A 230686-nucleotide genomic window follows, 5' to 3' on the forward strand; every position below is an offset into this window, starting at 1 on the left:
CTTGTCATCCAACTGGCGGGCCGACATGTTGATGGCGATGCGGATGTTCAAGCCGTCGCGTTTCCACGCCGCGGCCTGACGCGCCGCTTCGCGCATCACCCACACGCCCAACGGCGAGATCAGGCCGGATTCCTCGGCGTAAGGGATGAAGGTGCCCGGGCAGACCATGCCGCGCTCGGGCGAGCGCCAGCGCAGCAAGGCTTCAACGCTGTGCACTTCGCCGGTGCGGCCGACCAGCTTGGGCTGGTAGTACAGCATCAGATGATTTTCGGCCAAGGCCTTGCGCAGGTTGGTGTCCAGCCACACGTAGTCGGCGTTGCGCCGGTCCATGTCGGGTTGGAACACACGGTAGGTGTGGCGCCCCGCTTCCTTGGCCACGTACATGGCGATGTCGGCGCTGCGCACCACGCTGTCCAGGTCAGCGCCGTGGTCCGGGTACATCGCGATACCGATCGAGCAGCTGGTGTAGACCTCGATCAGGCCTTGCCGGAAGGGCTCGCGCAAGCGTTCGATGATGCGCTCGGCGGTGGATTCCAGTTCCCAGGCCTGCGCCTGTTCCTGCAACACGATGAACTCGTCGCCCCCCAGCCGGGCCAGCGTCTGGCCGGGTGACAGGCAGGTGGAAATCGCCACCGATACGGCCTTGAGCAGGCGGTCGCCAAAGCCATGGCCGTAGTGGTCGTTGATACGCTTGAAGTTATCCAGGTCCAGGAACAGCACGCCGCCACGCCCCTCCTGCCCCGCCGCCAACGCCGCCTTCAGGCGCGCGGTGATCGCGTGGCGGTTGGGCAGGTTGGTCAGCATGTCGGTGTTGGCCAGCACGCGCAGGCGTTCCTGCGCCGCGCGTTCTTCGGTGATGTCGGTGCCCGAGCAGATCAGGTAGACGCGTTTTTCACCGCTGCCGCTGGTGACGAATTTATTGCGGAACAGGAACAGGCGCGGACCCTTGACCGTGTTGATCAGGCGTTCCACTTCGTAGGACTGGCCGCGCTTGTAGAACTCGGCGATATTGCGACGCGAGGCAATGGCCTCTTCGCGCGTCATGAACATTTCGAACACGCTGCGTCCGACGATGTCCTGTTCGCGCTTGCCCGTGTATTCCTCGCTAAGCTTGTTAAAGCGCTGCACGCGGCCGTTCTGGTCCACGATGACGATCACCGAATTGGCCTCGGACACCACGGTTTCGGCAAACGACAAGCCTTCGACCAGGTCCTTGGCCACCGATTCAGTATCGGAATGGGCGGACGCGGTACCGGCCCATTCATTCGGATTGATCTTGCGGCCCACCAGGTGCAGGCGGAGCACGTCGCCATACAGGGCGATGTCGATGCGCACGCTGGAGGTAATGCCCGTCATCGTTCGAATAATGTCAGCCTGATCCGGCCTGAGCGCCATCGCGACATTCGTCGCCCCCTTGATGGCGGCCAATTCCATGGCGTCGCTATCGGCCGACAAGCGCCAATAAGGGCTATGCGTACCGAAGTGCGTGTACAGGATCGACTTTTCGTCTTGATTCTCTGTCATCGTGGTATCCCCCCACTGTCCTAGGCTGGACCGCAAAGAACATTACGGCCTAGTCCGAACAGGGTCAATACCCGGGTGCAGCGCACAAATCCTGTATTGCGAATTATTGCATCGGCTTTTCCGGCGGCCCGGCGCACGAAGGACTTCCCGCTTGGAATTAATGCGTGGTTTCGCCTTTCCACGAACGTGTTGTTGCGCGAGGCCGCGTGGCGTTGCACAAAAAATTTCGCCGAAGATTCGCGAGAATCTTCGGCGTGCGATCAAAAACAGTAAGGCGACACCAGGTCAATGTCCCGGTCTATGAAGCGGGATCAGTCCCCCTTCACACCTGCCTCGTCGATGACCTTGGTCCAGCGGGCCAGTTCGGCCGAGATCCGGGCCCCGGCATCGGCCGGCGTGGTCCAGGTGGCGATGGCGCCCTGGTTCAGCAACGAGGCCTGCACCTGCGGCTTGGCCAGGATCTTCTTCAGTTCGCCATTCAGACGGTCGATGACCGGCGCCGGCGTATTGGCGGGCGCGACGATGCCGAACATGGAACTGACTTCGAAGTCCTTCAAGCCGGCTTCAGCGGCGGTCGGCACGTCGGGCAGCGCGTCCACGCGCTTGGGCGAGGTCACCGCCAACGCGCGCAGCTTGCCCGCCTTGATGTTGGCCTGCGCGGCGGGCACGGTTTCGATCATGCTCAGCACCTGCCCGCCCATCAGGTCGGTCATGGCGGGGCCGCTGCCCTTGTACGGCACGTGCAGGATGTCGACGCCCGCCGTGCGCTTGAACATTTCGCCGGCCAGATGCTGCGGCGATCCGTTACCGGCCGAGGCCATGGTGATGTAGCCGGGCTTGGACTTGGCCAGCGCGATGAATTCGGACAGCGTCTTGGCCTGCACCGACGGGTTCACCACGAACACCAGCGGCACGGTGCCCACGATGGACACCGGCGCAAAGCTCTTTTCCACGTCATACGTGACGCGGCCGCGATACAGCGCGGCATTGATGGAGTGGCTGGTCAGCGCGCCCATCAGCAGCGTGTAGCCGTCGGGTTGCGCCTTGGCAACCTGGTCCGCGCCGATGTTGCCCGCCGCGCCCGCGCGGTTTTCCACGATGACCGACTGGCCCAGCGCGCCCGTCAGTTCCTGCGCCAGCACGCGGCCGATCACGTCGGTGGCGCCTCCGGGCGGGTACGGCACGATCAGGCGGATGGGCTTGTCGGGATAGGCATCGGCGGACAGAGCCGGGGCGGACACGCCGGCGCACAGAGCCAGCAGGGAAAACAGGACGGCACGGCGCGGCCGCAGACGCAGGTCTGACATATAGGTCTCTCCAGCCGGGATGAGTATAGGAATGGACGGACGCCCGGCTCGTCAACCGCGCCAGTGTAGGAGCCGAAACTTGATTGAAGAATCAGAATTTTTCTATCGACTGATCGGGAATAACGATCAATATTCGCCGGCGCGAAAACCGCTTGCAGCCGCTTTCAAAGGCTGGCTATGATCTTGGACCTGGATTATCAATAATATTATCGGGACTGAAAATGACGGACGAGACCAAGGGCGCCAAGCCCGTGATGGGCCCTTTTGACAGCGACAGCGCCACCGCGCAGGGCGTGGCGCGCGGGCTCACCAACTACGGCGACAAGGGGTTCTCGCTGTTCTTGCGCAAGGCCTTCATCAAGGGCGCCGGCCTGTCGGATGACGCGCTGGCTCGTCCCATCATCGGCATCGTCAACACGGGCAGCAGCTACAACCCGTGCCACGGCAACGCCCCGCAACTAATCGAAGCCGTCAAGCGCGGCGTCATGCTGGCGGGCGGCCTGCCGATGGACTTCCCGACCATCTCGGTGCACGAGAGCTTCTCGCAGCCCACCAGCATGTACCTGCGCAACCTGATGTCGATGGACACCGAGGAAATGATCCGCGCGCAGCCCATGGACGCCGTGGTGCTGATCGGCGGCTGCGACAAGACCGTGCCCGCGCAGCTGATGGGCGCGGCCTCGGCCGGCGTGCCCGCCATTCAATTGGTCACGGGGTCGATGCTGACCGGCTCGCACCGTGGCGAACGGGTCGGCGCCTGCACCGACTGCCGCCGCTACTGGGGCCGCTACCGCGCCGACGAGATCGACGCGCCGGAAATCGCCGACGTCAACAATCAGCTGGTGGCCAGTGTGGGCACCTGTTCCGTAATGGGCACGGCCAGCACCATGGCCTGCATCACCGAAGCGCTGGGCATGATGGTGGCGGGCGGCGCGTCGGCCCCCGCCGTGACCGCCGACCGCGTACGCGTGGCGGAACGCACCGGCGCCACCGCCGTGGCCATGGCTGCGTCGCGCCTGACGCCCGACCAGATCATCAACGGCAAGTCCATCGAAAACGCCTTGCGCGTGCTGCTGTCGATCGGCGGGTCCACCAACGGCATCGTGCACCTGACCGCCATCGCCGGCCGCCTGGGTATCGACATCGACCTGGCCGGGCTGGACCGCATCAGCCGCGAAACCCCCGTGCTGGTCGACCTGAAGCCGTCGGGCCAGCACTATATGGAAGACTTCCACGACGCCGGCGGCATGCTGGCGCTGCTGCGCGAGCTGCGTCCATTCCTGCACCTGGATGTGATGACGGTATCCGGCCGCACGCTGGGCCAGGAACTGGATGACGCGCCGGCGCCCTTCAAGCAGGACGTGATCCGCACGGCCGCCGCCCCCATCTACCCGGTGGGCGGCCTGGCCGTGCTGCGCGGCAACCTGGCCCCGGGCGGCGCCATCATCAAGCAGTCGGCCGCCAACCCCAAGCTGATGGAACACGAAGGCCGCGCCGTGGTGTTCGAAGACGCCGAGGACATGGCGCGCCGCATCGACGACGACGCGCTGGACGTGACCGCTGACGACATCCTGGTGCTCAAGCGCATTGGGCCCACCGGCGCGCCGGGCATGCCGGAAGCCGGCTACATGCCGATCCCCAAAAAGCTGGCGCGCGCCGGCGTCAAAGACATGGTGCGCATTTCGGACGGCCGCATGAGCGGCACGGCGGCCGGCACCATCGTGTTGCACGTCACGCCCGAATCCGCGATCGGCGGCCCGCTGGCTTACGTGCAAAATGGCGACCGCATCCGCCTGTCGGTGGCCAACCGCGAAATTGCGCTGCTGGTGGACGATGCCGAACTGGCGCGCCGCGCGGCGGAAAAGCCCATCACCCGGCCCACCGCCGACCGAGGCTACCGCAAGCTGTTCCTGCAAACCGTAACGCAGGCCGACCAGGGCGTGGATTTCGACTTCCTGCGCGCTGGTGTTACGCATGACACCGTGCCGAAGAAATAAGTGGGCCCGGCGTCAATTACCTGGCTTGAAACCCCTGGCGTAGCTCGCCGTAAAGCAAACCGACCCGGCAACCCTCCGACATGAACGCCATCACGCCCGACGCCCTGCAAGCAGAGGCCCCCGACGCCACGCAATCCGCGGTGGCAGCCCTGGAAGAAGACATCGTCTTCGGCCGGCTGCACCCGCGCGAACGCCTGACCGAAGACGAGCTGATGGCGCGCTTTTCCATGAAGCGCCATGCGGTGCGCCAGGTGCTTACCGAGCTGGAACTGTTGGGCGTGGTCGAAAAAAAGCGCAACGTCGGCGCCGTGGTGCGGACATTTTCCGCACGTGAAGTCATGGAGCTGTACGCGTTGCGCGAGGTGCTGGAAGTCCACGCCGCCAGCCAGATGCCGCTACCCGTTGCCGAAGCGCGGCTGGCGGCGTTGATCACGGTCCAACGCGAACACGACGCCGCCGTGGCCGACGGCGACGCACGCCGCGTGTTCCGCAGCAACCAACGCTTTCACCGCGAATTCTTCGGCCTGCTGGACAACGCGGTGCTGGGCCAGGCCATCGAGGAATACGCCCGCCGCACCCACCCGATCCGCTTCGGCACCCTGGTCGCCGCCGGCCCTCGCGAACGCGCCAGACAAGAACACTGGGCCATGATCCACGCACTGCGCGACGGCGATCGCAAGGCCTTGATGACAGTCTGCCGGGACCATTTGCTGCCCTCGCGCGATGCGTATCTGGCGTCGGAACAAACGCGGCTGCGGGCGTGATGCGCGCCGCAGGTAGGGCCGATGCGGCAAAAGCCCCGGGTTCGGCCAGGACGCACGGCCTGACTGTTACCCAATTTGGCGACTCGCATCGCAAGCCCTCTTTGGATATACGGATAAGAAGTCTATCCATGATGCCCAAGGGTAAGGTTCAGAAGCCAGTCCTCTGACTTCCCTATTCGCCCTATAGCCACTGTCTGAAAGGCAATGCGCTTTTCGTAATCGTCCTATAGCCCCGTCCCGGCGATGTGGCCGACTATGTCGGCATCTCGCGTCCCGGGGGGGCTATCGTGACTCATCTGTGCGACCTGCGCTTTACCTTTGGCGTCGTTGGCGGCTTGGATTTCGAGCTTGTCGAGTTCACGTTTGACGAAGCGCTTTCCGAACCGTTTCGCCTGGAGCTGGAACTGGCCAGCGCCGATGCGTCGATCGACTTTGCCCGAATCCTGGATCAACCCGCGCTGCTGACCATTTGGCGCGACGATGCCCCGTTGCGGTACATCCACGGCGTCGTGTCCCGTTTCGAACAAGGCACGACCGGCTTTCGCCGCACGCGCTACCGCGCCACCGTCGAACCGCAGCTGGCCCGCGCGGGCCTGTGTTCCGATTGGCGCATCTTCCAGCACCTGTCCGTGCCCGAAATTCTGCAAAGCGTCCTGAAAGAGCACGGCATCCTTGATTACGAGCAGACGATCACGCATGAGCACCTGACACGTGAATACTGCGTACAGGCCGGCGACACGGACCTGCACTTTGTTGAACGTCTGGCCCGAGAAGAAGGATTCTTCTACGCCTTTCACCACCACGCCAAGGGTCACCGGCTAATACACAGCGACCGCCTGCACATACACGGCCGTATCGACGGGGATCCCGTGCTTTATCAACCGGCACCCGGGGGTGACCAAACTGAACCCGCGCTGCGCCGGTTCTCTTATGCCGAACAAGTCCGTACCGCCCGGCAAACCCAGCGCGACTACACCTACACCCATCCGCGATACGCCCAGGAACACAGTCACGACGGCAGCGACCTGCAACATCAGCACGCCCATTACGAACGCTACGACTACCCCGGTCGCTACAAGCGCGACGAAGCGGGCAAACCCTACACAGAAAACCGGTTGCGCGGCCTGCGGCGTGACGCGCGCGTCGCAACTGTCGAGGGCGACGACCCTCGCCTGGAGCCAGGACTTTCGTTCGAACTGGTCGGCCATCCGCGCAACGACTTGAACCAAGGCTGGCGTCCGATACGCATGCGCCATCATGGCGTCCAGCACACCAGCCAACAAGAAGACGGCGCCGATGCGCAACGCGGCACGCAATACCGCTACACCGCGGAACTCGTGTCAAAGCACGCCGAATGGCGAGCCGAACCGTTGCCCAAGCCTCGGATCGACGGGCCGCAGGTCGCCACGGTGACGGGCCCCGCGGGCGAGGAGATCTATTGCGACAACTACGGACGGGTCAAGGTGCAATTCCCCTGGGACCGCCTGGGCAAGCATGACGAGCACAGCTCATGCTGGATCCGGGTATCGCAAAACTGGGCGGGCGCCACGTGGGGTCACATGGCAATACCCAGGATCGGACAGGAAGTCATCGTGAACTATCTGGACGGCGATGCGGACCAGCCGGTCATCACCGGCAGAACGCACATGGCGCTGCAGCTGCCGCCGTATGAGCTGCCCCGCCACAAGACACGCATGACGATCAAGAGCCAGACCCACAAGGGCCAGGGCTACAACGAACTGCGATTTGAAGATGAGCGGGACCAAGAAGAGATATACGTCCACGCGCAGAAGGACCAGAACATTCACGTCAACCACGACGAGAACACGTTTGTCGGCCATGACCGCAGCGAAAAAGTGGAAAACGACGAAACCATCGTGATCGGCCATGACCGCGAGGAAACGGTGGGCAACGATGAACGCGCCGACATTGGCCGGGATCGCCGGCACCGGATCGGCCAGGACGAGGTGCTGGAAGTCGTACGGGACCACAGCATCATCACTGGCAAGGACCGAACAGACGAAGTGGGGAACAATCGTCGCGACAAGACGTTTGCCCATCACTGGATCGAAACCGGCGGCCACCTCGAACACCAGATTCAAGGGCATCACCGCATCGAAGCCGGACAGGCGATTGAACGCGCCACCACCGTCTACCGCCTTCAAACCCGCGAGCGGATCGTATTGCAAAGCCCCGGTGGCTCGATCACGCTTGATGAAGGCGGCATCACGCTGGACGGTGTCGCCGTCAATATCAAGGGCCCGCTTAATCAGCGAGGCTCGGGCGCGGGCGTCGCGCTCAACATTGACAGCACGCCAAACGCCGACGAACCCATTTGCCTAAGCTGCTGGCTCAAAGCGGCGAAAGAGCGCACCGCGCTGATGAAGGTAAGCCCATGATTCCGTCCCAACTGCAACGGGCTCTGGCGGAAGACATACACGGCGCACCGCCCGGGCAAGCGCGTTATTCGATGGTGTTGATCGATATGGCCGCGTTATCCGACGCGCAACGCGACAAGGTCCAGCGCGACATGCCTGGCAAGCTCCATCCGCTGTTGCTGGACCCTGCGTTCGCGGTCTTACGGCCGCTGGGCGCGATGCTGGCTGGCCCGGGCGAAGGCGGTCTTTCTTCGCTGAACGGTTTGGTATCCGTAGCGAGCCCCTACGACACCGACATCGCCCAAGCCTGGATCACCAGCACCCTCAGTCCGGCCGACCTGGCCGTCCATTTAAGCCAGGCAAGCTTCGCGGTCGATCAAAACGGCGAACGTTACCTGCTGCGCTTCTACGACCCGTTGATCACCCCCGTTTTGCACAGGCAAGCCGACGCTGCCTGGGTAGACGGCGTGTTTGCGCCCATCATTTCATGGTGGTTTACCGGTGCCGATCTCAAGCATCCGCAATGGCACGGCATTCCGGGCGGTGCAAATGCCCAATGCCGTCCGCCCACGCCCCTGGTGTTGACGGAGGCGCTGTGGACGGCCCTGGCGGCGGATCCGCTTGAGCACCGCTTGCTTGACGCGCTCGAACGAGCCTCGGCTGACCTGTTCTCTTCCTCGTGCCGTGGGGTGCGTTTGGCGCATATTCGGACCCACCTTGCGTCGGCCCATCAGATCGGGCTGAGCCGCCATGACGATTTGATCGCCTTCGTATTCACGGCTTTGTCGCGGCCGGCCGCCAGCCTTCACGCCGACCGCGCATGGCAGCAGGCGCTGCAGCATGCCGTCGCTGGAGGAACACCCCTAGCCGTCGCCACCTCGATCCCTACTCCGCGCAACAGGACTTCCCGATGACGATGCCGACCCTTGCGTCCCTGGTGCCGGAAATTCTCCGCATCGCTGATCAGACGCGCTGCGACGCGGGCCCCAGCGCCGTGGTCGCGTGCAAGAGCGAAGTCGCCATCCTGCCCCTGCGCTATGCCGTTGTGACCGACGCCGGCCCGGGCCTGGATACCTTGGCGCCTGCGCTACCGCCCCACCTTGGCGCCGATTTTCCGCCGCTACAGGGCAAGCACGCGCGCTATGCCGTACGCACGATGCGCAGAGGCTATCTGTACCTGTTCACGAAGCGCTACATGAAGGACTGGTTCTGCGAAAGTGCCTATCGCACCTATGACACCGGTCTGTTCAAGCGTGTCTTTCCCTATGCGCCCCAGCACCACGCTCTTGAGCCGATCCATGAACCCACAGCCCGTGTGCACGATCTGCACGGCCCGGCCGAAAGCGGCCCCGGTGCCTGGACCGTGTGCCTGAAAGCCCCCGAAGACATTGAAGAACTTCGCGCCCTGTTCACGCCCGATCCCTTGACCAAGCGCATGCTGGACTTGATATCCAGCTTCAGCCCGCTACGCAATCAACTACAGAACTTCGATATCCGAAAGCTGCTGATGTCGTGCTCGCGTACGCCGGACGTGCTGGACCCCAGCACCATCGACGACACGCTGGCGGACGCCATTGCGCAAGATCAGCCTGACACCGCGTCCGTCCTGGCAGGCCAGCTTTATTCCGATCCCGAGAACCGCTACGCGCGCCAAATCGTCGCCCTGGATCTGAAGGAAAGCGCACGCCGTGCTCGCGGCTTTGGCATCGTGCTGCACGACGCCCTCGGGATCACGCAGCAGCTCAATAGCTGGCGCAACGACGCCTATGAAGCCGTGCAGCGGTACTTGGACAAGAAGGACGGCAAAGGCGTTGAGAACCAGCGCAAGGTCTTGGTGGCCCAGGCATTTATCGACGTCAAGCAGCAGTTCGAAACCCGCTCGGCGGCGCTGGAAGCCCAACATTTCATCGACATTGAGCGAGCCAGGGTTTACGACCCCGGCATGGCGGTGGGCCGCAACTGGGTCTTGAACGACGACGAGCGTGAACGCTGGGACAGCGAGGCAGACCAATACATCACCCAGTTCGAAGACGCGATGCGCGCCAAGGTCCAGGCGAAGCTGGACAGCGGTGAGTACCGGCGCAGGTTCGACAGCAAATATCTGTCTCCGGCAACACCGGGGCAGGCGGTGCGCGTGGCAGACATGGACGTGGAGTTAACGACGTTCGACGCCGTGTCGGCGGCCGCCGAAAACGTCGGTGCCAAGCGCGCCAAGGATCACGAACGCTGGCTCACCAGCGAACAACTGCTGAGCGCGCTGGACGTCTACGACGACCGGGATCTGACAAGCGGCTGGCGCTTTGCCGGCCAGACGGGCTTGTGCGTGCTGGGCGCGGACGGGTGCGCGAGCACAGCGGATCTGATCGAACAATGGTGGACGGGAAGCCCGACCGACCGCGCCAACCTGGCGATGCGCGGCTTTGCGCTGAACCAAACAGAGATTCAGGCGGAATTGCAACGCACGCTGAACGCGGCGCGCCTTCACGCGCAAACCCAGGCGCGTGATCTTATTCTGTCTAACGACAGAATGATCCAGCAGGTTCAGGCCGGGTTCGTCGCCGTTCAACATCTGGCTGATCTATTCGACAAGGCGAACGGATTGTTCGAAGCCTTGTCAGCCGCAGGCGAAACGAACCTGGCGGGTGGCGCCCTGGCCTGGTACTCCAGCCTGGGCCGCCAATCCCTGCGCTACGGCTCGACCGGCAAGGAATGGGCCTTCCATGGCATCACCCGAAGCTGGCTGGCGGCCAGCGTCAGCAAGCGGGCCACGAACTTGCGTATCGACGAACTGACCAAACTCGGGCGTAGCGCGGATCCCAAGCAATTGCGCGCACAGATTGGCCGGAACACCAGATTCGCATTTGCCACCGAACTTGTGGACGCCCATCGCAGTGACTTTTACAAGCTGCGCGCCAGCAGCTGGTTGCTGTTCTTTGAAGCGGCGTTGATTGCAATGCGGGTGCGGGATATGCCGGACGATGAACGCGGCGCGGGGGAGTTGATCGCCCATGGGTTGCTTGCAGGTGCTGCGGGGACGGAAATACTGGCGGCCGGGACGGAGTTGGTATTGCAGCATTACAGCGCCGCCAGCGTCACCGGAACGGGAGCGACGGTCTTTCTGGGGCAGCTGAAGCTGGTCGGTGGCGCGTTGGCGGCGGTGGGTGGGGTGGTGTTGATGGGGTATGACCTCAAGGATGGCCTGGGAGCATTGAAAGAAACCAAGCATGAGTTGGCATTTGCCCATTACCTTAGATTCCTGGCCGCTATTGCGATGGTGGGCAGCCAATCCAGCATTGCCTTTGCCGCCGCCGGTCCGATGCTGAAGATCCTGGCAGAGCGAGGAGGAAAATCATACGCGTTGACCTCGCTCCTTCTCGTGGCGGCAAGGGCTTCCTCATTTCTGGGAAGGCCCGCCACGCTCGCACTATTGCGTAGTCTGCTTCTGCGCAGCACGTTGATTGGGATTGCCGCCACCTTGGCTATAGCCGTTTTTGATGACGACGCGCTAGAAAAATGGTGCAAGCGCTCTACCTATCGCGGCGTCGAGTACCAAGGCAACAGCCCGCACAACGCACTGGAGAATGAGTTTAGCCGATTTGTACAGCGCCTTGCTGGAGATAATCTGATGTATCTGATGGAATGGATTTTGTGGCTTTCCGTCATCAAATCCGATGCCTGGCTGCAGGAACAGGCGGATGAGAATCCGAACGACCTTGCCAGCAGGCCTTTGGAACCGGTTTATGAGGATCTACTCTTCGCGGAATATGCACGATTGCGTGCCGCGCGATCTGACCACGCCGAATCCAGAAGCCCGGTATATGCCTGCGACAACACCATCCTCGAGATGCGTTGCGGCGCTATGGAAGAAAAGCGGGGATTCATGACTCTCATGTCCGCGTTTTTCTTTTGGCCCACTCTCGTCGCCATCGAGGGCATTCCCATACTTTTTACTGAGCCAAACGCTGGCCACTGGAGTATCAGCAAGGCGGCCGTTCTGCTTCTTCTTGTCGTAATGAGCGCAGCATCGCTCTACGTCTACTTCAAATACCTCTTCCGCTTCACCCGCCTGGAATCCCTTACGTCCCGCCACCTGCTCATCCGATTCAACCGCATCACCCGCCAGGTCTACCTGCACCGCCCACCCAGTTGCGGCGGTATCGCCGTACTACCCTGGGATGACATTCATCACGATGCAGTCCCCGGCGTGAACCTTGTCGTTGGCTGGTACCCGCCCTATTCCCCGCTGCCTTTTCCCAACATGGTTTTCGTCGGCAAGAAAAGCGTTAGCGAATTCGATATGAAAGCCGAATGGGAGTACATCCGCCGCTACATGGATGAAGGCGGTCTGGATGCGGTATCCCCGCCGCGCCTGAGTTCGCACCTGCCTTTGCCTTGGCCCGCCTTCGCGGCGCAGTTCGAGGCGCTGGGCCCGTACCTGCGTCACAGCGGCCCGTTGACCTGGCTTGGAATGCTATTGATATCTCCGGCCCTGCTGGTTATCGGCCTGGGGCATTGGGTGTCGCTCATGTTGTGCTGGCGTCCGCGTTGGCCAAAGATCATTCGGGAAGCCGGCTTGCCCGGCAAGCCAACCCCGCCGTTGACCACCATCGACGACTATCCGCCGGACGTTCGTGCGGCGTTGCTGGAAAACGCACATCGATGGGTCGTGCGACCGGGTTCGCCGCCACCACGACCCAAGCGATTTTCCTTCAAGGGAAGCTGGGAGAACCGCAAGCGCTGACTGCCAGTCGCTTGCCGCTAACGACCAGCAGCCGACGTTGACGCGGCCCCATGAGTGCCCATAAACGCCCCTATCAACGCCCCATCAATGCCCCATCAACGCCAGATCAACGACTGAGCAACGACTGAGCAACGCCCCATCACCTCCCCTGCAACGCCAGATATTCCTTCAACGTCCCCACCAACGCCGCCGCCGCTGGCGACAAACTGCGGTTGCGTGACGTGACCAGGCCAATCGATCTTTCCGCCACCGGCCCGATCAGCGGGCGTTGCACGATCCCTGTCTGCGACACCGCGCCGGCGGCGATCTCGGGCAGGGCCGCCACGCCCAAACCGCATGAAAACGCCTTGCGCGTGCTGCTGTCGATCGGCGGGTCCACCAACGGCATCGTGCACATGACCGCCATCGCCAGCCGCCTGGGTATCGACATCCACCTGGCCGGGCTGGACCGCATCAGCCGCGAAACCCCCTTGCTGGTCGACCTGAAGCCGTCGGGCCAGCACTATATGGAAGACTTCCACGCGAACGCCTGACCGAAGACGAGCTGATGGCGCGCTTTTCCATGAAGCGCCATGCGGTGCGCCAGGTGCTTACCGAGCTGGAACTGTTGGGCGGGGGCGCTGGGCCAGGCCATCGAGGAATACGCCCGCCGCACCCACCCGATCCGCTTCGGCACCCTGGTCGCCGCCGGCCCTCGCGAACGCCCCAGACAAGAACACTGGGCCATGATCCACGCACTGCGCGACGGCGATCGCAAGGCCCTGATGACAGTCTGCCGGGACCATTTGCTGCCCTCGCGCGATGCGTATCTGGCGTCGGAACAAACGCGGCTGCGGGCGTGATGCGCGCCGCAGGCAGGGCCGATGCGGCAAAAGCCCCGGGTTCGGCCCGCCGTGAACGCTGTTGCACGAACGGGTTGATCAGCGTCAGCCGATCGTCGATCGACATCGCGGTTTGCATGTCTTCGGTGTAAAGAATTTCGCTGCCCGCCGCCAGCGCGGCCGCCACGATGACATCGTTGGCGCGCGCAAATTGGCCGCCCCCACACGCGCGCCCGCGCTCATCAGCCTAGTTCTTCAAGATCCCGTCCAGCGAATGCAGCACGATGTCGGTGGTGCTGCCCAGGCTGAGCGCAAATGCGGCGTATAGGGCGGCCAGCAGTAGCGCGGCGCTGAGCCAGGGCGTCCACCAGGGCCATTGGCGGCCGACGCGATAGCGGCGGGATGCGATGTTGGTGCTGGCGTCTGTCAGGGCTTCCGGGGTTTCGCCGCGCAGTTCGCGCAAGGCGCGGTGCAGCTTGACGATGATGGTTTGCAGTGCCTCGTTCTGGTTGTGCTGCAAGCCATACTTGCCTTTGAAGCCCAGGCACAGGCATAGGTATTTGAATTCCAGCACGTCGCGATAGCGCGCGGGGTCCATCATCATGCGCGAAAGGACCGTGAAGAATTTCTCGCCGCCCCAGGTCTCGCTGTGGTTCACGCTTAGCAGCGAGCGTTCCGCCCATGATGAATGCGCGCCCCAGGGCGTGCCCATCACGGCTTCGTCGATAAAGGTGCACAGCGCATAGCGGTACGCCAGCTGCGTGGCGCCGTCGTAGCCATGCTGGCGGATTTCTTCGTCCAGCGCGGATATCTGGTCGCGTACGGTGGCGTAGAGGTCTTGGATGTCGTCGTATTCGCTTAGTTTGCGCAGGCGGATCACCAGGCCGAACAGCGGCAGCGCGCCGTCCACCAAGGGGTTGTAGCCGTGCCCGCGCAGCTGAAAGCCCAGGTCTTCGTCGCGGTCGATATGGCCGATGGTGTCGTAGCCGATGCGCGCTTTGTCATTGATTTCGGGCGTGGCGGATGTGCGCAGGAACTTGCCGCTGGGACGCTCGGTGGTGGCGGGGGTCGTCATGTCATTGGCTCCTGATGGCCCACAGTTGCAATTCCATCTCGGGGTAGTCGCCGGCGATGTGCAGGCCGAAACCCGCGGTATCCCGAAGCATCTGCCAGGAAGGATGGCTGCGGTCGAACTGGAAATACGTGAACCCCGCGTGGAACGGCAAATGGCGCGGCGCGACCGGCAACGGCTGCAAGGGGATGCCCGGCAGTTGCAAGCTGACCAGTTCGCCCAGCTTTTCCATCGACGCCACCTTGGTCTGCTGCATGAACTGCTGGCGCAACCGGTCCAGCGGCATGCGCGCGCGCACCGCCAGGATGAAGTCGGCGTCCGCATACAGCGCGCGGTCATGCACGGCGGCGGTCAGCACGCCATATTGCTGGCGCTCGATCGGCAGCGAGACGGCGCGCGGCTGCAACACCGTGCTTAGCGCGCGTCGCAGCGTGTCTTCCAGCATCCGGAACGATAGTCGGGGGTCGTCGTGCTGATAGGCCGGAAACTCTTGCGGCAAGCGCCCTTCGTCGGTAAAGGTGACCAGTTCGCCACACGCCTGGCTGAACGCGATGTACAGCTGTTCGGGGTGCACATGGCGCAAGCGGGACAGGTGCAAAAACCAGGGATGCAGCCGGTTCAACACCAGCAGCAGGTTGAAGTCGGTGACGTCCGCCACGCCTGCCTGCCCCGGCGAGCCGATGCGTTCGGCAATGTTCTTGGCGCGTTCGCGCATCAGGCCGGCGATCTCGCCCAGGTAACGCTTGAGCGGCGGAATGGCGTTCAGCGACATGCCGGTGGGGTAGAACGCATCGTCCAACAGCAGGCTGCCGTCCGGGCGCCGATCCAGCAATCGGCACAGCGCCACGCCCGTGAACGCGCTGCGGTCCTCGCGTTCAAGCGTCAGCTGAAGGTTGGGCGCGGCCAGGTCCATCGACACGTAATCGCCTTCCTGGCTGTGCGTATCGCGCACCTCTTCGCTGCGTGTCACGTAGCGTGCCTTGGCATAAGTGTCCGGCCATTGCACTTCCAGCACGCCGTCCGAACGCAGCGGCAGGGTCAGGTAGACGGTCTGGTTGACGGACGACGTATCGGTGATGGCCAGCGGCACGGGCGGCGGCTGGTCGTTGGGGATATCGAACACCGTGCCGTCCGGCATCACGCCTCGGGCCCGCACGATGGCGATTTTGCCGAAGCTCAGGTATTCCTGGTTCAGCTCCAGTTCGCTCAGCCCATAAAGGTGTTCGCTGACCCCGCCGATGCGTTGGTTCGCGTGGTGTTCCAGGGCGCGGGCCTGCTGCTGAAAGTGCTGGGGCTTGACGAACAGCCCTTCGTTCCAGATGACGGGGTTGCGTGTAGTCATGGTTGGGATCTCGGTTGCGACGCGCGAAAGCTCTCATCGACAATGCCGACGCGGTTGCCGTGCAACGTCATCAACAGCGCGTAGCGGCGGCCATTGGGTTCCAGTCGGAAAGCTTGCTTCCATACCGCGCCGTTCTGATCGTGGAAGTCGGCCACGATGGCGACGTAGCGGGTGTCTTTGTCGATGCGGGCAAAGTCGATGAATTTGAACTGGCCCGGCTGCAACACATAGTCGTCCTGGCTGATATAGGTGCTGCCCAGCGCCTTTTTCAAATCTTTGGCCAGTTGCTCCGGGTCCGCGTTCAGCAGCAGCGAATCGTCTTTCAGTTGCAGCACCCTGAAGGCGATGGGGGTCGCGGCGCCGCGCGGCGGCGGGGCGGGATCGGCCGGTGGCAGGCTGGCCCCTCGGCTGTACTGGCCCAGCCCAAGGCCCAGGCCTGTGCCGGTACCCGAACCCGCGCCCGTGTCACCGCCCGTGCCGGAACCCAGGTCGCCCGCGCCCCCCATCAGCGCCATCGCGCCGGGCGCTTCGGTAGCCGGCGCGCTGGCCAAGCCACCGCCCAGCGGCAAGGGCACGCCTGAAAAGCCCTGCTCCAGCACGTGCCGCCCGGAACCAAATTGCCGCCCCGGCAGGTAGTGCGCCGAAATGCCCGGCGGCACCGTCAGGTCGCGCGTGACGACGGCGCCCGTCGACGGACCGGACGCAGGCACGGACTTGGGCGGTGCATGGCTTGCCACACCCTCCACGCCCTGCGCGTCCGCCACGTCCGCCACCTCCGTCCCCTGCGCCACCTCGGCCGGATCACGCCACAACTTGGACGACCCGGTATCCACGCGCCGCAGAGGGTGCAAGGACGGGCGCCCCTCTTCCAGTTCCTCAAGCAGGCTGCGCAGGCTTTCGATCAGCTCCTGGCGGTCGCCGCTTTTCAGCTTGACCTCAAGCGGCCCTTCCTCACGGTTGGACGCGGGGTCCGGCCCGGTATCGGCGCTGTCGTCCGGCATGCTGGCGGGGTTGGGGTTGACGTCGGCGGCGGCGTACAGGCTCAGGCCGACCAGCGAGGGCTGTTCATCGGGTGGCCCGATCGGAATGGACGGGTCCATCAGAATCTGCCCCGTCTTGGACAGCACATCGCCCACCGTGCCGCAGGCAGTCACCAGCGTGGACAGCAAGACAACGACAACAAGCCGCTTCATTCGGCCTCCGCCCGCAACACCCGGTCGTACGCCTGCTCGAACACGTCCCAGAACAGTTTTTCAAAGCCGCGTTGGCGTGTGGATGCCAGCTCGTCGTAGTAGTGCGTGTACATGCCCCACGCCCAGCCATCGCCGCCGCCCGCGTCCGATGCCTGGTGGGGGCGGTAACGGTTGAAGCGTTGCAGCAGCAGCGCCGGCGCCAGGCTGCGCAACACCGCGTCCAACCCGGCCTGGATCGCCAGCGTGACCGCGCCGTGGTGCGCGTGCAACTGCGCCAGGCTTTCGTCGACCGCCGCCTTGGGCGACAGGTGCACCACGCTGCGATCGGTGGCGAACATGGCGCGCACCGTGTCGGGATAGCTCAGGCCCAGTCGCAAGGGGTTGTCTTCAATCGGTTGCAGGCTGCGGCCCAACAGCCGCCGTGGCTGCGCGGCGTCCGGTTGCTCAGCGTAGACCCGGGCGATGCCGCGAATGGCGGCATTAAGCGCCTGCCCGGCCTCGTGCAACAGCGCTTGTCCGGCCTGCGCGTCCAGCGGCCCCAGCGGCACCTCCAGCCCTTGCATCAACAGCTCGGCGGCCTCGGTCGGATCGCCCACCATGGCCTGCCGGTTGTTCAGGCGATACGGTTGGGGCGATGGTTTATGCAGGGACTTCGGCATGGAAACTTCTCCGGGAAATGGCAAGGGAGAGCCGGTCACGGGCGACCCCGTCACGGCTTCGAATCGCGTGGTGGCAAGGTCTGCCTGGGTCGGCGCGGCCGAGCCGCCGCGGCGCACATCCCACGGTTCCATCACCACGGGAGGCGACGCGGCGGCGCGCTCGGCGGCATCCAGCGCCCGCAAGGGGTCGCTGTCGGCACGCGCGTCAAACGGTGTGCTCAGCGCCAGAAAGTCCGCGTCCACAGGCGCTAGCGCGGCGTCTTGTTCAAACACGTAGGAACCGGCAGGCAAGTCGTCATGGCCGCTGGGCTCGCCTTCCAGGATCTCGCCTACCCCGTACTGCGCCAGGTGCCGCGCCGGGTCCAGCAATTCCTGGTGCGGACGATTCAGGTGCACGGTGATGTGGTACGGCCCTATGTGCAGGACGTCGCCGTCACGCAGCTTGGCGGCGACCATCTTGCCCAGCGGCGCGTCGGCATCATTCACGCGCGTCTGGCCGCTGCGGTCCACGACGCAAAAGGCGGCATCGCGATAGACGATTTCGCTGTGAATCGGGTCGACGCGTCCGCTCTTGTCGGGCAGCGTCCAATCGGCGCCACGTCCCCCTATCGTGCCGCCGGCGGCGTCAAAACTGTGACGCGGCTTGCTGCCGTGAATCAGGGATCCGGGGTTGGCGACAACAAGCGCCAACGCCGTGAGCGAGGTTGCGGTAGCGGTCATAGACGGGCCTTGATACGAACGGTGAATGGTCGGCGCGCCGCCGTGTGCTGGACAAAGCTGGTCCAGCCCAGGTGGGCGCCGGTGTCGCGTCCCAGGTTGAAGGGCGGCACCTGGTCATGCCGCAAGCCCAGCTCCAGGTCATAGGCGGCGGGGTCGCGCAACAGGAAGTCGATCAGCTTGCGCAGTCGTTCGAAGTTCTCGCCGCTGGGCAGGAATTCCCGGAACCGCGCCTGATCCAGATCGCCGATCACAATGGAGAACTTGCTGTAGCGCGTGCGCACCCGCCCGCCCACCACGAAGCTGTCGCCCAGCACTCCGTTGCGGCGTCCAAGCCGCAAGCGCTGGCTGTCCGCCACATGCATGTAGCGCTGCTCGAACTCGCGCACGCCCACGTGCTTCAGGTCAAAGCAATGCGCGACAATGCCCGACACCACCTGCGGTGAGCGGCTGCGGCTGGCGATAACGCCGGCAAAACTCAATAGCCGGCTCCAGGGGATGGGCGTGGCGCCACGCAGTTCGACGTCGCCCAGGCCCACCATGGCAAACACATAGCGAGAAAACCGATCCCGCGCTTCCCGCCGGAACCTGACGTAGTAGCGGTATTTGCGCCACGCCTGATGCAGCAGCGTCAACAGCCGATGGTTGAAAAAATCCAGAAACGCCGGGCGGATGCCCACGCCTTGGCCGTACTCGTAGGCCAGCCGGTCCAGGTAGTGGCCGGGCAACGGCGAGTCCGGCCCGTGCAGGCCGAAGAACGTGGCCTGCACGTGGTAGTCGGCGCGCGCGCCAGCAGGCATGCGTTCGGCCAACGCCACGTCCGATGCCGGAAACCCCAGCCCCGCGTAGCTGCTCAGGCGCACACGCTGGCGCTCGGGCTCGTGGCTATCCCGGGACTCCAGATCATCGTCATGCAGGCCGTGCAGTTGCTCCAGCAACCGGAAGAAGTCGTAGTTCTTCGCATCGGCCAGCAAATGGTCCGCTAGATCAGCGGTTGTCTTCCTGTTTGCATCGGCCATTCGTAGTGCTCGTTGTTACCGGTGTTGGCGGCTTCCAGCAGGTGGAAGGAATTGATGCTGGCGTACAAGGCAAAGAAATGGCTTAACACCGTGCCGAACAGATACAGATCGCCCTCGCAGAGAAACGCGGCGGGATCCAGCTTGAGCCGCGTCTTCAGGCCCCGTATCGGCAAGCCCTTCATGAGCAGGTCGGTGGGTTGCGTGACGGCGTCGCCGATTCCGTCCAGCCGCTTGCTGCCGGCGCGCGCATGCTGGATGTCATGCAAGGCCGCGAAGTCATAGGCACGCAAGACAGCCTTCAGCGGTTCGGTGGACAGCAGCGACAGATAATTCAGCGACAGGTTTGAAATCAGCGTCCACTGCAACGCGCCGTCCAATACCGGCCGGTACGGCGCGGTCGGGCGCACGATGTTGCTGTAGGTGGCGAACGTGGGCGTCGTCTGCGTCTGCACGCAGATATCGCCCACGCCCAATGCCAGCGGCAAGTCTCGATTGGTGCACGTCAGCGCCAGCGAGACGGTTTCGTCTTCGTCGATGTAGTCGGTTTCGTCGCCACGGATAAACGCAATGCGATGCGCGACGCCCTGCTCGCCGATGGCGTTTTCGATGCGGCTGCGGTAGTACAGCGCGTGGCGGCCGCGTGCGTGTTCGATTTCATGTTGCAGCGATTCAAACGGATGAAACGTGCGCAGGTAGCGGCCGCGCTTGCCTTCGGCGACTCTCTGCCAGCCAGTGACTTCGTCGATGCTGAATATTTCGCACGCGTCGGCGCGGTGGCCGCCGGGCAACAGTCGCTGGTCCACCGCGCGCCCATTCAGGTTGATCGGCTCGGCATCCTGCTCGAACAGATTCACCGCGGGCGCGCAATACAAGGCCAGATCACCGATGCGCAGCCGGATGTCGGCGGGCATGGGCCGCGTGAAATGGAATTCCAGCCGCACGCGTTGGGTCGTGGCCTCGGGCCACAACGAGCGCAGCGCATTCAGGCTGAAGAACAGGAAGCGACGCGGGAAAATGAAATATTCCTGAAGGATGCGATACCCATCGAAGACATTCCTGGGATACGGCAGCAGCGATTCTTCGGGCGCAAAACCGGGAAACGTAACCTGCCGGGGCGCGAGCATGCGCGTCTGCCCGCCGGCTTCCAGGCGGATTTCGCCCAGGTAGCAAGACAGCCACAGGTACAGCGTCATGGCGGTGGTGTCGTCGCCCGACAGATGAAAATCCAGTTTGTCGCAGTCGAAGGTATCGATGGCGTTTCCCGCCAGCGGCGCCAGATCGACGCGCATGATGGATTTCTCGCGCGTATGCGCATCGCTGACCTCGACGATTTCCAGCGGATAGATCACCACATCCGTGCTGGTACGAAACTGGCAACGGGTGCCATCGACCGGCCGCGACAGCACGCGCGTGCCCTTCGGAATCACCTGCCGCGTCGTGATCGCGCGTTCGACCGGGGTGAACCGCATGATGGTCGCGCTGGGCAAGGGCCGCAGGTAATTCGGCCAAAGCAGCTGCAGCAGCGAATGGGTAAGTTCCGGTAGGTCGTCTTCGATCTTCAGGCGCAGCTTGGCCGTCAGGAATGCAAAGCCCTCTAGCAGCCGTTCCACGTCAGGGTCGGCGGCCTCGTCCCCCAAAAACTGCGACAGCTGTGGGTTGTCACGCGCGAACTCGCGTCCAAGCCGCCGCAGGTAATCTATCTCTTCGCGAAATTTTCCTCGCAACGGCATGTCGTCCCGCCTCCGTGGCACCGCGCTCAAACAACCCGGGCGTACCGGTCCTGATGGTGAATCACCAGATCGATCTCCACTTGTTCTTCGTGGTTCATGACCGGCACCAGGCATTCCAGCCTGAAGTTCAAACTAAGGGGTTGGGCAGGGTCCGGCCGCGAATGCACATGCAGGACCTTGATGCGCGGTTCAAAAGCCAGAACCGACGCGCGGATGTCCTGGCTGACGTGCGCGAGCAAGTCGGCGCTGCCCATCGCGGCGTCGTTGAAATCATGCAGCCCCAGCTCGGGGCTGCTCATCGAGCAGCCCCGCCGGCTATTGAGGATGCGTTCCAGGTGACGTTTGATGGCGTGGATACGTTCGGCGGCCAGCTCCTGCCGGGAACGGGTGCGCCGGGGCTGGGCGTCCGGCACCAGCCGTTCGAACAAACTGCCCTGCCCCCGCGACCTGGGCATCCGCCTGCCCCTTTATTCCTTGTCCAGCCTGCCAACCAGCGACAGCTCGAAGTTGGCGCCCATGTACTTGAAGTGCGGACGCACCGCCAGCGACACCTGGTACCAACCGGGATTGCCATCGATGTCCTGCACCAGGACCTTGGCTGCGCGCAGCGGGCGACGGCTGCGCACATCGGCGGACGGGCTTTCCTGGTCGGCGATGTACTGCCGCAGCCAAGTGTTCAGTTCGCGCTCCAGATCCTGGCGTTCTTTCCAGCTGCCGATCTGCTCGCGCTGCAACACCTTGATGTAGTGCGCCAGGCGGTTGACGATGAACATGTACGGCAGTTGCGTGCCCAGCTTGAAGTTGGTCTGCGCGGCCTGGCCTTCCGGCGTCTTTTGGAACAGCTTGGGTTTTTGCACCGAGTTGGCCGAGAAGAACGCGGCGTTGTCGCTGTCCTTGCGCATCGTCAGCGCGATGAAGCCCTCTTCGGCAAGCTCAAATTCCTTGCGGTCCGAGATCAGCACTTCGGTGGGGATCTTGGCCTGCAACTGACCCAGCGATTCGTACAGGTGCACCGGCAGGTCGTCCACCGCGCCGCCCGACAAGGGGCCGATGATGTTGGGGCACCAGCGGTACTTGGCAAAGCTGTCGGTGATGCGGCTGGCCAGCAGGTACGACGTGTTGCCCCACAAGTAGTTCTCGTGAGCCCCGTCGATGGTTTCGCGGTAGTTGAAACTGTTGACGGGATTTTCCAGCGGGTCGTACGGTTGGCGCAGCAGGAAGCGCGGCATCGTCAGGCCCAGGTAGCGCGCGTCTTCGGATTCGCGCAGGCCACGCCACTTGGTAAAACGCGGGCCTTCGAAGATGTCTCGCACTTCCTTCAGGTTGGGCAGTTCCTGGAAGCTCTTGATGTTCAGGAACTCAGCCCCGGCCGCGGCCAGGAACGGCGCGTGCGACATGGCGCCCACGGAAGCCACATAGGCAAGCAGCTTGATGTCGGGCGACGACGGGCCGAACGTGTAGTTGCTGACGATGGTGGCCACCGGCTCGCCGCCGAACTGCCCGTAGCCAGCCGTGTAGACCTGCTTGTACAGGCCGCTGCGCGTGATGTCGCCGGCGCTTTCAAAGTCTTCCAGCATTTCGTCTTTGGTGACGTGCAGGACTTCGATCTTGATGTTCTCGCGAAAATCGGTACGGTCCACCAGCAGCTTCAGGCCGCGCCAGGCCGACTCCAGCTCTTGCAACGGCGCCTGGTGCAGGATGGCGTCCATTTGCAGACCCAGCTTGCGATCGATCTGCGCAATCATCTGGTCGACCAGCTGCTTGTTGACCTGTTGTTGCGGCTCTTGCGTTCGTAGAATTTCCGAGATGAACGCGGCAACCCCGCGCTCGGCCACGGCATAGCCTTCGTGACTGGGTTCGATGCGGGTCTGGGCCATGATCTGCTCCAGCAACCCGATCGACGGCTTATCTTCCAACTTGGCGGCGGCTTGGGCCTTCATGCTCATATCCTTTGATTGCGGTTTGGCATTGCGACAGCAAGGGCGGCTTACGCGGCCGGCTTGTCCAACACAAGGTTCAGTTCCTTGGCCAGCGCCGTGCGCGCCTTGTCATCGGCCAGCAGCGTCTGCAACTGTTTGCGAAACGCCGGCACGTTGCCCAGCGGGCCCTTAAGCGCCACCAGCGCTTCGCGCAGGTCCAGCAGCTTGTTCAGCTCGGGCACCTGCCGGGCGATGGCGTCAGGCGCGAAGTCCTTCATGCGCTTGAAGTTCAGCGACACGTTCAGCGTGTCGTCTTCCTGCCCCGCCTCGCCAAGACGCGAAGGCACTTGCATCGTCAGGGCCAGGCCGGCTTCGCCCATCACGTCGTCAAAGTTGTCCTTGTCGATGCGAACGGCCTGGCGCTCTTCCAACGCCGTCTCTTCACCGTGGCCTTTGAAGTCGCCAGTGATCAGCATCTTCAACGGCAATTCCACTTCGGCTTGCTGGTCGCCGGTGGCGGGCACGTACTTGATGTTGATCCGTTCCGGCGGGGCGACGGAGACCGATTTCTTCGACATGAAAGCTCCTGTTGTGAATAAGACAAACCACTCGGGGCTACCGCGATAAGTAGTGCTGGGATGCTAAGAGCGTGCGATACGAAGTCGCAATAGGACGAATAAGAAAACGCCGGAACATTCGCGAACGTGGGCTTTTCGACTTAGTAGTAACCGCGATATTTATGTCTTTCTGATTCCTCCTATGGAAATAAAAACCGCGCCATGGTGTCGTTGCGGATTACTTCTTTGTTCGAAAGTGTGTGAGTCATGATCAGAATTGATCTCTCTTCCCTCATCGATCGCTTGAACCCCATCTGCCGCCAGGCGGTCGAAGAAGCCGCCAGCCTGTGCATCAGCCAGCATTGCGCCGAAATCACCGTTGCGCATGTGCTGACCAAGCTGGTGGATCAGCCGCTGTCCGACATGCGCGTGCTGATCCAGCACGCCGGCCTTGACGCCGATTCCGTGCGGCAGGCGCTGGCCGGCGGCAATCCTTATCACGAGGCCACGCCGGGGCAATACCCCAGCTTTTCTCCGCTGCTGATCGAATGGCTGCAAGAGGCCTGGCTGCTGGCGTCGCTTGAACTTGCACAGGTCAAGCTGCGCGGCGGCAGTCTGGCGCTAGCCGCGCTGTTGAACCCCGGGCGCTACCTGCCATTGGCCGCCATCACCCTGTTCGAACACGTCAACCGCGAAGCGCTGCGCAAAACGTTCAACACGCTGTTCGCGCAGTCGGCGGAATCGCCCGGTCCCGGGGCGGACGCGCCCGCCTCGCCGATCGATGGCGACGACACGGCCCTTGCCAGATACGGGCACGACTTCACCGCGCAGGCCCGCGCGGGCACGGTGGATCCGGTGCTGTGCCGCGATGCCGAAATCGACTTGATGATCGACATCCTTTCCCGGCGTCGCAAGAACAACCCCATCGTGGTGGGCGACGCGGGCGTGGGCAAAAGCGCGGTGGTGGAAGGGCTGGCGCTGCGCATCGTGCAGCAGCGTGTGCCCGAACCATTGCGGCACGTTGCGCTGTGGGGCCTGGACCTGGGTGCGTTGCAGGCAGGCGCGTCGGTCAAGGGCGAATTCGAAAAGCGCTTGAAAAGCGTCATTGACCAAGTCAAGGCGTCGGCGGGCCGCATCGTCCTGTTCATTGACGAAGCCCATACGCTGATCGGCGCGGGTAATGTGGCCGGCGGCAGCGATGCCGCCAACCTGCTCAAGCCCGCCCTGGCGCGCGGCGAGCTACGCACCATCGCCGCCACCACATGGTCGGAATACAAAAAGTACTTTGAAAAAGACCCCGCGCTGACGCGTCGCTTTCAGCTGGTGAAACTGGAAGAGCCCACCCAGGAACAAGCGGTGCATATTCTTCGCGGCCTGCGGGCGACCTACGAACAGGCGCATCGCGTCTACATCGGCGATGACGCCTTGCGGGCCGCCGTCAGCCTGTCCGCGCGTTACCTGTCCGGCCGTCAACTTCCCGACAAGGCCATCGATGTGCTGGACACCGCCAGCGCACGCGTTGCGACCGCGCTGGCCGAGCCCCCTCGCCGCTTGACCGCGCTGGAACACGAGCAGATGCAGATCACGGCGGAACTGGCCCAGTTGCGGCGCGATGCGCGCGCGGGCCGCGCGCCCGACCCGCGTCGCATTGCCCAGCTTGAAACAGATGGCGTGGCCGTGGCCGAGCGCATGGTGGCGCTGCAACAGGCATGGGAGCGCCAACAGGCACTGGTGGATAAGATCCTGGGCCTGCGCGCCGCGCTGCCGTCGCAAGACGCGGTCGCGGATACCCTGGTCGCGGATGGCGCTGTCGCGGATGGCGACGGCTCGGGCGATGGCGACGTGCTGGCCGCCACCGTCGCTGAACTTCACCAGCTGCAACGCGGCGGCGCGCTGCTGCACGCCGATGTCGGTCATGAACAGATCGCACAGGTGATCGCCGACTGGACCGGCATCCCCGCCACCACCATCAGCCGTGGCCAGATGGAACGGCTGACGCAATTGCCCGACGTTCTGCGCGCGCGCATCAAGGGCCAGGACGCGGCCATCGACCGCATCCACAAGCACCTGTTGACCGCCATGGCCGACCTGCGCCGGCCCGGAACGCCCTTGGGCGCATTTCTATTGGCCGGCCCCAGCGGCGTGGGCAAGACCGAAACGGCGCTAGCGCTGGCCGACGCGCTCTTTGGCGGCAGGCAGTTCCTGACGACGATCAATATGTCGGAATTCCAGGAACGGCACACGGTGTCGCGGCTGCTGGGCGCGCCGCCCGGTTATGTCGGGTATGGCGAAGGCGGCGTGTTGACCGAAGCCATCCGGCGTCAGCCCTATTCCATTGTGCTGCTGGACGAAGTGGAAAAGGCCCACCCCGAAGTCATGAGCCTGTTCTACCAGGCCTTCGACAAAGGCGAGCTTGCCGACGGCGAAGGCCGCCAGATCGACTGCAAGAACGTGTTGTTCTTCCTGACTTCGAACCTGGGCTTCGACCAACAGGACGGGCAGCTTGCCGACCTGTCCGAAGACGCGCTGCGCGCCCGCTTGGCCGCCTTCTTCAAGCCCGCTCTGCTTGCGCGGATGCAGCTGGTTCCCTACCAGTACCTGGGCGAAGACGTGCTGGACCAGATCATCCATAGCCGCCTTGAGCGCCTGCGCGTGCAGTTTGCCGCCCGCTACGACGCCACCCTGGACATTACGGCAAGCGCCCGCGACGAGTTGCGCGGACGCTGCATCCGCCACGAAAACGGTGCGCGCCTGCTCGACGCCAGCATCGACGGCGAACTGCTGCCGCCGCTGTCATTAGCCGTGCTGCGGCGGCTGGCTACGGGCGAGTCCATTGGCGGCGCGCATCTGCATTGGGCCGAGGGCGCATTCACCGCCCAGTTGCATTGAGGCCCGACATGGACGCGCAAAGCGTGGCAAACGTTGCCCGCGACATGGCAAGCGCCAGCCGGCCCGACGCGCTGGCGCAAGTGTTCGTGGCCGCCTGCGCGGCAGCGCCCGCCATCTCGGCCGCCTGCCTGTACGCGCGCAACGCCACGGGCGACGCGCTGGTGCCGTTGGCGTCGGCCGGGTCTCCCGGCCCCGACCTGCACGACGTCAGCATGGACGCGCTGGACGACCCCCTGGTCTACGCAATGACCAGTGGCAAGCCCTGCCTGGTAGAGCAGATGTCCGCTCTGGTGGGCGTGGGGTCCGGCTTCGAACGGCTGCGTGAACGCCTGGGCACGCGGCATGGCTTGATGGTCCTGCCCTTGCTCGATGCACGCCGGCAGTCGTTGGCCGTGTTGGTTCTGGCGGGGCCGTCGCTGACCTTGTCCACGTGGCGCGACCACCCCGTCTGGCGCGCCTTGCAAGCGATGCACGAAGCGCTTTTCACACGGCTGCACGCCCAGGCGCATGCCGCCGACGATGCGCGCTACCAACAGGCGCTACGCCAGATCCCGGCGGCCGACGCAGGCAAACAGCGCGCCGCGCGCTTGCTGGCGGCCGAATTCATTGGCGTCAGCGCGGCGGCGAAAGCGGCACGGGAAGCGATGCTGCGTTTCGCGGATTCGGCGTTGGCCGTGCTGCTGACGGGCGAAACGGGCACAGGCAAAGACCACGCCGCCTGGTTGATACACCAGGCCTCGTCACGCAACGGCAAATTCGTGCCCGTGAACTGCGCGGCCATTCCGCAAGACCTGATCGAAGCCGAGTTGTTCGGCAACGTGCGCGGCGCGTACACCGGCGCCGTGCAGGCGCGTACCGGCCTGGTTGCCGAAGCCGACGGCGGCACGCTGTTCCTGGATGAAATCGGCGACATGCCCATGGCGTTGCAAGGCACGCTGTTGCGGCTGCTCAATGAAAAGAAGTTCCGGCCGCTGGGCGCCACGCGCGAGCATGGCTCGGACTTCCGCCTGATCTGCGCTACCCATCGACCATTGCCGCAACTGATCCGCGATGGCCGTTTTCGCGAAGACCTGTACTTTCGGATCCGGCAACTGACGCTGGCCCTGCCGCCACTGCGCGAGCGTCCGGAAGACATTCCCGCGCTGGCCCTGCACACCGTTCTGCAACACAACCGAGAACGGCAGACTCGCGTGGCGGGTATCGCGCCGGACGCCCTCGCGGTGCTGGCGGCGCACGCCCTGCCGGGCAACGTGCGCCAGCTTCGCAGCCTGATCCTGGTGGCGTCCGAAAGAACAGCGCCAGGCCAGGCCATCCGCGCCGACACGCTTGAACTGTCGCAGGGCGACGTGCCGCCGCTGGCGGGTCACAGCGCCGGCGCCGATCTGCTGCATGGCCTGCTGCATACGGACAACCTGCCGCAGGCGCTGGACGCCTTTCAAAGCCTGGTCATCCGTGCGCGCCTGCGGCAAGTCAATGGATCTCGCACCCGGGCGGCCCAAAGCCTGGGTATCCCCAAACGTACGCTGGCGCGCCGCTGTCAGGCGTGGAATCTGGATCGGGAGGACCACACTTCATGAAACTTGCCCCTAGCTTGGTTGTGCTGATGCTGGCCGCGCCCGTCGGGCAGGCGGCCAACGACCTAGACGCGTTCGCGCGCGACTGCACGCAGATCGTGTCCGGCGTTGAACGGCTGGCCTGCTTTGACGCGGCGGCGGGCACACCGCCCACGCTCTCCGCGCCGCTGAACGGCCATCGGCACACGGTTGCGCTGGACCCCGCCGCGGGCATCCCCTCGACCGCCGAGCCGGCCCCGGCCCCCGACGCGGCGACCGCGCTGCTGCCGCCTTCTGCCCGCGCGTACGACATCGTCAGGCAGAACGAATCGACACGCCCGGAGGACGACAGGTCGTTTTTGATAAGCGACTCGAACGAGCCGCCCGCCGGACAGCAGCGCGTGGTGATTTCCGCGCCCGCGTTGAACATGCGCCCGCCTATCTATCTGGCCATCACCTGCCTGTCCAACATTTCGCGGTTGCAGCTACTGGCCGACCGGCCGTTTGAACGGCACCAGATGTCGGTGCGGCTGTACATGGACGACCGTCCGCTGTCGCCCGCGCGGCCGTGGCGCGTGCTGGACGAAGGCAACGTGGCGGACGCCGGCCGGGGCCTGGTTGCCATCGAACAACTGCGGCCGTTCGTCGCGGGCGCGCGGCTGCGTGTGGAAAGCGACTATGCGCCCGTCAACGGCCTGACGTTCGACGCCACGGGCCTGCAAGCGCTGTTGTCGCGCCAGCGCGAGGCGTGTCACTGGTGACGCACTACGCCCCGCTTGACATGGATGCCCTGCTGGCGCCGCTGGACGCCCGCCAGCCCGCCGGCCACTTCGACGAAGAAGACGAAACCTTCCAGGCGATCGACCACGAGATGATCAAACTGGGCGGTCTGCAAGAAGCGCGGCTGGACTGGCTGTACGTGGACGAGGCCGCTCGCCAGTACCTGGCGTCACAGTGCAAGCATTTTCGCGTCGCGGGCCACTTGATTTCCGCGCGCATCAAGGCGGGCTCATGGCGGCGCTGGGCCGAAGCGGCCGATGTGCTGGCGGGCATGGTCGAGCACTACTGGGAGACCGGGCATCCCAAGCCCGGCCCGACGGGTTACCTGGGCAAGCGCCGACTGGTGTCCTTGTTGGCCGACCGCCTGCGCGACGCGCTGGAAACGCTGCCGGCCGCCAGTTTCAACCAGGCGGATCAGGCGCGCGCGCAGCAGGCGCTGGACCGGCTTCAGGCCAGTGCGCCCGAGGCCAAGCTGGACCAGGCATTGCTGACCCGGTTGGAAGCGCACTTTTCCCGCCGCGTCGAACAGGCCCGCTATCCAGACGCCGCGGCATCGGCCGCCCCCAGAAGAGGTGCCGGGCAACAAGGCAGCCAGGCCATCAGCGAGAGCTTTTTCGGCGGACCCGGTGGGTCTGCCAGTGGGTCTGCTGGCACCCCTGCCAGCTCCTTTTCCAGCGCCGCGCCAACCGCCTCGCTTAGCGCCGGCGACGAGCGCGAGAACCGCCGATCCCTGTTGAGCGTGGCCGAATTCATCAACCAGCAGGACGCCTACGACCCCACCGGTTACCAGCTGCGCCGCTTCGCCCTGTGGGCGCATCTGCACGCGGCGCCCAACACGCGCCACGGCATGCGCACCGAATTAATGGCGGTGCCGGCCGATATCGTGGACGGCTACGGCGAAGCCCTGGCCGGCAACGCCGTCAACCCGGCGCTGCTGCAACGGGTTGAAAAAAGCGTCGTCGCCTCGCCCTACTGGATACGTGGCAGCTTTCTGGCAGCCGGTATCGCCGCGCGCCTTGAAATGAAGGACGCCGCCGCCGCGATCCGGCTTGCCACGGAACGCTTCGTGCGCCGCATTCCCGCGTTAGTGGACCTGAGCTTCAGCGACGGCCGGGCCTTTGTCGACAGCGAAACACTGGCCTGGATCAGCGGCGCGGATGCCCACGACGGCAGCGTCGGCCCGCATCCGGAATTTGCCGCCCTGCGTGAAGAACTGATTGCGCAGCTGGACAGCGACGGTGTCGAAACCGTGCTGCATCGGCTGCAAGAACAACAGGGCAATTCGGAATCGCCACGCCAGCGCGCGTACGCCACCGTCATCGCAGCGGACCTGCTTGCCGCTCGCGGCCTGTCATGGCTGGCTCAGAACCTCTACACGAATGTGGCCGTCACGCTGCGCGCGATGCCCGCCCACGAATGGGAGCCCGAGCTGGCCGAACAATTGAACCCATACCTGCCCGTCCGCCCCGCCAGCGACGCGGACAGCAAGAGCCAAGGAGTCCTGCGATGAAGAATGTGTGGTCGATGATCAAGCGCTACGGCATGCCGGTCGCCAGCCAGTTCAAAAGCGCCATGCCGATCCTGGTGCTGATCGCCATCGTGTTCCTGCTGATCGGCCTTTGGTGGCTGGGCCCGTTCTGGACCTGGCGTGGCCAGCAACCCCTTGCCGATCTGACCCTGCGTATCCTGTGCACGCTGCTGATCCTGATGGCGCCGGCGCTGGGGTGGCTGTGGGCGCTGCGCCGACGCAATCGCCGGCTGGAGGCCGAGCGCGGCGCCTTGGCGCAGCGCGAAGACGACCCGGTGCTGCGCTTCGTGCAGGCGCAAGAGCGCGCGCTGGATCAAAGCCTGAACATGCTGCGTTCCAACCTGAAGGGCCGCAACGCGATCTACGAGCTGCCGTGGTACCTGGTGCTGGGTCAGGAAAATACCGGCAAGACCAGCTTCATCAACCGATCCAGCCAAAGCTTTTCACTAAGCAACGAGATCAAGGCCGGCGTGCGCCGCGCGTATGCGGACCCGGACCTGGCGTATGACATCGATTGGTGGATGGGTGATGAAGCGGTGCTGATCGACCCACCCGGCGAGCTTGTCAGCCAGACAGAGGCCGCGCCCGCGCCCGAAGTCGCGGACCGTGTATCGGATCGCGCCTTGTCCGGCGGCGCGGCAGCGGCAGCTGCTGCTGCTGCTGCTGCTCAGGCCGCCCCGCAAAGCGGCGCGCAAGTCGCCGACCAAGCCGACGGTCCGGTCACCCCGCAATCTCCCCCACAATCCCCCCCGCAGGCGGCGCCCTCTTCGCGCTCGCTGGGGCAGGTCTTGTTGCCGCCCGGTGCGCACGCACGACTGTGGGCCGGGCTGTTGGACTGGCTGGGTCGCAACCGCAGCCGGCGCCCGCTGAACGGCGTGGTGTTGATGGTTGACCTGGTGACGCTGCTGAATCAAAAGGCCAGCGACCGCAAGGCCTTGGCGATTCTGCTGCGCACGCGCCTGGCCGAACTGAGCCGCCACCTGGGCACGCGCCCGCCGCTGTATGTGGTCCTGAGCAAGTTCGACCTGCTCAACGGATTCGAACCGTTCTTTGCCCGTCTGCCGCGTGCCGTGCGCGAAGACATCTTCGGCTTCACCTTCACGCTGGACTCGGTGCATGACTACGACGCGTGGCTGGACGAGCTGGCCGGCCGCTATGACGGCTTCATCCAACGCTTGAACGAACAGATATTCGACGCGCTGGGCGAGGCCGCCACGATGCAGGCGCGCGAAGCGCTGTTTTCGCTGGTGCGGCAATTGGCCGGCATGCGGCCGGTGCTGCTGGGCTTTCTGGAAGACGTCCTGGGCAGTGACCGATACATCACGCCCGCCCTGCCGCGCGGCGTGTATTTTTCGTCCGTCTATCAGCAGGGGCTTCTGTGCGACGCCTTCATCAATGCCGCGTCGCAATCGTATGGCCTTGAAGAGGCGCCCGCGCATGCCAAGCCCAGCGGCCGCTCGGTGGTGTATTTCGCGCAGCAGGTGTTCCAGCGCATCATCTACCCCGAGGCCGGCCTGGCGGGCGACAACCTGAAGGTCATGGCCGACAAGCGCCGCACGCTGCTGGTGGGGTTTGGCGTGGCCGGGCTGGGCTGCCTGCTGATGGCCGGCGGCTGGTACCACTACCACGGCGTCAACCGCCAGATGGCAATGTCCGTGCTGGAAAAAAGCCGCGAATTCAGCGTCCACAAGATTGACGGCAGCAGCGACCCCACGGGCCGCAACCTGTTGCAGCCGCTGGACCAGATCCGCAGCGCCGTCGCGGTCGTGGGCGATTACCGCAGTGCCTGGCCGGTGGTGTCCGAGCTGGGCCTGTACCAAGGCCGCAAGATCGGGCCTAAGGTCGACGAGGCTTATTTGCAGTTGCTGTCGAAGCGCTTTCTGCCGGAGTTGGCCAGCGGCGTCATGCACGCCATCAATAGCGCGCCCTCGGGCAGCAACCAGCAACTGGCGGCGCTGCGCGTCTATCGCATGATCGAAGACCGCGACAACCGCCGCGCCCCCATTGTCGAAGACTGGATGACGCAGCAATGGCAGGCCGCCTACCCGGGCCAGGGCTCGGTGCAGAACGGCCTGATGCGGCATCTGGACTACGCCATGAAATATGCCGACGCCGAGCTTCCCCAACACCAGGCGCGCATCGCCGACGTCCAGCAGCGCCTGCGGCAGTTGCCCATGCCGCAACGCGTCTACATGACGATGCGCGAACAGGCGGGCAAGATCCTGCATTCGCCGCTGGACCTCCGCCATGAGGTCGGCCCGGCGTTCGACATCCTGTACAAGGATCCGGCCGCGCCGGGCAGCACGGCGGGCGCGACCACGCGCATCGATCCGCTGCTGACGGCGGCGGGTTACCACGGCTACTTTGCCGCGCACGGCAAGGACTTTACCGACCTGGCCATGATCGACCGCTGGACGCTGGGCGAGCGCCAACGCATCGACTATTCAGAGGCCGATAAACAGGTGCTGGCCGAACGCGTGCGCGCGCTGTACAGCAGCGACTACATCGACACCTGGCAACGCAACCTGAACCAGCTTGAAGTGGTGGACTTCAACGACCTGGGCCAGGCGGTAACGGTGCTGGGCAATGTCACCAGCCCGGCCGCGCCGCTGCGCCGCCTGCTCGAGACCGTGCGCGACAACACGGTATTGAGCCCACCCTCGCCCGGGGTCGCCACGCCGGGCCAGCCCACCGACAAGGTCGAGCCGGTGACGGCCAATGCCATCACCGGCGCCAACGTTCCGCAGGTGGCGGTCATTGCGCGGCCGTTTGCGCCCTTGTCGGAACTGCTGCTGTCCAAGGGCGACAAGCCTTCGTACCTGGACGAAAGCATGGGCGCCATCGGCCGCGTCCACGACACGCTGAAGGGCGTGCATGACAGCGCTGAACCGGGCAAGGCCGCGCTGGCCGTCGTGCTGGACCGCTTTGCGCTCAAGGGGGCCGACCCCATCGGCAACCTGCAACGCGTGGCGGTGGGCCTGCCCGAACCGCTGAACCGGCAAGTGAAAAAGCTGGCGGACGAATCCTCGCAGGTGCTGCTGATCGAGGCGCTGAAGGAACTGGAACGGCGGTGGGACACCGACGTCTACCGCTATTACCAGGAGCGGCTGGCCGGGCGCTACCCGTTCAACCCGAACAGCCGCGTGGACGCCTCGCTGGAAGACTTCACGGCGCTGTTCGGGCCGCAAGGCAGGCTGGCGCAGTTCAAGGAGCAATACTTGAAATTGTTCTTTGACGACAACCTTGAAGCCTTGTATTCAGAACGCCGTGGCGGGTACCTGGTGCGCATGGACGTGTTGGAGCAGCTTGAGGCAGCCGACCGAATCCGCGATGCCTTCTTCAACAGCCGAGGGGCGCTGGGCGTGCAGTTCAGCATCGAACCGCTGGGGCTGACGTCCAGCCGGCGCAGCAGCGTGCTAAGCGTCGAAGGTCAGTTGATTGCCTATAGCCACGGGCCTAGCAATAGCGTCGGCCTGATCTGGCCGAACAATCTGGGCGATTCCACGGAAAGCCGTATCACGCTGGTCAGCGCGGCGGGCACCAGCAGCGGGCTGGTGTATCGCGGGTCGTGGTCGATGTTTCGCCTGTTGAGCCAGGCGCGCCTGGACAGCGCAACGGCCAATAGCGTGGACCTGAGCTTTTCCGCCAACGACGGCGCGATGCGCTATCGCATCACGGCCGAGAAATCCAACAATCCGTTCACGCAAGCGAGTTTTGACGGGTTCGTCTTGCCGCAAACGCTGCTGGCCGAGGCATCCAAGCCGACGCCGACTCCGCCCGCGCCCCTCTTCACCCCGGCGGCCAACCCCAAGGCAAGCACGCCCAAGGGGCCGCCGCGTTCGCCGCCCAAGGCAAGCGCCGCGCTGCCCAAGCTGGCCATCAATGCGGCACCGCGCTGATGAATCCTGGGAACGCCGCAGCGGCATTTTGCAATGCACGCCCTGAGCAACCGGCGTCCGTGGTCGACGCGGCTGCTGTCGGCCGGCAAGCGAAACCGACCGGGTCCTGCAAACGGCTGAAGTCGGCTCGGTCCGGCGGGCAACTGGACCCGGCAGGATCCAGCAAGTGGCCGATGCCGGCCCGGTCCAGCGGGCAACAGAACACGGCAGAATCCAGCAATTGGCCGATGCCGGCCCGGTCCGGCGCGTCCGGTGTACGGCTTACTGCTGCTGGCGGCGTTGTTCCAGCTCTTTCAGGCACTGGGCAACGCCGGCCTGCATCTGCGCGTTGGACACCGCCGCGCGGTCAGACACTTCACGGCAGCGCACATACTGCGCACGGCTTTCCTCGGTGTCGCGCATGACTGGCGGGGGTGCGCTCGGGTCAGGCGTGACGGTCATGCGCAAGGTCGACGGCGGCGACTGGCTGCCGTCCTTGGAAGGCATGCTGGGAAATTGCATTTCCTGGGATGCGGGCGCGGGGCTTTGCATGGACTGCGCATGCGTCACGCTTGCGGCGCCCAGCGTGCAAAGCGCGGCGAACACGGCGGCAGGAACGGAGAATTTCTTCATGGGGACCTCTTCTTTAATGGGCAAGCGCCCTTGGCGACCGGATGGTGGATGCGCGGCCGCCCGGGGCGCGCCGGCTAATCGTAGCGCCCGGTGCGCGCTCTCGTCGTGCCAAACCGCTACAAGCGCCCCCGCAGTTGTTTCGCGCCGTTTCCGACCCGGCCATGCCATCGGGCATTGGGGCGGCCCCAGATGGCTGGGTCCGAAGCAAAGCTCGGGGCTAAATCCGGGGCTAAATCCGGGCCTGAACCCGGGGCCAAATCTGCGGCTAAATCCGACGCTGAATCTGGGCCTGAATCCGGTGCTACGCCTTGGGCGCAGACCCGGACCGCGACGTACGCAGCGGCGCCAGCAAGGACGACAAGCCGTTGTGATCCAGTTCATGCATCAGCGCCAGCAGGCGGCCCAGCTCGCCGGGCGGAAAGCCCTTGCGCGCAAACCACGCCAGGTAAGGGCCGGGCAGGTCGGCGATGAGTCGCCCTTTGTACTTGCCGAACGGCATGTCGCGGGTCACCAGCAAGTTGAGCAGTTCAGGGTCCATGGCGCATCAAGAGATTAAGCCGGCAGTCTACCCCAGCCGTTCTGCCTTGCCATGCACCCTTCCCGCAACGGATTGCGGCACTTTACATCCCGTTTCAGCACCCTCCCGTTACTGTCCGTATCGTCAATCCGGCAGGACATGTTCCGGCAAAAACACTAACCCACAGGAGCTCGCCATGATGAAAACCACCCTGACCTGCACCCTGAGCCTGGCCTTGCTTGCCGGCTGCGCGCCGTTCAAGTCGCATGACGCGCGCGACACGCCCGCCGATAACCACACCGCCCGCAATGCGCTGGACTGGCCAGGCAGCTACGAAGGCACGCTGCCCTGCGCGGATTGCCCCGGCATCAAGACGCGCTTGACGCTGCTCAAGGGCGACCGCTACGAGCGCCAGACCCAGTACCTGGACCGCGAGCCGCAACCCGAAATCGTGACCGGCACGTTCAGCTGGGAGTCGGACGGCAGCACCATCCGCCTGGACGCTTCCGGCGACAGCCAGCGCTACTTCGTCGCCGAGAACCAGGTGACGATGCTGTACCGCGACGGCACCCGCCCCACGGGTCCACTGGCCCCGCACTACGTGCTGCGCCGCGCGCAATAAGGCGCGGGTCGGGTTTCGTGCCGGCGCGAAAGCGCGCGGACACAGGGGCGACTTCCAGGAGGCAGGTGCGGCCGTGTGCAGGCGCCAATCCCGCAATGCACAGGCGCCGTCGATCCGGCTATTCTTGAGGGCAAGCCGCTGCGCCCTGACGGCGCGGCGCATACCGATCAAGGAAGCCATGAAGACCGACCACGAGCTGCTTTCCGCATTCGCCCCCACCGGCACGCTGCGCGCGTCCATCAACCTGGGCAATCCCATTCTGGCCAACACCGACCCGGCCACCGGCCAGCCGGTTGGCGTCTCGGTGGACCTGGCCAGGGAACTGGCGCGGCGCCTGGACGTCAAGCTGGAATTGGTGGTTTTCAAATCGGCCGGCGAATCGGTCAACGCGGTGGCGGCCGGGCAGGCGGACGTGGGGTTCTTCGCGATCGACCCCTTGCGTGGCGAACAAATCGCCTTTACCGCCCCCTACGTCGTGATCGAAGGCGCCTACCTGGTACGCGACGATTCGCCGATCACTGCCATGGAACAGGTCGACAGCCAGGGCGTGCGAGTGACGGTCGGCAAAGGCAGCGCCTACGACCTGTACCTGACGCGCGAACTGAAGCACGCCGAAATCTTCCGCGCGCCGACCTCGCCCGCCGTCGTCGATACCTTCATGAAAGAAAATCTGGAAGTGGCCGCGGGCGTCAAGCAGCAGCTGCAAGCCGACGCCGCGCGCCTGGGCGGCCTGCGGCTACTGGACGGCCATTTCATGCTGATACGCCAGGCAATGGGCGTGCCCAAGAGCCGGGGCGACAAGGCCAGCGCGTATCTGTCGGCCTATGTGGAAGCCATGAAGAAGGCCGGGTTTGTGGCCGACGCGCTGGCGCGTCACAAGATCCAGGGCGCGGCGGTGGCGCCGCTGGAAGCGACGGGGGCCTGAGCCGGATAGTTTTCGCGGGCGCGTCCCGCCGCTTCGTTATGCGAGCGACGCGGGCGGGGCATTGTCCAAGGTGACGTCCGGTGCGCTGTCCGGTGCATTAGCCGGTGTGATGTCCGACACGCGGGCTCCGAGGTGATGTCCGATGTGATGTCCGATGCGATGTCCGTTGTGATGTCTGATGTCCGCACCTACCCCGGCGTCCCGCCCTGCCCCTCCCCCAGGCTTGCACTCAGCATCTCGCGCAGCTTGAACTTCTGGACCTTGCCCGTGGGCGTGGTCGGCAGTTGGTCCAGCACTTCCAGGCGCTCGGGAATGTACTGCCTGGTCACGCCGAAGCCTTTCAAGAACTGCACCAGATCCTGCAAGCTCAACACCTGCCCGGGCTTGAGCGTTACCACCGCGCAGGCGCGTTCACCCAGGCGGGCGTCCGGATACGCCGCGATGGCCGCCATCTCCACGGCAGGGTGCCGATACAGCAGCGACTCGATTTCAACCACGGGGATGTTCTCGCCGCCTCGGATGATCACGTCCTTGCTGCGCCCCGTAATGCGCAAGTAGCCGTCGGCGTCGATGCGGGCCATGTCGCCCGTATCGAACCAGCCGTCGGCGTCGGTGGCGTTCAACTGCGGCCGCTTCAGGTAGCCGCCAAAATTGGAGCATGACCGTAGCCAAAGCTGGCCTTCGACGCCGGCGGGCAAGGTTGCGCCCGACGCGTCCCTGACTTTGATTTCAACGCCGGGCAGTGGCTTGCCGTCGGTGGTGCAGGCCCGCGTGTCGTCATCGTCCAGCAGGGTCAACGTGACCGCGCCGTTTTCCGTCATTCCCCAGGCCGAGATGATTTTCGCGCCCAGCGCGCGAGTGGCCTGTTCGACAAGCGGGCCGGGGATGGGCGCGCCCGCGCAAAGAAAGACGCGCAGCGTGGGCACCGTCAAGCCCGACTGCGCCACCTGACGTGCGATATCCGTCAGGAACGGCGTCGATGCCATGCTGAACGTGACGCCCAGTTCACGCATCAGCGCAACGGCTTTCTCGGCATTCCAGATATCCAGCGTGACGGCGCTCGCGCCCAGGTAGAACGGCATCATCAAGCCGTACATAAAGCCGGTCTGGTGCGCCATAGGCGAGCCCATCAGCACAACATCGTCCGAGCCCAGGCGCAGCCGCTCGGCGTAAGCGGCGATGTTGGACAAGCAGGTGTTGGCGGTGTGCATGACGCCCTTGGGCTCGCCCGTGGTGCCAGACGTGTACATCAGCTGTGTGACGTCATCCGGGCCGGGGCGGGATTGGGTCAGGATGCGTTCGGCATCCGGCTCGCGTTCCCATTCAGGCCCCGCCAGCAGCGCCTGGAAGCTGTCGGCGCCCTGGCCACCGACCACGATCACATGCTGTAGCGCTGGCAGATCCGCGCGCAAGCCGGCCACCATCTCCGGGTAGTCAAAGCCCCGAAACCGATGCGGCACGATCAGCACGCGCGCTTCGCTATGGCGCAGCATGAAAGAGAGTTCACGCTGCCGAAAAATATGCATCAGCGGATTCATCACCGCGCCGATGCGCGAGCAGGCCAGATACGTGACGACGAATTCCCAGCCATTGGGCAGTTGGCACGCCACCACGTCGCCGCGCCCGACGCCCAGGCGCGCCAGCCCCACGGCAGCGCGGTCGGCCAGCGCCGCCAGTTCGCGATAGGTGAACGTGCGCTGCGTGCCGACGTCGGACTGCACGGCCGTCAATGCAACTTTGTCGGGATGCGCCGCCACGCATTTGTCCAGCAGGTCGTTGATGGTCAGGTCCCGCCACCAGCCGCGCGCGATGCTCAACGCCCGGCGCGGTGCAATCAATACGGCGTCAAATTCCATGGATGCGTCTCCCAGAGAGGTTGCAAGGAATGCGGGGATATCAAGCGGGCACGGCGCGTCGACCCGCGCGCTCGCGAGCGATGATGATTTTCATGATTTGCGCGGTGCCGTCGCCAATCTGGAATCCCAGCACGTCGCGTAGCCGTTGCTCCATCAGCCCGTGGTCGTATCCGCCATGGCCGAACGTCAGCAGGCATTGATGCACCACGTCGTACGCCAGCTTCGGTGCCCACCATTTGCACATGGCGGCTTGCGCGCTGTGGGGCAGGTTGCGGTCCTTCAGCCACAAGGTCTGAAGGCACAGCAGCCGAGCCGCCTCAAGCTGGGTTTCGGCCTCGGCCAGCGGATGCGACACGCCCTGGAATGCGGTCAAAGGTTTGCCGAAGGCCTCGCGCTGGGCGGCATACGCCCACGTCTCATCCAGCGCTGCGCGCGCCACCGCCAGCACCTGTAGCCCGATCAGCGCGCGCGAATAATCAAAGCCCTGCATGACCTGGACAAAGCCGTGGCCTTCCTGCCCCAGCCGGTGGTCCGCCGGCACCCGCACGTTTTCGAAGAATAGCGAGCCACGTCCGATGGCGCGCTGCCCGTGGCAGTCAAAGCGGTTGCGCGTGATGCCGGGCAAGTCCATCGGCACCAGCAAGGCCGTCACGCCATGCGCGCCCGATTCCACGGTGCCACTGCGGCCGAACACGATGGCGGCGTCCGCTTGGTCCGCGGCGGAGATGGATGTTTTTTCACCGTTGACCACGTAGTGCCCGTCCACGCGCTCGACCCGCAGCCGCAGGTTGGCGGCATCCGAACCGCCGCGCGGCTCGGTCAAGGCAATGGACAGCAACGCATTGCCCTGCGTCAGCCGGGTCAGCCACGGCGCGGCGACCTCGCGCTGGCCATGCTGCGCCAGGATCTGCCCATTCAACGATGCCAGCAGATTGACGTAGGAAAAGCTCAAGTCGGCGCGCGCGATCTGCTCGTGGATGACGCCGGCCGCGATGCAGCCCAGGCCCTGTCCGCCGCGGTCCTCGGGCAACTCGGGCGCGATGAACCCCAACTGCCCCATTTCGCGCATCAGGCCGCGATCCAGGACGCGGGTCCTGTCGCGCTCCAGGTAGCCGGGCGCCACGCGGCCGTCCGCGAATCGCCCCGCGTGCTCGGCCAAGACGGACAGGTCTTCGTCGATGTACGGATTCATGTTGTCTCCTCCGGCGCGCCGGTCGTTGCGGCGCAGGCTCGGTTATTTCGCGTAGCGGCGGAAATCCGGTTTGCGCTTTTCCTGGAACGCGCGCACGCCCTCGCGGGATTCCTCGGTGTCGTAATAGAGTTTCAACGCGTACATGCCCATGCCGGCGATGCCCGCCTGATGCGCCGTGTCCATATTGAACGAGCGCTTGGCGATGGCGATGGCGGTGGGGCTTTTCTCCATGATCTCGGCGCACCACCTGGCCACTTCGTCGTCCAGTTGCTCGTGCGGCACGACGGCGTTGACCAGGCCCATGGCCAAGGCTTCCGAGGCCGGATAGCGTCGGCACAGGTACCAGATCTCGCGCGCCTTCTTTTCGCCCACGACGCGCGCCAGGTACGCGGTGCCGTACCCCGGGTCCACCGACCCGACCTTCGGGCCCACCTGGCCGAACACGGCGTTATCGGACGCGATCGTGAAGTCGCAAATGGTGCACAGCACGTTGCCGCCGCCGATGGCGTAGCCCTGGACGCGCGCGATCACCGGCTTGGGCACGTCGCGAATGGCGCTGTGCAGTTCTTCCATGGGCAGGCCGATGGTGCCGCGTCCGTCGTACTGGCCGGCGTGCGCGGATTGGTCGCCGCCGGTGCAGAACGCCTTGTCGCCCGCGCCCGCCAGCACGATGACGCCGATGTCGGGCGCGTAGCCGGCGCGGTTGATGGCGTGAATGAGTTCGTCGCAGGTGCGGCCACGAAACGCGTTCATCTTTTCGGGCCGATTGATCGTGATCCAGGCGGCGCCGTCGCGCACGGCGTAGAGAATATCTTCGTAGTCCATCTTGGCTCCTCAAGGGGCATGCGAAAGCGGTGTCGTCCGCCTTCAGCCGTTCATCGTCAAACCGCCCGACACGCTCAATACCTGCCCGGTGATGTAGGCGGCGTCATCGCTGGCAAAGAACAGGATCGCGCCGGGCAGGTCGTCCGGCTGGCCGATGCGGCCCAAGGGAATGGCGCGGGTAAAGGCCTCAAGCAGTTTCTCGGGGTTGCCGGCGCCTTCCTTGTAATCGGCGAACAGCGCGGTGTCCGTCGGGCCTGGGCACACCACATTGACCGTGATGCCATGACGCGCGTGCTCGCGTGCGATGGTTTTGGAAAACGCCACCAAGCCGCCCTTGCACGCCGCGTACACCGCTTCGCCCGAAGACCCGACGCGCGCCGCGTCCGACGCAATGTTGACAATGCGCCCCGCCTTGCGCGCCGCCATGCCGGGCAGCACGGCGTGGTGCAAATGCAAGGCGCCCACCAGGTTGATGGCGATCAGCCGTTCCCATTGCGCGGGTTCCGTCTTGGTGAATGGCTTGAACACGTCCCACCCGGCGTTGTTGACCAGGATGTCGATGGGCCCCAGCACGGTTTCCGTTTCCGCGATGGCCGCGTCCACCTCGTGGCGCTGAGTAATGTCACAAGCGATGGCCAACGCGCGCCCGCCCGCCGCTTCGATCTTTTCGGCTACCCGCCGCGCATGCTCTTCGTTCAAGTCCAGCACGGCCACGGCGGCGCCTTCCCTGGCGAAACGCGCGCAGGTCGCGCCCCCTATCCCCCCACCGCCGCCCGTTACCACAGCCGTCTTGCCTGCCAGTCTTTGCATGATTTCCTCTGCGCGGGTTGCAGGCTTGGTATCCTTGCCAACGAATCTGGCCAAGCCCATATACGTAAACATGTTGACGTATATTAGAGACTTGGCGACGCCGCATCAAGTTGCGAAACACGGTACGAAGCTTATGAAAAACCCTAATAAAAACACCGAAATTGCCAGAATGGAGTTAGCCAACCGGCTGTTCTTCCGGTTATACCAATGCGCCAACATGCTGCATAAAACAGGTAGCCGCGCGGTGGAACACCTGGGGCTGACCACGCAGCAATGGGCCGTATTGGGCGCGTTATCGCGGCCAGAGGCGGCCGACGGCATGAGCGTGGGCGATCTGGCGCGCTACCTGATGGTCAGCCGCCAGAGCCTGTCGGGTTTGCTTGGCCGGATGGAACGCGACGGCCATATCGGCAGTGCGCCGGATGGGCGCGACCGGCGCTCGCGCTTGATCACGATGACGCCATCCGGTCGCAAAGTGTGGGTGCACGACGCCCTTCCGCGCATCCATGATTACTACGAAGGCGCGCTGGCCGACTTCTCGGTCGGCGACCTGAGCCACACCCTGCACTATCTGTTGAAGCTGCTGGAGAACATGCAAGGCATGGACAAGGACGCGCCGCAAGACGACGCGCCCTGACCTTGCTCGCCTGACTAGTGGCTGATCATCCAGGGCCTGGCGCCCGCGAAGGACTTCGCCCCGTCGGTGCTGGTGCGCGTCTTGCCGGACCCGCGGCCGCCCGAGCAACACCCGCAGTTCATGCCATGGCCCGCGCGCGAGCTGCGCGGCTCGTTTGCGCTGCGCTCATTGACCGCGCGCGCGCGGTTCACGGCGGACGACAAGGCCGAAATGGCCGGCGCGCCGCCGATGATGCGCGCGGACAACGCGCCGCATTGCGGGCACGCGGCCGGGTCGCGCCATTGCGCCAGCGGCCGCAACGCGGCAAAGTCGCCGCATCCGCCGCAGGAATAGTCATACATGGGCATCGCGGTTCTCCTGGCGGTCGCGTGACAGCGGCATGTCTACCCCGCCCTGGATATGTTTGATCGGCCCGGATGCCGAGGGCTGGATATCGAAGTCAAAGATCTCGGTGGGCAGCCACAGCGTGGCGCAGGAATTGGGGATGTCGACCACGCCGCTGATGTGGCCTTGCACGGGCGCGCAGCCCAGAATCGAATAGGCCTGGGCACCGGAATAGCCGAATTTCTTCAGGTATTCGATGGCGTTCAGGCACGCCTGCCGGTACGCCACGTTCACGTCCAGGTAGTGCTGCTTGCCTTCTTCGTCCACCGAGATGCCTTCGAAGATCAGGTAGTCCTTGTAGGCCGGGGTGATGGGGCTGGGCTTGAAGATCGGGTTCTTGATGGCGTACTTTTCCATGCCGCCCTTGATGAGCGACACGCGCATGTGCACCCAGCCCGCCATTTCGATCGCGCCGCAGAACGTGATTTCGCCATCGCCCTGCGAGAAGTGCAGATCGCCGACCGACAAGCCGCCGCCGTCGACGTACACCGGGAAGAACACGCGGGCGCCCCGCGACAAGTCCTTGATATCGCAGTTGCCGCCGTGCTCGCGCGGCGGCACGGTACGTGCGCCCTCGGCTGCTGCGCGGTCGCGGTCAGCACCTTGCAATGCGCCCATGTGGGCCGTCTTGGGCGCGGGCGGGTTCGCCAGCGGCGGTACACGGTTGGGGTTGGTGTCGATCAGCGCCTGTTCGCGCCGGTTCCACGTTTGCAGCAGCTTCTTGTCGGGCAGGCAACCGATCAGGCCCGGGTGGATCAGGCCCGCGAAATTCACCCCGGGGATATGGCGGGACGACGTGAACATGCCGTGAAAATCCCAGATGGATTTTTGCGCATGGGGGAAATGTTCGGTCAGGAAACCGCCCCCGTTATTACGGCTGAAAAAGCCGTTGAACCCCCACAGGCTGTCCGGCTTGGCGCCGATATCCAGCAGGTCAACCACCAGCAAGTCACCGGGTTGCGCGCCTTCTACGCCCACCGGCCCCGACAGAAAGTGCACGGTGGACAGGTCCACATCGCGCACGTCGTCGGCGCTGTCGTCGTTCTTGATGGCGCCGCCGGTCCAGTCATAGGTTTCCAGCACGAAGTCGTCGCCCGGCTTGACCCAGACGGCCATGGGGATATCGGGGTGCCACCGATTATGGATGTGCTTGTTTTCGTAAGGGGACTGGTCCAGGTCGACCGTAATGAGGGGTGTCGTCATTCTCTTTCATCTCCAACGTACGTGTTGATAAAACAGAACAGCAGCCAAGAAGGCGCCCGATCCCGTTGCGGGTCGGGTCATTTTGAAAATGTGACCGGTGATTGATGTGCTGATTGATGCGCTGATTGATGGTAGACGCGTTCGGGCGATTCACCATACTGGTTTTCCATGCAGTGGCAGGCGTGCGGCGCACCATGTCACGGGGCATTTTTCGCACCAGTTATGATGCACACCACGTCATACCAAGGCTTTTCGCATGGCAGCAACCCCCCGCCGGCCCCTGGCCGTTTTTTTGATCCTGACGGCGTGCGCCGCCGGGTCCGCGCACGCGGACGACGCGTGTGTGTCGCGCATCGACGAGCAAGTGCGCACGGTCAAGCGCGCGCAGGATGTGCAGCGCACGCGCGAAGCCGCCAACAATCTGCAATTGAACCGCGAGCTGTGCCAGGGTCGGCTGGACCTGCTGGATGCCCGCTATGCGCTGGTCGATGATTTCGAGGCGTGCCGCCGCAACGGCACGACGTTCTCGGAGTCGGTCGTGCGCGACCTAACTCGCGCGTCGGACGAGTTGGCCGACGCAAAGGCGGCGTGGGTCCGCACCTGCGGCCGCCAGATGAAAGACTGACCGCGGACTAAAAACGCAGAACGGACGGAAAGCGGGGTCGCAGGGCCGACCGGTCGGTCAATAAGCCCATTGGCCCTTGCCCTCCGTTGTCCCGCCGCCTTGCTGATCGTTCAGATCGTCATTTCCATTTCCACGCTTTGCGGGTAGAAAATGGCGCGGCTGGGATCGAAGCCGTAACGCGATTCGAACTGCGTCGCGTCGGCCGCCAGTGCCAGCACGGACTCCAGGATGAAATCCGCCTTGGCGTCCGGCAACAGCACACTGAAGTTCAGGCGGATGAAGCCGGGCTTTTCAATCTCGCGGCCGTCCAGGATGGCTTGCCGCATCTGCCGCGACTGCGCCGGCCCGATATCAAGCAGCCGGTGCACATACGGCCCCGCGCAGGCGCACCCCCCACGCGCCTGGATGCCGAAACGGTCGCTTAACATGCGCGTCACCAATTGCTGGTGCACATAGCCGCCCTTGCCGTCGCGTACCCGAAACGAGAAGATCGGCAAGCGCTCGGCCGTCAGCGAGCCCAGCAATTCCAGGGGTTCCGCGCCTTGCCAGGCGGCAAGCGCGCGCTGCACGAAATGCGCGTTGCGCTCACGCATGAAGTCGGCGCCCAGCGCTTCCTTGACCAGCAGCACCAAGGCGGCGCGGATGTCGCCCACCACGTTGGGCGTACCCGCCTCTTCGCGCGATTCCAGGCTGGCGCTGTAATCATGACCCTCGGGCGACACGAATTTGACGGTGCCGCCGCCCGGCCAGGTGGGCGTGGTGTCGATCACCGCATCGCGGCGAACGATCAGCACACCGGATGCGCCCGGCCCGCCAATGAATTTATGCGGCGAGAACACAATGGCGTCGATGTGCGCATCGGGTGCCGGCGACATACGGACCGGCAGGTACGGCGCGCCGCCCGCGTAGTCCCACAACATCTTGGCGCCCGCCTGCTTGACGCGCCGCGTGATGCCGGCCACATCAGCCACGATGCCGGTCACGTTCGACGCGGCCGACAACGCGCAGATCAGCAGCGTGCCGGCGGGCGCGTTCAGCGCGGCGTCCAGCGCCGCCAAGTCGGGACCGCCCTCGGCGGCTTCGGCAACTTCCACAATCTGCGCGCCGCATTCGCGCCACGGCAAGATATTGGAATGGTGCTCGTACGGGCCGATGATGACGCGGACCGGCTTGCCTGCCGCTACCGCCGCGTGCACGCCAAACAAATGCACCAGGCGGTTGATGCCCGCCGTGGCGCCGGACCCGGCGAAAATCACGGCATGGGCGTCGGTGGCGCCGCAGCAACGCGCGACAGCGGCGCGGGCCTCGCGGCGCAAGCGGGTAATGAAACCGCCGCAATACGAGGCTTCGGTGTGCGAATTCGCGTAATACGGAAGCACCTGTTCCATGACAAAGCGCTCGACCTGCATCAGCGCGCGGCCCGAGGCCACGTAGTCGGCATAGACCAGCGGCTTGCGGCCAAACGGGCCGTCGACGAACGCGTCTTTGCCAATCAGGCCATCGGCGAGCTGGGCCGCGATGTCGGGGGATGCCAGGCTATCTTGAAACTGCTGCAAGGGACTTGCGGTGTTTGAGGCCCCGGCCGTGGCCGAGGCATTAAGCGTCGTCATGATAAGTCTTCCAATTGATGCGAAATATCATACGATGGAAGCCGACAACAAACATCACCGTTATTTTGCGTAAATCAATATAACTTGGGTCATATGAACGAACGGATGGAGAAAATAGACAAGCTTGATCTGAGCATCATTGCTTGCCTGCAAAAAGACGGTTCCCTGTCCCAGCGCGAGCTGGCCGACCGGGTCGGCCTTTCGCAGAACGCGTGCTGGCGCCGGCTACAGCGCTTGAACGCCTGCGGCATCATTCGCGGCACCCGCGCCGAGGTCAGCCTGGTGGCGCTGGGGCTGGACCTGACCGTGTTTGTGATGATCCGAACCAGCCACCACGCCAAGGCCTGGGCCGACGGCTTTCGCGAACACGTCGAGCGCCTGCCCGAAGTGACCGAGTTCTATCGCATCGGTGGCGATTGGGACTACCTGATCAAGGTGGTCTGCCGGGGCATGGCCGGCTACGACCGCTTCTACCAAAAGCTCATCACCGACTTCGAACTGTCGACTGTGACGGGCTTTTTCAGCATGGAAGCCATCATTGAAAACCGGCCGCCCGATCTGCGGCTGTTGGAGACCTGAAGGGGGCTACGTCGGTGGGCCAGGGCGGGAACTTTCGCGTACGATGCGGTTCGAACGCCAGTGCCGCCCGCACTCTCCCGGAGACCCCCCAGGCCATGATTCTTTAAGCACTCCCTTTGATTTCCCTTTGCCGAGCAGTCCGCTGCCCTATGGCCACTGCCGCGCAAAGCGTTTCATTATTTCGGAGAGCTATCCATGGCCCGGTCATCCAGCGCGCCGCCCCCGGCGCAGCCCTTGACGCATTCGGCGTCGCCCTTCCTTGGTTTGCAGCATGTCAGCTTCGCGCTGCCCGACGGCCGCGTGCTGCTAGACGACGTCACCCACGACTTCGCGCCCGTCCGCCATGGCGTCATCGGGCGCAACGGCGCGGGTAAATCATTGCTGCTGCGTGTCATGCTTGGCACCCTGCCGCCGCAGTCCGGCCGTGTTGTGCGCCACGGGAAACTGGCCTATGTGGCGCAGACGCCGGCTTGGCCCGATACCGCCACGCTGGCGGATGTTGCGGGCCTGGGTCCTGTGTTCCGCGCCTTGGCCAATATCGAAGCGGGCAGCACCGACCGGGCAGACTTTGACTTGGCGGAAGGCCATTGGCTGATCCATCAAGACTGGGCGCGCATGCTTGCCGACGCCGCCCTGCCTAACTGGCAACCCGCACATCCCGCCTGCGCGGCAAGTGGCGGCGAGTTGACCCGCGTGGCGTTGGCCGGCGCCTTCCTGCAAGGCGCCGACGCCCTGTTGCTGGACGAACCCACCAACCACCTGGACACGCGCGCCCGCGATTGGCTGACAGAAAAAATCCACGCATGGCGCGGCGCGCTGATCGTCGTCAGCCACGACCGCCGCTTGCTGGACGCCATGGACAGCATCGTCGAACTGGACAACGCCGCCCTTCGCGGCCACGCCGGCAACTACAGCGCCTGGCGCGCGCAACGCGACAGCCAGGACGCCGCCGCGCACACGGCCCTGGCGCATGCGCGCCATGAACGCGCCAAGGGCCTGCGTGCGCTGCGGCAACAGCACGACGCCCAGCAGCAGCGCACCGCGCGCAACAGCCGCAACGCCCGCGAAACCAATCAGGCCGCCGTGTTGCTGGGCGGCAAAAAGGCCAGCGCACAAGCGCACGCGGGACGTGATCGCCAGCGCCGTCAGGACGCCGCCGCCGCCTTGGACGTCGCCGTCAGACAGGCCGCCTCGCTGGCCCCCACGGCCGCGGACGTGGCGCTGGCATTGCCCGACACCACGGTGCCGGCCGGGCGGCGCGTTCTACACCTGGAGGCCGCCCTGCCCCCGTGGCCGCCCCGCGCCAAACCGCTTAGCTTGACCTTGGACGGCCCGTTCCGGCTGGCAATCCAAGGCCCCAACGGCTGCGGCAAAAGCACACTGCTGGCGATGTTGGCCGGTGTGCTTGCCCCGCGTGCTGGCCGCTGCGACGTGCGCGTGCCCACCGCGATGCTGGACCAGGCCGCAAACGCGTTGCCTGCAAGCGCATGGCCTGCAAACGCATTGCCCGCAAGCGCATTGTCGGCAAACGCATTGCCCGCAAACGCGTCGCTATTGCAAACCCTGGAGGCGCAGGGCGCGCCGCTGTCACCGGGCGAACTGCGCAGCCGGCTGGCCCTGCTGGGCCTGGGCGCAGCGCAGGTCCAGGCGCCCGCAGCCACGTTAAGCGGCGGTGAACGCATCAAGGCGGCGCTGGCCTGCGCGTTGTGGCGCAAGCAACCCGCGCAGTTGCTGTTGCTGGACGAACCCACGAACCACCTGGACATGGCCTCGGCGCAGGCGCTGGAAGACGCGTTGGCGCATTACCCCGGCGCCATGGTGGTGGTGTCGCACGATGCGGCGTTTCAGGACCGGATCGGCCCAACGCACTATTTAATGTGCGGCGACGACGGGACGTGGTCGCTACGGGAAAGCGCTCCTGCATAGATTTTTCAGACGCCGGAGGTGGCCTCTGCCATGTCGGTTAGTCGCGCCTGGCGAGGCGGCGCCTTGCGCTTTTTAGCAAAGACGAACACGTGCTGAAAGTCGTCGTCCACGCGATGAATGTCAGCCTGCACCCCGACAATCGGCGGCACGAACGATTCGAAATACTCGCGTACTACGGGCATCACTGGAAACGGTGCCCGATCCGGTCGGTCGTTATAGCCCAGCACCAGCAGGCCACCCGGCTTTAATACGAGTTCGCATTGCGTCAGCAGACGCCTGAACTCGGCTGCGTTATTAATACCGAAACCCAACAAGCCGTTTGCCACCACCACATCGAATGCGTTCGGGCCATAGTGATCCGCCATGTGGATGGCGCTCCCCGTCCAATGGCTACCCGGCCGCCCATAAACTGCCTTGCGCGCCTCGATATCCAGCGAATGAAACTGGCATAGCAATAAGCGCGGGTAATGCCAGTTGTGCTTGTCGATGCCCACGAACAGGGTTTTGATGTCGTGGTCCGCTACGGCCGCCATTTCATTCAGATAACCGAATACGGATTCCTCCAAAAAGTCGCGGTTCGGCGCGCGAAGGCGGAAATCGATATTCAACCGTTCGGCCGTTCTTGGGGACAACTTGAACAGCACCCGCTTAAGTAACGTCTTGAGATCCCGCATCCCACTTCCATTTTTATTGTGATTTTCAAGGGCTTTGGCCTCAAGGCGGCCCGTGTCCGACTTGAGGCCAAAGCGATTGAAAAATGATAGGGAGCGGCCGCGCAAGAACTATCAGAAGATTCCCAATCAGCACCAGGACGATTACTAAAATGAATCTGAGTAGCCCTCGCCTCTCGCACCGCTTGTAGGTGTGCGCCCGGCACTGGCCCTTATTACCCAGGGTTATCCCGAATGCCTGCATAACAACAAATCGTCAATAATTCGCCAACGTTTTGTCATCGATCCGTCCCTTTACACCTGCCATGTCTGCCTCCATCCGGGACGCCATCGTTTCTTCCGCCCATCTGGCCACGTCCGCCCCGCAGTTATCCGAGGTGGAATTTGGCCTGATCATCGCGTCGCACGCGTTCAACCGCTGGATGGTGCGCTGCATGGCCTGCGCCGGCCTGCCCGATCTGACCTCGCTGGACATCCTGGTGCTGAACCACGTGTATCACCGTGGACGCGGCAAGAAGCTGGCCGACATCTGCTTCACCCTGAACGTCGAAGACACGCACCTGGTGAACTATTCGCTTAAGAAACTTGAGCGGCTGGGCGTCGTGCAAAGCGCCAAGACGGGCAAGGAAGTGATCTACACCACCACCGACGCCGGCGCCGCCGCCATTGCGCGTTACGCCGAAGTGCGCGAGCAGTGCCTGGTCAAGTCGTTCATCGACTCGCCCGCCGCGGACGAAGCCAGCCACCAGCTGGCCAACACCCTGCGCGCCCTGTCGGGCCTGTACGACCAGGCTGCCCGCGCCGCCACCTCGCTGTGAGAATCCACGTTGTCTAGCACCACCGCTTCTTCATCCGCCCCGCTGCTGTCCGTGCGCGGCGTATCGGTTGACTTCAATACCGACAACGGCGTGTTTCGCGCCGTCGACGGCCTGGACTTCGACGTCCAGCCGGGCCGGACGCTGGCGATTGTTGGCGAGTCCGGTTCGGGCAAGTCCGTCACGTCCATGGCGATCATGCGGCTGACGGATTACTCGAACGGGCGCATCGCCAGCGGCCAGATCCTGTTTCGCGACGACAACGGCCGCGAAACCGATCTGACCCGTGCCACCGACGAGCAGATGCGCGCCATTCGCGGCAACGACATCGCGATGATCTTCCAGGAACCGATGACGTCGCTGAACCCCGTGTTCACCATCGGCGACCAGATCGTGGAAGCCATCATGCTGCACCAGCAGCTGTCGCGCTCGGCCGCACGCGCGTCCGCGCGCAAGCTGCTGGACAAGGTGCGCCTGCCGGACGCCGAGCAGCTGCTGGACCGCTATCCGCATCAACTGTCGGGCGGCATGCGCCAGCGCGTGATGATCGCCATGGCACTGTCGTGCCAGCCGCGCCTGCTGATCGCCGACGAACCCACCACCGCGCTGGACGTCACCATCCAGGCACAGATCCTGAACACCATCCGCGAACTGCAACGCGACCTGGGCACCGCCGTCATCTTCATCACGCATGACATGGGCGTGGTGGCCGAGATGGCCGACGACGTGGTCGTGATGCTGCGTGGCAAGAAAGTCGAACAAGGCACCGTCGAGCAGATTTTCAATGCGCCCAAGCACCCGTACACGCGCGCGCTGCTGGCCGCCGTGCCTCGCCTGGGCAGCCTGACCGGCCGCGACCTGCCGCTGCGCACGCCGCAAACCGTGCTGGAAGGCGACACGCTGCGCGAAGTGGGCGAAACCCGCGAACAAGACACCGCCACCTACGACGCCCCCGTGCTGCGCGTGGAAAAACTGACGACACGTTTTGACGTCGGCCACAATTTGTTCGGCCGCGTCACGCACCGCGTGCACGCCGTGGAAGAAGTCAGCTTTGACGTCTATCCCGGCGAAACGCTGGCGCTGGTGGGCGAGTCCGGCAGCGGCAAGTCGACCATCGGCAAGACCTTGCAGCAGCTGGTGGCCCCCACCTCGGGCGCCGTGCGCTACAACGGCCAGGACATTTTTTCGATGGACGCCGCCGGCCGCCAACGCCTGCGCCAGGAAATCCAGTACATCTTCCAGGACCCGTACGCGTCGCTGGACCCGCGCAAGACGGTGGCCTTCAGCATTGCCGAACCGATCCGCACGCACGGCTTGCTGCATGGCGAAGACGCCATCGCGCGCCGAGTGGGCGAGCTGCTGGAACAGGTGGGCTTGAAGCCCGAGCATGCCAAGCGCTATCCGCATGAATTCTCGGGCGGCCAGCGTCAGCGCGTGTGCATCGCGCGCGCCCTGGCCAGCAACCCCAAGCTGATCATTGCCGACGAATCCGTGTCGGCGCTGGACGTGTCCATCCAGGCGCAGATCCTGAACCTGCTGATGGATCTGCAAAAGGACCGCGGCCTGTCATACCTGTTCATCACGCACGACATGGCGGTGGTGGAAAAAGTCAGCCATCGTGTCGCGGTCCTGTACCTGGGCCAGATCGTGGAACTGGGCACGCGCCGGCAGATCTTTGAATCGCCGCAGCACTCGTACACGCGCAAGCTGCTGGCCGCCGTGCCGGTGGCCGAGCCCGGCCGCCACATCGACACGTCGCTGATCGAAGGTGAAATCCCCAGCCCGGTACGCCGCGTCGGCGACGAACCGGCCATTATTCCGCTGACTGAATTCGCGCCCGGCCACCAAGTGGCCCGCGCGGCCTAGCCTCAGCCCCCCTTTTTTCCTCGGTGTGATCCGAGTTCCCGTCCCTGGAGCGAACATGCAATTCCTACGCACCACCTTCACCGCCACCGCCCTGACCCTGGCGTTGGGCGGCGCGATGCCCGCCGTCTTCTCGACCGCGCATGCCGCCGGCACGCTCAGCGTAGCCATCAACCAGGACCCGGGCAGCTGGGATCCCATCGACACCTTTGTGACGTTCTGGGGCTCGGTGGGCGGCAACCTGTATGACGGCCTGACCATGCGCGGCGCCGACCTGAAGCTGCAACCCGGCCTGGCCACCAGCTGGGAATACCTGGACGACAACAAGCGCCTGCGCTTCAAGCTGCGCGAAGGCGTCAAGTTCCATAACGGCGAACCCTTCAACGCCGAAGCCGTGAAGTTCACGTTTGAACGCCTGCTGGGCGCGGAAGGCGCCAAGGGCCCGCAAAAGTCCAACTACGATTCCATCGGCGAAATCAAGGTGGTGGACGAGTACACCGTCGACTTCATCCTGAAGCAGCCGGACCCCGTGCTCTTGACCAAGCTGGCCGGCTACGGCGCCATGATCGTGCCGCCCAAGTACATCAAGGAAAAAGGCGAGGACTACTTCAACACGAACCCGGTCGGCACCGGCCCGTTCAAGTTTGAAAGCTATCAGCCCAAGGTCAACGTGACCTTGGCGCGCAACGACGACTACTGGGGCGGCAAGCCCAAGCTGGACAAGGTCGTGTACCGCTTCATCAGCGAACCCGGCACGCAAGTGGCCGAGCTGCAAGCCGGCCGCATCGACATTGCCACGCTGATCCCGCTGGGCCTGATCGAAACGGTGAAGAAGTCGGGCAACGCCGACGTTATCTCGACGGGCGGCCCGGTTGCCTTTGCCCTGCGCTACAAGACCAGCGGCGGCATCACGCAGAACCGTGACGTGCGCCGCGCGCTGATCATGGCGGTGGACCGCGAGGCCATCGTCAAGCAGCTGCTGCTGGGCCAGGCCAAGGTCATTGCCAGCTTCCAGGGCCCGCAATCGTTCGGCTACAACCCCGAGCAAAAGCCGCTGCCCTTCAACCCCGCCGAAGCCAAGAAGCTGCTGGCCGCCGCCGGCGTGAAGCCGGGCGCCACCGTGCAGATCGACGTGCGCGGCAGCGATTCGAACTTCCGCGAAGTGGCCCAGGCCGTGTCCGGCTACCTGCAAGGCGTGGGCGTGCGCGCCACCATCAAGCCGTATGAAACCGGCGTGCTGCTCAACGACATCATCCCGGGCGGCAAGACGGGCGAGATGTGGCAGAACCAATGGGGCGGCTGGACGTACGACTACGACAACACCGCGTACCTGATGTACCACACGGGCCAGAAATGGAACCCGTACGACAACGACGCCAAGCTGAACGCCATGTTGGAAGCGCAGCGCACCGTCTATGACGTGAAGAAGCGCGAAGCCATGTTGCAGGAAATCGCTGCGTACGTCGCCGATCAGGCGCTGGAAATGCCGCTGTACAGCCTGAACACGATCGTGGGCGTGAACAAGCGCGTGAAGAACCTGGAAGTGCCCGGCGATATCCGCTTCCGTTTCCTTCAGACCAGCGTGGAGTAACGGCCCCGAAGCGCCAGGCGCTTCGCCCCAGGGACAAGCCCGCGGCCGGCAAGGCCGGCCTCGGGGCCTTCCCTGGCAGGGTTCGAGCAGGACTCATAGCATTCACTCACTGATCCGCTCCGGTGAAAACCGGGGCGGCGCCTCATGACCGGATTTCTTATTAAGCGCGTGTTGCAGGCGGTCTTCGTGATCGTCGCCGTGACATTGCTGGTTTCCTATGCAGTACGCCTGACCGGCGACCCCGCGCTGATGCTCAGCCAGGGGTCGGGCAGCGTGACCGAACAAGACCTGGCCAACATCCGCCAGGCGCTGGGCCTGAACCGCCCCTTCCACGAACAATACCTGTCGTACATGCAAGGGCTGTTGCACGGCGATTTCGGCCGCAGCTTCATGGGCGGCACGTCCGTCGCCAAGTTGATCGGCGACGCCCTGCCCGCCACGCTGATGCTGGCGTTTACGTCATTGATCGTGTCGATTCTGATCTCGCTGCCGCTAGGCATTCAGGCGGCCATCAAGCGCGGCAAGGCCACCGACCAGGCCATCCGCATCCTGTCGCTGGTGGGCCTGTCGTTTCCAAACTTCTGGCTGGCGCTGATGCTGGTGCTGCTGCTGTCGATCACCTTTCCGCTGTTGCCGCCTTCGGGCTGGAGCGGACCGGCCAGCCTGGTGCTGCCGTCGCTGACGATGGCCATCATCCTTAGCGCCACCAACATCCGCCTGGTACGCACAACCATGCTGGAAACGCTGTCGGCGCAATACATCATGGTGGCGCGCAGCAAGGGCCTGAAGGAACGCGTGGTGCTGTACAAGCATGCGCTGCGCAATTGCGCGATTCCGCTCATCACGTATCTGGGCCTGCAATTTGGCGGCTTGATCGGCGGCATCGTCGTCATTGAAATGGTCTTTAACTGGCCGGGCCTGGGCACGCTGGCGTTCGACGCCATTTCGGGCCGCGACTACCCGGTGCTGCAAGGCACGGTCACCGTGCTGGCCACCGTCATCGTCCTGGTCAACCTGATCGTCGACATCGCCTACGGCATCGTCGACCCCCGTATCCGCACGCGTTGAGCCTTATGCAGACAACCTCCTCCACCGCCGCCGCGCCCAAGCCTTTCAAGCCGCGCAGCCGCTATCGTTCGCTGGAATTCGTGCTGGGCGCGTTGCTGACCGGCGTGATGATCCTGTTGGTGCTGACGTCGGGCTGGCTGTTTCCCGATGGCGGCGAATCCATGGACCTGGCCGCCCGCCTGATGGCCCCGTTCACGTCGGCCGCGCATCCCTTCGGCACCGACCCGCTGGGCCGCGACGTGCTGGCGCGTGTCATCGTCGGCGGCAAGATCTCGTTGATGGTGGGCTTTGCGTCCGTGATCGGCGGCGCGCTGCTGGGCATCGTCATGGGCCTGATCGCCGGCTACTACCGCGGCTTCTGGGACATGATCGTCATGCGCTTTGCCGACGTGCAGCTGGCGCTGCCTTTCATCCTGGTGGCCATCACGTTCATTGCCATCCTGGGCGGCGGCCTGTTCAACGTGATCTTCTTCATGATCGTGTCGCAGTGGGTGCAGTATGCGCGGCTGGTGCGCGCCCAGGTGCTGGCGCTGCGCGAACGCGAATTCGTGCTGGCCGCCCGCGCCTTCGGCGTGCGCGACCTGGCCATGATCCGCCACCACATCGTGCCCAACCTGCTGGGCCCGCTGGTGATCCTGATGACCTTGAACGTGGCCAACAACATCCTCCTGGAAAGCAGCCTGACCTTCCTGGGTCTGGGCGTGGATCCCATGATTCCCAGTTGGGGCGGCATGCTGGCCGATGGCCGCACGTATATGCAGACCGCATGGTGGGTCAGCGTTTTTCCCGGCGTGGCGATCATGCTGACCGTGTTAGGTCTGAACCTGCTGGGCGATTGGCTGCGCGACCGCCTGGACCCCACCGGAAAGGTGTAAAAGACCAAATGCCCCGCAAGGGGCATTTGTGAATTTGCAGGATGCCGCCTGAACCCCGAAGGAACACAAAGCATGTCTTTGCTTGATAAAACATTTGACCGCACGCTGGACGCCTGGACCCATGCCTACCTGGCGCCCGCCTGGCGTGGCGCGGTCGTGGAAGGCTGGCTGTTCGAAGGCGTGCAAGCCCGCCGCGCGGCGCAGGCCCGGCTGGCGCAGGCCGGCGTCACCGCGCGTTTTCGCAGCGCCTACAAGCCGCTGCTGCATTTCTTTTTGGAAGACGTCCAGCGCGAGGGCCTGGTGTCCGCGCTGGTGCGCTACCCGCTGCATGAACACGCGCAGGCCAAGCGCTTCACGCTCGAAGCGTATCCGCTGATTGCTTTGCTGGACGGCGTGCGCGTCGTCATGCAGGCCGGCGCCAACGACTTGCATTACGACGTCACCCTGACCTACGCCGACGGCCGCCAGGTTGACGCACGCGTGTTCGCCCCCAACGTCGTGGGCGCGGCCCAGGATGGCACGCCCGAGCTCTCGCCTACCGGCTGGCTGCGCGTGCAGGACGCTGACGGCGTCGTGCAAACCGATGGCGCGCAATCGACGGAATACCAGCAGGCGTTCCGCAGCATCGTGGACACGGTGCGCAACCACCCGTGGGGCGCGCATGAACCGTATTTCGACCGCCTGGAGATCCGCGTGGACCTGCCCGGCATGGACTTCGCGCTGCCGGTAGACGAAGAAATCGTCAGCACCTTCGAAGCCCTGCACGAGGACGTGTATTTCACGTTGCTGGAACATTTTCAGCATCATTCCGGCCGCCCGTCGGGTGACCGCGGCTTGCAACCCGGCCAGATCATTCCCGACATCCGCCGGCATGACGGCGCGGCGCGCGTGCAGATATCGCTTGAGCCGTTTACGCACGTCGCACCGGTCACGCCCGTGCCGCCCAACGCCCCGTTGGCGCAGTGCCGCGAGCCCCTGACGGCGGGCCAGATCGCCGGCTGTGTGGCGGCTTTTGGCGGCGACACCTTCCAGGCAGTGTCGCGTCAAGGCCGCCCGGTGCTGGGGACTTATGTCCGTGGCCCCGGCCCCGCCGTGTTCATTTCGGGCGCGCAGCATGCCAATGAAACCTCGGGCGTCGTCGGCGCATTGCGCGCCACCCAGGCGCTGGCCGAACGCGGCGACGCGCACTTCGCGCTGATCGCCTTGGAAAACCCCGATGGATACGCCCTGTTCAACCGCCTGCGCGAACACCACCCGCGCCACATGCTGCATGCCTCGCGCTACAGCGCGCTAGGCGACGACATCGCGTATCGCGAGCACGCCCCGTTTTTCGAACGCGACGGGCGCCATCAGGCGCATGCCATCAGCGGCGCGCAATTGCACATCAACTTGCACGGCTACCCCGCGCACGAATGGACCCGGCCGCTATCGGGCTACCTGCCCCGCAATTTTGAACTGTGGACGATTCCCAAGGGATTCTTCCTGGTGCTGCGCCATCATCCGGGCTGGCGCGACCGAGCGCGCCGCCTGATAGAAGGCGTCACCGCGCGGCTGGCGCGTAATGTGCCGGGGCTGGTGGAATTCAATGCGCGCCAATTGGAACTGTTTCACGCGCATGCGCTCGAAACGGGATTCGATGTCATGAACGGCATTCCCGTGCAGATCACCGAGACCGACCGCGAAGAACTTCCGCTGGCGCTGATTTCCGAGTTTCCGGATGAAACGGTCTACGGCGACCGCTTTATCTTCGCGCATACTGTGCAAATGGAAACCGTCCTGGCGGCGACTGACCTGTACCGCTCAGGGCTGTAAAGACCAATAAGAAATGAATATCCGAGAACGCAATCACGGCGACGACCTGGCCCTGGCGGACATCTGGCTCCGTTCGGTGCGCGCCACGCATTCCTTCCTGACCGAAAAAGAAATCCAGGGCATGTACCCGCAGATCCTCAACACCTACCTGCCGTCCGTGCGGGTGTGGGTCTGCGAAGACGAAGACGGCGACATCGCCGGCTTCATGGGGCTGACGGGCAACAAGGTCGACATGCTGTTCGTGGACGCCAGCAAGCGCGGCAAGGGCGCGGGCCGCCGTCTGCTGAACTTTGCCCGTTCGCTGCATGGCACCCTGCTGGTGGACGTCAATGAACAAAACCCGCAGGCGCATGGCTTCTACAAGCACTACGGGTTCGTCGACACCGGCCGCTCGGCGCACGATGACGCCGGCCGCCCCTTCCCCATCATTCACATGAAGCTGGCGGGCTGACCGCCTCATGGCGGCTACGCCAGGCTTTCAAGGCCTGGCGATAGTTTTCCATGGCTTCGTCATACCGGTCGTACACGCAGGGGATGCAGCCGCTGTTGCAGCATTCATCCGGCGCGGGCGGTTCCGGCGGGACGGGGATGGGATCGTCGTCGGGAGGGGTCGGTAGGCGGGTGCTCATGGCCGGATGTTAACGCGACGGCAACGCTGTATTTGCATCGGCCACGTCTTGCTGGTCGCGCCAGTGCCTGCGGTGAATCTCGTAGCGGACCTTGGTGTTGGAGTCGGGCTTGGCGTTGGTGTTGTTGGCGTTGTTGGCGTTGGCGTTGTCAGCTGCCGCCTCCACATCGCCAAGCAGGCGCATGCCGATCTTTTCCAACACCCGGCGCGATGCCGCGTTGGATCGGATCGCGACCGCGCACAACGTGTCCACCGGCAGCAGCCTGAAACCCAATCCGACCAGTGCCGTTGCGATCTCGACGGCGTAACCCCGGCCCCAGCAATCCGGCTCGAACGCGTAGGCAAGCTCGATGGCGCCGCCTTCATCGGTAAGCGTGAACTTCAGGCCGGCGCGCCCTGCCAACGCGCCATGCTCCCGCGTTTGCAGCACATACATGCCGTAGCCATGGTCCAGCCAATGGGCCACGTTTTGCGCCAAGTACAACCGGCTGGCGGCGGCGTCGCGCGTACCGCCCATGGTGGCCATCACGTCCGCATTGGCATGCATCTGCGTGATGAACGGCAGGTGCGACTGACGCATGCGCTCGGCGCGCAAGCGGGGTGTCAGGAAAACGTCAGGAAATGCGGCGTGCGGCATGACAGTCGAAAAGAAAACGGGGCGGCTACATCATAGCGGCGCAAGGCGACGCATGACAGTAGCCGCCCCGGTACGGCGGGCTTACTTCGCGGGCCGCGCGCGCAGGGCGTCGGGCTTGTCGGCCTTTAGCGCATCCAGAATGCGTTTGCCCACCCGGCCATCTTGCGGCAGGTTGCGGCGTTCCTGTTCGGCGCGCACCGCGTCGCGGGTCTTGGCGCCGGGTATGCCGTCCGCCTCGCCCACGTCGTAGCCCCGGCCGTACAGCTCTTCCTGCAACTGCTTGATCTCGGCGCGCGACAGGCCGGGGTCATCCGTCGGCCACGCCGCGATGATGCCCGGGCGGCCCTGCAAGCGGTTCAGCAGCAACGACACCGCCAGCCCATAACGGCGCGACTGGTTGTAATGCAGGATGGCGTCAAAGTTCACCGTCGCCAGAAACACCGGCCCCTTGGCGCCGGTGGGCGCGAACAGATAGGCTTGCTCGTCATTGCCCGACGGCAGCTTCAGCACCGACCCATCACCCTGCTTCAAGCCGGCCTGCGCCCACTGGGCAATCGTGCGGCGGTCTTGCGAGCCCACGTACTCCGCGTCCGGTTCAGGCGGGATGGCGGCGGCCAATTCGGCCGGCACGCGCACTTCCACCACGGCCGGCAGCCCATGCGTCCACTTGGCGCGGCGCTTGCGCAGATGGTTGGCGGTAGACGCCAGCGCGTCAGGCAGCGAATTGTAAAGATCGATGCGGCCATCGCCGTCGCCATCGGCGGCCAGTTCGTAGAAGGACGTCGGAATGAACTGCGTCATCCCGAAAGCGCCGCTCCAGGAACCCACGAAGCTGTCCGCCGGCACCGTGCCGTCACGCAGCAGGCGCACCGAGGCGTAGGCGTTTTTTTCCCACAGCGTTTTGTTTTCCGTGCAGGCGCGCGTCAACCAGGCGTTCAGCACGTCGGTCTTGCCGATCTGCCGGCCGTAGTTGGTTTCAATACCAAAAATCGCCACCAGGGTGGCGGGGTCCACCTGGTATTGCTGGCTGATGGTGGCCAGTTGCGGGCCCACTTTCTTCATCACCGCCAGGCCGTCATTGACGCGTTCGTCGTCCACGGTCTTGGCGATGTAGTCCCACCAGCTTTCGCGCCCTTCGGGCTGGCCCTTGGCGGACGCAACGGTAGTGGGCAGAAGCTTGGCGCTGGCTGTGTATTTATCCCAATCCGCCACGGTCAGGCCATTGGCGGTGGCACCCTTGCGCAACTTGGCGATACACGCCTTCGTGTCGAGCTCGGTCGGAATGATGACCGTCGGCGCGGCGGCGGCAGGCGCGGCGGCAGGCGCGGCAGTAGCGGGCGTCCCGCTAGCGGCGGGGGCCGCAGCGGGCGTCGCAGTGGCCGGCGTAGCAGCGGCGTCCGGAGCAGCGGCGGCCGGAGCAGCGGCGGGCGCCGACGCGGGGGCCGGCGCGGGCGTTGCGGTGCCGGCCTTTGTGGCTTCCTGCTCGGCAACAACGTCGTCAAAGCTGCGCTTGGGCGTCAGCGGCGGCTGGGCCGGCGCAGGTGCGCTCTGCACGCGCGTGCCGGTGGCGGACGCAGGCGATTGCGCCTGAGCAGCGCCCGCGACGGCGATGATGGCCGCCGCCAACACAAGGCGCGACAGGCCAGGGGAATCGATTCGAGGGCGTGAAGAACGCAGACGCATGGTATTCCTGAAAAATCCAAGTCAGCCCGGATCGTACCGCGACCGGCCGCCGAAATCGAACGCGGCGCAGTGATGTTTTTGCGTCGCCCCTTGCCGCCCCGCCTGACGTCAGGCCGCGTGGGACTGCGCTTTATCGACCGGCGGCGCGCGCAACACACGCAGGCAGACCGCCATCGCAATCAGGCTGAACACCGCAAAGCCCAGCGCCTGTCCCAGCAGCACGCCCTCGGCGCCACCATAGTGCGCGCCCAGCCACACAAACGGCATCGTGCCTACCGTGGACCGCAGCCAACCGATCATCGTCGAATACGTGGCGTACCCCAGGTTGTTGAACACGGCGATCGACACGAAGAACAGGCTGTTTACTGCCCAGGTGAAGCTGCCGTAGCGGCAAAAGAAAATCACCAGGTCACGCCCCGGCCCCGTCATGCGGAACAGGTCGGCCACCCACGGCGCGGCCAGGGCCAGCAAGGTCGCCGCACCCAGGCCATACACCACAGCCCAGCGCGACGTCAGGCTTACCGCCTGCCTGACACGGTCCCATTGGCCCGCGCCCAGGTTCTGTCCAAGAATGGGGCCTATCGCGCCGGGCAGCACGAAGTAAAGCGAATAAGCCAGTTGCAGCACGCGGTCGACCACCGTCGCCCCCGCCATGACGCTGGGGCCGAACGTGGCGTAGGTCGACACGGTGAAGATCACGGCCGCTGGCGTCGCCAGCGCGGTCAATGCGGCCGGCAGCGCGATCCTGCCTATGGCGGCCAGATCGCCAAGCAGCGCGGCCCGCCCAGGCCAAGCCACCAGGCGATGCTTGCCGAACACCAACCAGCCGCCCAACGCCACGGTGGCCATGCGCCCCAGCCCGCCCGCCCACGCAATGCCTTGCATGCCGCCGTCCAGCACGAAGATGACGATGGGATCCAGCACCGCCACCGTCGTCGTGCCCGCCAACAGCACCCACATGGACTGCCTGCCGCGCCCCGATGCCCGCAGCAGGTTGGACAACATCATGCCGATGCCCATCACTACTGCGAACGGCGTCGTGATCAGCACGTAGGACAACAGGTGTTCGCGCATGTCGGGCGCCAAATTGATCGCCGCCGTGAACGGGCCGATTGCCGCCAAAAAGAGGACACCGGCCACCAGCGCGGACCCTGCCATCAAGATGAGCGACGCACCGGCCAACGTGCGCGCGCGCGGCGCATTGCCCGCGCCCAGTGCGCGCGACACCAGCGCGGCGCCGCCCACGGTGACGCCGATGCACACGGACGTGATCGTGAACTGCGTCATCGACCCAAAGCCCACCGCGCCCATCACGGCTTCGTCCTGCAAGGTGCCCAGATACAGCAGCGACAGGAATTCCACAGCGAAGACGGCCAGCATGCTGGCCCAGCCGGTCAATACCATTTCAAGCACATGCGGCCCGAGCGGCCCCGCTATGAAACGGGCGCGCGAGACGTCAGCCTGGGGATACGCTGACTGGCCGGCGCCGCCGGCTGCGTGGTCGTCTACGCCCGCCTCAAGCCCCACGCTGGTGGATGCGGCTTCAGGTCGCTGCGCGCCGGGCGTATCCACTGCTATCTACCGAGGCGCCGCGTCGCCGCGCAGCTGCTGCAAGCGTTCGATGGCCGCCTCCAGGCCTTGCGCGGCGGCGGCTTCGTACCAGTGCAGTGCGGCCTTCATATCCGTCTGTTCCAGAATCATCGCCTGCACATATTGCGCGTCGGGATTGCCGCGCTGCGCATCGGCCAGCAAGGCGCGCTGCGCCAGGGCGTCCTGACGCGGCGACTCGCCATACACGTGCGCGTCATTGCCCACCGGGTCTTCGATCATGCCGCGCAGCGAAGGCGGGTTATGCGCAAACTGCTGCCGCCAGAACAACGCGGTCAGCAGGATGAAGGCGATGAAGACCAAGGCAACGATAAGCAGGTTTTTACGAGTCATGGGGGCATGAAATACGGGATGAAAATCAGGGCTGAACCGGCGCGAACCAATATTGCGACACACTGCTTTCGTTGGAATACCACGGCAGCAAGCCGATGCTGTCAGACTCGCGCTGCACCGTCACCAGCAGGCCGCCATCCTGAGGTCGAAACATTGCCACGTGGCGTCGCACACCCATGGCTTCATGCTGGCGCCAATCGTGCCGCACGCTGACCCATAGCCTGCCCTGGGTGCAGCCGGTGTAGCGCCGGATGCCGTCGGGCATGTTCAAACGCGCATCGCCCGGCATGGCCGTCATATCCTGCGCGCCGTCTTGCATCGGCAGCCGCGCGGCGGAGCGCGAGCCCTGCCCGTCCAGCGCCAGCACGCTCCAGCCCCGGCCCTCGGCCGCCATCGACACAGTCGCCTGATCCGTCAACCGCCATTCCGGCAGCAGCGATTCGCGCATGCCCGGCAAGCCCAGCGGATACAGGAAGAAGGTGCGCAAGTCCTTTAACGCCCCGTTTTCTTCGCCCGCGCGCAATTCGCCCTGGGCGCGATAGGTGCCGCCCAGCTCCGGACATTGCGCGGGGTCCGAAGGCAGCACCACCGGCTCGCCGCTTTTGAACGACGGCCACGTGACGGCCACTTCATCCACGCGCGACACGCCGCAAGCGGCCAAGGTCAACGTCAACAGGCCGGCCGCCCCCATGCGGACAAGCAAACGCGCGCGGCTCGCGCAGGGCGTAGCAAGCGGTTGGGCGGAAAATAGGGATGAATTCATGGTTGCGCGCGTCCAGCCGGGATCGGCGCTGAACTATATCTGAAACCCGCCCCGCCGTTGCCAAGCGGTGCGCGGCGGAGAATAATCGGCACATCTCCACCGGCCAGGCACCATGACACCGTTCCGAGGCAAACTTCGCATCCGGCACCTGGAAATCGTGCTGACCGTCTCCGAGCTGGGCAACCTGTCCAAAGCGGCGGCGCAGCTGCACAGCACGCAATCCGGCTTGTCGCGCGCCATCGCCGAGATCGAGGAGCTGGTGGGCGCGCGCCTGTTCGAGCGCACGGCCAAGGGCACCACCTGCACGCCGCTGGGCGAGGCGATGTGCCGCCACGCCCGCCTGCTGCTGACGGATTTTCGCAAGGCAGAGATCGACCTGGCCGCCGTGTCGCGCGGCGACGAAGGCAGTCTGACCGTCGGCTGCTTCTCGATGTTTGCCGGCTGGCCGGTGGCGCAGGCGGCGCGCTCGTTTCGACAAGCCTATCCGCGCATCACGCTGACCATCGAGATCGGCACGCACGAACGCCTGATCGAAGACCTGGACGCGGGCGCGCTGGACGTGCTGATCAGCCGATTTTCGTCCACCGTCAACCCGCAGATCTATCGTTCCACCACCTTGCTGGAAGACGCCGTCGTGCTCGGTTGCGCCACGCACCATCCGTTGGCCGGCGTGGCAGGCACGACGCTGGCTGACTATGTGGCTTACCCCTGGATCACCGCGTTGCCTGGCAGCCGTATCCGAGGCGAGCTGGAAATGTCCCTGCGCCAGGCCGGTTTGGCGATTCCGGATATGATCGGCGCCCTGTCCCTGGAGTTTGGCCGCGAAATGCTGCTGGACGGGCACTACCTGTGGATGCTGCCCGGCAGCGTGGCCACGGTGCGCCAGGCTCGCGGCGAACTGGTCGTGCTGCCCGCGCGCCCCGCGATCAAGAAGTCGCCGCTTGCGGCGATCTGGCGGCGCGACCGCCCCAGCACCCGACAGGCCCGCGCTTTCGCGGCGCATCTGGCGCAGGCCATCGAAGCGGACGACATCGCGCTGGCCGCGTGATCGTTCGTTATAACGCCGGCACTTTTCGCCGATCCTCTTTATCTGAACACGCCCCTTTTTTTCGGAGCACCCATGTACGACTGGCTCAACGCACTGCCCAAGGCGGAACTGCACCTGCACCTGGAAGGCTCGCTGGAACCCGAGCTGCTGTTCCAGCTGGCGCAACGCAACGGTGTTGCGCTGCCCTGGCCCGACATCGATGCGCTGCGCGGCGCCTACAACTACGGCAACCTTCAGGAATTTCTGGACCTGTATTACATGGGCGCGGACGTGCTGCGCACCGAGCAGGACTTCTACGACCTGACCTGGGCCTACCTGTTGAAGTGCCGCGAGCAGAACGTGGTGCACACCGAACCCTTCTTCGATCCGCAAACGCACACGGATCGCGGCATTCCCTTCCAGGTCGTGCTGGATGGCATCAGCCGCGCATTGGAAGACGGCCGCAAGCAGTTGGGCGTATCCAGCGGGCTGATCCTGAGCTTCCTGCGCCACCTGCCCGAAGAGCAAGCCATGCGCACGCTGGAACAGGCCCTGCCCTTTCGCGACGCATTCATCGCCGTCGGCCTGGACAGCAGCGAAAAAGGTTTCCCGCCGCGTTTGTTCCAGCGCGTCTTCGACCGCGCCCGCGCCGAAGGGCTGCCCGCCGTGGCGCATGCGGGCGAAGAAGGCCCGCCCGAGTACATCTGGGAAGCGCTGGACCTGTTGAAGGTGCTGCGCGTGGACCACGGCGTGCGCGCTGCCGAAGACCCGAACCTGATCGCGCGGCTGATCGACGAACAGATCCCCCTGACCGTCTGTCCGCTATCCAACACCCGGCTACGCGTCTTCGAACACATGCGCGACCACAACATCCTGTCGCTGCTGGACGCGGGCGTGAAGGTCACCGTGAATTCCGATGATCCGGCTTATTTCGGCGGGTATGTCACCGAGAATTTTCAGGCGCTGCATGAACATTTGGGCATGACGCAAGAGCAGGCGAAGGCGCTGGCGGATAACAGTCTGGATGCGCGCATCGCGAAGTGAGGCGTGGAGGAAGGCGGTGGGGCGGTGGCTGGAAGTAAGGCAGCGGAGGGATCAGCCTCTAGCTATTTCGCGGGCTTGATTCACTCTGGTATCGCGGATTACGGCGCGCTGCGAGATTCGATATCCATCGCCTCGGGCCATTCAACCAACGGCGCCCAACGCAGCGCCAGGTTGTATGCCGGCACGTCATTCGCATCGCGTGGTTCGATGTCGCACGGCGGCAAGGCGTCGGGGCCTAGTTGCATGTAGGTGCAGACGTAGGCCCAGAGATTGTCCAGGTCTTGGTTGTAGGTGCTGAGGTGGAAACGTTCGAGGACTTCGTTCGTGCCGGGCTTGACGATGGCGATTGAGACGCCCCACTTGATGATGAGACCACCACCGGCGGTAGGCCCCCATTGCTCCCACACTTCGGCTCGCACATCGTTCCAGTCGTGGCTGGCGGTGGTTGCATAACGGCCCCCGAAGGGATTCCACCATACCTGGTGGAACCCATAGACGTAGATCCTGCGACGGACTCGATTGAACCGAATCGGTAAATCGCGTGGTGTAGAAACGTCTATGTGGTATAGAAACGCGGCCAAGTAAAAATAGCCTGCGGAACAAAGCGCAATAACGAACAAAGCAATTAGTCGATCCGTCATATCCCCGGACGAAAACCAGTCGTAGCGGATGGCAATAGTCAGCTGCCAAATGAAGGCGTAGGCGCACAACGGAACGGTTACAACAAAGGTTCCTCGGACACTCGAAGAACGTCTGGACAGTTCCAAATAGATGCCATCCAGGTAGTTTGGCGGCTGCTCTGGACCACCCAACGCCTTGGGCGGGTCAGTCGGTCCCGGCAAATCGCGCTTCCACCCCGGACACGGCGGGTCGAGCATAGGACTGGGCATCAGGGCTGCTCCCTGCGGCATAGCCAGGCATGTCCGAGCTCATCATCCTTGTTTGGCCAGTAGCGAATATCGATGGTGGCACTCTTGAGAGCGTGCGCGCCTCCAAGCCAATAGCGGCAACGCAACACGGGGCTCTCCTCGACCGGCATCCAAATCTGTTCCGGGACTAGCTCGGGCGCAACGCTCAACTTGGGCGCTTCGACTTGACTGTTGTGATACACCGATGCGAGCACAGCCGACGCTACCGCTTGGCTACGTCGACCTTTCGCCACGCCAAATTGCTCAATGCTCAGAGTAAATTCGTAGCGTGACCTGATGGGATCGAAACCGGGGAGAACGACCCGATAGCTCAACACGGTGCCGTATTCAAATCCACCTGTTTCCTTAGCCTGCAAAACGTCCATTATGATCAGCCCATCCAAATCTACGGCACGCTTGTCAGGGTCAAATCCAAGGGATGCCTCCATTCCCAAAACGGCGGCATTTAGCGCAGCAACGGCAAAGTCCATCTGATGCCCCTCGGCCCACCTCAACTCCATTTCGGCTTTTCCGAAATATGACTGTCGCGCCCAAAGTTCCAGGGCATCTGACTCCAGTTTCTTTGCTGTGCCTGCGGCGATAAAGGCCGCGAGCCCAAGCGCAACACCGATCCCCCAAGGGCCCGAGTAGCGCGCCGCTGCCAATCGCGCCAGCCCAGGCAAAGCCACCTCCGAGGATTGACAAAACTGCGGCAACTACATTTGCCAGTCCTGCTGATGTATCGCCTTGCCTCGCAACACGCAACAAGGCGCGCATACTTCCAACCCCATCCGCCACTCCCCCCAACGCCGCTATCGCCCCACCCGCTTTCACCAACCCCTTCCCCAGCCCAATCGCCTTCGCGACCACGCCCAGCTCCGCATTCGCAATCCTCCGCATAAACGGCTGGACCGCCTCGCCTGTCACACTGACCGCCAACCCGCCCGCCTCGACACCCGCGCCTAGCATGCCGATGCCCGCTCCGTACAACGCAGCCATCGCATCTGCATGCTCCGCGCCCACCGCGTTTCGAGCGGATCCCAGGCTGGCTTGCACGCCGTCGTGAAAAGAGTAGAGGCTGACAGGCGATAGCGCGCCGTATGCCGAAACAGAGTCGCACTGGGGCCAAGATATTGCAGTCGCCCGCGCTAGCCGCACCATCACGGCGCGCTCCGCGATTCGATATCCATTGCCTCCGGCCATTCAACCATCGGTGCCCAACGCAGCGCCAAGTTGTATGGCGGCACGTCATTCGCATCGCGTGGTTCGATGTCGCACGGCGGCAAGGCGTCTGGGCCTAGTTGCATGTAGGTGCAGACATAGGCCCAGAGATTGTCCAGGTCCTTGTTGTACGTGCTGAGGTGGAAACGTTCGATAACTTCGTTCGTGCCGGGTTTGACGATGGCGATTGAGACGCCCCACGTGACCATCAGGGTGCCACTGGACGAGGCACCCCATTGCTCCCAGACTTCCGCGCGAACGTCATCCCAGTCGTAGCTGGCGGTGGTGACATACCAGTGGGAGAAGGGTTTCCACCAGACCATGTGGAAACCGTAGACGTAGATTTTTCGGCGGAGACGGTTGAACCGGATGGGGAGGTCGCGGGGTTGAGTGACTTCGGTTCGATACGCAAGCACGGTGCTCCAGATGCATAGCGCCACGACGAGCAGCGCGGCCAGAACCATAAGCAGATCGGATGAACTAAAAGTTGATAGCGCGTGCAAAATCGCCGTAAAAAGGGCGCGTGGCGCCTCAACGACGGTGCAATAACCCATTAAGACCACCCCGTACAGCAAAATTCCACGAATGGTGGACGAACGCCTGGGCAATTCCAAGTAAATGCCGTCAACGTGGTTCGGCGCATCCGCCCTTATGCTTGGTGTCACCACAGGTGGGTCACCAGGCCCCGGCAAATCGCGTTTCCATCCTGCACACTGCGGAACAAGTTTGGATCGCGCCATTAAGCCACCTCCGTCATTGTGATGCTGGCATAGCCGGCGACATCGTCCTTGTCACACCAATAGGCGATGCTGACCGTAGCACTCTTGATTCCGTGTAGGGGTTCGAGCCAGTATTTGCAAGCTAGCACTGGCGCTTCCTTAGTCGGCAATACATGGCCTTTAGGCGTCAACCATCGAAACTCATCGAGAGCCGGAGCACTTAGGGCGCTGTTGTGATGAACGGCCTCGAGCACGCCTTCCATCGCCGCCGGAGCGTGTCGTCCGACTTTGTCTATCCCGAAGCACTCTACAAGTAGCTTGAATTCATAGCGTGACACCTCCGGATCGAAGCCGGGCAGGACGATTCGATAGCCGAGCTCGGAGCGCGACTCCATGCCGCCCGACGCCTGGGTTTGCAATATGTCGGCCGCCAGAAGCGAATCGACGTCCATCGGCCGCACGACCGAACGAAAGCCGAGGATCGCCTCCATACCAATAAGTGCGGCATTCAGTTCCGAAATCGCGGCATCCATTTGATCTGCCGTCAGCCAGCGGAAGTTAGGCTCTGCCTGACCGAAATACGAACGACGAGCCCATAACTCCAGGGCATCTGACTCTCGCGCTTTTGCACTCTGCGACAAGATGAACGCTAAAAGCCCGACCGCTATGCCGATGCCTAGCGGTCCCATCAACACCGGCTTAGTCGCGGCCCCGATCAGACTAAAGAAAGCTCCACCAAACGAGGCTAGCCCAGCAAATGTGTATGTCGTCCTTGCTTTTCCATCCCTAACAGCAGCTGCTCGCCCTCCCGCCGCAAACGCACCCACCCCATCCGCCACTCCCCCCAACGCCGCTATCGCCCCACCCGCTTTCACCAACCCCTTCCCCAACCCAATCGCCTTCGCGACCACGCCCAGCTCCGCATCCGCAATCCTCCGCATAAACGGCTGGACCGCCTCGCCTGCCACACTGACCGCCAACCCGCCCGCCTCGACACCCGCGCCTAGCATGCCGATGCCCGCTCCGTACAACGCAGCCATCGCCTCGGCATGCTCCGCGCCCACCGCGTTTCGAGCGGACTCCAGGCTGGCTTGTACGCTGTCGTGCAGAAAGTAAAGGCTGACGAGCGATAGCGCGCCGTAGCCCGAGCCTACCGACAGACGCTTCAAGCTGACGAAGCCGTTCTTGGCGAATTCTCGGGCTTGTTCGGCGGTCAGTTCCAGACCGATCAGCAGGTCGGCCACGGGGGCTTCCAGGTGATGGACGCCTATCGACAGTCTTCGCATCAGGCCGCCCGCCATGGCGCGCGTACTGTGCGTGACGTCATCAATGGCCGCTTGCATGCTGTGCGCGGCGTCTCGCGCTGCGTCGGACACGTCCGCCGCGCCGGTCCTCATTGTTTTTATTCTCTGGGCGATATCCTCCGCGCTGCCTTCCATCCAGATCGTCACGTCGACCAGCAGCTTGTGCAACGCAGGGTCCGGGATGCTGATCAGGCCGGCGAAGATGAAAGCGCGTACTCGGCGGCCGGTGTTTTGGTTCAGGGATTCGCCGACGCGTTGCAGTTCGTCGGCGTAAATGGCGAGGAGTTCGCTGACCGTCAGTTGGATCACGACCTGCGTCATTTGCGCGCCACGGTACAGCCAGGCGCCGCCGACGTGCACGGCGTTGACGGCCGCGCGCGTGGCGTCGTTTAACTGGGCGTGAAGGCGGCTGCTGGCGCCGTGCACGGCTGCCAGCAGCTGGTCCGCGGCGTCCGCCGCCAAGCCTTCGCGCCAGGCGCCGATCTCTTTGCTGCTGACCAGGTTTTTGACGGCGTCGAAGTATTTCTTCGCGGCGTCGTTGGCCCCGCCCCCAGCCCCTGCACTGAACAGGGGCAGAAAGCTGGATTGCAGATCGCTGCGTTGGCCGTTCAACGCCAGATAGACGGCGCTGTGGGGGTCGGACAATAGCTGCTTCCAAGCCTGCGATGTGGGACCTGGATTGTCGGTGCGGGCGGGATCGGCAGCACCACCCGTATGTCCGGCAGTCGGCGGATTCGCCGTCGCAGCCGAACTGGCCGCGGCCGAGGAAACGCCGCTACCCGCAACGGCAAGCGGCACAGACACCGCATCGGTAATGCCGCCGTCCAGGCACGCGCTGACCATCAGCAGGCGCAGGCGGCGCGAGCGTTCATCGGTGTCGCTGTAATCCAGGTCTACCACCCGCTTCCAGGCTGCGCCGCGCACAACCTGTGCCCAGTCTTCGCCATAGGCATCGATGATTGCCTCCAGCCGTTTGGACTCCTTGTCATAACTCGCTTGAAAACTGGCGCGGCCCTTGCGGCCTAGCTCGGAGGGCGGGTCAGATTCCCAATAGCGTTCCTTCAGCCGATCCATCCGCTGCTCGGTCTTGTAGGCGATGCGTTCGCGGCGCTCCAAGGCCGGATCCCGGAAGATCGGCGCCATGCCGGATTCGCTGGGCATCGTGTCCAGCATGTAGGTGGGGCTGTCCGGTATCTCGGCATCGGCCTGTGCGGCGTAAAGCTGTTCAATGCCCAGCAAACATTGCGAGGTCAGATACGCATAGCGCCGCTGCGGCTCTTCCGCCCACATGCGCTTTTGCGTGTAGGCGGCCAAACGGAAGTTGTTCAATTCCTGCGCCAGGCCCACCGGGTCGGGCAGGATCAGCCCGGGCACGCCCTTGGCCAGATCGTGCTGAAGCTCCATCAGCCTCAGATAGTTGCGCATGCCCGTAGCCTGCAATACCCGCGAATGCCAGCCATGAACGCTGCCAAAATCACGGACGGCGTGGCTGTACTCTGCTATGTGTCGATCGATGCGGTGAGCGTGTTCCAGCGCCAGCGCCGCGCCTCCCGCCGTGGGCTCTTTGCGCAGCTTGGATAGGTCCAGGATGACAAAGCGCAGTGCGTGGTCCGAGTTGGCTGTCGCCTGTTGGGCACCAGCGACTGCATGTGCCGCGCGTGCCGTCCCGTGTGATGCGCCCGCTGCAGGCTGTGAGGACCCCGCCGCCTTCGCGGCACCCGCACCGGCTTTGTACGCGTCCAGCACAGCCACGGGCCACGGGTCTTGCGCGTACGCGACCCAGGCTGTCGTATACATATCGACGTCGATACCGATAAAAGATGCCGGCAGATCGTGCGCGCTTTGGACGCAGCGTTCGGACAAGAGCGCGGGTGGGCCCTTGGCCATCTCGTAAGGGTCGAATTGACGCAGGTGACCGGCGTCAGTGACTTCGTACGCCTGCCAGACCTCATGGTCCAACAGCACGTAGACGTAACCACTACGTAGAATGCGCAGCGACTGTTGCAAGTCGGGGTGCGTCGTTGCGCCGTGCCTGTGCAACGATGCTGCCTTGGGAATGACGGCCGGGCGCAGCAGCAGGATCGGGATGCCGGTGCGCCGGCAGGCGGGGCAGCTGCCCAATGGCAGGGGCGACGTCTCTTGGGCGGCAATAGCTAATTGGCTGCTGGTGGTCATGGCGGGGAACCTACTTGGTCAAGATGGGTGGCAATGCGGTGCCAGGCATGGTCGCCATACGCAGCCAGCACGGTGGACGCACCGCCGGGCGCTGCACGGGCAAGTGCGAGTCGCAGCGGTTCGTAATCGAGTAAGCGCGGGTGTATTGCGGCTTGATGCAGCGCCAGCACGATGATGTCCCGCGTATCCGACAGCCCCGCCTGCCGTGCTTGGCGTATCCAGCGAAAGGCTTGTGCGGCGGCCTGCGGGGGCAATAGCGAGGGGCCTTGCCAGCGACCCGGTGCGTACGACAATGGCAATTGCAGCGATCGGCGCCAGGCCGACAGCAGTTGCGCAATTAGCGGCGCGTCACGTTGAGTCTGTCGGGCAAGCGCGGGGAGCTGGATCGACGGCTGAAGCGCGGCGCCGGCCGCTGGCCCGGTCATCGTCGCGCTTGTTGTTCCAATCCCGACTCCAATGCCGGCGCCAATGCGCCCGACGCCAATCCCGACATCAGTCCCCGTACTGCGCTGGAATCCACTCACCATCGCAAGCGATCCCCAACTGCTAGGCAGCAACCACGTGCGTATGGGCCACATCAGCGGCCCCAGCGTTTCAGCGTGGATGGACGCGGCCAGCAGTTCCAGGCGCAACGGTTCAAACCATGGCGACATTCCGCGCGTGGCATCGGCCGCAAAGTCCATGCAGCGCGCGGCCACGTGATCCGCCAACGTCTGCCCGTCCAGGGGACTGAGCAGGCAGCCGCACACATAGCGACGGCGGCGGGCGGCGTCCGCCTGCGCAAGGCGTTGGGCCAGCTCCATGAGTTCGGGCGCAGGCACATCCGCACATCCCGCCAACCGGACCAGCACTGGGCATGCCTTTGGCGAGTGGGCCAGGTCGGGGCGCGCGACGGTCGTTAACGCATCGGCGCCCAACACCTGGGTCAACGACGCAAGGCCCAACCCATGCTCCGGCGCGCAGTCCGCCAGGGGATTCAACAACAGGTAGACGCTGTCATCCGCTGCGCGGCGCGCTGCGACCAGGGCGGCCATCGTGCCTGGCGTCGTGGTGTCTGTCGGCATCATGCGTGCCGCGGGCCGGACCGCCCCCTGCGTAGCCGCCTTCGTAGCCGCCTTCGTAGCCGCCTTCGTAGCCGCCGTCATATTGCCCGGCGTCACCGTGCGCCCCGTCATCGCGCGCGTTCCATGCAATCGTCCAGCAAGCCTTCAACCACATCGCCCGCCATCGACAGGGAATTGCCGCCGCCGCCCGCCTGCGCCACCGGGCCATTTAGGTTGATGGCAAGTGCTTCCAATGTGATGCCGGAGCCGTTGATCGTGATGGTGCCGCCCGGCCCCTTGATCACCACGCTTTGCGCGGCCTGCAATTCCAGCGTGACCGTCTTGCCCTCGATCCGCTCGCCCGCATGCACCTGGAAATGCCCCTGGACCTTATGTTCCACATGGCCGCCCGTTTCAATCCAGTGATTGGCCACCGTCTTGTCGCGCCGGTTGTTGCCCACGTCTTCCGTGCGGTCCCGGCCGGTGGCGATGGTGTGGTTGCGGTCGATGGTCAGGAAGTCGTCCTGGCCGATGGTGTGGCGGCGGTCCTGGCCGATGTGGACCTGTTCATCGCTGCCCACCGATTCGCTGCGGTCGTGGCCGATGGTGATGGTTTCGTCATGCTCGACCTGTTCGCTGCGGTCGTTGCCGACGAAGGTGGTCTCGTTGTGGTTGACGTGGAGGTTCTGGTCTTTTTGCGCGTGAACGTAGATCTCTTCCTGATCGCGTTCATCCTCAAAGCGCAGCTCGTTATAGCCCTCGCCCTTATGCGTCTGGCTTTTGATCGTCATGCGCGTTTTGTGGCGCGGCAGCTCGTAGGGCGGCGGGTTGATCGACCGGTGCGTTCTGCCCGTGACGATCGGCTGCGAGCTATCGCCATCCAGAAAGCTGACGATGACTTCCTGGCCGATGCGCGGGATGGCCATGTGGCCCCAGCCCGCGCCGGCCCAGTTCTGCGACACGCGGATCCAGCACGAACTGTGTTCGTTGTTCTGCCCCAGCCGGTCCCATGGAAACTGCACCTTGATGCGGCCGAATTCGTCGCAGTAGATTTCTTCATTGGGCGGGCCGACCACGCTGGCGATCTGCGGGCCGTCCACTAGCGGCTTGCGGCTGGGCTCGGGTTTCCAATCGACCTTGTCGGGCACGATGTCGGCGGTGTAGCCGTAGCGCGTGCCTTGTTCAGCGCCCGCGCCGTCTTCTTCCTGGCTGCTGTGCTGGATGCCGTGGTGGCGCATGCGCACCGGGCGCCAGCCGTGGTTCCAGTCATCACGCGGGTGGCCGGTCAGGTCGAACGCCACGCCGGGAATTAGCCGTGCGTCGTCGCCGTGCACCTGGGCCATGCGCGCATCGCGGCGCAAGCCCAGCAGGCGGCTTTGCGTGAAGGGTTTGCCGGCCTCGTCGCGCTTGTAGCGGCCGGGGTAGTCGTAGCGCTCGTAGCGGGGGTCTTGGTGTTGCAGGTCGGCGGCGACGTGCGTGTGCTCCTGGTCGTACTGCGGGTGTGTGTAGGTGTAGTCGCGTTGCGTCTGGCGGGCGGTGCGTAGTTGTTCGGTGTAGATGAAGCGATGCAATGCAGGTTCGCGTTGATCGCCGCCCGGCGTGGGGTTGTAGACGACCGGCCCGCCGGCGATCTCGCCATGGATGTAGATGCGGTCGCCGTGGATCAGGCGGTGGGAATTTTCGGTATGGGCGTAGCGGTGGAAGTAGCCCTCTTCGGCGGCCAGGCGCGCCACGAAATCCAGATCGGTTTCGCCGGCCTGCACGCAGTATTCACGCACCAGGTGGTGGTTGGTGGTGACCTGTTCGTAGTCGGTAATGCCGTGGCGCTTGAAGACATCGGCCAGGATGTCCGGCACAGACAGTTGCTGGTAGATGCGCCAATCCGAACACAGCGCCGCGCGCGCCAGCGACGGTTCGACCACGGCGCGGTAACGCGTGCGCCGAAAGCCGGTGTCGCCTTGCTCGAAGGCCGTGACGATGCCGTGCACGTGGCGCACGGGCGCATCGCCCCGCCATAGCGTGAACAACGCTGTTTGATCCAGCAGCGCGCCAAAGTCGATGGCGGGGTCGAAGCTGGATAGCTCAAGCTCTAACCGATAGGTCTCGGACAGCGCCTCGTCCAGCGTGAATTCAATAACGTCGAACGCCACGCCACGGGCGGCGGGCACGAAGGTAAAACGCAGGTCGGATGAGTGGGCCATGGGGATCCTGGAATAAGTCCCCACAGCTATGCAACATCCATGCCAACTTTCACGGCGTCCCGTTAAACCCAATGCTTTCAGCGACTTAGGATTTCGGGCGCAGTGCAAACGGCGAAGAAATGGACCTGGTTATCGCCAAACGCGCCGAAAGCCGTGAAAACACAGGTTTTCCTCGCTAAAACCGGCTTGTTCTGCAATAAATCAGGCCAGATCTGGCTCGAAGTTTTGCAAGTGCCTGATTCCTAAGGAGGTTCACTGGGCCAGAATTGGCCCGATCGGGTCAATTCTGGCCCGCGCGACGGTGGGCGGCCTTGGTCCGGCATGCCCTTTTACGCCGCCCTTTTACGCCGCCCTTTTACGCAGCCCATTTACGCGCCCATTTACGCCGCCCTTTTACGCCCCTTGCCTCCCGGCCAGCCATGCGGGTTTCGCATGGCCTCGATCAAAACCGGCATGTCCGCCGCGCCGCTTTCGTCCCTACCATAGGCCTGCTATCCCGACGCCGGCAGCCTGGCGCCATATGAACAGCAACCACGAAAAGACAGGGGCAACGATGAATCAAACCGTCCAGGCGACGCTGCCGGCAGGCACGCTGACCGGTGTGCAGGAACGCGGCGGCGTGTGCCGCTTTAGCGCCATTCCCTATGCGCGGCCGCCGGTGGGCAAGCTGCGTTTTGCGCCCCCTGAAGCCGCGACCTGGCAAGGGGATCTGGATGCCACACAGCCCGGCCCCGTGGCGCCGCAACTGCCGTCGCGCCTGCGCGATGCCATGGGTGACTTCAACGCGCCGCAATCCGAAGACTGTCTGCATCTGACGGTATGGACGCCGGCCGCGGACGGCGCGCGTCGGCCGGTCGTGGTGTGGCTGCATGGCGGCGCCTGGCAAAGCGGCGGCGGCGCGCTGGACTGGTATGACGGGTCCGCCCTGGCCGCGCGTGGCGACCTGGTGGTGGTGGCGGTCAACTACCGGCTGGCCGCGCTGGGCTGGCTGTACGTGCCGGGTCAGACCGCGAACGTGGGGCTGTTGGACCAAGAGGCCGCCATCGATTGGGTGTTTGACAACATCACGGGACTGGGCGGCGACCCCGAACGCGTCACAGTGATGGGACAGTCGGCCGGCGCGTCGTCGATCTGCGCAATGCTGGCGCGCAAGCCGCGCTTCTCGCGCGCTATCTTGCAAAGCGCCGCGCTGGGCCGGGGGTTTCGGTCGGCGGCACAGGCGCAGGCGTTGGGCCAGGCCTTTCTAGAGGCGGCCGGCGTCGCGTCGCTGGACGCCGCGCGCGCGCTTCCCGCTTCCGCTTTGCTGGCCGCGCAGCAATCGCCTGCGGTCGCGGAGGTGTTGCGGGCCGAAGGAAGCAGCCGCAGCCAGTTCTGCCCGGTGTTGGACGGGCACGTGCTGCCCGAGGACATCGCGCCCGCGCTACAGCGGGCCGCGTCCCGCGCCGACGTGCTGGTGGCGTACACGCGCAATGAAATGGCGGCCTTTCCCGGGTACGTGGCGAATGCAACAAGGGCCGAAGGGCTGGCAACGACGGATAACCACGCCCGCGCACACGTCGACCCCAGCCCCGTCGGCAATGTCAGCCCCTGCCACGTCGACCCCAGCCGGGTCGACCACGTCAAGCCGGGCCACGTTGACCACGTCGGCCCCGCCTTTGACGACCCCATCGGTGATCAAGTGTTCGGCGCACCGTCACGCGCGTGGGCGCGGGCGGCGGTCACGCAGGGCCGTCAAGCCTGGCTGGCGCGCTTCGACGTTGCTCCGACCGCGCGCTTCAAGGCGTGCCATTGCATTGAACTGCCCTTCGTGTTCGACACGGTATCCGCGTTCGGCGACGCGCCGATGCTGGCCGGATTGGACGCGGCCCACGCGCAGCGCCTGACCGCGCAGACGCAGCAGGCATGGCTCGCGTTCATACGCGGCGACGCACCCGATTGGCCAATGGCGCCGCACCTGCACGTCTTTGCCTGAAGGCTGATGCCGGGCGCCGGATGTCACATGCCGGATGCCACATGCCAGACGCCACGTGCCAGATGTCACTGCCGGATGACACATGCCAAATGCCACACGCCGGATGTCACATGCCAGACGTCACGTGCCAGATGTCACTGCCGGATGGCATATGCCAAATGCCACACGTCGAATGTCACATGCCAGACGCCACATGCCTGACCTTTGACGCCGAACATTCTGTACACACCTACAACACAAGGGGAATTCCATGATTAAGCACATTGCGCCGATGCGCACGTTGGCACTGATGCTAACGCTCGCGATGCTGACGCCGCTGGCCGCGCAGGCCGCCTATCCCGACAAGCCGGTCAAGATCATCGTGTCCAATCCGCCCGGCGGCCCGGTGGACGTGATGCTGCGCGTGCTGGCCAGCAAGCTGGGCGCGGTGTGGAACCAGCCCGTCGTCGTCGAGAACCGCCCTGGCGCGTCCGGCATCATCAGCACCGGCGCGCTGGTGAAGTCCGCGCCCGACGGCTATACGCTGGGCATGGTGGTGGCCTCGTCCGTGACCATCGTGCCCTTCGCTGTCGACAGCCTGCCTTTTGATACGCAAAAAGACTTGCAGCCGATTTCGCTGGTGGCGCGCACGCCATTCATCTTCATCGTGCCCAAGGACAGCCCGCTTAAGACCTGGGACGACTTCGTGCACGAAAGCAAGACGCGCAGCCTGAGCGTCGGCTCGTTCTCCATCGGCACCGCGTTTCATCTGGTCTGGGAACAAACCGCGCGGCGCGCCGGCATCCGCGCGTTGTACGTGCCGTCGTCCTCGTCAGGCAAAACGCAGAACGATCTGATAGGCGGTCAATTGGACGTGGGCCTGGACGCGCCATCAAGTTCCAAGGGCTTGATCGACAGCGGCCGTTTGCGCGCGTTGGCAATCACCAGTCCGGAACGCTTTGGGGGCCTGCCGGACACGCCCACGTTGAAGGAGTCCGGCTTGAAGGATTACGCCCCGCAACCCTGGATCGGCTTGATGGCCCCCGCCGGCGTGCCGCAAGACCGCGTGGCGCTGATTCAGAAATCGGTGGCGGACATTCTGAAAGAACCGGCGATGCGCGCGCAGATGGAAACGTTGGGCATGATTCCAATCGGCAGCACGCCGGAAGAACTGGCGGCCACGATCAAGGCGGACCGAGCCGACATGGAGCCGCTGATCAAGGAGCTGGGCATCAAGCTGCAATAGAAAATGCGGCGGTCGAAAATTTGGCTCGTCCAACCTTTCACCGCCGGAAATTCCACCTTTCGGAATCAAAACGGTCGGAATTTAAGCATCCGTAACAAACACGCCGGCCGCGTGGCGCTTGGGTAAGATCCTTGTCCAATAACAGGTTAACAACCACGAGGAGAACACCCATGCAGTCTCGCAACATGCGATTCCGGTTGGCGCCGCTGGCCCTGGCCGCCCATCTGCTGATGAGCGGCCCGGCAGCCGCGCAAAGCGCCCCCGGCACGCAAGGCCCGCTGGCCCCGGCCCCCAACGCCGAGCTGTCCGAACAGATCGACACCCGCGCCCGCGCCATCGAGGACAAGCTCATCGCGTGGCGCCGCGACATTCATCAACACCCCGAACTCGGCAACCAGGAAACGCGCACGTCCAAGCTGGTGGCGGACCACCTGCGCGCGCTGGGCATGGATGTGAAGACCGGCGTGGCGGGCACGGGGGTTGTCGCCGTGCTCAAGGGGGGCAAGCCCGGCCCCGTGGTGGCGTTGCGCGCCGACATGGACGCGTTGCCCGTCAAGGAACAAGTCGACGTACCCTTTGCGTCGAAAGCCAAGGGCACGTACCTGGGCAAGGAAGTGGACGTGATGCACGCCTGCGGGCACGACACCCACACGGCCATCCTGATGGCCACGGCCGAAGTGCTGGCCGGCATGAAAGACCAGCTGCCCGGCAGCGTGAAATTCATCTTCCAGCCCGCCGAGGAAAGCCCTGCCGACTTCGAACCGGACGGCAAGAAGATCTGGGGCGCCAAGATGATGGTGCAGGAAGGCGTGCTGGACAATCCCAAGGTGGACGCCATCTTCGGCCTGCACGTGTCCAGCGCGTATCCGGCCGGCTGGTTGTCGTGGCGCAGCGGCCCGGCCATGGCCGCCGCCGACCAGTTCTGGATCGACGTCACCGGCAAGCAGACGCATGGCGCGCGCCCGTGGTCGGGCATCGACCCCATCGTCGTCAGCTCGCAGATCATTCTGGGTTTGCAGACCATTCCCAGCCGCCAGATCAACAGCATGCTGGAGCCGGCCGTCATCACGGTGGGCGCCATCCATGGCGGCAATCGCATGAACATCGTGCCGGACAGCGTGGCCATGACGGGCACCATCCGCACCTACGACGAGGGCATGAAGAAGGACATCCACCAACGCATCGCGCGTACCGCCGACATGATTGCGCAAAGCGCGGGCGCCAAGGCCGATGTGCGCGTGGTGGAACTCTACAACGCTACCGTCAACAACCCGGCGTTGACCGAGAAGATGGGCTCGACCTTGCGGCGCGTGGCAGGCGAAGGCAACTATGGCTTGCAGCCCAAGTCCACCGCGTCCGAGGACTTTTCGTTCTATCAAGAGAAGGTGCCGGGCATGTTCTTCTACCTGGGGGTCACGCCCAAGGGCACCGACGTGGACAAGGCCGCGCCTAGCCATTCGCCGCGCTTTTACGTGGATGAATCCGGCCTGATCAACGGGGTGCGCGCGTTGTCGAACCTGACGGTGGATTACATGGCGCGCGCGCAACAACAATCCGGCAGCTGAGCCGGTAGCCTGCGGTCGCTACGCATTGACGCCCGCCCGGGCGCTGGATAAAGTGGCTGGCAACCTTGCGCCATCGGCATCGATGGCGTTCTTTTTTCTTGGCCCGGCTTGCGGTGCGCCGCAGCCCTACCTTCCGGATTCACCATGAACAGCTACCGCGTCGGCATCGCCGGCTTCGGCGCCATCGGCCAGGCCGTGGCGCAATCCCTGGATGCCGGGCTGCCCGGCCTGACCCTGTCCGCCGTCGCGGTGCGCGACCCCAAGGCCGCGCCCGACTTCGCCTGGACCCAGGCCGCCCCCAGGTTCACCACCCTGGACGCCCTGCACGAGCATTGCGACGTGGTCGTTGAATGTGCGCCGGCCGCCGTGTTTCGCAGCATTGCCGAACCCGTGCTGCGTGCCGGCAAGAAGCTGGTGGTGCTCAGTTCCGGCGCGCTGCTGGCCAACGAAGACCTGATCGACGTGGCGCGCCAGCATCACGGGCAGATCCTGGTGCCGTCCGGCGCCATTCTGGGGCTAGACGCCATTACGGCAGCCGCCGAAGGCGTCATCCATTCCGTCACGATGATCACCCGCAAGCCGCCGCGCGGCCTGCTGGGCGCGCCTTACCTTACCGACAACAACATCAGCCTGGACGACGTCACCGAACCGCGCTTGATCTTCCGCGGCTCGCCGCGCGATGCCGCCACGGGCTTTCCGGCCAACCTGAATGTGGCGGTCAGCGTGTCGCTGGCGGGCATCGGGCCGGATCGCACCACGCTGGAAATCTGGGCCGACCCGTCGCTGGAACGCAACGTGCATCGCGTGGAAGTCGTGTCCGACTCGGCAAATTTTTCGATGGAAATCCAGAACATCCCGTCCGCCAATCCCAAGACCGGCCGCATCACCGCGCAAAGCGTCGTTGCCGCGTTGCGCAAGCTGACGGGGCCTTTGCGCGTGGGCACGTAAGCGTCACGCCGCCTCGCGCAGCGGCGCGCCCTGCGGCGGGCCATACGGGTCCATCGGCCCGATCGGTCCCATCGTCCAGCCGCCCGCGCCGTCCAGTTGCAGCCGGTGCGTGTGAAACGGGTCCAGCGTGCTGCGATGGCCCACGCTGACCAGCATGCAATCGGGCAAGGCGCTGCGCAGCAGGCTGTATAGCGAATGTTCCAGGCCTTCGTCGGTCGCCGATGTGGCTTCGTCCAGGAACACGATGGCCGGTCGATTGAACAGCACGCGGGCAAAGGCCACGCGCTGCTGCTCGCCAATCGACAAGATGCGTGACCAATCCGCAACCTCGTCCAGCCGTTGGCTCAAGTGGCCCAGGTTGACCTGATGCAGCGCGTGGGCCAGGCGCGCATCGTCTTGCGGCAGCGCGTGTCCGGGATACGCCACGGCGCTACGCAGATCGCCCAGCGGCAGATACGGCCGCTGCGACAGGAACAACGCCGACGCGCCTTCTGGCCGCCGCACCTGGCCCTGTGCATACGGCCACAAGCCCGCCAGCGCGCGCAGCAATGTCGTCTTGCCGCTGCCCGACGGCCCCTTGATCAGCAGGGTCTGGCCAGGCCGCAGGTGCAAGGTCAGCTCGCGCAGCAAGGTGCTGCCGTCCGGCCGCCTGACCGTGACGCCATCAATGTCCAGGCCGTTGGGCAAGGGTTCGGTATGCACCGTCGGCAGCGCGCGCGCCGCTTCGTTGGCATCCAGGAAGCCGTTCAGCCGGTCCAGGGTGGCGCGGTACTGCGCAAAGGTGTCGTACGACGTGCGAAAGAACGACAGCGCGTCCTGCACCTGCCCAAAGGCCTGTGACGTTTGAATCACATCACCCAGCTTGATGGCGCCGCTGAAGAAACGTGGCGCCTGCAAGATAAACGGAAACACCACGGCCACCTGGCTGACCGACAAGTTGAACCCGTCGAACTTCAAGCCTCGGTACACGCGCGCCCACAGGTTGACGATGTAGGCGGAAAACCGCTGCAACAGGTTCCTGCTTTCTACGGCTTCGCCTTGATAGAACGCGACGTTCTCGGCGTTTTCGCGCAGCCGCACCAGCGCATAGCGGAAATTGGCCGTCAATCTTTCAGACAGAAAATTCAGGCGGATCAGCGGGCGGCCGATCTTGAAGGCAAACCAGGTTGCGACAATTACGTACAGGAACACGACGAAGACCATAGCGCGCGGAATCTCCACGCCCGCCACCGTCAGCGGCCCGGACAGGCCCCACAAAATTCCCGTGAACGCCACCAGCGACACCATCGCGCTTAACGCGCCGATGGCCAGCGTGCGCGAGCCCGTCACGAACATGGCGATGTCTTGCTCGATGCGCTGGTCGGGGTTGTCGATCGGCTCTTCAACAAAGTGGCCTCGGTAGTACGCGCCCGCGCCCAGCCAGTCGCGCGTCAGCCGGTCGTTCAGCCAGACGCGCCAATGAATGTCGAAGGCCTGGCCGGCGTAGCTGTCCGCCAGCGAGCGCACCACGTGCACACAAGCCAATACCGAAAAGATGCCCAGGAAGCGCCAGAAGGCGCTTTGGTCTAGCGCTTGCAACGCGCTGTAGAAGCCGTTGTACCAAAACGAAAACAGCACCGTCATGCGCACGGCAGCCATCGCCAGCAGCAACAACAACGCCAGCATCAGCAGCGGCCGCCAACTGCGTCGAGGGGTCAGATACGGCCATGCCAGGCGCCAAAACTTGCGCCCCCAATCCGTTGTGCGTGCCAGCACGACGGACACGGCCACCAACACGACGGCCGTGATGCCAAACGCTTGCGCCAGCCAGATGGCGCTTTCCATCAACTGCTGCTGCCAGTTCAAATTCATTGGCGCACCCCATTCGAAACCGTTTCTGGTTAGACGGGACGCGTGCGCCGGGTTCCGCGAAAACTGCCGCTTTAAGCGTCGCTTAAGCGTTCTGGCCAGGCAATTGAAGGCGGGTTGAAAGATTGGCGCAAATCAGCCTCTGCCCAGGTCCAGATTGGCGAAGACGTCGGCCAGCGTGGGCACGGATCGGGCGGGCCAGATGGCGCTCAGGTCGAAGCTGGGCAGCGCCTGTCCGTCGCGCACTTCGCAAAAGCGGACGCCGCCGAAGTTCATGGTGCGAATCCAGCTGGGCAAGAGCGCCACCCCGCAGCCGCCCGCCACGCACGACAACACGGTCAGCGTGCGGTTGGCCTCTTGCGCGACCTGCACCGCATGCCCGCCCTTGCGCATCGCGTCCATGATGCCGGCATAGAACGCCGGCAATTGCGCTTGCGGATACATCACCAGACCGGCTTGTGCAATTTGCGCCATCGTCACCGTGCCATCGTCCGCCACGTCGAACTCGTCTGGCACCGCCGCCACCAGCCGGTCGCGCAACAGCTGGCGTTCACGCATGCGCCCGCCCACTGCGACCGGCGTGTGCATCAGGCCGATATCGATTTCGCCGGTTTGCAGCGCATCGGCCTGTTCGGCGTTGCTCATCTCGCGCAGGATCACCCGCACGCCGGGCGCCTGCCGACGCATTTCGCGTAGCGCGCGCGGCAGGGTGTCGAACAGCGCGGAGGACACCAGCCCCACCGTCAACTGCCCCGCGCTGCCGCGCCCGATCTCGCGCGCGCGATGCGCCGCTGCGTCGATGCGGGCCACGCTGATACGCACGTCCTCCAGGATGGCCAGCGCGGCGGGCGTGGGCGCGGCGCCCTGTCGCGAGCGGTCGAAAAGGCGCACGCCCAGGTCTTTTTCCATGCGGCCAAGCGCCTGGCTCAACGCCGGCTGCGCGATGCCCAGCCATTCCGACGCGCGGCTGACGCTGCCATGGTCCACCACCGCCAGAAAATAGCGCAGGTGTCGGGTTTCCATATTGATCCGATATATAAAAAGCGGTTTTAACCAATAGAAAACTATACCCGCGCTGCCTAGAATCCGCCTCATAGAACAGCGCGCGGCCACGCCGGCGCACAAAACAGGAGACCGCGTTGCCCTCGTCCCCCCTCGGCGTTGCCGTCGATACCCATGCCCATGTTTTCCGGCAAGGGCTGGCGCTGGCGGACGCCCGGCGCCACACGCCCGATTACGACGCCACGCTGGAGCAATACCTGGCGCTGCTAGACGCCCATGGATTGAGCCACGGCGTACTGGTGCAGCCCAGCTTCCTGGGCACCGACAACAGCCATCTGGTGCACGCATTGCGCGCGGCCCCGCAGCGCCTGCGTGGTGTCGCCGTCGTGTCGCCCGAGGTCACCGACGCACAGTTGCAGGCACTGGCCGACGCCGGTGTCGTGGGCATGCGGCTGAACCTCATCGGCCTGCCCTCGCCCGACCTGCAAGCCGCCGACTGGCAGGCTTTGCTGGCCCGGGTCAACGCGCTGGCCTGGCATGTTGAAGTGCACATGCAAGCCGGCAGGCTGCGCGAGGTGTTGCCTGCGCTGCTGGCCGCGGGTTGCCGCGTGGTTGTCGATCACTTCGGTCGGCCGGACCCGGCGCTGGGCGTGTCGGACCCGGGCTTTGCCTACCTGCTGCAACAGGCCGAAAGCGGGCAGGTATGGGTGAAGCTGTCGGCGCCGTACCGGAATTGGCCGGTGGCGGATAGCACTGACCGCAGCGATGCCACCGCGCCCACCGCCCCTACCTTTCGCCCCGGCATCCCCGATTACGGCGTTGCCGGCCGTCAGGCTGCCCAGCTTTTGCTGCGTGCCTATACGGCCAAGCGCCTGATGTGGGGCAGCGACTGGCCGCACACCGAACACCGCCACCTGGCGTCCTACCCGGCTGCGACGCAGTGGCTGGGCGGGTGGATCGACGATCCCGCGCAGCGACGCATCGTGCTGGCGGACACGCCGATGCAGCTATTCAACATCCAAAGCCAGAGCCAAGGCTAGACCCAAGGCCAGGCCCAAGGCCAGAACCAAAACCAAAACCAGATCCAACTCCCAGGAGACAAATCATGACCCCCTTCATCAAACGTCTGGCGCGTAGCAGCGCCATGCTGGCCGCCGCCGGCCTGCTGGCGGGTGCAGCCGCCACCGCGTCGGCCGCCTACCCCGAGCGCGCCGTCACGCTGGTGGTGACCTACCCGCCCGGCGGCACGGTGGACGTGGTGGCGCGGCTGATCGGCCCCAAGCTGGCCGCCGAACTTGGCCAACCCGTGGTCATCGAAAACCGCGGTGGCGCGGGCGGCATGATCGGCGGCGCGGTTGTCGCCAAGGCGCAGCCCGACGGCTACACGCTGATGCTGGACGCGTCCAACCACGCGCAGAATCCCGCGCTCCATTCCAAGATGCAGTTCGATACGCTAACCGCTTTCGCGCCCGTGTCGCTGCTGCTGCGCGTGCCCAACGTGCTGGTCGTCACGCCGTCGTACGAAGTGAAGTCGGTGGCCGACCTGATCAGGCTGGGGCAGCCCGGACAGAAAGAGCAGGTGTACTTCGCATCGGCCGGCCCGGGGTCGGCCCAGCACTTGGCCGGCGAACTGTTCAATCTGCTGGCCAAGACGCATTTGCAGCACGTGGCCTACAAGGGCGGCGGCCCGGCCATGATCGACGTCATGTCGGGCCAGGTGCCCGTCATGTTCGCCAGCATGGGCTCGGCCTGGCAGCACGTGAAAAACGGCAAGCTGCGCGCGGTAGCGGTCGGCGGGCTGGAGCGGTCCAAGACGGCACCCGACTTGCCCACCATCGCGGAATCCGGCGTGCCGGGCTACGAGACGTATGAATGGAACGCGGTGTTCGCCCCCGCCGGCACGCCGCCGGCCATCGTCGACAAGGTGTCGCAAGCGTTGGCCAAGGTGCTGCGCGACCCGGCGATTGCCGAGCAGCTTGCCGGCATCGGCGCGGAGCCCATTGGTTCGACGCCGGCCGAACTGGACACGTTCCGCCGCGCCGAAATCGCCAAGTGGCAGCGCGTGGTCAGCGAAGCAAATCTGAAACTGGATTGATGGCGGGGCGGGCCATCTTGCCCGCCCCATCGCTACATCGCCGCATCGCTACACCGCCGCATTGCTACACCGCTGCATCGCTACACCGCTGCACCGTTACATCGCTATACCGCCACACCGCTGCACCGCCACACCGCTGCGCCGCTACACCGCCACGCAGCAACACAGCAACGCACCCCAGCCGCCCAGCCCCCCAGCGCCCCATCTCCAAGGGGCGCTTTTTTTGCGCCGGCGTCCCGGCGCTATGATTGCGGCTTGGCTAGAACCCACGCAAAGAGCAGCAACATGGACAAGATTCGACTCGACAAATGGCTATGGGCCGCGCGCTTTTACAAGACGCGCAGCCTGGCCGTGCAAGAGATCGGCAAGGGTCGCGTCTTCGTGAACGACCAGGCCGCCAAACCGTCGCGCGAGGTCGCGCCCGGCGATCGCATCACGATCCGCAAGGAAGATCCGGCGCTACAGGTAAAGGTGGTTGCGGTCAGCGGGGTGCGCGGCCCCGCGCCCGTGGCGCGCCTGCTGTATGAGGAAACGCCGGACAGCATCGCCGCCCGCGAACGCGCGGCGGAAATGCGGCGGCTGGCGCCCGAGCCCGCGCTGGGTATCGAAACCGGTCGGCCCACCAAGCGTGACCGCCGCCTGATCGACCTGATGCGGGGCAAGTAATGAAGCGCGCAACCACCGGCGGGCTGGTCTATTCCACCGAAAGCGGTCGCATGTGCCCGCAGTGCCGCCAGCCGCTGGCGCAATGCCAATGCCAGGCGGCAGCGCGCGGCGCACCGGCGGGCGACGGCGTTGCCCGCGTATCACGCGAGACCAAGGGCCGGGGCGGCAAAAGCGTGACCGTGGTGCGGGGCCTGGCCCTGGACCCGATGGCGCTTGCCGTGCTGGGCAAGCAATTGCGCACGGCCTGCGGGTCGGGCGGCACGGTCAAGGACGGGGTGATCGAAGTGCAGGGCGACCACTGCGCACGCATCATCGAAGTGCTGACTACCAGCGGCCATCGCGCCAAGCGCGCCGGCGGCTGAATCAACGAGACAACCATGAACGATTTGGCAGTAAGCGGCGTGACCAGCTGGCACGCCCATGTGTACTTCGACGCGGCCAGCCGCGATGCCGCGTTTGCGTTGCGAGAGCGCGTGGTGGCGCAATTCGACGGCAAGATGGAAATGGGGCGCTTCCATGAGCGCCCCGTCGGCCCGCATCCGCAATGGAGCTATCAGATTGCCTTCGGCCCCGAGCAGTTGGCCGAGATCGCCACGTGGCTGACGTTGAACCACGGCGCGCTGGACGTTTTCATGCATCCGAACACAGGCGATTCGCTGCGCGACCACCGTGATTGCGCGGTGTGGATCGGCCATAGCCACACGTTGAACCTGGCCGCGCTGGGCGGCTGAACGCTTACAGCGCGCGGCCCACGATCAAGGGGTCCAGCGCCAGGCCCGGTTCGGCGCTTTTGCCTTCGTACGGCAGGCGGCTCAGCACGTAGCGCATGGCGTTCAGCCGCGCGCGCTTCTTGCAGTCCGACTTGACCACGATCCACGGCGCGTCCGCGGTATCGGTATGCGCGAACATTGCCTCTTTGGCGCGCGTGTAGTCGTCCCATTTGTCCAGCGACGCCAGATCCACGGGGCTTAATTTCCATTGCTTCAGCGGGTGCACCTTGCGTTGCAGGAAACGGCGGCGCTGCTCTTGCTGGCTGACCGAGAACCAGAATTTCACCAAGTGAATGCCGCTGGACACCAGGTGGCGTTCGAAGTCAGGCACCTGACGCAGGAAATCCAGGTATTCCTGCTGCGTGCAAAAGCCCATCACGCGCTCGACGCCCGCGCGGTTGTACCAGGACCGATCGAACATCACGATCTCGCCAGCCGTGGGCAGATGCTGCACGTAGCGCTGGAAATACCATTGGCCTTTTTCCGTGTCGGACGGTTTTTCCAGGGCCACCACGCGCGCGCCGCGCGGGTTCAAGTGTTCCATCATGCGTTTGATGGTGCCGCCCTTGCCCGCTGCATCGCGCCCTTCAAACAGAATCACCACGCGCTGGCCTGTGGCTTTGACCCAGGCTTGGAGCTTCAGCAGTTCGACCTGCAACTGGTATTTCTGCTTTTCATAATTGCGGCGCAGCATGCGGTTGCGATACGGATAGATGCCGTCGCGCCAGTCCGTCGCCAGCTCTTCGTCGGGGTTGCGGCGCACCGCCGGGCTCTGCGCGTTTGCCTCCAGCAAGGCGCGATGCACGGCGCGTGCATCGTCGGGCGACAGCTCTTCAATGACGGACCGCAGCGCCTCGTGCGCTTGCGCTTGGGGCACCACGTTGTAGCGCCGCGCGATGTCAGCCAACACCGACACCGCTTCCTGGCGCGCGGCGTCTTCGCGCGCCACGACTTTCTTGCGCGCCAGCAGGGTTTGCTCGGAGGGCTGCTTGGTGGCGGGGCCGGAGGCCGTCTTGGGGGTCGCCTTGGAAGTCGCCAGTGGAGCCGCTTTGGAAGTCGCCTTGGAAGTCGCCTGCGAAGTCGCCTGGGAAGTCCCTTTAGAAGCCCTCTTCGTCGCCGGGCCTGCCGCAGCCTTGGCGGTTCCGGCGCTTCGCTGGGCGGCGGGCGACGGGGTGCCGCGCTTGCGCGGTGTGGCGGCAACGTCTTGCTTAGGGGCTGCTTGCGGTGTCTTGTCTGTCATCGATCCTGTCCTTGCTGCGCTGGTCGTCTGCCCCACGCCGGTCGCCCCGTCACGGGGCGCCCATTCGGGCAAGGCGCCACCCTACCCGCTTGTAGACGGCATGGAATTGACGAGAATCAAACGTTGTAACATTTATTACATGGTCGCGCCCCGCTACACTCTGGCAAATCCCGCCCGCACGGCCCGCCAGCCTTTCTCCGATTCCCATCCCGTATCCCATCCCGATTCCCATGTGGTCAAGCATCAAGCGCTTTCTGTCCGGCCCGGCCCCCGTGGAAGACCCGTTCCGGCAGTCGGTCAGCTTTGACGACACCGGCTTCACCCGGCACTGCGAACTGGCGCGCGCAATCGGCCTGCAAGAGCACTGGGCCTGGGCTGACGTTCACGAATTCGGCTTTTCTTTTCGCCCGGCGATATACCCCGATCCCTGGTCCGGCGACTACATGGAAAGCCTTTGGTATCTATGGGTGCGTTGTGACGACGGCGACATGATGCGGGTGATCCTGGACGAGCGCCTGCTTGACGCCAAGCACTTGCCGCCCGCCCTGCTCCGCAACCTGCCGGGGCTGGACATGGGCGTGCTGCATGAAGGGCTGGCCACCGCCGCGCGCGGCGACCGCTACTTTGAAGGCGAAGGCGAATGGGCGGCGTGGCGGCGCAATGCCGCCGCGTCATAGCGCCCGGCGGGCGGCTTCGGCACGGTACTTGCGGTAGCTGCGGTCTCCGTTACGACTGCCGGCGCGCGTTGACGCGTGCCGGCCCGCTTACTACATTCATGCCCTATGACCCCAATCTTGGTGCGCCATGACTCCGCAGGAAGACACCCTTACGCTTTCCAGGCGCTTGCGCGTGCGTCGTGACGGCCGGCGCTTACTGGCGGGGGCCGCGCTGATTCTGCTGGCGCTGGGCTTGACCGTGGGCTGGAACCGGATGGGCGAGCGCGCGGAGGAAAAAGTCGCCACCGCTGAAATCCGCAAGGTGGCCGACACCCTGAACCAGATGGTGACGGGCGGCGACGGCGTGCCGGACAACCTGCCGTCCATCGACCCCACTCCCAAGGCGAAAGGCTTTTACGGGGAATTGGAACGCGCGATCAAGACAGTGGCCGGCGAACGCGTTGCGCAGCACAAGGCCTATCTGAATGAACTGAAAGACATCGGCATGCCTCGGCTGCTGGACGCGCATCGGCTGGCGCTGGACACCGGGCTGGTGGAAAGCCGCATGATTCTCGAGCTTGCCGAGCGGCTGGTGCCGAAGTACCGCGATCAGAGCATGCAGGTGCTGAAAGACATGCCCGACCTGATCCGGTCCCTGGCCATCCGCGAACCCGAAAAGCAGAAAATGATGGCGACGCTGACGTCTACGCTGGCGCGGCGCAGCGACAGCCTGGGCAAAGTCTGGTTGTTGGAAACGCGCATCCTGCAAGAGTTTGGCCAGATGATCACGCTGCTGGACGACAACCGTCAGTATTGGTACGCGGATCACGACGAACTGATGTTCGAACGCGACGATGATCTGAAACGCTTTTACGCGCACATGGCGGCCATCAACACCATGGCGACCGAACAGGAAAAGCTGGGCAAGCAGCAGCTGGCTAATTTGTTCTCGGCGCTGCCGTAGCGTTGCCGTTGAGTTCCCGTGGTGTTGTGCCTCGGTGTTGCCGTGGTGTTGCCGTGGTGTTGCCGTGGTGTTGCCGTGGAGTTGCCGTGGTGTTGTGCCTCGGTGTTGCCGTGTTGTTGCCGTGTTGTTGCCGTGGAGTTGCCGTGGAGTTGCCGTGGAGTTCCCGTGGAGTTGCCGTGGAGTTCCCGTGGAGTTGCCGTAGCGTTGCCTCGGTGTTGCCGTGGTGTTGCTGCGGTGTTGCTGCGGTGTTGCCGTAGCGCTGCCCGGCGCCGCCGCCCCGCAGCCGCCCTTCAGTGGCGGGAACGTGGGCGTGGGCGCGGGCGCTCGTTGTTGAAAGCGCTGGTGTCCGCCGGAAAATCGGGCCCATGAAACATCGAAGCGGCGTCCAGCGCGGCGCTAAGCAGCGCCTGGAACCAGCCGCGATGGCCGGGCCGGCGTGGCGACGCGTTGCCGCCTTCCCGGCGCGCGTCGGTCTGGACAGTGCGGGTGGTCATGATTGAATCGCCTTCGCGGTCTTGCGCGGATACGTCCGTGCAAAGCAAAGCACGCGCGGACAGGACAGACGATTCTAGGCAGCCGACCGCCGCCCGCCAACGACGACTTGGTTGAATCCTTATTACGAGCTTGGGGCGATACTGCCCGCGCGCGTCAGAACGGCTTGACCAGCACCAATGTCACGATGACGCCGCAGGCAATGACGGTGAACGGCGCGTAGAAGTCCACCATCGGCGGGCGTTTCAGCGTGCCGTTGGCCATGCGACGCAGCGACGCGCTTTGGATGCCAAGCAAGGCCGACAGCGCCAAGGCAAACCCCGCCTTGACCCAGATCCAGTTCATGGCGAACCAGCCGAACGTCATCGCCAGATGCAGGCCGATCAGCCAGGACACGACCATCGCGGGCGTCGTCACCCACAACGTCCAACGACGCAGCGCGCCAAGCATCTTGCGTTCCTTGGGCGCTTCATCGCCCTCTTGCGGCGCCGACGACAGCAGGAACAGCGAGACAAACAGCGAGCCCCCAAGCCAGGCCACCACGGCGGCCACGTGGGCCATTTTCAGCAGTTGATAAGTCATGGCGGGCATTATCGCCGGATGCGGCGGCGGGCAGTAGTCGGCTGCGGCGACAGGTCGGTCGCGCGGGATGACATGCCGGATGACGTGCCGGATGACGTGCCGGATGACGTGCCGGATGACTGGCCGGATGACTGGCCGGATGACATGCCGGATGACATGCCGGCGAGCAGGCCGGCTGACGTGCCGGAGGACAGGCCAGATGACATGTCGGATGGCACGCCGGATGACATGCCGCAGGGCAGGCCAGATGACATGCCGGAGGGCACGACCGAGTGCACGCCGGGTCCGGCGTGCGCGGCAGGGGTCAGTTGCCGGTGGCGGACGCCGACGCTGCGGGGCTGGCAGCGGCGCCGCTGACGGTAGAGGAGGCCCCCGCCGTGGTACCGGTGATCGCGGCCGTGGCCGGCCCTCCGGCGCCGGTCGCAGCGCCGGTCGCAGCGCTGGTCGTAGCGCTGGTCGTAGCGCCGTTCGCAGCGCCGTTCGCAGCGCCGGTCGCAGCGCCGGTCGTAGCAGCGGACGGGCTGACCGCCGACGGAGTCGAAATCGAGGCGCCCGGCCCCGGCAACGCCGGAGACGTGGCGGGCGTGGTGGGCGGGGTGCCGGTTTGGGTATTGCCCGGCGTCGATGACGGCGCGGCGTGCGGCGCGTCCGCGGCGGGCTTTTGCGTGGTCGTGTCACCGGCCTTATCACTGCCCTTGTCGCTGCCGGCGCCCGGCCCCGGCGGCCCGTTCGCCGCAGCGGGATTCAGGGTATCGGCGGGCGCGTCCGGGGACACGACGGGATCGGCGGGCGGTGCCGGCGGCTTGGCTTGCGACGCGCGGGCGCGGGGGCTAGGGGGCACGTGCGGGGCGGCGGCGGCTTCCGCGTCGGGCAGGAAGCGCTGCAACAGCTGGAAAAAGCCTTCGTAGAATTTCGGACGCGACACCGTCTGGCTAGCCGTCTTGACCAGCGAGTCGTCGCTGGAGCCGAATGGCATCGACACCTGGCCCAGTACGCTGACGCCCACGCTGGCCGAGCTGGAAGTGCGCTTGATCGAATAGCGGTCTTGCACCGCGTTGGCAAACACCGTGGCGCGCTGGTTGGCGCTGCCGTCCGAGGCGCAGTCGATATTGAAATTGATCTGCGTGTGCAGCCCGTCTTCGCCCTGGAAGTTCTTGTGCCCGGACACGCGGGCCGCGTCGAAGCGGTCGATGTTGTAGCCCTGGCTCAGCAAGGCGCGGCGGCCCGCATCGCAAGCGGTGGTGCTGGCCGTGGGGAAGGTGCGCGAGAACACATCATTCTGTGCGAAGTCTTCCCGTTCGTAGGCCGGCTTGGGTGAACTGCATCCCGCAAGGATCGCCGTCAGGCAGACAAACAGGGCAACGGGCAGACGACGGGTAACGCAAGGCATGAGGGGGGTCCGGCTTTAGGCGTAAAGCGGGCATTATCGGCCAGGAAGGGGGCGGCTGGCGAATCTCGCCTGCCCGGCGTGATCCCTTGAAACAGTTTTAACGGGGCCGGGGCGACAGCACAGTTCCGACCCCGTTTTCCGCGCGCCCTTCCTCTTGCCCCAGGCTGCGCCGATAGCTGGCGCAACCCGCCGCCAGCAGCAACACGCACAGCACCGTGGCCACGCCGATCAGCAGCGATAAGGACTGCCCGACCGCCGCCGGATTCTTGAACAGACGATCGGTCAACAAAGCCACCGCCGTCGTCCCCAGCCCCAGGCCGATCAAATTGGAGATCAACAGGAACAGCGCCGACACCTGCGCGCGGATCTGGTTGGGCGGCAATATCTGCATGGCCGCCGTGGACGTCGGCATGGGAAAGGACGCAAAGAACATCGCGGGCAGCAACAGCGCCACCGACGCCGCCAAGCTGTCCACCTGCGTGAACGCCACGGCGGGCAGCGCCATGCCGACCGCCCCGATCACGCCCGCCCGCAACGGCGCATCGCGATAGCCGCGCTTGGCCAGCGCGTCCATCAGCCAGCCGCCGCAAAAAACGCCCGCCGTATTGGCCACCAGCACCACCACACCCAGCATGTACCCCACATCCACCGGCGACATGCCGAACTTGCGCATGTAGAAAGCGGGCGTCCAACCCAACAGGGCAAACAGCACCATGGCATAGAACGAAAAGCCCAGGTAGTGGCAAAAGAACGTGCGGCGATGGCGGCCCAGGAAGCGAAACGTGTCGCCCACCGTGGGCTTGTGCGCGTGGCCGTCTGCGCTACGGCGCAAGCCCAGGCGCTGCGGATCGCGCACCGTCAGCAGGATAAGCAGCGCCACCAGCAGGCCCGGCAGGCCCACGATGAAAAACGTGACCTGCCACGGCCGCATTGCGCCGACCCACGGCACCACCACGCTGTCCACGCTTTTAAGCAGGTTGATGACATAGCCGCCGATCAAAAACGCCATGCCGCCACCAATGAACGAGCCGATCGAATAGATGCCGACGGCGCGGCCCAGCTTGTCGCGCGGAAACATATCGCTAAGCATGGAATACGTGGCGGGTGACAAGGCGGCCTCGCCCACGCCCACCCCGATGCGCGCCAGGAACATGTGCGCAAAGCTGCGCGACAGGCCACAGGCGGCGGTGGCCAAGCTCCAGAACGCCACGCCGATGGCAATGATTTTCGGGCGCGAATAGCGGTCGGCCAACAAGGCGATGGGGATGCCCATGACGGCGTAGAACAGCGAGAACGCCAAGCCGTGCAGCAGGCTGAACTGCGTGTCGGACAGTTGCAGATCGTGCTTGATGGGTTCGATCATCAGCGCCAGGATCTGTCTGTCGACGAAGGAAAATATGTACGCTAGCATGCATATCACGACGACGTACCACTCGTAGGCGTAGCTTCGTTTCGTCAGTGGCGGCAGCGTCGCGTCAGTCATGTTTTTCCCTTGTTTTCCTTAGTCTTGTCCATCGTTTGTAGGTCTTTGCGCAGCGGGACTCTATACGCCGCGCGCAACGACTATTCCCACCGCGCAGGAAAGCATGTTCAACGACACCTATCCGCTGAACCGCCATTGCTTGCTGGACTCGGGCAACGCCGCCGAGGTCAAGGACCAGGTCAGCCAGCACCTCTGGTCGCACCGCATGTGCGTGGCTCAGGGCAAACCCTTGCAATCGCGGCTGTATGGCGTGTTCTTCGGCAACGCGGCGCTGTTTGACCTGCACTACGGCGCCGAAGTCGAAATCGACGCGGGCGACATCTCCAGCTACTACCTGATCCGCATCACGCTGCAAGGCTCGGGCCTGGTCACGCTGGGCAAGCGCAGTGCGTCCATGCAAGCGGGCAGCCTCACCATTTCGTCGCCGTCCGAACCCAGCGTGATCAGCATCGGCCGCGACTGCCGCAACCTGATCCTGCGTGTCGAGCGGCAAGCGCTGGAACATCAATTGCAACGCCTGCTGGACCGCCCCATCAAGCACGCGCTGGTGTTCGACCTGGAAGCGCCGCCCGATTCCCCCGGCCTTGCCGCCGTGCGCGAAACACTGGACTACCTATGCCGCCTTTATCAGCACCCCGCCATTGACGGCGTCACGCAGACGCTTGCGGCCGGCTTTTCCGACTACCTGCTGGCGCTGCTGCTGACCCAACTGCCGCACAACTATTCCGACGCGTTGCGCGCCGACCACCGCCAGCCCCTGCCCCAGCACGTGCGGGCCGCGCGCGACTACATCGAAAGCCATGTCGACGAAGCGATTTCATTGGCGGACCTGGCGGCGCACTGCGGCGTGTCGGTGCGAACGCTGCAAAACGGCTTCACCCAGTTTCTCAAGCAAAGCCCCAGCGACTACGTGCGCAACCACCGCCTGGCCCTGGTGCACGCCGCGCTGGAACAGGCGCGCGGCGGCGACAGCGTGACCGATATCCTGCTGCGCCACGGCGTCAGCAGCTTCGGCCATTTCGCCACGCATTACCGCAAGCGTTACGGCTGCCTGCCGTCGGACACGCTGCGTCGGCCTCGCCCCTGACGCGCCGTCGCACTCCCTGGCCGGCACTGGCGTTGTCCCCTGCGCGCGCGGCCGCGACACGCTGCCTGCGCTGCCCAAATCCCTTGCCGGATCGGAACGGCGCTTGCGCGTTTGGCGCAGCCCAGGCGCCACGCCGCCGCTAGGATCAAGCCTTCAAAGAAGGAGCTTGATCATGCGAATCAGCGTAATTGGCGGCGGCCACGGCTGCTACGCGGCCGCGGCCGAACTTGCCGAAAACGGACACGAGGTGTGCTGGTGGCGCCGCGACGACGCCGCGTTCGACGGTTTGCGACAGGCTGGCGCGCTGACTGTCACCGACTATCGCGGCACGCGCCAGGTTCCGTTGGGCCAGGGTCCCGGCCACCTGGCGCTGCAAGGCTCGCTGAAGGCCGCGCTGACTGACGCGCGGGTGGTCGTCATCCCCCTGCCCTCGACCACGCACGATGCGCTGGCGCCCATGCTGGCCCCGCTGTTGCAGGACGGGCAGGTGGTGTTCCTGCCGCCCGGCACCTTTGGCAGCTACCTGTTTGCGCGCGCGCAGCGGGACGCCGGCAATACCGCCCGCGTGGCCTTTGCCGAGACGGGCACCCTGCCCTACCTGGCGCGCAAGCACGGCAACACGGTCGTCATCAGCGGCTACGCCACGCGCTTGCCCACCGGCGTGTTCCCCAGCCGGCTGACCGACGACGCGCTGGCGTTGCTGGGTCAGGTCTACCCCAGCATCGAGCCCATCGAAGACGGATTGGCGGGCGCCTTGATGAACGCCGGCCCCATCATCCATCCGCCGCTCATCATGATGAACGCGGGCCCCCTGGAGCATTTCGATAAGTGGGACATCCACAACGAAGGCACCCAGCCATCAATCCGCCGCGTTACCGACGCGCTGGACGCCGAACGCATCGCCATCCGCGAGGCGCTGGGCTATGCCGCGCCGCACTTTCCGCTGGCCGACCACTACGCCACGGAGGGCGATGAATGGATGTACGGCCGTGGCGCGCACGGCAAGCTGACCGACAGTGGCGACTGGCGTGAAGCCATCGACCTGCACACGCACCGCTACATGCTTGAGGACACGCGGCTGGGCCTGTCCTTGCTGGTGTCCACGGGGCGCTGGGCGGGCGTGCCGACGCCGGTGGCGCAAGGCTTGCTAAGCATTGCCGGCGCCATCACCGGCCGCGATCTTTACGCCGAGGGCCGCACGCTGGAAAGTCTCGGCCTGGAGCGCCTGTCGCGCGCCGGCATGGCGGAATTGCTGGAACAAGGATGCTGACCATGGAAGACAGAATCTGCGTGATCGGCGCCGGGCGCATGGGGGAAGGCATCACGCTGTCGTACATCCACGCGGGACGCGCCGTGACACTGGTCGACATCAAGCCCAGGACTCAGGCGGAACAAGCCGATCACCACGCGCGCGTGCTGGCGAACCTGCGGCGCGAATTGGGCACGCTAAGCCGGCTTGGCCTGCTGGACGACCAGCAGGCCGAGACCGCCATGCAGCGCGTGCGCCTGTGCGGCCGCGACGACGCCGTGGCCGACCTGCAACGCGCGCGCATCGTCTTCGAAGCCGTGCCGGAACGCCTGGACGCCAAGCGCGACACCTTCGCCTGGCTGGGCCGCGTGTGCGCGCCGGACACCGTGATTGCGTCAACCACGTCCACGTTGCTGGTGACCGAGCTGGCCGAATTGATGCCAGGCCCCGAGCGTTTTTTGAACGCGCACTGGCTCAACCCCGCCAATCTGATACCGCTGGTCGAAGTCAGCGCCGGGCCTCGCACCGCCGACGCCGCCCTGCAAGCGTTGCTGGCCGTGCTGCGCCAAGCCGGCAAGACGCCCGTGCAATGCGCGCCCACGGCGGGCTACATCGTGCCACGCATCCAGGCCCTGGCCATGAACGAGGCCGCGCGCATGGTCGAGGAAGGCGTGGCCAGCGCCGAAGATATCGACACCGCCGTGCGCCTGGGATTCGGCTTGCGGTTTTCGGTGCTGGGCCTGTTGGAGTTCATCGACTGGGGCGGCGGCGACATCCTGTACTACGCATCGCGCTACCTTGAAGCCCAGATCGGCCCACGCTTTGCATCGCCCGACGTCATCGCCAAAAACATGGAGCAAGGCCGCAACGGCTTGCGCGATGGCAAGGGCTTCTACGACTACGCCGGCCTGGACGTGGACGCCTACAAGATGCAGCGCCTGGGACAGCTGTGCAAAAGGCTGGAGGTCATGGGGCTATTGCCGCGTTTTGATGGCGCCCACACGGCGGCGGGTACGGAAGCTTGACGGCTGACAGGGGCCGGCCACGGCCTTCGGCCGGCCACCGCCTTCTGCCTGTTTCAGTTCGCTTGCGCGCGGGCTTCGGGTTGCGTTTCCGGGGCCGATCCCGAATCCGTTCCCGTTCCCGTATCCGTTCTTGCTCCCGCCGCCGTTTCCCCTTCAAGAATGCGATACGCCAGCCGCACGCGGGCGTCGTTCGGAATGTTCCGATTCGCCAGGATCACCACGCCGATTTTCCTGGCCGGCACAAACGCCACGTAGGCGCCAAAGCCATTGGTGGAACCCGTCTTGTTGATCCACACATCGGCACGCGGGGGCTGCGGCGGGGTCAGGGCCTTGGCCGGGTGGCTCTGGCTGTTCAACGTGCCGGCGTTGGCCGCCAACAGCGCTTTGAGCGTCACCGGATACGCCAGTTGTTCCCAGGCCAGGTCCTGCGTCATTCCACCCACGTCGTAGTAGCCCACATGCGTATCGGCCAAGGCCTTGGACAGCACGGCGTCGTTGACGACGGCCTTGGCGATCTTCGCATCCCGGGCGGCCTTGGCGCTGAATTCCGCGGGCGCTGACGCCACGCCCATGTTCGCGTCCACGAAGCGGATCAGGTCGCTGGCGCTGGTCTTGACGCCGTAGGCTTCGTCGGCCAGCACGCCCGGGTTCACACGCACCGGCGCGTTCTGTTTGTTGTAGCCCTGCGCGTAGTCGCCCATCCTGGCGGCGGGCACGTGGATATAGGTGTTGGTCAGGCCCAGTTTGGGCAACAGCGTCTTCTCCATGGCCTGCGCATAGGGCTGGCCCAGGCTCTTGGCCGCCACCACGCCCAGCATGCCGATGCTGGGGTTGGCATACGTGCGGTAGGTGCCCGGTGCATAGCGCGGCGTCCACGCCGACAGGTAGGCCATCAGCTGGGCATCGTCGCCCACCGTGTCCGGCACTTGCAGCGGGAAGCCGCCGCCCGTGTGCGTGCCCAGGTGGATCAGGTTCAGCTTGCCGAATTCCGTGCCTTGCAAGGCAGGCACGAAGCGCGCCGGGCTGTCGGTCAGCGACAGCTTGCCCAGCGCCTGGGCGTAGGTCGCGAGCGTCGCGGTAAAGGTCTTGCTGATCGAGCCCAGTTCAAACAGCGTGTCGCGGCTGACGGGCGCATGCGTTTGCAGCGAGGCCACCCCATAGCTGCGAAATTCATGCCGCCCTTCGCGCGTGACGGCGATGGCCAGGCCCGCCACGTCGTACTCGCGCATTACCGCATGCACGGCGTCGTCGATGTCGGCGCCGGGGGCCACCGGCTCGGCCGCGGCCAACGAAACCAGGGCGCCGCCGGCCATCACGGCCAGGGTTTGCAAAACAGTGCGTCGCGCGGCGCGAAAACTCATTCCTATCGTCCTATTCGGTTCACGCCGGCCCAACGGCGCACGCGACATAGTACTAACCCTGAAGCAAATGCGACATGAACTTAGCTATTCTCTACCCCGTCGATTCAAAACCGCGCAGAAGAGACCGGCCCTGGCGGCCGGCGCCGACGGAGCAACCGCCCCGGAAACTCTCAGGCAACAGGACTGCGCGCGTATAGACAATCTGGAGAGAGGCGCCGTGCGCGCCCACCGAAGGGGAACCCGCCGCCCGCGCGGGTGAAACTCTCAGGTACCAAAGACAGATGGGGTGCCGCGTCCACATTGGTCGCGGCCACCCTGTCTGGAGCCACCATGCCCCGCATCGCCATCATTGGCGCCGGTATCACCGGCGTCACGTCCGCCTATGCCCTGTCGAACCTGGGATACGCGGTCACCGTCTACGACCGCCAACGCTATCCCGCCATGGAAACGTCCTATGCCAACGGCGGCCAGCTATCCGCCAGCAACGCCGAAGTCTGGAACAGCACGGCCACGATCATCAAAGGGCTACGCTGGATGCTGCGCAAAAACGCGCCGCTGTTGCTGAACCCCCGCTTCAGCTGGCACAAGTATTCGTGGCTGGCGCAGTTCATGGCGCAAATTCCCAACTACCGCGACAACACCATCGCCACCACGCGCATGGCCATCGAAGCGCGCCGGCATCTATTCGACATGGCCGAGGCGGAAGGCATCGACTTCGACCTGGAGCGCCGGGGCATCCTGCACATCTACCACGACGCCGACAGCTTCAAGGCCGCGCATCGCGCCAACGCGCTGCTGCAAGCCGGCGGCCTGGACCGCTACGCAGTCACCGCCGACGAAGCGCGCGCCATCGAACCCGCCATGCAAACCGGATGCCACGGCGGTTTCTACACGCCATCGGACGCCACCGGCGACATCCACAAGTTCACGCGCGGTCTGGCCCAGGCATGCGAACGCCGGGGCGTCACGTTCGTGCACGATGCCGACATCGACAACATCCAACGCCACGACCGCCCTTACGTGCTGGACATCCGCCGCGACGGCGGCACCCAGCGCGAACGGCACGAAGCGGACGCCATCGTCGTGTGCGCGGGCGCGGCCAGCAGAAAGTTCGCCCGCCTGCTGGGAGATTCCATCAACATCTATCCGGTCAAGGGCTATTCGATCAGCGTGCACCTGGACGACGCCGACAGCCAGGGCGCCGCGCCCCGCGTCAGCCTGCTGGACGAAGCCGCGAAGATCGTCACCAGCCGCCTGGGCGACCGCTTTCGCGTGGCGGGTACGGCGGAATTCAACGGCTTCAACATGGACATCCGTGCCGAACGCGTGCAGCCGCTGATCGACTGGACGCGTAAACACTTCCCCAACATCAACACCACGCGCGTCGTGCCGTGGTGCGGCCTGCGCCCCATGACCCCCAACATGATGCCGCGCGTGGGGCCGGGCAAACGCCCGGGCGTGTTCTACAACACGGGGCACGGACACCTGGGGTGGACCTTGTCAGCCGCGACGGCGCAGGTGCTGGCGCAAAGCGTCAGGGCGGCGTTGCCGGCGCCACCAACAGCGTATAGGGGTTGATCGCGCCGCCGTCGTAGATGCCGTAATGCAAATGCGGCGGCGTGCCTCGCGCGTTGCCGGTGTTGCCGACGTAGCCCAGCACGTCTCCGGGGGCCACCAGCTGCCCCCGTTCAATGTCGGCGTAGCCATCCAGGTGCGCGTAGTAATGGCGCTGGCGTCCGGGCCCGAGCACCCACACGACCTGGCCGCCCAGCTTGTTCGTGCCAACCTGCATGACCACGCCTTCCGTGGTGGACAGCACAGGCGTGCCGCGCGCGGCAAAGATGTCGATGCCTTCGTGTTGGCGGCCGCCGGACCGGGCCGCGCCCCAAGTGTCGGTCAAGCGTCTGGCGGACACGCCCTGTACCGGCACGGGCAAGGATGACGGGGCTTCTTGCCAGGCCAGCCGGGCCATATGCCACGGTGCGCGTGCGGCGTCGGGCAGGCGGGGCCACGCCCACGCAGCAAGCCAGACAAATAAGCCCAGGATGACGAGGCGCCAGAGGAAGCGCAATACAGGATTAACGGTCATGCAAGGTTCGACGGCGGGCTGGCCGAGGGGTTCCCGAGGGGTTCCCGACGGGGTTCCCGAGTGGCTTCAAAGGGGCTTCAAAGGGGCTTCAAAGGGCTTCAGAGGGGCCTGTTGCGCCGGCTATCAAGATCGCCCGCGGTTGCCCCGCCTATGCAAACACCAGGCATACCGGTGTTGGCGTCTGGGCCGCCACGTCCATGTCGCTTAGCTGCCCTGTTGCCGCATCGATGCGCAGGCGCAGGATGGAGTCGCCCTTTTGGTTCAGCGCGTACAGGCTGCCGCCGTCTGGCGCCAGGGTAAGTGCGCGGGGGAAGCGCAGGCCCTCGGTCCAGGTTTGTACGCGGCGTAATGCGCCATCCTTGGCGATGGCGAAGGCGGCGATGCTGTCGGCTTGCGGGTGGTCGTTGTCGACGCGGCGGGTAGAGGCGTACAAGAAGCGGCCGGACGGGTGGACAAGCAACGCCGCCGCGTTGCCCGCGCCGGTGAATCCGGGCGGTGTGGCGGGGACCAGGTGGCGCTGCGCCAGCACCCGGCCGGCGTGGGCGTCGTAGCCGAAGCACGCGATTGAGGCGTCAAGTTCGTTCAAGACGTATAACAGCGCGCCATCGGGGTGCAGCGCAAGATGGCGTGGCCCGCTGCCCGCAGACAGCGTCGTGCGCTCGGACAGCGACAGCTTGCCATCCTTGAACGTGAACAGATTGATGCGATCGCTGCCCAGATCGGTGGCCAGGACGCGCTGGCCGGTGGAGTCGAACAGCACCATGTGCGGATGCGCGGATTGCTGTTCGGGGCGCGGCCCCGAGCCGGTTTCCTTGACGATGCCCGACACTTCACCCAACGCGCCGTCGGCCTGGACGGGCAACACGTTATACGTGCCGCCCCCGTATTGCGCCGTGACCAGGTAGCGGCCGTCTGGCGATACGGCAAGGAACGCGGGCGCGGTGCTGGATAGCGACAGGGGCTGCCGGTTCAGGAAGTGCAGGCTGCCGTCAGCCGGGTCGATCGCATAGGATTCGGCGGTGCCTCGGGCCAGGCCTTCCCATTGATCGATCTCGTTGATGGCGTAGAGAAAGCGCTGCGTGGGGTGCACGGCCAGGTAGGACGGGTTGTCGCTTTCTATCACCTGGATCAGATGCCAGCCGCCCTGCGGACGCAGGGCATAGGCGTGTATGCCGCGCGATGGCGGCCCGCCGGCCGTGCCCCCGGGCGCATCGCGGGTATAGGTGCCCACATAGGCGTAGCGGGGGTCGGCGCGCGCGGTCGCGGCGCCCATGGCCGACAGCCAGGGGCCTGCCGCGCCGGCCGCGGACAAGCTTCCGGCGAACTGGATGAAGGATCGGCGGGGTGCGCTGGATAGGGAATTCATGGCGAAGTCCGGCAAGGCGGGCGGCGCGTCATGACGGGCGCACCGACATCGCGTGGTGAAAAACGTTGTTGGGATCGTAGCGGCGCTTGACCTCTTGCAGGAAAGGATAAAGCCCGCCGTCGCCGTAGTACAACCGTGGCCAGAAGGGGTACGCCAGCATGTCGCTGTCGGGGTAGTTGATGTAGCACCCTTCGTAGCGGTCGCCGGGAAACGGGGTGCCGGCGTGGTCGGGCCGGGCTGCCGGGTCGGCATATACGTCGCGATAGAAATCCGCCATCCAGCGTACGTGCAGGGCGTCGTGGTCGGCGTGCGTCCAGTACGTTTGGTATTGCAGCTTCATGATCGACGCCCGCTGGTGCACGGCGGTGTCGCGCAGGCGATCCGGCTGGTTGACGGCGCCCCCGTACGAATCCACCTGCAACAGCGATTGGCGCAGGTCGGCGCCGGGGACATCGCGCGTCAGGTGGGCATGGATACGCGCGGCTTCGTGCGCCGTGAAATTGCGCTTCATGTAGGCGGATTTGTATTTGCCGCGCTGATTCGGCCCCGAGCCGTTAAGCGTTTGCGTGGCCACCAGCCAGTCATGGCGAATGACCGTGTGCGGTTCGCTGCAAAGCAGGTCGCCGCCCGCGCGCGGACGTGGCAAGCCGGGCGTGGTGGCGCGCGCGGCCACCGGTGCGCAAGGCCGAAAGCGATCCAGGAAATCTTGCAGCACGGTCAGGTCCTGGCAGGTGCCGTCGGGGTTGCAGAACTGCACGATCATGACAATCTGCCCGGCGGAGCGATGCGTCAGTTTCAGCAGCGAGAACATGCCCCAGGTATCGGCGTCGCGGCCGCGCGTGTTCCAGTAGCTGCCGTAGATATCCAGCAACTGCGCAAAGCGCCCGGGCGTCATGCCCGCCCAGTCGAATGCGACGGTGGCGATGGCCACTTCGCGCGGGGCGCGGGGCAAGGCGGCAAAGCCATAGCTGGTGATCACGCCGAAATTGCCGCCACCACCGCCCCGGCATGCGCGGAACAGGTCGGCGTCTTGGGTGGCGCTGGCGGTGCGTGGCACGACATTGCCGTGGGCGTCCACGGTCAGGATGTCGACCGCGCTTAACCAGTCGCAAGCCAGCCCTTGCAGGCGCGACAGCAGCCCATACCCGCCGCCGCTGATATGGCCGCCCGCGCCAACCGAGTAGCACGACCCGCCGGGTAGCGACACGCCGTGACGCTTGTAGAGATCTTGATCGCCATTCCAGTTTTGCGAACCGGCCGCCACACGCAGCAGGCCATCCGAGGACGGCACGCGGTCGAGCAGGCTGAGGTCCAGGATGACGCCGCCGGGATTGTTGGAGACAAAGTCTTCGTAGCAATGGCCGCCGCTGCGTATCGTGGGGCGCTTGCCCTCGGCAACGATACGGCCCAGCGCTGCCGCCGCCTGGGCCGGGGTTTCGCATAGTTCGATGCGCGTGGCCGCATGGCTGGGCCGCGCGGGCCACCGTAGGTTGAAGCCCTTTTTTAAGGTCTTGTAGCGGGGATCGCCTGGCGTCACGCTGATGCTCATCTTGACTCGCCCTCCGGGCCTGGGGTCAGGCCGCGACGTGTCAAGGATAGGCCGGTGGCGCGCCAATAGCTGTAGTAGAAATCTTATTTTCGGGGGGAGTTCGGCCAGCACTTTTGCCAGTGCCATAGCGAATTCTTCGACGTCCTATTGATAGCGGTCCCGATACCCGACGGGCGACATCCCGCAGTGCTTGCTGAAGATGTCGCGAAACGCCTTCGTGTCGTTGTAGCCCACTTCATACATGACTTCGGCCACGCTTTTGCGCGACGTTTCCAGCCGCTTCTTGGCGGCCTCCACGCGCACGCGTTGCAGGTACTGCACGATGCTGTTGCCCGTCGCCTGACGAAAGCGCCGTTCCAGCGTGCGCCGCCCCATCGCGTGGCGCTCGGCCAGGGATTCAACGGTGATCTTTTCGGTGTAGCAACGTTCGATGTAGCTCTGCACCGCGCGCACGACCTCGTCGGCATGCGCCTTCTGGCCCATGAACACGGCGAACGGCAGCTGGCTCTGGCGGCTCCAGTCCAGCTGGAAGTATTTGGCGCACCAGATGGCGGTATCGCGATCGGTGTATTTTTCGATCAGGTGCAGCACCAGATGCGCGGCGGAAAACGCGCCGCCGCTGGTATAGACACCGTTCTCGGCCATCACCACGCGATCGCTGATCCAGTGGACGTTGGGAAACAGGCTGGCGTACAGATTTTGCGCCACCCAATGCACCACCGCCTGCTGCCCGTCCAACACGCCGCCCGCTGCCAGCAAGGCGGCTCCCATGCACAGGCTGGCCACTTCGCCACCGGCGCGATGGTGGCTTGCCAGCCAATCGATCAGCTCGCGGTTGGACAGCACCACATCGGGCACCGCGCCCAGCAGGGGCGGCGCGATGCAGATATCGATACGCGGCGCGTCGGCCAGCACCTGGTCCGCCAGCACCTTGATACGCCCGTCGTCCAGGCTGACCTCGCGCGTCAACGCCAGCGTGCAGACGTGGAATTGCGGTTCGCGGCCTTGCGCGACCAGGTAGGCGTTGGCCACCTGGAAGCCGTGGCGCGCCGTTTCCAGGGACGCAATATTGGTGCCCGTCGGCAGCAGGAAAGCGACGTTTTTCATGTCGGTAAGCATACGCCCGAGCGCTGTCGCAATCCACCCGCAAGAATGTCGCAATCCCCTATCTGAAAGCGCCCGCGATCCCGATAAAGTGGCGTCTACCGGCCGCTCGTGCCGGGTGGACGCGGCGTGACCAGCGGGCATGCCGCATTCCACACAACAACAGCAACCGAGGAGTGTGCGATGCAGGAATACATAGATGGTTTTTTGCTGCCGGTGCCCAAGGCGAACGTGCCGGCCTACCAGCAGATGGCGGACCAGGCCAAGGCGGTCTGGCTGGAGCACGGCGCGCTGGATTACCGAGAAGGCGTGGCCGATGACCTGGCCAGCGAAACCTTCCGGTCGTTCAGGGAAGCGGCCAGCGCCAAGGACGACGAAACCGTGGTGTTTGCCTGGATCGTGTACGCCAGCAAGGCCGAACGCGACCGGATCAACGCGCTGGTGATGGCCGACCCGCGCCTGGCCAACACGTGCTGCGAAGGCGTGTTCGATTTCAAACGCATGTGCTGGGGCGGATTCAGCACGCTGGTAGCAAAATAAAAACCGTGGGGCGTGTCGATATCGGCGCCGCCCGTTCGTCGTATAGGCAGGGACAGGGCCTACGGCCTGTCCCCCCAACCCAACACCGATTTTGGAGACGCATCATGGCTACGCCCGCAACCACGCCCATTCCCGCCGGCATGCACACGCTGACCGCGCACATCGTTTGCGAGGGCGCGTCCGACGCCATCGCCTTCTACAAAAAAGCCTTCGGCGCGGAAGAACTGGCGCGCATGCCCGGGCCGGAAGGCAAGGTCATGCACGCCGCCATCCGTATCGGCGATTCGGTGCTGATGCTGATGGACGATTTTCCTCAGTGGGGCAGCCTGGGCCCGAAGGCGCTGAAGGGCTCACCGGTGACGTTGCATCTGTACGTCAAGGACGTGGACGCCTCGTTCAAACAGGCGGTGGATGCCGGCGCCACCGTGGCGATGCCGGTGGCCGACATGTTCTGGGGCGACCGCTACGGCCAGGTGATCGATCCGTTCGGCCACCGCTGGTCGATCGCCACGCACCAGTTCGACTACACGCCCGAGGAAATCCAGCAGAACATGGCCAAGATGGGCGAGATGTCAGGCTGCGGCAACGCCGACTGACCCGCCTGACGGCCCCGCGCTTCCTGGCCACGTCAACATCCACTTACTGCGAATACGGACCCAGGAAGTCCAGCTTGCCGATCTTCACGCCGGCGTGGCGCAGGATGTCGTAAGCGGTCGTCACGTGGAAGTAGAAGTTGGGCAGCGCGAAGGTCAGCAGGTAGGTATCGCCGCGAAATTCCGGCTTGAAGTCGCCAAAGTTGACGACGATCTGCCGGTCTTCGGCGCCTTCCACCTGTTCGGCCGTCACGCTTTGCAGGTAGGCGATGGTGTTGGCGATGCGCTGCTGCAACTCTTCCAGGGTCTTTTCTTCGTCGGCAAACTTGGGCGCCTGCCCTTGCGACAGGCGCTGCGCCGCGAATTTGGCGGCGTCGCTGGCGCGTTGGATCTGACCGGACAGCGGGTACATGTCGGGCGCCAGGCGGGCGTTGACGAGTTCAGCGGGGTCGATGCCGGCGGCCTGGGCATGCGCGGCCGCTTTTTCAAGCAGCGTGGCCAGCACGGTCATGCCGCGGATGAAGACAGGCACGGAGGCCTGGTAAACAGAAAGAGTCATGGCAGAAGTTCCAGTTGGGTCCTGGCCGGCGGCTGCGTCAATGCAGCGCCAACCGGGGATGCGGCGATGTTACCGCCGCGACGAGCCATCGCCATGACGCGCCAGGTCGACATATCCATTCCCAATCGGCGAACAATCGGTAGCCGGGTCCACGTCCTGGGTCGGGTCCACGTTCTGGGTCGGGTCAACGTCCTGGGTCGGGTCCAAGTCCCGGGTCGGGTCCGGATCTGGGTCGGGAGCTGGCCTGGGTCCGAGTCCGCGTCCGCGCTCACTGCCTGCTCAGGCCCCGGCCCCCGGTTCGCCCGCACCCACGCGCCGCAGTCCCTGAAAAAACCGCCACACCAACGCCGACGCATCCGGGCCGTTGCGGGCGTGGTACTTCACCGACGGATCGCCGCCGCTCCAGGCGTGTTCCAGCCGCGTGATCTCGCACAGGCGCAGCACCGTCTTGCGTCCCCGCGTAAGGTCCACGCGGCGATAGGCCTTCTCGGACCCCAAACCCAGCACACGCTCGATGGGCATGTCCTCGGGGCGCGGGTGGTTCAAGGCGCGAAACTGCTCGAACAATTGCTTGGCGTTGCGCGGGGCCACCGCCGGGTCCAGCTGGCCGTGCAGGATCAGCGCGGGCATGCCCAGGTCGAACGCAGCGGGGTCCGCCACGTCACGCACCAGCGACGGCAACGGCTTGAGCGAGCCGCGCCGCATGGTGCTGATGCCGGCGGCGGCACTATGGGCGTCGCCCACCACCGGACCGGAATGCATGGCCACGGCAGCGATCAACGACGGGTGCCGCAGCGCCACCAGCGCCGCCATGCCGGCGCCCGCGGACAGGCCGGCCACATACACGCGTTCGGGATCCAGCCCATGCCGCGCCACTTCTGATTCGATCAACGCCGCAATCAGGTCTGCCTCGGCGCCGCCATGGGCGTCATCGGGTTGGAACCAGCGCCAGCAGCGCTGCACCTGGCGCGTCATGGATTGCTGCGGGTACAGCACCATGAAGCCGCCGGCGTCCGCCCATTGGTTCATGCGCGTGCCGCGTGCGAAAGCCAGCGCGGTCTGCCGGCAACCGTGCAGCATCACCACAACCGGCATACGACCCGGCGTGGCCCCGGCCGGGGTGTAACGCGCAAACGTCAGCTGCCGCCCCTTGCCGTCGGAAAATTGACGCGTGCCTTCCCAGCGCCCGTTGCCCAGCGATGGGGTCGCGGGCTGACGAGTCGCGGCGGCGGAAGACGCGGTCTTGGTAGCGGTCTTGGTAGCGGTCTTGCGTGGGGTGGTGGCGCGCTTTCTGGCGGGCTTGGGCGATGCCATGCGCAGCGCCGTGCGCTGTAGCTTGCTGATCTTCTTTGCGGCTTTGAAAAACAGATTGGAAAAACTGCGCGCCATTGGTAGGCCTCGGCCAGTAAACCTGCTTGAACCTTCCCGGCGTAGCCGGGGCCACCTGTCGCCATGGCGCACAGGCCACCAGCGCGACGGCGATGGTCAGATCGGTAAGGATATCCGTTGCGTCTTGCGCGACTGCGCGAGCGCGGGTGCGAGCCCAGAAAAAAGAACGTGGTCGCCTCTGCGGGCGGTAGAACTCAACCAAACGGTGTCGGTAAAACAGCCGCAGGAAATGTATCACAGGGTAACCAGCGTTCCCACCCTTTTGTCCCGAGCGTGGCAGCGCCGATTGCTGAAAATCAAAGCGGTGCGGGTTTGCGACCGACTGAACGCCGCCGTGGCGTTGAGCCCGGCACGCAAAGCGCTTAAGGTGATGACCTTGCAACCCCCATCACGTATCACGCATTCACCAGACGCACCATGTTTCCCAACGACAGACCCCAGACCCTGGGCGAAGAAATCGCCAACACCATCAGCCACGGGATCGGCGCGGTAGGCGCCCTGGCCGCCGCGCCCATTTTGATCGTGGCCGCCGTGCGCCAGGGCGACGCGGCCTTCATCGCGGCGGCCGCGGTGTTCGCGGCGTCGATGTGCCTGTTGTACCTGGCGTCCACCATCTATCACGCGCTGCCGCTGTGCCGCGCCAAGCAGATTTTCAACGTCCTGGACCATTCGGCCATCTACCTGCTGATCGCCGGTACGTACACGCCGTTTGCGCTGGGCGCGCTGCGCGGGCCGTGGGGCTGGACGCTGTTCGGCCTGGTCTGGGCCATGGCCTTGCTGGGCGTGGGCCTGAAAGCCAGCAAACGCTTGAACCGGCCGGCGCTGTCCACCGGGCTGTACCTGGCGATGGGCTGGCTGGTGGTCATTGCCATCAAGCCGCTGATCGAAAGCGTGCCCACGGGCGGGCTGGGCTGGTTGGTGGCGGGCGGTCTGGCGTATACCGGCGGCGTCGTGTTCTTCGTGTTCGACAACCGTTGGCGCTACGGCCACTTCATCTGGCATCTATTCGTGCTGGCGGGCACCGTGTGCCACTTCTTCGCCGTGCTCTGGTACGCGGCGTGACGGGCAGGCCACAGGCCGCTACCCGCCGCGCAAGTAGTCCGTGGGCGACTGGCCCAGCACGCGTCGGAACATCGTTGAGAACGCCGCAGGGCTTTGGTAGCCGAAGTCCAGTGCAATGGTGGTGACGGCCCCGCCCGCAGCCAGCCTTGCAAGCGCCAGCACCACGCAGGCGCGTTGGCGCCATTCGGAAAACGTCATGCCCGTTTGGCGGCGGAAATAGCGGCTGAAGGTGCGCGGGCTCATGTGCAGGCGCGCGGCCCATGCGTCGGGCGGCGTGCGCGCATCCGGCGCGGCGATAAAGGCGCGGCACAGCGGCGCCAGCTTCTTGTCGCGAGGCAGCGGAATGTGCAGCGGCAGCACCGGCGCACGGTCGATTTCATGCAGCAGCAAGGCCGCCAACGCGCCATCGCGCCCGTCTGACGCATACGCAGCGGGCATGTCCACCGCTTCCAGCAACAGCTGCCGCAGCAGCGGCGATACCTCGATTACCTCGCAGGCCTGGCGCCCTGCCCGCGCGGCATCTGGCTCGATATACGCGCTACGCGTGCTGACCTCCAGCATGCGCACCTGATGCGTCACCCCTGCCGGAATCCACACCGCGCGCTGGGGCGGCACCACCCAGTTGCCATCGCGTGTGGACACCTGCATCACGCCGGTCGCGCCGTACAGCAGTTGCGCGCGCCGGTGCGAATGCGCGGGCAGCACATGGCCGGTCGGATAGTCATTGCCGATGGCAACCACGGCGCGGTCCAGCTGATCGTAGCGGTCGATGTGCGTATTGCGCATGGCGGGAGCGTGGGGGTGGAAGTGCGGGGCTGAAGTTCGGGGCTGGAGCGCGGGGCTCACGTGCGGGGCTGGAGCGCGGGTCGGGAAATGTGCAGCCCGGCACCCGGCTTGGCCGAAACGCAAACATTATTGTCCAAAGCACGAAAGCCGGCCACCCCCGCCTTTCGTATCGTGACGACTTCCCAACCTGGACCCGTCCGATGCTCTACCTGATATTGGCTTTCTTTGGCTGCGCCAGCGGCGTCACCACCGTGCTGTTCGGGTTTGGCGGCGGCTTTGTCGTGGTGCCGGTCTTGTATGGCGTGTTGACCGCCGCGCATGGCGCGGACGACGCCGTCGGGGCGTCGGCCATGCACATTGCCGTGGCCACCTCGACCTGCGTCATGGTCGTCAACGCCATCGCCGCCACGCGCCGCCAGCAACGCGCGGGCAACCTGGTTCGCGCCTATATCTGGCCTCTGGCGGGGTACATCGCGGTGGGCGCATTGGTGGGCGCGTTGGCGGCCACGCACGCCAGCGGCACGCTGGTGCGCTGGGCCTTCGTGGCCTACCTGGCGGTGACGATTCTGGACTGCCTGCTGCGCCAGGGGTTCCTGGCGCAAGCCGACGGTGCCGACGCGGTGCCGTTGAGCCCAGGCGTGGTGGTGGGCGGCGGCGTGGTGATCGGCATCGTGGCCACGTTCCTGGGCGTGGGCGGCAGCGTGATGACGGTGCCCTTGCTGCGTCGGCGCGGCCTGCCGATGGCCAAGGCGGCGGCCATGGCCAACCCGTTGACGATACCCGTCGCCATTGTCGGCACCGTGGCCTACATGGCGGCGGCGCGCGATCTGCCCGCGCCGCTTGCGCCCTGGATCATCGGCTATGTCGACCTGCTGGCCTTCGCCGTGCTGGCGCTGGGCGCGCTACTGGGCATCCGTCTGGCGGCGCCGCTGATTCCGCGCCTGCCCGACCGCCTGCATGCGCGCGTCTACATCGCGTTGCTGGTGTTGGTGATGCTGGCCATGCTGCTGATGTGACGGCACCGCGCGCCGCGACGCCAGCACCGCCTTCGGCGGAAAACCGGCACACCTGCGGAAACATCGCGGCCAGCAGCGACTACGAAACCACGCAAAACGTTTCCGAACCGCCCCCCGGCCCCCCTCCTGACAGGCTGCCCGCCATCGTGTCCTGCCGACACAGGAAAACACATCGCGAAACTTGTCCCATGGCGGTTGTGGTCGTCATCATGGTCGGACATTAACCGGAACACGGAGGTTTCATGCAGCGTTCCAAATACGCATTCCTATCCGCCGCCATCTTGTCGACGGCGCTGTCCGGTGCAGCGGCCATGGCGCAAAACGCCAGCCAGCCGCCGGCGCAACCGCAGATGGCCCCCGCCATCACGCAACCCACCGACCAGCAATTGCAGCGCTTCGCATCGGCATCGCAAAAGGTCTCGGGCGTGGTTGACGAATACCGCCCGAAGGTCGACGCCGCCAAGACCGATGACGCCAAGCAGAAGGTCGTGCAAGAAGCCGACGCCAAGATGGTGCAGCTGGTGCGCGCCGACGGCCTGACGGTGGAAGAATTCAACGGGATCGGCCAAGCCGTGCAACAGAATCCGCAGCTCAAGCAGCGGGTGATGAGCATGAGCAAAGGCGCGCCCAAGTAGGACAACCAAAGCAGGGCAAGGCCGGACCGGGGATTGTCCGGCCTGCGCCACGCGTCCCTGGGGCGCGTGGCGCTTTTCATTGGTGCTCTTCATTGGCGCTTTCCTTTGGCACTCTTCATTGGCACTCTTCATTGGCGCTTTTCCTTGACGTTTCCCGCACGGGCGCAAAGCAGTATCCTGGCAGCCGGCTTGTTATCGACCCACTCGGCAAGGAGCACGGCATCTTGACCCCGGACATCACCCTGTATGACCTGGCTGGCGCGGACGAGTCGCTGCGCTTCAGCCCGCACTGCTGGAAAACGCACATGGCGCTGGCGCACAAAGGCCTGTCGGCCAAGACCGTGCCCTGGCGTTTCACGGAAAAGGAAGCCATCGATTTTTCCGGCCAGAAGCTGGTGCCCGTGCTGGTGCACGGCGAGCACGTGGTCAGCGATTCATGGCGCATTGCCTGCTATCTGGAAGACACGTTCCCCGAGCGGCGCTCGCTATTTAACGGCGCGGGCGGGCGCGCGGTCAGCCTGTTTGCGAACGCCTGGGCCGACACCACCTTGGTGCCCGTGCTGGCGCGCTTGCTGTTGCCGGCCATCCACGGGCTGATCCACGAGAAAGACAAGGACTATTTCCGCGCCTCGCGCGAAAAGCGCTTTGGCCGTCTGGAAGACCTGCCGGCGGGTTACGACGAGCAGATCGGTGCGCTGCGCGCTGCGCTGTTGCCCTTGCGTCACACCTTGGCCCGGCAAGCTTTTCTGTCGGGCGAGCAGCACGGGTATGCGGACTACGCGGTCTTTGGCATGTTCATGTGGGCGCGCTGCACCAGCACGCTGGAACTGCTGGAGGCCGACGACCCGGTGTATGCCTGGCGCGAGCGGTTGCTGGACGCCTTCGACGGCCTGGCGCGCCGTGCGCCGGCCGTTGCTGGCTGATCGAGCTGATCGGTCGGGGCGGTTGGGACCGTCCCGACCGTTTGATTACGTCTTCAGGCGATAACCCGTCTTGAAGATCCAGCGCACGCCGATCAGGCAGGCCAGCAGGAACACCAGCGTCATGCCCACGCTGACGCCGACGCTGACGTCCGACACGCCGTAGAACGCCCAGCGAAAGCCGCTGACCAGATAGACCACGGGGTTGAACAGCGTGGCGGTCTGCCAGAACGGCGGCAGCATCTTGATGGAATAGAAGGTGCCGCCCAGGAACGTCAACGGCGTGACGATCATCAGCGGAATGATTTGCAGCTTCTCGAACCCATCGGCCCAGACGCCGATGATGAAGCCGAACAGGCTGAACGTCACCGCCGTCAACACCAGAAAGCCCAGCATCCAGATGGGGTGCGCGATGTCGAACGACACGAACAGGCGCGCCGTGGCCAGCATGATCAGCCCCAGGATGATGGACTTGCTGGCGGCCGCCCCCACATACCCCATGACGATTTCCACGTAAGAGATGGGCGCCGAATGGATTTCGTAGATGGTGCCGGAAAAGCGCGGCATATAGATGCCAAAGGACGCGTTGGCGATGCTTTGCGTCAGCAGCGACAGCATGATCATGCCCGGCACGATGAAGGCGCCGTAGCTGACCCCGTCGATCTCGACCATGTGCGAACCGATGGCGGACCCGAACACCACGAAATACAGCGACGTGGAGATCACGGGCGACAGCACGCTTTGCATCAGCGTGCGCCAGGCACGGGCCATTTCAAACAGGTAGATAGCGCGAATGGCGTAGAAGTTCATGATTGACCGTGTACCAGGCTGACAAAGATATCCTCAAGCGAGCTTTCCGACGAATTCAGGTCGGTGAATTCAATCTGAAGCCGGCTCAGGTCCTGCAGCAATTGCGAAATCTGCCCGCCGCCCTGGTTGTCGTAGGTGTAGACCAGTTGATAGCCATCGGCGGACAGGTCCAGCTGATAGGCGTCCAGCGCCGTCGGGATGCCGGGCAGCGGCGCCGTCAACGTCAGCGTCAGTTGGCGCTTGCCCAGCTTGGCCATCAGCGCGTTCTTTTCTTCCACCAGGATTATCTCGCCCTTGCGGATCACGCCGATGCGGTCGGCCATTTCCTGGGCTTCTTCGATGTAGTGCGTGGTCAGGATGATGGTGACGCCGCTTTCACGCAGGCGCCGCACCATTTCCCACATGCCACGGCGCAGCTCGACGTCCACGCCCGCCGTGGGCTCGTCCAGGAACAGGATGGCCGGCTCGTGCGACAAGGCCTTGGCGATCATCACGCGGCGCTTCATGCCGCCGGACAAGGCCATGATGCGGCTGTCCTTCTTGTCCCACAGCGACAGGTCGCGCAACACCTTTTCGATATAGGCCGGGTTGGCCGGCTTGCCGAACAGGCCACGGCTGAAGGTAACCGTGTTCCAGACGCTTTCAAACGCGTCGGTGGAAATTTCCTGGGGCACCAGCCCGATCTTGGAACGCGCGGCGCGAAAGTCCGACACGATGTCATGGCCATCGGCCAGCACCCGTCCGTCGGACGGGTTGACGATGCCACAGATGATGCTGATCAGCGTCGTCTTGCCCGCGCCGTTCGGCCCGAGCAAGGCGAAGATCTCGCCGCGCTGGATTTCCAGGTTGACGCCCTTGAGCGCCTGGAATCCCGAGGCGTATCGCTTGGATAAACCTTGAACTGATATAACCGGCTGCACACGAGCCCCCAACGTGATCGATAGCCGGGAATTTTACTCGTTACCCTGGCGCCGCTTGGTCGACGTGGTGGAACGCTGTGTTTGGGCCCCGGCGGCGAGGCCGGGCCGGGGCCGCGCGGTGCGCGCACGGGCGACGCAGCCGCCCTCCGAAGACAAGCCCGTTACCGCCCCCAGCGCAACACCAGCGGCTCCAGCCGCCGCGCCGTTTCCAGCAGGCCCTGGCGCACGTCGTCGCGCATCGGCGGGAATGGATGCCGGGGCGCGTCGCACTCGATCACGCCGCCCGCCTTCATCAGCGCCTTGGCCGTCAGGATGCCGCCCTGGCGGTTTTCGTAGTTGATCAGCGGCAGCCAGCGTTCGTACAGCCGGTAGGCCTCGTCGCGCCGGCCGTCGCGGTGCGCCTCGATGATGGGGCGGATGCCGTCGGCAAAGCCGCCGCCCGTCATCGACCCGGTGGCGCCCGCGTCCAGGTCCGGCAGCAACGTGATGGCTTCTTCGCCATCCCAGGGGCCTTCCACCGCCGCGCCGCCCAGCGCAATCAGGTCGCGCAGCTTCGAGGCCGCGCCCGCCGTTTCTATCTTGAAGTACGACACCTGTTCGATTTCGCGCGCCATCCTGGCCAGCAGCGCGGCGGACAGCGGCGTGCCCGCCACCGGCGCGTCCTGGATCATGATGGGAATGTCCACCGCGTCCGACACCTGCTGGAAAAACCCTTCGATTTGCGCCTCGGGCACCCGGATCGTCGCGCCGTGATACGGCGGCATGATCATCAACATGGCCGCGCCCTGTTCTTGCGCGCGGCGGCTGCGCGCCGCGCAAACGCGCGTGCCGAAGTGCGTGGTCGTCACAATCACCGGCACGCGGCCGGCCACGTGTTCCAGGATGGTTCGCGTCAGCACTTCGCGTTCATCGTCCGACAACACGAACTGCTCCGAGAAATTGGCCAGGATGCACAGGCCGTCCACGCCGGAATCGATCATGAAATCCACCGCGCGCTTCTGGCTGGGCAGGTCCAGCTCGCCTGATTCCGTGAACGTGGTGGGCACTACCGGGAAGATGCCGCGATAGCGCGGCGCCTGGGATATGGCAGTCATGGCGGCCTACTCGATGATGTTGAAATCGTTGAGGTATTCGGTTTTCAAGGTCAGCCCCAGGCCCGGCTTGTTGTCGTCCAGGTCGATGAAGCCTTCCTTGGCGACGGGCTCGCCGTCGAAGAGGTAGTAGAACAGTTCGTTGCCCACTTCCACGTCGAACATCGGAAAGTACTCGCTCATGGGCGAGACCAGCGTGCTCATCGTCAGGTGATAGTTGTGCATCTGGCCGGCGTGCGGAATGACCGGCACGCTATACGCTTCGCACAGCGCGTTGATCTTGTGCGCCGCCGTGATACCGCCCACGCGGTTGGTGTCGTACTGCACCACCGACACCGCCTTCCGGTCCAGCAATTGCTTGAATCCGTACAGCGAAAATTCGTGTTCGCCGCCCGAGATCGGAATCGAGGTCAGCTGGTTCAATTCGGCGTAGCCGTCGATATCGTCGGCAATGACGGGCTCTTCCAGCCAGCGCGGCTCGAATTTTTCAAGCTTGGGCAGGATGCGCTTGGCGTATTCCAGCGTCCAGCCCATATAGCATTCCAGCATCAGGTCGGTGTCGTAGCCGATGACTTCACGAATGGCTTGGACCGACTTCAGGTTTTCAACCACGCCCTTTTGCAAGTGCGCCGGGCCGTAGCCAAAGCGCATCTTGAACGCGGTAAAGCCCTGGTCCAGATAGGTCTGCGCTTCGTCTTGCATGGCTTTCAGGTCGGTGCGGTACAGCTTGGAGTAATAGACGGGAATCTTCTCCTTGGTACGCCCGCCCAGCAGCTTGAACACGGGCTTGCCCACCGACTTGCCCAGGATGTCCCAGATGGCCAGGTCCACGCCCGAAATCGCCGCCATGGTTACGCCCTTGCGGCCCCACGCATGCGTGGCGCGGTACATGCGCTGCCACAGGAATTCATAGTCCCAGGGGTCCTGCCCCACCACCAGCGGCGCCAGGTACTGGTCGATGATGGCTTTGGCCACGCGCGGCGCCAGCGCCACGTTGCCCAGCCCGACGATGCCGTCGTCCGTTTCCACTTCCACCACCGTCCAGCCATGAAAGCGGAAGGTGCTCATGGTTTCCTCGCGCGAGGGCACCAGGTCCATCGCGTTGGAGCAGAAGTTGCCTTGCGGCGGCACGGTCTTGCCGGTCCATTCGAAAACGCGGGCGCGGACGGATTTGATTTTCATGGTGTGATCCTGTTCAAACAAGGGAAGCTCGGTGCGACGCACCCGTGGACGCACCCATACGGCACGCAATCAGAAACGCCTGCCAGGTAGCGTCCACGTTGGCGCGGCCCTGGCCGGCGATGTCATACGCCGTGCCGTGCGCCGGCGTGGTGATGGGGATGGGCAGGCCACCCTGCACGGTGACCCCGCGCGAAAAGCCCAGCAACTTGATCGCGATCTGCCCCTGGTCGTGGTACATCGTGACAATTGCCTGGAACTGGCCCGCCTGCGCCTTCAGGAAAATCGTGTCGGCGGGAAACGGTCCGGCGATGGGCAAGCCTTCCTGGTTCAGCTGCCGCACGGCGGGTTCGATGATGTCGACTTCTTCGCGCCCGCACGTGCCGCCGTCGCCGCCGTGGGGGTTGAACGCCGCGACCGCCACACGCGGCTGGGCGATGCCGTTGGCCTGCAACGACCGGTAGATCAGGCGCGTTGCGGCCTTGATGCGGTCCACGCTTAACGCGGCGGCGGCGTCCTTCAAGGGAATGTGCGACGACACGCGCGACGTCCACAAGTCGCCCAACGTATTGAATTCACAGAAGGTGCCCGTCACGCCCAGGTACTGCGCAAAGTGGTGCAGCTCATCGTCGTGCTTCAAGCCGCCCTGCTTCATGGCGAACTTGTTCAAGGGCGCAAAGCAGATGGCGTCGATATGCCCGTCGCGCGCCGCGTCCATGCAGGCGTTCAGTACGCGCAATACCGACGCGCCGCCCGCCGCACCGGCCTGCCCCACGGTCACCTGGTCGGGGCGCACGGTGTCCATGGCCAGCCACGCGGGCCGGCTTGTGTCGGCGCGGGCCCGCACTGCCGCCATGCTGGCCACCGCTTCGGTGGGCACATCCACGCCGGCCACGCGCTGGCCTTCGCGCCACAGCCAGGCATCGCCCACCAGCACGATATTGGCGCGTTCGCAGGCCTCGGCTTGCGCCAGCAAGCGCGCGATCAGTTCGGCGCCGATGCCGGCCGGGTCGCCCAGCGTCAAGGCCACCACGGGTTTTTGCGGCATATCCGGTTTTTGCTGCATAGCTATCTTTTGCTGCGCGTGCATACAAGCCTCACTCCACGGAAATGTGGTTCTTTTTGATGATGCCGGCGTAGCGCTGGTTTTCGGCGTTATGGAACTGCGCGAACTGCGCCTGGCTCATCGGGGTGATGTCCGCGCCAATGGCCAACAGCCGCGCCTGCGTTTCGGGCATGGCCAGAATGCGGTTCACGTCGTCGTGAATGCGTGTCTGGATGGCTGCCGGCGTGGCGGTGGGCATGTAGATGCCGTACCAGGCGCTCATTTCGACGCCGGGCACGCCGGCCTCGGCCATCGTCGGCACGTCGGGTAGCTGCGGGTTGCGCCGCGCGCTCAGCACCGCCAGCGCGCGCACCTTGCCGCTCTTGATGTGCGGGATGACCGACGACGCGGTTTCGAAAGCGATCTGCACCTGTCCGCCCATCAGGTCCACCATGGCCGGGCCGCTGCCGCGATACGGAATGTGCGTCATCTGCACGCCGGTGGCGTCCTTGAAGAGTTCGGCCGCGATGTGTTGCGTGCTGCCCGAGCCACTGCTGGCAAAGTTCAATTCACCCGGACGACGCTTCAGCAGCGCGATCAACGCCTGCACCGAGTCCGCCGGCACCTGGTTGTTGACCACCAGGATGTTCGGCACCGCGCCCACGAACACCACGGGCGTCAGGTCGCGGTCGTTGTCGTAGGCCAGCTTCAGCAGATGCGGGGCGATAGCGTGGGCGGTGGACACGCCCATCACCATCGTGTGGTTGTCGGCGGACTTGGAGGCCAGATCGGCGGCCAGCGTGTTGGATGCGCCCGGCTTGTTTTCCACGACCACGGTCTGGCCCAGCATCGGCCCCAGCCGGTCGGCCACGGCGCGCGCCATGGCGTCGGTGCCACCACCGGGTGCGGACCCCACCAGCAGGCGCAGCGGCTTGGTCGGCCAGTCGGCGCGCGGCGTCTGGGCGAACGCGGATGCCGTCAGGCACAGGGTGCCCGCGGCCAATGCGGCCGTCGCCGCCAATATGCGGATCTTCATGGTTGTCTCCTTGATGTTTCTTGGCCGCATGGGCTAGTTGTTGTGCAGTCATCTTAGAAACAACGCCTGTTTCCGTAAAATGAAACTTTTGCACCAACCGTTCACCACAGGCGATCAATCATGGAACGCAACTTGAATGTGCCCGCCCTGCTGTCGCGGCTGCGCATGCGGCAGATCGTGCTGCTGCTGGCTATCGACGAACGCGGCACGCTGCGCGCGGCGGCGGCGCAGCTGAACATGACGCAGTCGGCCGCCAGCAAAATGCTGCACGAACTGGAATTGGCGTTGGGGCAGCCCCTGTTTGAACGGGTGGGTCGCGGGCTGGCGCTGACGCCCGCCGGCGTATGCGTGATGGGCTACTTTCGCGGCATGCGCGGCACCATGTCGTCGCTGGCGCGCGAGCTGGATGCATTGCGGCTGGGCAGCGCGGGCAAACTCTTCATCGGCAGCATCATGGCGGCCTCGCCCGGCCACCTGACCGACGCCTTGCTGCGCCTGAAGCAGACCTATCCGCTGCTGGCCGTGGAAATTGCCACGGGCACCAGCGACCTGCTGATCGCGCAGCTGAACGAAGGCAAGCTGGATGTGGTGATCGGCCGCATGCTGACCCTGTCGGACCGCAACTACGTGTTCCGGCCCATCGGCGACGAGGCGCTGTCGGTGATCGCGGCGGTGGACCATCCGCTGGCCGGGCAAAAGCGCTTGGCGTTCGACGCCATGTTGGCGTATCCCTGGATCTTGCAGCCGCACGGCAGCCCGATGCGCGATGTGATCGAACAGGAATTCCGGTCGCACAACGTGGCGACGCCGCCGGGGCTGATCGAGTCCGCGTCCATTTTGACCACCACCAACCTGGCGATGAAGTCGCACATGCTGGGGGTGATTCCCGAGTCGGTGGCCAGCCGGTATGCGGCGCACGGCTTGCTGGCCATCCTGCCCTACCAGATACGCCAGTCGCTGACCGAGTTCGGCAGCATCGTCCCGCGCGACCGCCCGTTAAGCGCGGCCGGCCAGCATTTTGTGGACCTGCTGCACGATATTCAACGATGATGCGGGCGCGTTAGGCGAATTTTGCGTATCGGGGGAAGTACAATCGCCCATTGCGCCCCGCGCGCTTTTTATCCGAGGTTTTCCCCGTGAGTGCCCTGCCCGCCTGTCCGAAATGCCAATCCGAATACACCTACGAAGACGGCGGCAACTACGTCTGCCCGGAGTGCGCGCATGAATGGCCCACCGCGGCCGGCGATGACACCGCAGCCACCGAGGACGCCCGCGTCTACCGCGATTCGGCCGGTAACGTGCTGCAGGACGGCGACACCATCACCGTCATCAAGGACTTGAAGCTCAAGGGCTCGGGCGGCGTGGTCAAGATGGGCACGAAGGTCAAGGGCATCCGCCTGGTCGACAGCGACCACGACATCGATTGCAAGATCGACGGCTTTGGCCAGATGAGCCTGAAGTCGGAATTCGTGAAGAAGGTCTAGCGTCCGGTTGCGCCTGTCGCACTGCCCCGCGCACGGCGAGGGGCAGCGTTCTATCAAAGGTCTTCGTCTTCAACCGCCTTGGGCATCAGGTAGGCGGTCAGCAGGCTGGACAGCCCCGCCATCACCCACAGCACGAAGAACGACACCGTGTAAAAGCCCACGCGCCCGGTGGGCACGTGCCCGAAGACGGCCACATCCAGCGGGTCGATCAGCGCGAAGATCAACGCGCTGCCCATCGCCGCCGCCAAGAACGACGGCCACAAAATCCACATCAATGAACGCAGGCCCATCTGTGCTCTCCCTGGTTAAGGGTTGGCTTGCGCGGCGCGTGCGCCCTCGCTTGCCCGGGGTGCGACCTGTTCGATCACCAGGCCGCGCTTGACCACGCCGTCCTGGATCGGCTCGTGGGTGAAGTTGCTGTAGGCGAAGTAGATCGTGATGAAGCATCCGATCATGGCCGCGAAGGGGCCGGCCATCAGGATCCACGGCCAGGGCTCGCGGTACCAGGGCTTGGGCGTGGGCAGGGATGAGGCGGTTGTCATGGAAAGTCCTTGAATCGGGCGAAGCGGGCTTAATCGGGTACGTAGAAACTGGCGGCTTCGTCGGTCTGGATGGACCGGTTTTCGCCGTCGTGGCCGCGCGCGCGCAGCGTGATGGGATGGGCGCCCGGCTCCACGCCGGCAGGCGCGCGGATCACCATGGGCACCAGCTTGTTGGCGGCCGGCTCAACCTCAACCATGTCGGACCCTTGGCGCCCGGCCATCACTTGCAGGCCCGGCATGCCGTCCGCCGACAGGCGCAACCGCATGGCGGTGTCCGACGTGTTGATGATTTGCAGGCGGTAGACGTTTTCGATCTGCCCGCCGGCCACTTCGCGGCCCAAGGCGCCCCGGTCACGGATGACGTCGACCCGCAAGGGGTTGCGCATGGCCAGCGACGCCACAAAGGCCACGGCCAGTATCAGGATCAGCGTGCCGTAGATCAGCACGCGCGGGCGCAGAAGATGCGAGCGCGCGCTTTTGGCGCTCAGGCCATCCTGCATGGCGCGGTCGGACGTGTAGCGGATCAGGCCGGGTTCGTACTGCATCTTGTCCATGACCTGCTCGCAGGCGTCGATACAGGCGCCGCAGCCGATGCACATGTATTGCAGGCCGTCGCGGATGTCGATGCCGGTGGGGCACACTTGCACGCACAGGCTGCAATCGACACAGTCGCCCAGGCCGGCCGCCTTGTGATCCACTTTGCGCGAGCGCCCGCCGCGCGGGTCGCCCCGGCGCTTGTCATACGTAACCACAAAGGTGTCCGGGTCCACCATGACGCTTTGGAAGCGGGCATAGGGGCACATGTACTTGCACACGGATTCGCGCATGAAGCCGGCGTTGCCCCAGGTGGCAAAGCCATAGAACAACATCCAGAACCATTGCCACGGGCCGAGTTGCAGCGTGAACAGTTCATGGCCCAGTTCGCGGATCGGCGCGAAATAGCCGATGAAGGTCGACCCCGTCCACCAGGCCAGCGCAATCCACAGCACATGCTTGGTGATCTTTACGCGCGCCTTGTGCAGGCTCCAGGGTGCTTCGTCCAGACGGATGCGGGCGATGCGGTCGCCTTCGACCTTGCGCTCGATCCACATGAAAATTTCGGTGTAGACGGTTTGCGGACAGGCGTAGCCGCAGAACAGTCGGCCGGCGACGGCGGTGAACAGGAACAGCGCCAGCGCCGAGATGACCAGCAGCACGGCCAGGTACACCACGTCTTGCGGCCACAGCACCAGGCCGAACAGATAGAACTTGCGCGCGCCCAGGTCGAACAGCACGGCTTGGCGGCCGTTCCATTGCAGCCAGGGCAAGCCGTAGAAGATCAGCTGCGTGATGAAGACAAACGCGATGCGCCAGCGGGCAAAGTTGCCGCTGACGGATCGCGGATAGATCTTGCTGCGCACGCCGGCCAGCGTCTGCTCCAGGGTTTCGGCCCCGGAACGAGGCGGACGTGTGTGCGGGCGCCAGGGCGGCGGGTCGCCGCCAGGCTGCGTGCCGACGCTTGCGGTTGACCCTTCATCCATATGCTGCTCCGTACTGTAAGTCCATTGATGTGAAGGGCCGCCGGGACGTCCCTTCACCTATGCGCCGCCGGCCGCGTTACTTGACCGCCGTGGTGCCGCCGACCGCCGCGGTATCGACCGCCGCGGTGCCGACCGCCGCGGTATCGACCGCCGCGGTGCCGACCGCCGCCTGCCCGCCCGCTTCGGGCTTGTTCGACAAGCCCCATACCCACGCCGTCAACACCTTGATCTGCTCGGGATTCAGGATGTGTTCGTGCGCCGGCATGCGGTTGTCGCGACCGTCCAGGATGGTCTTGACGATGGAGGCTTCCGACGAGCCATACAGCCACACGTCGTCCGTCAGGTTGGGCGCGCCCACCAGCTGGTTGCCCTTGCCGTCCACACCGTGACAGGCGACGCAGAAGTTGCCGAATTCGCGCTTGCCGCGAAACACGCGCACCGGGTCCGCCGTCAGCCCCGACAAGGACCGCACATACTGCGCGATGTCGCCGGCCGTCTTGGCGTCGATCGCGGCCTTCCACGGCGGCATCACGCCATGGCGCCCTTCCTTGATGGTCTTCATGATGGTTTCGGGCGAACCGCCGTGCAGCCAGTCACCATCGGTCAGGTTGGGAAAGCTGGGGCCGCCCTTGGCGTCCGAGCCATGGCACTGCGCGCAGTTGTTCAGGAACAGGCGCTGGCCGATTTCACGGGCGCCCGTGTCCTGCGCGATCTGCGGCACGGTCATCGTTTCAAAACGCGCGTAGATGGGGCGCACGGCCTCGGCCATCTTGGCCTGCTGCCGCGCCACTTCCTCGGTGCTGCTGTAGCCCAGCTGGCCCTTGTACGAACCCAGGCCCGGCATGAAGAACAGATAGCCCAGCGCGAACAGGCACGCCAGCAGGTACATCCACGTCCACCACGTGGGAACAGGATTGTTCAGTTCGGTCAGGTCGCCGTCCCAGACGTGGCCGGTGTCTTCCACCTGCCCGGCGGCCGGCTTGGCGCCCAGCCAGCGGCGCTGCGTATACAGCAGCCACACGCACCAGACCACGCCGCCCACGGCAACGACCGAAATGAAAATGCCCCAGAAGCCATTGACGAAATCGCTCATGACCGATTCGCTCCATCTTGTTGTGCCTGTCCGAATTCATCGGGCAGTGCGAACGGCAACATGGCCGATTCGCGATTGGCGCTCTGGCGCCCGCGCGAGCAGGCCCACCAGACGATGCCGAAAAAGGTCGCCATGGAAATGGCGGTAATGAATGCGCTCAGGATGCCCAGCATGATCAGCCTCCCGAAGCCGCCGGCACGGCGGCTTGTGCAGCGGGTTGTGCAGCGGGTTGTGCAGCCGATTGCGCGGCGGCCTTCTTCGCCGCTTCGGCCGCCCGGGCCTCTTCGGCCTGCTTGGCGCGGCGCACGCCCACGCCCAGGCTTTGCAGGTAATCGACCAGCGCGTCTTCTTCCGTCTTACCCTCGATGGCCTTGGGCGCGCCGGCGATCTGCTCGTCCGTGTAAGGCACGCCCAGCTTGCGCAGGGCAAGCATGCGTTCGGACACGTTCTGACCGGTGATCACCGTCTTTTGCAACCACGGATACGCGGGCATGTTCGATTCGGGAACCACCTTGCGCGGGTCGCGCAAGTGGATGCGGTGCCAGTCGTCGGAATAGCGTTCGCCCACGCGCGCCAGGTCGGGCCCGGTGCGCTTGGAACCCCACAGGAACGGATGATCGAAGACCGATTCGGCGGCCGTCGAATACGAACCGTAGCGCTGCACCTCGGCGGCCAGCACGCGCACTTGTTGCGAGTGGCAGCCCACGCAGCCTTCACGGATGTACACGTCGCGGCCCATCAGCCGCAGCGGGCTGTAGGGCTCGACGCCCGCCACCGGCTGCGTCGTGCTGTGCTGAAAGAACAGCGGAATGATCTGCACCAGGCCCGCGAAGGACACCACCAGGATGCTGGCAATGATCATCCAGCCGATGTTCTTCTCAAGCGTCTGGTGAGAAAAGAAGCCAGTTTTTTTGTTGGCCATGATGTCCTCGTCAAACAGTGGCGGGCACGGCGGGCGCGGCGGGTGCGGCGACCGACGGGCGAGCGGCATGGGGATCGTCAAGCGGAATGGCGGGGTTGACCGGCTGCGCGCCGCGCACCGTCTTCCACACGTTCCAGGCCATCACGAACACGCCCGACAGGAACAAGGTGCCACCCAGCAAGCGGATCAGGTAGTACGGAACCCGGGTCTTCAGTTCTTCGACAAAGCTGTAGACCAGCGTGCCGTCGGAGGCCGTGTCGCGCCACATCAGGCCCTGCTGCACCCCGGCAATCCACATCGCGGCGATGTACAGCACCACGCCGATGGTGGCGATCCAGAAGTGCAGTTCGATGGCCTTCACGCTGTACATCTTTTCGCGGCCATACAGGCGCGGGATCAGGTAGTAGAGCGAGCCGAAGGAAATCATCGCGACCCAGCCCAGCGCGCCGGAGTGCACGTGGCCGATGGTCCAGTCCGTGTAGTGCGACAGCGCGTTGACGGTGCGGATCGACATCATCGACCCTTCGAACGTGGACATGCCGTAGAACGACAGCGCGGTGACCATGAACTTCAGGATCGGGTCGGTGCGCAGCTTGTACCAGGCGCCTTGCAGCGTCATGATGCCGTTGATCATCCCGCCCCAGGACGGCGCCAGCAGGATCAGCGAAAACGTCATGCCCAGCGATTGCGTCCAGTCAGGCAGCGACGTGTACAGCAAGTGGTGCGGACCCGCCCACATGTACGTGAAGGCCAGCGCCCAGAAGTGGACGATGGACAGGCGGTAGGAATAGATCGGGCGGCCGGCCTGCTTGGGCACGAAGTAATACATCATGCCCAGGAAGCTGGTGGTCAGGAAAAAGCCCACCGCGTTATGGCCGTACCACCACTGCACCATGGCGTCCTGCACGCCGGCGTACGCCGAGTACGACTTCCACATCGACACCGGCATTTCGATGTTGTTGAAGATGTGCAGGATGGCGATGGTCAGGATGTACGAGCCGAAGAACCAGTTGGCCACGTAGATGTGCTTGGACCGGCGCTTGATGATGGTGCCGAAGAACACGATGGCGTAGGCGACCCAGACCAAGGTGATCAGGATGTCGATGGGCCATTCCAGTTCGGCGTATTCCTTGCTGCTGGTAAAGCCCATGGGCAAGGTGATCGCGGCGGCGACGATGACGATCTGCCAGCCCCAGAACGTGAAGGCGGCCAGCTTGTCGCAGAACAAGCGCGCCTGACAGGTGCGTTGGACAACGTAGTACGACGTCGTGAACAGAGCGCTGCCGCCAAAGGCGAAGATCACCGCGTTGGTGTGCAGCGGGCGCAGGCGGCCATAGCTGAGCCATGCGGTGTCGAAATTCAACTGCGGCCAAATCAGCTGCGCGGCGATAAATACGCCCACAGCCATGCCGACTATGCCCCACACCACCGTCATGAGCGCGAACTGCCTCACGATCTTGTAGTTGAAGGTATCGGCCTTGCTTGCGATTGCGGGGCAATCGTTCATCACCCTTCCCCTAAAGTAACAAATAGCTCCAGGCTTGAATGATGGGACTAGGCACACAAGTCGACGTTGATATGGATCAAGCGCACAACGGCCAGACAGGGAACGCGGCAATGCCGCAACGGACTCACGCGCGCGCGGCCTCAATGGCAACGCGCGCGCGGGCGCCCAGGCGCCGGGGAACCGGGGTGTCGGGAATGGGTGGGCGGGGTTTGCGCTTAGCCGCGCGAGCCGCGACCGCTGTCGTCGTCGCGCAGGATCGCCGTGCCGGCGTTGTCGGTATCGTCGTACTGGCCGTTGAACACGGCCCACCACAGCGATACGCCGATGGCCAGCACGAACAGCAGCGACAAGGGCAGCAAGAGATAGAGGATGGTCATGGCGCGGCTTCCAGCGCGCCGACGGGTGCGCTGCCAACCGACCAGTCGCGGCGGCACAGGCGCCACGAGTTATAGGCCACGGCCAGTGAGGACAGCAGCATCGTGATGGCGGCCAGCCAGGGTTGCACCCAGCCCAACAACGCCAGCGGCGTCATCAGCAAATGCCAGATCAACGAGCCGTACAGGTTCTGGCGGGCTTTCTCGCGCGCGCGGCGCAGCAGCGCGCCCAGCGCGGCGTCCGACATGGTGGGGTGCGCGGCCAATGCCGAATGCGCAGACGCCATGGCGGTGGGCACCGCCATCGACATCGCACAGGGGCAGCTCATGACCAGCAGCGCCACCATCACGGGCAGGCTGTGGGCGGGGTCGATGGCCGCCCAGCCGATAGCGGCGGCCAGCGCCAGCACCACCTGCGCCAACACGAAGCGCGAGGCCAGCCGATCGGCGCGCGCGCCCAATTCCAGCCGTTGGGTTTCCACGCGCTGATGCCGCAGGCCGCCCGCCGCGTCGCCGAAGGATTGGCGGGCGCACAGTTCCAGGTAGCGCGCGGTCAGCAAGAACGCCACGAACATCGTGACGGAATCGAAATAGACGTCGCCTCGCCCGGTCCAGGTGGCGTGAACGCTGGGAACAAACGCCGCCACGATGCCCAACGCAACGGGCACGTCCATGCCCGCGCGGCCGTGGCGCAGGTTGTCACCGGCATGGCGCCAGATGGGCCAGGCCGAATACAGCACCACGGGAATGGTCAGGGCGAAGCTGGCCCAGTTCATCAGCACGATGGCCCAGTCCAGCGTTTCCAGCGCGTCGGCGGGCATGCTGTCATGGCGCAGGTAACCGGGCCACGCAAACATCATGACCTGCATCATGGCGAGCCACGCCAGCGACAGGCGCACCAAGGCGTGGCGGCGTTGCTGGCGGTCGGCGTCGGACAGGGACGCCGGGACGGCGAAAATCGATTTTGCTCGCATGCGCCGATGGTACCCAGCAGCGAAGGCCGGCACCTTGATCTGGATCAAGGCGGCTTTTCCGGCGTCCAAGCCAGCTATCGCAACGCGCCGCGCTTTTTCAGGTCGGCCACCCGCTCGGCGCAGATTCCCGCTTCGGCCAGCACCTCTTCGCTGTGTTCGCCAAACGCGGGCGCGGCGCGCGGCGTGTCCGCCTGGCTGCGGCCGAACTTGATCGCCTGCGCGAAGCCCCGGTAGCTGCCAACGACCGGATGCGCGAATGTGGAGATCATCTTCTCGGCCTGCACCTGGGGAAAGTCGAACATGTCTTCAACGCCGCGCGCGGCGGCGCAAGGCACCTCTTCGCCAAACCAGGCCTCCCATTCCAGCGCAGTGCGCGCGCGCAGCGCTTCATGCAGGCGCGGCACGATTTCGTCGCGATGCTCGGCGCGCTTGCGCACCGAGTCGTAACGCGGATTCGCCGCCAGGTCCGCCAGCCCGGTCTTCTCGCACAAGGCCTGCCAGAAGTGTGGCGTGTTGGCCGAGATATACAGATAGCCGCCGCCCGTGGGGTGCAGGCCCGTGATGCCGCCCGAACGCATGTCGCGCCCGATCTCGCGCGGTTCGCCCTCGGCCCAGACCAGCCGGGCCGATTGCAACGCCAGCGCGCTGCGCAGCAAGGACACGCCCACGAACTGCCCGCGACCGCTGCGTTCGCGTTCATACAGCGCCGACGCCACCCCGGCCGCCACCATGGACGAGGCGTAGTAATCCACCACCGAGCCGTACAGGATCTCAGGCGGGCCTTCCGCCTTGCCCTGCAACGCACACATGCCCGTCATGGTTTGCAGCACCTGGTCGTAGCCCGCCTTGTCCTTGAGCGGACCGGTTTCCCCATAGCCGGTGACGGCGCAGTAGATCAGCCGGGGGTTCACCTCGGCCAGCTGCTCGTAGGCGATGCCCAGGCGCGCGGGCACGCTGGGCCGAAAGTTGTGCACCAGCACGTCCGCCTGGCGCGCCAGGTCGTGCAGCACGGCCAACGCGTCGGGCTGTTTCAGGTCCAGCACCAGCCCGCGCTTGCCCCGGTTCACGCCCAGGAAGGCGCGGCTTTCGGTGTCCAGCGTGGACGGGTACTTGCGCAGGTTGTCGCCCGTGGGCGGTTCCACCTTGATGACGTCCGCGCCCTGGTCCGCCAGCAGCGTGCAGCCATACGGCCCGGCGATGTAGGCGCTTAAGTCCAGCACGCGTACGCCCGCCAGCGGGCCACCGGTACAAACTTGTTCAGTTGCCATCATTGCTGTTGCTCCGTGCCGTCCAGCCCCAAGGCCTGGGCCGAACGCAGTATCGCTTCGGCGCGGCGCAGGAACGGGCCGTCGATCATGCGGCCGTCCACCACGAACGCGGCGACGCCTTTGTCCGATGCCTCGCGCGCCGCCTGCACCACGCGGGTAGCGTGGGCGATTTCTTCATCCGTCGGGCGAAAGGCGGCGTTGACCAGCGGCACCTGGCGCGGGTGAATGCAGCTTTTGCCCAGGTAGCCCAGGCTGCGCGCCAGCTCGGCCTCGGCGCGAAAGCCCGCTTCGTCTTCGATATTGGCAAAGGCCGAGTCATAGGCAAACACCCCCGCCTCGGCCGCCGCCATGCGCAGCGCAAACATCGCCTGCTGCACGGCCACGTTCTGGCGGCGGCTGATGCCGGCGGGTTCGAAAAGATCCCCCAGGCCCAGCTGCAAGCCGGCCACCGACGGATGCGCGGCCGCCAAGGTGGCCGCCCGGCGCAGCGCGCGGGGCGATTCAATGTTCAACAGCAAACCGACCGGTTCATTCACCCCGTTGGCGGCACGCGCCTGTTCGATGGCGCTGGCCGCCGCCACCACGTCGGCCTCGCTTTCCGCCTTGGGCAGATTCACCAGATGCAGGCCCGGCCGCACCACCGCCTGCACGTCGGCATGAAAATGCCCACTGTCCAGCGCGTTGACCCGCACGATCAGCGTCTTGCCCGACGCCGCGGTCTGCGGGTCGGCCAGCATGCGGGCCAGGTGCTCGCGCGCTTCGGCCTTGCGCGACGGGGCCACGGCGTCCTCCAGGTCGAACGACAACGCGTCCGCGGGGCCGCTCAATGCCTTGGCGAATAACTCGGGACGGGAACCTGGAACGAACAGTTTGCTTCTCATGCTTGCGCTCTTGTGACGGAGGTTGAATCGGGGTCGTGCTTATTGAATGGATATGTTCCGGTCGCGCGCCACCTGCTTCCACTTGGCGGCGTCGGCCTGCACCAGATCGGCAAACTGCGGCACGGTCAGTTCGGCCGGCACCGCGCTTTCCTCGGCGAACATGGCGCGCATCTTGTCGTCGTTGACGATGGCGCGAATCTCGGCGTTCAGCTTGTCGACCAGCGGCGCGGGGGTGCCGGCCGGGGCCAGCACGCCCCACCACAGTTCCACCGAGTAGCCGGGCTGGCCTTCACCGATGGTGGGCAGGTCGGGATAGAACTGCGACCGCTTGGGTGACGTGACGGCCAGCACGCGCAGCTTGCCGCCCTTGAGCAGCGATGCCGTCGACGCAAAGCTGCCGATCACGAAATCGACGCGGCCACCGGCCAAATCGTTCAGCGCGTGCGACATGCCCTTGTAGGGCACGTGCGTGAACGCCGTCTTCTCGCCGCCCGCCAGGATTTCGCTGGCCATCTGGTTGACCGAGCCCAGCCCGGCGCTGCCGTAGGTCAGCTTGCCCGGTTCTTTGCGGCCAACAGCCAACAGGTCGGCCATGGATTGGTACGGCGAGTCCTTGCCCACCACCAAGGCCATCGGGCTGCGCGCCAGCATCGCCACGGGCGCGAAGCTGCGCACCACGTCGTACTTCAAATTGGTCTGTACCGCCGCGTTGGTGGTCAGCGTGGACGAAGACAGCATCAGCACCGTGCCGTCCTTGGGTGCGCGCGCGACGTATTCCGCGCCAATCGCCCCGCCCGCGCCGGGCCGGTTTTCAACAATGACGGTGTTCGACAGGCGCGCTCCCAGCTTTTCGGCCAGCACACGTGCGAACACGTCATTGCTGCCGCCGGGCGGAAACGGCACCACCATGGTGATGGTGGGCGGTATGGAGGCGGACTGCGCCATGGCGGTCGCGGGCGCGCCCGCGGCAACCGCCAGCGTCAGGCTCAGGGCCAACGCGGGTATGGCCGCGCGCAGCGTGTGCAAAGTCAGGTTCATCGTAGGTCTCCTCGGTGTCGGTCTGTTCCGGCAGGCGTGGCACGCCCGTCCCGCAGCCGCTTTTCGTTGTGGTCGTCTCGCATACTAGGACCGGCCACTGATGATATAAAGCGAGGATTCTTAAAACACTACGTGAGGATTCCTGATGAAGATCGAATCTTTCCGTACGCTCAATGCGGTGCTGCGCGGCGGCAGCTTCGCGGCGGGCGCCGCGGACATGAACCTGTCGCCCAGCGCCGTCAGCTTGCAGATGAAGCAGATGGAGCAATACTTCGGCCAGCCGCTGTTCGACCGGTCGGCGCTACAGGTCAGGCCGAACGCCTTTGCCGCCGAAGTGGACGCGGTGCTGCAGGACGCGCTGGCCCGGCTGGACGAACTGCGCCGGCGCAGCACGCCCGCCGTTGAAGGGCGCGTGCGGCTGGGCACCATCGAACCGTTGCAGGTCACGCTGCTGCCCCCGCTGCTGCGCAAACTGCGGGAACGCTATCCCCAGCTGGACGTGCGGCTGGTGCGCGGCCGCGCCACCGAATTGACCGAGAAACTGAAAAAAGGGGAAATCGACGCCGCGATCATCACGCAGCCGGAGACGGGCGGGTCCAGCCGCCTGGTGTGGACGCCGCTGTTTCGGGAAACGCTGGTCCTGATCGCCCCGCCCGATTCCTCAGAAACGCGCGTGGCCGAACTGTTCCAGCGCTACGAATGGATTCGCTTTGACAAGACCACTATCGGTGGCCGACTGGCCGCGCGCTATGTGGCGCAGCACGCGCCGCACGCGCGCTGCCGCATCGAAATGCAGTCGCTGGCGGCGCTGACGGCGCTGGTGTCGGCAGGGCTGGGGGTGTGCGTGCTGCCCGAGCCGGGGCGCAACCTGCTGGACGTGCATCCCGTGCGCGTGTTGCCGCTGGGCAAACACGCGCCGTACCGGCAGATTTCCTTTGTGTGCCGGCAAGCAGACGAAGAGAACCGGCTGGTGCAGGCGCTGCTGGAAGGTGCACGGCCTTAGCTGGGCTCTGCCTGCTTGGCCATATCGATAAACGCGCGCAACGCCGACGATACGCGACGTTGCCTTGGGTAATACAGCATGAAGCCGGCAATTGTGGGGCACCAGTCATCCAGCATGCGCACCAGCCGGCCCGATTGCAGCAGGTCGCGCACGTAGTATTCCGGCACGCAGCCGATGCCGATGCCGTCCACCGCCGCGCGCACTTCCGCGTGCACGTCGCTAAGCGCGATGCGGCCGGACACGTCCACCTCAACCGCCACCCCGTCCTTTTCAAATTCCCATTTGTAGTAGCGCCCGCTGGGAAAGCGGTAGCGCACGCACTCGTGGGCCAGCAGGTCGTCGGGATGGCGCGGCAATGGCCGGCCCGCCAGGTAGGCAGGTGACGCCACGGTCGCCGCGCGCAGGCTGGGGCCGATCGGCACGGCCACCATGTCTTCCGGCACGGCCTCCAGCAAGCGCACGCCGGCATCGAAACCCGAGCCGACGATATCGACAAAGCTGTCGTCCTCGGCGATTTCCAGGCGGATATCCGGGTACGCCGCCAGGAAGCGCGCGGCCATCGGCATCAGCAACATGTAGGACGCGGCGCGAGACGTGTTGATCCGCAGCGTGCCGGACGCCGAACCCCGAAAGTGGTTCATCTCTTCCAACGCGTCGCCCAGGTTGGCAAGGGCGGGAAGCAGGCGCTCGGCCAGGCGTTGGCCGGCGTCGGTCAGCGCCACGCTGCGCGTCGTGCGGTTGAACAGGTTCACGCCCAACCGTTCTTCCAGGCTGCGGATCGCGTAGCTGACGGCGGACGTGGACAGGCCCAGTTCTTCGCCCGCGCGGCGAAAGCTGCAATGCCGGGCGACGGCGGCGAACGCCGCCAGGTGCGACAGGTTATCTGCCTGCATGATTATGCAAATTCCTTCAATAAAGCATGCGGAAATTCTAGCTTGATAGCGGGAATGCCGAGGAATATTGTGAACGTCTGCTTAACAAATTTAATTCGAGTCCACCATGATCCAAGCCCGTGGCTATGCCGCCCACAGTACCGACACCCCGCTCGTTCCGTTCAGCTTCACGCGCCGCGAGCCGGGCGATGACGACGTGCTGATCGACATTCTTTACAGCGGCATTTGCCATTCCGACTTGCATCAGGCGCGCGGCGACTGGGGCAATTCGGTGTTCCCGATGGTGCCGGGCCACGAGATCGTGGGCCGCGTGGCGCAAGTGGGCAAGAACGTCACCAAGTTCAAGGCAGGCGATTTCGCGGGCGTGGGCTGCATGGTGGATTCCTGCCTGCATTGCAAGGCCTGCCGCTTGAACCTGGAGCAGTACTGCGAGGAAGGCGCCACCCTGACCTATAACGACAAGGAACGCGGCAGCGACCAACTGACGTTTGGCGGCTATTCCGACCGCATCGTCGTCAAGGAACACTTTGTTGTGAAGGTGTCTGACAAGCTGGATCTGAAAGCCGTTGCTCCGCTGCTGTGCGCCGGCATCACCACGTATTCGCCGCTGCGCCACTGGAAGGTCGGCCCCGGCCAGAAGGTGGGCGTGATCGGCTTGGGCGGGCTGGGCCACATGGGCGTGAAGTTTGCCCATGCCATGGGCGCACATGTCGTGATGATCACCACTTCCGCCGACAAGGGCCGCGACGCCAGGCGCCTGGGCGCCGACGAGGTGCTGGTGTCGCGCGACGCAGCGGCGATGGCCGCGCACGCGGGCACGTTCGATTTCCTGTTGAACACCGTGCCCGTCAGCCATGACGTGAACCCGTACCTGGCGCTGCTGACGCTGAACGGCACGATGGCGCTGGTGGGCGCGCTGACGCCGCTGGACCCGATTCCGGGCGCGAACCTCATCATGGGCCGCAAGTCGATCGCGGGCTCGGCCATCGGTGGCATGGAAGAAACGCAAGAGATGATGGACTTCTGCGCCGAACACGGCATCGTCAGCGATGTCGAGATCATGCCGATCCAGGCCGTGAACGAGGCCTATGAACGGCTGGTAAAAAACGACGTGAAGTACCGCTTTGTCATCGACATGGCGTCGCTGGCGCAAAAGGCGGCGGCCGCTTAAGAGCAACAAGGCGCGGGCGCTGCCCCCCGAGGGAAAAAAAAGGGTGCCCGAAGGCACCCTGAATCCACCCTACAACAGCACCTACAACTGCAAAGCAATCTATCCGTGCGTCACCCGGTCAGCGCTCACCGGGTGACGCACCATGCGTTCAAGCAATCACGCATTCAAGCGTTCAAGCCACCTTCTGTTCCTTGCCGTGTTCGAACTGGGCTTCTTCCGTGGAGCCCGTCAGCGCCGTGGTCGAGGACTGGCCGTTTTCAATCGTCTGCGTCACGGCGTCGAAGTAGCCGGTGCCCACTTCGCGCTGGTGCTTCACGGCGGTGAAGCCCATTTCGGCGGCGGCGAATTCCTTCTGCTGCAATTCCACGAAGGCGCTCATCTGGCGGCGGGCATAGCCGTGGGCCAATTCGAACATGCCGTAGTTCAGTGCATGGAAGCCGGCCAGCGTGATGAACTGGAACTTGTAGCCCATGGCGCCCAGCTCGCGCTGGAACTTGGCGATGGTGCCGTCGTCCAGGTTCTTCTTCCAGTTGAACGAGGGCGAGCAGTTGTACGCCAGCAGCTTGCCCGGGAATTGACGATGGATGGCGTCCGCGAACTTGCGGGCATATTCCAGGTTGGGCGTGGATGTTTCGCACCAGATCAGGTCGGCGTACGGCGCGTAGGCCAGGCCACGCGAAATGGCTTGATCGATGCCGGCCTTGGTGCGGAAGAAGCCTTCCACGGTGCGCTCGCCGGTGATGAACGGGCGGTCGTTTTCGTCCACGTCGCTGGTCACCAGGTCGGCGGCATCGGCGTCGGTGCGGGCCAGCAGCACGGTGGGCGTGCCCATCGTGTCGGCCGCCAGGCGCGCCGACACCAGCTTGGCCACGGCTTCGCGGGTGGGCACCAGCACCTTGCCGCCCATGTGGCCGCACTTTTTCACGGACGCCAACTGGTCTTCGAAGTGCACGCCCGAGGCGCCGGCGTCGATCATTGCCTTCATCAGTTCAAAGGCATTGAGCACGCCGCCAAAGCCCGCTTCGGCATCGGCCACGATGGGCGCGAAGTAATCGATATAGCCTTCGTCGCCCGGGTTCTTGCCTTCCATCCATTGGATCTGGTCGCAGCGCGCCAACGAATTGTTGATGCGGCGAACCACTTGCGGCACCGAGTTGGCGGGGTACAGCGACTGGTCGGGATACATCTCGCCGGCCAGGTTGGCGTCGCCGGCCACTTGCCAGCCCGACAGGTAGATGGCCTTCAAACCGGCCTTGACCTGTTGCATGGCCTGGTTGCCGGTCAGGGCGCCCAGCGAATTCACGAAGGGTTCGCTATGCAGCAGTTCCCACAGACGGGTGGCGCCACGTTCGGCCAGCGTGTGCTGCACGCTGATCGAGCCGCGCAGGCGGATAACATCCTCGGCGCTGTAGTCGCGCTTGATGCCCTGCCAGCGGGTGTTCTCGGCCCAGTCTTTCTGCAAATTGCGGATTTCGGTTTCGCGAGTGCTCATGGTGATGCTCCTGGTCAGTGATAAGAAGACTTCAAAGATTCGCGTCTTGCATTGCGTGAATCGTTGGACAAAGTCTATGCCTCTGCTGCAAAGCAAGGTGGGCTTGTGTCTTATAGAAGACGAAAAATATTTACCTATAAAATCAATAGGTTGAACGCGGCATTTCGCATCACGAAACGCTTTTGTCATCTATGAAATGCGCTTTGGTTGCGTAGCAGCAGGAACTTTCACATCACGGGACTTACATTTCACAATGCGGAAAAACAGCCTTTTTCGCAGCGCCTACAATGCCGCTATTCCCCAGCTATTCCTGATTTGCCATGACCCTGTCGCACGGCCCCCTGGGCCAGAGCGTGGCCTACGCCTCGCAATACGATCCTTCGCTGCTGTTCCCCATCGCGCGGTCGCACAACCGCGCGGCGCTGAACCTGACCGCCGGCAACCTGCCCTTTACGGGCGTTGATCTCTGGAACGCCTACGAGCTGTCCTGGCTGGACGCCAAGGGCAAGCCGCGCGTGGCAATGGCCACGTTCTCGGTGCCGGCCGACAGCCCCAACATCATCGAATCCAAGTCATTCAAGCTCTATCTGAATTCGTTCAACCAGACGCGGCTGGTCAATTCCGCCGCGCTGCGTGGGCGGCTGGAACGCGACCTGAGCGCCGCGGCCGGCGCGCCGGTGGGCCTGGACTTCTTCCTGCCCCAGCGCTTTTCCGAATTGCAGATGGGCGAGATGGACGGCATCTATATCGACAAGCTGGATATCGAGATCGACACCTACGAGCCGGCGCCGCAAGTGCTGCGCACGCGGCCGGGCGACGTGGTCCAGGAAACGCTGGCATCACGGCTGTTGAAGTCCAACTGCCCCGTGACGGGCCAGCCGGATTGGGCCAGCGTGCAGATCCGCTACCGGGGCGCGCCCATCGACCGGGAATCGCTGCTGCGCTATGTGGTGTCTTTCCGCCAGCACGCCGAATTTCACGAACACTGCGTCGAGCGCATCTTCAGCGACATCATGCAGGCCTGCGCCCCCGAACAGCTGACCGTGTACGCGCGCTACACGCGCCGTGGTGGGCTGGACATCAATCCCTGGCGCAGCAACTTCGAAGCCGCGCCGCCGGCCGACGTGCGCACCGTTCGCCAATAAAGCCCACGCGGCGCGCCGCCTGGCTCGCGCCGCGGCCCGCCCGTTCTCACGCTTAGTTACACACGCACTGCCCGCCGCCGTTTTCGTTTATGGTTCGCACGGCATCAGGGCGGGCCGACCGGCTCGCCGCCACATCCGAACCCTTAGACATTTCACTCCCCCAAGGAGGCGGCAATGCAAGTGCGAGATTGGTTTGTCGAGCGTCAACCCGAGTACGCGCAATGGAGGCAAGACCTGCATGCGCACCCCGAGTTGAGTTTCCAGGAACACCGCACCGCCGAGCTCGTCGCGGCCAAGCTGCGGCAATGGGGTCTGGACGTGCATGCCGGCATCGGCGGCACAGGCGTGGTGGCCGTGTTGCAGGGCGAACGGCCGGGCAAGCGCCGCATCGGCCTGCGCGCCGACATGGACGCGCTGCCCATGCAGGAAAAAACCACGCTGCCCTACCGTTCCACCCATGAAGGCACGTTCCATGGCTGCGGCCACGACGGCCACACCGCCACGCTGCTGGCCGTGGCGCAGCACCTGTCGCAAAACCGGGACTTTGCCGGCACCATCAACTTCATCTTCCAGCCCGCCGAGGAAACCCTGGCCGGCGGCGTCGCGATGATGGCCGATGGACTCTTCAAGCGCTTTCCGTGCGACGAAATCTATGGCCTGCACAACAACCCCATGGTCGGCAAGGGCCGCGTGGCCGTGCGCGAAGGCGCATTGCTGGCAGCCTGTGACGGTTTTGTCATCCGCGTGCATGGCGTGGGCTGCCACGGCGGCATGCCGCAACAGGGCAATGACCCGGTCGTCATCGCCTGCCAGTTGGTGGGCATGCTGCAAACCGTTGTCAGCCGCGCGCTGGACCCTCTGGAATCGGGCGTGGTCAGCGTCGGCATGATGAACGGCGGCACCGCGCCCAACGTCATCCCCGACCTGATCGAGCTGCGCGGCACGATCCGCACCATGAGCCTCGCCGCCCGCGAAACAGCCCTGCGCCGGGTGCGTGAAATGTGCGAGGGGCTTGGGGTTGCCAACGCCACCCGCATCGACGTCGAATTCGGCATGGGCTGCCCCCCGACCATCAACGCGCCCGGTCCGGCGGCCACCGTCACGGCGGCCGCCACGCGCGTCGTCGGCGCCGACCTGGTCGATGACCGCATCACCCCGTTGATGGCGGGAGAAGATTTCGCGTATCTGCTCCAGGAATGTCCGGGCGCCTACTTCTTCGTAGGCCAGGACGGCCACTTCTGCCATCACCCGGAATACGACTTCGACGACGACATCCTGCCCACGGGCGCGGCCGTCTTCGTTGAGATCGTGCGCGACCGCCTGGGCTGATCCGCCCTTTTCCCTGGCTGTTTCCCCTAGCTTTTCCATCCACGGACGCGCCGCTGCGGCGCGCCCGTGTTCCCTTACGCCTGTACGGCGCTTGCAGGAGTCCGTGATGACGCCTCCGTCTTCCCCCGCTTATCAAGTTTCCGCCGCCATGCGCCGCCGCGTGGTCATTGCGTCGGTGCTGGGCAACGCCTTCGAATGGTTCGATTTCGCCATCTACGGCATGTTTGCCGCCGTGATATCACGGCTGTACTTCCCCACGGGCGACAACGCGACGTCGCTGCTGCTGGGGCTGGCCACCTTTGGCGTGGCCTTTGCCGTGCGGCCCATCGGCGGGCTGGTGCTGGGCATGTACGCCGACCGCCACGGACGCCGGCGTGCGCTGTCGCTGATGATCCTGATGATGGCAGGCGGCACCGCCATGATCGGCGTGCTGCCCACCTACGCGTCCATCGGCATGGCCGCCAGCGTGCTGATGCTGGTGGCGCGCCTGATCCAGGGTTTTTCGGTGGGCGGCGAATATGCCAGCGCCAGCGCCATGCTGGTGGAGTTTGCGCCGCCCAACCGGCGCGGCCTGTACGGCAGCTTTCAGATGTGCTCGCAGGCGCTGGCGTTCTCGGCCGGCGCGGGCGTGGTCTATCTGCTGTCGTCCAACCTGTCGACCGCCGACCTGGAAAGCTGGGGTTGGCGCGTGCCGTTCCTGTTCGGCATCCTGATCGGGCCCATCGGCTATTACCTGCGCACGCAGGTGGACGAGACGCCCGAATTCCGCAAGTTTCAGGATCAGCGCGTCAAGCCCACGCAGACCACGCTGCGCACGCTGTTCTCGCGCTATCCGCGCGAACTGACCGGGTCGTTCTGCATTGTGGTCACGGGCACGGCGTCCAATTACGTCATGCTGCTTTACCTGCCCCTGTTTGCCGTCACGGAGCTGGGCCTGACGATGGGCGACGCGCAACTGAGCAGCGCCTTGGCCGCCGTGTTGCTGCTGGTGTTGTGCCCGCTGTCCGGCGCGCTGTCCGACCGCCTGTCGCGCCGCGCCCTGATGCTGCCGGCCACGTTCGCCTTTGGCGTGGTGACCTGGATCATGATGGCGCGCGTGCTGCAAGAGCCGTCGTTCGCCACCCTGCTGCAAGCGCAGTTGGCGGCGGCGGCGTGCATGGGCGTGATGTGGGGGCCGACGCCCGCGCTGATGACCGAGATCTTGCCGGTGAACCTGCGGTCCACGGGCGTATCCCTGTCGTACAACCTGGCCGTGATGCTGTTCGGCGGCCTGGCGCCTTTTATCAACACCGCGTTGATCCAACGTACGGGTGACCTGATGGTGCCGGTGTACTACGTGGCGTTTTGCGTCTTCATCGGGCTGATCGGCTTGCTGCTGCTGGGGCCGGGCAAGCCGCGCGGCGATACCGGGCTGCACGCGGCGCTGCAAGAAAGGCCGGCGTAATGACGGCCTCGGCTTGAAAGCGGTGGCGCCGGCTCAGGGCCGGGCGACCGCCGCCCCCGCCATGACGGGATCGGCGCGGCGCGCCTGCACCGCGATCCATTGCGCCAGCAGCGCCGCCGCCGTGAACGCCACGCCGGCGCCCACCCAGGGGCCCTGGCGGAAACCGGCATCCAGCAAAATGCCGAAGGCCAGCGGCCCCAGCGCCGACCCGACGTCCATGCCCGAATACACCAGCCCATAGACCGAACCGGTCGAGCCCTTGGGCGTTACACGGCGGATCAACATGTCGCGGGACGGCGCGGCCACGCCCGAGCAGAAGCCGGCCAGGCCCACCACCGGCGCGGCCAGGGCGGCGGGCACCCAGCCCAGCGCCAGCACCACCAGCGTCAAGCCCGCCAAGAGCAGCGCAACCATCACGGTGCGCTCGGTGCGCGGGTTGGCCGATACCAGGAAGCCGCCCGCCGCCATGCCCACGGCCGAGGCCACCATATAGCCGGACAGGGCCGAGCTGGCCACCACGTTGGACAAGCCATACAGCTGGTCCAGCAACGGAATCGTGTAGTTCTGCACCGATGACAAGGCAATCGACGTGCAGGCGAAGAACAGGAACGCGCCCCACAGCGCCGGCTTGGACAGCAACGTGGCCAAGGTGGCCAGCACGCCTTCTTGCGGTTTGGGCGCCTGCGCGGCCGCGGCCTTGGCCGGGGACGCCGCCGCGTTGGTATTGCCGGTGTCGTCGCCCATGGCGTCGGCGCTGAGCGGCAAGGGGCCGCCCAGCAAGTGGCCGCCCAGCACGGTCAACAGCAGCACCACCGCCACCAACCCGGCGGCGCTGTAGGCCGCCACGCGCCAGTCGGCCAGCAGGATGATCGTGGTCATGAAAACCGGGGTCAACGCCCAGCCCAGGTTGCCGGTCAGGCCATGCGCCGAAAACGCGTGGCCCAGCCGCGACGCCGTGATGCGGTGGTTGATGATGGAGTAATCGGCCGGGTGGAAAACGGAATTGCCGATACCGCCGACGATAGCCGCCGCCATCAACATCGGGTAGCCATTGGCCGACCCGATCAACACGCCCGAGAGCACGAAGCACGCCAGGCCGAACCACAGCACGGGCCGTGCGCCGATGCGGTCCACGACAAAGCCGGACGACGCCTGCCCCACGCCCGACACGACGTAGAACGTGGCCACCAGCGCGCCGACGCGCGCGAAGTCCAGGCCGAAGGCCGTGGCCAGCGACACGTTCAGCAGCGGCAACACCAGTTGGAAGAAGTGCGAGGCGGCGTGCGCAACGCCGATCAGCAAGATGGTTTTCCAGTCGCGCCGGCGAACGTCGGCTTCTGATGGAAGGATATGGGTGGCGGTGGTCATTGCAAAAAGCCGCGGCAGCGGCGCGTGGCGCAGGCGGCGAAGCCATGCGCGGGTTGTCTCCGGCAACGGCCGGGGAACCCGGACGTCGTGTACATGGCGAATGCGGCGGCTGGGCCGGGCCGGATCGTGCCGGCCATCGCTCTTTGAGTATGTCGGCGGCCGTCCTGTCGCGAGCCGGGCCGCCGATTTGAAATTCAGGATACTGCCCGGTGGACCGGGCGCATACAGCACATACGGCCGATATGGCCGATATGGCCGATACGGCGGACCCGCCGTAAACAACGCCTGCCAACGCCTACAGCGCCTTTTCGCGGATGGCGGGCCAGGCGCGTTGCAGGTAGTACAGCATCGACCAGACGGTCAGCACCGCCGCAACGATGATCAGTACATCGCCCAGCAGCTTGGTATTCATGCCGTAGATCGGCTGGTTGTACAGCAGGCACGGAATTGCCACCATCTGCGCAGCCGTCTTGAATTTGCCCAGCCGGTGCACCGCGACGCTGGCGCTGGCGCCAATCTTCGCCATCCATTCACGCAGGGCCGAAATGGTGATTTCGCGGCCGATGATGATCAGCGAGATAAACGCGTCGACACGGCTCAGGTCCAGCAGCACGATCAGCGCGGCGCACACCATCAGCTTGTCCGCGACGGGGTCCAGGAAGGCGCCGAAGGCCGAGGTCTGGTTCCAGCGCCGGGCCAGCCAGCCGTCAAACCAATCGGTCAGTGCCGCGATGATGAACGCCCACGCCGCAAAAGAGTCGCGGGTGGGAACCGACATCCAGCTCTCGGGCAGGTAGAACAGCCCGACCACCAGCGGAATCATGGCGATGCGCAGCCATGTCAGGATAATGGGTACGTTAATTGGCATAGTGTCCGTATGCTACATCAGCCGGATGACGCTGGCTGTATCGGCGCGGTGGGATGGCCGTGGGATGGCCGGGGGTTGGCCGTGAGTTGGGCGCCCCTACCCACGCAACGCCTCGTAGATGCGTTCCGCCAGGTCCTGCGAAATCCCGTCCACCGACGCCAGGTCCTCGATGCTGGCGGACGCCACCCCCGAAAACCCGCCAAACCGGGCCAGCAGTCGCTGCCGCCGCCGGGCGCCCACGCCCTCGATCTCTTCCAGCCGCGACACGTTGCGCGTCTTGGCGCGGCGCGCGCGCATGCCGGTAATAGCAAAGCGGTGCGCCTCGTCGCGCACCTGGGCGATCAGCATCAGCGCGGCGGACTCACCGCCCAGCGCCACGGGCGGCCGCTCGTCGGCAAACACCAGGGTTTCCAGGCCGACCTTGCGCCCTTCCCCCTTGGCCACACCCACCAGCGTCTGGATATCCAGCCCCAATTCCGCGAACACCTTGCGCGCCACTTCGACCTGGCCCTTGCCGCCGTCGATCAGCACCAGCCCGGGCATGGGGGCCTCGCCGTCGGCCACCTTGGCGAACCGGCGCGTCAGCACCTGGCGCATCGCCGCGTAATCGTCACCCGGGGTGATGCCGGCAATGTTGTAACGGCGGTATAGCGACGGCTGCATGTCGTGGTGTTCGAACACCACGCAGGACGCCTGGGTGGCCTCGCCCGCCGTATGGCTGATGTCGAAACATTCAATGCGCAGCGCATCCAGCGCGGCCTCGTCGGTGTCCAGGTCCAGCGCCTCGGCCAGCGCCAGTGTGCGACCGGCGCGAGCGCCAGATTCGGTCAGTGCGCGCGCCAGGGCCATCTCGGCATTCTTGCCCGCCTGTTCCAGCCAGGATCGCCGCGCGCCCTGGGGCCGCGTCAGCATGCGCGACGGGCGCCCACCGGCCTGCTCGATCAGCAGGTTGATCAGTTCCGGGTCGGGCAAGGCGTGCGAACAGACCAGCACGGGCGGCATGGCGTTGTCGGTGTAGTGCTGGGCGATGAAGGCCTCCAGCACCTGCGGCGCGGCCTCGCCTTCGGCGTGCGTCGGAAAGAACGGCTTGTCGCCCAGGTGGCGGCCGCCGCGCACCATCGCCAGGTTCACGCAGACCTTGCCGCCCGCCACGGCCACCGCAATGATGTCGGTGTCTTCGCCGCTGGTGTTTTCCATGGTCTGCTGATGCAGCACGCGCGCCAGCGATCCCATCTGGTCGCGCAAGGCGGCGGCTTCCTCAAAGCGCAGCTCGCCCGCTGCCTGCTGCATGCGCGTTTCGATTTCGCCCATGACGTCTTTGGCCTCGCCGTTCAGAAAGCGCACGGCGCGCTGCACGTCGCGCTGGTATTCCTCGGCGTCGATCGCGCCTACGCAAGGCGCCGAACAGCGCCCGATCTGATGCAGCAGACAGGGCCGCGAGCGGTTGGCGAAGACGGTGTCTTCACAGGTGCGCAGGCGGAACACCTTTTGCAGGATCTGGATGGTTTCGCGCACGGCCCAGGCGTTGGGGAACGGCCCGAAGTACTGGCCGCGCTTGTTCGTCGCGCCCCGGTAGTAGGCAATGCGCGGCCATTCGTGGCCGGTGATCAGCAGGTACGGGTAGGACTTGTCGTCGCGAAACAGGATGTTGTAACGCGGCTTCAGGCTCTTGATGAGGTTGTTTTCCAGGATCAGCGCTTCGGCTTCCGAGCGCGTCACCGTGACCTCCAGCCGCGCCACCTTCGCCACCATCTGGGCGATGCGCGGGCTGGCCAGGTTCTTCTGGAAATACGACGAGACGCGCTTTTTCAGGTCGCGCGCCTTGCCGACATACATGACTTCACCGGCCGCATCCAGGTGTCGGTAGACACCCGGCAGATGCGGCAGGTCAGCCAGGAACGATTTGAGATTGAAGTCGTCGGGCATTCTGATAACGGCTTTCGGCCTGCAAGGTATCCCAGTCGGGCGCATCAAAACGCGGCATCAGGCGGCGGATGCGTTCGACCGATTCGGGCGCATGCTCGAACGTCAGTCGCGACAGCAGGTCGTCGGCCAGGTCCGGGCGGTTGCACACCAACACCATGTCGCAACCAGCGTTGAGCGCGGCGTTGGCACGGGCCAGGATATCACCTGCGACCGAGGCGCCTTCCATCGTCAGGTCGTCCGAGAAGACCACGCCGTCATAGCCCAGGCGCTTGCGCAGGATGTCCTGCACCCACTTTTTGGAAAAGCCGGCCGGGTGCTTGTCGACCTTGGGGTAGATCACGTGCGCGGGCATGACGGACGGCAGCACGGCGTCGCCCAGCCACGCGTACGGGGCGGCGTCGTCATTGAGGATGTCGTCCAGCTTGCGCGGGTCCACGGGGATCTCGTGGTGCGAATCGGCTTGCACATAACCATGCCCTGGGAAATGCTTGCCGCAGGCGGACATGCCGGCCAGCGACAGGCCCTGGATCAGGGCGCGCGACAGCATCGTGACCACGCGCGGGTCCGAATGGAAGGCGCGGTTGCCGATCACCTTGCTGACGCCGTAGTCCAGGTCCAGTACGGGGGTGAAGCTCATGTCCACGCCGCAGGCGCGCAGTTCGGCGGCCAGCACATAGCCGGCTTCCGTGGCCAGGCGCATGGCCTGCAAGGGGTCGCGGTCCCATAGCGTGCCCAGGTCGCGCATGGCCGGCAAGACGGTGAAGCCGTCTTCGCGGAAGCGCTGCACGCGGCCCCCCTCGTGGTCCACCAGGATCAGCAGCGGTTCCTTGCGGGCCTTGTGGATCTGGCGCGTCAGACGGGTCAGCTGCTTGCGGCTTTCGAAGTTGCGGGCGAACAGAATCACGCCGCCCACCAGCGGGTGGCGCAGACGCGTCTTTTCTTCTTTGGTAAGCGAGGTGCCCGCCACGTCGACCATCACGGGGCCGGGAGGCAGGACCACCTTGGATTTTTTCTTGGCCATGAGGCTGTCCTTATATCTGTGGGGCAAGCGGCGGGCGCGGGGCCTCGGCGCAAGCCGGGGCCGGGCTCGCGCCTACGGCTTGCGTTCGACCACCACGTAGGCGGCGGCCATGTCGGATTCGTCGGTAATGGATACGTGCGCGGCGCCGAAGCGCTGGCCATACCAGTCCAGCAATTCAGGGGCGATGACCAGCACCGGGCGCCCGCCCGGCGCGTTCAAGGTCTGCACGCGTCGCCAAGTCATGGGCATGCGCATGCCCAGCCCGATCGCCTTGGAAAACGCTTCCTTGGCGGCAAAGCGGGTGGCCAGAAAGCGGATGCCGCGCACCGGGTCGCGGGCGCGGCGCGCGTGGAATTTCAGCAATTCCTCGGCGCCCAGGATTTTTTCGGCAAAGCGGTCGCCGTGCCGTTCCAGCGCGCGTTCGATGCGGTCGATGCGCAACAAGTCCATGCCGATGCCGGCAATGGCGCCTGCGGGCAACGGGGCTTTGGGGGATTCAGACATGGGCGTCAACCAAAAACAGCAAAAACAGCGGCAAAAACAGCGGCGGGGAAAAGCGTCGTGCGTATCCCTGCGGTCCGGCCTGCGATCACAGGCCGCGCAGGGCCTTGAGCCGGGCTTGCACCATCACCGCCTTCATATCGCGCACGGCTTTTTCCCAGCCATCGAACACCGCCTGCGCCACGATGGCGTGGCCAATGTTCAGTTCGGAAATACCGTCGATGGCCGCCACCGGGGCGACGTTGCCCAGGTGCAGGCCGTGGCCGGCGTTCACGCGCAGGCCATGGCGCAAGCCTTCGGTGACCGCCACGCGGATGCGTTGCAATTCTGCCGCGCGGGCTTCCCCTTCGGCTTCGGCGTAGGCGCCCGTGTGCAGTTCGATCACCGTGGCGCCGGCCTTGGCCGCCGCCGCGATCTGCACCGGGTCTGCGTCGATGAACAACGACACCCGGATGCCGGCCTGGGTCAGCAAGCCCACCGCATCCGTCACCGCGCCCATGGCGCCGGCCACTTCCAGACCACCTTCGGTGGTCAGTTCGGTGCGCTTTTCAGGCACCAGGCAGACGTCGTTGGGTTTGACGGCGCAGGCAATCTCCAGCATTTCGGCGGTAATTGCGCATTCCAGGTTCATGCGCGTGCGCAGCTGCGGACGGATGGCGTAGACGTCCGCATCCTGGATATGGCGCCGGTCTTCACGCAGATGCAGCGTGATGAGGTCGGCGCCGGCGTCTTCGGCGCGCAGCGCGGCGGCCACCGGGTCCGGGTATACCGTATGGCGTTGTTGCCGCAACGTGGCAACGTGATCGATATTTACACCAAGTTCTATCATTGAGCGGTCGTCGTCACTTTGGTCGGTTCTTTCGTGGTTTCTTCCCAGCCGCCGCCCAACGCCTTGTAGAGCTCGACACGGTTGATCAGCGCGGCCAAACCGGTTTGCACCAGCGAAAGCTGGGCATTGAAGAAGTCCACCTGCGCGGTCTGCACTTGCAGGTAGCTGTCGATGCCATTGGTATAGCGCAAATTCGACAGTTCAAGCGTGCGCGAGGACGATTCCTGCAACGCGCGCTGCGCGTCCAGCTGCGCCCCGTACGTGGCTTCGCCCGCCAGCGCGTCTGACACTTCCCGGAACGCCTGCTGGATGGTCTGCTCGTACTGCGCCACGGCGATATTGTCGCGCGCCTTGGCCAGGTTCAGCCCTTCGCGGATGCTGCCGCCCGCGAACAGCGGCGTGGTGATGGACGGCGAGAAACTCCAGTAGCCCTGCCCGCCCTTGAACAGATCGCCCAGCGACGGGCTGGCAACGCCCAACAGCCCCGTTAACGAAATGGTCGGGAAGAATGCGGCGCGCGCTGCGCCGATGTTGGCGTTGGCCGATAGCAGCTGGTTTTCGGCGGCCAGGATGTCGGGGCGACGTTCCAGCAGATCGGACGGCAGGCCGGACGGCACCGTGGCCAGCAACTGGTCGCGGCCAAACGGCGCGGCCGGCGGCAGGTCGGCAGGCAGCGGCGCGCCCACCAGCAGCACCAGGGCGTTCAAGGCCTGCGCACGGGCACGCGCCAGTTGCGCCAGGTCGGACGACGCCGTGTCCAGCAAGGACTTGGACTGGTTCAGATCCAGTTCCGAGGCCACGCCGCCGTCGAAACGGCGCTTGACCAGGTCATAGGATTCCTGGCGCGAGGCCAGCGTGCGTTGCGTCAAATCCAGCTGGACTTCGGCCGCGCGATAGTTGAAATACGACTGCGCGACGGAGCCGACCAGCGTGATCTGTACGGTTTTCTGCGCCTGCTCGGTCGACAGGTACTGCTGATACGCCGCTTCGGACAGATTGCGCAAACGGCCGAACAGATCGATTTCGAAGGTGGTCAGCCCGATACCGGCCTGGTACGAGCTGGAAATCGAACTGGAATCCGGCCCGCCCGCACGCATGTTGGCCGGCAGATGCTGGCGCTGGCCCTGGATGCCGGCGCCGATGCTGGGCCATTGCGCCCCGCGTTGAACGCCGTATTGGGCGCGCGCTTCTTCCACGCGCTGTACGGCCACGCGCAGGTCGCGGTTATTGACCAGCGCTAGCGAAATCAGGCTTTGCAGGCGAGGATCGCGGAAGAATTCGCGCCAGCCCAGGTCGGCGGCCGGCGTGCCGGCCTCGGGCACAACGGCCGAGGCCGGCTGCGTGCCCAACGACGTGGGATTGTTGTAGCCGCCGTATTGCACCTTGGGCTGATCGGGCCAGGCGCCCGTGACCGGGGCGTCGGGACGCTGGTAGTCGGGCGCCAGCGAGCAGCCGGCCAACGCCACCGCCACGAAGGCGGACAAGGCGGATTGCTTGATCATCAGGGCTTTCATGCCTTGCCCTCCGGGCCACCATTGGGTTGAACGGGGGTGTATCCCGCGTCTGCGTCGGGGGAGTCGCCGGCTGCCTTCTTGGCGGCCTGTTCTTCTTCCCAGGCCTTCAATTCGGCGCCCAACAGGCGCGGGCGGGTCTTGAACAGACCCAGCACCACCACGAAGAAGGTCGGCACGAAGATCACGGCGAACGGCGTGGCGGCCAACATGCCGCCCAGCACGCCCAAGCCGACCGCGCGCTGGCTGGCGGCGCCCGCGCCGGTGGCCATGGCCAGCGGCACCACGCCCAGGATGAACGCCAGCGACGTCATCAGAATGGGCCGGAACCGCAATCGGGCCGCTTCCACGGCGGATTCGTACAGCCCCATGCCCCGCGCGTACTGGTCCTTGGCGAACTCCACGATCAGAATGGCGTTCTTGGCCGCCAAGCCGATCACGGTCACCATGCCCACCTGGAAGTACACGTCGTTGGACATGCCCAGCGCGCTGACCAGCGCTACGGCGCCCAGCATGCCCAGCGGCACCACCAGCATGACCGACAGCGGGATGGCCCAGCTTTCATACAGCGCGGCCAACACCAGGAACACGATCAACAGCGACAGGCCCATCAGGATCGGCGCCTGGTTGCCCGCTTGCCGTTCCTGGTAGGACAGGCCCGTCCATTCGTAGCCGAAGCCTTGCGGCAGTTGCGCGACCAGGTTCTGCATTTCTTCCATGGCCTGGCCGGTGGTGTAACCCGGCGCGGCGCTGCCGCCGATACGCATGGATTCGTAGCTGTTGTAGCGCACCACCTGCACCGGCCCTTGCACCCACTCGGCCGACACGAAGGTGGACAGCGGCACCATGCCGCCCTGGGCGTTGCGCGCGTTCAGTTGCAACACGTCGGACAGCTGCATGCGATACGGCGCGTCCGCCTGGACCCAGATGTTCTGCATCCGGCCCATGTTGGGGAACTTGCTGAGGTAAGCCGAACCCACCGCCGTCGAGATCAGGGATGCCGCTTCGTTGAAGTCCACGCCCAAGGCCGCGGCCTTGTCGCGGTCAACGTTCAGCGTCAGCTGCGTACCGGCCGCCAGACCGGTGATGCGCACCTGCGACAGCACCGGGCTCTTCATTGCCATGCCCATCAGCTGGCCGGTGGCCGCGGCCAGGGCCTCGGACCCGCCCGACCCACGATCCTGCAAGCGCAGGTCGAAGCCGGTGGCGTTACCCAACGACGAAATAGCCGGCGGCACCAACGTGAACACCTGCGCATCGTGGATGCCCATCAACTGCTTCTGGAAGGCATTGAACGCGATGGCGCCCGCGGAGTCCTGCTTGTCCTTGCGGTCCTTGAAGTCTTTCAAGGTGGTGAACGCGATAGCGGCGTTCAGCCCGTTACCGTTAAAGCTGTAGCCCTGCACGGTGATGATGTTTTCAACGGCCGGGACATTGCGGAAATATTCCTCGACCTGTTCGATCACTTCAACCGTGCGGTTGGCGCTGGCGCCCGTGGGCAGCTCGATGTTGCTGATCACGTAGCCCTGGTCTTCTTCGGGCAGGAACGAGGACGGCAGGCGCAGGTACAACCAGCCCAGCAGCAACACCAGCACCAGGAAGGCCAGCATCATGCGGCCGCCCTTGTGCAGAATGCGCGACACCCAGTTCTGATAGCCGTGCGTGGTGGCGTCGAACTTGCGGTTGAACCAGCCGAAAAAGCCCTTCTTCTCGTTGTGATGGCCCTTGGGCACCGGCTTGAGAATGGTGGCGCACAAGGCCGGCGTGAAGGTCAGCGCCAGCAAGGCCGAGAAGAAGATCGACACGGCCATGGCCACCGAGAACTGCCGGTAGATCACGCCCACGGACCCGCTCATGAAGGCCAGCGGCAGGAACACCGTGACCAGCACCAGCGTGATGCCGATGATGGCGCCGCTGATCTGCGGCATGGCTTTCTTGGTGGCTTCCTTGGGTGGCAGGCCTTCGGTGGCCATGATGCGTTCAACGTTTTCGACCACCACAATGGCGTCGTCCACCAGAATCCCGATGGCAAGCACCATCGCGAACATCGTCAATACGTTGATGGAAAAACCCAGCCCCAGCATCACCGCGAACGAGCCCAGCATGGCCACCGGCACCACCAGCGCCGGAATCAGCGTGTAGCGCACGTTCTGCAGGAACAGGTACATCACCAGGAACACCAGCACCATGGCTTCGACCAGGGTATGCAGCACCTGCTCGATCGACACCTTGACGTAAGGCGCGGTGTCGTAGGGGATGGCGTACTGGATGTTGCCCGGGAAGTACTTGGACAGCTCTTCCATCTGCTGGCGCACGCCCTGGGCCGTGGCCAGCGCGTTGGCGTCCGGCGACAGCACAATGGCGAAGGCAGCGGTGGGCTTGCCGTTCAGGCGAGCACCGAACTGGTAGTTGTCGGCGCCCACTTCCACGCGCGCGACGTCACGCAGCAGCACCTTGGAGCCATCGGTATTGGCGCGCAGCACGATCTTGCCGAAGCCTTCCACCGTGCTCAGTTGCCCGTTGGCCGTGACGGTGGCCGTGATGCGTTGCGATTCCGGGTTGGGCGGCGACCCGATGCTGCCACCGGAGATCAGCACGTTCTGCGCGGCAATCGCCTGATTGACGTCGTTCATGCTCAGGTTGAAGCCCACCAGCTTGTTGGGGTCCACCCAGATACGCATGGCGCGCGGCGCGGCGAACAGCTGGAACTGGCCCACGCCGGCCACCCGCGACACCGGGTTCTGCACGTTGCGCGTGATGTAGTCGGCCAGCGCCGTCTGATCCAGCGAGCCGTCGTTGGACGACAGCGTCACGATCATCAGGAAGCCGGTACTGGTCTGCTCGTATTGCAGGCCCTGCTGCTGCACGGCCGACGGCAACTGCGCAATCACGTTCGATACGCGGTTTTGTACGTCAACCTGCGCCAGGTCGGGGTTGGTGCCCGGGGCGAAGGTGGCGGTGATGGTGGCGGTGCCGTACGAATCGCTGACCGACTCGTAGTAGATCAGGCCCTTGGCACCGTTGAGCTTGTCTTCGATGATGCTGGTGACTGATTCCGCCACTTCCTTGGCGGACGCGCCCGGGTACGTGGCGGTGATGGTGATGGCCGGCGGGGCCACGTCCGGGTACTGCGCCACCGGCATGTTCGGGATGGCCAACACCCCGGCCAGCAAAATGAACAGGGCAACTACCCAGGCAAAAATTGGTCGATCAATGAAAAATTGCGGCATGTGGGCTGACTCTGAAAGCGATGCTCACCAAAGGGGAACGCGGCGCCTGTGCGCCGCGTGCCGCTTAAGATTTCTGGCCTGCGGCCTTGTCCTGCGTTGCGGGCTCGGCGGGCTTGGACGGATCGGCCGGTGCGGCCGGCTTGGCGCCGGGCTGCGCCGGCGCCTGGCCGTCTTTGGCGGCGGCCCCGTTCTTGGTCCATTGGCTGACCTGCACGGGCGCCCCCGGACGGATCTTCTGGAAGCCTTCAACCACGACCACGTCGCCGGCCTTCAGGCCGCTGGTGATCAGCCAGTTGTTCTTGATGGCGCCGCCGGTCGTGACGGGCAACTGCTGAATCTTGTTGTCCTTGACCAGCATCAGGCTTTGCGACCCGTCGGCGGTGCGTTGCAGCGCCTGCTGCGGCACGACCAGCGCCTTGTCGTCAACGCCCTGCTCCAGCCGCACCCGCACGTACATGCCGGGCAACAGGATGCCGTCGGGGTTGGGCACTTCGGCGCGCAGGTTCACCTGGCCCGTGGACGGGTCCACGGTGATGCCGGTGAACAGCAGCTTGCCCGCGTGCTGGTATTCCGAACCGTCTTCCAGCACGACCGTGGCGCGCGCGGTGTCTTTACCCACCTGCTGCAACTGGCCGCTGGCAAACGCGCGGCGCAGCGTGGCCAGTTCGGCGGTGGACTGGGTGAAGTCCACGTAGACCGGGTCCAGCTGCTGCACGGTGGCCATCTGCGTGGCCGACGTGGATTCCACCAGCGCACCCTCGGTCACCAGCGGCTTGCCGATGCGGCCGGTGATGGGCGAGGTGACGTCGGTGTAACCCAGATTGATCTTGGCGTTGTCCTGCGCGGCCTTGGCGGCGGCGACCGCGGCGTCGGCCTGGCGGAACGAGGCCACCGCGTTGTCGTATTCCTGCTTGCTGACGGCGTTGGCCTTGACCAGCGGCGCGTAGCGGTCGGCCAGCAGCTTGGCGCTGAACAGATTCGCCTGTGCCTGCTTCAGCTGCGCCGTCGCCTGATCGTAGGCGGCCTTGTACGGCGCCGGATCGATCTTGAACAGCAGTTGGTTTTCCTTGACGTCGCCACCTTGCTCGAAGGTGATCTTCTGCACGATGCCGGTCACGCGCGAGCGGATCTGGGCATCGCGCACGGCATCCACGCGGCCGGGCAGTTCGGAGACGATGGGCGCGCGCTCCGGCTGTACGGTGATGACGCTGACTTGAGGCATGCCAGGGTTCATCTGGGGCTTCTCGCCGCACCCGGCCAATATCAGCGCGAGGATGCCACCGGAAACTGCCAGACCTGAAACACGTTTAGGCGAAAACCGCATTGAAACCCCCGCGTAGCGTAGTGAACCGAACCAACAAAGCGATCAGATAATGCCTAACGTCAGTCATGGCACGTGAATAGCCCAATAATGTAACTCAGTTATTGGGGATTACACGTATTTTCAGCCGCTCAAACGATGCGCGGGAGAGACACTGCGCAACAGCCTCAGAGAGTGGAAAGCTCTCGGAGATTGCCCAGGAATACATAGCCCACGCCGTGCACAGTATGCAGCGGCAAGCGGATTCCCGCGCGCAGAACTTTGCTGCGCAGTCGGCAAATTGCCACATTCAACGTGCGCAGATTGGTGCTGGCGCGCGTGGCCATCAGCTCTTGGCGCAGCAGTTCGCGATTGGGGTTGCGCAGCAGGCACAAAAAGCACGCACGTTCGATTTCGGTCAGGTCGATACGCGCGCCGCTGGGTGCCAACAACGTCCACCCTCGGTAAAGCAGGCTCCACCAACCGTCGACCTGATCGCCGCTTGAGAACGTCGGCTCGTCGGCGTGGGGCAGTCGGGCGGCATCCGGCGGTTGCGGACCATGGGGGGCAAGAGCATCGAAAGCAGTCATCACATGTCTCCACCGGGGCGGCCTTGCCAACGGCGGCGCGGCCGGCTCCCGGAACTGGGTTGCTGGTGGTTCTGGGAGACTACCGGCGTTACGGCCTGATGACGCGCTCTTGATACGGGTTTGGCCTGAATATCAGACCAGTCCTATGCAAATGCTTATGAAGGGTGCTTGCCGTTGCGGTGGATATCGTGAGTCACGAAGCAACTGTCTTCGGTCGGACGGGCCAGAATGCCGGGCTTGGCTAGCGTCTGGCGGATATCCGCCAAGCCGGATTCCCAGTGTTCGCGCATGGCCTCGGTGCCGAATTCATAGTCCTTGGAATAGCGTTCCCGATGCTTGGATTCGTAGATCAGGTTGATGATGTTGGTGGCCGGCGTATGCGACAGCTTGCGGATGTCGGCCAGATCCGGGGCATTGCGCTCGGACTCGGGCATGCGCTCAAGCAGCCGCTGCAATCCGTGGCGCAACTTCAGCACGCGCCGCAGCTGGTCGGTGACCAGGCGCGTGCGGCTGGAATACTGGATGTCTTTCTGCCGTTCGGCCACTTCTTCCAGCGACGTCGGCAGCGCCCCCCGCGCGGGCCACAGGTCTACCTGGAAGGCCAGTGTGTCGCGCATGTTGTCGGTGGTCAGCACCTGCGCCAGCGGCGTGTTGGACACGACACCGCCATCCCAATAGTGTTCGCCATCGATTTCCACCGACGGAAAGCCCGGTGGCAAGGCGCCGGACGCCATGATGTGCTCGGGCCGCAGCGTGTCTTTCAGGCTGTCGAAATAAGCGAAGTTGCCCGACTGCACATTGACCACGCCGAAGCTGGCGCGCACCGCCCCACTGTTAAGCACGTCAAAGTCCACAAACTGGCGCAACGTGGCGGCCAGCGGCGTGGTGTCGTAGAAACTGGTGGAGGCCGCGCCCCGGCCGCTGGCCCAGTAAGGCGGCGGAAAACGCGGTTTGAAAAACCCGGGCTGGCCCGAGAACAGCGCCTGGAAGGCAGAGAGCTGGCCGTTCATGGCAGGCGACCCGAAGCCAAAGGGGATGCCTTCGAACATGCCCGCCAGCGTGTCGCCCCAGGGCACCGAGGCAAAGCCGGCAGGCCGGCAGATGGCTTCCCAGAAACCGCGCAGGCGATCCACCCGCTCGTCTTCGCGAGAGCCCGCGATGATGGCCGCGTTGATCGACCCGATGGAAATACCGGATATCCAGTTGGGCCGGATGCCCGCCTCGTGCAAGCCCTGGTAGACGCCTGCCTGATAGGACCCCAGCGCCCCGCCCCCTTGCAACACCAGCGCGACGGTTTCGTAGGGTGGCGTATCGCCGGTGTCTTGGGATGGGGCGTTGCGACGAGCGGTCATGCGGCTACCTCGGGTCAGGGTTTGCTTTTGTCCGGCAACTGCGGCGCGGCCACGCCGGCGCGGAACGGATACTTGGCGAAGATCTGCGCCACGGCCTTGTCCACGTTCTGCGGCGTGTTGGCGCTGTCGGGATTCTGCACTTCGCCCACGGCCACGCCCTCCCACACCAATTGCTTGCGGCGCGCGTCCACCAGATCGATGTTCAGCGTGCCTTCGGTGTATTGGTACACGTCGTCGCCCCAGCCGTAGCCGGGCCAACCGCCGTAAAAGCCGGAGCGATAGCCATAGTACGGGCCCATGGGCGGCGCCGCGGGCGTGACTTGGGTTTTTTGCTGGAGCTTGGCGCTGAAGTTGACCAGAAGGTCGGGATTGGACGGGGTGTAGGTGTAGCCCCGCATTTCCATCTGGCCGCGCGTGGCGTCCTTCAGGCGCTCGGTCAGCAGGCTGCTGTAGCCGGCTTTGTCGGTGCCCAGGGGGCTCATGAAACCGAAGGTCTGATACTGCGCGAAATTGGCTTGATGATCGTAATCGCCTTTGATCGTGGGCCCCGAGGCGCAAGCCGCGAGCAAGCCAGTCACGGAACCCGCCGCCAACCATTTCACCGCTTGAATCGCTTTCATGTCGATGTCTCCAAGAGCACTGGGCCACGCCATAGTGCCGCGAAGCCCGTAAACTTTCAACAGAATCTCATTCGCATCACGTGCCCGCTTCTGCCCTGTCGCGGCTGATCGGCCGCCAGGTCGCGCCACGTAGTTTGGACATCGTCCATTACACTCTTGGCTCGCTTTTGACCTTGACCCCGACCCAACCCCTGAACCGTACCCCCTGCCCATGTTGGAACTTGACGGCTCGATCTGGTTTCGTTCCGGCGCCCAGACCTGGGGCGGAAAAAACCGCATAGACCTGCTGGCGCAAATCGACGCCACCGGCTCGATCACGGCCGCCGCGCGCGCCGTGGGCATGAGCTACAAGGGCGCGTGGGACGCCATCGACGCCATGAACAACCTGGCGGGCGAACCCCTGGTGCTGCGGGCGGCGGGCGGCAAAGGCGGCGGCGGCACGCAACTGACCGACCGCGCGCGCCGCCTCATCATGACGTTTCGCGCGCTCGAGGCCGAACACCAGAAGTTCATGGACAACCTGACGCGCGCCGGCCTGGACGCCAGCGGCGACATCGACCTGATGAGGCGCTTCATGTTGAAGACCAGCGCACGCAACAAGTTCCTGGGCACGGTGACCGATATCCGCACCGGCGCCGTGAACGACGAAGTGCAGCTGCGCATCGCGGGCGGCCACCTCATCACCGCCACCATCACCCGCGACAGCACCGCCGAACTTGGCCTGGCGCCGGGCAAGGAAGCGATTGCGCTGGTGAAGGCGTCGACCGTCATTGTGGGCGCGCCGGGCCCCGGCTTGCGGCTATCGGCGCGCAACCAGCTGCAAGGCCACATCACGGCTATCCGCCCCGGCGCGGTCAACAGCGAAATACTGATCGGCATGGAAGGCGGCGCCACGCTGGTGGCCATCGTGACCAACGACAGCGCGCAAGAGCTTGGGCTGGAAACGGGCGCGCCGGCCGTGGCCATCTTCAAGGCTTCCAGCGTAATCCTGGGCGTGCTGGACTGAAGCGCGGTCCACTCCGCCCTGCATTGTTCCTGCGCCATTCGCTGCGCCATTCGCTGCGCCATTCCCTGCGCCAATCCCTGCGCCAATCCCTGCGCCTTTCCCCGCACTCCGCCTACACGCCCACGTCATCCCGGCGGCGGCCCACCCTGCCTTCGCGCACTTCGAAGACCTCGTCGGCCAGCGCGTCGACATCGGCGGGGTCGTGCGTGATCAGCAGCATGGGCACATCCAGTTGACGCTGCAAGGCATTCAATTCCTGGCGCATGCGGCCGCGCAGTTGCGAATCCAGCGCTGAAAAGGGTTCGTCCAGCAGCAGGATGTCCGGTTGCAGCATCAGCGCCCGAGCTAGCGCCACGCGCTGCTTTTGCCCGCCGGAGATCTCGCCGGGATAGCTGCCGACGATGGCGCCCAGTTCGAACGCATCCACCCAGCGCCGCGCCTCGGGCAGCACTTGGCGCCGAGGCGGATTGCGCCAGCCGCGCCGCAACCCGAACGCGATGTTCTGCGCCACCGTCAGATGCGGAAACAGCGCGTAGTCCTGGAACAGATACGCCACCCGCCGCGAACGGGCGGGCAGGCACACGCCCGCCTGCGCATCGAACAGCACGCGCCCATTGATCTCGATGCGCCCGGCATCCGGACGCAGCAGCCCCGCCACGGCGCGCAGCGTCAGGCTCTTGCCCGCGCCCGATGGCCCGAACAAGGCAATGCGCTTGGACGACGACGTGAAGGCGGCGTCCAGCTCAAAATGCCGGTCGCCCGACACCATGCGTTTTTGCACCTGGATGCTGACGCTCATCGGCTGCCTCCGTCGCGCGCCCGGGCACCCTTGGGCACCAGCTTGCCCGCCACCACCAGCACCACCACGCAGGTGATGGACGTGACCAGCACCAATAGGTTGGCGGTACGGTCATCGCCCGCCTGCACCGCTTCGTAGATGGCCACCGACAGCGTCTGGGTACGGCCCGGCAGATTGCCCGCGATCATCAGCGTGGCGCCGAATTCGCCCAGGGCACGGGCAAAAGCCAGCAGCACGCCGGCCAGGATGCTGCGCGCCGCCAAGGGAAGCGTCACGCGGAAAAACACGCCGATTTCGCCCACGCCCAACACCCGGGCCGCGTTTTCAAGCTGCGCGTCCACGTTGTCGAACGCCGCCCGCGCCGACTTGAACACCAGCGGAAACGCCACGATGGACGCGGCAATCACCGCGCCCTGCCAGGTGAAGACCAGTTCGATATTCCACTTGGCCAGCGTTTCGCCGATGATGCCGCGACGGCCCAGCAACACCAGCAGGTAATAGCCCAGCACGGTGGGAGGCAGCACCAGCGGCAAGGTCAGCAGCGCGTCCAGCACATCGCGCCCCGGCCAGCGCCAGCGCGACAGCCCATAGGCCGCGGCGGTGCCGGCCAGCGTCGCCAGCAGCGTGGCCCAGCCCGCCACCTTCAGCGACAGCAGCAGCGGGACCCAGACGGGATCAGTCATCGGCGGCCGCCATCACCCAGGCTCAGGGCTGTTGAAAGCCGTAGCGCGCCAGGATGGCCTGCCCGGCGGGCGACAGCACATAGGCCACGAAACGCTGGGCTTCCTGGGCAGCGGCCTCGCGCGCGGTCACCGCAATGGGATAGGTGACGGGCGTTTGCGACGGCACGCGCAGCGCCACCTTGACCTTGTCGGGCATGATGGCGGCGTCGGTGGCGAACACGAAGCCGGCATCGACCTCGCCGCGCGAGACATAGTCCAGGCTTTGGCGCACGTTCTGCGCCAGCACGCTCTTGGCCTGCACGGCGGTCCACAAGCCGGCCGCTTCCAGCGCACCCTGCGTGTAGCGCCCCACCGGCACCGACGCCGGGTTGCCGTAGGCAATGCGCTTGACGTCCGCGCGCGTCAGGTCGTTCAGCGACGTGATGTTGGCCTTGCTGTCCGCCGGCACGATCAGCACGATCTGGTTGGCGGCGAAGTCCACGCGCGAATCGCGTCGCACGGCCTTTTCCTCCACCGCCTTGTCCATCGCCTTTTGGTCCGCTGACGCGAACACATCGGCGGGAGCGCCCTTCACAATCTGCTGCAACAGCACGTCGGACGCGCCGAAATTCAGCACGACATGGGTGCCGGGGTGTTCCTTTTCATAGCCTTGCGCCACGTCCTTGAACGCGTTGGTCAGGCTGGCCGCGGCGGACACGACCAGATCGGCGGCCTGGGCGCCTGCACCCCACAGCGCGGAAATCGCCAGCGTCAGCGCCAGCATCGGACGTTTGCAAGACATGGTCTTCCTTGGAAATGGGGTCGATAACAGGGCCCCGTCGGTAACGAAATATATAGAGGTATATAACGCCCGTCAATTTGCCATCCCGCGCGTCCTGCGCCAGATCAAATCCAGGGAAAAAGCGGGATCAGCCGCGCGCGACCGTCGTAACGTTGACCGAGGCGGGCGCCAGCGCGTCGCGCAGGCTGGCCAGCGCCAACTCGGGCTGCGCCGCGCCGCACATGAAGATGTCCAGCGCCGCGAACCCGTGCTCGGGCCAGGAATGAATGCTGATGTGCGATTCGCTCAGCATGACCACGCCGGTCACGCCGGAGCCTTCACCGAAAAGATGGAAATGCGCGCTCAGCACGTGCGCGCCGGCGGCCCGCGCCGCCGCGATCAGCTGCGCTTCCAGGGCCACGGCGTCGGTCAGGCGATGGGCCGGCACCCCGCGAAAGTCGGCCAGCACATGACGGCCGGCGCAATCATGCACGGTCACTTGTGCGACCCGCCCGAAGACCAGCCCGAACTGCCGGATGAACTGCTGCCCCAACTGCTGCTGCTACCCCCGCCGCCACCCACCATGCGCACGCCGGGGGAATTGAAGCCCGTGGCCGCAAGGACGACCACCAGGGCATACACGCCATAGATAAACTTGCCCATGGTCCTAGTCGTCCCCTTCGGAAAGCTTGTCCGCCATCTTGGCGGGTAACCACAAGAACGCCAGCCCGATCAGGATCGGGATAAAGCGGCCGCCCAGGATATTGCTCAAATTCAAGAACACCATGCCGATCGTCGCGATCCAGGCCCATTTGCCATAGCCGCCACTTTTGCCTCCCCTCGGCAGCGCTTTTTGCGCGGCCAGCTTGGGGTCGTCGAACCACTGCGCCAACTGCGCCGGGGCCACGGGCGACGATGCCGACCAGCCCAATTCCGATTCGCTGCGTTCGCGCGTCAGCTTGAGCGTGCCGGCCTTGTAGTCGGTGATGTGCGTGGTGTCGCCCGCCTTGACGCGCCAGTTGAACGCGCCCAGCGGCATCTCGACCTGCGAGGTGTAGTCGTACAGCTTCTGGTACAGCTTCGAGCGCCAGCGCACGCTGCTGGCGTTGTTCGGGCTGGGCCAGGTGTCGCACACCTGCACGCGTTCCCAGCCCTCGTCCGTTTCCACCAGCCAGATAAAGCCCTTGGCCGGATTGAACAACAGGTATTCGATCCAGTCGGACGGCTCTTCGGGATCGCGGTCGGCGCATTTCATCAGCCCGATCAGGGTGTAGCTGGCGCCGTCGATCTTGGCCACCGCGCCCAGCGACAAGGTGGTCTTGATGGACTTGACCTTGCGCGCCTTCTCGATGACTTCGGCGGTGGGCCCGGAACAATCGACGGTCGCCGCGCATGACGGGCACACCACGGTCGTCGCCATCGCCGCCACGAAGCTGATCGGCGCCCCGCAGTTGGGGCAGTCCAGCGCCTTGATCTGGCCGCGATAACGGCCGGCCGTCTCTTGCACTTGTTCGTCGCTGCGCAACGTGGCCGCCTGCATGGCGGACAGGTCGAAGGCCTTGCCGATGTACAACTCGGGTTCGGGGCCGTCTGAAAAATCCAGCGTGAGGAACGCGTCCAGGCTGCGAAAATCAGCCACCTTGGCGTCCCAGCCGTCGCCTGGCACGAAGGGCAATTCGCCCTGCGCGCCACTGGCCCGCGCCCGGCGCACGTCCGAGGCGATGAACCGCTGTCCGTCCAGTTTGAGCTCATCGCCCGGCGCGATGTCGGCAAACGCGGGCATGCCCTGTACCGACTTGACGCCGCGCCGCCGGGTCAGCGCGTACTGGCCCGACGCGTCCGACAGCCAGCCATCGGCGCCATCGTCGAACCACACGTACCACTCGTTCCAGAAGCCGTCCTCATAGCGCAGCTGGATGCGGCCGATCACGTCGAACCGCTTGCCGTCGGCCTTGCCCGCCGCGCCCAGGCACAGGGGCGAATAATCTTCCAGCACGTCGGCCATTTCGCCGATGCGCTTGACCGAGTCGGCGTCTTTGAGCAAGGTGCTGCGGCATGCGCCGCAGACTGCCATGACGGAAGCGGTGGACGTGAACTTGACCGGGGCGCCGCACTGCGGACACAGAACCTGCTGCATGGGACCTTAGCTGGTAAGTTTCTTCAGCACTTCGGCCTTGGCCGTGTCGTAATCGGCGGCGGTGATCAGCCCTTTATCCAGCAGGTCTTTCAGCTGTTGCAAGCGCGCGACCGGGTCGGCGCCGGCGGCTGCCGGCGCCGGCTGAGCCGGCTGTGCGGGTTGCGCAGGCTGCCCGGCTTGTCCGGCTTGCCCGACGCCCAAGCCCGCAGCCATCGTCTGTCCCAGCGCCGCGCCGGCCGCCAGGCCCGCGCCGATGCCGGCGATGCCGCCTTCGTTCTGCGCGGCCAGCGGAATCGACGTGGCCGTCTGGTACTGGGTGAACTTGCCCAGGTCCCCCGCCATGCCCATGGAAATACGCGTGTCCAGCGCCTTTTGCAGCTCTTCGGGCAGCGACACGTTTTCAACGGTGAAGTTGTCCAGCTTGACGCCATAGCGGTCGAACACCGGCGCCAGCGCCTCGCTGATGCTTTGCGACATCAAGCCCTGGTTGCCGGCGATATCCAGAAACGGCACCTTGGAGCCGCCCAGCGCCGTCGTCATGGCAGCCACCACCATGTTGCGCAGCTGCAATTCCAGGTCGTCGACCGTGTATTCGTCGCGCGTGCCGCTGATTTCGCGATAGAACTTGGCCGGGTCCGAGATCTGGTACGAATACACGCCGAACGCGCGCAGCCGCACCATGCCGAATTCGCTGTCGCGCAGCGTCACCGGCTGCGCCGTGCCCCAACGCCGGCCCAGTTGCAGGCGCGTGCTGAAAAAGATCACGTCCGACTTGAAGGGCGACTCGAACAGCTTGTCCCAGTTCTTCAGGTACGTCAGGATCGGCAGCGTCTGCGTCGTCAGCTTGTACATGCCGGGGCCGAACACATCGGCCACCTTGCCTTCATTGACGAACACCGCCATCTGCGATTCACGCACCGTCAGGCTGGCGCCGTACTGAATTTCAAAGTCCTGCATCGGATGGCGCCAGGCGAGCACGCCGTCGCGATCTTCGTTCCATTGCAGGATGTCGATGAACTGCTTGCGAATAAAGGAACCGAGACTCATAGGTCCTCCCGTGTCAGGTGGGATTGCGCGCGTTTGCCCTCAGGTCAGGCAGCCCGCGTTCACGATGCCGGCGGCCAGCGAGATCGAACCGATCAGGCCGCCCATGGCGATATTGTTTTGTTCGATGGCCTCGTTCATGCCGGCAATGGCCTTGTTGACCACGACATAAACGACGATCTGCACCAGCATGGCGGCCACGCCCCACACCAGGAACATCACGAAGCTGGCATGCACGGCGATGCTGGAACACAAGGTCAGGCTGAAGCCCACCAACGCACCGCCATAGGACAGCACGGCGGCGATATTGCCTTCGCGGATCAGGTCGAATTCCTTGTAGCGGGTCACGGCGGTATAGACCGCCGTGAAAACGCCCAGCATGACCAGCGCCGAGACGATATAGATGAGATAGGTCACCGCCGGATGCATCGCTTCTCCCATTGCCACCCTCCTAATTGCGCGCAGTATATACGCGGCGTTCGATATACTGCGAACGCATTTTTCGCCCCGGACTCCCCAATGCGCGACCGCGTTCTCATCCTATCGGTATTGATCGTTGCTTCCTGCGGCTTGGGCTATGAGCTCATCAGCAGCGCGCTGGCCAGCTATTTACTGGGCGATTCGATCCTTCAGTTCTCCTCCGTTATCGGCTGCTATTTGTTCGCCATGGGCATCGGTTCGTGGTTGTCAAAATATGTAAGAGACGAAGACGTTTTGAATCGGTTCATCGACGTCGAACTGCTGGTGGCGTTGCTGGGCGGCGTCTCGGCCGCCGTGTTGTTCCTGGTGTTCGCCTGGCTGTCCGCGCCCTTTCGCGCGGCGCTGTATGTGGGCGTCTTTGTCATCGGCTTGATGGTGGGCATGGAGATCCCGCTGGTGATGCGCGTGTTCAATCAGCGCAAGGCCGAATTCCGCGAGATCGTCAGCCGCGTGTTGACGTTCGACTATCTGGGCGCGCTGGCGGTGTCGCTGATCTTTCCGCTGCTGCTGGCGCCCAAGCTGGGCCTGCTGCGCACCAGTTTCCTGTTCGGCATCCTGAACGCCAGCGTGGCCTTGTGGACCACGTGGCTGTTTCGCGCCGAAGTGCGCCGCCCCGGCGAAAAAGCCATACGCGCCTGCGTCGTGATCGGCTTTCTGGCGCTGGGCTTCATCTATTCCACCGCGATGACGGCCTGGGCCGAAAAGGGCTTGTACGGCGATGACGTGGTGCATGCCGAAACCACGCCGTACCAGCGCCTGGTGGTGACGCGCTGGCATGACGACCTGCGTCTGTACATCAACAACAACCTGCAATTCTCGTCGCGCGACGAACACCGCTATCACGAATCGCTGGTGCATCCCGGGCTGCAAACGCTGCCCTGGGCGCGCAACGTCTTGGTGCTGGGCGGCGGCGATGGCTTGGCGGTGCGTGAAATCCTTAAGTACAAGCACATTGAACACATCACGCTGGTGGACCTGGACCCGGCCATGACCGGGCTGTTCTCGCGGTCCGATCCCCTGGTTGCGTTGAACCAGGGCGCACTGAAAGATCCCCGCGTCACCGTCATCAACGACGACGCCGGCCGCTGGCTGGAAACCCATGCCGAGGTCTACGACTTCATCGTGGTGGACTTTCCCGACCCGTCCAACTTCGGCCTGGGCCGCCTGTATTCCGTGCCCGTCTATCACCTGATGGCGCGCCACCTGGCCGAAAACGGCTACATGGTGATCCAGTCCACCTCGCCCTACTTCGCGCCGCGTTCGTTCTGGAGCGTGAACGCCACGCTGAAGGAAGCGGGCTTGAACACCTGGCCGTATCACACCTACGTGCCCTCGTTTGGCGATTGGGGCTTCATCCTGGCCAGCAAGCGCCGCGACTACACGCCGCCCGACAAGATCACCGTGCCCACGCGCTACCTGGACCCGGCAACCACGCGTGAACTCTTTCACTTCCCGGCCGACATGCCCGCGCTGGAGATGCCGCCCAACCGCTTGAACGAGCAGTCGCTGGTGCGCTATTTCGACGAGGACTGGCGCAAGGTCATCCGCTGATGCGCCGCCGCAGCTTTCTTCTGGGCGCGGCCACGGCGGCGGTGGCCGGCACCGCGGGCTACTACCGCCAGCGCATCGTCGAGACCCCGGCAAACGTGGCTTACCCCGGCATGCAGGCGGGCCACGCGCTGCGCGACGGCGCGGCCCTGCCCGCCGCCACCGCGCACCATCGGCACCAGGTCGTCATCCTGGGCGCGGGCGTGGCCGGCCTGTCATGCGCGTGGAAGCTGGCGCGCGAAGGGTTTACCGACTTTGTCGTGGTGCAGGGGCCGGAATTCGCCGGCAACGCCGCCGCCGGGCGGCAGGACGAACTGCACTATCCGCTGGGCGCGCATTACCTGCCGCTGCCTTCGATGGCGTCCACCCATGTGCGCCAGATGCTGGCCGACTTCGGCATCATCGAACACGGCGCGGGCGATGTCCGCCCGGTGTATGACGAATCCGTCCTGGTGCATTCGCCGCAAGAGCGCCTGCTGCGCAACGGGCGCTGGGAAGACGGCCTGCTGCCCATGACGGGCCTGCCCGATGCCGACGTGGCGCAGCACCATCGCTTCCTGGCGCTGGTCGAACGCCTGCACACGCAGCGGGGCAATGACGGGCGGCGCGTGTTCAGCATCCCGCTGGTGCTGTCCTCGCAAGACCCTGCCTGGCGTGCGCTGGATCAGATCCCCTTCAAGCAGTGGCTGGATCGCGAAGGCTACACGTCGCCCGCCTTGCACTGGTACCTGAACTACTGCTGCCGCGATGACTACGGCGCGGGCTACGACGTGGTGTCGGCCTGGGCCGGTCTGCACTACTTTGCCAGCCGCGACGGCCACGCGGCCAACGCGGGGGAAGGCGCGGTGCTGACGTGGCCGGGCGGGCTGGGCGTGCTGGCCGACCGCATGCGCCAGGCCATCGACGACAAGCTGGGCCACACGCGCTGGCTCATGGCGGGTACGGCGGTGCGCATCGCCGACACGCCCGCCGGCCCGCTCACCACCTGCGTGGCCACGGATTTGGCCCCGGGTTTGGCCACGGGTTCGACCCTGGGTTTGACCCCAGACTCCACGCCGCGCGCCTACACCTTGCAAAGCCGGCGCACCGTCTGCGCCATGCCCTTGTTCGTGGCGCAACGCCTGTTGCCCGACATCCGCGCCTATGGCTACGACCCGGCCGTGCATGCGTCATCGCACGCGCCCTGGCTGGTGTCCAATTTTCTGCTGGAAGGCTATCCGCAGGAAGCGCCCGGCGAGCCGCTGTCCTGGGACAACGTCGTCTACCTAGGCCGTGCGCTGGGCTATGTGGTGTCCACGCACCAGCTGCTGCGCGTGGCGCGTTCGCCGCGATCCGTCTTCACGGCCTATCACACCTTGAGCACGCAGACGCCCAACGCGGCGCGGCAATGGCTTAGCACGGCCAACCCCGAAGCCCTGCGCGACGAAGCGGCCGCCGACCTGATCGCCGCCTACGGCCGGGAATTCTGGCGCCATGCGCGCCGGCTGGACATCACCGTGCGCGGCCATGCCATGGCCTCGCCGCTATGCGGCAGCCTGTCCAACGCCGGGCTGGCCGCGCTGCGCGAGGTGGACGGCCCCGTGCTGTTCGCGCATGCCGACTTGTCCGGGTATTCTGTCTTCGAGGAAGCGTCCTGGTGGGGCGTGGTGGCGGCCGGGCGGATATTGGGGCAAGCGCCGCCAAGCGCTTGATTTGCGTCCCCCGCAACAGGGCGACGCGCGCCCGAATCGCGACCCCGATTTTGCTACACGCGCCCGCATCCACTGCCCTACAATCGCCCGTCATTCGGGCTACGAAGAAGAACTCATGGGAAAGCACGTCATCGTCCTGGGCGCCGGCATTGTGGGCGTGTGCTGCGCGCTGGAGCTGGTGCGACGCGGCTTGCGCGTGACGCTGGTCGACCGGCAGGCGCCCGGCATGGAAACGTCGATGGGCAACGCCGGCGTGCTGGCGCGCAGTTCGCTGATGCCGTTCAACCACCCCGGCCTGTGGGGCCAGTTGCCCCGCCTGATGAAGAACGACACCGTGCAGTTCCGGTATCGCGCGTCCTATCTGGCGCAGAACCTGGGCTGGGCAGCGCGCTTCCTGCTGAACGCGCGGCCGTCGGTGTTCAAGGAAACCACGCGCGCGCTGGACGAACTGATCCGGGTGTCCGCCCCCGAACATCTGCGGCTGCTGGATGCCGCCGGCGCGCGCCATCGTTTGCGCGACACCGGCTGGGTGTTCCTGTACCGCAGCCCGGCCGCCTGGAACGCCAGCGCGTTGGCGCGCCAGACGTTCGCGCAATACCAGGTGCCCACGCAGACGCTGGACCCGGTTGAACTGGCCGCGTTGGAACCCGCGCTGTCACCCATCTTTCACCGTGCGCTGTGGATCCAGGGTTCGTATTCCGTTGACGACCCGCAGGCCGTGGTCACCGCGTACGCCGACCTGTTCCGGCAAACGGGCGGCACGGTCAAGGCGATGACGGCCACCGGCATCCGGCGCGACGGCCAGGGCTGGACGGTGCAAGGAGCCCAAGGTTCGGAAACCCTGTCGGCCGATCAGTTGGTGGTGGCGTTGGGGCCGTGGTCCAAGGCGTTGCTCAAGACCACCGGCATCGATCTACCCATGGCGTTTGAACGCGGCTATCACATGCACTATCGCGGCCAGGACGGCGCGCGTGTGACGCGACCGGTGTACGACACCGGCGGCGGCTACGTGCTGTCGCCCATGGCGCGCGGGCTGCGCCTGACCACGGGCGTGGAACTGGACGCCTGCGAAGCCGCGCCGCGCATGACGCAATTGGAGCTGGCCGAAGCGCGAGCGCGCGAGGCCTTCCCGCTGGGGGAACGCGTGGACCCCGCCGCCTGGCTGGGCCGGCGCCCCACCCTGCCCGACAGCCGCCCGATGATCGGGCAGGCGCCCAAGCACCCGGGGCTATGGCTGGCGCTGGGGCATCAGCACATTGGCTTCAGCACGGCGCCGGGCACGGCGAAGCTATTGGGCGAACTGATGTTCGACAATCCCGACCCGTCGCGCCACCATGCGTTCCGGCCGGGGCGCTTTATCTAGGGCGCTTCGTCCAGAGCAGCTTCGTTCAGGGCTATCACCCCAGCAACAGCGCGTCGTCCGACAGCTTTTCGCCGCGCACGCGCTCGAACATCGCCAGCAGATCCGGCACATCCATGCCGCGGCGTTCATCGCCCGACACGTCCAGCACCACCTGCCCTTGATGCAGCATCACCGTGCGGTCGCCCACGTCCAGCGCCTGCCGCATGCTGTGCGTGACCATCATCGTGGTCAGCTGGCTTTCGGCAACGATGCGCGCCGTCAGTTGCAGCACGAAGTCGGCGGTACGCGGGTCCAGCGCGGCGGTGTGCTCGTCCAGCAGCAGGATGCGCGACGGCTGCAAGGCCGCCATCAGCAGGCTGACCGCCTGGCGCTGGCCGCCGGACAGCAGGCCGATGCGGTCGGTCAAGCGGTTTTCCAGGCCCAGGCCCAAGGTGGCCAGACGCTCACGAAAGCCGTCCTTCATCGACGCCTTGACCGCGCGGCTATAGCCACGGCGCACGCCGCGCATCTGCGCCAGCGCCATGTTTTCTTCGATGGTCAGGTCTTCGCAGGTGCCCGCCATGGGGTCCTGGAACACGCGGGCCACACGGCCGGCGCGCGCCCACACGGGCTGGCGCGTCACGTCCACGCCGTTGATGTCGATGCGGCCCGAATCAATCGGCAGGTCGCCCGACACCGCGTTCAGGAACGTGGACTTGCCGGCGCCGTTCGAACCGATGACGGTCACGAACTGGCCTGACGGAATCTCCAGCGACAGGCCACGCAGCGCGCGCGTCTCGATGGGCGTTCCCGCGTTGAAGGTAATTTTCAAATCTTTTGCGGACAACATATCAGCGCCCCTTCTTGCCGACGATACGGCGCTTGAGCATCGGGATGACCAGGGCAATCGTGACCAGCACCGCGGTGACAAGGTTCAGGTCTTGTGCCTTCAGGCCGATGAAATCGCTATTGAGCGCCAACGCGATGAAAAAGCGGTAGACGATGGCGCCGATGATGACGGCCAGCGTCGCCAGCACCAGCTTGCGCGACGGCAGGATGCTTTCGCCGACGATCACCGCAGCCAGGCCGATCACGATGGTGCCGATGCCCATCGAGATATCCGAGCCGCCCTGCGTCTGCGCGAACAGCGCGCCGGCCAGCGCCACCAGCGCGTTGGACAGCGCCATGCCGCCCATGATCATGCGGCCGGTGTTGACGCCCTGCGCGCGAGCCATGCGGCCGTTGGACCCGGTGGCGCGCACGGCCAGCCCGGTCTGCGTGGCAAAGAACCAGTCCAGCGCCAGCTTGGCCAGGATGACGATCACGATCAGAATCAGCGGGCGCGCGACATAGTCGGAGATCCAGCCCGGCTGCAAGATCGTGAACACGGTGGGTTCGGTGATCAGCGGAACGTTCGGCTTGCCCATGATGCGCAGGTTGATCGAGTACAGCGCGATCATCATCAGGATGCTGGCCAGCAGGTCCATGATCTTGAGCTTCACGTTCAGCATGCCCGTGATCAGGCCGGCGACCGCGCCCGCGAACGTGGCGATGATCGTGGCGGAAAACGGATCGGTGCCCGACGCAATCAGCGTGGCACAGACGGCGCCGCCCAGCGGAAAGCTGCCGTCAACGGTCAGGTCGGGGAAGCGCAGCAGGCGAAAGGAGATAAACACGCCCAAGGCCACCAGGCTGAAGATCAGCCCGATCTCCAACGCGCCTAACAACGAGAACAATGACATGGGTTAAATCCAATCAGGGTAAGGAAGGTGCATATTAAAGAGTTGAAACGTCGGATTTCTTGCGTTCAGGCATCAGTTTTACCCGAGCTTTCGCAACAAACGTTTCCCGGTTCGTCATTTTCTCGCGTTTCGTTCCAAAGCATCCGCGCGCTTGCCGGACGGACCGGAAAGCGGCGACGTTCAAAGCCAGGAAAGGGAGCAAAACGGCAGGACCCGGTCGCGGTGCGACCCGAAAAAAGCTTAACAAAAACCCCGCGCACGCCGGGCGGCGTGGCGGGGTCTGGCGAGTGTCGCTTTACTTCACGACCACCGCGGCCGACTTGATCACGGCGTCCGACAGGGTCACGCCCTGCTTGGCGGCGGCGCCCGGGTTCACGTAGAGCTCAAGCTTGGAGATGACTTCCGACGGAATGGCGCCGGGCTTTTCGCCCTTGAGAATGCGCACGACCACCTTGCCCGTCTGCACGCCCAGGTCGTGGTAGTTGATCCCCAGCGCCGCGATACCGCCGCGCTTGACGCTGTCGGTATCCGAGGCGATCAGCGGGATCTTCGCGTCGTTACCCACCTTGACCAGCGATTCATACGCCGACACGACGTTGTTGTCGGTGTTGGTGTAGATGACGTCGACCTTGCCGATCAGGCTGCGCGCGGCCGAGGCCACGTCAACCGAACGCGGGGCGGCGGCTTCAACCAGGCTCATGCCCGACTTGGGCAGGATTTCCTGCAACTTCTTCACCACCACGACCGAGTTGGCCTCGCCCGGGTTGTAGACGATGCCCACGCGCTTGGCGTTGGGAACGATTTTCTTGATGAGTTCAACCTGCTTTTCCAGCGCCAGCATGTCCGACACGCCGGTCACGTTGGTGCCCGTGGCGTCCATGCTCTTGACCAGCTGCGCTGCCACCGGGTCGGTCACGGCCGAATACACCACCGGCACGTCCTTGGTGGCGGCCACGACGGCCTGGGCCGAGGGCGTGGCGATCGCGACGATGGCGTCGGGACGGTCACCCACGAATTTGCGGGCGATCTGCGCGGCGGTGCCGTTGTTGCCCTGCGCGCTTTGGTACTGCCACTTCAGGTTCTTGCCGGATTCGTAGCCGGCTTGCTTCAGGGCGTCTTGCACCCCATCACGCACGGCGTCCAGCGCCGGGTGCTCGACGATGGCGGTAATCGCCACCGACTTTTGCTGCGCCGACACTGGTGAGGCGATAGCCATCGCCAGCGCCATGGCGCCAACCGTCAGAAAATGTTTTTTTCCGATCAGCATACGTAAGCTCCTTGAACCCTTGGTTTTTGTTCGTTATTACAACTACGCCGGCGGCTTCCCGTCGGTCGGTCAGCCGTAAAGCCATATAGTCTAACTTGCCGTCAGACAAAAGAATTTGCGGGGAATCCCTGAAATGGTGCATGCCGGCAAGCATGCTCCACGCCGGGGCGCGCCGCGCCAATATACTAAATATCGCCAAGGCCGACGGCGGATCGTCGGCCACATCCCAAGGCCTCATCATGATCAAACGCGCTCTGGGCCGTTCCGGCCTGCAAGTTCCCCCCCTGACTTTCGGCGGCAACGTCTTCGGCTGGACGGTCGACGAAGCCGGCGCCTATTCCCTGCTTGACGCCATGGTCGACGCGGGCCTGAATTTCATCGACACGGCCGACGTGTATTCGCGCTGGGTGCCCGGCAACCAGGGCGGCGAATCCGAAACGCTGATCGGCAAATGGCTCAAGCGATCCGGCAAGCGCGACCGCGTGATGATTGCCACCAAGGTCGGCATGGAAATGGGCCCCGACGCGCGCGGCCTGGCGCCCGCCTACATCCGCCGTTCACTGGATGCCTCGCTGGCGCGGCTGCAAACGGATTATGTGGACCTGTACCAGTCGCACAAAGACGACCCCGATACGCCGCTGACCGACACGTTGGCGGAATACGCCAAGCACATCGAGTCCGGCAAGGTGCGCGCCATCGGCGCGTCAAACTACACGGCCGTGCGCCTGTCCGAAGCGCTGATCGCGGCCGAACGCCACGACCTGCCGCGCTACGAAAGCATCCAGCCCGAATACAACCTGTACAACCGCGCCGCGTTCGAGACCGGGCTGCAAGGCCTGGTGAAAACGCAGCAGATGGGCACCATCAATTACTACGCGCTGGCCAGCGGTTTTCTTAGCGGCAAATATCGCAGCGCGGCCGACGCCGGCAAAAGCGCGCGCGGCCAGAAGATTGTGGAGACCTATCTGAACGAACGCGGCCTGCGCATCTTGAAGGCGCTGGACGAGGTCTCGGAAGACGCCGGCTGCACGCCCGCGCAAGCCGCGCTGGCCTGGCAGATTGCACAGCCGGGCATCACCTCGCCCATCGTCAGCGCCACGTCGTTGGCGCAGCTTGACGAACTGGTCAAGGCCGCCAGCCTGACGCTGACGCATGACCAGTTGGCCAAGCTGAGCCAGGCCAGCGAATGGCGCTAAGGCATTAATCCAGCTTCACGCCGGAATCTTTCACCACCTTGGCCCAGCGATCGACTTCGCTATCGACGAACTTGCCGAAGTCGGCGCCCGTCAGCGTGGGCACCGCCGAGCCGTTGCCGGCCCACGTTTCCTTCAGCTTCGGGGTGTTCAGCGCCTTGGTGATTTCCACCGCCATCTTGTCGACCGCCTCTTTCGGCGTGCCGGTCGGCGCCCAGATGGCGTACCAGGTCGACACGACGTAATTCGGCACGCCGGCTTCGGCGGCGGTCGGCACGTTGGGTAGCGAGGCCGACCGTTCGCTGGCCGCCACGGCCAGGGGCTTGATGGCGCCCGCGCGTATATGTCCGGACGACGAACCCAGCCCATCGAACGCCAGGTCTACCTGACCACCGATCAACGCGGACAGCATCGGGCCGGCGCCCTGGTACGGCACGTCCACCAGCTTGATGCCGGTCTGCATGGCGAACAATTCACCGGCCAGGTGGTGCGTGCTGCCCTTGCCGGCGGTGCCGTAATTGATTTCGCCCGGATGCTTCTTGGCGTAGTCGACGAATTCCTGCAAGGTCTTGACCGGCAACTTGCCGGCGTTGATCACCACCACTTGCGGCGGCTGCGCCACCAGCGCGACCGGCACGAAGTCCTTCTGGATGTTGTAGTTCAGGCTTTTGTACAGCGACGGGGCCAACGCGTGGTGCGCGCCGCCCATGAAGAAGGTGTAGCCGTCGGGCCGGGCCTTGGCGGCGACGCCCGCGCCCACCGTGCCGCCCGCGCCGCCCTTGTTGTCGATCACCACCGTCTGGCCCAATTGCATGGTCAGTTGTTGGGCCAGCGGGCGGGCGAAGGTGTCCGTGCCGCCGCCTGCGGGGAACGGAACGATCAGCGTGATGGGGCGCTCTGGCCATTGCGCGGCGGCCGTGCCGCCGAAACCCAGGGCTGCCACGGCGACTAGGGCCACGGCGGACTTGCGAACTTTCATAATGTCTCCTCTTGCTGCATCACGGGGACGGCGCGGTTGTGTGCGTCTCGTCTCTTGAAATTCTTATTGAATGAATGCTGCCAGGACTGCAATGCGTAGTCGGATCGAGTCGGAAGGCCTCCTGTGTAGAAAAAAAATGCCGGCCCATGCAGGCCGGCATCTGGCATGGCGTCAAAGCGTCTTATAGGTTTCGCGCAGCACGTTCTTTTGGACCTTGCCCATCGTGTTGCGCGGCAATTGGTCAACGATGTGCACGCGCTTGGGCACCTTGAAGTTGGCGATGCGTGACTTCAGTTCCTGTTGCATCGCGCCCGCGTCCAGCGACGCGCCGTCCTTGGGCACGACCACCGCGACGACGGCTTCGCCGAAGTCCGCGTGCGGCACGCCGATGACGGCCGATTCCGCCACGCCAGGCATGTCGTCGATCAGCGTTTCGATTTCCTTGGGGTAGACGTTAAAGCCGCCCGAGATGATCAGGTCCTTGCTGCGCCCGACGATGGACAGCGTGTCGGCCGGCACTTCGCGCCCGGCGGATTCGCCGCCCCAGCGGCCGACGTCGCCCGTCTTGAACCAGCCGTCTTCGGTGAATTCCTCGCGCGTTTTTTCCGGCATGCGCCAGTAGCCCGAGAACACGTTGGGGCCACGCACCTGCACGTTGCCGATCTCGCCCGGCGCCAGCGGCACGCCCGCGTCGTCCACGACGCGCACCTGCACGCCCGGCAACGCGCGCCCGACCGTGCCGGCCAGGCGCTCGCCCTGGGCGGGGTCATAGGGGTTGGACGTCAGCATGACGGTTTCGCTCATGCCGTAGCGTTCCAGGATGGCGTGGCCGCTGCGCGCCTTGAAGTCCGAGAACGTCTCGGCCAACAGCGGCGCCGACCCCGAGATGAACAGGCGCATGTTGGCGCACACGTCGCGGTTAAAGCGCGGGTCGGCCAGCAGACGCACGTAGTACGTGGGCACGCCCATCATCACCGTGCATTGCGGCAGGTAATGCAGCGCCTGGTCGGCATCCAGCTTGGGCAGCCAGATCATCTTGGCGCCGGCCAGCAAGGCGCCGTGCGAGGCCACGAACAAGCCATGCACGTGGAAGATGGGCAACATGTGCAGCAGCACGTCGTCTTCGCGCCAGCCCCAGTATTCGTGCAGCACCTGCGCGTTGGCGGCCAGGTTGCCATGCGACAGCATCGCGCCCTTGCTGCGGCCGGTGGTGCCGGACGTATACAGAATGGCGGCCAGGTCGTTGGGCTTGCGCTGCACGGTCTTGAACGTTTGCGGCAGGCCGGCGGCGGCGTCCAGCAGCGTGCCCGTGCGGTCTTCGTCCAGCGTGTAGACGTGCGCGCAGCCGGCCTTGTCGGCGGCGCGCTGCACCCAGTCCAGGTTCTTGCTGGCGCAGACCACTACGGCGGGCTCGGCGTTGCCCAGGAAGTATTCGATCTCGGCTTCGCGGTAGGCCGTGTTCAGCGGCAGGTACACCAGCCCGGCGCGCAAGGTGGCCAGGTACAACAGCAGCGCTTCCGGCGATTTTTCGACTTGCACGGCCACGCGCGAACCGTCGGGCAGGTCCAGCGACGTCAGCAGGTTGGCCAGGCACGCGGTGGCGCGGTCGATGTCATCCCAGGTGTATTGCAGGTCGGGCGTTTCCAGCGCGACTTTGCTGCGGTCTTTGGGAAAGCCGCCTTGCAGGACAGCATAGAGGTTGGCGTTGCTCACCTTGGTCAGTCTCCGGAAAAGGAAGGATCTACGCCGGCCAGGAAAGCGCGCACGCCTTCCTTGTGGTCCCGGCTTTCGGCATAGGAGAAATAGTCTTGATATTCGTCTTCGGTCAAGGCGCCCCCTTGGGCAAGCCGCGCCGACAGGCGTTTATTGATGCGGGCGGCCAATGGCGCGCCCTGGGCGATGCGATCGGCGCTGCGGCGGGCGGCATCGGCCACCTGATCGTCGGGCACGATGCGCGTCAGCAGCCCCAGGCCGTGCGCCTCGTCGGCGCCGAAGACCCGGCCTTCCAGCAAAATTGCCAGCGTGGCCGCGCGCCCGACCAGGGCCAGAAGGCCGCGCATTTCATCGGGCGCCATGGGAAAGCCCAGGCGGTTGATGGGCACGCCGAAACGCGCCGACGCACCAGCGATGCGCAAGTCGCACTGGCTGGCAATTTCCAGCCCGCCGCCCACGCACACGCCTTCGATCTGGGCGATGACGGGGTGCGGGCAGTCGGCCACGGCCCGCAAGGCGGGCGCCAGGATGTGGCGGTGGTAATGCTGCACGCCGGCGGCATCGGCCCGCTGCACGGGAAATTCGCGGATGTCGGCGCCCGCGGCAAAGTTGCCGCCTTCGCCCCGCACGATCACGCAGCGCACGGTGTTGTCGGCGGCCAGGCGCGTGAACACCTGGCCAAGCTCGCCCCACATGCCCACCGTTATCGCGTTCAACCGCCCCGGGTGCGATAGCGTCACCCAGGCCAACGGCCCCTCGCGTTCCAGCCGCACGCGGCCGGTCACGTCTTGCGTCATGTCCCCTTGCCCCTTTTCTTATTGATATGGACCGCTTTGTAAAGCGATCAGGCCACGCGTCCGACTCCCCGGCTTACCTGCGGCTTACCTTCGCCCAAGCGGGCAAGGTTGGTGTCCAGCTCGTCCAGGTCATACAGGTAGTTGACCATCAGCGCGCAAGACTGCTTCATGCCCTTGACCGAGGTGTCGGCCGCCCAGTTCAAGCGTTCGATGCGCGCGCCGTTGCCCAGGTGAAAACGCGCCACGGGGTCCAGCGGCAGCCCGTTCTTCATGGATTGCAAATACGTGGCGGCCAGCCGGAAGCCGGCGCGTTTGATCACGTCGGACGCCTTGCCCTGCGCGGCGGCCTTGGCCAGCCGCGACACCCAGCGCTGGCCATCCGGCACCCCTTCGCGCTTGCGATCCTTGGCGCGCGACTTGTCTTCGCGCACGATGGCCTCCACGGCGTCGGCGTCCAGCTTGCCCAGCCAATCCGAAAACCCGGGGATGGGCGACAGCGTGGCAAAGTTCTTCAGCTTGGGCAGCTCTTCCAGCAGCTGCTCGACCACGCGCTTGAGCAGGAAGTTGCCGAAGCTGATGCCCTTCAGGCCGGGCTGCGTATTCGAAATGGAATAGAAGATCGCCCAGCGCGCCTTGTCCAGATCCTGCGGCGGCAAGGTGCTGTCCAGCAGCACCTGCACGTTGTCGGCCATGCTGCTGGCAAACGCCACTTCCACGAAAATCAGCGGCACGCCCGGCATCTGCGGGTGGAAATAGGCGTAGCAGCGGCGGTCGGGCGACACGCGGCGGCGCAGATCGTCCCACGAGGTGATCTCGTGCACGGCTTCGTACAGGATCAGTTTTTCCAGCAGCGACGCGGGCGAATCCCAGGTCAGCGGGCGCAACTCCAGCAAGCCCACGTCAAACCAGGCGGACAGCAACCCTTCCAGTTCCTTGTCCAGCCCCTGGATACCCGATACCTGCTTGCGCCAACGCAGCATGTCGGCGCGCAGATCCACCAGGAAGCGCAAGCCGTGCGGCAGCGCGTTAAAGCGCTTGAACAGGCGCGTGCCCTCGCCGCCGTCGCCCCCGTACGTGGCGCGCACCTGAGCCAACGCCGCCAGCATCAGCCGGCGGTCCTTGCTGTCGGCCGTGCTGTATTGCTCGCACCAGCGGCGCGCCAGCTTGTTGGCCGCCACATCGGTCAGGCGCGCCTCGAACAGGCGGCGCACCTCGGATTCGCTGGGCAGGCGCCCGCGTTCCCACAGCTTGCCCAGGCGCGTCATCAGGCTGGCGCCCTCGGCGGCCGCCGCAGGGTCGATCAGCTCGGGCTCGGGCTCAGGCGTGCGTGCGCCCCGCGCGGGCGCGAGATTGGCGGGTACGGACATGGGCGGGCTCCTCGATAACGATGGGATCGGATAACGCCGGATCGGCGGCGTCTTCATTGGCCAAAATGCGCAGCGCTTCCAGCTGCCGCATCAGATGGGTGTGCGCCAGGGCCTGGGCGGCCTCACTGTCATGCGCTTTCAGGGCGTCGAAAATGGCCAGGTGTTCGGCGCAGGACTGCTGGATGCGCCCGGGGCGCGCCAGACTGCGGTGCCGCGACAGGCTCAGGACCTTGCGCAGGTTGCCCACCATGTCCGACAGCCACTGGTTGCCGGCCAGCGCCTGGACGGCTTCGTGGATCAGGTAATTGGTTTGGTAGTAGGCGTCGATGCGGCCGGCGCGGGCATGGCCGGCCAGCTCGGCGTGCAGCGGCTCAAGCGCCGCCAGTTCGTCGTCGGTGGCCTTGCGGGCGGCTTCGAAAGCGCAGCGCCCTTCCAGCATGGCCATCAGCGGGAAGATGTCTTCCAGGTCTTGCGTGGACAGTTCATTGACAAAGCAGCCGCGGCGCGGCTCCAGCCGCACCAGCCCTTCGGTGGCCAGCACCTTCAGCGCCTCGCGCAAGGGGGTGCGGGATATGCCCATTTCGCCCGCCAGCCGAAGTTCGTCGATCCATTCGCCGTTGGACAGGGCGCGCGCATGGATCATGCCGCGCAGGCGATCCGCGACTTCCAGGTAAAGGGCTTGACGGACGATGGGTTGGCTCATGGGGGCCGGCGCGGGCAGCGCCGTAATTCATAATTATGAACAAGCCCATGTTAAATCCCGACGCGGAAAAAGGTAAACCCCTGGAAAACCCCTTCCGCCCGTCGGCTGCTTCAGAAGTGCAGAACCCCGTCCACGGCGTGGCGCGTCAGCGATCGGGCCCAACGGCGGGCCGGCAGGCCGTATTTGGATTCCACGACTTCGGCCCGCGCCAGCAGATCGGCGGGCGTCACCGCCAGGCGCGGGCCGGAGAAGGCCAGCACGATCTGATTGCCGGCGTCCACCTCGGGCAGCAACACCACGCGGTCGTCGAAGGCTTTGGACAGGTTGTCGATGTTCTTGCCAAAGCTTTCGTGGCGGCCGAACAGGTTGACGGCCACCACGCCGACCTCGCCCAGCACGCGGCGGCAGTCGCGGTAGAACTTCACGCTGTCGCGCACGGGGCCTTCGGCCGAGGCGTCGTACAGGTCGACCATCAACACCGGGCAACGCCCGGCATTGGCGGGGTCGGCCACCCACTGGCCGGCGTCCGCGTGTTCGACCAGCAGCCGGTTCGAGCCCGGCAGGCGGAAGAACATATGGCAGGCGGCGGTTACGCGCGGGTTCCATTCCACGGCCAGCAGCGGGCTACGCGTGTGCTTGACGCAAAAGCGCGCCAGCGACCCCGCGCCCAGGCCCAACATGCCGATGGATTCTTCCTTGGGCGGTTCCAGGAACAGCAGCCAGGCCATCATCTGCGCGGTGTATTCCAGCACCAGTTCAGCCGGACGCTTGACGTGCATCGCACCCTGGACCCACGGGGTGTTGAAGTGCAGATAACGCACGCCATCCAGCTCGGACAGGGTCGGCTGGTCCAGTTCGGAGGGGAAGTTCGATTTATTCATGGCGGCGATTGTAGGTCGGACGCCGCGCCAACGGTGGCTCAAGGCAGATCAGCGTTTTCCTCGGCGGCGCCTTCCCAAATGCGCTCCAGCCACTGGGTGCAAGATGCGTCCGCATGCAGGCTTGCCGCCAAGCGCAACACCCGCTTCAGATACAAGTGCGCGTCGCATTCCCAGGTGATCCCCATGGCGCCATGCACCTGGATGGCGTTCTGGGCCGCGCGCCGGCCCGCTTCCACCGCCAGCAGCGGCACGTAAAGGCTGTCGCGTTCGGCCGAGGGCGCGTCGGCATCGTGCGTGGCGGCGGCCGCCCGACCGGCCAGACGCGCATCGTCCAGCGCCATCCAGTCGTCCGCCAAGCGGTGCTTGATGGCTTGGTTTGCGCCGATGGCGCGGTCAAACTGGCGCCGTTCGCGGGCATACGCCGCCGCCATGTCCAGCGCGGCACTTGCCGCGCCCAGCAGCTCGGCTGACCGCAGCAAGGTCAGCCGCGTCTTCAGGCGCCGCCACTGGCCGGCGTCCAACCGCACGTCCACGGTTTCCGCTACGTCAGGACTCGCCACGCTTGCGACGGGCATCGTCGGGTCCAGCCCTGCCCTGCCCGCCACGGGCGCGTGGCGTTCCAGCCGCAACACACCCGGCGCGGGGCAATGCACCGCCAAGCCGGACACCCCCTGGCCTGCGCCTTCCACAAACGCAGACCCGTCCGGGCGCAGCGTCACATCCGCGAAATATCGCTGGCCCTGCATCATCTGGCGCGCCCAGGTTGCCGCGGGCTCGGGCAAGCCCGCCTTGCACAGGGTTGGCAGCAGCACCATGTTTGCCACCAGCGGCAGGCTAAGCAGATGACGCCCTGCCGCTTCGGCCACCACCCAGGCGTCGGCCAGCCCCAGGCCCAGGCCGTCTTGTTCAGCGGGCGCCAGCAGTGCGGGCCAGCCTTGTTCGCACAGGTCTTGCCACAGCGCCAGCCGGTCGGCGGCCGGCTGCGTCGCGGCGGCGCGCGCCACGCGGGGCGGATGGCGATCCGCCAGAAAGCGCGCGGCCGATTCTTGCAGCATGCGCTGGTCTTCGTTCAAGGAAAAAGTCATGGTGTCGGCGTTGGTTCGAATCAGGCTTTGGGCTTTGGGCTTCAGGCTTTGGGCAATCCCAGCATCTGCTCGGCGATGATGTTGCGCTGGATCTCGGAGGTGCCGGCCAGGATGGTTTCGGCGCGTGACCACAAGTAGGCGTGCGTCAGCGTTGCCGCGTCCGCGTCGATATCGGCGTTGAAATCGGCTTCGATACAAGCGTTGCAATCGGGCCTGATGCCAGCTTCCCTATCGGCCGCAACACCGGCAGTACCGCGCACATCGATACCCGCATCGATACCCGCATTGCCGACCGCGCCCGCCTTGCCGGCTCCCTTGCCGTCGCCCGCGCCATGCCCCGCCCCTTCCAGGCACGCGCCTTCTCCCAGCATCTGCAAGGACAGCTCCAGCAAGCGCTGGTGCGCCTCGCTCCAGTGAATCTTGGTGGACGACCCTTCCGGCCCGGGCGGATCACCACGCATGGCGCCTTCCAGCGCGCGCCGCGACTTCAACGCCAGCACGTGGCTGTCGGCCGCCAGCCGCGCCCAACGGTGGCGCACGTCGGCCGACGAAGCCGGCGTGTGCCCGTACGCGTCGGGCCGCAGCGCCAGCCGCCGCACCGCTTGCAGCTCTTGCGCAAACCGCACCAGACGCGGAATGAAGTAAGTGCCGCGTTCGAAACTGGCGGCGGCCATCGCCACCTTCCAACCCTGGTTCTCGGCGCCCAGCAACAGGTCTTGCGGCACGAATACATCTTCGAAAAACACTTCGCAGAATTCCGCGTCGCCCGTGATCTGGCGGATCGGTTCGACCCGGACGCCCGTGCTGCGCATGTCCACCAACAGAAAGCTCAGGCCCTTGTGCTTGGGCACGTCGGCATCGGTGCGCGCCAGCACGAAGCACCACTGGGCGCGGTCGGCGAACGACGTCCAGATCTTGTGCCCATTGAGTCGATACCCGCCCGCCACCGGCTCGGCGCGCGTGCGGACCGAGGCCAGGTCCGACCCGGCGCCGGGTTCCGAATAGCCCTGGCACCAGACGTCGCGGTTGGACAATATGCCCGGCAAAAAACGGCGCTTTTGTGCGTCCGTGCCAAAGTGCAGCAACGTAGGCGCCAGGATGCCGTGGCCGATCAGGTTCACGCCCAACGGCGCGCCGCAACGCGCATGCTCTTCATGGAATACGGCCTGGCGCGATAGCGGCAAGCCGTGCCCGCCATATTCGCTGGGCCAACCCAGGCCGGACCAGCCGTGGCCGCACAAGGTGTCTTCCCAGGCCCGGCGAAAGTCCAGGTCACGGGGGCACGCGCCGCCGGGCCAGCCGCGCACAAAGCCGGCATAGGTCTCGGCCAGCCATGCGCGCAACCGCGGGCGAAAGGCGTCGTCGTCCAGAGCCAGGATGCGAGCGGCCACGTTGTCCTGTCGATCCATACCGCTTACTCCAATCGGATATTCGAATCGCGCGCGACCTTGGCCCAGGTCGACACGTCTTGCCGGATGAACGCCGCGAATGCTTTGGGGTCGCTGCCGATGATGTCCAGCCCCAGCCCCACGAACTGCGCTTTCACGTCGGGCTGTTGCAGGATCTGCGCCAGATTCGTATAGAGCTTGTCGACGACCGCCTGCGGCGTGTTCGCCGGCGCCACCAGTCCCAGCCACGGCATGGCCGAATAGCCCGGCAGGCCGGAAGCCGCCACTGTCGGCAGGTCGGGCACCGAGGCCGAGGGCTTCGTGGTCGTCACCGCCAGCGCGCGCAGCTTGCCGTCCTTGACGAACGGGCCGGACGAGGCCCAGGCGTCGAACATCACCTGGATACGCCCGGCCACCAGATCGTTCAGCGCCGGCGCGCTGCCCTTGTACGGAATATGCGCCATCTGCACGCCCGCCATGCTGTTGAACAGTTCGGCTTCCAGGTGCGTGGAACTGCCCGCGCCCACCGAGCCGTAGCTGACCTTGCCGGGGTTGGCCTTCAGATACGCAATCAGTTCGCCCACGTTCTTGGCCGGAATCGACGGGTGCACCTCAAGCACGTGCACCACCGAGGCCACCTGGCTGACGGGCGTGAAGTCCTTGATGGGGTCGTAGTTGACCTTGGCGTACGTGCTGGGCGCGATGCCCAGCGATGACGCGGCCATCAGCAGCGTGTAGCCGTCGGGCGCCGCGCGCGCCACGTAGTCGGACGCAATCATCGTGCCGCCGCCCGGCTTGTTCTCTACGATCACGGTCTGGCCCAGCTTGGCGGTCAGCCGTTCGGCCAGCAAGCGGCTCATGATGTCGGCCGCGCCACCCGGCGAGAACGGCACCACGATGCGCACGGGCCGGCTGGGATACGCGTCCTGCGCCAGCGCGGGGGTGGCCGCGCCGGCCACGGCGAAGGCCATGCCGGCCAACAGCCCTTTGATTGCCTGTCTCTTCTTCATGCTTGTCTCCTCCTGGGGAATGCGTTGCGCGCATGGCGCGGTGGCACTACGGGGTTGCGGGCAGGATCAACGCGTCCAGTACGGCAACGCCTTGTCCCGCCTCTTTGATCAGCAAGGGATTGACTTCGATTTCGGCCACCTGCGCGGGCGCGGCCAACAGCGCGTTGCCCACGGCGACAATCGCCCGGCAGGCCGCCGCCACGTCCGCACGCGGCTTGCCCCGGTAGCCGTCCAGCAAGGGGTACGCCTTCAGTTCTTGCAGCATCCGCATGGCGATGGCCTCGTCCACGGGCAGCAGGCGGTGGCTGGTGTCTTGATAGATCTCGGTCAGCACGCCGCCCAGCCCCACCGTCAGCACGGGGCCAAAGACGGGGTCGCGCGTGGCGCCCACGATCAGCTCCGCCACCCCGCGTTCCATCTTCTGCACCATCACGCCATCGACGCGCGCGTCGGGTTGCGCGGCCGACGCTGCGTGCAGCACGCGGTCGAACGCAGCGCGGACGGCGGCGTCGTCGGCCAGCCCTAGCGCTACGCCGCCGGCCTCGGTCTTGTGCGCGATGTCGGCGCTAAGTATTTTCAGCGCCACGGGATAGCCTGCCTGGCGCGCGTGGGCCACCGCGTCATCCGCCGTGCGCGCCACCCTGGCAAGCGCTTGCGGCAGCCCGAAGGCGGCGACGTAGGCGCGTGCGTCCACTTCGTTGCAGGGCAGCGCCGGCACGGGCGGGGCGTTGACGTTGATGGGTTGGTCGGTGGGGTTGTCGATGGCCGCCATCCGCCGCGTGCCGCGTGCCTCGCACCACAACAGATACGGCGCCAGCGCGGACACGGCTAGTCCCAGGTCTTCAAACACCGCGACCTCGGCCTCGCGCAAGGCGGCGCGGCTTTGCGCCAGGCCGGTGTCGATGGCGACGAACAAGCGCTGATGCTGGCGCGATGCCTCGGCCAGCGCGTCGGCCATGCGGTCCAGCATGTAGCCGGGCGCGTAGACCACCACGGCGTCGATGGCGTCGGTGGTGGCCAGGGCTTGCAACACCGTGCGCACAAACGCCGGATCGTTGACGACGTTGCCGGTCACGTCCACCGGATTGCCAACCATGCCGTAGTCCGGAATGCCGCCGCGCAGCACGGTTTGCAGGTCGTCGGGCAGATCCGGCAGTTCCAGCCCCGCGCCGATGAACTTGTCGGCCAGGATGGCGCCCAGCGCCCCCGACATCGTCAGCACCGCCACGCGCTTGCCGGCGCTGCGATGGCGCAGCGTGGCCAGGCTGGCCAGATGCGCCATCTGTGCAAAGTCGGTGGCTTCGATGACGTTCAATTGGCGAAACGCCGCCGCGTAAACGCGCTTGTCGCCCGCCAGCGCCGACGTGTGCGAACGCACCGCCGCCGCGCCTTTATCGGTGTTGCCGGCCTTCAGCGCAATCAACAACTTGCCCTGGCGCTCCAGCGCCTGGCAGGCCCGCACGAAGCGTTCGCCATCGCGCAGTTGTTCGATGTAGCCCAGCACAATCTCGGTGTGCGCGTCTGCCGCCAGATATTCCAGGTACTGCGAAAAATCCAGGCAGGCCTCGTTGCCGGTATTGATGAAGTGCGAAAACGGCAGGTCAAGCCGACGCGCGATGGCGTACACCGCCGCGCACACATTGCCGCTTTGCGTCAGCAGGCTGACCACGCCCGGCTGCGTTTGCGCGGGCGCCGTCTTGAATACCGAGGCAAAGGCGGTGTGCGCCTGCGTGTTCAAGTTGGCAAACCCCATGCAGTTCGGGCCCGCCACGGCCATGCCGCTTTGCGCCACGAACGCTTCCAGCTCGGCTTGCAGGCGCGCGCCCTCGCCGCCCGCCTCCGCAAAACCCGCCGCATACACGATGGCCGCGCGCACGCCCCGGGCGTGGCAACGGCGCAGCATGGGCGTGACCTCGGCGGCGGCAATCGCCAGCACGGCCAGGTCCACGGGTTCGGGCACGGCTTCAATGTCGGGCCAGCAACGTAAGCCGAACACTTCCTGGTACTTCGGGTTGACGGGGTAGATGCCGCCCGCGTAGCCAAAGCGCGTCAGCAGTTCCAGCGGCATGCCGCCAATGCGGCCGGCGTTGGCGCTGGCGCCGATCATGGCAATCGAACGCGGGTCCAGCAGGCAGTCCAGCGCGGGCCTCATGCCGTTTCGCCCTTCTTGTTGCGCTGAATGGCCTGGGCCAGGCCGCGTTCGCGCACGGCCTGGAATTCTTCACTAAGGTGCGACAGCTGGTGCGTGTCGAAATGCGCCGACAAGGCCGTGCGAAAGCCCTGCGCATCGGCCGTGCGGTTCAACGAGCGCTTGATCAGCCGCAGCCCGAAGGGCGGCGCCTGGGCAATGCGCCGTGCCAGCGTCAGCGTGGCTTCGTCCAGCTCGGACTCGGGCACCACGCGGTTCACCATGCCGATACGCAGCGCCTCGGCCGCGTCGACCTTTTCGCCGGTGTAGAGCATTTCCTTGGCTTTGCGCAGGCCCATCACCCAGGGGTGGATCAGCACTTCGGTGGCGGCGGCGGCCAGCGTGTGGCCGACGGGGTCCGAAAAGTACGCGGTGTCGGCGCATACGACCAGGTCGCACATGTTGGCGATCATGAAGCCCCCCGCCACGCACGCGCCCTGCACCTGCGCGATGGTGGGTTTCGGGAAATCCCAGATGCGCAGGCAATAGCCGTAGTAGCGGCGCGACTCGTATTCCCAGCGTTCTTCCACGGTGAAGTCGGCGCGCTTGGCTTGCGCTTCTTTCAGGTCGTGCCCCGCCGAAAAATGCGCGCCGCGTCCGGCCAGCACCACGACGCGCACGGCGTCGTCTTGTTCGGCCCGGGTCAGGGCGTCGTCCAGTTCATCCAGCATTTGCTGGCTTTGGGCATTGCGCGCCGATTCGCGCGCCAGGCTGATGCGGCAGATCGAGTCGTGGTGCTCGACGGCCAGGGTGGCGTATTCCATAGTCTCCTCGTCTTTTGCAACGCCCGCGCTTGTGGATGGCACGGGTCGATGGGTCGATTCGATTGAATTAACGCACCTGGAATCCTAGAATACAAAATATTCGACCACTTTTTCCCACAATATGAACAACACGATGGCTACCGGCGGCACCCAAAGCATGCGGCGCGCGCTGGGCCTGCTACGCGTGCTGGCCCAGCATCAGGAAGACGGCATCGACCTGCAAGGCGTGATGAGCGCGACGGGGCTGGAACGGTCCACCGCCCACCGCCTGTTGAGCTGCCTGCTGGAAGAGCAATTCGCCGAACGCGACGCACGCACGCGGCGTTATCGGCTGGGCGTGGATTCCATGCAGCTGGGTTTCGCGGCGTTGCGACGCACGCCCTTGCTGGATGCGCTGCGCCCTTTCGCGCAGAAGCTGGCCCGATTGTCGGGCGACACCGTGTTCCTGGTGATCCGCCAGGGGGATTACGCCCTGTGCCTGCTGCGCGAGGCGGGCTCGTTTCCGGTCAAGGTGTTCACCATCGACCAGGGCGAACGGCGGCTGCTGGGCGTGGGCGCGGGCGGGCTGGCGTTGATGGCGAGTTTGCCGGACGAAGAAATCGCGGCGCTGTATGCGCGGCACGCGGCCAGCTACGCGCAGATTGGCGTCTCAAGCGCGGCGTTGATGAAGGCCGTCAAGCAGACGCGCGCGACGGGGCATTCTGAAATCGTGGATACGATCACGCCGGGCGTCTCGGGCGTGGGCGTCGCGTTTCCGGTATCGGAGTTGACGTGGGTAGCGTTCAGCTTCGGCGCCATCAGCAGCCGGCTGGATGCGCCGCGCCGCGCCAAGATGGGCGAGCTGCTGCGGGCCGAGTGCCAGGCCTGGGCGGCGGGCTATCTGGGCCAGGCATGAAGGAAAAGCGCCCCGCGGGGAGGCGGGGCACTGGGCTGCGTCATTCAGCTGCGTAGTTCGGCTGCTTCCAAAGCCGCAGCCAAACCGGCATCAAACCCTTAAATGCGTTCGAAGATCGCGGCAATGCCTTGGCCGCCACCGATGCACATCGTCACCAGCGCATAGCGGCCGCCCACGCGTTGCAGTTCGTGCAGCGCCTTGACGGTGATGATCGCGCCCGTCGCCCCGATGGGGTGGCCCAGGCCGATGCCGCTGCCGTTGGGGTTGACCTTGGCGGGGTCCAGCTTCAATTCACGCGCCACGGCGCACGCCTGGGCAGCAAACGCTTCGTTGGCTTCGATGACGTCCAACTGGTCCACCGTCAGACCGGCGCGCTTCAAGGCGGCCTGCGTGGCGGGCACCGGGCCGATGCCCATGATGTTGGGGTCGACGCCCGCGTGCGCGTAGGCCACCAGGCGCGCCAGCGGCTTGATGCCGCGCTTGGCGGCTACCGAGGCGTTCATCAGCACCACGGCGCCCGCGCCGTCATTCAGGCCCGACGCATTGCCCGCCGTGACCGTGCCGTTCTCTTTCTGAAACACCGGCTTGAGCCCCGCCATGGTGTCGGCGGTGACGTCGCGGCGCACGTGTTCGTCGGTGTCGAACACGACTTCGCCCTTGCGGGTCTTTTGCACCACCGGCACGATCTGGTCGCGGAAGTAGCCAGCGTCAATGGCGGCGGCGGCGCGGCGATGCGATTCGGCGGCCAGCGCGTCCTGGTCCTGGCGGCTGATGTTGAATTTGGCCGCCACGTTTTCGGCCGTGACGCCCATGTGCATGCGGCCGAAGGGGTCGGACAAGGCGCCGGTCATCATGTCCAGCATGACGCTGTCGCCCATGCGCGCGCCCCAGCGTTGCGAGGGCACGATGTATGGGGCGCGGCTCATGCTTTCGGCGCCCGCGCCGATGGCGATATCGGCATCGCCCAGCATGATGGTCTGCGCGGCCGACACGATGGCCTGCAAGCCCGAACCGCACAGGCGGTTGACGTTGAAGGCAGGGGTTTCCTTGGCGATGCCGGCGTTCATGGCCGCCACGCGCGACAGGTACATGTCGCGGGGTTCGGTGTTGATGACATGGCCCACCGCAACGTGGCCGACTTCGTCGCCCTTGACGGCGGCGCGTTCCAGCGCGGCCCGGATAACCGTGGCGCCCAGGTCGCAGGGCGGCACGTCTTTCAGCGCGCCGCCAAAATCGCCGATGGCGGTGCGCACGGCGGATGCGACGATAACTTCATTCATGGTGTTTCCTCCTTGTGATGTTTTCCATCATAACGCCGGCCTAGCGCCGCCGCGCCGCCAGGAATTGGGCGACGGCGTCCGCGTGCGCGTCGGTCTTGTGGGCCAGCGCCTGGTACGCCGCCGACAGTTCCAGCAAGGCGTCCAGGCGCGCATGCTGGCTTTCGCGCAAGAGGCGCTTGGTCAGCCGCACGGCCTGCGGGGAATTGGCCGCCATGCGTCCGGCCAGCGCGCGCGCTGCCGGCAGCAGTTCCTGGCCCGGCACCACGCGCGACACCAGGCCCCATTCCAGCGCCGTGGCCGCGCCGATGGCGTCGCCGGTAAACGACATTTCGGCGGCACGCGCCATGCCGATCAAGCGCGGCAAAAACCACGCGCCACCGTCGCCGGGAATGATGCCCAGCTTGACGAAGCTCTCGGCAAAAGTGGCCGACTCCGCCGCGATGCGCACGTCGCACATGCAGGCCAGGTCGCAACCCGCGCCGATGGCCGGGCCGTTGACGGCGGCAATGGTGGGCACTTCAAGCGCGTGCAGGGCCAAGGGCAATCGTTGGATGCCGTGCCGATATTCCTGGCGCAGCGCGGCCGGGCTCACGTCCGGCCCGATCTGGCGCTGCATTTCGTGAATGTTGCCGCCTGATGAAAACACCTTGCCTGTCGCGGTCAGGATCAGCACGCGCACGTCGGGGTCGTGCTCGATACGCGCGAAGATGGCCAGCATCTGGTCCACGATATCGCTGCCGGTCAGCGCGTTGCGCGTAGCGGGGTCATCCAGCGTCAGCGTCGCCACGCCGTCCGCGTCCAATTCAAAATGCACGAGTTCCGTCATGTTTTCCCTTTCCCGATTACAGGTTTTGGATCGCCGCCGCGCACGCCGGCAAGAATGTCCAGCGTAGGCGCGTGGCCGGGCAGCGTCCAATATTAGTTTTTGCACCGGCGATACGAATCCGGTATCGAAAAGCCCAAAAATAATATTGGACGGCGGTGGCGACGCTGCCGGATAGTGGCCTGACGTGCCCGCCATCCAGGCGGCGTCGCAACGGAACCGGACCATGATCGAACCGCTGGACCTGACCCCCATCCCCGCCCCCGACGAAGCGCTGCGCGCGGATATCCGCGCCTTTCTGACGGACACGCTGGACGGGTTGGAGCCGGATGAACGCGCACGGTCCTGGATGGGGTTTGACGCGGGCTTCAGCCGCCAGCTTGCCGAGCGCGGCTGGCTGGGCCTGACGTTGCCGCGCGAATTCGGGGGGGCCGACCGAGGCCATTTCGCGCGTTTCGTGCTGTCCGAGGAATTGCTGGGCGCGGGCGCGCCGGTATCGGCGCACTGGATCGCCGACCGCCAAAGCGCCCCCTTGATCTTGAAGGTGGGTACCCCCGCCCAAAAGGCGTTTTACCTGCCGCGCATCTGCCGCGCCGAGGCGTTCTTTTGCATCGGCATGAGCGAACCGGGATCAGGCTCGGACCTGGCCAGCATCCGCACGCGGGCAGAGCCGATGCCTGGCGGTTGGCGCTTGAACGGCAGCAAGATCTGGACCACCAACGCGCACCGCTCGCACTACATGATTGCGCTGGTGCGCACGTCGGGATCCCCGCAGGACCGGCACCAGGGCCTGTCGCAGCTGATCGTGGACCTGTCGCTACCCGGCGTGTCGGTGCGGCAGATTCAAGACTTGACCGGCGATGCGCATTTCTCGGAAGTGTTCTACGACAACGTGGAATTGCCGGACGATGCGTTGATCGGTGAAGAAGGCGCGGGCTGGGCGCAGGTCAACGCCGAATTGGCGTTCGAGCGCAGCGGCCCGGAACGGTTGTATTCCAGCGTTGCGCTGCTTGAATGCTGGTTAACGCACTGCCGCGCCTTGTCGGGCGACGCCGTGGACCGCGCGACCTTGGGCGCCATCTTGTCGCAGATGGCGGTGTTGCGGGCGATGTCGCTGGCGGTGGCGGGCAAGCTGGCCGCGGGCGGCAGCCCGGCCACCGAAGCGGCGCTGGTGAAGGACTTGGGCACGGAACTGGAGCAGCAAATTCCCCGCCTGATCGGCGACGCGCTGGGCCGTCACCCCAACCTGCCGCCCCCATTGCCCCTGCTGCGCACGCTGACGTACCTGGAACAGGTTGCGCCCACGTTCTCGCTGCGCGGCGGCACCCGTGAAATTCTGCGCGGCATCATCGCGCGCGGGCTGGGGCTGCGGTAAGGCGCGGGGTGATGTCACGGGGCTGATGTCAGGCCGGTGATATCAGGCCGCTGATGTCAGGCCGATGATGTCAGGCCGATGATGTCAGGCCGGTGATGTCACTGGGCTGATATCAGGCCGCTGATGTCATACAGGGCGATCTGCGGCGTGTTAACTGAATACGGACGGACATGGGCTACATCATGAACAACGCTGGCGACACGCTTTCCGATAACCTGCTGGGCGACGCGGCCGAACGCCTGTTCGCCCAAACCTGCACGCCCGCGCTGCTGCGCGCCGCCGAGCAGGGGCAGCCCATTGATGCCGCGTGGCGGGCGTGCGAGGACGCGGGATTCGCCGATGCGCTGGTGCCCGAGTCGCTGGGCGGCGCCGGGCTGCCGTTGGCGGCGGCACTGCCGGTGGTGCTGGCGGCAGGCCGTCACCTGTGCCCCTACCCCATCGCACATACCATGCTGGCGCGCGGCTGGCTGGCGGCCCACGGACATGCGTGCCCCGCGGGGCCGATCGCGCTGGCCCCGCACGGGCTGTCCGTGGCCGACCACCGCATCGCCGGCACGAACGTGCCCTGGATACGCGTGGCCAGCCACGTGCTGGCGCAGATCGATGGACAAGCGTGGTTGTTGCCCGTGCAAGCCGCCGATGTGCAGAGCAACGGCATACATGGCTCGCTGGACGGCGAGGCGTCATGGGCGTTGGCCGACGCGCAATGCCTGGGCCCTATCCGCGCAAGCGATGAACAGAACGGGCGGGAGGGGCGGGAGGGCCGGCTGGGGCGGAACGGGCACGACGGGCGGGACGGACAGGACGGACTGGACGGACAGGACGGGCGGCATGGGCAGGACGGGCGAGACGGGCACAACGGGCAGCGCGCGGCCGATACGCCGGATGCCCTGGCCCTGCTGGCCGCCACGGCCTACGCGGGCCTGATGGCCGGCGCAATGGAGCGCGTGTTGGCGATGACCCTGGACTACGCCAACACCCGGGCTCAATTCGGCAAGTCCATCGGCCGCTTCCAGGCGGTGCAGCAGCAGATCAGCGTGATGGCCGAAGAGGTGTGGGCAGCGAACATGGCCGCGCAGCTGGCGTTTCAAAGCCAGGTCACGCAGCCCGGCAATTTGCGCCGAGTGATGGCCGGTGCGCTGCCCAATGCGATGCCGGGTGCGACGCCCGGTGCGATCCCCAGCGCGATGCCGGGAGCGATGCCCGGTGCAATGCCCGGTGCAATGCCCGGTGCAATGCCCAGCGCGATGCCCAGCGCGACGCCCGGTGCGACGCCCGGTGCGATGCCCGGTGTGATGCCCAGCGTGATGCCCGGTGCGATGCAAGCTGCCGTCGGCAAAGCGCGAACCAGCCAGGCGGCGCCGCGGGTGGCCGACATCGCCCACGCGGTGCATGGCGCCATCGGCGTCACCGCCGAATTCGACTTGCAGCTTTACACGCGCCGCCTGCGCGACTGGCGGTTGGCGGCAGGGTCGGAATCCTTCTGGCATGCACACATCGGCGCCCATGCGTTGCAAGGCGAAGACAGTGCACTGGACTTCATCCGCCGCGTGGCGCAGGGTCAAGCCTGACGCGGCGATACCGCAAGGGATAGCCCGGATGCCGGCGGCGATCCACCGCACGGCACACCGCGCGATACCAAGCCCCACACACCACATCACACACATCACACACATCGCTATACGCAGCACCGCACACATTCGCGACACACTGCACCACACACCACATCACACACATCGCGACACACTGCACGTATCATCGAAAGCCCATGCCGCCCTGGACCCCTTCCATGGACTTTCGCCACTTGCAGCAATTTCTGGTGCTTGCCGACACGCTGAACTTTCACCGCGCGGCCGAAAAGCTGCATATGTCGCAACCGCCGCTGTCGGTGTCGATCCGCAAGCTGGAAGAGATGGTGGGTGTGCCGCTGTTCGTGCGTGGCCGGCAAGGCGTGCAGCTGACCGAGGCCGGGCTGGCGGCGCTGGACGAAGCGCGCCGCGCGCTGTTTCATGCCGAGCAATTCCGGCTGGCTGCCCGTGCCGGGGCTGTCGGTGAAGGCGGCACCGTCCGTATCGGTTTCGTCGGATCCGCCACGCACGCCATCTTGCCGCGCGTGCTGCCCTTGTTTCGCCAACGCTATCCGGGCGTGACAGTGGTGCTGCGCGAAGCCACCTCGATACGCATCATGCAGGACCTGGCCGAGGACGCGCTGGAAGTGGGCATCGTGCGTGTGCCGGTGGCCATGGGCTCGCGCGTGCGGCTGGCGCCGCTGACCACCGAAAATTTCGTGCTGGCCGTGCACAACAGCCATCCGCTGGCCCGCCGCGGCCGCATCCGGCTGGCCGACCTGGCCGACGAACCCTTCATCATGTACACCGCCACCGAGGCGGCCGGCCTGCGCATGGCCGCCATCAACGCCTGCCAGCTGCGCGGCTTCACGCCCCGCATCGCGCAGGAAGCCGTGCAGGTGCAAACCCTGTTGAGCCTGGTGGAAAGCGGCTTGGGCGTGGCGCTGGTGCCGGCCGGCGCCCGCCGTCACCCCAGCCCCAATGTGATCACCAAAACGCTGGCCGATTTTCCGGCGGACGCGTCGATCGGGATTTCGCTGGCATGGAACCCGGGGGCCGAACGCAGCGCCGCGCGCAACCTGCGCGAAATGGCCGCCCACGCCTTCCGGCCCAAGGCGGCCAAATAGGCCCCGCTTGCGGCAAGGTGGCCAGCAGGCTTAGGATGGAGCATGACCGCGCCGCGGCGCCCTGGCCGTTATCCAAGGGCGCGACGCGCGGTTGGCGTTTGAACCTTGTCAGCGATCCGGGAGCACATCGTGAAAACAGTGGCTGAGATTCTCAGGGAAAAGTCGAACAATGCCGTCGTGACGGTTTCACCGGATTCCTCGGTGTTCGACGCCATCAAGACCATGGCCGAACGCAGCATCGGCGCAGTGGTGGTCGTGCAAGGGGATACGGTGCTGGGCATGCTGTCCGAGCGCGACTACGCCCGCAAAGTCGTCCTGCAAGACCGCTCGTCGCGCAGCACCAAAGTGCGCGACATCATGACCGACTCGGTGTATTACGTGGGCCCGGGCGACACGCGTGAGCACTGTATGGCCATGATGACCGAACGGCATTTCCGCCATCTTCCGGTCATCGACAACGAAAAGCTCATCGGCCTGCTGTCCATCGGCGATCTGGTCAAGGACATCATGAGCGAACAGAAATTCATCATCCACGAGCTGGAACGCTACATCAGCGGCGGCCACGCGTAATCAGCGGCGGCCAAGCCCCGTCAGCGGCAGCACGCGCAAGTGCCGCGCGCCGTTGTCCCATCGCCCCTGGCGGCTACCCGGCCGCCAGTATCCGCGCCGCCGGCACGATCAGGCCCATGCCGGCCGCCAGCAGCAGCACGAACACCATCCGCTTCACGGTCTTCATGGAGCCCGCCGTGCTGTAGCGCCGCGCCACCCACGTCACCCCGATCACCACGGGCAGCGCCTGCACGCTAAGCCAGAATGACGACGCCATGAAGTGGCCCTGCCCCGTCACCAGCGCCAGCCGCACCACGGCATTGAGCGAGAACAGCACCAGCAGGCTGTTGCGGATGGACGCCAGCGGCAAGGGCTGGCGATACAGGTGATACACCATCGGCGGGCCGGCGCTGGAAAACAGGCCGCCCAACACGCCCGATATGCCCCCGAAGAACAAAAAGGACGCCTTGGACGACAAGCGTTCCAATGGCTTAGCGCGTGCCACCAGCAGCACCGCGCAGGCCAGGATGGTGATGCCCAGCAACAGTTGCAGCAGGACCGTCATGGATCCGCTGATCCACGTCAGCGCGGCCACACCCACGGCAACGCCCACCAGGCTGGCGACCATGGCCGGGCGCATCAGCGACCAATTCACTTGCGGCTTGGCGCGCGCCAGCGTGACGGCGGCGTTCACCAGCGACAGCACGCTGACCACGTTGGCCACTTCGGCCACCGAGGCCAGCTGAAATACGCCGGACAGACCCAGTAGCACCAGCCCGAACGCGAAGCCGGTCATGGTCTGGGCATAGGTGGCCAGCGCCACGCAGGCCAGAAACAGCAGGTGATGGGAAATGCTCATGCGTGGGGCCGGGTTTTTGTCGCGGCGATGATATCACCCGGACGAACAGCGTTCGTTTGTCGCGATAAGGCGGCGGGGCGTCGCTTTTGGCACATATCGTCACAACTAGAAGCGCACCTGCACCCCGCCCCCGGCGCGCTGCCGCTATCCTTGCCGCCCTGTCCGTCCCCCATGCACGCTCCGCCAGCATGACGCCAAACGCATGACGCCAAACGCATGACACCAAAACACACGACGATCAACACGGTCACGCTGACCTGCTCCACTTGCGGCAGCGCGCAATTCACCAAACTGGCCCCCAACGAATACCGCTGCAACCATTGCCACGCCTTGACGCTGGTGGAGGACGACGTCGCCCAGCGGCTTGAAAAGATATTGCGCGGCATGCAGCAGCCGGCCAGGCCAGCGCAGATCAAGCCCAGTGCGCTGGCGGCCATCGTGCTGGTAGTGGTTGCCGTGATTTTCGTGCCGCTGGTGGCGTCGATGCTGACGTCCAGCCCGTCGACCCCTTACCGCCCAACGCCCGTCGCCCCGCCCATTGACGCGTCGCTGGTCAAACTGACGGACGTGCGCGAAGTCCAGATCCGCGGCCGCAAGCAGCTGGTGATGATCATGCGCAACGAAACGGGCAAGAAGATCGACGTGCCGCGTGTCACGGCAACGTTCTTCCAGGGCGACCTGACGCTGACGTCGACCCTGTCCACGCCATCGCCACGGTCACTGGAACCGGGCGAATACGCGCCGGTGCTGATCTCGGCCCCTGAAAAAGCCTACTCGCGCTACGAATTACAGGTCGCCACGCCGACGCCGGCGCGCGGCAAGAACAACGACGTGTCCGCCAGCAAGGTGCAGCTGGTGAAGAACGATGGCGCGTATCGCCTGGTGGGCCTGCTCAAGAACGACGGCGCCAAAGAGGCCGGCGCCGCGCAGATCACCGTGCTGCTCTACGGCCAGGACGGCGCGTTGATCGGCACCGGCAACGGCTATGGCAGCGCCGGCGCGTTGGCGTCGGGCGCCATGACGGCGTTCGACGTGCGCTGCGAAATGCTTGGCGACGACAAGGTCGCGTCCTACGACTACATGGTGCAAAGTGAAAGCTGACCGTTCCCAATCCAAGCCGCTTGCCTGGCCGGCCAAAACCGCACTGCTGCTGCTGATGCTGGCGGCGGCCGGCGTGGCGCTGACCCAGTACACCGCCGTGGGCCCCTGGGTGGCGAACAAGCTGGGGCAGGAAACGCCGGCCGGGTCCGCCAACACGGCCGTGGCCAAGCCGGCAGAGGATGCGCCCAAGGAAACCGCTTCCACCAGCCGCATGCACCGCGTCAGCCCCGCGAATGTGCGGGTTATCGACCACGTGCGTCTGTCCACCGAAGAACTGCTGGACCCGAACTTCGCGTTGTTCGACCCGAAGGCGTTCAGCTTGTCGGCGCCACGCCGCCTGCTGGATGAAATCGAGCGGCCGGTGATGTTCGCGGAGCTGTCCAACACCAGCACCACCGACATTGCCCTGTCGCCCCGCGTTGAAATTTCGGCGTTTGACGGCTCTCGACCGTTGAACCTGCGCCAGGAATGGACCTTGCCCACGCACCTTTACCCCGGCGAGCGGGTGCCGGTGATGCTGTCGGGCGGCAGCTTCGAACGGGTGACCGAGGTCAAGACCAACTGGTTGCCGGCCAAACGCGCCGCCCTGCCCGGCCCGCGTCCCAAGCTGGCCGTCACGGTTGAGAACACCGAGGCCGGGATCGGCACCGGCACGCTGAACTTCAGCTATCGCTATCGTTACAAATACGTCACGGTTCACGGCCGCGTTCGCAACGAGGATCAGGTCGACGTGGAAAACGTGCGGGTCTGGGTCAGCTTGTACGACGCGCAGGACAAGCTGTCGGGCGCCCTGTTCAAGGAATTGCGCCTGCCCAAGCTCAAGCCGGGCGACAGCGCCCCGTTCGAAATGGACGTGAAGCAATTTGGTGGCAATTTTGCCCGGGTTGCCGTCGTTTATGACGTAGCCACGCGCTAGGATTGCCCCTGCCCGTCCAGCATTGAATTCGTAATGGCGGCCATCGAGCCGCCATTTTGCTGGCTGGCGCCCTTCGCTGCGGGCGGCAACGGCGCGCCGTCTGCTTCCCAACGTCGCCACCCAACAACAAGGGACGGACCATAGTCTTATATAAGATATAAGACATTTGCTTGCCGCCCCCTCTTCCCTCTACAATTCCGGCCGACAACCCTTCTTCCAACCCGACTTTTGAGCAGGCCTCACATGCTGGATAACTACCGCCAACACGTTGCCGAACGCGCGGCTCTGGGGATTCCCCCGCTGCCCCTGACGGCTAAACAAACCGCCGAACTGATCGAACTGCTGAAGAACCCGCCCGCTGGCGAAGAGCAGAATCTGGTCGAACTGTTGACCCACCGTGTGCCGGCCGGCGTGGACGATGCCGCCAAGGTGAAGGCGTCCTACCTGGCCGCCGTGGCGCTGGGCAAGGAAGCTTGTGCGCTGATCAGCCGTGCCAAGGCGACCGAACTGCTGGGCACGATGCTCGGCGGCTACAACATTGGCCCGCTGGTCGACCTGCTGGATGACGCGGAAATCGGCACCATCGCCGCCGATGCGCTGAAAAAGACCCTGTTGATGTTCGACGCCTTCCATGACGTGAAGGAAAAGGCCGACAAGGGCAACGCCAACGCCAAGTCCGTGATGCAAAGCTGGGCCGACGCCGAATGGTTCACCAGCCGTCCGGAACTGCCGGAAAGCCTGACCATCACCGTCTTCAAGGTGCCTGGCGAAACCAACACCGACGACCTGTCGCCGGCGCCCGACGCCACGACCCGCCCCGACATCCCGATGCACGCCCTGGCGATGCTGAAGAACAAGCGCGACGGCGCGGCGTTCGAACCGGAAGAAGACGGCAAGCGCGGCCCCGTCAAGTTCATTGAATCGCTGAAAGAAAAGGGCCACCTGGTCGCCTACGTGGGCGACGTGGTCGGCACGGGTTCGTCGCGCAAATCGGCCACCAACTCGGTGCTGTGGTTCACGGGCGAAGACATCCCCTTCGTGCCGAACAAGCGCTTTGGCGGCGTGTGCCTGGGCAACAAGATTGCCCCGATCTTCTACAACACGATGGAAGACGCCGGCGCGCTGCCGATCGAACTGGACGTGTCCAAGATGGAAATGGGCGACGTCGTTGAACTGCGCCCCTACGATGGCAAGGCGTTGAAGAACGGCGAAGTCATCGCTGAATTCGAAGTGAAGTCCGACGTGCTGTTCGACGAAGTGCGCGCCGGTGGCCGCATTCCGCTGATTATCGGCCGTGGCCTGACCAGCAAGGCGCGCGAAGCACTGGGCCTGGCCCCGTCGACGCTGTTCCGCCTGCCGAAAGACCCGGTCGACACCGGCAAGGGTTACACGCTGGCCCAGAAGATGGTTGGCCGTGCCTGCGGCCTGCCGGACGGCAAGGGCATCCGCCCGGGCACCTACTGCGAACCGAAGATGACCTCGGTCGGCAGCCAGGACACCACCGGCCCGATGACCCGCGACGAACTGAAGGACCTGGCTTGCCTGGGCTTCTCGGCTGACCTCGTGATGCAGTCGTTCTGCCACACCGCCGCCTACCCCAAGCCCGTGGACGTCAAGACGCACCACACGCTGCCGGAATTCATCAGCACCCGTGGCGGCGTGTCGCTGCGCCCGGGTGATGGCGTGATCCACTCGTGGCTGAACCGCATGCTGTTGCCCGACACCGTCGGCACCGGCGGCGACTCGCACACGCGCTTCCCCATCGGCATTTCGTTCCCGGCCGGTTCGGGCCTGGTCGCCTTTGCCGCCGCCACCGGCGTGATGCCGCTGGACATGCCGGAATCGGTGCTGGTCCGCTTCAAGGGCAAGCTGCAACCCGGCGTCACGCTGCGTGACCTGGTCAACGCCATCCCGCTGTACGCCATCAAGCAAGGCCTGCTGACGGTGGCCAAGCAAGGCAAGAAGAACATTTTCTCGGGCCGCATCCTGGAAATCGAAGGCCTGCCGGACCTGAAGGTCGAGCAAGCTTTTGAACTGTCGGATGCGTCCGCTGAACGTTCGGCTGCCGGTTGCTCGGTGTTCCTGAACAAGGAACCGATCATCGAATACATCAACAGCAACATCGTGATGTTGAAGTGGATGATCGCCAACGGCTACGAAGACGAACGCACGCTGGGCCGCCGTATCAAGGCCATGGAAGCCTGGCTGGCAGACCCCAAGCTGCTGGAGCCGGACGCCGACGCCGAATACGCCGCCGTCATCGAAATCGACCTGGCCGACGTGCACGAGCCCATCGTGGCCTGCCCGAACGACCCGGACGACGTCAAGACGCTGTCGGAAGTTGCCGGCGCCAAGATCGACGAAGTGTTCATCGGCAGCTGCATGACGAACATCGGCCACTTCCGCGCGGCGTCCAAGCTGCTGGAAGGCAAGCGCGACATCCCGGTCAAGCTGTGGGTGGCCCCGCCGACCAAGATGGACGCCACGCAGTTGACCGAAGAAGGCCACTACGGCGTCTTCGGCACCGCCGGCGCCCGCACGGAAATGCCGGGCTGCTCGCTGTGCATGGGTAACCAGGCACAAGTGCGCGAAGGCGCAACGGTGATGTCGACCAGCACCCGCAACTTCCCGAACCGCCTGGGCAAGAACACGAACGTGTACCTCGGTTCGGCCGAACTTGCCGCCATCTGCTCGAAGCTGGGCCGCATCCCGACCAAGGACGAGTACATGGCTGACATGGGCGTCATCAACAAGAGCAGCGACCAGATCTACCAGTACCTGAACTTCGACAAGATCGCCGACTACAAGGACGTGGCCGACGTGATCGAGGTGTAAGCCTTTCAGGCCTAAGCCTGATGCGTGTACGCGTTATGCGTGTACGCCATATGCGATAGCTGGTCTCTGTGCCGGCTTTCCACGCAGACAACGGCCCCGGAGCAATCCGGGGCCGTTTGCAATCTGGCGCCGTTTGCAATCCGGCGCCGTCCGCTTCGGGCGGCGGCTTATCCGGCGTCCTTCCCCGCGACCAACCAGGCTTACCCACCCATTTCAGGGACGGAACTTTTCCGGCGATACGTTTTCATACAATCGCGGTATCTTGTGACACCATCAACAGTTGTCACACCCCGGGCGCTGCCTTCAACCGCGCCCCCACCCCAAGGAGGAAGCCCGCCAATGACCCGGCTTTTGCTGCCGCCGCTGCTACTGCTGGCGCTTGCCGGCTGCGCCACGGCGCCGCCATCGAACCCCGAGAACATTTGCGCGATCTTCCGAGAAAAGCCCGACTGGCACGACGCCGCCCTGAAGGTGCAGAAGAAATGGGGCGCGCCCGTGCCGGTGCCCATGGCGATGATGTACCAGGAATCCTCCTTCAAGCAGGACGCCGTGCCGCCCCGCTACTACTTCCTGGGCATCATCCCCTGGGGCCGCGTCAGCTCCGCCTACGGCTACGCCCAGGCCAAGGACGAAACCTGGGCCGACTACAAGCGCGAAGCCGGCGGCTGGGGCTCAAGCCGCGACGACTTTGCCGACGCGCTCGACTTCATGGGCTGGTACATGAGCAAGTCGCAACGCCTCAACGGCATCTCGAAGTGGGACGCCTACGGGCAGTACCTGAACTACCACGAAGGCTGGACCGGCTACCGCAACCGCAGCTACGACCGCAAGGCATGGTTGAAAACGGTGTCGCAAAAGGTGCAGGCACGCGCGGAAAAATTCACGTCGCAATACAAAAGCTGCGAAAGCGACCTGACGCGTGGGGGGTGGTTGTGGTGAGCCGATAGCAACTGCCGCGCTTGCCTTGATCTCTATACAAAAATTGGTATAACCGCCGCGTGAAAGGCCCGGAACTCGTCACCTTTTTTGGGTACGGCACTTGACGATCCGCGGGCCTGCAAGTGCATATGACGATTCAGGAAGCAGTGTGATCGGCGATTGAGACGCCCTTTCCAAAACAAAAAAATCCCGGCCTGGGCCGGGATTTTTTTCGCTTGCGTGACTTGTCGTGCAGCGATCAGAAGTCCATGCTGGCCGACAGCAGGAACGTGCGCGGGCCGCCAAGGACCAGGTAGCCGTTGCCGGGGTAGCCGCCAACCGACGACCAGTAGTTGCGGTTGGCGATGTTCTCAACGCGGGCGCGCAGGGTCACGACGTGGCCGTCGACGTCCGTCATGTAGCGCAGACCGGCGTCAAAGCGCGTCCAGCCGGGGACTTTCAGGGTGTTGGCGTCATCAGCGTACGACGAACCGGTGTAGACCACACGGCCATCGACCGCGAGGCCTTGCACGCCGGGGATATCCCATTCCACGCCCATGTTGGCCTGGAAGCGAGGCACGCCGATCACACGGTTGCCGTCGATTGATGGCTTGCCGGTAGAACGCTGCTCGGCGTCCAACCACGTGAGTCCGCCGAGAACGCGAACAGACTGGATCGGCTCGCCATAGACCGTCAGTTCTACGCCTTGGTGCCGGTCTTTGCCGGAGGCCGTCAGCTCGTTGTTGGCGTTGTATGCGGACCGCGGCTTGTCGGTAGAAAACAGTGCAAGGCCCGCCCCCAGCCCTTCGCCTTCGTACTTTGCGCCAATCTCCTTTTGTTTGGAGACATAGGGCGACAGCACTGTACCAACGTTGGGTACGGGTTTGCCGTTGGCGTTCGCGGGAGCCGTATCGCCCTGCACTAGCGCTTCAATGTAGTTGGCATACAGAGAGACACTTGGCGCCACCTTAAAAACAACACCAGCAGCCGGCGAATTTCGGCTCTTGTCGTATGCACCCGTTTCGTTGCCCCCGTTACCGGTCCCGTTGTCGTAGGAATAGCTGCGAGTCGACATACGTTGATGGCGGATGCCCAAGGTCAGCAGCACCTTGTCGTCCAGGAACGACATCGTGTCGCCCAAGGCGTAGCTACTCATGCGCGTGCGTCCTTGCAAGGCTGGGTTGTCGATATCGTTGCCCCGCAAAGCACCGGCACTGAACGCCGGCTTGTCGTACGAAATCGGATCGTAGATGTTCGTCGGATACGTGTTGCCGAAATCCATGATGTACGCGTTCTTCTTCTTCAGATCGAAGAAGGAAGCCGACACCACCACTTCATGGCCGACGGGGCCGGTGCGCAGCTTGGCACGCAGGCCCACTTCACCCGTGTTGACGCTGTCTTCGCGCGTATTGTCGAAGCGATAGAAGTTGCCCGCGCCCGTGCTGCCATTGGTCAACGTCACGTTGCCCAGCGAATTCGCCTCATCGCTGCGGCGAAAGCCGTATGCCGCCCAACCCGTCAGCTTGTCGCTGAAATCATGCTCCGCGCGCAGGGTGCCGAACACGTCGCGTTCATTGGAATACGACCACGGCTGCGCATAGTTCGAGCTGGCGTCCGGGGCGTCGGGAACGGTGGTTACCGTCGAGCCCATCGTCACATTCGGACGCGGCCGCTTCAGCTTGTTTTCCTGCCAACCGATATCGCCCGACAAGCGCGTATCCGCCGACCGCCAGTCGATACCCAGGGACACCAGGCTGGTACGCGAATGTTCGTCGTCGATCCCCGTGTCGCCGCTGCGTTGCGCGGCGTTCAGGCGGATGCCCGTGCTGTCGTCGGGACCAAAACGGCGCGCGATGTCGGTCGACAGCTGGAACTGGCCGCCGCTGCCCACGCCGGTGGTGACACGCGTCAGCGGTTCGTTGGGCGCGCGCTTGGGCACCAGGTTGATCACGCCGCCGATGCCGCCGCCGCCGGGCGTTGCACCCGTCAGGAAAGCCGTTGCACCGCGCAGGACTTCCACGCGTTCGAACAATTCGGTGGCAATGTACTGGCGCGGCAGCAGGCTGTACAAGCCGTTGTACGCCACGTCGTCCGAACTCAAAATGAAGCCGCGAATGAAGTAGGACTCTTGGAAATTGCCGAAGCCACGGGCCACGCGCACGCCGGAATCGTTCTGCAAGACGTCGCCCACGCTGCGCGCCTGCTTGTCCTGGATCAGCTCGTTCGTGTAGCTGGTAATGCTGAACGGCGTGCTCATGTTGTCTTGCGTGCCCAGGATGCCTACTCGGCCTCCCGTGGCCACCTGCCCGCCCGCAAAGGGCACCGCCAAGCCGCCCGCCGAGGCGTCGGCGCTGGCTTCGACCTTGATCGCTTCCATCGACACAACGGAGCCGCCGGCGGTGCCGGTTTGCGCAGGGACGGGGGTGGCGGTTTGAGCGTGGACGGCGCTGATGCACGGCAGCGTTGCGGCCACGCAAGCAAGTGTTCGAATTTTCATATCGGGGTCAGGGGACGGTAAGTGCGCGTTGCCGCGCGGAGAAACACACAATCCCGATGGAATGACGCACGGAAAACGGCGTATCAGCTGGCACTACCGCGAAAGCCTGGCACCAGGCCCTGACCGAGCCCGTTCACCCAGGGGTCTTGAGGTCTTAAGGCGCAAATATTATCAAATCGATAATCATTCTCACTCGTCCCCGTTTTCGCTTTTACGCGACGTTGCCGTCACGCAACAAACAGCCCTGATGGAATCAGGGTCATGTAGGGACGGACTCGGAGCCGGCGCGGCGACGTGGGGTGGTCGGCATGGTGCGGGCGGTGGTCGTGGGAGCGGCTGGGCCAGCGACAGCAGCCGTGGGCGTGGCTTTGGCTTTGGCTTTGGCTTTTGCTTTGGCTGTGGCTGTGGCTGGGGCCGTGGCTGTGGCTGTGGCTGTGGCTGTGGCTGGGGCAGCGGCTGCGGCCGCGGCTGCGGCTGTGACTTCGGCTCCGGCTCTGGCTGTGGCCGTGGCTTTGGCCTTCGCTGTGACAGGCGCCGCAGTTGTGCCAGCGGGCACACCCCGCGCGGACACCGGCCCGCCTGCTGGCCCGCCCACCAGCACGAAGTGCACCGGCGCCCTGCCCGCCATCAATACCAACACGCCTTCCTCATTGCCCGCCGACGCGGATGCGCACGTGGACGCGGACGCCGTCAGCGCGCAGCCCGTGTCCAACACGGCGAAGTCGGGATCGCCGCCCATCTGCTTGGGCAACGCCGGCGCGCCGGTGCGGCGGTGCCGCGCGCGCACGCCCAGCTCACCAGACACGACGTAAAGCCAGGCGTTCCAGCCGGGCAGCAACGGCACCAGCTGCGTCGCCCCCGGGCGCAGCCACCCATCCAGGACCAACATCGATGCCGCCGTCACCAGCGGCGATTGCCAGCCCCCATGGCTGCCCGCCACCACGCGAATACGGCCGGCGTCAGTCTGAATCACCGGCATCTCCCAGCCCCGGATCAGCGCGGGCGCGGGGCTGCCCGCATCCGCCGCGTCCAGCGGACCCACGACAATACGCAAGCCGTTCAGCCGCCAACCACTGGGCCGCGCGCCGTTGGCCGGCTGGCGCACCCGGGTAGCGCCGGAGTCCGCCCGCGCCCAATGCAGGTCGCCCGCCTGCACGTCCCGGTCATCGCCGTCGGCACCGGGGCTTAGCAGGCTGCCCCGCGTATCTTCCAGCAGCAAGGTGGCGACGTAGCAGCCGGGGCGCGGCTCGGGCGGCCACGGGGCCGGCGCGGCCGAGGCCGTCATGTCGAAATGGTCGACCCTGATGACGGGGGATGAGCCACGGGAAAAGTCGGTGTGGCGAAACGTGCGCGTGATGCAGCAATCGCCGGCCGATTCGGGCTGGCTCGCCGCGACGTTACTAAGATGAATGGTCAAAAAGGCGCTGCCTGGAGTGGGTCGCGCCAATGTGAAAGGGGGGTGGCGCCGACTGACGCAGAGCTTATGCGTTCCACCTGGCGGACAGTAGGGGCCAATTTCAGGAATATTTGTCATGCCGTACAGGACAATCCGCGCCCGCCTCCTCTTTTGCGCCGTGTCCCTCTATGTACCCCCACATTCATCACCTGGACGACCTGCTGCTCTTTAGTGAAGTCGTTGCCAAAGGCGGATTTTCGGCAGCGGCGCGTGTGTTGAATATGCAACGTTCCAAGCTGAGCCGGCGCGTGGCCGAGCTGGAAGCGCGGCTGGGCGTGCGCCTGCTTCAGCGCAATACCCGGCGGGTGTCGTTGACCCCGATGGGCGAGCAGATCTACGTGCACGCCCAAGCCGTGGCGCGCGAGGCCCGCACCGCGTTTGAGCTGGCGGCCTCCATGGGCGACACACCCAGTGGCTTGTTGCGTATCACCGCGCCGTCGCCGCTGGCGGTAACGTTGCTGGGCGAAATGGTGGCCCGTTTTTGCATCGCGCATCCCGGCGTGCGCGTGTTGCTGGACACGCGCGACGAAATCATCGACCTGGTGGGCGAAGGCTACGACCTGGCGTTTCGCGCAATGGGCACCCCGCTGACGGATTCCCGGCTGATCGGTCGCGAGCTGGCGCTGGTGCCGCTGACCCTGGTGGGCGCCCCGGCACTGGCGCAGGCGCGCCCGCGTCATCCACGCGACCTGGCCGCGCTGCCGCTGCTGGCGCATGCCACGCAGGACAGTCGCCAGACCTGGCGCTTTACCGGCCCGGCGGGCGAAACAGAATCACTGGAATTCCAGCCGAAATGCCTGAGCAGCAACATGGCCACGCTGCGATCCATGGTGCGCGCGGGCCTGGGCGTGGGGCTGCTGCCGCACTATCTGTGCGCCAACATGCTGGCCAGGGGCGAACTGATCGCCATCCTGCCCGGCTGGCAGGCCGCGCCCTCGCGCATCTACGCAATCATGCCAGCCCGCCGTGGCGAGCCCCTGGCCTTGCGCCGCTTTCTGGAAATCGCAGCGGCTGAACTGCCGGCCTTGCTGGCGTGAGCCGCGCGGCCCAAGCCGGCACAAGCCGGCACACGCCGGACCGCCACACCGCTGTAGGACTTGCCTGCTACAACGCGGGGTCTTGCGGGCTTGGGCCATGTCCGCCAAAGTAGGGGTTTTGCAAAGCCATATGTCTTGTGCGGACGGGTCGGAACTTTGACGTGCCGCCCAAGTCTTATATAAGATATAAGACATACGGTCGGGCGCGGGCTTGTGTCCCCTACAATGACAAACGCGCAAAAACGCCAGAAAATGCCGCCTGCGCTTGGGTAAAAAAAGCCGGGCAAAACCACGGAGTCCATCATGCCGCACAACACTCTAGACACCCTCAAGAACTTCAAGATCGGCAATAAATCCTGTCAGTACTATTCGCTGCCGGCGCTGGGCAAGTCGCTTGGCATCGATGTGCAGCGGCTCCCGGTATCGATCCGCATCGTTTTGGAATCCGTGCTGCGCAACTGTGACGGCAAGAAGGTCACCGAAGAGCACGTCAAACAGCTTGCCAACTGGCAGGCCAACGCCCGCCGTGAAGATGAAATCCCGTTCGTGGTTGCCCGTGTGGTGCTGCAGGACTTCACCGGCGTGCCGCTGCTGGCCGATATCGCCGCCATGCGCTCCGTGGCCGACAAGATGGGCAAGAGCCCCAAGAGCATCGAACCGCTGGTACCGGTCGACCTGGTGGTCGACCACTCGGTGATGATCGACTACTTCGGCACCAAGGACGCGCTGGACCTGAACATGAAGCTGGAATTCAAGCGCAACCAAGAGCGCTACCAGTTCATGAAGTGGGGCATGCAGGCGTTCGACACGTTCGGCGTCGTGCCCCCGGGCTTTGGCATCGTTCACCAGGTCAACCTGGAATACCTGGCGCGCGGCGTGCACCAGGACAAGAAAAACAATGTCTATTACCCCGATTCGCTGGTGGGCACGGATAGCCACACCACGATGATCAACGGCATTGGCGTGGTGGGCTGGGGCGTGGGCGGCATCGAAGCCGAAGCCGGCATGCTGGGCCAGCCCGTGTACTTCCTGACGCCCGACGTGGTCGGCGTTGAACTCAAGGGCCAATTGCGCGGCGGCGTGACCGCCACCGACCTGGTGCTGACCATCACCGAAATGCTGCGCCGTGAAAAAGTGGTGGGCAAATTCGTTGAATTCTGCGGCGAAGGCACCGCCAGCCTGACCGTGGCCGAACGCGCCACCATCGGCAACATGGCCCCGGAATACGGCGCGACCATGGGCTTTTTCCCGGTCGACGAACGCACCATCGATTATTTCCGTGGCACGGGCCGCACCGAAGACGAAATCGCCGCCTTCGAGGCCTACTTCAAGGCGCAGAAGATGTTCGGCATCCCCGCCGCCCAGGACATCAACTTCACCAAGCTCTTGACGCTGGACCTGTCCACCGTCGCGCCGTCGCTGGCCGGCCCGAAGCGCCCGCAAGACCGCATCGAAATCGGCAACGTCAAGAACACCTTCATTGATCTGTTCTCCAAGCCGGTTGCCGAAAACGGCTTCAACCAGCCGGCCGAAAAGCTGAACCAGACGTTCACCACCAGCGCCGGCACCAAGATCAAGAACGGCGACATCCTGATTGCCGCCATCACGTCGTGCACCAACACGTCGAACCCGAACGTGCTGCTGGCCGCCGGCCTGCTGGCCAAGAAGGCCGTGGAAGCCGGCCTGAAGGTGCCCAAGCACATCAAGACGTCGCTGGCCCCCGGATCCCGCGTGGTCACCGACTACCTGACCAAGACGGGCCTGTTGCCCTACCTGGAAAAGCTGGGCTTTGACGTGGCCGCCTACGGCTGCACCACCTGCATCGGCAACGCGGGCGACCTGACGCCCGACCTGAACGAAGCCATCATCGGCAACGACCTGGTGTGCTCGGCGGTGCTGTCGGGCAACCGCAACTTTGAAGCGCGTATCCACCCGAACATCAAGGCCAACTTCCTGGCCTCGCCCCCGCTGGTCGTGGCGTACGCGCTGGCCGGCACCGTCACGCGCGATCTGATGACCGAACCGGTGGGCCGTGGCAAGAACGGCGACGTCTGGCTGGGCGACATCTGGCCCACGTCCGAGGAAGTCGAGGCGCTGCTGAAGCACGCGCTGGACCCGAAGGTGTTCGAGGCCAACTACGGCCAGGTCAAGAGCAACCCGGGCAAGCTGTGGGAGAACATCAAGGGCGTGGCCGGCGATACCTACAACTGGCCCGACTCCACCTACATCGCCGAACCGCCCTTCTTCGAAGGCTTCGACATGACGCCGGCCCCGATGCCCACCGTCAAGGGCGCGCGCGCGCTGGGCGTGTTTGGTGATTCCGTGACCACCGACCACATCTCGCCCGCCGGCTCCATCAAGGAAACGTCGCCGGCCGGCAAGTGGCTGAAGGAAAACGGCGTGATGAAGGCCGATTTCAACAGCTATGGCTCGCGTCGCGGCAACCACGAAATCATGATGCGCGGCACCTTTGCCAACGTGCGCATCAAGAACCTGATGATTCCGTCGTTGCCCGATGGCAGCCGCTTCGAAGGCGGCGAGACCCTGTTCCAGCCCACGGGCGAACAGATGTCCATCTACGACGCGGCCATGAAGTACGTGGCCCAGGGCACCCCCACCGTTGTGTTCGGCGGCGAGGAATACGGCACCGGCTCGTCACGCGACTGGGCGGCCAAGGGCACGCAGCTGCTGGGCGTCAAGGCCGTGATCACGCGCAGCTTTGAACGTATCCACCGCAGCAACCTGGTGGGCATGGGCGTGCTGCCGCTGCAATTCAAGGGCACGGACAGCGTGCAGTCGCTGGGCATCACCGGCGAAGAAACGTACGACATCTCGGGCCTGGAAAACGGCATCAAGCCGATGCAGGACGTGACGCTGACGATCACCCGCAAGGACGGTTCGAAGCAGGACGTGACGGTGCTGCTGCGCATCGACACGCCGATTGAAGTCGACTACTACCAGCACGGCGGCATCCTGCCTTTCGTGCTGCGCCAGCTGCTGGCTGCCTAACGGGCGACGCGCCCCTCAGTCGGGGCGCGATACAAAAGCCCCGGAACCTTGACAGTTCCGGGGCTTTTTTATGGTCTGGGCCGGGGCGATAGATCCCCGCCTCTGCCCTGCCCGTGCAGCATCAGTCGTCGAACTGATACGCGTCCATCGCCAACGCCCCGTACGAAATTTCGTCGTTCAGGCGGGTGGCGCGGGCATCGTCGCCGCCCGCTCCCAGCGCTACGTACAACGGCATCAAATGATCGTCGTGCGGATGGGCCTGCAATGCGCCGGGCGCCTGCGCCTGCCAGTCCAGCAGCGCCGGCACGTTGTGTTCGGCCAGGTTACGCGCGTACCACGCCTGAAATCCTGGCACGTACGACACGGGCGGCGCGCTTTGCGGCATGCGGACATCGCGCAGATTGTGCGTCAGCGAACCCGACCCGATGATCAGAATGCCTTCATCACGCAGCGGTGCCAGCGCGCGGCCCAAAGCCAGTTGACCGGCCGCGTCGCGCCCCATGTCCAGCGACAGCTGCACCACCGGCACATCAACGTCGGGGTACAGGTAGCGCAGCGGCACCCACGCGCCATGGTCCAGCGGGCGGCGCGGGTCGCGATCGGCGGCGATACCCGATTCGGCCAGCACCGCCTGGACACGGTCGGCCAGTTCGGGCGAGCCGGGGGCCGCGTATTGCAGCGCATACAGCTCGGGCGGAAAACCGCCAAAGTCGTGCCACGCCACTTGCCGGTCGCGCGTGGACAGCGCCAGCCCTTCGCCCATCCAGTGCGGCGACACGACCAGGATGCCGCGCGGCTTGCGGCCTTGCGCCTGGCTCCATGCCGTCAGCACGGGGCCGGTGCGCCCGGGTTCAACGGCCAGCATTGGCGAGCCGTGGGAAATAAAAAGCGTAGGCCAACGCATGGCGCAGCCTCCTGTAGATAAATTCGATGAGGAATTGTCGAATATTCCCAATCAGCAATAAACCCCCGTCAGGGGGATGCTCTGTTGCCGATACGGCATCAATGCCGGCAATGCGCCCGCAGGCAGCGCTGTGCGGGGCTCTGAAGTCGGAAACCAATGCGACAACGCCGCGATGGGCCGCGAGCGGTAAACTACGTCGTTACACACTTACTGGACGTCCCTCGAAGTTATGGCCCGAACCCGCAGCCAATCCGCTCCCCGCATGACCCGCGACGCCACCCGTTTGGTGGCGCTGGCCCAATCGCTTAACCGCTCGGGCAGCCGCGTTGAAGACGTGTTTTGGGAGAACCAGCTTGGCGAAGCGATTCCCAAGCTGCTCAAGGCTGGGCAGGACGCCCCGCTGGAAGCGGCCCTGGACCACCTGGCGCAAAGCGACATCGGCGCCTACGAAGTCTTGATCGAACAGGCCGAAACGCTGTCCGAGTCGATGAAGATCGAGAAAAACGGCGTGGTGTACGACGTATTGCTGATCGTTGCACCAATCGTCGCCTGGACGCGCTACGCCATCCCCACCGGCCCCGTTTCCGCCAGCGCCCAGCAGGCGCTGCTGGCGCAGTTGCACGGCCACGTGCTGTCCAGCCAGGCGCGCACCGCGCTGATGCCGGTGCTGGTCAGCGTGGACCAGATGCCGCGCACGTTCGGCGAAACCTGGCAGTGGCTGCAACGCCTGGGCTCGCAAGCCCTGGGCGCGGAAACCACCAAGCCCGCGCTGAACACCGAGATCGAAACCGCCAACATGCTGGCCGACACGCGCTACATCATCGGCGCGGTGGCGGTGCCTGAAAACGCACCGATCTTCCGTTGGCAGGAAAGCCTGGGCGACGCCGATGCCACGCGCGATGCGTGCCAGCAACAATGGGCCGCCCAGGCGCAACCCACGCTGGCCGCCCTGATGCCCGGCTGCGGCTTCGAAGCCCTGCTGCCCGACGCCTACTACGTCAGCAACCGCGAGGCCGACCGCCGCGTGCGCCCCTTGTCCTTGCGCGCGGCCGTCAGTTGGCTGGAAGGCGCGGTCAACCTGGAAGCCTCGCAATTGCGCGCGGTCGTGGCCGGCTGTGGCGAAAACCGCATCGACGAATACCGCATCAGCTTCACGGCGCGCAGCAGCAACGACGTCTACTACGGCTGCGTGTGGCCTTTGTATGGCCGAGAGGAAGAGCTGCCGTCCGACGAAGGCCAACCCGACGTGGTCGACGAAATCGCCGCCTTGCTCAAGGAATACGGCGTGACGGAACTGCGCCGCATCCCCGGCGTGCTGCCGGCGGAATACTGCGAAGACTGCGGCGCGCCCTACTTCCCCAACCCCTTGGGCGAACTGGTGCACGCCGAACTGCCCGAGGACGCCGAAGCCGCGCCGGCAAAGTTCCACTAGTTTCACCAGGCCGCCATGCAAGCAGACATCTTTTGCCGAGTCGTCGATAACTATGGCGACATCGGCGTCTGCTGGCGGCTGGCGCGCCGGCTGGCCGCCGGCCGCGGCTGGGACGTGCGCCTGTGGGTAGACGACCTGGCCAGCTTTGCCCGCATTCAGCCGGGCATCGCCCCCGACGCCCCGCGCCAAGCGCTGGCCGGCGTGGACATCGTCCACTGGTCCGACACGCCCGATCCCACCCTGACCGCTCGGGATGTGGTCATCGAAGCCTTTGCCTGCGACCCGCCCGAGGCGTTTCTGCAAAGCATGCAACGGGTGCATCCAGCCTGGATCAACCTGGAATATCTAAGCGCCGAAGCCTGGGTGGAAAGCTGCCACGGCCTGCCCTCGCAGCGGCCGGACGGGCTGGTCAAACACTTTTTCTTTCCCGGGTTCACCGCGGCCACGGGCGGCCTGTTGCGCGAACCGGGTTTAAGCGCCGAACGTGACGCGCTGCAAGCGTCAATGGACCAGCAAAACGGGTTTTTACGGTCGCTGGGCGTGTCGGACGCCGTGCTCGCGCACCGCCAGGACGGCGCGCGTACGGTATCGCTGTTCTGTTATCCCACGGCGCCCGCAGGCGATCTGGTCCGCGCCCTGGCGGCCGACTCCCGGCCATGCGTGCTGCTGGCGCCCGAGGGCGTTGCCCCCGGCCTTGAGGCCGCCTGCCAAGCGCCCGGCGCCCCTTTGCTGGCGCGCCTGCCCTTCGTGGCCCAGCCCGACTTTGACCGCGTGCTGTGGCTGTCGGGCATGAATTTCGTGCGCGGCGAAGACTCGTTCATCCGTGCCGCCTGGGCCGCGCGCCCCCTGGTGTGGCAAATCTATCCCCAGGACCAGAACGTGCATCTGGAAAAGCTGGAAGCCTGGCTGGCCCGCTATCCGGCCCCGGATACCGCGCAAGCCTTGATCCGCGCCTGGAACCAGCCAGAGACTGGGCAAACTCGGGCCGCCATGACGACGGCGCTGGCACCGGACGCGTGGGCGGCATGGCAGGACGCCGCCCGAACCTGGGACGCAAGCCAGGCCGCGCAGCCGGATCTGGCCGAAAATCTGGCCGACTTTTGCGCAGACTTGGCCAAGAAACGTTAGAATAGAGAGTTTTCTGAGTCGCCCTGGATTTGTCGGGCCTCAACTATGACGCCTCCCGGGGTGTGCACGAAGCCGCAAGCCATGCGGCTTTTTGCAAGCACGGCGAGTGCACCTACCCCCCGGAGTTTTATCGATGAAAACCGCTCAGGAATTGCGAGTCGGCAACGTGGTCATGGTCGGCAAGGATCCCCTCGTGGTCCAAAAAGCCGAATACAACAAGTCTGGCCGTAACGCTGCTGTTGTGAAGCTGAAGTTCAAGAACCTGCTGACCGCCTCGGCCAGCGAATCGGTCTACAAGGCCGACGAAAAGTTCGAAGTGGTGCAACTGGATCGCAAGGAGTGCACGTACTCCTACTTCGGCGACCCGATGTACGTCTTCATGGACGAAGAGTACAACCAGTACGAAATCGAAGCGGAAAGCATGGGCGACGCCCTGAACTACCTGGAAGAAGCGATGCCCGTGGAAGTGGTCTTCTACGACGGCCGCGCCATCTCGGTTGAACTGCCCACCACGATCGTTCGCGAAATCACCTACACCGAACCCGCCGTGCGTGGCGATACCTCGGGCAAGGTCACCAAGCCGGCCAAGATCAACACCGGCTACGAACTGAACGTGCCGCTGTTCTGCGCCATCGGCGACAAGATCGAAATCGACACCCGCACGAACGAATACCGCAGCCGCGTTCAGTAATCTGATCCGGTAGCAGGTACGAAAAAGCCAGGCCCGCAATTCGCGGGCCTGGCTTTTTTTTGTTGACCACCGCAAGCGTTATTGCAGGCGCTCGTCGTCCAGAAAGTCCGGCACGGCCATGACTTCGATGCCGTCTTCGACCAGCGCGGCGCGTTCTTCCGGCGTGGCCGTGCCGCGTATCGGGCGCTCGTCGGCGTCGCCCTCGTGGATGCGGCGCGCTTCTTCGGCAAAGCGCGGGCCGACGTTTTCAGTGTTGCGCAGCAACGCGCGCACCTGTTTCATCACGATGGCCTGCACCGCGGCCATTTTCTCGGCGTCCGAGGCGCCCGCGGGCACGGCGGGCGGACTGGCCGGCGCGTGCAGATGCGACACATTCAAGCGCGGCGCCGACAAACGCTTGGTGATGCTGGCCGACCCGCAAACGGGGCACGTAACCAGGCCACGCGCCTGTTGCGCGTCGTAGTCTTCGTGCGAGCCGAACCAGCCTTCGAATACGTGGTTGTGTTCGCACTGGAGGTCAAAAACTTTAAGAGCCATGGTTGCCATATGGGGGTCTGCGGCAAGAATACAAGTATCCGGCCAGCCACCCCACTATCCCCTGAAATGCGCGGGGTCATTACCGCCTGGCCAAGAAAAACGGGCCCGCAGGCCCGTCTTGGCAATAGCGCGCGATTACTTGCCGCGCTTGGCGCCCGGGCCGCCGTCGATCTGGGCTTGCTGGGCCTGAAGCGCATCGATCTGGCGCTGCAAATCACGCAGCTGCTGGCGTACGTCCTTTTGCTGGTCGGCCAGCGCCGTGGCTTCCTGGCGCGACTGTTCCTGGCGCGCGGCCACTTGCTGTTCCTGCTGCATGCGCAGCGTACGGTCGGCTTGCAGCGTGCTCAGTTGCTCGCTACGGCTGGCCAGCAGCTTTTCGGCATGCGCATATTCGGCTTGCAGCTTGATGCGCTTGATGTCCACTTCAGCCAGGTCCGCCGATTGCGCGGCGAACGCGCGGTAGGTGGATTCGGCCTGCTTTTCAGACACCGTCTTCAGCACGCGCCAAAAATCCTTCTGTTGAAACAGCGCCACGTAATAGGTCAGGTCGTCGGGCTTGAACAACAGGCTGGCGCCATACGTGCCGTTGTAGGCCGTGCGCAGCTCGGACACCTGGCGCGCCTGGATCAGGCCTTGCAGTTCGGCCACCGTGGACGCAGGTCGGGCGGGCGCTGCGGGCGGGGTCACGGGCGGGGTTACCGGGGCGTCAGCCGCCTTGGTATCTTCGACCTGCTTAACCGTGGGCCGTGGCGCTTCGGATTGAGCGCTGGCGCACGCCGCCAGGCCGGACAACGCCGTGCCTAACAGCGCCATGCGTGTGGCGGCACGGATAAATTGGACGTTCATGCCTTCCCCAAAAAAATCGTTGCGGAACTATAGCAATTTATTTCGCTCACGGTTGATCTGCTTACATAGGCCGCGAACGATCTGTCGCCCCCTAGGGGGCTTCCCCAATTGCAGGATCAGGAGGCCTCCACGACGCCCTCCGCCGTTTCGCCCTGCCCGCCGCCCAGATGCAGCTTGCGCATCTTTTCCCACAGCACTTTGCGGCTGATGCCCAGCGTGTTCGCGGTGTCTTGCCGGCGCCAGCCGTTAACGTCCAGCGCCGCCAGGATGCGGGCGCGTTCGGCCCGCTCGGCGTCGGTGAATACCGGTGGCTCGCACAGCGTGCTGGCGGCGCGCAGGGGTTCCCCGATCTGATCGAAGATGCGCGCGATGCGCGATTCGTCCCAGGCGCCGAATTGCCGGCGCATGATGGCCACGCGCTCGGCCACGTTGGACAGTTCGCGCACGTTGCCGGCGTAGCGCGTGCGCGCCACGCGGTCCAGCAGCCATTCCGGGGGCTCGCCGTCGCAGCCCAGGCGAGCCAGCAACGCGCGGAATATGGCGATCTTTTCATCGCCGCCCCGCTGCTCAAGATTCGGAATGCGCAGTTCGATCACCGCCAGCCGGTAATAGAGGTCGGCCCGGAATTCGTCCTGCCCCACCAGCACGCGCAGGTCTTTGTTGGTTGCCGCGACCAGGCGGAAATCCACCGGAATTTCCACGGTGGAACCCAGCCGGGTCACCGCGCTTTGCTCCAGCACGCGCAGCAGTTTCACCTGTTGGTATAGCGGCAGGTCGCCAATTTCATCCAGGAACAGCGTGCCGCCGTTGGCTTGTTCGAAATAGCCCTTGTGCGCGCCCACGGCGCCGGTGAACGCGCCCTTGGCATGTCCGAAGAAATGCGCCTCGAACAGGCCTTCCGGGATGGCGCCGCAGTTGACCGCCACGAAGGGGCCATCGGACCAGGCCGCGCGGTCGTGCAGCAGGCGCGCGATGCGCTCTTTGCCGACGCCGGTTTCGCCGTGGATCAGCGCATTGCTGCGGCAATCGGCAAACATCTCGGCTTCGGCCAGCAGCGCGCGCATGGGTTCGGACACCGCAATCAGGGGTTGCTCGCGCTTGGGCGCGGACCGGCTGAACTGCTCCAGCGTGCCCAGCAATTCATACAGCAGCTTGCGCAGGTCAGCCGTGGTGAACGACAGCGGCAAGGTGTAGGAATATTCGGGCGGGTAGTAGCGAGGATCGCGGCCACGCGTTTCGGCGGACACCCAGATCACCGGCATGGCCTGCGCCGACAACCAGTCGTAGCCGCTGAACCGGTTGTCCCCCATGACCGACACCGACACCAGGGCGACGGCCGGGCGGCCTGGGTCGCGCGGCGGCGGGAATGCGGTGCCCACGTCCGCGCGCACCAGCGTCACGTCCATGCCGGCCAGGCAGCGCTCGGCGCGGCTGGCGATGTCGGACGTGCCTTCCCAGACGTACAGATCGAACTCGTCACGGGCGAATTTCTGAGTCATGGCAGCAACCCTGCCGGCAAGGATTGAACGGTGATCAAAGGCATCTTCATCAGTACACCAGGCGGGGCTGCCCGCAATCCACGGACAGCAGCGACACATCGGTCTGGCCCACGCTGATACCCAGCAGGTCCAGCAACTGTTGCAGCGCGGCGGACAGGGGTGCCAGCACCGGCTGCAAGAGGTTCACCACGATGGACAGCACCCCGCCCACCTGCGAGCTTCCACTGAGCGCCTGCGCGGCCACCGAATTGATCCGGCAAGTGCGGATGGCGCTGGGGGTAAGCCCCAGCGCGCACACCACGTCATTCAGGGGTGCCACCAGCAGGGACGTCAGGATGTTGCCGACCAGTTGCAGCGTGCCGCCCAGCACGCCCGTCAGGCCGCCCGTGGTCAGCCTGGTGCTTAGCTGGTTGAGCGCGGTCGTGGACCACTGCATGTCGTTGTAGACCTGCGTGATCGACTTGCCCGCGCTGCTGCCGCCCCCGCCCACCAGGCTGGTGGCCAGCGCCGTGCGGTCCGCGGCGGACAGGGGGGTTCCCGTGCTGTACAGATCGCCCAAAATGCCGCCGACGACGGCGTCGGACAGGTTCGAGGCCAGCGCACCCAGGTTCACGGACGTGGCGGTGACGGTCTGTGTGGACGGTGTGCCCGGAGGCTCAGTCAACGTTACCGACACCGGCGCGGTGGAATTGAACACGGGCAAGGTCACCTTGGCAGTCAACGGCAGAATGCCCAGCACGTTCAACACCTGATGGCGTTGGATGGCCGCAAACGCGCCGGGCTGGCAGCTGTTGGTCAGTGACACGAAGTTGGCGGCGGTCTGGTCGGTGCTGGACGTCATGCCGGGAAAGCGCCCCAGGCAGATATTCGCCAACGACGAGGTCACGGCAATGGTGGCCTGAGGCTGGGTCGGCGGCGCCTGGCACAGGTTGGTCAGCGTGCCGGTGGACTGCGCCACATCGATGATGATGGGCAGATCGACCTTGGTACCCAACGTGTTCGCCAGCAACGGCCCCACCAGCGGAATATTGCTGGTGCTGACGCGCAGGTAGACGCGGATGCCCGCGCTGGTGGCCTGCGTGCCGATACCGCCAACAGCCAGCGTGGGCGGTTCGACTACGCGCACGCGCGCGTCCACGCCAAGCAGCGGCACGCTAAGCCCCAGGTTGATCAGGTTTTGTCCGTTGGCCACCACCAGCGCGGTTTCCAGCACGTTCAGCGCGTTGACGTTAGCCGACAGCGCGCCGGTCGCGTCCCCGCCCACCACCGCCAGGTTCAACACGCCGCCATTGCCGAACAGCTTGACCGGCAGGTTCAGCGGCATCACTGCCAGCACCGTGTTGATGGCGTTGCTGACCAGGCCGACATCGGCGCCCGCGGTACCGCTTTGGTTGACGACGGTAAGGGTGGCTTGCAGCAATTGACCCAGCGTCAGGTTATTGACGGCGGCCAATTCAGCCGGCGTGCCCACGCCCGTGGCGACCGACAGCGGCAGGCCCAGCGCCTTGAGCAAGCCCGACGGCGTGATGTTGACGCTGGCCAACCCGGCCGCGTCCAGCACGTCCAGCTGCGTGGGGGTGGCGCCTACCGTCGACAACAGCTGCGACAGCAGGCCGCCGCGTTGCAAGCGCAACAGGCGCGAACCGACCATGAAGGCCGCAACGGGTTGAGTATTGGTCGCCACCGCATTCACCGAGACGGTGGTGCTCAAGCCCAAGGTGCCGAACAAACTGGCCAATTCCTTGCGGATGGTCAGGCGCACCGCATTCAGCGCCTGGCCGCTGGCCGGATCGAATACGTGCATGCCCGACGCGTCGGCTCGGGTGGAATCCCACAGCTTGCATTGCACCGTGATGTCGGCCGCGGTGAAGGTGTCGAAAATGTTGGGCACGTTTGCCAGCGCCGAGGCCTTGCCGGCCGACGTGGCGCGGGTGCAGTCGGCGGCCGAGCCCATGCCCAGCACCTGCACGGCCGTCAAGGCGGCCAGGTCCGCTGCCTTCTGGATCTCGCGCTTCATGTAGTAGCCGTAGCCCAACTGCGCCACGCCCAACATCGCCAAGCCGACCAACACCGCGAATACCACGGCGACGGCCATGCTGCCGCGCTGGCGCGACAGGGACACACGACAAAAGGGTTGGACTGGGGCAGGCATGATCGGGCAATCCTGAAGTTGCCATCAGCTGGCAACGGGGTGGGCGCGGGTCAGTTGGTGTTTTTGGTTTCGACCCGCTTCTGGAAATATTCCGGGATGGGATGCGAGAAGCTCTCCAGATAGCGGTTCCACGCGGCCGTGGAGACGGGCCCCAGCACGGGCAAGGCATTGCCTGCGCGGCGGCCATCGGCCTGCGCGGCGAGCAGCCCACGGGTGACGTCGCCAAACGCTTCTTCGGGCGCGGCCGCCTGCGCTGCCTGGGCGCTTTGGGCGCCTGGGGTCGTGGATGTCGCCGGGGTCGTTGCCGCCGTGCCCGGCTGCGGCATGGGGCTTTGCACCTGTTGCACCACGGGGCGAGCGGGCAGCTGCGCTTGCGGCAATGGCTGCGCGGGTGCACTGGCGGCTGCGCCGCCCGACATACCACCGGTCAAGGGCGCGTTCGACTGCGCCAAAGACGACATGGGGGCCAGCACGGCCAGCGCTGCCATCAGCGTGATGCTCAACGCGGAAGGCAATGCGAAAGGTAATGCGAAAAGCGATGCAGCAGGCGAGGCAAGTGCCGGTGCGCAAGCCACTGCCGAGGGCAAAGCGCGGGATGCGAAATAGCGGGTCGTGGACATGGATATCGTTCCTGATTCGGGTTAGCGCACGATGGGCCCATTGCCCAGGCCATCCATCAACGGACTCATCACCGGCAGGACAATGCCGCCGCCGCTGGACACGCGAGTCGTTGACGCATCGGCCGCCACGGGCACGGCGGCGGATGTGGACGTGGACGTGGAAGTGGACGTGGATGCCGGCATCGGGGGCCGCTGCACGCGGATGTCCGAGGCCATGCGCAGCACCTGTCCGCGCGCCTCGTCACCAAGCTTGGCCTGGTCCATCAGCCGTTGCGCGCGCACCGGCTCGCCTTCCACCAGCAACAGCACCGCCAGATTGGCAAGCACCTTGGCGTTGTCGGGCGCAAGCTCGGCCGCCTGCCCCAAGGGCACACGCGCGCCCGCCGGGTCGCCGGCGCGCAGCCGCGCATAACCCAGGTCGCCCAGAATGCGCGCGTCCATGGGTGACAGCTTGGCGGCGCGCGCAAAGTCGTCGGCGGCCTGATCGAACTGCCCCCGCGCCCCGGCAATCAAGCCCAGGCCATGCCAGCCATCGGCCGCCTGATCGGTGGACAGCAAGGCGCGATAGGCTTGCTCGCTCATGGCCGTCTGCCCGGTCTGGCGCAAGGCCTCGGCGCGCAGCACCGCCACCCGCGCATCGTTGCCGAACTTCTGCTGATACGCGTCGATATACGCCAGCGACGCGAAATAGCGCTCTTGGCGCTGCGCCTCGGCAATCAGCGACAGCATCATCTCAGGCTCTTTCGGACGCCGCTTGGCGTCCGCGTCGTCTTCCTTCTGGCGCGCCAGCGCCTGTTCCTGCTGTTGCTGCTGGATCAGCTGCCACGCCGATTCCGCGCTATTGGTCTTGCATCCGGTCAAGCCCGCGCCGGCCGCCACGGCCGCCGCCACCAGGGTCCACCGCAAGGCGCCCCCGCCGTTACTGCCCCCACCCTTCTTGATCACGCCCGCCATTACATGCCCCCCATGCGTGACATGCCACGCAATACCGCGATAAACCCCGCGCCGCCCGTCACGATCAACAGGGCGGGCAACAGCGTCACGATCATGACCCCCGTCATCTTCACGGTGGTCTTGCCCACTTTCTCTTTCAGTTCCAGCCGGCGCTTGTCGCGCAGGCGTTCGCCAAACCGGTTCAACGGTTCTTGCACGGCGCCGCCATGCTGATCCACCTGCGCGATCAGCCGGCAAATGGCCGACAGGTCGTCGTTATCAAACCCCGTGGCCAGCCGCGCCAGCGATTGCTCGCGCGTGCGCCCACGCACATACAGTTCAGAGGCCAGGCGCAATTCGTACGACAGCACCGGCAAGACCTGCGCGAACTCTTTGATCAGCACCTGCATGCTCTGGTCGATGGACAAGCCCACCCCTTGCAGCAAGCGCAGCAGGTCGATCAGCAGCGGCAGCTCATCGCCGGCCATGCGCTTGCGGCGCGCCAGGCGGCGGCTGACCACCCATTTGGGCAGCATGTAGCCGATGGCAAAGCCGAAGAATGCGGCGATGAAGACGCCCATCGAGGAATCGGTCAGATGCTTGCGCAGGTCGATCACCACCGCCACGATGGGCAGCGCAATGGCCAACCCGAAGCGCGCCGCGACAAAGCGCGAGCGCGCCGTGCCGGTATTGGCATAGCCCGCCATGTCGACCATCTTGCGGTCTTCGGCGGCCAGCAACGTGTCGGCCAGGCGCCCTTCGCTCAGGCGCTTGCCGAACGCATCGGCCACCCGCGCCGCCGACGAAAAACGGCCCCGGCTTGTGTCGGCCGTCGCGGCCGCCGCGGCTGCGGCCGCACCGCCCTGGCGCGTGGCCAGCGCCTGATCGATCACCTGACGGCTACGGCCCTGCCCGCGCAGCCGGCGCGCCATGCTGACGCCCAGCACCAGCAGCGCGGCGGCCACCAGCATCAGCGCCGCCGCCAGCACGGTAGAGACATCCCAGGATTGCAGCATCCGCATAGTTGCCTTCCCTTAAATCGACTTGGCCATGCGATACAGCCAATAGCAGCCGCCAATTTGCAGCACCACGGCCGTCAGCAGCATCTTGAAGCCCAAGGGGTCTTCCCACAGGCCCATGAAAAGCTTGTTGTTCGCCACGATGATGAAGCCGGCGATTCCCACCGGCAGCAGCGCCAGGATCCACGCCGACAGGCGCACTTCCGCCGAGCTTGCCGACAATTCATTGCGCGCCTGCGCCACGTCGCGCATGAACGCGGCCATGCGCTCCAGCACCTGGTCGCTGCGTCCGCCAAAGCGCATCGCCAGCGACACCACGGCGGCCACCATGTACAACTCTTTCAAGCCATACATGCGCGACACCTGTACCAGCGCCGCGTCCAGTTCCTTGGCCGAGCGGCTCAGGCTGGCCGCCGTTTCCACCACTTCCAGCAGCGGTTGGTCGGTGGTGGCGGCGGCCGTCTGGAACGCGGCGCCCATGCTGTTGCCGATGGTGATCAGGCGCACGATGTTGTCCAGGAAGGCGGGCAGCTGCGCAATCATCCGGCGCCGCCGCTTGTCGGCGCGCAGCCACAGCAGGAAGTACATCAGCACGGCCAGCATCACGAAGGACACAACGCCCGACAGCGGCCCCAGGAACACCCAGGCCAGCACCGCGCCCAGCACCACGGGCACCGCCGTGCGTAAATAGAAGCCCGGGCTTTGGCGCACGCCGGCCAGCAACAGCAGCCGGTCCCAGCTGGAAAACCCGCTGCGCATCGCGCGCCCGCCCTCGGCGAATGGCGTTTCTTCCGGCGCTTCCCGGCCGCGCTTGAGCTGGTTTTCCAGGAACGCAGAGCTGGCCGCGCGCCGGGCGCCGCTGTTGGCATGTCGCCAAAGCAGCACCGCGCCCGAAGCCATCACCAGCGCCAGTGCCCCCAGGATCAAAGCGTCTTGCATCAGCGCCTCCGGCTCCAGAAGCCGCCGCCGCCATCGTTGTCGCCGGGCGGGTTGTCGTTCACGCGCTGCTCGTTGCGCAGCTTCGCCAGCTTGGGCGTGTGCGGGTGTATGCCCAGCCAGTTCCAGCGGTCTTTCTCTTCGCCCTCGGGCGTGGTGAAGGTTTCGTGGCGGTACAGTTCCTGCGTCGAGATGACGTTGTCGCCCATGCCGGTGACTTCGGTCACCGACAGCACGCGCCGCTTGCCGTTAGACAGCCGGCCGATCTGCACGATGAAGTCCAGCGCGCTGGCGATCTGACGGCGCAGGCTGTCTTCGCTGCCCTGAAATCCCGCAAAGCCCGCCAGCATTTCGATCCGGTACAGGCATTCGCGCGGTGAGTTCGCGTGGATGGTAGCCATCGACCCTTCATGGCCGGTGTTCATCGCTTGCAGCATGTCCATGACTTCCGCGCCGCGCACTTCGCCCACCACCACGCGGTCGGGCCGCATGCGCAAGCTGTTGCGGATCAATTCGCGGATGCTGACCGCGCCGCTGCCATCAAAGCCGCCCTGCCGCGACTCCAGCCGCACCACGTGCGGATGGTTCAGCGACAGTTCGGCGGTGTCTTCCACCGTAACCACGCGCTCGGTCTCCGGAATGAAGAACGCCAGCGCATTCAACAGCGAAGTCTTGCCCGAGCTGGTGCCGCCCGATACCAGCACGTTGCAACGGTTCTTCACGGCTTCATGCAGCAGCCGGTAGATGTCTTCGTCAAAGGTGCCCAGCGTCAGCAGGTCGGCGGGCTTGAGCGGGTCCTGGCGAAACTTGCGGATCGACACCATCGGGCCATCCACGGCCAAGGGTTCGATCACCACGTTAAGCCGGCCGCCATCGGGCAAGCGCGCGTCCACCATGGGGCTGGACTCGTCCAGCCGCCGGCCGATGGGCGCAAGAATGCGGCGCACGATGCGCAGCACATGCTGGTTATCGGTAAAGCGCAGCGTCTCGCGCGCCAGCACCCCGCGCCGCGAAACGAACACGTTGTCGTAACCGTTGATCAGGATGTCTTCGACGGCCGGATCGGCAAGCAGGTCTTCCAGCGGCCCCAGGCCGGCCAGTTCCTTGGTCAGCGCCTCGGCGATCAGGCGCATTTCGCCTTCGTTGATCGGCACGCGCCGCAAGCGTACAAAGCTTGCGACCTCGATATCGACGAACTCCTGGATGGCCGATCGCGCCCAGCGGCCGAACTCGGCGCCCAGTTCTTCGATGCGCGACAGCAGGTGCTCGTACGCCGCCGTCTTGACTTCCTGGAAGCGGTTCGACGAGGCAAAGTCCTTGTCGCCGTCACCGCCGAATTCAATGGTCGCTGTCATGATCATGTCGGATTCCGCCGCCGTCCCGTGAAGCTTGCCGTTAACCGACGATCATGCGGCGGTGCACACCGGGCAGCCATGTGGCCAGCCAGCTAGCCCGCCCGCCGGGGGTGTTCTCTTCCGCGCTGAGTTTTTCCGCCAGCGTCTGCACCGCGCGCACATACACGTCGCGCTCGGCCTCTTCATGCAGCAGGTGACCCTGGTTGGTGCAGACCATCAGGGCCAGCGTGCGGTCCGGCAACGTGCCCACCAGATCCAGTTGGAAGCGGTCGGCAATCTGCTGCGCGGTCATGCCGTAGCGTTCGTCGTAGCGGTTGACGATCAGGCCCAGGCTGCGGCGGTCAACATGCAGTTGCTCCAGCTCTTGCAGCAGGCCGGCCAGCGACACCAACGCCCCGACGCTCTGGTCGGTCACAATCCAGTTCTGTTGAGACGAGCGAGCCAGGCCCGCCACGAATTCCGGGTTGGAGAACCCGCCCGCATCCGCTACGACCACGCCGAAGTGTTGGCGCAAGCGCTCGAACACCAGCAGGGAGTCGGATTGCGAAACGTCGCGCATCTGGGATAGATCGCGCGGCAGCGCCAACACGCTCAGACCGTTGTTGGTGTGGGCCATCGCCGAACCCAACAAGGTGGAATCCAGCCGGCGCAGGTTGCGCGCGGCTTCCGCAAAATCAAAGTCGCTACCGATGTTCAGGTAAAGCTGGCAATCGCCCACCGGCCAGCCCAGGTCCATCAAGGCCACGCGGCTGGCCAGGGGCAGCATGGCGCCCGATTGTTCGGCCGGCTTGACGGGCTTGGCGCCGTTGGCGCTGGCGCGCGCAAGGTGCGCCTGCTTCAAGCGGTCTTGCACCATGCCGGCCAGATGCACGGCCAGCGTGCTGGTCCCCACGCCCGGACGCGCGCCCAGCAACAGGACGCTGCGACGCGAGCCGTCCATGCGGCCACCACTGGCCGGCACGTCAAGCAGGCGCAGCACCACTTCCTTGACTTCCTCGGGTGCGACCGTGGGGTCCACGAAATCGCTGACGCCCGCACGCAGCGCCGCGATGGCGCCTTCAGGCTGGCTGAGAAAACCGACCGCCACACGCGGCACGGTCGGCGCGATACGCGCCAGCAAGCGTGCCAGCTCGGCGGATTTGAACAGCTTTCCGGGTTCGTCCTCACTGAGCGTGAAGTCCAGGAAAACCACTTGCGGTCCGATCTCGGTCAATCGCCGCGCCAACTCTTCGATGCTTGGGGATTCCTGGGTCAACATGCCCATGTCTCCCAAAGCTTGTCCAAGCTGCGCGGCGACGCCATCGCCCTTTGAGCAAAACAGGAACCGCTTGCCGTTTTGCAGGCCAACCCACTCGCTGGCATGTGTCTTCATATTGCTCACCGTGAAAAGCCCGGCATTTGCTGCCCGCCTACCGGGCCCATCAGGTAATAGCCCCAGGCATTGAAAGTTGAATCTGCTGTTTCTTGACGGCCGCCTGGCAGCGGCAGCGTCACGCCGCGCGCAATCGGGCGCACCAGGCGCGGCGTCACGACGATGACCAGTTCCGTGTCCTCTTGCGAGTAGTCCACGCTGCGAAAGAACGCGCCGATGATCGGCAGGTCGCCCAGCATGGGCACCTTGTTGACCATCGCCTTGGTCTGGCGCGACACCAGGCCGCTGATCACGAAGCTCTCGCCGTCGCCCAGTTCGACCGTGGTGTCCGCGCGCCGCGTGCGCAGCGCGGGGATGATGGTGCTGGAGTCGTTGCTGGTGTTGATGGCGATGCCGTTGCTGTAGTCGAGCTCGCTGGCTTCGGGCGCCACCTTCAACGAGATGCGTTCGCGCGACAGCACGGTGGGCGTGACCGTCAGGCCGATACCGAACGGCTTGAAAGTCACCGTCGTGGTGCCCAGGCCGCCGGCTTCGGGAATCGGCAGCTCGCCGCCCGCCAGGAAGCTGGCGCTTTGGCCGGTCAGCGCGACCAGCGTGGGCTCGGCCAGCACGCGCGCCATGCCGTTGCTTTGCAACAGGCGCAGCCGCGCCGAGAAGTTGTTGGAGTCATAGAACAGCGAGAAGCCCGAGGCGATCGCGCCGCCCGGCGTGAAGCCCAGCGGCGCCCCCAGCCCCGACGGCGACGTGGCGCTGGTGCCGGTCCACGGGCCGTTGCTGGCGGCAAAGTTGATGCCCGCCTGCTTCATCACGGAGCGCGACACTTCCACGACCTTGACTTCGACCTGCACGACGCCGCCCGCGCCGGCCGAGGACACGTCCACGACGTTCTTGTCGCCCACTGCCGCGGCGGCTGCCTTGGCGGCGGCGATCTGCGCCAGCGGGGTTTCGGCGTAGCCGGACACCACCGCGTGCTCGCCCGCGATGTCGATGTTGGGGCCGCCCTGAATGCCGCGGCTGGCCAACGCCGCCTGCACCGACGTAGCCACGCGCACGTTCCAGATCTGCGGCGTGGGGCTGTTGCCCGTCCATATCTGCAACTGCGTGGTGCCCGCCTTCTTGCCGTACAACAGCAGCGAGCCCGCGCGCTTGCCGGAGGCCGGCAGGATTTTCACGTCGGCGACCTCGGGGTCGCCGATGGCAATGCGACTGGGCGCGGCGCCGTCAAGCATCAGCGATTGCTGGCCTTTGACGGCCACCGCGATATCACGGACCGGTGCGTTCGCCGCCGCCGAGGGCGCGGCGCCCTGGGCCAGGCTTACGGCACCGTATGTCATCGCCGCTGCGGCCGACAGGACGCAGATCATGGTGGTGCGCTGATATCTTTTCATGTGCTGGATCTGGTTGCTTCTAATGGTCCAGCCGCGGCGGCACCTGCCACGCGCAGCCAAGTTCAATAACGAACGCGCTCGGATTTGTCTCCCCGCACGATTTCAACGGTACGGCCCCCGCCGCCGCCACTGCCGGCAGTGGGCGCCGACACGCGGTTGGCGGGCGCTCGCGCCGCGGGTGTGGCGCCTTCAAGCTGCACCAGGCTGTCGCCCGCAAAGGCGCGGTTTGGGCCGGTCAGCAAGGCTTCACGCTGCGCGGGGGTGAGGTCGGCGCGGGTGGGCAACACCGTGCCGCGCTTGGCGAACAGCGTGGCGTCCGGCACGGCGTCATCGCCGACGGGCCGCAACGCCAGTTGCAGACGGCCGGCGCGGCTGGCCAGGATCAGTTCATTGATCTGTTCGACCGGCACCGCAAGCACCGCGGTGCGCGCCGGCTGCCCGGGGCCTTGTTGCAGCACGGATTTTTCTTCGGGACCGTCCACCGAGCTTTTGCCAAAGGCCAGCACGCGCAGCTGCGATTGCAGCAGGCGCGCCTGGCCGCCGGAGATTTCCTGGCCTTTTTCCACCATGAAGAACACATCCACCAGGTCGCCGGGCGCAATGCGGTTGCCGCCGCCGACCACTTCGTCGACCGCGATGGCGACAGCCCGTTCGCCGGGCTTGAGCTGCTTGGCAAGGCCCTGCGCCAGCAGGCTGGGAACGATGGGGTCACCCGCTGCGATGTCCACGCGCGCCACGGCGCCTTCCAGCGGTGCCGGGGTGTTGAAGCTGTTGGAAAGCGCCACCTGCCATTGCGCGACGGTCAGCATTTTGGCGGCGTCGATGCGCGTGCCGGCGGCAATGGCTTCCTTGGCCACGACAACATCGTGCAAGGCCACTTGCGGCGCGGGCGTCGCTGCCGGCGCGGTGGCGACCGGTGACGGATTGGCGGGCGGAGGACCGGAATGCGACGCCAGGCGCCACGCCAGGAAGGCCAGCACCAGGCCCGCCACCAACAACACGCCCGCAATGATCTTGCTAATACTGCTCATGGTGTCCCTTGCGATATCTGCACGATGGCTTTCGACGACAACCTGCTCGGTACCCAGTTCTTGTTCGTGCCGGGCAGCATGACGATGAACGATTGCAATGTGGCCAGCAGCGGCCAGGACTGGGTGTTGTAGGTCATGGCGACGGTGGCGCAATTGGCGACTTCGCCGCCGGACCCGGCCCAGGCGCACGGCGCGCGCGTGGTCGCGCATGCCACCGCCGAGCCGGTCGAGAAAACACTCATGGCGGCCGAGCAGGCATCGCCCTGCACGTTGGCGCTGCCGCTGATCTGCGCGTACACGGCGGCGCGGGCGCCCTCTCCGGCGGCGGCTGCCAACTGTTGCTGCATCCAGAACAACACGCCGTAGCCCACCACGGCGCAGATGAAGATCAGCAGCATGGTCAGCGTCAGCGACAGTTCAAGCGCGGCAATGCCGCGTTGGTGCAGCGCTGGCGCAAAACGGGTTCGTGGGAGTGCCATGTCAGCCTCCCACGCCCAGCGTGTTGCCAAGATGAACCGTGGCGCGCGCGCTGAGCACACTGGTGGACGGCATCAACATCGTCTGCAACAGCGGAAACGAGGGGATCAACGGATGCGCGCCGTAGGCATACGACACCGTCACTTCGATCTGGTCGGCGGCCAGCGGCTGACCGCTGCACGTGCCGCCCGCGCTGCTGCTCAAGGCGCCGCCGCTGCCGCAGACCGCAACCTTGATCGGCGCGGCTGACATGGAAGCCATCCAGGATGCGATATTCAGTGCGGTGTCGCGGCCTGCGTTGGCGCGCGCGGCCAGCGACGTGGTGCCCGCCTGCCATTGCAGGACTTTGCGGGCGCCGTCCTGTGCGGCCAGCGTGACGGAATTCTGCGCAAGAAACACCAGCCCGTAGGTCAGGATGCCGTAGAGCACCAGGAAGAACACCACGAATACCAGGGCGAATTCAAGGGCATAAGAACCACGCTGAGCGCGGCGATACCCAGATACATGGCATACGGAATTTGACGCAGCCGGTGCGACACCGCCCAATAGCGCGACACCACCACATACGCCAGCGCGTGCACGCCGGCCAGCAGACTGGCCAGCACCATCACCAGGATCAGCGGCGCCAGACCCAGCCACAGCCCCAGGATGGCGATTGCCTTGACGTCGCCCGCGCCCATGAGGCGCCGGCCCCAAAGCGGCAAGAACAGCAGGGCCGCCAAAAACCCTGCCCCACACATCAACCACCCGGTCCAGCGCGGCGGATACGTCCATCCAGGCACGAAGGCGGCGGCCAGCAGCCAAAGCAGCTGCGCCACGAAGCCCACCACGATCAACGTGTTGGGTACGCGGCGATAGCGCAGATCGTTGTAGATCAGCACCACGTTCCAGCATGCGAACAACAGCAGCCACAGCACTTCCCCTGGATACAAGGCAGGACCTTCTGATCAAGCAGATTCAACGGCAGGCCGGCTCGTCCAGAAGAGCGCAACCCGTGTCAAGCAAACAATCTCGGACTTCAGCCACGTACCGCGATGCCCCGACACATTGGGTCATCGCGGTACGCGTTAGCGCGCTAGGGCATCAACCCCCGCCTGCGGTATTGAGCTTGGTGCCGAGTCCCGTGAACATGGTGCCCAGGGCGTCGGTGAAAGTCCCCACGGCAGCGATGAGGGCCACCGCCACCAGACCCGCGATCAACCCGTATTCCAGGGCGGTGATGCCGTCTTCGTCGTTCCAGAACTGCGCAAGTTTCGCTTTCATGTCGAGCTCCTAACACTCGATTGATAATTGAGCCGATCCGCGTGGCGGTGCCGACCCCCTATTGCCGGTATTTCTCGCGTCCGAATGAAAAGCATCCGAACGCATACCGGGCCCTGCTAGCCCGGCCCCAATGTGGAGCCGGGCGCCTTGCCTGGTTCAGCCACAGGCGCCGATTCAATAAACGAGTCGATACGCTGCGCCATGCGCGAACGGAAACGGGTCGACGCGCGTTGCAGCTGCCAACGCATGATCAGCAACATGAGCGCCGACAACACAAACGCGATATACGGCAGCATCACCCCGCCGATTTGCAGGCTGGACGCCTCGCGGGGGGCCGAGCAGATAACCGTGCCGGCCGCCGCGCCGGTGTAATGCATGCCGCAAACGGCCACTGCCATCAAAATGGCCGCGCCGCCTCGTTGAAACTCGTTCTGGGTATTGAACGCCAGCCAGAGCGCGGCCGAAGCGGCAATTACGGCGATAAGCACCGATAAAACGACAATGGGCAGATTCCACAGCAGCACGGCCGGCATGCGCATCGCGCCCATGCCCAGGTAGTGCATCGCGGCCACGCCCAGGCCGGCGGCCATGCCACCCACCAGGCATCGGCCAAAGGTGAAGCGTTCGCGGCCGACATACCAGAAGGCCCAGCCGGAAAACCCGGCGGCAACGAAGAAACTCAGTATGGTCAGGCCAACTTGATAACCGACATCAAACGGCAAGTTCTGCGCCTGCATGCCAATGAAGTGCATGCTCCAGATGCCCACGCCGCCCATGGCTACCGCGCCGATGATGATGTAACCGATGCGCAGGTCGCCGTCCTGGGTTTCTGTGCGAATGCCCGCCGCCGCCAGCAAGGCGACGTACGAGCCCAGTACCGCTGTCAGAAACGACAGGGCGACCAGGCCGCCGTTGAACGAGAGCGGAACAATATCGCCCGGGTTCATGAACGGCCCCGGTGAAACAGCGGCAATAGGCAAAGCGGGATCGGTTGATCGCGCCAATGATTACTAGGGTGATGCGTGCCCATCTCGTGGACTCCCGGTGGCTCATAACCGATGTGTTTTGAAACGTTTATATAGTCTTATCTATTAACATTTAATACACATCAGGGTTTACACGTATATTCACATCCCGACGCCCACCGACATGTAACCAATACAGCAAAACTAGGGTGAACTTAATAAAAATCCCCTAGTTAACCCTTATAAAACTTAAATATTTTCTTTCATGAGAATCTCAATATGTTGTAATCCTGCCGTTCCCGACTGGTCACAATGAAATAATTTGTTGTTAACTCCGTCCGCTGGCACCATATTGCCTACGACGCGCTGAAGCACCTTTTACAATACTGCGTCCCCATTTTTATTCAGTATTCCCGCAATATCGAATACTCATCGGGACGGTGTTGGTAGAAACAGAGACACACTAGGCAATGAGACGTACGTACCCGGCAAGTTCGCTTACCCTCGCCCTGATCTGTACGGTTTTCTTTGGCGCCCCCGCGCGCGCCGACGGCCCTTTGCGAGGCAACCCCGTCGACGCGGTCCCGCAGCTGGAAAGGCCGCCGGGCGCCACACAACCGCCCCCCGTCGTGCAGACGGCAACCCCCGAGCAACTGGCATTGCAGGCGCGGTTGGCCCAACGCATCGTGCCGCGCAATTTCGATGTCAGCGGCGTGCACGCGATTCCCTTCGACGAGGTTTCCGCAATACTCAGCCCCTTGTCAGGCAAGGAAATCAGCCTGGGGGAACTGGTCCAGCAGGTCGATAAGATCACGCAGCTATATCGCGACAAGGGATACCCCCTTTCGTTTGCACTAGTACAAAACCAGACATTTGCGAATGGGCTGGTCGTCGTGACCGTGGTGGAAGGGTTTATCAGCAATGTGCGCATCGAAGGCGATATCGGTAACGCACAAGATCGCCTGGACACCTTGGCTGGCCCGCTGAAAGAGGAACGTCCGCTCAAACAATCCACGCTGGAGCGGCAGCTGAACCTGATGCGCACGGTGCCAGGTGTGAAATTCACGCCCAGCCTGGATTTACCGCGCCGCGCTGATGGCGCCACCGAACTGGTATTGAACGCGACCCGGCATCCTTTCAGTTTGACAGGCGGCGTGGCCGACCTGGGCACCGGTATGCAGCCCTTGGTCAATGTGGGCGCCAGCAGCCTTACCCCGTTGGGCGAACAGGTCAAGTTGACCGCGGCGGTGCCCTTCAATACCGACGACGTGAAATATGTAATGGGCGAAATCAGCGTGCCCATCGGCCCTGACGGGTTGGCCATCAAAGTGGATGGTTACCACTATGACGCCAAGCCCAAAGACGACGCGATCGAATATCTGGGGTTTGAACGCCGAGTAAAGAACGACCGCATCGGTATTGGGGTCAGCTATCCGATCCTCTTGAGCAATACGCGGTCGCTGACGGGCACGGTGGGCATGTACGCCGCCAATTCCAAAGACCGATATGAATCGCGCAATGCCGACCTCTGGTTGCAACAGGACGCTCGGGTACGCGCTGCAAATATCGAATTACGATATATACAGTTGTCGGAGATCCAAACAACCGACATAACCGCCAGCGTGTCCAAAGGCTTTGATGCGGCGGGCGCGAAGAAGGATATCTCAAGCAATTACGGTTATTCCGCCACGCCGATTCTGGACCTGGATTTCGCCCGCTATAACCTGAACGCCAAACAAACCGTCGCCCTGCCGGCCCAGTTCGGTCTGACGTTTTCAGGCGCCGCGCAATATTCCAGCAATATATTGCCCTCGTCCGAGCAAATCTCTTTTGGCAGCTGGCGCTACGCAATGGGATACCCGCAAGGGGAACAAAGCGGCGACAAGGGTGTGGGCGTATCGGCCGAAATCAACCGGCGCTTCGGCACAGGCTGGGAATACCTGTCGGCCGTCCAGCCTTATGCGCTGATCGACTATGCGCGCACCTGGTACAACAACAAGGGCTTGCAAGCGCTGAACCAGCGGCACCTGTCCTCCGTGGCGCTGGGGCTGCGCTTCACGGACGATAAATACTATCTGTTCGATTTCAACGTGGCCAAGCCGATCGGATCCGCCACGGTCAATAACGACCGCGACGTGCGCTTTAACGCCAACTATTCGTTGTTCTACGACGCGTTCTGACGCACCGCATTCCCGACCCCTTTGGCGCCTGCTCCGACAGGCGCTTTTTTTTGCGCGCTTGCGGCAGGCTGAAACGACCTTTATTTGCGCCGGTTCCCAACACCGCGTTACGTAACGTCGCCCGTAACGTAACGTCGGATAACCGGCCATTCGTAACATTCGCAGGCTTTTTGTGGTCGCAAAAGTGACGAATTCCCAAGCCTGGTACAAACCCTCGAATCCACACCAGTCCATTGAAAACAAAGGATTTTATTAGCCCTCAAATGCGTGGACCCGTGCAATGTGGGTCCGTTTGAAAAATCTTGGCACGGATTATGCATGTAGAGCGGTACCGGGCGGTTTCCACGCCTGACCTACCAACCCGAGGAGCTCGCCATGATGTCCAAGATTGAAGCCAGCCGCATTCAACGCATTTTGACCGCCACCGTCATGGCCGCTGCTGTCGTCAGCGCGCTAGCCGCGTGCGGAAGCAGCGGTGGTAGCAAGAAAACCGCCGGCCTGCCCGGCATCGATATCCCGACCAACCCAGGCGGCACGAACCCCGGTGGCACCAACCCGGGCGGCACCAATCCCGGTGGCACGGACCCCGGCACCCCTGGCAACCCGGGCACTCCGGGCGGCACCGACCCCAATCCCCCGGTCAATCCGGTGACGGCGGGCCTGCTGCAAACGACGTTGGGCAACACCGGCAACGCCGTGGACAACACGTTGCCCCTGAATCTGGGCCCCACGCTTGGCGGCGTGGGCAAGGCACTGGATCCCACGGTGGAACCGGTGGTCAACACCGTGGTCGGGCTGACTCAGCAAGTGGGCGCCACGACCGGGCTGGGCGCTCCGGTGGACGGCGTGACGACGCAAGTAGGCGGCGCAGTGAGCGATTTGGGCACGTCGATCAAGGGCGCCGGCCTGCCCGGAGGCTTGAGCTCCGGCCTGGGTGGTCTGGTGGACGGTTTGGGCAAAACCGTAGGCGGCGCGGGCGATCTGCTGAACGCGGACCCCGCCAATCCCATGCCGCTGACGACGATGCTGGGCAACGCCACCAACGCCGTGGGCGCCCTGACGGACGGCCTGGGTGGCCAAGGGGGCTTGCTCAATCCGGTCATGCAACTGGCGGGCGGCGTGACGGGGCGCCTGCTGGATGGCCCGTCCAGCCCCGTCCTGCAACCGGCCCTGTCCAATGTTGGCAAAACAGTGGACAACGTGCTGCCCCTGGGCCTGCAACCGACGCTGGGCGGCGTTGGGGCCGCGCTGGACATGAACGTTGCGCCGATCGCCGGCACGGTGACCAACCTGACGCAGCAAGTGGGCGCGAAAACGCAGCTGGGCGCCCCCGTCGCCGGGCTGTTGACCAGCCTGGGCGGCACGCTGGCCGGCGCGGGCGGTACGTTGCCGGGTAACACCGCCGGCCTGAACGGCGTGTTGCAGGGCCTGGGCGGCGCGGTGGCCAGCGCGGGCGGTCTGGTTCACGCCACGCCGGGCAATACGAATCCGCTGGGCTCCACGTTGGCCAACGCGACCGGCGCGGTGGCGTCGGTGACCGGCGCCCTGGGCCTGGGCGGCGTAACAGGCGGCATAACGGGCGGCGTGACCGGTGGCGGTACGGGCGGCCTGCTCAGCCCGATCACCGGCATCCTCGGCGGGGTCGGTGGCGTGGGCGGAACGCCCGCGGCGGGCGGCGTGAACGGTTTGTTGGCACCGGTGACCAGCTTGCTGGGCGGCGTGAAGGGTGCGGTGGGTGGCGCGACGGGCGGAACGGCGGGCGGCGCGGCCAACGGCGGATTGCTCGGCGGCTTGCTGGGTGGTGTGACCGGCGGCGCCACGGGTGGATCGGCGGGCGGCGCCTCGGGCGGCGCGGTCGGCGGCGGCTTGCTGGGTGGCGTGCTCGGCGGCGTGGCGGGTGGCGTGTCGGTCGGTGCGACGACAGGTACGGGCGCCAGTGCGGGCGTCAGTGCGGGTGGCGCGGCCGGTGCGGCAGCCGGCGGTGCGGCGGGTGCCGGCACGGCAAGTAACGGGGGTCTGCTGGGCGGTTTGCTGGGTGGTGTCACCAGCAGCTTGACCGGCGGTTCAACGGCGGGCGGCACCTCGGGTGGCGCTGCCAACGGCGGGTTGCTGGGCGGTTTGCTCGGCGGCTTGGCCAAGAAGTAAACAACTGATCCGCCTAGGAGCGAAATCATGCTGCAACAAGAAACGATCGCCCACCATGAGCATGTGACTGTTATGCCAGAATCCCGCACGAATGAATTGCGCCCAGGCATGCTCGACGATATCGCCCTGATGTTGGGTCGACAGTTCTCGGTGTACAACGCCGCGTGCCAGTCGGCCCTGGCAGACAAGCTGGGCATCCCCCTGGCGGATCTGAAAGCGCTGGAATTAGTGATGGAATTCGACGCCTTGCCCACCGGGCAACTGGCACAGCTGATGGGAATCAGCTCGGGCGGCGCCACCGCCTTGATCAACCGGCTGGAGGCGGCAGGTTATGTGCAACGTGGCCGCCACCCGCTGGACCGCCGGATGATCGTGATCCGGCCGGTCGAAGAACAGTGCCAGCATCTGGCGCAGGAACGCCAGTGGGTCGCCGACGCCGTAATGTTGATGGCGCGACGCTACGACACCACCGAACTGGAAACCGTGCATGCCTTCCTGGCGCAATGCGTGCGCGCCTTGCGGCACGACACGCTGGTCTGGCTGGAAACGCCGACGTCCCATCACGAGCTGTGACGCGGCTGGCGTCCTGCCCGGACGCCAGCCTGCCACGCGCCCTGCATCCTTGCGGATCAGGGCGCGTTTTTTATGAGCCGAACTGCAAGCGCGGCACCGCCGCAAGCAGGCGCTGGGTCAGTGGCTGGCGCGGCGCATGCAGCACGGTATCGGCATCGCCCAGCTCGACGATGCGACCACCGTCCATGACCGCGATGCGGTCCGCCAGATATTCCACCACGCCGAAGTTATGCGTGATGAACAGGTAGGCGATGCCCAGCTCGTCCTGGAGTTCACGCAGCAGGTCCAGGATCTGCGCCTGCACGGACACGTCCAGCGCGGACGTGGGTTCGTCGCAGATCAGGACCTTGGGCTCGACGGCAAGCGCCCGCGCGATGGCGATGCGTTGGCGCTGCCCGCCCGAAAATTCGTGCGGGTAGCGCGTCAGCGTGTTGGCCGGCAGGCCGACGCGTTCAATCAACTGCGCGGCATGCGCGGCGCGTGCTTGCGGGCTCATAGAGCGCCGTAACGATGCCAGGCCCTCATCCAGGATATCGCCCACGCGCATGCGCGGATCCAGCGACGCATAAGGGTCCTGGAACACGATCTGGATGTCTTGCCGCAGGTCGCGCAGCGTGCGGTGGTCGGCGCTCAGCAAGTCCTTGCCTTGCAGCATGGCGCGGCCCGAAATGCGCGCGCCGTCGATCAGGCGCAATAGCGCCTTGCCGGTGGTTGTCTTGCCGCAACCGGACTCGCCCAGCAAGGCCAGCGTCTCGCCCGCGCGCAGCGTAAAGGTGACGCCGTCCACCGCCTTGACCCAGGACACGACACGCCGCAACGGCCCCTTGCGTACGGGGTAGTGCACCTTCAGGTCTTGTACGTCCAGCACCAGGTCGCCCGCGTTACCGGGCGCGCGTGGGCGGGCGCGCTCGGCCTTGCCCGCGCTGGCCTCGCGGCCTTGCTGGGACAGCGGCGCGCCGCGCTTGTCGAACGTGGGAATGGCTTCGAACAACTGCCGTGCGTACGGATGCTTGGGCGCGCGGAAGAATTCTTCGGCGCTGGCGCTTTCCACGATTTCACCGCCACGCATCAGGGCGACGTGATGCGCCACGTTCTTGACCACGGCCAGGTCGTGCGTGATCAACATCACGGCCATGCCCATTTCGCGCTGGATATCCGCAAGCAAGTCCAGCACCTGCGCCTGCACGGTAACGTCCAGCGCGGTAGTGGGTTCGTCGGCGAT

202 protein-coding genes, 4 pseudogenes and 1 riboswitch (2 of these 207 cut by a window edge) are annotated in these 230686 nt (G+C 65.0%); of the genes and pseudogenes, 77 read left to right on the forward strand and 129 right to left on the reverse strand.

Going from position 1 to position 230686, the window contains the following annotated elements; all coding sequences use genetic code 11:
* Together pdeR and KYT87_RS17725 are read right to left on the reverse strand one after the other, a co-directional pair.
* Positions 1-1524 carry the 5' portion of a cyclic di-GMP phosphodiesterase gene (gene pdeR, locus KYT87_RS17720; RefSeq protein WP_120154850.1) on the reverse strand. It extends 474 nt beyond the left edge of the window, so the window shows 1524 of its 1998 coding nt (coding positions 1-1524); the start codon lies at positions 1522-1524; its stop codon lies off the left edge, out of view.
* Positions 1525-1835: 311 nt separating this feature from the next.
* Positions 1836-2831 carry a tripartite tricarboxylate transporter substrate binding protein gene (locus tag KYT87_RS17725; protein WP_104144889.1) on the reverse strand — a complete coding sequence of 332 codons (996 nt, stop codon included), beginning with the start codon at positions 2829-2831 and terminating at the stop codon, positions 1836-1838.
* A gap of 221 nt (positions 2832-3052) precedes the next feature.
* Here KYT87_RS17725 and KYT87_RS17730 point away from each other — a divergent pair, with 221 nt between their 5' ends.
* The 5 genes from KYT87_RS17730 to KYT87_RS17750 all read left to right on the forward strand — a co-directional run bounded on the left by KYT87_RS17730 (position 3053) and on the right by KYT87_RS17750 (position 12711).
* Positions 3053-4828: an IlvD/Edd family dehydratase gene (locus KYT87_RS17730; protein WP_162941188.1), complete on the forward strand. Its 1776-nt coding sequence runs from the start codon at positions 3053-3055 to the stop codon at positions 4826-4828.
* 80 nt (positions 4829-4908) lie between these two features.
* Complete coding sequence (locus tag KYT87_RS17735; protein WP_189371592.1) at positions 4909-5592, forward strand: GntR family transcriptional regulator; 684 nt, start codon at positions 4909-4911, stop codon at positions 5590-5592.
* A gap of 245 nt (positions 5593-5837) precedes the next feature.
* A complete protein-coding gene (locus tag KYT87_RS17740) occupies positions 5838-7991 on the forward strand; it encodes a type VI secretion system Vgr family protein (protein ID WP_255593261.1) in 2154 nt (717 codons plus the stop codon).
* Positions 7992-8062: 71 nt separating this feature from the next.
* Entirely contained in the window at positions 8063-8884 is an 822-nt protein-coding gene (locus tag KYT87_RS17745; protein ID WP_219990481.1) for a DUF4123 domain-containing protein, read from the forward strand.
* Positions 8881-12711 carry a T6SS effector BTH_I2691 family protein gene (locus tag KYT87_RS17750; protein WP_219990482.1) on the forward strand — a complete coding sequence of 1277 codons (3831 nt, stop codon included), beginning with the start codon at positions 8881-8883 and terminating at the stop codon, positions 12709-12711. Before KYT87_RS17745 ends, KYT87_RS17750 begins: the two co-directional genes overlap by 4 nt.
* Positions 12712-12850: 139 nt before the next feature.
* Here the strand turns inward: KYT87_RS17750 and KYT87_RS17755 are convergent.
* A pseudogene (locus tag KYT87_RS17755) lies at positions 12851-13048 on the reverse strand (LysR substrate-binding domain-containing protein); the annotation flags it as partial.
* On the opposite strand from KYT87_RS17755, the pseudogene KYT87_RS17760 reads away from it, so the two are divergent.
* A pseudogene (locus tag KYT87_RS17760) lies at positions 13041-13232 on the forward strand (dihydroxy-acid dehydratase); the annotation flags it as partial. The pseudogenes KYT87_RS17755 and KYT87_RS17760 sit on opposite strands and share 8 nt — an antisense overlap.
* Positions 13214-13553, forward strand: a pseudogene (locus KYT87_RS17765) (FCD domain-containing protein); the annotation flags it as partial. The pseudogenes KYT87_RS17760 and KYT87_RS17765, both read left to right, overlap by 19 nt.
* Positions 13554-13779: 226 nt before the next feature.
* Here the strand turns inward: KYT87_RS17765 and icmH are convergent.
* The 9 genes from icmH to tssB are packed head-to-tail and all read right to left on the reverse strand — an operon-like array spanning position 13780 to position 23761.
* Entirely contained in the window at positions 13780-14607 is an 828-nt protein-coding gene (icmH, locus tag KYT87_RS17770; RefSeq protein WP_082134626.1) for a type IVB secretion system protein IcmH/DotU, read from the reverse strand.
* A 1-nt stretch (position 14608) separates the two neighbouring features.
* Positions 14609-15946 carry a type VI secretion system baseplate subunit TssK gene (gene tssK, locus KYT87_RS17775; RefSeq protein ID WP_046807001.1) on the reverse strand — a complete coding sequence of 446 codons (1338 nt, stop codon included), beginning with the start codon at positions 15944-15946 and terminating at the stop codon, positions 14609-14611.
* On the reverse strand, positions 15943-17139 hold the full coding sequence (gene tssJ / locus KYT87_RS17780; RefSeq protein ID WP_219990483.1) for a type VI secretion system lipoprotein TssJ: 1197 nt from the start codon (positions 17137-17139) through the stop codon (positions 15943-15945). The genes tssK and tssJ overlap by 4 nt, the downstream gene beginning before the upstream one ends.
* Complete coding sequence (gene tagH, locus KYT87_RS17785; RefSeq protein ID WP_219990484.1) at positions 17136-18518, reverse strand: type VI secretion system-associated FHA domain protein TagH; 1383 nt, start codon at positions 18516-18518, stop codon at positions 17136-17138. Before tagH ends, tssJ begins: the two co-directional genes overlap by 4 nt.
* Positions 18515-19534, reverse strand: a complete 1020-nt coding sequence (gene tssG, locus KYT87_RS17790) for a type VI secretion system baseplate subunit TssG (RefSeq protein WP_046807007.1) — start codon at positions 19532-19534, stop codon at positions 18515-18517. Before tssG ends, tagH begins: the two co-directional genes overlap by 4 nt.
* Positions 19498-21264, reverse strand: a complete 1767-nt coding sequence (gene tssF / locus KYT87_RS17795) for a type VI secretion system baseplate subunit TssF (protein ID WP_219990485.1) — start codon at positions 21262-21264, stop codon at positions 19498-19500. The genes tssG and tssF overlap by 37 nt, the downstream gene beginning before the upstream one ends.
* 26 nt (positions 21265-21290) lie before the next feature.
* Complete coding sequence (gene tssE, locus KYT87_RS17800) at positions 21291-21692, reverse strand: type VI secretion system baseplate subunit TssE (RefSeq protein WP_205571568.1); 402 nt, start codon at positions 21690-21692, stop codon at positions 21291-21293.
* A 39-nt stretch (positions 21693-21731) separates the two neighbouring features.
* Positions 21732-23204, reverse strand: coding sequence for a type VI secretion system contractile sheath large subunit (tssC, locus tag KYT87_RS17805; protein ID WP_223264889.1), 1473 nt, complete (start codon positions 23202-23204; stop codon positions 21732-21734).
* A 47-nt stretch (positions 23205-23251) separates the two neighbouring features.
* Positions 23252-23761 carry a type VI secretion system contractile sheath small subunit gene (gene tssB, locus KYT87_RS17810; protein WP_046806996.1) on the reverse strand — a complete coding sequence of 170 codons (510 nt, stop codon included), beginning with the start codon at positions 23759-23761 and terminating at the stop codon, positions 23252-23254.
* 246 nt (positions 23762-24007) lie between these two features.
* Here tssB and tssH point away from each other — a divergent pair, with 246 nt between their 5' ends.
* From tssH to tssM, 5 genes are read left to right on the forward strand one after another with little or no spacing between them, the layout of a single operon-like run.
* On the forward strand, positions 24008-26629 hold the full coding sequence (gene tssH, locus KYT87_RS17815; protein WP_219990486.1) for a type VI secretion system ATPase TssH: 2622 nt from the start codon (positions 24008-24010) through the stop codon (positions 26627-26629).
* Positions 26630-26637: 8 nt separating this feature from the next.
* The gene (locus KYT87_RS17820) at positions 26638-28206 is read left to right on the forward strand and encodes a sigma 54-interacting transcriptional regulator (RefSeq protein WP_219990487.1); all 1569 of its coding nucleotides are present in this window, start codon (positions 26638-26640) and stop codon (positions 28204-28206) included.
* Positions 28203-28943: a type VI secretion system-associated protein TagO gene (locus KYT87_RS17825; protein ID WP_219990488.1), complete on the forward strand. Its 741-nt coding sequence runs from the start codon at positions 28203-28205 to the stop codon at positions 28941-28943. Before KYT87_RS17820 ends, KYT87_RS17825 begins: the two co-directional genes overlap by 4 nt.
* Positions 28940-30472 carry a type VI secretion system protein TssA gene (gene tssA / locus KYT87_RS17830; RefSeq protein ID WP_219990489.1) on the forward strand — a complete coding sequence of 511 codons (1533 nt, stop codon included), beginning with the start codon at positions 28940-28942 and terminating at the stop codon, positions 30470-30472. Before KYT87_RS17825 ends, tssA begins: the two co-directional genes overlap by 4 nt.
* Complete coding sequence (gene tssM / locus KYT87_RS17835) at positions 30469-34389, forward strand: type VI secretion system membrane subunit TssM (protein WP_219990490.1); 3921 nt, start codon at positions 30469-30471, stop codon at positions 34387-34389. Before tssA ends, tssM begins: the two co-directional genes overlap by 4 nt.
* Positions 34390-34650: 261 nt before the next feature.
* On the opposite strand, the gene KYT87_RS17840 is transcribed toward tssM, so the two are convergent.
* Together KYT87_RS17840 and KYT87_RS17845 are read right to left on the reverse strand one after the other, a co-directional pair.
* Positions 34651-35001: a hypothetical protein gene (locus KYT87_RS17840; protein WP_120156282.1), complete on the reverse strand. Its 351-nt coding sequence runs from the start codon at positions 34999-35001 to the stop codon at positions 34651-34653.
* Positions 35002-35302: 301 nt separating this feature from the next.
* A complete protein-coding gene (locus KYT87_RS17845) occupies positions 35303-35539 on the reverse strand; it encodes a DUF3820 family protein (RefSeq protein WP_104144378.1) in 237 nt (78 codons plus the stop codon).
* Positions 35540-35714: 175 nt separating this feature from the next.
* Here KYT87_RS17845 and KYT87_RS17850 point away from each other — a divergent pair, with 175 nt between their 5' ends.
* Both KYT87_RS17850 and KYT87_RS17855 read left to right on the forward strand, forming a co-directional pair.
* Positions 35715-36140, forward strand: coding sequence for a copper resistance protein NlpE (locus tag KYT87_RS17850; protein WP_046806990.1), 426 nt, complete (start codon positions 35715-35717; stop codon positions 36138-36140).
* A 178-nt stretch (positions 36141-36318) separates the two neighbouring features.
* Entirely contained in the window at positions 36319-37065 is a 747-nt protein-coding gene (locus KYT87_RS17855; protein ID WP_219990491.1) for an ABC transporter substrate-binding protein, read from the forward strand.
* Between the two features lie 188 nt (positions 37066-37253).
* Here the strand turns inward: KYT87_RS17855 and aliA are convergent, their stop codons facing one another.
* The 4 genes from aliA to badH are packed head-to-tail and all read right to left on the reverse strand — an operon-like array spanning position 37254 to position 41748.
* Positions 37254-38921, reverse strand: a complete 1668-nt coding sequence (gene aliA, locus KYT87_RS17860; protein WP_219990492.1) for a cyclohexanecarboxylate-CoA ligase — start codon at positions 38919-38921, stop codon at positions 37254-37256.
* Between the two features lie 40 nt (positions 38922-38961).
* A complete protein-coding gene (gene aliB / locus KYT87_RS17865) occupies positions 38962-40113 on the reverse strand; it encodes a cyclohexanecarboxyl-CoA dehydrogenase (RefSeq protein WP_219990493.1) in 1152 nt (383 codons plus the stop codon).
* Positions 40114-40155: 42 nt separating this feature from the next.
* The gene (badI, locus tag KYT87_RS17870; RefSeq protein ID WP_219990494.1) at positions 40156-40938 is read right to left on the reverse strand and encodes a 2-ketocyclohexanecarboxyl-CoA hydrolase; all 783 of its coding nucleotides are present in this window, start codon (positions 40936-40938) and stop codon (positions 40156-40158) included.
* A gap of 42 nt (positions 40939-40980) precedes the next feature.
* Complete coding sequence (gene badH / locus KYT87_RS17875; RefSeq protein ID WP_046806985.1) at positions 40981-41748, reverse strand: 2-hydroxycyclohexanecarboxyl-CoA dehydrogenase; 768 nt, start codon at positions 41746-41748, stop codon at positions 40981-40983.
* A gap of 133 nt (positions 41749-41881) precedes the next feature.
* Between badH and KYT87_RS17880 the strand changes: the two genes are divergently transcribed.
* Positions 41882-42385 (forward strand): MarR family winged helix-turn-helix transcriptional regulator, encoded by a 504-nt coding sequence (locus KYT87_RS17880; protein ID WP_370638717.1) that lies wholly within the window; start codon positions 41882-41884, stop codon positions 42383-42385.
* A 14-nt stretch (positions 42386-42399) separates the two neighbouring features.
* Here KYT87_RS17880 and KYT87_RS17885 read toward each other — a convergent pair whose 3' ends face one another.
* The gene (locus tag KYT87_RS17885) at positions 42400-42732 is read right to left on the reverse strand and encodes a zinc ribbon domain-containing protein (RefSeq protein ID WP_219990496.1); all 333 of its coding nucleotides are present in this window, start codon (positions 42730-42732) and stop codon (positions 42400-42402) included.
* Positions 42719-43972: a formamidase gene (gene fmdA / locus KYT87_RS17890; RefSeq protein WP_219990497.1), complete on the reverse strand. Its 1254-nt coding sequence runs from the start codon at positions 43970-43972 to the stop codon at positions 42719-42721. Before fmdA ends, KYT87_RS17885 begins: the two co-directional genes overlap by 14 nt.
* 256 nt (positions 43973-44228) lie before the next feature.
* Between fmdA and KYT87_RS17895 the strand changes: the two genes are divergently transcribed.
* Entirely contained in the window at positions 44229-44597 is a 369-nt protein-coding gene (locus KYT87_RS17895) for a hypothetical protein (protein ID WP_219990498.1), read from the forward strand.
* A gap of 110 nt (positions 44598-44707) precedes the next feature.
* Here KYT87_RS17895 and KYT87_RS17900 read toward each other — a convergent pair whose 3' ends face one another.
* A complete protein-coding gene (locus KYT87_RS17900) occupies positions 44708-46207 on the reverse strand; it encodes an aminotransferase class V-fold PLP-dependent enzyme (RefSeq protein ID WP_219990499.1) in 1500 nt (499 codons plus the stop codon).
* 105 nt (positions 46208-46312) lie between these two features.
* Between KYT87_RS17900 and KYT87_RS17905 the strand changes: the two genes are divergently transcribed.
* Together KYT87_RS17905 and KYT87_RS17910 are read left to right on the forward strand one after the other, a co-directional pair.
* Positions 46313-46786 (forward strand): Lrp/AsnC family transcriptional regulator, encoded by a 474-nt coding sequence (locus KYT87_RS17905; protein WP_255444732.1) that lies wholly within the window; start codon positions 46313-46315, stop codon positions 46784-46786.
* A 195-nt stretch (positions 46787-46981) separates the two neighbouring features.
* Positions 46982-48712 (forward strand): ABC-F family ATP-binding cassette domain-containing protein, encoded by a 1731-nt coding sequence (locus KYT87_RS17910; RefSeq protein WP_219990500.1) that lies wholly within the window; start codon positions 46982-46984, stop codon positions 48710-48712.
* Positions 48713-48717: 5 nt separating this feature from the next.
* Here KYT87_RS17910 and KYT87_RS17915 read toward each other — a convergent pair whose 3' ends face one another.
* Positions 48718-49491, reverse strand: a complete 774-nt coding sequence (locus KYT87_RS17915; RefSeq protein WP_223264885.1) for a class I SAM-dependent methyltransferase — start codon at positions 49489-49491, stop codon at positions 48718-48720.
* Positions 49492-49688: 197 nt separating this feature from the next.
* Between KYT87_RS17915 and KYT87_RS17920 the strand changes: the two genes are divergently transcribed.
* The 7 genes from KYT87_RS17920 to KYT87_RS17950 all read left to right on the forward strand — a co-directional run bounded on the left by KYT87_RS17920 (position 49689) and on the right by KYT87_RS17950 (position 57858).
* Positions 49689-50201 (forward strand): winged helix DNA-binding protein, encoded by a 513-nt coding sequence (locus KYT87_RS17920; protein WP_046806977.1) that lies wholly within the window; start codon positions 49689-49691, stop codon positions 50199-50201.
* A gap of 9 nt (positions 50202-50210) precedes the next feature.
* A complete protein-coding gene (locus tag KYT87_RS17925) occupies positions 50211-52064 on the forward strand; it encodes a dipeptide ABC transporter ATP-binding protein (protein WP_370638718.1) in 1854 nt (617 codons plus the stop codon).
* 55 nt (positions 52065-52119) lie between these two features.
* Positions 52120-53652: an ABC transporter substrate-binding protein gene (locus KYT87_RS17930; protein WP_104144367.1), complete on the forward strand. Its 1533-nt coding sequence runs from the start codon at positions 52120-52122 to the stop codon at positions 53650-53652.
* A gap of 144 nt (positions 53653-53796) precedes the next feature.
* Positions 53797-54720 (forward strand): ABC transporter permease, encoded by a 924-nt coding sequence (locus KYT87_RS17935; RefSeq protein ID WP_046806974.1) that lies wholly within the window; start codon positions 53797-53799, stop codon positions 54718-54720.
* A gap of 5 nt (positions 54721-54725) precedes the next feature.
* The gene (locus KYT87_RS17940; protein WP_046806973.1) at positions 54726-55595 is read left to right on the forward strand and encodes an ABC transporter permease; all 870 of its coding nucleotides are present in this window, start codon (positions 54726-54728) and stop codon (positions 55593-55595) included.
* A gap of 72 nt (positions 55596-55667) precedes the next feature.
* Positions 55668-57407, forward strand: a complete 1740-nt coding sequence (locus KYT87_RS17945; RefSeq protein WP_219990501.1) for a peptidase M14 — start codon at positions 55668-55670, stop codon at positions 57405-57407.
* A 13-nt stretch (positions 57408-57420) separates the two neighbouring features.
* Positions 57421-57858, forward strand: coding sequence for an acetyltransferase (locus tag KYT87_RS17950; RefSeq protein WP_046806971.1), 438 nt, complete (start codon positions 57421-57423; stop codon positions 57856-57858).
* On the opposite strand, the gene KYT87_RS17955 is transcribed toward KYT87_RS17950, so the two are convergent.
* From KYT87_RS17955 to KYT87_RS17980, 6 genes are all read right to left on the reverse strand, one after another.
* Positions 57833-58036, reverse strand: coding sequence for an oxidoreductase-like domain-containing protein (locus KYT87_RS17955; protein WP_082134625.1), 204 nt, complete (start codon positions 58034-58036; stop codon positions 57833-57835). The genes KYT87_RS17950 and KYT87_RS17955 overlap by 26 nt on opposite strands.
* Before the next feature lie 9 nt (positions 58037-58045).
* Positions 58046-58615, reverse strand: a complete 570-nt coding sequence (locus KYT87_RS17960) for a GNAT family N-acetyltransferase (protein WP_255593272.1) — start codon at positions 58613-58615, stop codon at positions 58046-58048.
* A 138-nt stretch (positions 58616-58753) separates the two neighbouring features.
* Positions 58754-60355, reverse strand: a complete 1602-nt coding sequence (locus tag KYT87_RS17965) for a lytic murein transglycosylase (RefSeq protein ID WP_219990503.1) — start codon at positions 60353-60355, stop codon at positions 58754-58756.
* A 108-nt stretch (positions 60356-60463) separates the two neighbouring features.
* Positions 60464-61927, reverse strand: coding sequence for an MATE family efflux transporter (locus KYT87_RS17970; RefSeq protein WP_255593274.1), 1464 nt, complete (start codon positions 61925-61927; stop codon positions 60464-60466).
* A 6-nt stretch (positions 61928-61933) separates the two neighbouring features.
* On the reverse strand, positions 61934-62296 hold the full coding sequence (locus KYT87_RS17975; protein ID WP_104144361.1) for a hypothetical protein: 363 nt from the start codon (positions 62294-62296) through the stop codon (positions 61934-61936).
* 25 nt (positions 62297-62321) lie between these two features.
* Positions 62322-63059: a hypothetical protein gene (locus tag KYT87_RS17980; protein ID WP_255593275.1), complete on the reverse strand. Its 738-nt coding sequence runs from the start codon at positions 63057-63059 to the stop codon at positions 62322-62324.
* 112 nt (positions 63060-63171) lie between these two features.
* Between KYT87_RS17980 and KYT87_RS17985 the strand changes: the two genes are divergently transcribed.
* Together KYT87_RS17985 and KYT87_RS17990 are read left to right on the forward strand one after the other, a co-directional pair.
* Positions 63172-64107 carry a LysR family transcriptional regulator gene (locus KYT87_RS17985; protein ID WP_120156300.1) on the forward strand — a complete coding sequence of 312 codons (936 nt, stop codon included), beginning with the start codon at positions 63172-63174 and terminating at the stop codon, positions 64105-64107.
* Positions 64108-64179: 72 nt separating this feature from the next.
* On the forward strand, positions 64180-65130 hold the full coding sequence (locus KYT87_RS17990; protein WP_219990504.1) for an adenosine deaminase: 951 nt from the start codon (positions 64180-64182) through the stop codon (positions 65128-65130).
* A 98-nt stretch (positions 65131-65228) separates the two neighbouring features.
* Here the strand turns inward: KYT87_RS17990 and KYT87_RS29865 are convergent, their stop codons facing one another.
* The 6 genes from KYT87_RS29865 to KYT87_RS18020 form a co-directional block, all read right to left on the reverse strand.
* Entirely contained in the window at positions 65229-66020 is a 792-nt protein-coding gene (locus KYT87_RS29865; protein ID WP_255593276.1) for a DUF6708 domain-containing protein, read from the reverse strand.
* Positions 66020-66754, reverse strand: a complete 735-nt coding sequence (locus KYT87_RS18000) for a hypothetical protein (protein WP_219990505.1) — start codon at positions 66752-66754, stop codon at positions 66020-66022. Before KYT87_RS18000 ends, KYT87_RS29865 begins: the two co-directional genes overlap by 1 nt.
* Positions 66755-67198: 444 nt before the next feature.
* Positions 67199-67999 carry a DUF6708 domain-containing protein gene (locus KYT87_RS29870; protein WP_255593277.1) on the reverse strand — a complete coding sequence of 267 codons (801 nt, stop codon included), beginning with the start codon at positions 67997-67999 and terminating at the stop codon, positions 67199-67201.
* Entirely contained in the window at positions 67999-71457 is a 3459-nt protein-coding gene (locus KYT87_RS18010; RefSeq protein WP_219990506.1) for a T6SS effector BTH_I2691 family protein, read from the reverse strand. The genes KYT87_RS29870 and KYT87_RS18010 overlap by 1 nt, the downstream gene beginning before the upstream one ends.
* A complete protein-coding gene (locus tag KYT87_RS18015; protein WP_219990507.1) occupies positions 71454-72524 on the reverse strand; it encodes a hypothetical protein in 1071 nt (356 codons plus the stop codon). Before KYT87_RS18015 ends, KYT87_RS18010 begins: the two co-directional genes overlap by 4 nt.
* Before the next feature lie 104 nt (positions 72525-72628).
* Positions 72629-74701, reverse strand: coding sequence for a type VI secretion system Vgr family protein (locus tag KYT87_RS18020; RefSeq protein WP_219990508.1), 2073 nt, complete (start codon positions 74699-74701; stop codon positions 72629-72631).
* 553 nt (positions 74702-75254) lie between these two features.
* Between KYT87_RS18020 and KYT87_RS18025 the strand changes: the two genes are divergently transcribed.
* From KYT87_RS18025 to KYT87_RS18040, 4 genes are all read left to right on the forward strand, one after another.
* Positions 75255-76673 carry a carboxylesterase family protein gene (locus KYT87_RS18025; RefSeq protein WP_219990509.1) on the forward strand — a complete coding sequence of 473 codons (1419 nt, stop codon included), beginning with the start codon at positions 75255-75257 and terminating at the stop codon, positions 76671-76673.
* 250 nt (positions 76674-76923) lie between these two features.
* Positions 76924-77898 (forward strand): tripartite tricarboxylate transporter substrate binding protein, encoded by a 975-nt coding sequence (locus KYT87_RS18030; RefSeq protein ID WP_255593278.1) that lies wholly within the window; start codon positions 76924-76926, stop codon positions 77896-77898.
* Positions 77899-78068: 170 nt separating this feature from the next.
* A complete protein-coding gene (locus KYT87_RS18035) occupies positions 78069-79463 on the forward strand; it encodes an amidohydrolase (protein WP_219990510.1) in 1395 nt (464 codons plus the stop codon).
* 144 nt (positions 79464-79607) lie between these two features.
* Positions 79608-80411 carry an aspartate dehydrogenase gene (locus tag KYT87_RS18040; protein ID WP_046805357.1) on the forward strand — a complete coding sequence of 268 codons (804 nt, stop codon included), beginning with the start codon at positions 79608-79610 and terminating at the stop codon, positions 80409-80411.
* A 3-nt stretch (positions 80412-80414) separates the two neighbouring features.
* Here KYT87_RS18040 and KYT87_RS18045 read toward each other — a convergent pair whose 3' ends face one another.
* Both KYT87_RS18045 and KYT87_RS18050 read right to left on the reverse strand, forming a co-directional pair.
* A complete protein-coding gene (locus KYT87_RS18045; RefSeq protein WP_219990511.1) occupies positions 80415-82262 on the reverse strand; it encodes an ABC transporter ATP-binding protein/permease in 1848 nt (615 codons plus the stop codon).
* Between the two features lie 132 nt (positions 82263-82394).
* Positions 82395-83282, reverse strand: coding sequence for a LysR family transcriptional regulator (locus KYT87_RS18050; RefSeq protein ID WP_046805359.1), 888 nt, complete (start codon positions 83280-83282; stop codon positions 82395-82397).
* A gap of 116 nt (positions 83283-83398) precedes the next feature.
* On the opposite strand from KYT87_RS18050, the gene KYT87_RS18055 reads away from it, so the two are divergent.
* From KYT87_RS18055 to KYT87_RS18075, 5 genes are all read left to right on the forward strand, one after another.
* Positions 83399-84301 (forward strand): amidohydrolase, encoded by a 903-nt coding sequence (locus KYT87_RS18055; protein ID WP_219990512.1) that lies wholly within the window; start codon positions 83399-83401, stop codon positions 84299-84301.
* A 65-nt stretch (positions 84302-84366) separates the two neighbouring features.
* Entirely contained in the window at positions 84367-85356 is a 990-nt protein-coding gene (locus KYT87_RS18060; protein ID WP_219990513.1) for a tripartite tricarboxylate transporter substrate binding protein, read from the forward strand.
* A gap of 285 nt (positions 85357-85641) precedes the next feature.
* Positions 85642-86022: an RNA-binding S4 domain-containing protein gene (locus KYT87_RS18065; protein ID WP_046805362.1), complete on the forward strand. Its 381-nt coding sequence runs from the start codon at positions 85642-85644 to the stop codon at positions 86020-86022.
* Entirely contained in the window at positions 86022-86384 is a 363-nt protein-coding gene (locus KYT87_RS18070; protein WP_046805363.1) for a translation initiation factor Sui1, read from the forward strand. The genes KYT87_RS18065 and KYT87_RS18070 overlap by 1 nt, the downstream gene beginning before the upstream one ends.
* Before the next feature lie 15 nt (positions 86385-86399).
* Entirely contained in the window at positions 86400-86753 is a 354-nt protein-coding gene (locus KYT87_RS18075) for a DOPA 4,5-dioxygenase family protein (RefSeq protein ID WP_046805364.1), read from the forward strand.
* Positions 86754-86757: 4 nt separating this feature from the next.
* Here the strand turns inward: KYT87_RS18075 and ppk2 are convergent, their stop codons facing one another.
* The gene (gene ppk2 / locus KYT87_RS18080) at positions 86758-88032 is read right to left on the reverse strand and encodes a polyphosphate kinase 2 (protein ID WP_219990514.1); all 1275 of its coding nucleotides are present in this window, start codon (positions 88030-88032) and stop codon (positions 86758-86760) included.
* A gap of 230 nt (positions 88033-88262) precedes the next feature.
* Here ppk2 and KYT87_RS18085 point away from each other — a divergent pair, with 230 nt between their 5' ends.
* Positions 88263-88709, forward strand: a complete 447-nt coding sequence (locus KYT87_RS18085; protein WP_104144346.1) for a hypothetical protein — start codon at positions 88263-88265, stop codon at positions 88707-88709.
* A 127-nt stretch (positions 88710-88836) separates the two neighbouring features.
* Entirely contained in the window at positions 88837-89652 is an 816-nt protein-coding gene (locus KYT87_RS18090; protein WP_219990515.1) for a hypothetical protein, read from the forward strand.
* 290 nt (positions 89653-89942) lie between these two features.
* Here KYT87_RS18090 and KYT87_RS18095 read toward each other — a convergent pair whose 3' ends face one another.
* The 5 genes from KYT87_RS18095 to KYT87_RS18115 form a co-directional block, all read right to left on the reverse strand.
* Positions 89943-90146, reverse strand: coding sequence for a hypothetical protein (locus KYT87_RS18095; RefSeq protein WP_219990516.1), 204 nt, complete (start codon positions 90144-90146; stop codon positions 89943-89945).
* Positions 90147-90300: 154 nt separating this feature from the next.
* A complete protein-coding gene (locus KYT87_RS18100; protein WP_223264877.1) occupies positions 90301-90726 on the reverse strand; it encodes a CopD family protein in 426 nt (141 codons plus the stop codon).
* A gap of 8 nt (positions 90727-90734) precedes the next feature.
* Complete coding sequence (locus KYT87_RS18105; RefSeq protein WP_219990517.1) at positions 90735-90932, reverse strand: hypothetical protein; 198 nt, start codon at positions 90930-90932, stop codon at positions 90735-90737.
* Between the two features lie 98 nt (positions 90933-91030).
* Complete coding sequence (locus KYT87_RS18110) at positions 91031-92116, reverse strand: DUF2242 domain-containing protein (RefSeq protein ID WP_219990518.1); 1086 nt, start codon at positions 92114-92116, stop codon at positions 91031-91033.
* A gap of 97 nt (positions 92117-92213) precedes the next feature.
* Positions 92214-93599: an MFS transporter gene (locus KYT87_RS18115; RefSeq protein WP_104144342.1), complete on the reverse strand. Its 1386-nt coding sequence runs from the start codon at positions 93597-93599 to the stop codon at positions 92214-92216.
* A 103-nt stretch (positions 93600-93702) separates the two neighbouring features.
* Between KYT87_RS18115 and KYT87_RS18120 the strand changes: the two genes are divergently transcribed.
* From KYT87_RS18120 to KYT87_RS18130, 3 genes are all read left to right on the forward strand, one after another.
* A complete protein-coding gene (locus KYT87_RS18120) occupies positions 93703-94686 on the forward strand; it encodes an AraC family transcriptional regulator (RefSeq protein WP_046805372.1) in 984 nt (327 codons plus the stop codon).
* 172 nt (positions 94687-94858) lie between these two features.
* On the forward strand, positions 94859-95956 hold the full coding sequence (locus KYT87_RS18125; RefSeq protein ID WP_120156318.1) for an NAD/NADP-dependent octopine/nopaline dehydrogenase family protein: 1098 nt from the start codon (positions 94859-94861) through the stop codon (positions 95954-95956).
* Positions 95950-96960: a 3-hydroxybutyryl-CoA dehydrogenase gene (locus KYT87_RS18130; RefSeq protein WP_219990519.1), complete on the forward strand. Its 1011-nt coding sequence runs from the start codon at positions 95950-95952 to the stop codon at positions 96958-96960. The genes KYT87_RS18125 and KYT87_RS18130 overlap by 7 nt, the downstream gene beginning before the upstream one ends.
* A gap of 152 nt (positions 96961-97112) precedes the next feature.
* Here the strand turns inward: KYT87_RS18130 and ampC are convergent.
* Positions 97113-98273 (reverse strand): annotated as a pseudogene (gene ampC / locus KYT87_RS18135) (class C beta-lactamase); the annotation flags it as partial.
* Between the two features lie 153 nt (positions 98274-98426).
* A riboswitch (glycine riboswitch) is annotated at positions 98427-98517 on the forward strand.
* 134 nt (positions 98518-98651) lie between these two features.
* Here ampC and KYT87_RS18140 point away from each other — a divergent pair.
* Positions 98652-99899 (forward strand): D-amino acid dehydrogenase, encoded by a 1248-nt coding sequence (locus KYT87_RS18140; protein ID WP_219990521.1) that lies wholly within the window; start codon positions 98652-98654, stop codon positions 99897-99899.
* Here the strand turns inward: KYT87_RS18140 and KYT87_RS18145 are convergent.
* The 4 genes from KYT87_RS18145 to KYT87_RS18160 all read right to left on the reverse strand — a co-directional run bounded on the left by KYT87_RS18145 (position 99856) and on the right by KYT87_RS18160 (position 104444).
* Positions 99856-100410 carry a M23 family metallopeptidase gene (locus tag KYT87_RS18145; protein ID WP_219990522.1) on the reverse strand — a complete coding sequence of 185 codons (555 nt, stop codon included), beginning with the start codon at positions 100408-100410 and terminating at the stop codon, positions 99856-99858. The two genes, KYT87_RS18140 and KYT87_RS18145, sit on opposite strands and share 44 nt — an antisense overlap.
* Positions 100411-100558: 148 nt before the next feature.
* Positions 100559-101776: a beta-propeller fold lactonase family protein gene (locus tag KYT87_RS18150; RefSeq protein ID WP_219990523.1), complete on the reverse strand. Its 1218-nt coding sequence runs from the start codon at positions 101774-101776 to the stop codon at positions 100559-100561.
* Positions 101777-101804: 28 nt separating this feature from the next.
* On the reverse strand, positions 101805-103325 hold the full coding sequence (locus tag KYT87_RS18155) for an FAD-binding oxidoreductase (protein WP_219990524.1): 1521 nt from the start codon (positions 103323-103325) through the stop codon (positions 101805-101807).
* A 144-nt stretch (positions 103326-103469) separates the two neighbouring features.
* Positions 103470-104444: a GlxA family transcriptional regulator gene (locus tag KYT87_RS18160; protein ID WP_219990525.1), complete on the reverse strand. Its 975-nt coding sequence runs from the start codon at positions 104442-104444 to the stop codon at positions 103470-103472.
* 168 nt (positions 104445-104612) lie between these two features.
* Between KYT87_RS18160 and KYT87_RS18165 the strand changes: the two genes are divergently transcribed.
* Both KYT87_RS18165 and KYT87_RS18170 read left to right on the forward strand, forming a co-directional pair.
* A complete protein-coding gene (locus KYT87_RS18165) occupies positions 104613-104969 on the forward strand; it encodes a DUF1428 domain-containing protein (RefSeq protein ID WP_046805380.1) in 357 nt (118 codons plus the stop codon).
* A 104-nt stretch (positions 104970-105073) separates the two neighbouring features.
* Positions 105074-105565: a VOC family protein gene (locus KYT87_RS18170; RefSeq protein ID WP_046805381.1), complete on the forward strand. Its 492-nt coding sequence runs from the start codon at positions 105074-105076 to the stop codon at positions 105563-105565.
* Positions 105566-105608: 43 nt separating this feature from the next.
* Here KYT87_RS18170 and KYT87_RS18175 read toward each other — a convergent pair whose 3' ends face one another.
* The 3 genes from KYT87_RS18175 to KYT87_RS18185 all read right to left on the reverse strand — a co-directional run bounded on the left by KYT87_RS18175 (position 105609) and on the right by KYT87_RS18185 (position 107510).
* Positions 105609-106121, reverse strand: a complete 513-nt coding sequence (locus tag KYT87_RS18175) for a DUF1993 family protein (RefSeq protein ID WP_104144332.1) — start codon at positions 106119-106121, stop codon at positions 105609-105611.
* A gap of 69 nt (positions 106122-106190) precedes the next feature.
* Positions 106191-106328: a hypothetical protein gene (locus KYT87_RS18180; RefSeq protein ID WP_219990526.1), complete on the reverse strand. Its 138-nt coding sequence runs from the start codon at positions 106326-106328 to the stop codon at positions 106191-106193.
* Between the two features lie 72 nt (positions 106329-106400).
* The gene (locus tag KYT87_RS18185; protein ID WP_219990527.1) at positions 106401-107510 is read right to left on the reverse strand and encodes a PHB depolymerase family esterase; all 1110 of its coding nucleotides are present in this window, start codon (positions 107508-107510) and stop codon (positions 106401-106403) included.
* Between the two features lie 417 nt (positions 107511-107927).
* Between KYT87_RS18185 and KYT87_RS18190 the strand changes: the two genes are divergently transcribed.
* A complete protein-coding gene (locus tag KYT87_RS18190) occupies positions 107928-108572 on the forward strand; it encodes a hemolysin III family protein (protein WP_104144330.1) in 645 nt (214 codons plus the stop codon).
* A gap of 18 nt (positions 108573-108590) precedes the next feature.
* On the opposite strand, the gene KYT87_RS18195 is transcribed toward KYT87_RS18190, so the two are convergent.
* On the reverse strand, positions 108591-109358 hold the full coding sequence (locus KYT87_RS18195; RefSeq protein ID WP_046805385.1) for a helix-turn-helix domain-containing protein: 768 nt from the start codon (positions 109356-109358) through the stop codon (positions 108591-108593).
* 200 nt (positions 109359-109558) lie between these two features.
* Between KYT87_RS18195 and KYT87_RS18200 the strand changes: the two genes are divergently transcribed.
* The 3 genes from KYT87_RS18200 (at position 109559) to KYT87_RS18210 (ending at position 111932) form a co-directional block, all read left to right on the forward strand.
* The gene (locus KYT87_RS18200; protein ID WP_219990528.1) at positions 109559-110374 is read left to right on the forward strand and encodes a sulfite exporter TauE/SafE family protein; all 816 of its coding nucleotides are present in this window, start codon (positions 109559-109561) and stop codon (positions 110372-110374) included.
* Between the two features lie 242 nt (positions 110375-110616).
* Positions 110617-111009, forward strand: coding sequence for a DUF4168 domain-containing protein (locus KYT87_RS18205; RefSeq protein WP_046805387.1), 393 nt, complete (start codon positions 110617-110619; stop codon positions 111007-111009).
* Between the two features lie 224 nt (positions 111010-111233).
* A complete protein-coding gene (locus KYT87_RS18210) occupies positions 111234-111932 on the forward strand; it encodes a glutathione S-transferase family protein (RefSeq protein ID WP_219990529.1) in 699 nt (232 codons plus the stop codon).
* A gap of 45 nt (positions 111933-111977) precedes the next feature.
* Here KYT87_RS18210 and KYT87_RS18215 read toward each other — a convergent pair whose 3' ends face one another.
* The 6 genes from KYT87_RS18215 to KYT87_RS18240 all read right to left on the reverse strand — a co-directional run bounded on the left by KYT87_RS18215 (position 111978) and on the right by KYT87_RS18240 (position 118010).
* Positions 111978-112739: an ABC transporter permease gene (locus tag KYT87_RS18215; protein ID WP_046805389.1), complete on the reverse strand. Its 762-nt coding sequence runs from the start codon at positions 112737-112739 to the stop codon at positions 111978-111980.
* A complete protein-coding gene (locus tag KYT87_RS18220) occupies positions 112736-113659 on the reverse strand; it encodes an ABC transporter ATP-binding protein (protein WP_046805390.1) in 924 nt (307 codons plus the stop codon). Before KYT87_RS18220 ends, KYT87_RS18215 begins: the two co-directional genes overlap by 4 nt.
* Positions 113660-113820: 161 nt before the next feature.
* Positions 113821-114753, reverse strand: coding sequence for a dihydrodipicolinate synthase family protein (locus tag KYT87_RS18225; protein ID WP_219990530.1), 933 nt, complete (start codon positions 114751-114753; stop codon positions 113821-113823).
* A 6-nt stretch (positions 114754-114759) separates the two neighbouring features.
* The gene (locus KYT87_RS18230) at positions 114760-115932 is read right to left on the reverse strand and encodes an L-rhamnonate dehydratase (RefSeq protein ID WP_219990531.1); all 1173 of its coding nucleotides are present in this window, start codon (positions 115930-115932) and stop codon (positions 114760-114762) included.
* Between the two features lie 13 nt (positions 115933-115945).
* Complete coding sequence (locus KYT87_RS18235; protein WP_104144481.1) at positions 115946-116977, reverse strand: 4-hydroxythreonine-4-phosphate dehydrogenase PdxA; 1032 nt, start codon at positions 116975-116977, stop codon at positions 115946-115948.
* Positions 116978-117026: 49 nt separating this feature from the next.
* Entirely contained in the window at positions 117027-118010 is a 984-nt protein-coding gene (locus tag KYT87_RS18240; RefSeq protein WP_219990532.1) for a tripartite tricarboxylate transporter substrate binding protein, read from the reverse strand.
* A gap of 120 nt (positions 118011-118130) precedes the next feature.
* Between KYT87_RS18240 and KYT87_RS18245 the strand changes: the two genes are divergently transcribed.
* Positions 118131-119060, forward strand: coding sequence for a LysR family transcriptional regulator (locus KYT87_RS18245; protein ID WP_219990533.1), 930 nt, complete (start codon positions 118131-118133; stop codon positions 119058-119060).
* Positions 119061-119146: 86 nt separating this feature from the next.
* The gene (locus KYT87_RS18250; RefSeq protein ID WP_219990534.1) at positions 119147-119494 is read left to right on the forward strand and encodes a zinc ribbon domain-containing protein YjdM; all 348 of its coding nucleotides are present in this window, start codon (positions 119147-119149) and stop codon (positions 119492-119494) included.
* A gap of 53 nt (positions 119495-119547) precedes the next feature.
* Here KYT87_RS18250 and KYT87_RS18255 read toward each other — a convergent pair whose 3' ends face one another.
* The 12 genes from KYT87_RS18255 to KYT87_RS18310 form a co-directional block, all read right to left on the reverse strand.
* Positions 119548-119784, reverse strand: a complete 237-nt coding sequence (locus KYT87_RS18255; protein ID WP_219990535.1) for a hypothetical protein — start codon at positions 119782-119784, stop codon at positions 119548-119550.
* 15 nt (positions 119785-119799) lie between these two features.
* On the reverse strand, positions 119800-120036 hold the full coding sequence (locus KYT87_RS18260; RefSeq protein ID WP_046805397.1) for a FixH family protein: 237 nt from the start codon (positions 120034-120036) through the stop codon (positions 119800-119802).
* Between the two features lie 29 nt (positions 120037-120065).
* The gene (gene ccoG, locus KYT87_RS18265; RefSeq protein WP_219990536.1) at positions 120066-121556 is read right to left on the reverse strand and encodes a cytochrome c oxidase accessory protein CcoG; all 1491 of its coding nucleotides are present in this window, start codon (positions 121554-121556) and stop codon (positions 120066-120068) included.
* Between the two features lie 76 nt (positions 121557-121632).
* Positions 121633-122649, reverse strand: coding sequence for a cytochrome-c oxidase, cbb3-type subunit III (ccoP, locus tag KYT87_RS18270; RefSeq protein WP_219990537.1), 1017 nt, complete (start codon positions 122647-122649; stop codon positions 121633-121635).
* Positions 122646-122822 carry a CcoQ/FixQ family Cbb3-type cytochrome c oxidase assembly chaperone gene (locus KYT87_RS18275; RefSeq protein WP_104144319.1) on the reverse strand — a complete coding sequence of 59 codons (177 nt, stop codon included), beginning with the start codon at positions 122820-122822 and terminating at the stop codon, positions 122646-122648. Before KYT87_RS18275 ends, ccoP begins: the two co-directional genes overlap by 4 nt.
* Positions 122823-122824: 2 nt before the next feature.
* Entirely contained in the window at positions 122825-123571 is a 747-nt protein-coding gene (gene ccoO, locus KYT87_RS18280) for a cytochrome-c oxidase, cbb3-type subunit II (RefSeq protein WP_219990538.1), read from the reverse strand.
* Between the two features lie 10 nt (positions 123572-123581).
* A complete protein-coding gene (ccoN, locus tag KYT87_RS18285) occupies positions 123582-125078 on the reverse strand; it encodes a cytochrome-c oxidase, cbb3-type subunit I (RefSeq protein WP_046805401.1) in 1497 nt (498 codons plus the stop codon).
* 215 nt (positions 125079-125293) lie between these two features.
* A complete protein-coding gene (gene ccoS / locus KYT87_RS18290) occupies positions 125294-125455 on the reverse strand; it encodes a cbb3-type cytochrome oxidase assembly protein CcoS (RefSeq protein WP_046805402.1) in 162 nt (53 codons plus the stop codon).
* Positions 125452-126426 carry a membrane protein gene (locus KYT87_RS18295; protein ID WP_046805456.1) on the reverse strand — a complete coding sequence of 325 codons (975 nt, stop codon included), beginning with the start codon at positions 126424-126426 and terminating at the stop codon, positions 125452-125454. Before KYT87_RS18295 ends, ccoS begins: the two co-directional genes overlap by 4 nt.
* A 74-nt stretch (positions 126427-126500) precedes the next feature.
* Positions 126501-127697 (reverse strand): CaiB/BaiF CoA-transferase family protein, encoded by a 1197-nt coding sequence (locus KYT87_RS18300; RefSeq protein WP_219990539.1) that lies wholly within the window; start codon positions 127695-127697, stop codon positions 126501-126503.
* The gene (locus KYT87_RS18305) at positions 127694-128575 is read right to left on the reverse strand and encodes a CoA ester lyase (RefSeq protein ID WP_219990540.1); all 882 of its coding nucleotides are present in this window, start codon (positions 128573-128575) and stop codon (positions 127694-127696) included. Before KYT87_RS18305 ends, KYT87_RS18300 begins: the two co-directional genes overlap by 4 nt.
* Positions 128576-128614: 39 nt before the next feature.
* Entirely contained in the window at positions 128615-129613 is a 999-nt protein-coding gene (locus KYT87_RS18310) for a tripartite tricarboxylate transporter substrate binding protein (protein WP_046805405.1), read from the reverse strand.
* A 145-nt stretch (positions 129614-129758) separates the two neighbouring features.
* On the opposite strand from KYT87_RS18310, the gene KYT87_RS18315 reads away from it, so the two are divergent.
* Entirely contained in the window at positions 129759-130616 is an 858-nt protein-coding gene (locus KYT87_RS18315) for a LysR family transcriptional regulator (protein ID WP_046805406.1), read from the forward strand.
* Here KYT87_RS18315 and KYT87_RS18320 read toward each other — a convergent pair.
* Positions 130613-131509: a LysR family transcriptional regulator gene (locus tag KYT87_RS18320; RefSeq protein ID WP_219990541.1), complete on the reverse strand. Its 897-nt coding sequence runs from the start codon at positions 131507-131509 to the stop codon at positions 130613-130615. The genes KYT87_RS18315 and KYT87_RS18320 overlap by 4 nt on opposite strands.
* Before the next feature lie 106 nt (positions 131510-131615).
* Between KYT87_RS18320 and KYT87_RS18325 the strand changes: the two genes are divergently transcribed.
* Positions 131616-132680, forward strand: coding sequence for an NAD(P)-dependent alcohol dehydrogenase (locus KYT87_RS18325; RefSeq protein WP_219990542.1), 1065 nt, complete (start codon positions 131616-131618; stop codon positions 132678-132680).
* Positions 132681-132852: 172 nt separating this feature from the next.
* Here the strand turns inward: KYT87_RS18325 and aceA are convergent, their stop codons facing one another.
* Positions 132853-134172, reverse strand: a complete 1320-nt coding sequence (gene aceA / locus KYT87_RS18330) for an isocitrate lyase (RefSeq protein ID WP_046805409.1) — start codon at positions 134170-134172, stop codon at positions 132853-132855.
* Between the two features lie 320 nt (positions 134173-134492).
* Between aceA and queF the strand changes: the two genes are divergently transcribed.
* From queF to KYT87_RS18345, 3 genes are all read left to right on the forward strand, one after another.
* Entirely contained in the window at positions 134493-135317 is an 825-nt protein-coding gene (gene queF / locus KYT87_RS18335; RefSeq protein WP_046805410.1) for an NADPH-dependent 7-cyano-7-deazaguanine reductase QueF, read from the forward strand.
* A gap of 174 nt (positions 135318-135491) precedes the next feature.
* Positions 135492-136646, forward strand: a complete 1155-nt coding sequence (locus KYT87_RS18340; RefSeq protein WP_046805411.1) for a M20 aminoacylase family protein — start codon at positions 135492-135494, stop codon at positions 136644-136646.
* Between the two features lie 106 nt (positions 136647-136752).
* On the forward strand, positions 136753-138090 hold the full coding sequence (locus tag KYT87_RS18345; RefSeq protein WP_052946036.1) for an MFS transporter: 1338 nt from the start codon (positions 136753-136755) through the stop codon (positions 138088-138090).
* Positions 138091-138123: 33 nt separating this feature from the next.
* On the opposite strand, the gene KYT87_RS18350 is transcribed toward KYT87_RS18345, so the two are convergent.
* The 12 genes from KYT87_RS18350 to KYT87_RS18405 form a co-directional block, all read right to left on the reverse strand.
* A complete protein-coding gene (locus tag KYT87_RS18350; protein WP_219990543.1) occupies positions 138124-139458 on the reverse strand; it encodes an MFS transporter in 1335 nt (444 codons plus the stop codon).
* Between the two features lie 295 nt (positions 139459-139753).
* Positions 139754-140326, reverse strand: coding sequence for a CDP-diacylglycerol--glycerol-3-phosphate 3-phosphatidyltransferase (gene pgsA, locus KYT87_RS18355; RefSeq protein WP_046805412.1), 573 nt, complete (start codon positions 140324-140326; stop codon positions 139754-139756).
* A gap of 96 nt (positions 140327-140422) precedes the next feature.
* Complete coding sequence (gene uvrC / locus KYT87_RS18360) at positions 140423-142252, reverse strand: excinuclease ABC subunit UvrC (RefSeq protein WP_046805413.1); 1830 nt, start codon at positions 142250-142252, stop codon at positions 140423-140425.
* Positions 142215-143273 (reverse strand): beta-N-acetylhexosaminidase, encoded by a 1059-nt coding sequence (nagZ, locus tag KYT87_RS18365; protein WP_104144311.1) that lies wholly within the window; start codon positions 143271-143273, stop codon positions 142215-142217. The genes uvrC and nagZ overlap by 38 nt, the downstream gene beginning before the upstream one ends.
* Before the next feature lie 72 nt (positions 143274-143345).
* Positions 143346-143777, reverse strand: a complete 432-nt coding sequence (acpS, locus tag KYT87_RS18370) for a holo-ACP synthase (protein WP_046805459.1) — start codon at positions 143775-143777, stop codon at positions 143346-143348.
* 85 nt (positions 143778-143862) lie between these two features.
* Entirely contained in the window at positions 143863-144603 is a 741-nt protein-coding gene (locus KYT87_RS18375) for a pyridoxine 5'-phosphate synthase (protein ID WP_046805415.1), read from the reverse strand.
* Entirely contained in the window at positions 144600-146117 is a 1518-nt protein-coding gene (locus tag KYT87_RS18380) for an efflux transporter outer membrane subunit (RefSeq protein ID WP_046805416.1), read from the reverse strand. The genes KYT87_RS18375 and KYT87_RS18380 overlap by 4 nt, the downstream gene beginning before the upstream one ends.
* Positions 146114-149344, reverse strand: a complete 3231-nt coding sequence (locus tag KYT87_RS18385; RefSeq protein WP_046805417.1) for an efflux RND transporter permease subunit — start codon at positions 149342-149344, stop codon at positions 146114-146116. The genes KYT87_RS18380 and KYT87_RS18385 overlap by 4 nt, the downstream gene beginning before the upstream one ends.
* Before the next feature lie 64 nt (positions 149345-149408).
* A complete protein-coding gene (locus tag KYT87_RS18390) occupies positions 149409-150668 on the reverse strand; it encodes an efflux RND transporter periplasmic adaptor subunit (protein ID WP_046805418.1) in 1260 nt (419 codons plus the stop codon).
* Positions 150669-150832: 164 nt separating this feature from the next.
* Positions 150833-151234, reverse strand: coding sequence for a winged helix-turn-helix domain-containing protein (locus KYT87_RS18395; protein WP_120156334.1), 402 nt, complete (start codon positions 151232-151234; stop codon positions 150833-150835).
* Between the two features lie 155 nt (positions 151235-151389).
* A complete protein-coding gene (locus KYT87_RS18400; RefSeq protein ID WP_046805420.1) occupies positions 151390-152586 on the reverse strand; it encodes a patatin-like phospholipase family protein in 1197 nt (398 codons plus the stop codon).
* Positions 152587-152600: 14 nt separating this feature from the next.
* Positions 152601-153197 carry a DUF4136 domain-containing protein gene (locus tag KYT87_RS18405; RefSeq protein WP_370512764.1) on the reverse strand — a complete coding sequence of 199 codons (597 nt, stop codon included), beginning with the start codon at positions 153195-153197 and terminating at the stop codon, positions 152601-152603.
* A gap of 220 nt (positions 153198-153417) precedes the next feature.
* On the opposite strand from KYT87_RS18405, the gene KYT87_RS18410 reads away from it, so the two are divergent.
* A complete protein-coding gene (locus tag KYT87_RS18410) occupies positions 153418-154212 on the forward strand; it encodes a TOBE domain-containing protein (RefSeq protein WP_104144308.1) in 795 nt (264 codons plus the stop codon).
* Positions 154213-154324: 112 nt separating this feature from the next.
* Here the strand turns inward: KYT87_RS18410 and KYT87_RS18415 are convergent, their stop codons facing one another.
* The 8 genes from KYT87_RS18415 to KYT87_RS18450 form a co-directional block, all read right to left on the reverse strand.
* The gene (locus KYT87_RS18415) at positions 154325-155011 is read right to left on the reverse strand and encodes an ATP-binding cassette domain-containing protein (RefSeq protein WP_046805423.1); all 687 of its coding nucleotides are present in this window, start codon (positions 155009-155011) and stop codon (positions 154325-154327) included.
* The gene (modB, locus tag KYT87_RS18420; RefSeq protein WP_046805424.1) at positions 155008-155694 is read right to left on the reverse strand and encodes a molybdate ABC transporter permease subunit; all 687 of its coding nucleotides are present in this window, start codon (positions 155692-155694) and stop codon (positions 155008-155010) included. Before modB ends, KYT87_RS18415 begins: the two co-directional genes overlap by 4 nt.
* 22 nt (positions 155695-155716) lie before the next feature.
* Positions 155717-156475: a molybdate ABC transporter substrate-binding protein gene (modA, locus tag KYT87_RS18425; RefSeq protein ID WP_046805425.1), complete on the reverse strand. Its 759-nt coding sequence runs from the start codon at positions 156473-156475 to the stop codon at positions 155717-155719.
* Between the two features lie 127 nt (positions 156476-156602).
* On the reverse strand, positions 156603-156953 hold the full coding sequence (gene speD / locus KYT87_RS18430) for an adenosylmethionine decarboxylase (protein ID WP_046805426.1): 351 nt from the start codon (positions 156951-156953) through the stop codon (positions 156603-156605).
* Positions 156950-157117, reverse strand: a complete 168-nt coding sequence (locus KYT87_RS18435) for a hypothetical protein (protein WP_162941240.1) — start codon at positions 157115-157117, stop codon at positions 156950-156952. Before KYT87_RS18435 ends, speD begins: the two co-directional genes overlap by 4 nt.
* Before the next feature lie 4 nt (positions 157118-157121).
* On the reverse strand, positions 157122-158591 hold the full coding sequence (locus tag KYT87_RS18440; RefSeq protein ID WP_219990544.1) for a DUF4178 domain-containing protein: 1470 nt from the start codon (positions 158589-158591) through the stop codon (positions 157122-157124).
* Between the two features lie 6 nt (positions 158592-158597).
* Positions 158598-159638, reverse strand: a complete 1041-nt coding sequence (locus tag KYT87_RS18445; RefSeq protein WP_046805428.1) for an SPFH domain-containing protein — start codon at positions 159636-159638, stop codon at positions 158598-158600.
* Between the two features lie 39 nt (positions 159639-159677).
* Entirely contained in the window at positions 159678-160064 is a 387-nt protein-coding gene (locus KYT87_RS18450; RefSeq protein ID WP_046805460.1) for a DUF350 domain-containing protein, read from the reverse strand.
* A gap of 90 nt (positions 160065-160154) precedes the next feature.
* Here KYT87_RS18450 and KYT87_RS18455 point away from each other — a divergent pair, with 90 nt between their 5' ends.
* From KYT87_RS18455 to KYT87_RS18465, 3 genes are all read left to right on the forward strand, one after another.
* Entirely contained in the window at positions 160155-161666 is a 1512-nt protein-coding gene (locus KYT87_RS18455) for a polyamine aminopropyltransferase (RefSeq protein ID WP_219990545.1), read from the forward strand.
* On the forward strand, positions 161666-163354 hold the full coding sequence (locus tag KYT87_RS18460; RefSeq protein WP_219990546.1) for an NAD(P)/FAD-dependent oxidoreductase: 1689 nt from the start codon (positions 161666-161668) through the stop codon (positions 163352-163354). The genes KYT87_RS18455 and KYT87_RS18460 overlap by 1 nt, the downstream gene beginning before the upstream one ends.
* 115 nt (positions 163355-163469) lie before the next feature.
* Positions 163470-164717 carry an FAD-binding oxidoreductase gene (locus tag KYT87_RS18465; RefSeq protein WP_219990547.1) on the forward strand — a complete coding sequence of 416 codons (1248 nt, stop codon included), beginning with the start codon at positions 163470-163472 and terminating at the stop codon, positions 164715-164717.
* Positions 164718-164751: 34 nt separating this feature from the next.
* Here the strand turns inward: KYT87_RS18465 and KYT87_RS18470 are convergent, their stop codons facing one another.
* From KYT87_RS18470 to KYT87_RS18480, 3 genes are all read right to left on the reverse strand, one after another.
* A complete protein-coding gene (locus KYT87_RS18470) occupies positions 164752-165546 on the reverse strand; it encodes an ABC transporter ATP-binding protein (protein WP_046805432.1) in 795 nt (264 codons plus the stop codon).
* Between the two features lies 1 nt (position 165547).
* Positions 165548-166438: an ABC transporter permease gene (locus tag KYT87_RS18475; protein ID WP_046805433.1), complete on the reverse strand. Its 891-nt coding sequence runs from the start codon at positions 166436-166438 to the stop codon at positions 165548-165550.
* Positions 166439-166733: 295 nt separating this feature from the next.
* A complete protein-coding gene (locus KYT87_RS18480; RefSeq protein WP_046805434.1) occupies positions 166734-167705 on the reverse strand; it encodes an ABC transporter substrate-binding protein in 972 nt (323 codons plus the stop codon).
* Positions 167706-167944: 239 nt separating this feature from the next.
* On the opposite strand from KYT87_RS18480, the gene KYT87_RS18485 reads away from it, so the two are divergent.
* Entirely contained in the window at positions 167945-168901 is a 957-nt protein-coding gene (locus KYT87_RS18485; protein WP_219990548.1) for an aldo/keto reductase, read from the forward strand.
* 4 nt (positions 168902-168905) lie between these two features.
* On the opposite strand, the gene KYT87_RS18490 is transcribed toward KYT87_RS18485, so the two are convergent.
* The 11 genes from KYT87_RS18490 to KYT87_RS18545 all read right to left on the reverse strand — a co-directional run bounded on the left by KYT87_RS18490 (position 168906) and on the right by KYT87_RS18545 (position 181773).
* Positions 168906-169877: a tripartite tricarboxylate transporter substrate binding protein gene (locus tag KYT87_RS18490; protein ID WP_046805435.1), complete on the reverse strand. Its 972-nt coding sequence runs from the start codon at positions 169875-169877 to the stop codon at positions 168906-168908.
* A gap of 171 nt (positions 169878-170048) precedes the next feature.
* Entirely contained in the window at positions 170049-171590 is a 1542-nt protein-coding gene (locus KYT87_RS18495) for a malonyl-CoA synthase (RefSeq protein ID WP_219990549.1), read from the reverse strand.
* A 5-nt stretch (positions 171591-171595) separates the two neighbouring features.
* On the reverse strand, positions 171596-172387 hold the full coding sequence (locus KYT87_RS18500) for an enoyl-CoA hydratase/isomerase family protein (protein WP_219990550.1): 792 nt from the start codon (positions 172385-172387) through the stop codon (positions 171596-171598).
* Positions 172388-172434: 47 nt separating this feature from the next.
* Positions 172435-173754, reverse strand: a complete 1320-nt coding sequence (locus tag KYT87_RS18505; protein ID WP_219990551.1) for a malonyl-CoA decarboxylase domain-containing protein — start codon at positions 173752-173754, stop codon at positions 172435-172437.
* Complete coding sequence (locus KYT87_RS18510) at positions 173705-174457, reverse strand: GntR family transcriptional regulator (protein ID WP_104144298.1); 753 nt, start codon at positions 174455-174457, stop codon at positions 173705-173707. The genes KYT87_RS18505 and KYT87_RS18510 overlap by 50 nt, the downstream gene beginning before the upstream one ends.
* Positions 174458-174567: 110 nt before the next feature.
* Positions 174568-175338: a spermidine synthase gene (locus KYT87_RS18515; protein WP_046805440.1), complete on the reverse strand. Its 771-nt coding sequence runs from the start codon at positions 175336-175338 to the stop codon at positions 174568-174570.
* Positions 175339-175376: 38 nt separating this feature from the next.
* Complete coding sequence (locus KYT87_RS18520) at positions 175377-176423, reverse strand: acyl-CoA dehydrogenase family protein (protein WP_255593289.1); 1047 nt, start codon at positions 176421-176423, stop codon at positions 175377-175379.
* A 41-nt stretch (positions 176424-176464) separates the two neighbouring features.
* The gene (locus KYT87_RS18530; RefSeq protein ID WP_255593290.1) at positions 176465-177832 is read right to left on the reverse strand and encodes an acyl-CoA dehydrogenase family protein; all 1368 of its coding nucleotides are present in this window, start codon (positions 177830-177832) and stop codon (positions 176465-176467) included.
* A gap of 5 nt (positions 177833-177837) precedes the next feature.
* Positions 177838-178821, reverse strand: a complete 984-nt coding sequence (locus KYT87_RS18535) for a tripartite tricarboxylate transporter substrate binding protein (protein ID WP_046805442.1) — start codon at positions 178819-178821, stop codon at positions 177838-177840.
* Between the two features lie 46 nt (positions 178822-178867).
* Positions 178868-180973 (reverse strand): acetate--CoA ligase family protein, encoded by a 2106-nt coding sequence (locus tag KYT87_RS18540; protein ID WP_219990552.1) that lies wholly within the window; start codon positions 180971-180973, stop codon positions 178868-178870.
* On the reverse strand, positions 180970-181773 hold the full coding sequence (locus tag KYT87_RS18545) for an enoyl-CoA hydratase (RefSeq protein WP_046805444.1): 804 nt from the start codon (positions 181771-181773) through the stop codon (positions 180970-180972). The genes KYT87_RS18540 and KYT87_RS18545 overlap by 4 nt, the downstream gene beginning before the upstream one ends.
* Positions 181774-181894: 121 nt before the next feature.
* On the opposite strand from KYT87_RS18545, the gene KYT87_RS18550 reads away from it, so the two are divergent.
* Positions 181895-182668 carry an IclR family transcriptional regulator gene (locus KYT87_RS18550; RefSeq protein WP_219990553.1) on the forward strand — a complete coding sequence of 258 codons (774 nt, stop codon included), beginning with the start codon at positions 181895-181897 and terminating at the stop codon, positions 182666-182668.
* A 98-nt stretch (positions 182669-182766) separates the two neighbouring features.
* Here KYT87_RS18550 and bktB read toward each other — a convergent pair whose 3' ends face one another.
* Positions 182767-183948 (reverse strand): beta-ketothiolase BktB, encoded by a 1182-nt coding sequence (bktB, locus tag KYT87_RS18555; protein ID WP_046805446.1) that lies wholly within the window; start codon positions 183946-183948, stop codon positions 182767-182769.
* Positions 183949-183988: 40 nt separating this feature from the next.
* On the reverse strand, positions 183989-184774 hold the full coding sequence (locus KYT87_RS18560; RefSeq protein ID WP_046805447.1) for a crotonase/enoyl-CoA hydratase family protein: 786 nt from the start codon (positions 184772-184774) through the stop codon (positions 183989-183991).
* Positions 184775-184997: 223 nt separating this feature from the next.
* On the opposite strand from KYT87_RS18560, the gene KYT87_RS18565 reads away from it, so the two are divergent.
* From KYT87_RS18565 to KYT87_RS18590, 4 genes are all read left to right on the forward strand, one after another.
* Complete coding sequence (locus tag KYT87_RS18565; protein ID WP_219990554.1) at positions 184998-186146, forward strand: acyl-CoA dehydrogenase family protein; 1149 nt, start codon at positions 184998-185000, stop codon at positions 186144-186146.
* 182 nt (positions 186147-186328) lie between these two features.
* Entirely contained in the window at positions 186329-187717 is a 1389-nt protein-coding gene (locus KYT87_RS29875; RefSeq protein WP_255593291.1) for an acyl-CoA dehydrogenase family protein, read from the forward strand.
* Positions 187718-187935: 218 nt separating this feature from the next.
* Positions 187936-188841, forward strand: coding sequence for a LysR family transcriptional regulator (locus tag KYT87_RS18585; protein WP_219990555.1), 906 nt, complete (start codon positions 187936-187938; stop codon positions 188839-188841).
* 129 nt (positions 188842-188970) lie between these two features.
* On the forward strand, positions 188971-189411 hold the full coding sequence (locus KYT87_RS18590; protein WP_046804064.1) for a CBS domain-containing protein: 441 nt from the start codon (positions 188971-188973) through the stop codon (positions 189409-189411).
* Positions 189412-189484: 73 nt separating this feature from the next.
* Here the strand turns inward: KYT87_RS18590 and KYT87_RS18595 are convergent, their stop codons facing one another.
* A complete protein-coding gene (locus KYT87_RS18595; RefSeq protein WP_046804065.1) occupies positions 189485-190249 on the reverse strand; it encodes a sulfite exporter TauE/SafE family protein in 765 nt (254 codons plus the stop codon).
* A 216-nt stretch (positions 190250-190465) separates the two neighbouring features.
* On the opposite strand from KYT87_RS18595, the gene KYT87_RS18600 reads away from it, so the two are divergent.
* The 4 genes from KYT87_RS18600 to KYT87_RS18615 all read left to right on the forward strand — a co-directional run bounded on the left by KYT87_RS18600 (position 190466) and on the right by KYT87_RS18615 (position 196040).
* Positions 190466-191350, forward strand: a complete 885-nt coding sequence (locus KYT87_RS18600) for an FxLYD domain-containing protein (protein WP_219990556.1) — start codon at positions 190466-190468, stop codon at positions 191348-191350.
* The gene (locus KYT87_RS18605) at positions 191340-192266 is read left to right on the forward strand and encodes an FxLYD domain-containing protein (RefSeq protein WP_219990557.1); all 927 of its coding nucleotides are present in this window, start codon (positions 191340-191342) and stop codon (positions 192264-192266) included. The genes KYT87_RS18600 and KYT87_RS18605 overlap by 11 nt, the downstream gene beginning before the upstream one ends.
* A 243-nt stretch (positions 192267-192509) precedes the next feature.
* The gene (gene acnB, locus KYT87_RS18610; RefSeq protein WP_104144292.1) at positions 192510-195101 is read left to right on the forward strand and encodes a bifunctional aconitate hydratase 2/2-methylisocitrate dehydratase; all 2592 of its coding nucleotides are present in this window, start codon (positions 192510-192512) and stop codon (positions 195099-195101) included.
* Between the two features lie 339 nt (positions 195102-195440).
* Positions 195441-196040, forward strand: a complete 600-nt coding sequence (locus KYT87_RS18615; protein WP_046804069.1) for a lipoprotein — start codon at positions 195441-195443, stop codon at positions 196038-196040.
* Between the two features lie 238 nt (positions 196041-196278).
* Here the strand turns inward: KYT87_RS18615 and KYT87_RS18620 are convergent, their stop codons facing one another.
* Both KYT87_RS18620 and KYT87_RS18625 read right to left on the reverse strand, forming a co-directional pair.
* Positions 196279-198516 carry a TonB-dependent siderophore receptor gene (locus tag KYT87_RS18620; protein ID WP_219990558.1) on the reverse strand — a complete coding sequence of 746 codons (2238 nt, stop codon included), beginning with the start codon at positions 198514-198516 and terminating at the stop codon, positions 196279-196281.
* Between the two features lie 259 nt (positions 198517-198775).
* Positions 198776-199933, reverse strand: a complete 1158-nt coding sequence (locus KYT87_RS18625; protein ID WP_219990559.1) for a pirin family protein — start codon at positions 199931-199933, stop codon at positions 198776-198778.
* A gap of 167 nt (positions 199934-200100) precedes the next feature.
* On the opposite strand from KYT87_RS18625, the gene KYT87_RS18630 reads away from it, so the two are divergent.
* Positions 200101-201009: a LysR substrate-binding domain-containing protein gene (locus tag KYT87_RS18630; RefSeq protein ID WP_219990560.1), complete on the forward strand. Its 909-nt coding sequence runs from the start codon at positions 200101-200103 to the stop codon at positions 201007-201009.
* Between the two features lie 303 nt (positions 201010-201312).
* On the forward strand, positions 201313-204018 hold the full coding sequence (gene acnA / locus KYT87_RS18635; protein ID WP_046804075.1) for an aconitate hydratase AcnA: 2706 nt from the start codon (positions 201313-201315) through the stop codon (positions 204016-204018).
* Positions 204019-204139: 121 nt separating this feature from the next.
* On the opposite strand, the gene KYT87_RS18640 is transcribed toward acnA, so the two are convergent.
* A complete protein-coding gene (locus tag KYT87_RS18640; RefSeq protein WP_082134420.1) occupies positions 204140-204922 on the reverse strand; it encodes a class III extradiol ring-cleavage dioxygenase in 783 nt (260 codons plus the stop codon).
* Positions 204923-205151: 229 nt separating this feature from the next.
* On the opposite strand from KYT87_RS18640, the gene KYT87_RS18645 reads away from it, so the two are divergent.
* The 3 genes from KYT87_RS18645 to efp all read left to right on the forward strand — a co-directional run bounded on the left by KYT87_RS18645 (position 205152) and on the right by efp (position 208173).
* Complete coding sequence (locus KYT87_RS18645) at positions 205152-206354, forward strand: DUF2863 family protein (RefSeq protein WP_046804077.1); 1203 nt, start codon at positions 205152-205154, stop codon at positions 206352-206354.
* Positions 206355-206369: 15 nt separating this feature from the next.
* Positions 206370-207482 carry an elongation factor P maturation arginine rhamnosyltransferase EarP gene (gene earP / locus KYT87_RS18650; protein ID WP_219990561.1) on the forward strand — a complete coding sequence of 371 codons (1113 nt, stop codon included), beginning with the start codon at positions 206370-206372 and terminating at the stop codon, positions 207480-207482.
* A 133-nt stretch (positions 207483-207615) separates the two neighbouring features.
* Positions 207616-208173: an elongation factor P gene (efp, locus tag KYT87_RS18655; RefSeq protein WP_046804079.1), complete on the forward strand. Its 558-nt coding sequence runs from the start codon at positions 207616-207618 to the stop codon at positions 208171-208173.
* A gap of 78 nt (positions 208174-208251) precedes the next feature.
* Here efp and KYT87_RS18660 read toward each other — a convergent pair whose 3' ends face one another.
* From KYT87_RS18660 to KYT87_RS18740, 17 genes are all read right to left on the reverse strand, one after another.
* Positions 208252-208710, reverse strand: coding sequence for a DUF1178 family protein (locus KYT87_RS18660; RefSeq protein WP_219990562.1), 459 nt, complete (start codon positions 208708-208710; stop codon positions 208252-208254).
* Positions 208711-208845: 135 nt separating this feature from the next.
* Positions 208846-209556 carry a DUF2968 domain-containing protein gene (locus KYT87_RS18665; RefSeq protein ID WP_120156357.1) on the reverse strand — a complete coding sequence of 237 codons (711 nt, stop codon included), beginning with the start codon at positions 209554-209556 and terminating at the stop codon, positions 208846-208848.
* A gap of 116 nt (positions 209557-209672) precedes the next feature.
* A complete protein-coding gene (locus KYT87_RS18670) occupies positions 209673-211055 on the reverse strand; it encodes a sigma 54-interacting transcriptional regulator (protein ID WP_219990563.1) in 1383 nt (460 codons plus the stop codon).
* 49 nt (positions 211056-211104) lie between these two features.
* Positions 211105-213207 carry a TadG family pilus assembly protein gene (locus tag KYT87_RS18675; RefSeq protein ID WP_255593292.1) on the reverse strand — a complete coding sequence of 701 codons (2103 nt, stop codon included), beginning with the start codon at positions 213205-213207 and terminating at the stop codon, positions 211105-211107.
* Between the two features lie 50 nt (positions 213208-213257).
* Entirely contained in the window at positions 213258-213695 is a 438-nt protein-coding gene (locus KYT87_RS18680; protein ID WP_120157555.1) for a DUF3613 domain-containing protein, read from the reverse strand.
* Positions 213696-213848: 153 nt separating this feature from the next.
* Positions 213849-214781, reverse strand: coding sequence for a tetratricopeptide repeat protein (locus tag KYT87_RS18685; RefSeq protein WP_255593294.1), 933 nt, complete (start codon positions 214779-214781; stop codon positions 213849-213851).
* Positions 214781-215782: a type II secretion system F family protein gene (locus KYT87_RS18690; protein WP_046804082.1), complete on the reverse strand. Its 1002-nt coding sequence runs from the start codon at positions 215780-215782 to the stop codon at positions 214781-214783. Before KYT87_RS18690 ends, KYT87_RS18685 begins: the two co-directional genes overlap by 1 nt.
* A 12-nt stretch (positions 215783-215794) precedes the next feature.
* Positions 215795-216718 (reverse strand): type II secretion system F family protein, encoded by a 924-nt coding sequence (locus KYT87_RS18695; protein ID WP_104144282.1) that lies wholly within the window; start codon positions 216716-216718, stop codon positions 215795-215797.
* Positions 216718-218076 (reverse strand): CpaF family protein, encoded by a 1359-nt coding sequence (locus KYT87_RS18700; protein ID WP_120156358.1) that lies wholly within the window; start codon positions 218074-218076, stop codon positions 216718-216720. Before KYT87_RS18700 ends, KYT87_RS18695 begins: the two co-directional genes overlap by 1 nt.
* Before the next feature lie 34 nt (positions 218077-218110).
* On the reverse strand, positions 218111-219451 hold the full coding sequence (locus KYT87_RS18705; protein ID WP_046804085.1) for a MinD/ParA family protein: 1341 nt from the start codon (positions 219449-219451) through the stop codon (positions 218111-218113).
* Positions 219448-220830, reverse strand: a complete 1383-nt coding sequence (locus KYT87_RS18710; RefSeq protein ID WP_219990564.1) for a type II and III secretion system protein family protein — start codon at positions 220828-220830, stop codon at positions 219448-219450. The genes KYT87_RS18705 and KYT87_RS18710 overlap by 4 nt, the downstream gene beginning before the upstream one ends.
* A gap of 62 nt (positions 220831-220892) precedes the next feature.
* The gene (gene cpaB / locus KYT87_RS18715; RefSeq protein WP_219990565.1) at positions 220893-221861 is read right to left on the reverse strand and encodes a Flp pilus assembly protein CpaB; all 969 of its coding nucleotides are present in this window, start codon (positions 221859-221861) and stop codon (positions 220893-220895) included.
* A complete protein-coding gene (locus tag KYT87_RS18720) occupies positions 221858-222340 on the reverse strand; it encodes a TadE/TadG family type IV pilus assembly protein (protein ID WP_219990566.1) in 483 nt (160 codons plus the stop codon). The genes cpaB and KYT87_RS18720 overlap by 4 nt, the downstream gene beginning before the upstream one ends.
* A 1-nt stretch (position 222341) precedes the next feature.
* On the reverse strand, positions 222342-222779 hold the full coding sequence (locus KYT87_RS18725; RefSeq protein WP_370512734.1) for a TadE/TadG family type IV pilus assembly protein: 438 nt from the start codon (positions 222777-222779) through the stop codon (positions 222342-222344).
* Entirely contained in the window at positions 222749-223270 is a 522-nt protein-coding gene (locus KYT87_RS18730; RefSeq protein WP_046804089.1) for a prepilin peptidase, read from the reverse strand. The genes KYT87_RS18725 and KYT87_RS18730 overlap by 31 nt, the downstream gene beginning before the upstream one ends.
* 151 nt (positions 223271-223421) lie before the next feature.
* Positions 223422-223601: a Flp family type IVb pilin gene (locus tag KYT87_RS18735; RefSeq protein WP_046804090.1), complete on the reverse strand. Its 180-nt coding sequence runs from the start codon at positions 223599-223601 to the stop codon at positions 223422-223424.
* Positions 223602-223717: 116 nt separating this feature from the next.
* On the reverse strand, positions 223718-224548 hold the full coding sequence (locus tag KYT87_RS18740) for an MHYT domain-containing protein (RefSeq protein WP_046804091.1): 831 nt from the start codon (positions 224546-224548) through the stop codon (positions 223718-223720).
* A 488-nt stretch (positions 224549-225036) separates the two neighbouring features.
* Between KYT87_RS18740 and KYT87_RS18745 the strand changes: the two genes are divergently transcribed.
* The 3 genes from KYT87_RS18745 to KYT87_RS18755 all read left to right on the forward strand — a co-directional run bounded on the left by KYT87_RS18745 (position 225037) and on the right by KYT87_RS18755 (position 229464).
* Complete coding sequence (locus tag KYT87_RS18745) at positions 225037-226746, forward strand: ShlB/FhaC/HecB family hemolysin secretion/activation protein (RefSeq protein ID WP_219990567.1); 1710 nt, start codon at positions 225037-225039, stop codon at positions 226744-226746.
* Positions 226747-227121: 375 nt separating this feature from the next.
* Positions 227122-228891: a collagen-like triple helix repeat-containing protein gene (locus KYT87_RS18750; protein WP_219990568.1), complete on the forward strand. Its 1770-nt coding sequence runs from the start codon at positions 227122-227124 to the stop codon at positions 228889-228891.
* Positions 228892-228918: 27 nt separating this feature from the next.
* Positions 228919-229464, forward strand: coding sequence for a MarR family winged helix-turn-helix transcriptional regulator (locus KYT87_RS18755; RefSeq protein WP_046804094.1), 546 nt, complete (start codon positions 228919-228921; stop codon positions 229462-229464).
* Positions 229465-229534: 70 nt separating this feature from the next.
* Here the strand turns inward: KYT87_RS18755 and KYT87_RS18760 are convergent, their stop codons facing one another.
* A protein-coding gene (locus KYT87_RS18760) for an ABC transporter ATP-binding protein (protein WP_219990569.1) crosses the window boundary here: on the reverse strand, positions 229535-230686 show its 3' portion. 537 nt of this gene lie beyond the right edge of the window; 1152 of the gene's 1689 nt are visible here — the last part of the coding sequence; the start codon falls outside the window, past its right edge; its stop codon occupies positions 229535-229537.

Origin of the sequence: Achromobacter sp. ES-001 (assembly GCF_019448355.1) — a bacterium.
Lineage (GTDB): Bacteria > Pseudomonadota > Gammaproteobacteria > Burkholderiales > Burkholderiaceae_B > Achromobacter > Achromobacter spanius_B.

Excerpts from the sequence above, each read along its gene's own strand:
- KYT87_RS17725 (WP_104144889.1), bottom strand. The coding sequence starts at position 2,831 with ATGTCAGACCTGCGTCTGCGGCCGCGCCGTGCCGTCCTGTTTTCCCTG.
- KYT87_RS17730 (WP_162941188.1), top strand. The coding sequence starts at position 3,053 with ATGACGGACGAGACCAAGGGCGCCAAGCCCGTGATGGGCCCTTTTGAC.
- KYT87_RS17735 (WP_189371592.1), top strand. The coding sequence starts at position 4,909 with ATGAACGCCATCACGCCCGACGCCCTGCAAGCAGAGGCCCCCGACGCC.
- KYT87_RS17745 (WP_219990481.1), top strand. The coding sequence starts at position 8,063 with ATGGTGTTGATCGATATGGCCGCGTTATCCGACGCGCAACGCGACAAG.
- KYT87_RS17750 (WP_219990482.1), top strand. The coding sequence starts at position 8,881 with ATGACGATGCCGACCCTTGCGTCCCTGGTGCCGGAAATTCTCCGCATC.
- icmH (WP_082134626.1), bottom strand. The coding sequence starts at position 14,607 with ATGACGACCCCCGCCACCACCGAGCGTCCCAGCGGCAAGTTCCTGCGC.
- tssK (WP_046807001.1), bottom strand. The coding sequence starts at position 15,946 with ATGACTACACGCAACCCCGTCATCTGGAACGAAGGGCTGTTCGTCAAG.
- tssJ (WP_219990483.1), bottom strand. The coding sequence starts at position 17,139 with ATGAAGCGGCTTGTTGTCGTTGTCTTGCTGTCCACGCTGGTGACTGCC.
- tagH (WP_219990484.1), bottom strand. The coding sequence starts at position 18,518 with ATGACCGCTACCGCAACCTCGCTCACGGCGTTGGCGCTTGTTGTCGCC.
- tssG (WP_046807007.1), bottom strand. The coding sequence starts at position 19,534 with ATGGCCGATGCAAACAGGAAGACAACCGCTGATCTAGCGGACCATTTG.
- tssF (WP_219990485.1), bottom strand. The coding sequence starts at position 21,264 with ATGCCGTTGCGAGGAAAATTTCGCGAAGAGATAGATTACCTGCGGCGG.
- tssC (WP_223264889.1), bottom strand. The coding sequence starts at position 23,204 with ATGAAGGCCCAAGCCGCCGCCAAGTTGGAAGATAAGCCGTCGATCGGG.
- tssB (WP_046806996.1), bottom strand. The coding sequence starts at position 23,761 with ATGTCGAAGAAATCGGTCTCCGTCGCCCCGCCGGAACGGATCAACATC.
- tssH (WP_219990486.1), top strand. The coding sequence starts at position 24,008 with ATGATCAGAATTGATCTCTCTTCCCTCATCGATCGCTTGAACCCCATC.
- KYT87_RS17820 (WP_219990487.1), top strand. The coding sequence starts at position 26,638 with ATGGACGCGCAAAGCGTGGCAAACGTTGCCCGCGACATGGCAAGCGCC.
- KYT87_RS17825 (WP_219990488.1), top strand. The coding sequence starts at position 28,203 with ATGAAACTTGCCCCTAGCTTGGTTGTGCTGATGCTGGCCGCGCCCGTC.
- tssM (WP_219990490.1), top strand. The coding sequence starts at position 30,469 with ATGAAGAATGTGTGGTCGATGATCAAGCGCTACGGCATGCCGGTCGCC.
- KYT87_RS17840 (WP_120156282.1), bottom strand. The coding sequence starts at position 35,001 with ATGAAGAAATTCTCCGTTCCTGCCGCCGTGTTCGCCGCGCTTTGCACG.
- KYT87_RS17845 (WP_104144378.1), bottom strand. The coding sequence starts at position 35,539 with ATGGACCCTGAACTGCTCAACTTGCTGGTGACCCGCGACATGCCGTTC.
- KYT87_RS17850 (WP_046806990.1), top strand. The coding sequence starts at position 35,715 with ATGATGAAAACCACCCTGACCTGCACCCTGAGCCTGGCCTTGCTTGCC.
- KYT87_RS17855 (WP_219990491.1), top strand. The coding sequence starts at position 36,319 with ATGAAGACCGACCACGAGCTGCTTTCCGCATTCGCCCCCACCGGCACG.
- aliA (WP_219990492.1), bottom strand. The coding sequence starts at position 38,921 with ATGGAATTTGACGCCGTATTGATTGCACCGCGCCGGGCGTTGAGCATC.
- aliB (WP_219990493.1), bottom strand. The coding sequence starts at position 40,113 with ATGAATCCGTACATCGACGAAGACCTGTCCGTCTTGGCCGAGCACGCG.
- badI (WP_219990494.1), bottom strand. The coding sequence starts at position 40,938 with ATGGACTACGAAGATATTCTCTACGCCGTGCGCGACGGCGCCGCCTGG.
- badH (WP_046806985.1), bottom strand. The coding sequence starts at position 41,748 with ATGCAAAGACTGGCAGGCAAGACGGCTGTGGTAACGGGCGGCGGTGGG.
- KYT87_RS17880 (WP_370638717.1), top strand. The coding sequence starts at position 41,882 with ATGAAAAACCCTAATAAAAACACCGAAATTGCCAGAATGGAGTTAGCC.
- KYT87_RS17885 (WP_219990496.1), bottom strand. The coding sequence starts at position 42,732 with ATGCCCATGTATGACTATTCCTGCGGCGGATGCGGCGACTTTGCCGCG.
- fmdA (WP_219990497.1), bottom strand. The coding sequence starts at position 43,972 with ATGACGACACCCCTCATTACGGTCGACCTGGACCAGTCCCCTTACGAA.
- KYT87_RS17895 (WP_219990498.1), top strand. The coding sequence starts at position 44,229 with ATGGCAGCAACCCCCCGCCGGCCCCTGGCCGTTTTTTTGATCCTGACG.
- KYT87_RS17900 (WP_219990499.1), bottom strand. The coding sequence starts at position 46,207 with ATGACGACGCTTAATGCCTCGGCCACGGCCGGGGCCTCAAACACCGCA.
- KYT87_RS17905 (WP_255444732.1), top strand. The coding sequence starts at position 46,313 with ATGGAGAAAATAGACAAGCTTGATCTGAGCATCATTGCTTGCCTGCAA.
- KYT87_RS17910 (WP_219990500.1), top strand. The coding sequence starts at position 46,982 with ATGGCCCGGTCATCCAGCGCGCCGCCCCCGGCGCAGCCCTTGACGCAT.
- KYT87_RS17920 (WP_046806977.1), top strand. The coding sequence starts at position 49,689 with ATGTCTGCCTCCATCCGGGACGCCATCGTTTCTTCCGCCCATCTGGCC.
- KYT87_RS17930 (WP_104144367.1), top strand. The coding sequence starts at position 52,120 with ATGCAATTCCTACGCACCACCTTCACCGCCACCGCCCTGACCCTGGCG.
- KYT87_RS17935 (WP_046806974.1), top strand. The coding sequence starts at position 53,797 with ATGACCGGATTTCTTATTAAGCGCGTGTTGCAGGCGGTCTTCGTGATC.
- KYT87_RS17940 (WP_046806973.1), top strand. The coding sequence starts at position 54,726 with ATGCAGACAACCTCCTCCACCGCCGCCGCGCCCAAGCCTTTCAAGCCG.
- KYT87_RS17945 (WP_219990501.1), top strand. The coding sequence starts at position 55,668 with ATGTCTTTGCTTGATAAAACATTTGACCGCACGCTGGACGCCTGGACC.
- KYT87_RS17950 (WP_046806971.1), top strand. The coding sequence starts at position 57,421 with ATGAATATCCGAGAACGCAATCACGGCGACGACCTGGCCCTGGCGGAC.
- KYT87_RS17955 (WP_082134625.1), bottom strand. The coding sequence starts at position 58,036 with ATGAGCACCCGCCTACCGACCCCTCCCGACGACGATCCCATCCCCGTC.
- KYT87_RS17960 (WP_255593272.1), bottom strand. The coding sequence starts at position 58,615 with ATGCGTCAGTCGCACCTGCCGTTCATCACGCAGATGCATGCCAATGCG.
- KYT87_RS17965 (WP_219990503.1), bottom strand. The coding sequence starts at position 60,355 with ATGCGTCTGCGTTCTTCACGCCCTCGAATCGATTCCCCTGGCCTGTCG.
- KYT87_RS17975 (WP_104144361.1), bottom strand. The coding sequence starts at position 62,296 with ATGACTCGTAAAAACCTGCTTATCGTTGCCTTGGTCTTCATCGCCTTC.
- KYT87_RS17980 (WP_255593275.1), bottom strand. The coding sequence starts at position 63,059 with ATGAATTCATCCCTATTTTCCGCCCAACCGCTTGCTACGCCCTGCGCG.
- KYT87_RS17985 (WP_120156300.1), top strand. The coding sequence starts at position 63,172 with ATGACACCGTTCCGAGGCAAACTTCGCATCCGGCACCTGGAAATCGTG.
- KYT87_RS17990 (WP_219990504.1), top strand. The coding sequence starts at position 64,180 with ATGTACGACTGGCTCAACGCACTGCCCAAGGCGGAACTGCACCTGCAC.
- KYT87_RS29865 (WP_255593276.1), bottom strand. The coding sequence starts at position 66,020 with ATGCCCAGTCCTATGCTCGACCCGCCGTGTCCGGGGTGGAAGCGCGAT.
- KYT87_RS29870 (WP_255593277.1), bottom strand. The coding sequence starts at position 67,999 with ATGGCGCGATCCAAACTTGTTCCGCAGTGTGCAGGATGGAAACGCGAT.
- KYT87_RS18010 (WP_219990506.1), bottom strand. The coding sequence starts at position 71,457 with ATGACCACCAGCAGCCAATTAGCTATTGCCGCCCAAGAGACGTCGCCC.
- KYT87_RS18015 (WP_219990507.1), bottom strand. The coding sequence starts at position 72,524 with ATGATGCCGACAGACACCACGACGCCAGGCACGATGGCCGCCCTGGTC.
- KYT87_RS18020 (WP_219990508.1), bottom strand. The coding sequence starts at position 74,701 with ATGGCCCACTCATCCGACCTGCGTTTTACCTTCGTGCCCGCCGCCCGT.
- KYT87_RS18025 (WP_219990509.1), top strand. The coding sequence starts at position 75,255 with ATGAATCAAACCGTCCAGGCGACGCTGCCGGCAGGCACGCTGACCGGT.
- KYT87_RS18030 (WP_255593278.1), top strand. The coding sequence starts at position 76,924 with ATGATTAAGCACATTGCGCCGATGCGCACGTTGGCACTGATGCTAACG.
- KYT87_RS18035 (WP_219990510.1), top strand. The coding sequence starts at position 78,069 with ATGCAGTCTCGCAACATGCGATTCCGGTTGGCGCCGCTGGCCCTGGCC.
- KYT87_RS18040 (WP_046805357.1), top strand. The coding sequence starts at position 79,608 with ATGAACAGCTACCGCGTCGGCATCGCCGGCTTCGGCGCCATCGGCCAG.
- KYT87_RS18045 (WP_219990511.1), bottom strand. The coding sequence starts at position 82,262 with ATGAATTTGAACTGGCAGCAGCAGTTGATGGAAAGCGCCATCTGGCTG.
- KYT87_RS18050 (WP_046805359.1), bottom strand. The coding sequence starts at position 83,282 with ATGGAAACCCGACACCTGCGCTATTTTCTGGCGGTGGTGGACCATGGC.
- KYT87_RS18060 (WP_219990513.1), top strand. The coding sequence starts at position 84,367 with ATGACCCCCTTCATCAAACGTCTGGCGCGTAGCAGCGCCATGCTGGCC.
- KYT87_RS18065 (WP_046805362.1), top strand. The coding sequence starts at position 85,642 with ATGGACAAGATTCGACTCGACAAATGGCTATGGGCCGCGCGCTTTTAC.
- KYT87_RS18070 (WP_046805363.1), top strand. The coding sequence starts at position 86,022 with ATGAAGCGCGCAACCACCGGCGGGCTGGTCTATTCCACCGAAAGCGGT.
- KYT87_RS18075 (WP_046805364.1), top strand. The coding sequence starts at position 86,400 with ATGAACGATTTGGCAGTAAGCGGCGTGACCAGCTGGCACGCCCATGTG.
- ppk2 (WP_219990514.1), bottom strand. The coding sequence starts at position 88,032 with ATGACAGACAAGACACCGCAAGCAGCCCCTAAGCAAGACGTTGCCGCC.
- KYT87_RS18085 (WP_104144346.1), top strand. The coding sequence starts at position 88,263 with ATGTGGTCAAGCATCAAGCGCTTTCTGTCCGGCCCGGCCCCCGTGGAA.
- KYT87_RS18090 (WP_219990515.1), top strand. The coding sequence starts at position 88,837 with ATGACTCCGCAGGAAGACACCCTTACGCTTTCCAGGCGCTTGCGCGTG.
- KYT87_RS18095 (WP_219990516.1), bottom strand. The coding sequence starts at position 90,146 with ATGACCACCCGCACTGTCCAGACCGACGCGCGCCGGGAAGGCGGCAAC.
- KYT87_RS18100 (WP_223264877.1), bottom strand. The coding sequence starts at position 90,726 with ATGACTTATCAACTGCTGAAAATGGCCCACGTGGCCGCCGTGGTGGCC.
- KYT87_RS18105 (WP_219990517.1), bottom strand. The coding sequence starts at position 90,932 with ATGTCATCTGGCCTGTCCTCCGGCACGTCAGCCGGCCTGCTCGCCGGC.
- KYT87_RS18110 (WP_219990518.1), bottom strand. The coding sequence starts at position 92,116 with ATGCCTTGCGTTACCCGTCGTCTGCCCGTTGCCCTGTTTGTCTGCCTG.
- KYT87_RS18115 (WP_104144342.1), bottom strand. The coding sequence starts at position 93,599 with ATGACTGACGCGACGCTGCCGCCACTGACGAAACGAAGCTACGCCTAC.
- KYT87_RS18120 (WP_046805372.1), top strand. The coding sequence starts at position 93,703 with ATGTTCAACGACACCTATCCGCTGAACCGCCATTGCTTGCTGGACTCG.
- KYT87_RS18125 (WP_120156318.1), top strand. The coding sequence starts at position 94,859 with ATGCGAATCAGCGTAATTGGCGGCGGCCACGGCTGCTACGCGGCCGCG.
- KYT87_RS18130 (WP_219990519.1), top strand. The coding sequence starts at position 95,950 with ATGCTGACCATGGAAGACAGAATCTGCGTGATCGGCGCCGGGCGCATG.
- KYT87_RS18140 (WP_219990521.1), top strand. The coding sequence starts at position 98,652 with ATGCCCCGCATCGCCATCATTGGCGCCGGTATCACCGGCGTCACGTCC.
- KYT87_RS18145 (WP_219990522.1), bottom strand. The coding sequence starts at position 100,410 with ATGACCGTTAATCCTGTATTGCGCTTCCTCTGGCGCCTCGTCATCCTG.
- KYT87_RS18150 (WP_219990523.1), bottom strand. The coding sequence starts at position 101,776 with ATGAATTCCCTATCCAGCGCACCCCGCCGATCCTTCATCCAGTTCGCC.
- KYT87_RS18155 (WP_219990524.1), bottom strand. The coding sequence starts at position 103,325 with ATGAGCATCAGCGTGACGCCAGGCGATCCCCGCTACAAGACCTTAAAA.
- KYT87_RS18160 (WP_219990525.1), bottom strand. The coding sequence starts at position 104,444 with ATGCTTACCGACATGAAAAACGTCGCTTTCCTGCTGCCGACGGGCACC.
- KYT87_RS18165 (WP_046805380.1), top strand. The coding sequence starts at position 104,613 with ATGCAGGAATACATAGATGGTTTTTTGCTGCCGGTGCCCAAGGCGAAC.
- KYT87_RS18170 (WP_046805381.1), top strand. The coding sequence starts at position 105,074 with ATGGCTACGCCCGCAACCACGCCCATTCCCGCCGGCATGCACACGCTG.
- KYT87_RS18175 (WP_104144332.1), bottom strand. The coding sequence starts at position 106,121 with ATGACTCTTTCTGTTTACCAGGCCTCCGTGCCTGTCTTCATCCGCGGC.
- KYT87_RS18185 (WP_219990527.1), bottom strand. The coding sequence starts at position 107,510 with ATGGCGCGCAGTTTTTCCAATCTGTTTTTCAAAGCCGCAAAGAAGATC.
- KYT87_RS18190 (WP_104144330.1), top strand. The coding sequence starts at position 107,928 with ATGTTTCCCAACGACAGACCCCAGACCCTGGGCGAAGAAATCGCCAAC.
- KYT87_RS18195 (WP_046805385.1), bottom strand. The coding sequence starts at position 109,358 with ATGCGCAATACGCACATCGACCGCTACGATCAGCTGGACCGCGCCGTG.
- KYT87_RS18200 (WP_219990528.1), top strand. The coding sequence starts at position 109,559 with ATGCTCTACCTGATATTGGCTTTCTTTGGCTGCGCCAGCGGCGTCACC.
- KYT87_RS18205 (WP_046805387.1), top strand. The coding sequence starts at position 110,617 with ATGCAGCGTTCCAAATACGCATTCCTATCCGCCGCCATCTTGTCGACG.
- KYT87_RS18215 (WP_046805389.1), bottom strand. The coding sequence starts at position 112,739 with ATGAACTTCTACGCCATTCGCGCTATCTACCTGTTTGAAATGGCCCGT.
- KYT87_RS18225 (WP_219990530.1), bottom strand. The coding sequence starts at position 114,753 with ATGACTGCCATATCCCAGGCGCCGCGCTATCGCGGCATCTTCCCGGTA.
- KYT87_RS18230 (WP_219990531.1), bottom strand. The coding sequence starts at position 115,932 with ATGAAAATCAAATCCGTCCGCGCCCGCGTTTTCGAATGGACCGGCAAG.
- KYT87_RS18235 (WP_104144481.1), bottom strand. The coding sequence starts at position 116,977 with ATGCCGCAAAAACCCGTGGTGGCCTTGACGCTGGGCGACCCGGCCGGC.
- KYT87_RS18240 (WP_219990532.1), bottom strand. The coding sequence starts at position 118,010 with ATGAAGATCCGCATATTGGCGGCGACGGCCGCATTGGCCGCGGGCACC.
- KYT87_RS18245 (WP_219990533.1), top strand. The coding sequence starts at position 118,131 with ATGGAACGCAACTTGAATGTGCCCGCCCTGCTGTCGCGGCTGCGCATG.
- KYT87_RS18255 (WP_219990535.1), bottom strand. The coding sequence starts at position 119,784 with ATGGGCCTGCGTTCATTGATGTGGATTTTGTGGCCGTCGTTCTTGGCG.
- KYT87_RS18260 (WP_046805397.1), bottom strand. The coding sequence starts at position 120,036 with ATGACAACCGCCTCATCCCTGCCCACGCCCAAGCCCTGGTACCGCGAG.
- ccoG (WP_219990536.1), bottom strand. The coding sequence starts at position 121,556 with ATGGATGAAGGGTCAACCGCAAGCGTCGGCACGCAGCCTGGCGGCGAC.
- ccoP (WP_219990537.1), bottom strand. The coding sequence starts at position 122,649 with ATGAGCGATTTCGTCAATGGCTTCTGGGGCATTTTCATTTCGGTCGTT.
- KYT87_RS18275 (WP_104144319.1), bottom strand. The coding sequence starts at position 122,822 with ATGCTGGGCATCCTGAGCGCATTCATTACCGCCATTTCCATGGCGACC.
- ccoO (WP_219990538.1), bottom strand. The coding sequence starts at position 123,571 with ATGGCCAACAAAAAAACTGGCTTCTTTTCTCACCAGACGCTTGAGAAG.
- ccoN (WP_046805401.1), bottom strand. The coding sequence starts at position 125,078 with ATGAACGATTGCCCCGCAATCGCAAGCAAGGCCGATACCTTCAACTAC.
- ccoS (WP_046805402.1), bottom strand. The coding sequence starts at position 125,455 with ATGACCATCCTCTATCTCTTGCTGCCCTTGTCGCTGCTGTTCGTGCTG.
- KYT87_RS18295 (WP_046805456.1), bottom strand. The coding sequence starts at position 126,426 with ATGCGAGCAAAATCGATTTTCGCCGTCCCGGCGTCCCTGTCCGACGCC.
- KYT87_RS18300 (WP_219990539.1), bottom strand. The coding sequence starts at position 127,697 with ATGATGGCAACTGAACAAGTTTGTACCGGTGGCCCGCTGGCGGGCGTA.
- KYT87_RS18305 (WP_219990540.1), bottom strand. The coding sequence starts at position 128,575 with ATGAGAAGCAAACTGTTCGTTCCAGGTTCCCGTCCCGAGTTATTCGCC.
- KYT87_RS18310 (WP_046805405.1), bottom strand. The coding sequence starts at position 129,613 with ATGAACCTGACTTTGCACACGCTGCGCGCGGCCATACCCGCGTTGGCC.
- KYT87_RS18315 (WP_046805406.1), top strand. The coding sequence starts at position 129,759 with ATGAAGATCGAATCTTTCCGTACGCTCAATGCGGTGCTGCGCGGCGGC.
- KYT87_RS18320 (WP_219990541.1), bottom strand. The coding sequence starts at position 131,509 with ATGCAGGCAGATAACCTGTCGCACCTGGCGGCGTTCGCCGCCGTCGCC.
- KYT87_RS18325 (WP_219990542.1), top strand. The coding sequence starts at position 131,616 with ATGATCCAAGCCCGTGGCTATGCCGCCCACAGTACCGACACCCCGCTC.
- aceA (WP_046805409.1), bottom strand. The coding sequence starts at position 134,172 with ATGAGCACTCGCGAAACCGAAATCCGCAATTTGCAGAAAGACTGGGCC.
- queF (WP_046805410.1), top strand. The coding sequence starts at position 134,493 with ATGACCCTGTCGCACGGCCCCCTGGGCCAGAGCGTGGCCTACGCCTCG.
- KYT87_RS18340 (WP_046805411.1), top strand. The coding sequence starts at position 135,492 with ATGCAAGTGCGAGATTGGTTTGTCGAGCGTCAACCCGAGTACGCGCAA.
- KYT87_RS18345 (WP_052946036.1), top strand. The coding sequence starts at position 136,753 with ATGACGCCTCCGTCTTCCCCCGCTTATCAAGTTTCCGCCGCCATGCGC.
- KYT87_RS18350 (WP_219990543.1), bottom strand. The coding sequence starts at position 139,458 with ATGACCACCGCCACCCATATCCTTCCATCAGAAGCCGACGTTCGCCGG.
- pgsA (WP_046805412.1), bottom strand. The coding sequence starts at position 140,326 with ATGCCAATTAACGTACCCATTATCCTGACATGGCTGCGCATCGCCATG.
- uvrC (WP_046805413.1), bottom strand. The coding sequence starts at position 142,252 with ATGCCCGACGACTTCAATCTCAAATCGTTCCTGGCTGACCTGCCGCAT.
- nagZ (WP_104144311.1), bottom strand. The coding sequence starts at position 143,273 with ATGGCCAAGAAAAAATCCAAGGTGGTCCTGCCTCCCGGCCCCGTGATG.
- acpS (WP_046805459.1), bottom strand. The coding sequence starts at position 143,777 with ATGTCTGAATCCCCCAAAGCCCCGTTGCCCGCAGGCGCCATTGCCGGC.
- KYT87_RS18375 (WP_046805415.1), bottom strand. The coding sequence starts at position 144,603 with ATGATAGAACTTGGTGTAAATATCGATCACGTTGCCACGTTGCGGCAA.
- KYT87_RS18380 (WP_046805416.1), bottom strand. The coding sequence starts at position 146,117 with ATGAAAGCCCTGATGATCAAGCAATCCGCCTTGTCCGCCTTCGTGGCG.
- KYT87_RS18385 (WP_046805417.1), bottom strand. The coding sequence starts at position 149,344 with ATGCCGCAATTTTTCATTGATCGACCAATTTTTGCCTGGGTAGTTGCC.
- KYT87_RS18390 (WP_046805418.1), bottom strand. The coding sequence starts at position 150,668 with ATGCGGTTTTCGCCTAAACGTGTTTCAGGTCTGGCAGTTTCCGGTGGC.
- KYT87_RS18395 (WP_120156334.1), bottom strand. The coding sequence starts at position 151,234 with ATGACTGCTTTCGATGCTCTTGCCCCCCATGGTCCGCAACCGCCGGAT.
- KYT87_RS18400 (WP_046805420.1), bottom strand. The coding sequence starts at position 152,586 with ATGACCGCTCGTCGCAACGCCCCATCCCAAGACACCGGCGATACGCCA.
- KYT87_RS18410 (WP_104144308.1), top strand. The coding sequence starts at position 153,418 with ATGTTGGAACTTGACGGCTCGATCTGGTTTCGTTCCGGCGCCCAGACC.
- KYT87_RS18415 (WP_046805423.1), bottom strand. The coding sequence starts at position 155,011 with ATGAGCGTCAGCATCCAGGTGCAAAAACGCATGGTGTCGGGCGACCGG.
- modB (WP_046805424.1), bottom strand. The coding sequence starts at position 155,694 with ATGACTGATCCCGTCTGGGTCCCGCTGCTGCTGTCGCTGAAGGTGGCG.
- modA (WP_046805425.1), bottom strand. The coding sequence starts at position 156,475 with ATGTCTTGCAAACGTCCGATGCTGGCGCTGACGCTGGCGATTTCCGCG.
- KYT87_RS18435 (WP_162941240.1), bottom strand. The coding sequence starts at position 157,117 with ATGGGCAAGTTTATCTATGGCGTGTATGCCCTGGTGGTCGTCCTTGCG.
- KYT87_RS18440 (WP_219990544.1), bottom strand. The coding sequence starts at position 158,591 with ATGCAGCAGGTTCTGTGTCCGCAGTGCGGCGCCCCGGTCAAGTTCACG.
- KYT87_RS18445 (WP_046805428.1), bottom strand. The coding sequence starts at position 159,638 with ATGAGTCTCGGTTCCTTTATTCGCAAGCAGTTCATCGACATCCTGCAA.
- KYT87_RS18450 (WP_046805460.1), bottom strand. The coding sequence starts at position 160,064 with ATGCATCCGGCGGTGACCTATCTCATCTATATCGTCTCGGCGCTGGTC.
- KYT87_RS18455 (WP_219990545.1), top strand. The coding sequence starts at position 160,155 with ATGCGCGACCGCGTTCTCATCCTATCGGTATTGATCGTTGCTTCCTGC.
- KYT87_RS18460 (WP_219990546.1), top strand. The coding sequence starts at position 161,666 with ATGCGCCGCCGCAGCTTTCTTCTGGGCGCGGCCACGGCGGCGGTGGCC.
- KYT87_RS18465 (WP_219990547.1), top strand. The coding sequence starts at position 163,470 with ATGGGAAAGCACGTCATCGTCCTGGGCGCCGGCATTGTGGGCGTGTGC.
- KYT87_RS18470 (WP_046805432.1), bottom strand. The coding sequence starts at position 165,546 with ATGTTGTCCGCAAAAGATTTGAAAATTACCTTCAACGCGGGAACGCCC.
- KYT87_RS18475 (WP_046805433.1), bottom strand. The coding sequence starts at position 166,438 with ATGTCATTGTTCTCGTTGTTAGGCGCGTTGGAGATCGGGCTGATCTTC.
- KYT87_RS18480 (WP_046805434.1), bottom strand. The coding sequence starts at position 167,705 with ATGCTGATCGGAAAAAAACATTTTCTGACGGTTGGCGCCATGGCGCTG.
- KYT87_RS18485 (WP_219990548.1), top strand. The coding sequence starts at position 167,945 with ATGATCAAACGCGCTCTGGGCCGTTCCGGCCTGCAAGTTCCCCCCCTG.
- KYT87_RS18490 (WP_046805435.1), bottom strand. The coding sequence starts at position 169,877 with ATGAAAGTTCGCAAGTCCGCCGTGGCCCTAGTCGCCGTGGCAGCCCTG.
- KYT87_RS18500 (WP_219990550.1), bottom strand. The coding sequence starts at position 172,387 with ATGACGCAAGACGTGACCGGCCGCGTGCGGCTGGAACGCGAGGGGCCG.
- KYT87_RS18505 (WP_219990551.1), bottom strand. The coding sequence starts at position 173,754 with ATGTCCGTACCCGCCAATCTCGCGCCCGCGCGGGGCGCACGCACGCCT.
- KYT87_RS18510 (WP_104144298.1), bottom strand. The coding sequence starts at position 174,457 with ATGAGCCAACCCATCGTCCGTCAAGCCCTTTACCTGGAAGTCGCGGAT.
- KYT87_RS18515 (WP_046805440.1), bottom strand. The coding sequence starts at position 175,338 with ATGAATAAATCGAACTTCCCCTCCGAACTGGACCAGCCGACCCTGTCC.
- KYT87_RS18520 (WP_255593289.1), bottom strand. The coding sequence starts at position 176,423 with ATGACTTTTTCCTTGAACGAAGACCAGCGCATGCTGCAAGAATCGGCC.
- KYT87_RS18530 (WP_255593290.1), bottom strand. The coding sequence starts at position 177,832 with ATGGATCGACAGGACAACGTGGCCGCTCGCATCCTGGCTCTGGACGAC.
- KYT87_RS18535 (WP_046805442.1), bottom strand. The coding sequence starts at position 178,821 with ATGAAGAAGAGACAGGCAATCAAAGGGCTGTTGGCCGGCATGGCCTTC.
- KYT87_RS18540 (WP_219990552.1), bottom strand. The coding sequence starts at position 180,973 with ATGAGGCCCGCGCTGGACTGCCTGCTGGACCCGCGTTCGATTGCCATG.
- KYT87_RS18545 (WP_046805444.1), bottom strand. The coding sequence starts at position 181,773 with ATGGAATACGCCACCCTGGCCGTCGAGCACCACGACTCGATCTGCCGC.
- KYT87_RS18550 (WP_219990553.1), top strand. The coding sequence starts at position 181,895 with ATGAACAACACGATGGCTACCGGCGGCACCCAAAGCATGCGGCGCGCG.
- bktB (WP_046805446.1), bottom strand. The coding sequence starts at position 183,948 with ATGAATGAAGTTATCGTCGCATCCGCCGTGCGCACCGCCATCGGCGAT.
- KYT87_RS18560 (WP_046805447.1), bottom strand. The coding sequence starts at position 184,774 with ATGACGGAACTCGTGCATTTTGAATTGGACGCGGACGGCGTGGCGACG.
- KYT87_RS18565 (WP_219990554.1), top strand. The coding sequence starts at position 184,998 with ATGATCGAACCGCTGGACCTGACCCCCATCCCCGCCCCCGACGAAGCG.
- KYT87_RS29875 (WP_255593291.1), top strand. The coding sequence starts at position 186,329 with ATGAACAACGCTGGCGACACGCTTTCCGATAACCTGCTGGGCGACGCG.
- KYT87_RS18585 (WP_219990555.1), top strand. The coding sequence starts at position 187,936 with ATGGACTTTCGCCACTTGCAGCAATTTCTGGTGCTTGCCGACACGCTG.
- KYT87_RS18595 (WP_046804065.1), bottom strand. The coding sequence starts at position 190,249 with ATGAGCATTTCCCATCACCTGCTGTTTCTGGCCTGCGTGGCGCTGGCC.
- KYT87_RS18600 (WP_219990556.1), top strand. The coding sequence starts at position 190,466 with ATGACACCAAAACACACGACGATCAACACGGTCACGCTGACCTGCTCC.
- acnB (WP_104144292.1), top strand. The coding sequence starts at position 192,510 with ATGCTGGATAACTACCGCCAACACGTTGCCGAACGCGCGGCTCTGGGG.
- KYT87_RS18615 (WP_046804069.1), top strand. The coding sequence starts at position 195,441 with ATGACCCGGCTTTTGCTGCCGCCGCTGCTACTGCTGGCGCTTGCCGGC.
- KYT87_RS18620 (WP_219990558.1), bottom strand. The coding sequence starts at position 198,516 with ATGAAAATTCGAACACTTGCTTGCGTGGCCGCAACGCTGCCGTGCATC.
- KYT87_RS18630 (WP_219990560.1), top strand. The coding sequence starts at position 200,101 with ATGTACCCCCACATTCATCACCTGGACGACCTGCTGCTCTTTAGTGAA.
- acnA (WP_046804075.1), top strand. The coding sequence starts at position 201,313 with ATGCCGCACAACACTCTAGACACCCTCAAGAACTTCAAGATCGGCAAT.
- KYT87_RS18640 (WP_082134420.1), bottom strand. The coding sequence starts at position 204,922 with ATGCGTTGGCCTACGCTTTTTATTTCCCACGGCTCGCCAATGCTGGCC.
- KYT87_RS18645 (WP_046804077.1), top strand. The coding sequence starts at position 205,152 with ATGGCCCGAACCCGCAGCCAATCCGCTCCCCGCATGACCCGCGACGCC.
- earP (WP_219990561.1), top strand. The coding sequence starts at position 206,370 with ATGCAAGCAGACATCTTTTGCCGAGTCGTCGATAACTATGGCGACATC.
- efp (WP_046804079.1), top strand. The coding sequence starts at position 207,616 with ATGAAAACCGCTCAGGAATTGCGAGTCGGCAACGTGGTCATGGTCGGC.
- KYT87_RS18660 (WP_219990562.1), bottom strand. The coding sequence starts at position 208,710 with ATGGCTCTTAAAGTTTTTGACCTCCAGTGCGAACACAACCACGTATTC.
- KYT87_RS18665 (WP_120156357.1), bottom strand. The coding sequence starts at position 209,556 with ATGAACGTCCAATTTATCCGTGCCGCCACACGCATGGCGCTGTTAGGC.
- KYT87_RS18670 (WP_219990563.1), bottom strand. The coding sequence starts at position 211,055 with ATGACTCAGAAATTCGCCCGTGACGAGTTCGATCTGTACGTCTGGGAA.
- KYT87_RS18675 (WP_255593292.1), bottom strand. The coding sequence starts at position 213,207 with ATGCCTGCCCCAGTCCAACCCTTTTGTCGTGTGTCCCTGTCGCGCCAG.
- KYT87_RS18680 (WP_120157555.1), bottom strand. The coding sequence starts at position 213,695 with ATGGCAGCGCTGGCCGTGCTGGCCCCCATGTCGTCTTTGGCGCAGTCG.
- KYT87_RS18685 (WP_255593294.1), bottom strand. The coding sequence starts at position 214,781 with ATGGCGGGCGTGATCAAGAAGGGTGGGGGCAGTAACGGCGGGGGCGCC.
- KYT87_RS18690 (WP_046804082.1), bottom strand. The coding sequence starts at position 215,782 with ATGCGGATGCTGCAATCCTGGGATGTCTCTACCGTGCTGGCGGCGGCG.
- KYT87_RS18695 (WP_104144282.1), bottom strand. The coding sequence starts at position 216,718 with ATGCAAGACGCTTTGATCCTGGGGGCACTGGCGCTGGTGATGGCTTCG.
- KYT87_RS18700 (WP_120156358.1), bottom strand. The coding sequence starts at position 218,076 with ATGATCATGACAGCGACCATTGAATTCGGCGGTGACGGCGACAAGGAC.
- KYT87_RS18710 (WP_219990564.1), bottom strand. The coding sequence starts at position 220,830 with ATGAAAAGATATCAGCGCACCACCATGATCTGCGTCCTGTCGGCCGCA.
- cpaB (WP_219990565.1), bottom strand. The coding sequence starts at position 221,861 with ATGAGCAGTATTAGCAAGATCATTGCGGGCGTGTTGTTGGTGGCGGGC.
- KYT87_RS18720 (WP_219990566.1), bottom strand. The coding sequence starts at position 222,340 with ATGGCACTCCCACGAACCCGTTTTGCGCCAGCGCTGCACCAACGCGGC.
- KYT87_RS18735 (WP_046804090.1), bottom strand. The coding sequence starts at position 223,601 with ATGAAAGCGAAACTTGCGCAGTTCTGGAACGACGAAGACGGCATCACC.
- KYT87_RS18740 (WP_046804091.1), bottom strand. The coding sequence starts at position 224,548 with ATGAACCCGGGCGATATTGTTCCGCTCTCGTTCAACGGCGGCCTGGTC.
- KYT87_RS18745 (WP_219990567.1), top strand. The coding sequence starts at position 225,037 with ATGAGACGTACGTACCCGGCAAGTTCGCTTACCCTCGCCCTGATCTGT.
- KYT87_RS18750 (WP_219990568.1), top strand. The coding sequence starts at position 227,122 with ATGATGTCCAAGATTGAAGCCAGCCGCATTCAACGCATTTTGACCGCC.
- KYT87_RS18755 (WP_046804094.1), top strand. The coding sequence starts at position 228,919 with ATGCTGCAACAAGAAACGATCGCCCACCATGAGCATGTGACTGTTATG.